This window comes from Rhodococcus sp. X156 (assembly GCF_004006015.1).
GTDB lineage: Bacteria > Actinomycetota > Actinomycetes > Mycobacteriales > Mycobacteriaceae > X156.
Map to the genome: position 1 here is coordinate 1,076,498 of NZ_CP034766.1, position 228,884 is coordinate 1,305,381.

214 protein-coding genes, 1 tRNA gene, 1 pseudogene and 1 riboswitch (2 of these 217 running past the window's edge) are annotated in these 228,884 nt (G+C 72.6%); of the genes and pseudogenes, 134 read left to right on the forward strand and 82 right to left on the reverse strand.

Annotated elements, in window-relative coordinates:
- The 4 genes in view from ELX43_RS05145 to aceB are tightly spaced (at most 6 nt apart) and all read right to left on the reverse strand, a layout consistent with a single transcriptional unit that may run on beyond the window.
- On the reverse strand, positions 1-963 hold the 5' portion of the coding sequence (locus ELX43_RS05145; protein WP_127782429.1) for a heterodisulfide reductase-related iron-sulfur binding cluster. It extends 441 nt beyond the left edge of the window; 963 of the gene's 1,404 nt are visible here — the first part of the coding sequence; its start codon is at positions 961-963; its stop codon lies off the left edge, out of view.
- On the reverse strand, positions 963-2,207 hold the full coding sequence (locus ELX43_RS05150; RefSeq protein WP_127782430.1) for an FAD-binding oxidoreductase: 1,245 nt from the start codon (positions 2,205-2,207) through the stop codon (positions 963-965). The genes ELX43_RS05145 and ELX43_RS05150 overlap by 1 nt, the downstream gene beginning before the upstream one ends.
- On the reverse strand, positions 2,197-3,702 hold the full coding sequence (locus tag ELX43_RS05155; RefSeq protein WP_127782431.1) for an FAD-linked oxidase C-terminal domain-containing protein: 1,506 nt from the start codon (positions 3,700-3,702) through the stop codon (positions 2,197-2,199). Before ELX43_RS05155 ends, ELX43_RS05150 begins: the two co-directional genes overlap by 11 nt.
- Before the next feature lie 6 nt (positions 3,703-3,708).
- A complete protein-coding gene (gene aceB, locus ELX43_RS05160; protein WP_127782432.1) occupies positions 3,709-5,322 on the reverse strand; it encodes a malate synthase A in 1,614 nt (537 codons plus the stop codon).
- A gap of 118 nt (positions 5,323-5,440) precedes the next feature.
- Here aceB and dapF point away from each other — a divergent pair, with 118 nt between their 5' ends.
- Both dapF and hflX read left to right on the forward strand, forming a co-directional pair.
- Positions 5,441-6,283, forward strand: coding sequence for a diaminopimelate epimerase (gene dapF, locus ELX43_RS05165; protein ID WP_127782433.1), 843 nt, complete (start codon positions 5,441-5,443; stop codon positions 6,281-6,283).
- Between the two features lie 232 nt (positions 6,284-6,515).
- Positions 6,516-7,895, forward strand: a complete 1,380-nt coding sequence (gene hflX, locus ELX43_RS05170; protein WP_241249863.1) for a GTPase HflX — start codon at positions 6,516-6,518, stop codon at positions 7,893-7,895.
- Here the strand turns inward: hflX and lexA are convergent.
- A complete protein-coding gene (gene lexA / locus ELX43_RS05175; RefSeq protein ID WP_127782435.1) occupies positions 7,892-8,635 on the reverse strand; it encodes a transcriptional repressor LexA in 744 nt (247 codons plus the stop codon). The two genes, hflX and lexA, sit on opposite strands and share 4 nt — an antisense overlap.
- A 250-nt stretch (positions 8,636-8,885) precedes the next feature.
- On the opposite strand from lexA, the gene ELX43_RS05180 reads away from it, so the two are divergent.
- The 3 genes from ELX43_RS05180 to ELX43_RS05190 all read left to right on the forward strand — a co-directional run bounded on the left by ELX43_RS05180 (position 8,886) and on the right by ELX43_RS05190 (position 13,266).
- Positions 8,886-9,497 carry a LysM peptidoglycan-binding domain-containing protein gene (locus tag ELX43_RS05180; protein WP_127782436.1) on the forward strand — a complete coding sequence of 204 codons (612 nt, stop codon included), beginning with the start codon at positions 8,886-8,888 and terminating at the stop codon, positions 9,495-9,497.
- A 311-nt stretch (positions 9,498-9,808) separates the two neighbouring features.
- Positions 9,809-10,279, forward strand: coding sequence for a transcriptional regulator NrdR (gene nrdR / locus ELX43_RS05185; protein WP_127782437.1), 471 nt, complete (start codon positions 9,809-9,811; stop codon positions 10,277-10,279).
- Positions 10,280-10,407: 128 nt separating this feature from the next.
- Positions 10,408-13,266, forward strand: coding sequence for a vitamin B12-dependent ribonucleotide reductase (locus tag ELX43_RS05190; RefSeq protein WP_127782438.1), 2,859 nt, complete (start codon positions 10,408-10,410; stop codon positions 13,264-13,266).
- 308 nt (positions 13,267-13,574) lie between these two features.
- On the opposite strand, the gene ELX43_RS05195 is transcribed toward ELX43_RS05190, so the two are convergent.
- Positions 13,575-14,612 (reverse strand): serine hydrolase domain-containing protein, encoded by a 1,038-nt coding sequence (locus tag ELX43_RS05195; protein WP_127782439.1) that lies wholly within the window; start codon positions 14,610-14,612, stop codon positions 13,575-13,577.
- Positions 14,613-14,677: 65 nt separating this feature from the next.
- Positions 14,678-14,848 carry a hypothetical protein gene (locus tag ELX43_RS05200; RefSeq protein WP_206518110.1) on the reverse strand — a complete coding sequence of 57 codons (171 nt, stop codon included), beginning with the start codon at positions 14,846-14,848 and terminating at the stop codon, positions 14,678-14,680.
- Positions 14,849-14,978: 130 nt separating this feature from the next.
- Between ELX43_RS05200 and ELX43_RS18270 the strand changes: the two genes are divergently transcribed.
- Positions 14,979-16,121: a DJ-1/PfpI family protein gene (locus ELX43_RS18270; protein WP_164860585.1), complete on the forward strand. Its 1,143-nt coding sequence runs from the start codon at positions 14,979-14,981 to the stop codon at positions 16,119-16,121.
- A gap of 176 nt (positions 16,122-16,297) precedes the next feature.
- Here the strand turns inward: ELX43_RS18270 and ELX43_RS18180 are convergent, their stop codons facing one another.
- Positions 16,298-17,239 (reverse strand): DUF389 domain-containing protein, encoded by a 942-nt coding sequence (locus tag ELX43_RS18180; RefSeq protein WP_127782440.1) that lies wholly within the window; start codon positions 17,237-17,239, stop codon positions 16,298-16,300.
- A gap of 107 nt (positions 17,240-17,346) precedes the next feature.
- On the opposite strand from ELX43_RS18180, the gene ELX43_RS05215 reads away from it, so the two are divergent.
- Entirely contained in the window at positions 17,347-19,062 is a 1,716-nt protein-coding gene (locus tag ELX43_RS05215) for a glycoside hydrolase family 13 protein (RefSeq protein ID WP_127782441.1), read from the forward strand.
- A gap of 7 nt (positions 19,063-19,069) precedes the next feature.
- Here ELX43_RS05215 and ELX43_RS05220 read toward each other — a convergent pair whose 3' ends face one another.
- The 3 genes from ELX43_RS05220 to ELX43_RS05230 form a co-directional block, all read right to left on the reverse strand.
- Positions 19,070-19,822 (reverse strand): DUF4389 domain-containing protein, encoded by a 753-nt coding sequence (locus ELX43_RS05220; RefSeq protein WP_127782442.1) that lies wholly within the window; start codon positions 19,820-19,822, stop codon positions 19,070-19,072.
- An 80-nt stretch (positions 19,823-19,902) separates the two neighbouring features.
- Positions 19,903-20,439 (reverse strand): GNAT family N-acetyltransferase, encoded by a 537-nt coding sequence (locus ELX43_RS05225; protein WP_241249795.1) that lies wholly within the window; start codon positions 20,437-20,439, stop codon positions 19,903-19,905.
- A gap of 4 nt (positions 20,440-20,443) precedes the next feature.
- The gene (locus ELX43_RS05230) at positions 20,444-20,722 is read right to left on the reverse strand and encodes a DUF2255 family protein (RefSeq protein ID WP_206518111.1); all 279 of its coding nucleotides are present in this window, start codon (positions 20,720-20,722) and stop codon (positions 20,444-20,446) included.
- 221 nt (positions 20,723-20,943) lie between these two features.
- Between ELX43_RS05230 and ELX43_RS05235 the strand changes: the two genes are divergently transcribed.
- Positions 20,944-21,468, forward strand: coding sequence for a 2'-5' RNA ligase family protein (locus ELX43_RS05235; protein WP_127782443.1), 525 nt, complete (start codon positions 20,944-20,946; stop codon positions 21,466-21,468).
- 14 nt (positions 21,469-21,482) lie between these two features.
- Here ELX43_RS05235 and ELX43_RS05240 read toward each other — a convergent pair whose 3' ends face one another.
- Positions 21,483-21,806: a hypothetical protein gene (locus ELX43_RS05240; protein ID WP_206518112.1), complete on the reverse strand. Its 324-nt coding sequence runs from the start codon at positions 21,804-21,806 to the stop codon at positions 21,483-21,485.
- 108 nt (positions 21,807-21,914) lie between these two features.
- Between ELX43_RS05240 and ELX43_RS05245 the strand changes: the two genes are divergently transcribed.
- From ELX43_RS05245 to ELX43_RS05255, 3 genes are all read left to right on the forward strand, one after another.
- Positions 21,915-22,127, forward strand: a complete 213-nt coding sequence (locus ELX43_RS05245) for a hypothetical protein (protein WP_127782445.1) — start codon at positions 21,915-21,917, stop codon at positions 22,125-22,127.
- 12 nt (positions 22,128-22,139) lie between these two features.
- The gene (locus ELX43_RS05250) at positions 22,140-23,072 is read left to right on the forward strand and encodes a hypothetical protein (RefSeq protein ID WP_127782446.1); all 933 of its coding nucleotides are present in this window, start codon (positions 22,140-22,142) and stop codon (positions 23,070-23,072) included.
- Positions 23,073-23,148: 76 nt separating this feature from the next.
- Positions 23,149-23,394 carry a DUF2630 family protein gene (locus ELX43_RS05255; protein WP_127782447.1) on the forward strand — a complete coding sequence of 82 codons (246 nt, stop codon included), beginning with the start codon at positions 23,149-23,151 and terminating at the stop codon, positions 23,392-23,394.
- A gap of 7 nt (positions 23,395-23,401) precedes the next feature.
- On the opposite strand, the gene ELX43_RS05260 is transcribed toward ELX43_RS05255, so the two are convergent.
- From ELX43_RS05260 to ELX43_RS05270, 3 genes are read right to left on the reverse strand one after another with little or no spacing between them, the layout of a single operon-like run.
- Entirely contained in the window at positions 23,402-24,202 is an 801-nt protein-coding gene (locus tag ELX43_RS05260) for a cytochrome c oxidase assembly protein (RefSeq protein WP_206518113.1), read from the reverse strand.
- Positions 24,202-24,741 carry a DUF2243 domain-containing protein gene (locus ELX43_RS05265; protein ID WP_127782448.1) on the reverse strand — a complete coding sequence of 180 codons (540 nt, stop codon included), beginning with the start codon at positions 24,739-24,741 and terminating at the stop codon, positions 24,202-24,204. Before ELX43_RS05265 ends, ELX43_RS05260 begins: the two co-directional genes overlap by 1 nt.
- Positions 24,738-24,953, reverse strand: a complete 216-nt coding sequence (locus ELX43_RS05270) for a hypothetical protein (RefSeq protein WP_127782449.1) — start codon at positions 24,951-24,953, stop codon at positions 24,738-24,740. Before ELX43_RS05270 ends, ELX43_RS05265 begins: the two co-directional genes overlap by 4 nt.
- Positions 24,954-25,016: 63 nt before the next feature.
- Here ELX43_RS05270 and ELX43_RS05275 point away from each other — a divergent pair, with 63 nt between their 5' ends.
- From ELX43_RS05275 to ELX43_RS05295, 5 genes are all read left to right on the forward strand, one after another.
- Positions 25,017-25,679, forward strand: a complete 663-nt coding sequence (locus ELX43_RS05275) for a hypothetical protein (RefSeq protein ID WP_127782450.1) — start codon at positions 25,017-25,019, stop codon at positions 25,677-25,679.
- Positions 25,680-25,737: 58 nt separating this feature from the next.
- On the forward strand, positions 25,738-26,406 hold the full coding sequence (locus tag ELX43_RS05280; RefSeq protein WP_127782451.1) for an SDR family NAD(P)-dependent oxidoreductase: 669 nt from the start codon (positions 25,738-25,740) through the stop codon (positions 26,404-26,406).
- 90 nt (positions 26,407-26,496) lie between these two features.
- Positions 26,497-27,138, forward strand: coding sequence for an NAD(P)H-binding protein (locus ELX43_RS05285; protein WP_127782452.1), 642 nt, complete (start codon positions 26,497-26,499; stop codon positions 27,136-27,138).
- Between the two features lie 91 nt (positions 27,139-27,229).
- On the forward strand, positions 27,230-29,233 hold the full coding sequence (locus tag ELX43_RS05290) for an acetoacetate--CoA ligase (protein WP_127782453.1): 2,004 nt from the start codon (positions 27,230-27,232) through the stop codon (positions 29,231-29,233).
- A 101-nt stretch (positions 29,234-29,334) separates the two neighbouring features.
- Positions 29,335-30,243, forward strand: a complete 909-nt coding sequence (locus tag ELX43_RS05295; protein WP_127782454.1) for a hypothetical protein — start codon at positions 29,335-29,337, stop codon at positions 30,241-30,243.
- A 116-nt stretch (positions 30,244-30,359) separates the two neighbouring features.
- On the opposite strand, the gene ELX43_RS05300 is transcribed toward ELX43_RS05295, so the two are convergent.
- From ELX43_RS05300 to ELX43_RS05315, 4 genes are all read right to left on the reverse strand, one after another.
- A complete protein-coding gene (locus ELX43_RS05300) occupies positions 30,360-31,991 on the reverse strand; it encodes a cytochrome bc complex cytochrome b subunit (protein WP_127782455.1) in 1,632 nt (543 codons plus the stop codon).
- Positions 31,988-33,118, reverse strand: coding sequence for a ubiquinol-cytochrome c reductase iron-sulfur subunit (locus ELX43_RS05305; protein WP_127782456.1), 1,131 nt, complete (start codon positions 33,116-33,118; stop codon positions 31,988-31,990). Before ELX43_RS05305 ends, ELX43_RS05300 begins: the two co-directional genes overlap by 4 nt.
- Positions 33,115-33,951 (reverse strand): cytochrome c, encoded by an 837-nt coding sequence (locus ELX43_RS05310; protein ID WP_127782457.1) that lies wholly within the window; start codon positions 33,949-33,951, stop codon positions 33,115-33,117. Before ELX43_RS05310 ends, ELX43_RS05305 begins: the two co-directional genes overlap by 4 nt.
- 84 nt (positions 33,952-34,035) lie before the next feature.
- Positions 34,036-34,653, reverse strand: coding sequence for a heme-copper oxidase subunit III (locus ELX43_RS05315; RefSeq protein ID WP_127782458.1), 618 nt, complete (start codon positions 34,651-34,653; stop codon positions 34,036-34,038).
- A gap of 119 nt (positions 34,654-34,772) precedes the next feature.
- Between ELX43_RS05315 and ELX43_RS05320 the strand changes: the two genes are divergently transcribed.
- The 3 genes from ELX43_RS05320 to trpD are packed head-to-tail and all read left to right on the forward strand — an operon-like array spanning position 34,773 to position 36,728.
- Complete coding sequence (locus ELX43_RS05320; RefSeq protein ID WP_241249796.1) at positions 34,773-35,228, forward strand: hypothetical protein; 456 nt, start codon at positions 34,773-34,775, stop codon at positions 35,226-35,228.
- A gap of 37 nt (positions 35,229-35,265) precedes the next feature.
- Positions 35,266-35,688: a response regulator transcription factor gene (locus ELX43_RS05325; RefSeq protein WP_127782459.1), complete on the forward strand. Its 423-nt coding sequence runs from the start codon at positions 35,266-35,268 to the stop codon at positions 35,686-35,688.
- A complete protein-coding gene (gene trpD, locus ELX43_RS05330; RefSeq protein ID WP_127782460.1) occupies positions 35,685-36,728 on the forward strand; it encodes an anthranilate phosphoribosyltransferase in 1,044 nt (347 codons plus the stop codon). The genes ELX43_RS05325 and trpD overlap by 4 nt, the downstream gene beginning before the upstream one ends.
- A gap of 14 nt (positions 36,729-36,742) precedes the next feature.
- Here trpD and ELX43_RS05335 read toward each other — a convergent pair whose 3' ends face one another.
- Both ELX43_RS05335 and ELX43_RS05340 read right to left on the reverse strand, forming a co-directional pair.
- Positions 36,743-37,021, reverse strand: coding sequence for an Lrp/AsnC ligand binding domain-containing protein (locus ELX43_RS05335; protein WP_127782461.1), 279 nt, complete (start codon positions 37,019-37,021; stop codon positions 36,743-36,745).
- A gap of 50 nt (positions 37,022-37,071) precedes the next feature.
- Complete coding sequence (locus tag ELX43_RS05340; protein WP_127782462.1) at positions 37,072-38,805, reverse strand: DEDD exonuclease domain-containing protein; 1,734 nt, start codon at positions 38,803-38,805, stop codon at positions 37,072-37,074.
- Between the two features lie 84 nt (positions 38,806-38,889).
- Here ELX43_RS05340 and ELX43_RS05345 point away from each other — a divergent pair, with 84 nt between their 5' ends.
- The 6 genes from ELX43_RS05345 (at position 38,890) to ELX43_RS05370 (ending at position 46,020) form a co-directional block, all read left to right on the forward strand.
- Positions 38,890-40,209, forward strand: a complete 1,320-nt coding sequence (locus tag ELX43_RS05345) for an NYN domain-containing protein (protein WP_206518114.1) — start codon at positions 38,890-38,892, stop codon at positions 40,207-40,209.
- Positions 40,210-40,297: 88 nt separating this feature from the next.
- Positions 40,298-40,549, forward strand: a complete 252-nt coding sequence (locus ELX43_RS05350) for a hypothetical protein (protein ID WP_127782463.1) — start codon at positions 40,298-40,300, stop codon at positions 40,547-40,549.
- A gap of 51 nt (positions 40,550-40,600) precedes the next feature.
- Complete coding sequence (locus tag ELX43_RS05355; protein ID WP_127782464.1) at positions 40,601-41,971, forward strand: saccharopine dehydrogenase NADP-binding domain-containing protein; 1,371 nt, start codon at positions 40,601-40,603, stop codon at positions 41,969-41,971.
- Positions 41,972-42,076: 105 nt separating this feature from the next.
- Positions 42,077-42,235, forward strand: a riboswitch (cyclic di-AMP (ydaO/yuaA leader).
- A 79-nt stretch (positions 42,236-42,314) separates the two neighbouring features.
- Positions 42,315-43,424, forward strand: coding sequence for an NlpC/P60 family protein (locus ELX43_RS18185; protein WP_127782465.1), 1,110 nt, complete (start codon positions 42,315-42,317; stop codon positions 43,422-43,424).
- 78 nt (positions 43,425-43,502) lie between these two features.
- A complete protein-coding gene (locus ELX43_RS05365) occupies positions 43,503-44,879 on the forward strand; it encodes a hypothetical protein (RefSeq protein WP_241249797.1) in 1,377 nt (458 codons plus the stop codon).
- A gap of 10 nt (positions 44,880-44,889) precedes the next feature.
- Positions 44,890-46,020 (forward strand): glycosyltransferase family 4 protein, encoded by a 1,131-nt coding sequence (locus tag ELX43_RS05370; protein ID WP_127782466.1) that lies wholly within the window; start codon positions 44,890-44,892, stop codon positions 46,018-46,020.
- A gap of 123 nt (positions 46,021-46,143) precedes the next feature.
- Here the strand turns inward: ELX43_RS05370 and ELX43_RS05375 are convergent, their stop codons facing one another.
- On the reverse strand, positions 46,144-47,973 hold the full coding sequence (locus ELX43_RS05375) for a long-chain fatty acid--CoA ligase (RefSeq protein WP_127782467.1): 1,830 nt from the start codon (positions 47,971-47,973) through the stop codon (positions 46,144-46,146).
- A gap of 141 nt (positions 47,974-48,114) precedes the next feature.
- Here ELX43_RS05375 and ELX43_RS05380 point away from each other — a divergent pair, with 141 nt between their 5' ends.
- From ELX43_RS05380 to ELX43_RS05400, 5 genes are all read left to right on the forward strand, one after another.
- Complete coding sequence (locus tag ELX43_RS05380; protein ID WP_127782468.1) at positions 48,115-48,537, forward strand: polyketide cyclase / dehydrase and lipid transport; 423 nt, start codon at positions 48,115-48,117, stop codon at positions 48,535-48,537.
- 10 nt (positions 48,538-48,547) lie between these two features.
- Positions 48,548-48,982: an SRPBCC family protein gene (locus ELX43_RS05385; RefSeq protein WP_127782469.1), complete on the forward strand. Its 435-nt coding sequence runs from the start codon at positions 48,548-48,550 to the stop codon at positions 48,980-48,982.
- A 77-nt stretch (positions 48,983-49,059) separates the two neighbouring features.
- The gene (locus ELX43_RS05390; protein WP_127782470.1) at positions 49,060-50,295 is read left to right on the forward strand and encodes an ArsA family ATPase; all 1,236 of its coding nucleotides are present in this window, start codon (positions 49,060-49,062) and stop codon (positions 50,293-50,295) included.
- Positions 50,296-50,303: 8 nt separating this feature from the next.
- Positions 50,304-50,675: a hypothetical protein gene (locus ELX43_RS05395; RefSeq protein ID WP_127782471.1), complete on the forward strand. Its 372-nt coding sequence runs from the start codon at positions 50,304-50,306 to the stop codon at positions 50,673-50,675.
- Positions 50,672-51,673 (forward strand): ROK family glucokinase, encoded by a 1,002-nt coding sequence (locus ELX43_RS05400; RefSeq protein WP_127784696.1) that lies wholly within the window; start codon positions 50,672-50,674, stop codon positions 51,671-51,673. Before ELX43_RS05395 ends, ELX43_RS05400 begins: the two co-directional genes overlap by 4 nt.
- Before the next feature lie 13 nt (positions 51,674-51,686).
- Here ELX43_RS05400 and ELX43_RS05405 read toward each other — a convergent pair whose 3' ends face one another.
- The gene (locus tag ELX43_RS05405; protein ID WP_127782472.1) at positions 51,687-52,280 is read right to left on the reverse strand and encodes a hypothetical protein; all 594 of its coding nucleotides are present in this window, start codon (positions 52,278-52,280) and stop codon (positions 51,687-51,689) included.
- A complete protein-coding gene (locus ELX43_RS18190; protein WP_277601718.1) occupies positions 52,277-52,408 on the reverse strand; it encodes a hypothetical protein in 132 nt (43 codons plus the stop codon). Before ELX43_RS18190 ends, ELX43_RS05405 begins: the two co-directional genes overlap by 4 nt.
- 115 nt (positions 52,409-52,523) lie before the next feature.
- Here ELX43_RS18190 and ELX43_RS05410 point away from each other — a divergent pair, with 115 nt between their 5' ends.
- The 4 genes from ELX43_RS05410 to ELX43_RS05425 all read left to right on the forward strand — a co-directional run bounded on the left by ELX43_RS05410 (position 52,524) and on the right by ELX43_RS05425 (position 56,617).
- Positions 52,524-53,261, forward strand: coding sequence for a lysophospholipid acyltransferase family protein (locus ELX43_RS05410; protein WP_127782473.1), 738 nt, complete (start codon positions 52,524-52,526; stop codon positions 53,259-53,261).
- Between the two features lie 9 nt (positions 53,262-53,270).
- Positions 53,271-53,777, forward strand: coding sequence for a polyadenylate-specific 3'-exoribonuclease AS (locus tag ELX43_RS05415; RefSeq protein ID WP_127782474.1), 507 nt, complete (start codon positions 53,271-53,273; stop codon positions 53,775-53,777).
- Positions 53,778-53,787: 10 nt separating this feature from the next.
- Positions 53,788-55,182 (forward strand): 3-deoxy-7-phosphoheptulonate synthase class II, encoded by a 1,395-nt coding sequence (locus ELX43_RS05420; RefSeq protein WP_127782475.1) that lies wholly within the window; start codon positions 53,788-53,790, stop codon positions 55,180-55,182.
- Between the two features lie 148 nt (positions 55,183-55,330).
- A complete protein-coding gene (locus tag ELX43_RS05425) occupies positions 55,331-56,617 on the forward strand; it encodes an MFS transporter (protein WP_127782476.1) in 1,287 nt (428 codons plus the stop codon).
- Positions 56,618-56,635: 18 nt separating this feature from the next.
- Here the strand turns inward: ELX43_RS05425 and pknB are convergent, their stop codons facing one another.
- On the reverse strand, positions 56,636-58,807 hold the full coding sequence (gene pknB, locus ELX43_RS05430; protein ID WP_127782477.1) for a Stk1 family PASTA domain-containing Ser/Thr kinase: 2,172 nt from the start codon (positions 58,805-58,807) through the stop codon (positions 56,636-56,638).
- Positions 58,808-58,995: 188 nt separating this feature from the next.
- Between pknB and ELX43_RS05435 the strand changes: the two genes are divergently transcribed.
- Positions 58,996-59,364: an Rv2175c family DNA-binding protein gene (locus ELX43_RS05435; protein ID WP_127782478.1), complete on the forward strand. Its 369-nt coding sequence runs from the start codon at positions 58,996-58,998 to the stop codon at positions 59,362-59,364.
- Here ELX43_RS05435 and ELX43_RS05440 read toward each other — a convergent pair.
- The 4 genes from ELX43_RS05440 to ELX43_RS05455 all read right to left on the reverse strand — a co-directional run bounded on the left by ELX43_RS05440 (position 59,333) and on the right by ELX43_RS05455 (position 64,537).
- A complete protein-coding gene (locus tag ELX43_RS05440; protein ID WP_127782479.1) occupies positions 59,333-60,295 on the reverse strand; it encodes a phytoene/squalene synthase family protein in 963 nt (320 codons plus the stop codon). The two genes, ELX43_RS05435 and ELX43_RS05440, sit on opposite strands and share 32 nt — an antisense overlap.
- On the reverse strand, positions 60,292-61,758 hold the full coding sequence (locus tag ELX43_RS05445) for an alpha-(1->6)-mannopyranosyltransferase A (protein WP_241249798.1): 1,467 nt from the start codon (positions 61,756-61,758) through the stop codon (positions 60,292-60,294). The genes ELX43_RS05440 and ELX43_RS05445 overlap by 4 nt, the downstream gene beginning before the upstream one ends.
- 191 nt (positions 61,759-61,949) lie before the next feature.
- The gene (gene crtI / locus ELX43_RS05450) at positions 61,950-63,464 is read right to left on the reverse strand and encodes a phytoene desaturase family protein (protein ID WP_127782481.1); all 1,515 of its coding nucleotides are present in this window, start codon (positions 63,462-63,464) and stop codon (positions 61,950-61,952) included.
- Complete coding sequence (locus ELX43_RS05455) at positions 63,464-64,537, reverse strand: polyprenyl synthetase family protein (protein ID WP_127782482.1); 1,074 nt, start codon at positions 64,535-64,537, stop codon at positions 63,464-63,466. The genes crtI and ELX43_RS05455 overlap by 1 nt, the downstream gene beginning before the upstream one ends.
- Before the next feature lie 153 nt (positions 64,538-64,690).
- Between ELX43_RS05455 and metF the strand changes: the two genes are divergently transcribed.
- Both metF and ELX43_RS05465 read left to right on the forward strand, forming a co-directional pair.
- Positions 64,691-65,599: a methylenetetrahydrofolate reductase [NAD(P)H] gene (gene metF, locus ELX43_RS05460; RefSeq protein ID WP_127784697.1), complete on the forward strand. Its 909-nt coding sequence runs from the start codon at positions 64,691-64,693 to the stop codon at positions 65,597-65,599.
- A gap of 51 nt (positions 65,600-65,650) precedes the next feature.
- On the forward strand, positions 65,651-66,319 hold the full coding sequence (locus ELX43_RS05465) for a CDP-alcohol phosphatidyltransferase family protein (RefSeq protein ID WP_127782483.1): 669 nt from the start codon (positions 65,651-65,653) through the stop codon (positions 66,317-66,319).
- On the opposite strand, the gene ELX43_RS05470 is transcribed toward ELX43_RS05465, so the two are convergent.
- Genes ELX43_RS05470 through ELX43_RS05490 form a run of 5 tightly spaced genes read right to left on the reverse strand, consistent with a single transcriptional unit; the run spans position 66,307 to position 71,181 of the window.
- Complete coding sequence (locus tag ELX43_RS05470) at positions 66,307-67,446, reverse strand: glycosyltransferase family 2 protein (protein WP_127782484.1); 1,140 nt, start codon at positions 67,444-67,446, stop codon at positions 66,307-66,309. The genes ELX43_RS05465 and ELX43_RS05470 overlap by 13 nt on opposite strands.
- Before the next feature lie 2 nt (positions 67,447-67,448).
- The gene (locus ELX43_RS05475) at positions 67,449-68,090 is read right to left on the reverse strand and encodes a DUF3153 domain-containing protein (protein WP_127782485.1); all 642 of its coding nucleotides are present in this window, start codon (positions 68,088-68,090) and stop codon (positions 67,449-67,451) included.
- Positions 68,091-68,100: 10 nt separating this feature from the next.
- The gene (locus tag ELX43_RS05480) at positions 68,101-68,997 is read right to left on the reverse strand and encodes a carotenoid biosynthesis protein (protein ID WP_241249799.1); all 897 of its coding nucleotides are present in this window, start codon (positions 68,995-68,997) and stop codon (positions 68,101-68,103) included.
- Entirely contained in the window at positions 68,994-70,595 is a 1,602-nt protein-coding gene (locus ELX43_RS05485; protein WP_127782486.1) for an NAD(P)/FAD-dependent oxidoreductase, read from the reverse strand. The genes ELX43_RS05480 and ELX43_RS05485 overlap by 4 nt, the downstream gene beginning before the upstream one ends.
- 19 nt (positions 70,596-70,614) lie before the next feature.
- On the reverse strand, positions 70,615-71,181 hold the full coding sequence (locus ELX43_RS05490) for a GNAT family N-acetyltransferase (protein WP_206518195.1): 567 nt from the start codon (positions 71,179-71,181) through the stop codon (positions 70,615-70,617).
- Between the two features lie 199 nt (positions 71,182-71,380).
- Here ELX43_RS05490 and ELX43_RS05495 point away from each other — a divergent pair, with 199 nt between their 5' ends.
- The 4 genes from ELX43_RS05495 (at position 71,381) to ELX43_RS05510 (ending at position 74,539) form a co-directional block, all read left to right on the forward strand.
- Positions 71,381-71,857, forward strand: coding sequence for an SAV_6107 family HEPN domain-containing protein (locus ELX43_RS05495; RefSeq protein ID WP_127782488.1), 477 nt, complete (start codon positions 71,381-71,383; stop codon positions 71,855-71,857).
- 80 nt (positions 71,858-71,937) lie between these two features.
- Positions 71,938-72,708 carry a class I SAM-dependent methyltransferase gene (locus tag ELX43_RS05500; RefSeq protein ID WP_206518115.1) on the forward strand — a complete coding sequence of 257 codons (771 nt, stop codon included), beginning with the start codon at positions 71,938-71,940 and terminating at the stop codon, positions 72,706-72,708.
- A gap of 14 nt (positions 72,709-72,722) precedes the next feature.
- Entirely contained in the window at positions 72,723-73,964 is a 1,242-nt protein-coding gene (gene dinB, locus ELX43_RS05505) for a DNA polymerase IV (RefSeq protein WP_127782489.1), read from the forward strand.
- Positions 73,965-74,125: 161 nt separating this feature from the next.
- Complete coding sequence (locus ELX43_RS05510; RefSeq protein ID WP_127782490.1) at positions 74,126-74,539, forward strand: DUF3040 domain-containing protein; 414 nt, start codon at positions 74,126-74,128, stop codon at positions 74,537-74,539.
- Between the two features lie 187 nt (positions 74,540-74,726).
- Here the strand turns inward: ELX43_RS05510 and ELX43_RS05515 are convergent, their stop codons facing one another.
- The 3 genes from ELX43_RS05515 to ELX43_RS05525 are packed head-to-tail and all read right to left on the reverse strand — an operon-like array spanning position 74,727 to position 79,303.
- Positions 74,727-76,976, reverse strand: coding sequence for a DUF3488 and transglutaminase-like domain-containing protein (locus tag ELX43_RS05515; RefSeq protein ID WP_127782491.1), 2,250 nt, complete (start codon positions 76,974-76,976; stop codon positions 74,727-74,729).
- Entirely contained in the window at positions 76,973-78,145 is a 1,173-nt protein-coding gene (locus tag ELX43_RS05520; RefSeq protein WP_127782492.1) for a DUF58 domain-containing protein, read from the reverse strand. Before ELX43_RS05520 ends, ELX43_RS05515 begins: the two co-directional genes overlap by 4 nt.
- Positions 78,146-79,303 (reverse strand): MoxR family ATPase, encoded by a 1,158-nt coding sequence (locus ELX43_RS05525; protein ID WP_127782493.1) that lies wholly within the window; start codon positions 79,301-79,303, stop codon positions 78,146-78,148.
- Between the two features lie 485 nt (positions 79,304-79,788).
- Between ELX43_RS05525 and mraZ the strand changes: the two genes are divergently transcribed.
- The 20 genes from mraZ (at position 79,789) to ileS (ending at position 104,369) form a co-directional block, all read left to right on the forward strand.
- Positions 79,789-80,220: a division/cell wall cluster transcriptional repressor MraZ gene (gene mraZ, locus ELX43_RS05530; RefSeq protein WP_127784700.1), complete on the forward strand. Its 432-nt coding sequence runs from the start codon at positions 79,789-79,791 to the stop codon at positions 80,218-80,220.
- A 202-nt stretch (positions 80,221-80,422) separates the two neighbouring features.
- On the forward strand, positions 80,423-81,415 hold the full coding sequence (gene rsmH, locus ELX43_RS05535) for a 16S rRNA (cytosine(1402)-N(4))-methyltransferase RsmH (protein ID WP_241249800.1): 993 nt from the start codon (positions 80,423-80,425) through the stop codon (positions 81,413-81,415).
- Positions 81,412-82,314: a hypothetical protein gene (locus ELX43_RS05540; RefSeq protein ID WP_127782495.1), complete on the forward strand. Its 903-nt coding sequence runs from the start codon at positions 81,412-81,414 to the stop codon at positions 82,312-82,314. The genes rsmH and ELX43_RS05540 overlap by 4 nt, the downstream gene beginning before the upstream one ends.
- A gap of 134 nt (positions 82,315-82,448) precedes the next feature.
- Complete coding sequence (locus tag ELX43_RS05545) at positions 82,449-84,206, forward strand: penicillin-binding protein 2 (protein WP_241249868.1); 1,758 nt, start codon at positions 82,449-82,451, stop codon at positions 84,204-84,206.
- 185 nt (positions 84,207-84,391) lie between these two features.
- The gene (locus tag ELX43_RS05550) at positions 84,392-85,876 is read left to right on the forward strand and encodes a UDP-N-acetylmuramoyl-L-alanyl-D-glutamate--2,6-diaminopimelate ligase (RefSeq protein ID WP_241249869.1); all 1,485 of its coding nucleotides are present in this window, start codon (positions 84,392-84,394) and stop codon (positions 85,874-85,876) included.
- Positions 85,873-87,417, forward strand: coding sequence for a UDP-N-acetylmuramoyl-tripeptide--D-alanyl-D-alanine ligase (gene murF, locus ELX43_RS05555; protein WP_127782496.1), 1,545 nt, complete (start codon positions 85,873-85,875; stop codon positions 87,415-87,417). Before ELX43_RS05550 ends, murF begins: the two co-directional genes overlap by 4 nt.
- Positions 87,414-88,493 carry a phospho-N-acetylmuramoyl-pentapeptide-transferase gene (mraY, locus tag ELX43_RS05560; RefSeq protein ID WP_127782497.1) on the forward strand — a complete coding sequence of 360 codons (1,080 nt, stop codon included), beginning with the start codon at positions 87,414-87,416 and terminating at the stop codon, positions 88,491-88,493. Before murF ends, mraY begins: the two co-directional genes overlap by 4 nt.
- Before the next feature lie 41 nt (positions 88,494-88,534).
- Positions 88,535-89,977: a UDP-N-acetylmuramoyl-L-alanine--D-glutamate ligase gene (gene murD / locus ELX43_RS05565; RefSeq protein ID WP_241249870.1), complete on the forward strand. Its 1,443-nt coding sequence runs from the start codon at positions 88,535-88,537 to the stop codon at positions 89,975-89,977.
- Between the two features lie 194 nt (positions 89,978-90,171).
- A complete protein-coding gene (gene ftsW, locus ELX43_RS05570; protein ID WP_241249871.1) occupies positions 90,172-91,581 on the forward strand; it encodes a putative lipid II flippase FtsW in 1,410 nt (469 codons plus the stop codon).
- Positions 91,578-92,684 carry an undecaprenyldiphospho-muramoylpentapeptide beta-N-acetylglucosaminyltransferase gene (murG, locus tag ELX43_RS05575; RefSeq protein WP_127782499.1) on the forward strand — a complete coding sequence of 369 codons (1,107 nt, stop codon included), beginning with the start codon at positions 91,578-91,580 and terminating at the stop codon, positions 92,682-92,684. The genes ftsW and murG overlap by 4 nt, the downstream gene beginning before the upstream one ends.
- Positions 92,681-94,144, forward strand: coding sequence for a UDP-N-acetylmuramate--L-alanine ligase (gene murC, locus ELX43_RS05580; RefSeq protein ID WP_127782500.1), 1,464 nt, complete (start codon positions 92,681-92,683; stop codon positions 94,142-94,144). Before murG ends, murC begins: the two co-directional genes overlap by 4 nt.
- On the forward strand, positions 94,141-95,055 hold the full coding sequence (locus tag ELX43_RS05585) for an FtsQ-type POTRA domain-containing protein (RefSeq protein ID WP_241249801.1): 915 nt from the start codon (positions 94,141-94,143) through the stop codon (positions 95,053-95,055). The genes murC and ELX43_RS05585 overlap by 4 nt, the downstream gene beginning before the upstream one ends.
- A 232-nt stretch (positions 95,056-95,287) precedes the next feature.
- Complete coding sequence (ftsZ, locus tag ELX43_RS05590) at positions 95,288-96,535, forward strand: cell division protein FtsZ (RefSeq protein ID WP_127782501.1); 1,248 nt, start codon at positions 95,288-95,290, stop codon at positions 96,533-96,535.
- A 14-nt stretch (positions 96,536-96,549) separates the two neighbouring features.
- Entirely contained in the window at positions 96,550-97,263 is a 714-nt protein-coding gene (gene pgeF / locus ELX43_RS05595; protein ID WP_127784705.1) for a peptidoglycan editing factor PgeF, read from the forward strand.
- Positions 97,260-98,018: a YggS family pyridoxal phosphate-dependent enzyme gene (locus ELX43_RS05600; protein WP_127782502.1), complete on the forward strand. Its 759-nt coding sequence runs from the start codon at positions 97,260-97,262 to the stop codon at positions 98,016-98,018. Before pgeF ends, ELX43_RS05600 begins: the two co-directional genes overlap by 4 nt.
- Positions 98,019-98,106: 88 nt before the next feature.
- Positions 98,107-98,709: a cell division protein SepF gene (locus tag ELX43_RS05605; protein WP_127782503.1), complete on the forward strand. Its 603-nt coding sequence runs from the start codon at positions 98,107-98,109 to the stop codon at positions 98,707-98,709.
- Positions 98,710-98,788: 79 nt separating this feature from the next.
- A complete protein-coding gene (locus tag ELX43_RS05610; RefSeq protein WP_127782504.1) occupies positions 98,789-99,079 on the forward strand; it encodes a YggT family protein in 291 nt (96 codons plus the stop codon).
- Positions 99,080-99,154: 75 nt separating this feature from the next.
- Entirely contained in the window at positions 99,155-100,180 is a 1,026-nt protein-coding gene (locus tag ELX43_RS05615; RefSeq protein WP_127782505.1) for a DivIVA domain-containing protein, read from the forward strand.
- A gap of 13 nt (positions 100,181-100,193) precedes the next feature.
- Positions 100,194-101,009 (forward strand): hypothetical protein, encoded by an 816-nt coding sequence (locus ELX43_RS05620; protein WP_127782506.1) that lies wholly within the window; start codon positions 100,194-100,196, stop codon positions 101,007-101,009.
- Positions 101,010-101,252: 243 nt separating this feature from the next.
- Positions 101,253-104,369, forward strand: a complete 3,117-nt coding sequence (gene ileS, locus ELX43_RS05625; protein ID WP_127782507.1) for an isoleucine--tRNA ligase — start codon at positions 101,253-101,255, stop codon at positions 104,367-104,369.
- Between the two features lie 109 nt (positions 104,370-104,478).
- Here ileS and ELX43_RS05630 read toward each other — a convergent pair whose 3' ends face one another.
- Positions 104,479-105,402, reverse strand: coding sequence for a hypothetical protein (locus ELX43_RS05630; RefSeq protein WP_127782508.1), 924 nt, complete (start codon positions 105,400-105,402; stop codon positions 104,479-104,481).
- Positions 105,403-105,481: 79 nt separating this feature from the next.
- Between ELX43_RS05630 and ELX43_RS05635 the strand changes: the two genes are divergently transcribed.
- The 4 genes from ELX43_RS05635 to ELX43_RS05650 are packed head-to-tail and all read left to right on the forward strand — an operon-like array spanning position 105,482 to position 109,383.
- On the forward strand, positions 105,482-107,020 hold the full coding sequence (locus ELX43_RS05635; RefSeq protein ID WP_127782509.1) for a potassium/proton antiporter: 1,539 nt from the start codon (positions 105,482-105,484) through the stop codon (positions 107,018-107,020).
- Positions 107,021-107,036: 16 nt separating this feature from the next.
- Positions 107,037-107,738: a signal peptidase II gene (gene lspA / locus ELX43_RS05640; protein WP_127782510.1), complete on the forward strand. Its 702-nt coding sequence runs from the start codon at positions 107,037-107,039 to the stop codon at positions 107,736-107,738.
- Entirely contained in the window at positions 107,731-108,660 is a 930-nt protein-coding gene (locus ELX43_RS05645; protein WP_127782511.1) for an RluA family pseudouridine synthase, read from the forward strand. The genes lspA and ELX43_RS05645 overlap by 8 nt, the downstream gene beginning before the upstream one ends.
- A 12-nt stretch (positions 108,661-108,672) precedes the next feature.
- Positions 108,673-109,383, forward strand: a complete 711-nt coding sequence (locus ELX43_RS05650; protein ID WP_127782512.1) for a hypothetical protein — start codon at positions 108,673-108,675, stop codon at positions 109,381-109,383.
- Positions 109,384-109,403: 20 nt separating this feature from the next.
- On the opposite strand, the gene ELX43_RS05655 is transcribed toward ELX43_RS05650, so the two are convergent.
- From ELX43_RS05655 to ELX43_RS05665, 3 genes are read right to left on the reverse strand one after another with little or no spacing between them, the layout of a single operon-like run.
- Complete coding sequence (locus tag ELX43_RS05655; protein ID WP_127782513.1) at positions 109,404-110,513, reverse strand: LLM class flavin-dependent oxidoreductase; 1,110 nt, start codon at positions 110,511-110,513, stop codon at positions 109,404-109,406.
- Between the two features lie 23 nt (positions 110,514-110,536).
- Positions 110,537-111,373 carry a hydroxyethylthiazole kinase gene (locus ELX43_RS05660; RefSeq protein ID WP_127782514.1) on the reverse strand — a complete coding sequence of 279 codons (837 nt, stop codon included), beginning with the start codon at positions 111,371-111,373 and terminating at the stop codon, positions 110,537-110,539.
- 30 nt (positions 111,374-111,403) lie between these two features.
- Positions 111,404-112,327, reverse strand: a complete 924-nt coding sequence (locus ELX43_RS05665) for a rhodanese-like domain-containing protein (RefSeq protein WP_127782515.1) — start codon at positions 112,325-112,327, stop codon at positions 111,404-111,406.
- 163 nt (positions 112,328-112,490) lie between these two features.
- Between ELX43_RS05665 and ELX43_RS05670 the strand changes: the two genes are divergently transcribed.
- Together ELX43_RS05670 and ELX43_RS05675 are read left to right on the forward strand one after the other, a co-directional pair.
- Positions 112,491-113,180, forward strand: a complete 690-nt coding sequence (locus ELX43_RS05670; protein ID WP_127782516.1) for a GntR family transcriptional regulator — start codon at positions 112,491-112,493, stop codon at positions 113,178-113,180.
- Between the two features lie 106 nt (positions 113,181-113,286).
- Positions 113,287-113,940, forward strand: coding sequence for a TIGR03086 family metal-binding protein (locus ELX43_RS05675; protein WP_127782517.1), 654 nt, complete (start codon positions 113,287-113,289; stop codon positions 113,938-113,940).
- A gap of 53 nt (positions 113,941-113,993) precedes the next feature.
- On the opposite strand, the gene ELX43_RS05680 is transcribed toward ELX43_RS05675, so the two are convergent.
- Complete coding sequence (locus ELX43_RS05680; RefSeq protein WP_127782518.1) at positions 113,994-114,866, reverse strand: AsnC family protein; 873 nt, start codon at positions 114,864-114,866, stop codon at positions 113,994-113,996.
- Positions 114,867-114,969: 103 nt separating this feature from the next.
- Here ELX43_RS05680 and dnaE point away from each other — a divergent pair, with 103 nt between their 5' ends.
- Entirely contained in the window at positions 114,970-118,500 is a 3,531-nt protein-coding gene (gene dnaE, locus ELX43_RS05685) for a DNA polymerase III subunit alpha (protein ID WP_127782519.1), read from the forward strand.
- A gap of 21 nt (positions 118,501-118,521) precedes the next feature.
- On the opposite strand, the gene ELX43_RS05690 is transcribed toward dnaE, so the two are convergent.
- From ELX43_RS05690 to ELX43_RS05735, 10 genes are all read right to left on the reverse strand, one after another.
- Positions 118,522-120,087, reverse strand: a complete 1,566-nt coding sequence (locus ELX43_RS05690) for a GMC family oxidoreductase N-terminal domain-containing protein (RefSeq protein WP_127782520.1) — start codon at positions 120,085-120,087, stop codon at positions 118,522-118,524.
- Positions 120,084-121,718 carry an amino acid permease gene (locus tag ELX43_RS05695; protein ID WP_241249872.1) on the reverse strand — a complete coding sequence of 545 codons (1,635 nt, stop codon included), beginning with the start codon at positions 121,716-121,718 and terminating at the stop codon, positions 120,084-120,086. Before ELX43_RS05695 ends, ELX43_RS05690 begins: the two co-directional genes overlap by 4 nt.
- 90 nt (positions 121,719-121,808) lie before the next feature.
- Positions 121,809-123,293 (reverse strand): aldehyde dehydrogenase family protein, encoded by a 1,485-nt coding sequence (locus ELX43_RS05700; RefSeq protein ID WP_127782522.1) that lies wholly within the window; start codon positions 123,291-123,293, stop codon positions 121,809-121,811.
- 109 nt (positions 123,294-123,402) lie between these two features.
- Entirely contained in the window at positions 123,403-123,975 is a 573-nt protein-coding gene (locus ELX43_RS05705) for a TetR/AcrR family transcriptional regulator (RefSeq protein WP_127782523.1), read from the reverse strand.
- Between the two features lie 78 nt (positions 123,976-124,053).
- A complete protein-coding gene (locus ELX43_RS05710; protein ID WP_127782524.1) occupies positions 124,054-124,761 on the reverse strand; it encodes an ABC transporter ATP-binding protein in 708 nt (235 codons plus the stop codon).
- Entirely contained in the window at positions 124,758-125,888 is a 1,131-nt protein-coding gene (locus ELX43_RS05715) for an ABC transporter permease (protein WP_206518117.1), read from the reverse strand. The genes ELX43_RS05710 and ELX43_RS05715 overlap by 4 nt, the downstream gene beginning before the upstream one ends.
- 119 nt (positions 125,889-126,007) lie before the next feature.
- A complete protein-coding gene (locus tag ELX43_RS05720; RefSeq protein ID WP_127782525.1) occupies positions 126,008-127,384 on the reverse strand; it encodes a glutamate decarboxylase in 1,377 nt (458 codons plus the stop codon).
- Positions 127,385-127,462: 78 nt separating this feature from the next.
- Entirely contained in the window at positions 127,463-129,223 is a 1,761-nt protein-coding gene (gene treZ, locus ELX43_RS05725) for a malto-oligosyltrehalose trehalohydrolase (RefSeq protein WP_127782526.1), read from the reverse strand.
- A gap of 87 nt (positions 129,224-129,310) precedes the next feature.
- Entirely contained in the window at positions 129,311-130,342 is a 1,032-nt protein-coding gene (locus tag ELX43_RS05730; RefSeq protein WP_127782527.1) for an acyl-CoA dehydrogenase family protein, read from the reverse strand.
- Positions 130,339-131,562: an acyl-CoA dehydrogenase family protein gene (locus tag ELX43_RS05735; RefSeq protein WP_127782528.1), complete on the reverse strand. Its 1,224-nt coding sequence runs from the start codon at positions 131,560-131,562 to the stop codon at positions 130,339-130,341. Before ELX43_RS05735 ends, ELX43_RS05730 begins: the two co-directional genes overlap by 4 nt.
- Positions 131,563-131,762: 200 nt before the next feature.
- Here ELX43_RS05735 and ELX43_RS05740 point away from each other — a divergent pair, with 200 nt between their 5' ends.
- Both ELX43_RS05740 and ELX43_RS05745 read left to right on the forward strand, forming a co-directional pair.
- On the forward strand, positions 131,763-133,031 hold the full coding sequence (locus ELX43_RS05740; RefSeq protein WP_206518118.1) for a cytochrome P450: 1,269 nt from the start codon (positions 131,763-131,765) through the stop codon (positions 133,029-133,031).
- Between the two features lie 469 nt (positions 133,032-133,500).
- Positions 133,501-134,040, forward strand: a complete 540-nt coding sequence (locus tag ELX43_RS05745) for a hypothetical protein (RefSeq protein ID WP_241249802.1) — start codon at positions 133,501-133,503, stop codon at positions 134,038-134,040.
- A gap of 286 nt (positions 134,041-134,326) precedes the next feature.
- Here ELX43_RS05745 and ELX43_RS05750 read toward each other — a convergent pair whose 3' ends face one another.
- Both ELX43_RS05750 and ELX43_RS05755 read right to left on the reverse strand, forming a co-directional pair.
- The gene (locus ELX43_RS05750) at positions 134,327-134,857 is read right to left on the reverse strand and encodes a hypothetical protein (protein ID WP_127782529.1); all 531 of its coding nucleotides are present in this window, start codon (positions 134,855-134,857) and stop codon (positions 134,327-134,329) included.
- Positions 134,847-135,488: a DUF5343 domain-containing protein gene (locus ELX43_RS05755; RefSeq protein WP_127782530.1), complete on the reverse strand. Its 642-nt coding sequence runs from the start codon at positions 135,486-135,488 to the stop codon at positions 134,847-134,849. Before ELX43_RS05755 ends, ELX43_RS05750 begins: the two co-directional genes overlap by 11 nt.
- Positions 135,489-135,857: 369 nt before the next feature.
- On the opposite strand from ELX43_RS05755, the gene ELX43_RS05760 reads away from it, so the two are divergent.
- Together ELX43_RS05760 and ELX43_RS05765 are read left to right on the forward strand one after the other, a co-directional pair.
- The gene (locus tag ELX43_RS05760; protein WP_127782531.1) at positions 135,858-136,880 is read left to right on the forward strand and encodes a hypothetical protein; all 1,023 of its coding nucleotides are present in this window, start codon (positions 135,858-135,860) and stop codon (positions 136,878-136,880) included.
- 431 nt (positions 136,881-137,311) lie between these two features.
- Positions 137,312-138,088, forward strand: a complete 777-nt coding sequence (locus ELX43_RS05765; RefSeq protein ID WP_127782532.1) for an HNH endonuclease — start codon at positions 137,312-137,314, stop codon at positions 138,086-138,088.
- Positions 138,089-138,117: 29 nt separating this feature from the next.
- Here ELX43_RS05765 and ELX43_RS05770 read toward each other — a convergent pair whose 3' ends face one another.
- Positions 138,118-138,381, reverse strand: coding sequence for a hypothetical protein (locus ELX43_RS05770; protein ID WP_127782533.1), 264 nt, complete (start codon positions 138,379-138,381; stop codon positions 138,118-138,120).
- 71 nt (positions 138,382-138,452) lie between these two features.
- On the opposite strand from ELX43_RS05770, the gene ELX43_RS17950 reads away from it, so the two are divergent.
- Complete coding sequence (locus ELX43_RS17950; protein WP_241249803.1) at positions 138,453-139,220, forward strand: hypothetical protein; 768 nt, start codon at positions 138,453-138,455, stop codon at positions 139,218-139,220.
- A 106-nt stretch (positions 139,221-139,326) separates the two neighbouring features.
- On the opposite strand, the gene treY is transcribed toward ELX43_RS17950, so the two are convergent.
- Together treY and glgX are read right to left on the reverse strand one after the other, a co-directional pair.
- Entirely contained in the window at positions 139,327-141,690 is a 2,364-nt protein-coding gene (gene treY, locus ELX43_RS05785) for a malto-oligosyltrehalose synthase (protein WP_127782536.1), read from the reverse strand.
- Positions 141,687-143,840: a glycogen debranching protein GlgX gene (gene glgX / locus ELX43_RS05790; protein ID WP_127782537.1), complete on the reverse strand. Its 2,154-nt coding sequence runs from the start codon at positions 143,838-143,840 to the stop codon at positions 141,687-141,689. Before glgX ends, treY begins: the two co-directional genes overlap by 4 nt.
- 201 nt (positions 143,841-144,041) lie before the next feature.
- Here glgX and ELX43_RS05795 point away from each other — a divergent pair, with 201 nt between their 5' ends.
- The 12 genes from ELX43_RS05795 to ELX43_RS05850 all read left to right on the forward strand — a co-directional run bounded on the left by ELX43_RS05795 (position 144,042) and on the right by ELX43_RS05850 (position 155,517).
- Positions 144,042-145,361 carry an adenosylmethionine--8-amino-7-oxononanoate transaminase gene (locus ELX43_RS05795; protein WP_206518119.1) on the forward strand — a complete coding sequence of 440 codons (1,320 nt, stop codon included), beginning with the start codon at positions 144,042-144,044 and terminating at the stop codon, positions 145,359-145,361.
- Between the two features lie 71 nt (positions 145,362-145,432).
- Positions 145,433-146,569, forward strand: a complete 1,137-nt coding sequence (locus ELX43_RS05800) for an 8-amino-7-oxononanoate synthase (protein WP_127784709.1) — start codon at positions 145,433-145,435, stop codon at positions 146,567-146,569.
- The gene (gene bioD / locus ELX43_RS05805) at positions 146,566-147,270 is read left to right on the forward strand and encodes a dethiobiotin synthase (RefSeq protein WP_127782538.1); all 705 of its coding nucleotides are present in this window, start codon (positions 146,566-146,568) and stop codon (positions 147,268-147,270) included. The genes ELX43_RS05800 and bioD overlap by 4 nt, the downstream gene beginning before the upstream one ends.
- Positions 147,271-147,443: 173 nt before the next feature.
- Positions 147,444-148,622 (forward strand): toxic anion resistance protein, encoded by a 1,179-nt coding sequence (locus tag ELX43_RS05810; protein ID WP_127782539.1) that lies wholly within the window; start codon positions 147,444-147,446, stop codon positions 148,620-148,622.
- A 9-nt stretch (positions 148,623-148,631) separates the two neighbouring features.
- Positions 148,632-149,129 (forward strand): hypothetical protein, encoded by a 498-nt coding sequence (locus ELX43_RS05815; RefSeq protein ID WP_127782540.1) that lies wholly within the window; start codon positions 148,632-148,634, stop codon positions 149,127-149,129.
- Positions 149,130-149,195: 66 nt separating this feature from the next.
- Complete coding sequence (locus tag ELX43_RS05820) at positions 149,196-149,750, forward strand: TerD family protein (protein ID WP_127782541.1); 555 nt, start codon at positions 149,196-149,198, stop codon at positions 149,748-149,750.
- Between the two features lie 13 nt (positions 149,751-149,763).
- The gene (locus ELX43_RS05825; RefSeq protein WP_127782542.1) at positions 149,764-150,483 is read left to right on the forward strand and encodes a hypothetical protein; all 720 of its coding nucleotides are present in this window, start codon (positions 149,764-149,766) and stop codon (positions 150,481-150,483) included.
- A 181-nt stretch (positions 150,484-150,664) separates the two neighbouring features.
- Positions 150,665-151,666, forward strand: a complete 1,002-nt coding sequence (gene fepB, locus ELX43_RS05830) for a Fe2+-enterobactin ABC transporter substrate-binding protein (protein ID WP_206518120.1) — start codon at positions 150,665-150,667, stop codon at positions 151,664-151,666.
- 2 nt (positions 151,667-151,668) lie between these two features.
- Positions 151,669-152,709 (forward strand): iron ABC transporter permease, encoded by a 1,041-nt coding sequence (locus ELX43_RS05835; RefSeq protein WP_127782543.1) that lies wholly within the window; start codon positions 151,669-151,671, stop codon positions 152,707-152,709.
- The gene (locus ELX43_RS05840; RefSeq protein ID WP_241249804.1) at positions 152,706-153,788 is read left to right on the forward strand and encodes an iron chelate uptake ABC transporter family permease subunit; all 1,083 of its coding nucleotides are present in this window, start codon (positions 152,706-152,708) and stop codon (positions 153,786-153,788) included. The genes ELX43_RS05835 and ELX43_RS05840 overlap by 4 nt, the downstream gene beginning before the upstream one ends.
- 14 nt (positions 153,789-153,802) lie before the next feature.
- Positions 153,803-154,660: an ABC transporter ATP-binding protein gene (locus ELX43_RS05845; RefSeq protein WP_127782544.1), complete on the forward strand. Its 858-nt coding sequence runs from the start codon at positions 153,803-153,805 to the stop codon at positions 154,658-154,660.
- Positions 154,657-155,517, forward strand: a complete 861-nt coding sequence (locus ELX43_RS05850; protein ID WP_127782545.1) for a siderophore-interacting protein — start codon at positions 154,657-154,659, stop codon at positions 155,515-155,517. Before ELX43_RS05845 ends, ELX43_RS05850 begins: the two co-directional genes overlap by 4 nt.
- A gap of 6 nt (positions 155,518-155,523) precedes the next feature.
- On the opposite strand, the gene ELX43_RS05855 is transcribed toward ELX43_RS05850, so the two are convergent.
- Positions 155,524-156,525, reverse strand: coding sequence for a DUF1524 domain-containing protein (locus tag ELX43_RS05855; protein ID WP_127782546.1), 1,002 nt, complete (start codon positions 156,523-156,525; stop codon positions 155,524-155,526).
- A gap of 249 nt (positions 156,526-156,774) precedes the next feature.
- Here ELX43_RS05855 and bioB point away from each other — a divergent pair, with 249 nt between their 5' ends.
- The 3 genes and pseudogenes from bioB to ELX43_RS05870 all read left to right on the forward strand — a co-directional run bounded on the left by bioB (position 156,775) and on the right by ELX43_RS05870 (position 158,589).
- The gene (gene bioB, locus ELX43_RS05860) at positions 156,775-157,773 is read left to right on the forward strand and encodes a biotin synthase BioB (protein WP_164860701.1); all 999 of its coding nucleotides are present in this window, start codon (positions 156,775-156,777) and stop codon (positions 157,771-157,773) included.
- 74 nt (positions 157,774-157,847) lie between these two features.
- Positions 157,848-157,979 (forward strand): annotated as a pseudogene (locus ELX43_RS17955) (hypothetical protein); the annotation flags it as partial.
- A 16-nt stretch (positions 157,980-157,995) separates the two neighbouring features.
- Complete coding sequence (locus ELX43_RS05870; protein ID WP_164860587.1) at positions 157,996-158,589, forward strand: DUF2567 domain-containing protein; 594 nt, start codon at positions 157,996-157,998, stop codon at positions 158,587-158,589.
- Here the strand turns inward: ELX43_RS05870 and ELX43_RS05875 are convergent.
- Both ELX43_RS05875 and ELX43_RS05880 read right to left on the reverse strand, forming a co-directional pair.
- Positions 158,564-159,244 carry an LON peptidase substrate-binding domain-containing protein gene (locus ELX43_RS05875; protein ID WP_206518200.1) on the reverse strand — a complete coding sequence of 227 codons (681 nt, stop codon included), beginning with the start codon at positions 159,242-159,244 and terminating at the stop codon, positions 158,564-158,566. The two genes, ELX43_RS05870 and ELX43_RS05875, sit on opposite strands and share 26 nt — an antisense overlap.
- Before the next feature lie 86 nt (positions 159,245-159,330).
- Positions 159,331-160,026 (reverse strand): NUDIX domain-containing protein, encoded by a 696-nt coding sequence (locus ELX43_RS05880; protein WP_127782551.1) that lies wholly within the window; start codon positions 160,024-160,026, stop codon positions 159,331-159,333.
- A gap of 67 nt (positions 160,027-160,093) precedes the next feature.
- Between ELX43_RS05880 and nadA the strand changes: the two genes are divergently transcribed.
- From nadA to ELX43_RS17585, 8 genes are all read left to right on the forward strand, one after another.
- On the forward strand, positions 160,094-161,128 hold the full coding sequence (gene nadA / locus ELX43_RS05885; RefSeq protein ID WP_127782552.1) for a quinolinate synthase NadA: 1,035 nt from the start codon (positions 160,094-160,096) through the stop codon (positions 161,126-161,128).
- Positions 161,128-162,837, forward strand: a complete 1,710-nt coding sequence (locus ELX43_RS05890) for an L-aspartate oxidase (protein WP_127782553.1) — start codon at positions 161,128-161,130, stop codon at positions 162,835-162,837. Before nadA ends, ELX43_RS05890 begins: the two co-directional genes overlap by 1 nt.
- Entirely contained in the window at positions 162,834-163,751 is a 918-nt protein-coding gene (nadC, locus tag ELX43_RS05895) for a carboxylating nicotinate-nucleotide diphosphorylase (protein WP_127782554.1), read from the forward strand. The genes ELX43_RS05890 and nadC overlap by 4 nt, the downstream gene beginning before the upstream one ends.
- Before the next feature lie 212 nt (positions 163,752-163,963).
- Positions 163,964-165,037: a YihY/virulence factor BrkB family protein gene (locus ELX43_RS05900; RefSeq protein WP_127782555.1), complete on the forward strand. Its 1,074-nt coding sequence runs from the start codon at positions 163,964-163,966 to the stop codon at positions 165,035-165,037.
- 138 nt (positions 165,038-165,175) lie between these two features.
- On the forward strand, positions 165,176-166,522 hold the full coding sequence (gene hisD, locus ELX43_RS05905; protein ID WP_127782556.1) for a histidinol dehydrogenase: 1,347 nt from the start codon (positions 165,176-165,178) through the stop codon (positions 166,520-166,522).
- Positions 166,519-167,664: a histidinol-phosphate transaminase gene (locus ELX43_RS05910; RefSeq protein ID WP_127782557.1), complete on the forward strand. Its 1,146-nt coding sequence runs from the start codon at positions 166,519-166,521 to the stop codon at positions 167,662-167,664. The genes hisD and ELX43_RS05910 overlap by 4 nt, the downstream gene beginning before the upstream one ends.
- Positions 167,661-168,281 carry an imidazoleglycerol-phosphate dehydratase HisB gene (gene hisB / locus ELX43_RS05915; protein ID WP_127782558.1) on the forward strand — a complete coding sequence of 207 codons (621 nt, stop codon included), beginning with the start codon at positions 167,661-167,663 and terminating at the stop codon, positions 168,279-168,281. Before ELX43_RS05910 ends, hisB begins: the two co-directional genes overlap by 4 nt.
- A 10-nt stretch (positions 168,282-168,291) precedes the next feature.
- Positions 168,292-168,447: a hypothetical protein gene (locus tag ELX43_RS17585; protein ID WP_164860588.1), complete on the forward strand. Its 156-nt coding sequence runs from the start codon at positions 168,292-168,294 to the stop codon at positions 168,445-168,447.
- A gap of 68 nt (positions 168,448-168,515) precedes the next feature.
- Here the strand turns inward: ELX43_RS17585 and ELX43_RS05920 are convergent, their stop codons facing one another.
- Entirely contained in the window at positions 168,516-169,586 is a 1,071-nt protein-coding gene (locus ELX43_RS05920) for a TerC family protein (protein WP_241249806.1), read from the reverse strand.
- A gap of 267 nt (positions 169,587-169,853) precedes the next feature.
- Here ELX43_RS05920 and hisH point away from each other — a divergent pair, with 267 nt between their 5' ends.
- The 5 genes from hisH to hisI are packed head-to-tail and all read left to right on the forward strand — an operon-like array spanning position 169,854 to position 173,249.
- Positions 169,854-170,501 carry an imidazole glycerol phosphate synthase subunit HisH gene (hisH, locus tag ELX43_RS05925; RefSeq protein WP_127782559.1) on the forward strand — a complete coding sequence of 216 codons (648 nt, stop codon included), beginning with the start codon at positions 169,854-169,856 and terminating at the stop codon, positions 170,499-170,501.
- Positions 170,502-170,561: 60 nt separating this feature from the next.
- A complete protein-coding gene (gene priA / locus ELX43_RS05930; RefSeq protein ID WP_127782560.1) occupies positions 170,562-171,296 on the forward strand; it encodes a bifunctional 1-(5-phosphoribosyl)-5-((5-phosphoribosylamino)methylideneamino)imidazole-4-carboxamide isomerase/phosphoribosylanthranilate isomerase PriA in 735 nt (244 codons plus the stop codon).
- Positions 171,287-172,120, forward strand: a complete 834-nt coding sequence (locus ELX43_RS05935) for an inositol monophosphatase (protein ID WP_127784713.1) — start codon at positions 171,287-171,289, stop codon at positions 172,118-172,120. The genes priA and ELX43_RS05935 overlap by 10 nt, the downstream gene beginning before the upstream one ends.
- Positions 172,117-172,890, forward strand: coding sequence for an imidazole glycerol phosphate synthase subunit HisF (gene hisF / locus ELX43_RS05940; protein WP_127782561.1), 774 nt, complete (start codon positions 172,117-172,119; stop codon positions 172,888-172,890). Before ELX43_RS05935 ends, hisF begins: the two co-directional genes overlap by 4 nt.
- Entirely contained in the window at positions 172,887-173,249 is a 363-nt protein-coding gene (gene hisI, locus ELX43_RS05945; protein WP_127782562.1) for a phosphoribosyl-AMP cyclohydrolase, read from the forward strand. The genes hisF and hisI overlap by 4 nt, the downstream gene beginning before the upstream one ends.
- Positions 173,250-173,268: 19 nt before the next feature.
- On the opposite strand, the gene ELX43_RS05950 is transcribed toward hisI, so the two are convergent.
- Positions 173,269-173,727, reverse strand: coding sequence for a peroxiredoxin (locus ELX43_RS05950; RefSeq protein WP_127782563.1), 459 nt, complete (start codon positions 173,725-173,727; stop codon positions 173,269-173,271).
- Between the two features lie 107 nt (positions 173,728-173,834).
- Between ELX43_RS05950 and ELX43_RS05955 the strand changes: the two genes are divergently transcribed.
- The 6 genes from ELX43_RS05955 to lgt all read left to right on the forward strand — a co-directional run bounded on the left by ELX43_RS05955 (position 173,835) and on the right by lgt (position 180,128).
- Entirely contained in the window at positions 173,835-175,370 is a 1,536-nt protein-coding gene (locus ELX43_RS05955) for an anthranilate synthase component I (protein ID WP_127782564.1), read from the forward strand.
- The gene (locus ELX43_RS05960) at positions 175,363-176,127 is read left to right on the forward strand and encodes a TIGR02234 family membrane protein (RefSeq protein ID WP_127782565.1); all 765 of its coding nucleotides are present in this window, start codon (positions 175,363-175,365) and stop codon (positions 176,125-176,127) included. The genes ELX43_RS05955 and ELX43_RS05960 overlap by 8 nt, the downstream gene beginning before the upstream one ends.
- Before the next feature lie 4 nt (positions 176,128-176,131).
- A complete protein-coding gene (trpC, locus tag ELX43_RS05965) occupies positions 176,132-176,941 on the forward strand; it encodes an indole-3-glycerol phosphate synthase TrpC (RefSeq protein WP_127782566.1) in 810 nt (269 codons plus the stop codon).
- 75 nt (positions 176,942-177,016) lie between these two features.
- Positions 177,017-178,291, forward strand: a complete 1,275-nt coding sequence (gene trpB / locus ELX43_RS05970) for a tryptophan synthase subunit beta (protein WP_127784714.1) — start codon at positions 177,017-177,019, stop codon at positions 178,289-178,291.
- 17 nt (positions 178,292-178,308) lie between these two features.
- On the forward strand, positions 178,309-179,091 hold the full coding sequence (gene trpA, locus ELX43_RS05975) for a tryptophan synthase subunit alpha (protein WP_127784715.1): 783 nt from the start codon (positions 178,309-178,311) through the stop codon (positions 179,089-179,091).
- Positions 179,088-180,128 (forward strand): prolipoprotein diacylglyceryl transferase, encoded by a 1,041-nt coding sequence (gene lgt / locus ELX43_RS05980; RefSeq protein WP_127782567.1) that lies wholly within the window; start codon positions 179,088-179,090, stop codon positions 180,126-180,128. The genes trpA and lgt overlap by 4 nt, the downstream gene beginning before the upstream one ends.
- Here lgt and ELX43_RS05985 read toward each other — a convergent pair.
- The 3 genes from ELX43_RS05985 to ELX43_RS05995 form a co-directional block, all read right to left on the reverse strand.
- A complete protein-coding gene (locus ELX43_RS05985; RefSeq protein ID WP_127782568.1) occupies positions 180,125-180,424 on the reverse strand; it encodes a hypothetical protein in 300 nt (99 codons plus the stop codon). The genes lgt and ELX43_RS05985 overlap by 4 nt on opposite strands.
- A gap of 293 nt (positions 180,425-180,717) precedes the next feature.
- Positions 180,718-181,545: an enoyl-CoA hydratase-related protein gene (locus ELX43_RS05990; protein WP_127782569.1), complete on the reverse strand. Its 828-nt coding sequence runs from the start codon at positions 181,543-181,545 to the stop codon at positions 180,718-180,720.
- Entirely contained in the window at positions 181,538-182,632 is a 1,095-nt protein-coding gene (locus tag ELX43_RS05995) for a TIGR03617 family F420-dependent LLM class oxidoreductase (protein ID WP_277601727.1), read from the reverse strand. The genes ELX43_RS05990 and ELX43_RS05995 overlap by 8 nt, the downstream gene beginning before the upstream one ends.
- Before the next feature lie 100 nt (positions 182,633-182,732).
- Between ELX43_RS05995 and ELX43_RS06000 the strand changes: the two genes are divergently transcribed.
- Entirely contained in the window at positions 182,733-183,938 is a 1,206-nt protein-coding gene (locus ELX43_RS06000; protein WP_127782571.1) for a Nonspecific lipid-transfer protein, read from the forward strand.
- On the opposite strand, the gene ELX43_RS06005 is transcribed toward ELX43_RS06000, so the two are convergent.
- Complete coding sequence (locus ELX43_RS06005) at positions 183,935-184,696, reverse strand: SDR family oxidoreductase (RefSeq protein ID WP_127782572.1); 762 nt, start codon at positions 184,694-184,696, stop codon at positions 183,935-183,937. The two genes, ELX43_RS06000 and ELX43_RS06005, sit on opposite strands and share 4 nt — an antisense overlap.
- Before the next feature lie 209 nt (positions 184,697-184,905).
- Here ELX43_RS06005 and ELX43_RS06010 point away from each other — a divergent pair, with 209 nt between their 5' ends.
- Positions 184,906-186,507 carry an acyl-CoA synthetase gene (locus ELX43_RS06010; protein WP_127782573.1) on the forward strand — a complete coding sequence of 534 codons (1,602 nt, stop codon included), beginning with the start codon at positions 184,906-184,908 and terminating at the stop codon, positions 186,505-186,507.
- Positions 186,508-186,549: 42 nt separating this feature from the next.
- Here the strand turns inward: ELX43_RS06010 and ELX43_RS06015 are convergent, their stop codons facing one another.
- Genes ELX43_RS06015 through ELX43_RS06025 form a run of 3 tightly spaced genes read right to left on the reverse strand, consistent with a single transcriptional unit; the run spans position 186,550 to position 189,403 of the window.
- Complete coding sequence (locus tag ELX43_RS06015) at positions 186,550-187,368, reverse strand: ABC transporter ATP-binding protein (RefSeq protein ID WP_127782574.1); 819 nt, start codon at positions 187,366-187,368, stop codon at positions 186,550-186,552.
- Positions 187,365-188,417, reverse strand: coding sequence for an iron ABC transporter permease (locus ELX43_RS06020; RefSeq protein WP_127782575.1), 1,053 nt, complete (start codon positions 188,415-188,417; stop codon positions 187,365-187,367). The genes ELX43_RS06015 and ELX43_RS06020 overlap by 4 nt, the downstream gene beginning before the upstream one ends.
- A gap of 32 nt (positions 188,418-188,449) precedes the next feature.
- Positions 188,450-189,403: an ABC transporter substrate-binding protein gene (locus ELX43_RS06025; protein WP_127782576.1), complete on the reverse strand. Its 954-nt coding sequence runs from the start codon at positions 189,401-189,403 to the stop codon at positions 188,450-188,452.
- Positions 189,404-189,744: 341 nt separating this feature from the next.
- Here ELX43_RS06025 and pyk point away from each other — a divergent pair, with 341 nt between their 5' ends.
- The 4 genes from pyk to ELX43_RS06045 all read left to right on the forward strand — a co-directional run bounded on the left by pyk (position 189,745) and on the right by ELX43_RS06045 (position 193,879).
- Positions 189,745-191,169 (forward strand): pyruvate kinase, encoded by a 1,425-nt coding sequence (pyk, locus tag ELX43_RS06030; RefSeq protein WP_127782577.1) that lies wholly within the window; start codon positions 189,745-189,747, stop codon positions 191,167-191,169.
- Positions 191,166-192,038, forward strand: coding sequence for an acyl-CoA thioesterase II (tesB, locus tag ELX43_RS06035; protein WP_127782578.1), 873 nt, complete (start codon positions 191,166-191,168; stop codon positions 192,036-192,038). The genes pyk and tesB overlap by 4 nt, the downstream gene beginning before the upstream one ends.
- 87 nt (positions 192,039-192,125) lie before the next feature.
- A complete protein-coding gene (locus ELX43_RS06040; RefSeq protein ID WP_127782579.1) occupies positions 192,126-193,082 on the forward strand; it encodes an ATP-binding cassette domain-containing protein in 957 nt (318 codons plus the stop codon).
- Between the two features lie 35 nt (positions 193,083-193,117).
- On the forward strand, positions 193,118-193,879 hold the full coding sequence (locus ELX43_RS06045; protein WP_127782580.1) for an ABC transporter permease: 762 nt from the start codon (positions 193,118-193,120) through the stop codon (positions 193,877-193,879).
- 1 nt (position 193,880) lies between these two features.
- Here ELX43_RS06045 and ELX43_RS06050 read toward each other — a convergent pair whose 3' ends face one another.
- From ELX43_RS06050 to ELX43_RS06060, 3 genes are all read right to left on the reverse strand, one after another.
- Positions 193,881-194,708, reverse strand: a complete 828-nt coding sequence (locus tag ELX43_RS06050) for a hypothetical protein (RefSeq protein WP_127782581.1) — start codon at positions 194,706-194,708, stop codon at positions 193,881-193,883.
- Between the two features lie 96 nt (positions 194,709-194,804).
- The gene (locus tag ELX43_RS17960; protein WP_241249808.1) at positions 194,805-195,176 is read right to left on the reverse strand and encodes a DUF4352 domain-containing protein; all 372 of its coding nucleotides are present in this window, start codon (positions 195,174-195,176) and stop codon (positions 194,805-194,807) included.
- Between the two features lie 332 nt (positions 195,177-195,508).
- A tRNA-Leu gene (locus ELX43_RS06060) sits at positions 195,509-195,584 on the reverse strand.
- Between the two features lie 112 nt (positions 195,585-195,696).
- Between ELX43_RS06060 and ELX43_RS06065 the strand changes: the two genes are divergently transcribed.
- The 7 genes from ELX43_RS06065 (at position 195,697) to polA (ending at position 204,710) form a co-directional block, all read left to right on the forward strand.
- On the forward strand, positions 195,697-196,308 hold the full coding sequence (locus tag ELX43_RS06065) for a response regulator (RefSeq protein WP_127784717.1): 612 nt from the start codon (positions 195,697-195,699) through the stop codon (positions 196,306-196,308).
- Between the two features lie 252 nt (positions 196,309-196,560).
- A complete protein-coding gene (locus ELX43_RS06070; protein WP_127784718.1) occupies positions 196,561-197,748 on the forward strand; it encodes a branched-chain amino acid ABC transporter substrate-binding protein in 1,188 nt (395 codons plus the stop codon).
- A gap of 175 nt (positions 197,749-197,923) precedes the next feature.
- The gene (locus tag ELX43_RS06075; RefSeq protein WP_127784719.1) at positions 197,924-198,928 is read left to right on the forward strand and encodes a branched-chain amino acid ABC transporter permease; all 1,005 of its coding nucleotides are present in this window, start codon (positions 197,924-197,926) and stop codon (positions 198,926-198,928) included.
- Positions 198,925-200,160 (forward strand): branched-chain amino acid ABC transporter permease, encoded by a 1,236-nt coding sequence (locus ELX43_RS06080; RefSeq protein ID WP_127782582.1) that lies wholly within the window; start codon positions 198,925-198,927, stop codon positions 200,158-200,160. Before ELX43_RS06075 ends, ELX43_RS06080 begins: the two co-directional genes overlap by 4 nt.
- A complete protein-coding gene (locus tag ELX43_RS06085; RefSeq protein ID WP_127782583.1) occupies positions 200,157-201,068 on the forward strand; it encodes an ABC transporter ATP-binding protein in 912 nt (303 codons plus the stop codon). The genes ELX43_RS06080 and ELX43_RS06085 overlap by 4 nt, the downstream gene beginning before the upstream one ends.
- Entirely contained in the window at positions 201,055-201,774 is a 720-nt protein-coding gene (locus tag ELX43_RS06090) for an ABC transporter ATP-binding protein (RefSeq protein WP_127782584.1), read from the forward strand. Before ELX43_RS06085 ends, ELX43_RS06090 begins: the two co-directional genes overlap by 14 nt.
- A gap of 218 nt (positions 201,775-201,992) precedes the next feature.
- Positions 201,993-204,710 carry a DNA polymerase I gene (gene polA / locus ELX43_RS06095; protein ID WP_206518201.1) on the forward strand — a complete coding sequence of 906 codons (2,718 nt, stop codon included), beginning with the start codon at positions 201,993-201,995 and terminating at the stop codon, positions 204,708-204,710.
- Between the two features lie 44 nt (positions 204,711-204,754).
- On the opposite strand, the gene ELX43_RS06100 is transcribed toward polA, so the two are convergent.
- The gene (locus ELX43_RS06100) at positions 204,755-205,612 is read right to left on the reverse strand and encodes a class I SAM-dependent methyltransferase (RefSeq protein WP_127782585.1); all 858 of its coding nucleotides are present in this window, start codon (positions 205,610-205,612) and stop codon (positions 204,755-204,757) included.
- Positions 205,613-205,887: 275 nt separating this feature from the next.
- Between ELX43_RS06100 and rpsA the strand changes: the two genes are divergently transcribed.
- Positions 205,888-207,366, forward strand: coding sequence for a 30S ribosomal protein S1 (gene rpsA, locus ELX43_RS06105; protein ID WP_127782586.1), 1,479 nt, complete (start codon positions 205,888-205,890; stop codon positions 207,364-207,366).
- Positions 207,367-207,469: 103 nt separating this feature from the next.
- Here the strand turns inward: rpsA and ELX43_RS06110 are convergent, their stop codons facing one another.
- Complete coding sequence (locus ELX43_RS06110; protein ID WP_127782587.1) at positions 207,470-207,709, reverse strand: hypothetical protein; 240 nt, start codon at positions 207,707-207,709, stop codon at positions 207,470-207,472.
- Between the two features lie 135 nt (positions 207,710-207,844).
- Here ELX43_RS06110 and coaE point away from each other — a divergent pair, with 135 nt between their 5' ends.
- Positions 207,845-209,020, forward strand: a complete 1,176-nt coding sequence (gene coaE / locus ELX43_RS06115; protein WP_127782588.1) for a dephospho-CoA kinase — start codon at positions 207,845-207,847, stop codon at positions 209,018-209,020.
- 15 nt (positions 209,021-209,035) lie between these two features.
- Here the strand turns inward: coaE and ELX43_RS06120 are convergent, their stop codons facing one another.
- Positions 209,036-209,533: a DUF402 domain-containing protein gene (locus tag ELX43_RS06120; protein ID WP_206518202.1), complete on the reverse strand. Its 498-nt coding sequence runs from the start codon at positions 209,531-209,533 to the stop codon at positions 209,036-209,038.
- A 102-nt stretch (positions 209,534-209,635) separates the two neighbouring features.
- Here ELX43_RS06120 and uvrB point away from each other — a divergent pair, with 102 nt between their 5' ends.
- On the forward strand, positions 209,636-211,816 hold the full coding sequence (uvrB, locus tag ELX43_RS06125; protein WP_127782590.1) for an excinuclease ABC subunit UvrB: 2,181 nt from the start codon (positions 209,636-209,638) through the stop codon (positions 211,814-211,816).
- A gap of 94 nt (positions 211,817-211,910) precedes the next feature.
- Positions 211,911-212,726, forward strand: a complete 816-nt coding sequence (locus ELX43_RS06130) for a cutinase family protein (RefSeq protein WP_164860589.1) — start codon at positions 211,911-211,913, stop codon at positions 212,724-212,726.
- A 5-nt stretch (positions 212,727-212,731) separates the two neighbouring features.
- Here the strand turns inward: ELX43_RS06130 and ELX43_RS06135 are convergent, their stop codons facing one another.
- From ELX43_RS06135 to ELX43_RS06150, 4 genes are all read right to left on the reverse strand, one after another.
- Positions 212,732-213,592 (reverse strand): ABC transporter permease, encoded by an 861-nt coding sequence (locus ELX43_RS06135; RefSeq protein ID WP_127782592.1) that lies wholly within the window; start codon positions 213,590-213,592, stop codon positions 212,732-212,734.
- Positions 213,589-216,426 (reverse strand): alpha/beta fold hydrolase, encoded by a 2,838-nt coding sequence (locus ELX43_RS06140; protein ID WP_127782593.1) that lies wholly within the window; start codon positions 216,424-216,426, stop codon positions 213,589-213,591. Before ELX43_RS06140 ends, ELX43_RS06135 begins: the two co-directional genes overlap by 4 nt.
- A gap of 132 nt (positions 216,427-216,558) precedes the next feature.
- Positions 216,559-216,855 (reverse strand): antibiotic biosynthesis monooxygenase, encoded by a 297-nt coding sequence (locus ELX43_RS06145; protein ID WP_127782594.1) that lies wholly within the window; start codon positions 216,853-216,855, stop codon positions 216,559-216,561.
- Between the two features lie 10 nt (positions 216,856-216,865).
- The gene (locus ELX43_RS06150) at positions 216,866-217,543 is read right to left on the reverse strand and encodes a DUF6084 family protein (RefSeq protein WP_127784721.1); all 678 of its coding nucleotides are present in this window, start codon (positions 217,541-217,543) and stop codon (positions 216,866-216,868) included.
- A 358-nt stretch (positions 217,544-217,901) separates the two neighbouring features.
- On the opposite strand from ELX43_RS06150, the gene ELX43_RS06155 reads away from it, so the two are divergent.
- The 7 genes from ELX43_RS06155 (at position 217,902) to ELX43_RS06185 (ending at position 223,746) form a co-directional block, all read left to right on the forward strand.
- Positions 217,902-219,155, forward strand: a complete 1,254-nt coding sequence (locus ELX43_RS06155) for a glycosyltransferase family 87 protein (protein WP_127782595.1) — start codon at positions 217,902-217,904, stop codon at positions 219,153-219,155.
- An 88-nt stretch (positions 219,156-219,243) separates the two neighbouring features.
- Entirely contained in the window at positions 219,244-219,696 is a 453-nt protein-coding gene (locus ELX43_RS06160) for a universal stress protein (RefSeq protein WP_127782596.1), read from the forward strand.
- Positions 219,693-220,838: an adenylate/guanylate cyclase domain-containing protein gene (locus tag ELX43_RS06165; RefSeq protein WP_241249809.1), complete on the forward strand. Its 1,146-nt coding sequence runs from the start codon at positions 219,693-219,695 to the stop codon at positions 220,836-220,838. Before ELX43_RS06160 ends, ELX43_RS06165 begins: the two co-directional genes overlap by 4 nt.
- A gap of 66 nt (positions 220,839-220,904) precedes the next feature.
- The gene (locus ELX43_RS06170) at positions 220,905-221,870 is read left to right on the forward strand and encodes a hypothetical protein (RefSeq protein WP_346773866.1); all 966 of its coding nucleotides are present in this window, start codon (positions 220,905-220,907) and stop codon (positions 221,868-221,870) included.
- A 57-nt stretch (positions 221,871-221,927) separates the two neighbouring features.
- Positions 221,928-222,131 (forward strand): DUF1737 domain-containing protein, encoded by a 204-nt coding sequence (locus tag ELX43_RS06175; RefSeq protein WP_127782597.1) that lies wholly within the window; start codon positions 221,928-221,930, stop codon positions 222,129-222,131.
- A complete protein-coding gene (locus tag ELX43_RS06180) occupies positions 222,128-222,556 on the forward strand; it encodes a rhodanese-like domain-containing protein (protein ID WP_127782598.1) in 429 nt (142 codons plus the stop codon). The genes ELX43_RS06175 and ELX43_RS06180 overlap by 4 nt, the downstream gene beginning before the upstream one ends.
- Positions 222,520-223,746 carry an O-succinylhomoserine sulfhydrylase gene (locus tag ELX43_RS06185; protein ID WP_127782599.1) on the forward strand — a complete coding sequence of 409 codons (1,227 nt, stop codon included), beginning with the start codon at positions 222,520-222,522 and terminating at the stop codon, positions 223,744-223,746. The genes ELX43_RS06180 and ELX43_RS06185 overlap by 37 nt, the downstream gene beginning before the upstream one ends.
- Before the next feature lie 40 nt (positions 223,747-223,786).
- On the opposite strand, the gene ELX43_RS06190 is transcribed toward ELX43_RS06185, so the two are convergent.
- Positions 223,787-224,407 carry a dihydrofolate reductase family protein gene (locus ELX43_RS06190; protein WP_127782600.1) on the reverse strand — a complete coding sequence of 207 codons (621 nt, stop codon included), beginning with the start codon at positions 224,405-224,407 and terminating at the stop codon, positions 223,787-223,789.
- A 282-nt stretch (positions 224,408-224,689) separates the two neighbouring features.
- On the opposite strand from ELX43_RS06190, the gene ELX43_RS06195 reads away from it, so the two are divergent.
- Positions 224,690-225,091 (forward strand): hypothetical protein, encoded by a 402-nt coding sequence (locus tag ELX43_RS06195; RefSeq protein WP_127782601.1) that lies wholly within the window; start codon positions 224,690-224,692, stop codon positions 225,089-225,091.
- Here the strand turns inward: ELX43_RS06195 and ELX43_RS06200 are convergent.
- Positions 225,039-226,679 carry an MFS transporter gene (locus ELX43_RS06200; protein ID WP_127782602.1) on the reverse strand — a complete coding sequence of 547 codons (1,641 nt, stop codon included), beginning with the start codon at positions 226,677-226,679 and terminating at the stop codon, positions 225,039-225,041. The genes ELX43_RS06195 and ELX43_RS06200 overlap by 53 nt on opposite strands.
- Before the next feature lie 158 nt (positions 226,680-226,837).
- On the opposite strand from ELX43_RS06200, the gene ELX43_RS06205 reads away from it, so the two are divergent.
- Together ELX43_RS06205 and ELX43_RS06210 are read left to right on the forward strand one after the other, a co-directional pair.
- Positions 226,838-227,437: a TetR/AcrR family transcriptional regulator gene (locus ELX43_RS06205; protein ID WP_164860590.1), complete on the forward strand. Its 600-nt coding sequence runs from the start codon at positions 226,838-226,840 to the stop codon at positions 227,435-227,437.
- Between the two features lie 105 nt (positions 227,438-227,542).
- Entirely contained in the window at positions 227,543-228,634 is a 1,092-nt protein-coding gene (locus ELX43_RS06210; protein ID WP_127782604.1) for a winged helix DNA-binding domain-containing protein, read from the forward strand.
- A 7-nt stretch (positions 228,635-228,641) separates the two neighbouring features.
- On the opposite strand, the gene ELX43_RS06215 is transcribed toward ELX43_RS06210, so the two are convergent.
- On the reverse strand, positions 228,642-228,884 hold the 3' portion of the coding sequence (locus tag ELX43_RS06215; protein ID WP_206518206.1) for an MBL fold metallo-hydrolase. 435 nt of this gene lie beyond the right edge of the window; 243 of the gene's 678 nt are visible here — the last part of the coding sequence; its start codon lies beyond the right edge, outside the window — the gene reads right to left on this strand; the stop codon is at positions 228,642-228,644.

A 228,884-nucleotide genomic window follows, 5' to 3' on the forward strand; every position in this document is an offset into this window, starting at 1 on the left:
CAGCTCGGAGACGTCGCGGACCTGGTCGCTGAGCAGCGCGGCCCGCTCGGCGTAGCGGGGGTCGTCGCGCAGCAGGTGGGCGTAGTCCTTCATCTGCGAGCCGCAGCCGGCGGCGTTGACCACCACGTGGGTCACCTCTGCGGCCAGGAACGTCTCGATGAGCGCGCGGGCGAACCGCAGGCCCTCCTCCTCCCGGCCCAGGTGCTCGCTCAGCGCTCCGCAGCACTTCTGCCGGGCGGGCGTGTGCACCTCGCACCCCTCCGCGGCCAGCACCCGGGCGGTGGCGGCGTTGACGTCGGGGAAGAACACGCTCTGTACGCAGCCGGTGAGCATGCCGACCACCGCCCGCCGCGGTCCCACCGCGGGGGTCACCTCCGGAATTCGCTCCATCGGGGCCAGGGGTGGGGCCAGCGACTCCATCACCCGCAGCGACGGCGAGACCCGGTCCAGCAGCCCGGAGCGGCGCAGCACCGGGGACAGCCCGCTGCGCTGGTAGGCGCGCAGCGGCCCGCGCAGCAGCCGCAGCCGGCGCGGGTAGGGGAAGGTGCGGAAGATCAGCCCGCGCAGCAGCCGGTCCCGCCACGGCCGGGTGTGCCGCCGCTCCACCTGCGGACGGACCGCCCCGATCAGCTTGTCGTACTGCACCCCGGAGGGGCACGCGCTGACGCAGGCCATGCAGCCCAGGCAGGCGTCGAAGTGCTGCACCCGCGCCGGGGTCATCGGCTCGCCCTCCAGCCCGGTCTTCATCAGGTGGATGCGGCCGCGCGGGGAGTCCATCTCCTCGCCCCAGAGGGTGTACGTGGGGCAGGAGGGCAGGCAGAAGCCACAGTGCACGCAGTCGCCGACGAGCGCCTCCGAGGGCGGGTGGTGGCCGTCGAAGGCGGAGGTGGGCTGGGCGTCCTGAGGCGGGCTGGTGGGCTGGTAGCCCACCACCGGCACACCGAGGGACACGTTCTCGGCCATCAGGTACCTCCTGGTCCCCGTCCGGGCGCGAGGGTGTGGCTGGGGTCGAGCTCGTTCTTCACCCGGTGCATCAGCCGCAGCAGCGCCGGCTCCAGCGGGCCCCACACGTCCAGCTGGTGCCCGGCTGGCGCGCGCAGCACCAGGGCGGAGCCCTCCACGGCGGTGCACGACGCGCGGGCGGCGTCCAGCAGCACCGGTGCGTCGGCCCCCGTGCAGCCCACCTTGAGCACCCCCACCCCGACCGACCCGCGCACCTGGTGGGCCAGTCCCGGCGCGGCCAGGGCGTCGAGCACGGCGGGCAGGGCCGTGGGCGGGTGGGCCAGCTTGAGCAGCACCTCACCGTCCGGCAGGGCGCCCCAGCCCGGGGGAGGGGTGTCGGCGACGACGGAGCGGACGCCGAGCAGCTGGGCGACGGTCTCGGCGCGGGCGGCCAGCCCTGCGGCCACCCCCTCCAGCTGCACCGCCACGGTGGTGGCGCCGTCGGGGTCGCGGTGCAGCTGCAGCGCGGTGGGGCTGACCTGCGAGCCGCGCACCGCGGCCAGCGCGGCCGCCGCGGCGATGCTGCCCGGCGCCGGGGTGCTCACCCAGCACACCGCCTCGGGCAGCGGGCGCAGCCGGAACCAGGCGTCGGTGAGCACGCCGAGGGTGCCGCGGGAGCCGGTGTAGAGCTTGCCCAGGTCGTAGCCGGCGACGTTCTTGACCACCTTGCCGCCGGAGCGGGCGACGGTGGCGTCCCCGGCCACGGTGGTGGTGCCCAGCATCAGGTCGCGGACGGTGCCGTGCTGGTAGCGCTCCGGGCCGGAGAGGTCGGCGGCCACCAGCCCGCCGATGGTGCTGGTGGGCAGCGGTGAGCTCACCGCCAGCCGCTGTCCGTGCGGGGCCAGGGCGGCCTGCAGGTCGGTCAGCCGCGCGCCGGCCTGCACGTGCACCACCAGGTCGCCCGCGGCGTGCTCGAGCACGGCGTCCATCCGACCCAGCTCCAGGTGCACGTCCACCGGTGGGCCGGACAGCCAGTCCACGGTGCTGGCCCCACCCACCGGCAGCACGGTGGCGTGGGCCTGCCCGGCGGCGCGCAGCACGGCGGCCACCTCGTCGGTGTCGGCCGGGCGAGCGGTCAGCCCGTGGCCGAGCGCTCCGCCGGGGCGCACGTGCTCCGCGCCCACCGCGGCGACCAGTGCCTCGGCCAGCCGCTCGGGGTCGGTGGCGGCCGAGGGGCCGGCGCTGGAGACGTCGCTAGAAGACATCGGCGATCCCTGCCTCCACCAACGGGTGCGCCCGCGTGCGGCGCCCGGGCACCTCCCCGCACAGCCGGGGGGTGGGAAAGACCTTGCCCGGGTTGCTCAGCGCCTGCGGGTCGAAGGCGCACCGCACCCGCTGCATGGTGTCCAGGTCGGCGGCGGTGAACATCTTGGGCATGTGCTTGGCCTTGTCGGCGCCCACTCCGTGCTCGCCGGTGATCGACCCGCCGTGGTGCAGGCAGAGGTCCAGGATGCCGCCGCTGACCTCCTCGGCACGCTCGGCCTCGCCGGGCTTGGCGGCGTCGAAGAGCACCAGCGGGTGCAGGTTGCCGTCGCCGGCGTGGAAGACGTTGGCCACCCGCACGCCCGCACTTTCGGCCAGCTCGCGCATGGCGGTGAGCACCTCCGCCAGCGCGGTTCGGGGGATGACGCCGTCCTGCACGATGTAGTCGGGGCTGATGCGGCCCACCGCGGCGAAGGCGGACTTGCGGCCCCGCCAGATGAGGGCGCGCTCGACGTCGTCGGCGGCCACCCGGATCTCGAACGACCCGTTGTCCTGGCAGTGCTGCTGCACCGCGGCGAAGGTGTGCTCGACCTCCGCGGCCGGACCGTCCAGCTCCACCACCAGCACCGCACCCGCACCGTCGGGGTAGCGGCAGTGCACCGCCGCCTCGGCGGCCTCGATGGCGAGGGCGTCCATCATCTCGATCGCCGCGGGCACCACCCCGGCGCTGATGATCGCCGACACCGCGGCCCCGGCGGCGTCGGTGGAGGGAAATCCCGCCAGCAGGGTGCGGACCGTCTCCGGCGTCCGCAGCAGCCGCACCACCAGCTTGGTGGCGATGCCGAGGGTGCCCTCGCTGCCGACGAACACCCCGCGCAGGTCGTAGCCGGGGCAGTCGCGGCTGCGCCCGCCCAGCATGAGCAGCTCGCCGTCCGGGGTGACCACCTCCACCCCGAGCACGTGGTTGGTGGTGAAGCCGTACTTCAGGCAGTGCGCCCCGCCGGAGTTCTCCGCCACGTTGCCGCCCACCGAGCACACCTGCTGGCTGGACGGATCAGGGGCGAAGTACCAGCCCAGCGGACCGGTGGCTCGGCTGACGTCGAGGTTGATCACCCCGGGCTCCACCACGGCCAGCTCGTTGTCCACGTCGATCTCCAGGATGCGGCGCATCTGCGAGGTGACGATGAGGACCCCGTCCGCCCGCGGCAGCGCCCCGCCGGAGAGCCCGGTGCCCGAGCCCCGGGCCACGAACGGCACGCCCAGCTCCACGCACACCCGCACGCAGTGCTGGACCTGGGCGGCGTCGGTCGGCAGCGCCACCACCGCGGGGGTGACGCGGTAGTGCGCCAGCCCGTCGCACTGGTAGGTGCTCAGCCGGGTGGGGTCGGTGAGCACGCCCTTCTCGCCCAGCCCCGCGCGCAGGCGCTGCGCCAGCACGTCCACGTCCACCGGTGGGTGCTCGGGCGGCACCGGTGCCTGCTCCACCTCGGTGGTCATGGCTGCTCACGGCATCCGGGCGTAGGCGGGCAGGGTGAGGAACTCCGAGAGGTCGCTGCTCAGCGCCATCTCGGTGAACAGCGCGCGGCCCTGCTCGTAGCCGCCCTGCTGGTAGGCGTCCTCGCCCACGGCCTGCTCGATCTTGGCCAGCTCCTCGTCCACCAGCTGCTGCACCAGCTCGGTGGTCACCTTGGCGCCGCTGGAGAGCACCACGTCGTTGTGCAGCCACTGCCACACCTGGGTGCGGGCGATCTCCGCGGTGGCGGCGTCCTCCATCAGGTTGAAGATCCCCACCGCGCCCTGCCCTCGCAGCCACGCCGAGAGGTACTGGATGCCCACGCTGATGTCGTTGCGCAGCCCCTCCTCGGTGGCCTCGCCCGGGGTGGAGCGCACGTCCAGCAGCTGCTCGGCGGTGACGTGCACGTCCTCCCGCGTGTTCTCCAGCTGGTGGGGCCGCTCGCCGAGGACCTCGGTGAACACCTCGGTGCACAGCCCCACCATGTCCGGGTGTGCCACCCAGGAGCCGTCGAAGCCCGCCCGAGCCTCCCGGGTCTTGTCCTCGGTGACCTTCCTGGTGGCGTTGGCGTTCACCTCCTCGTCGCGGCGGGAGGGGATGAACGCGGCCATGCCGCCGATGGCGTGCGCGCCGCGCTTGTGGCAGGTGCGCACCAGCAGCTCGGTGTAGGCCCGCATGAACGGCGCGGTCATGGTCACCGAGTTGCGGTCGGGCAGCACGAAGTCGGCGCCGCGGTGGGCGAAGCACTTGATGGTGCTGAACAGGTAGTCCCAACGTCCGGCGTTGCAGCCGGCGGAGTGCTCGCGCAGCTCGTGCAGGATCTCCTCCATCTCGAACGCCGCGGGCAGCGTCTCGATGAGCACGGTGGCTCGGATGGTGCCGCGCGGGATGCCGAGGGCCTGCTGGGCGTGCAGGAAGACGTCGTTCCACAGCCGAGCCTCGAGGTGGCTCTCCATCTTGGGCAGGTAGTAGTAGGGGCCCTGGCCCAGCTCGACCTGCTTGCGGCCACTGGTCACCAGGTACAGCGTGAAGTCGAACAGCGAGCCGGAGACCTCCTCCCCGTCCACCAGCACGTGCTTCTCCGGCAGGTGCCACCCGCGCGGACGCACCACGATGGTGGCCAGCTCCTCCGCCGGGCGCAGCGCGTAGCTCTTGCCGCCCTCGGCGGTGAAGTCGATGGTGCGGTCCAGCGCCGCCCGCAGGTTCAGCTGGCCCTGCACCATGTTCGGCCACAGCGGCGTGTTGGCGTCCTCGAAGTCGGCCAGCCACACCTTGGCGCCGGAGTTCAGCGCGTTGATGGTCATCTTGGCGTCGGTGGGGCCGGTGATCTCGGCCCGCCGGTCCACCAGCCCCGGCGCCGGCGGCGCCACCGACCAGCTGTCGTCGCTGCGGACGTCGGCGGTCTCGGCCAGGAAGTCCAGCGTGCCACCGGCGTCCAGGTCGGCCTGGCGGCGCTGGCGGGCCTCGAGCAGCTCGCGTCGTCGGGGGTTGAACCGGCGGTGCAGGTCGGCCAGCAGGCCCAGTGCCTCGTCGGTGAGCACGCAGTCGAAGCCCTCCTGGCGCTCGCCACGGACCTCGATGCCGGTGGGTGCTGCGGTGGCCATGGCGTTCCTCCGCACTCCGCAGGACGGAATCAAGCCGCTGATGCATCACGACGGTAGGACTGGCCTGTGACCTGCGCAACAGCAGCGATGGCCGGGGCGCGAACCTAGGATGAGCGCCGTGGACTTCGCCAAGGGGCACGGCACCCAGAACGACTTCGTGGTGCTGCCCGACGTGGACGGGATGCTCGACCTCACCGCCAAGCAGGTGACCGCGCTGTGCGACCGGCGCCGCGGCCTGGGCGCCGACGGCGTGCTGCGGGTGGTGCGCGCCGGCGCGCTGGAGGAACCCCTCGCCGAGGGGGTGTGCGCCGACGACTGGTTCATGGACTACCGCAACGCCGACGGCTCCATCGCGGAGATGTGCGGCAACGGCGTCCGGGTGTTCGCGCACTACCTGCGGGCCACCGGCCTGGAGCCGCGCGACGAGTTCGTGGTGGGCACCCGAGCCGGCGCCCGGCCGGTGGTGGTGCACGCCGGCGACGGCGCGTTCGGCGAGGTGACCGTGGACATGGGCCCGGCCCGGGTGCTCGGCGGCGGCACCGCCGCCCTGGCCGGGGAGCTCTTCGGCGGCGTGGCCGTGGACCTGGGCAACCCGCACCTGGCCTGCGTCACCGACCGCGACCTCAGCACCTTCGACCTGAGCACCCAGCCCGGCTTCGACGCCACGCTCTTCCCGCACGGGGTGAACATCGAGCTCGTCAGCCCGCTGGCCGGGGGCGAGGTGCACATGCGGGTGCACGAGCGCGGGGTGGGGGAGACCCGCTCCTGCGGCACCGGCACCGTCGCCGCTGCGGTCGCCGCCCTCAAGGTCGCGGGGGCGAGCACCGGGGACGTGGCGGTGAACGTGCTCGGCGGACAGGTGCGGGTGAGCATCTCCGAGCACACCAGCCACCTGCGCGGCCCGTCCGTGCTGCTGGCGCACGGCAGCATCGACCCGCACTGGTGGGCCGCCCCGGCATAGGTTCTGCCCTGGGCATATCTCAGTGGGCAATCATCGCGTTCCGTGGGACCATGGACGTTGTATGACGAACTCATCCACGTGGGACGACCACGACACAGATGCCCCCATCGACGCCGCTGCCGCGGACGGTGCCCCCTTCGACGAGGTTCCCCTCGGCGAGGCCGAGTCCCCGGACGGCGCCTCCGGAGACACCTTCTCCCCGGGCCCCGATCACGACCCCTCGGTCGGCGAGATGCAGCTGCAGGAGCGCACCTCGTTGCGCCGCGTCGCCGGGCTGTCCACCGAGCTCACCGACGTCACCGAGGTCGAGTACCGCCAGCTCCGCCTGGAGCGCGTCGTGCTCGTCGGTGTCTGGATGCAGGGCAGCACCGCCGAGGACGCCGAGCTGAGCCTGGCCGAGCTGGCCGCGCTGGCCGAGACCGCCGGCTCGGAGGTGCTCGAGGGCCTGGTCCAGCGGCGCGACAAGCCCGACCCGGCCACCTACATCGGCTCCGGCAAGGCTGCCGAGCTGCGCGACATCGTGGTGGCCACCGGCGCGGACACCGTGATCTGCGACGGCGAGCTGACCCCGGCGCAGCTGAACGCGCTGGAGAAGGTGGTCAAGGTCAAGGTGGTGGACCGCACCGCGCTGATCCTGGACATCTTCGCCCAGCACGCCACGTCCCGCGAGGGCAAGGCGCAGGTGGCGCTGGCCCAGATGCAGTACATGCTTCCCCGCCTGCGCGGCTGGGGTGAGTCGATGTCCCGGCAGGCCGGCGGTGCCGGCGGCAGTGCCGGCGGGGTGGGTCTGCGTGGACCTGGTGAGACCAAGATCGAGACCGACCGGCGACGCATCCGCGAGCGGATGGCCAAGCTGCGTCGGGAGATCAAGGGCATGAAGCAGGCGCGCGACACCAAGCGCGACAGCCGCCGCCGCAACGAGGTGCCCAGCGTGGCCATCGCCGGCTACACCAACGCCGGCAAGTCCAGCCTGCTCAACGCCCTCACCGGTGCCGGGGTGCTGGTGCAGAACGCGCTGTTCGCCACCCTCGACCCCACCACGCGCCGGTCCGAGCTGGCCGACGGTCGCGAGTACGTGCTCACCGACACGGTGGGGTTCGTGCGGCACCTGCCCACCCAGCTGATCGAGGCGTTCCGCTCCACCCTGGAGGAGGTCGCCGACGCCGACCTGCTGCTGCACGTGGTGGACGGGTCGGACCCGCAGCCCACCCAGCAGGTGGCCGCGGTGCGCCAGGTGCTGGTGGAGGTGGCCGACGAGCGCAAGACCGGGCTGCCGCCGGAGCTGATCGTGGTGAACAAGGTGGACGTGGCCGACCCGGTGGTGCTGGCGCAGCTGCGCAACCTGATGCCGGACGCGGTCTTCGTCTCCGCCCACACCGGGGAGGGCATGGACGAGCTGCGGCAGCGGCTGGTCGAGCTGATGCCGCACCCGGAGGTGGAGGTGGACGTGCTCGTGCCCTTCACCCGCGGTGAGCTGGTCGCGCGGGTGCACTCCGAGGGGGAGGTGCTCGAGGAGACCCACCAGCCCGAGGGCACGCACCTGCGGGCGCGGGTGCGTGCCGACCTCGGAGCGGCGCTGGTGGAGTTCGCCAGCCCGCAGGTGCCCGCCTAGAGCTTGCGCATCACCGAGACCACCTTGCCGAGCACGGTGGCCTCGTTGCCGGGGATGGGCTCGAAGGCGGCGTTGTGCGGCATCAGCCACACCTCGCCGTCTCGGCGCTTGAACGTCTTGACGGTGGCCTCGCCGTCGATCATGGCGGCCACGACGTCACCGTTCTCGGCGACGTTCTGCTGGCGCACCACCACCCAGTCGCCGTCGCAGATCGCCGCGTCGATCATCGACTCGCCGACCACGCGGAGCATGAACAGGGTGCCGTCGCCCACCAGCTCGCGGGGGAGGGGGAAGACCTCTTCCACCGCCTGCTCGGCCAGGATGGGGCCACCGGCGGCGATGCGGCCCAGCACCGGCACAAAGGTGGGGGTGGGCATCTGCTGCAGCACGCTGCCGCCCTCACCGGTGGTGGCCGCAGCCGCCTGGTTGGCCAGGTCCTCGGGCATCCGCACGTCCACCGCCCGCGGGCGGTTGGGGTCGCGTCGGAGAAACCCCTTGCGCTCCAACGCCTTGAGCTGGTGGGACACCGATGAGGTGGAGGTGAGGCCGACGGCCTCGCCGATCTCGCGGACGCTGGGCGGGTAGCCCCGCACCTCGACCGAGTCCCGGATCACCTCGAGCACCTTGCGCTGGCGCGGCGTGAGGCCGGCGGCGGCGGCCGACAGGTCGGCGGTCTCCTCGGCGGTGGCACCCGGAGCGGCACCCGCCGTGGTCGGGGCGCCGGGAGTGTGGCTGCTCATCGTGTGATGCCTCCTGTGGGGAACCGCGAGTGGTCCGGTGCTCTGCGACGAGGCCGCGCGGGTGTGCGTCCACCTGCGGAACTTCGCCAAAGTGCGGTGGTGTTCTGGTGATTCGAACTTAGTCCTGCAGCAGGTGACATTCAAACACCTGTTCGATCAACACGCCGACAGCTCTCGATTTTGTCGGTCGCCCCTGGTAGACATCGACCAGACGTTCGAATCGAACGCCTGTTCGACACGGGAGGTTGACATGCTCGATCTGGCTGATCGCCGCTCCACCCTGCACCGCGCGGGCGTTCGCAACGCACACCCACGTCTCGCTGGCTCACGTCTCACTGACTCCCTGCTGGTTGACCCGCGACGCCGCGCCGACCTGTTCGAGCTCGAGCGTGAGCTGCGCTCGCTGGGCTCCCTGCGGGCCGGGGACGCTGGGGCGGCGCGCACCGTGGAGGCGCCCCGGCGCACCCGCCGTCCCCGCGAGGTCGCCCGCCGCCGCCCGGCTGGGCGCCTGGTCGAGTACGGCACCGCCCCGCTCCGCCGGACGGCCTGCACGCCGCGGGTCACTCGGCCGTCCCCGGCTCAGGTGCGCCTGCGCCTGGTGGTCACCGGCGCCGTGCTCGCCGGCGCGCTCGCGCTCGGCGTGCTCGCCGTGGTGACCCTGGGGGGAGGCGGCGACGCCCCCATGCCCACGCAGACGGCCGTCACCCAGGTGCGCGCCGGGGAGAGCCTGTCCGCGGTGGCGGTGCGCTCGGCCCCGGGGGTGCCCGCGGCGGCCATGGTGCAGCGCATCGTCGATCTCAACGCCCTGGACACGGTCGCCGTGCGCCCCGGCCAGTCGTTGGTCGTGCCCGTCGGCGGATGACGCTGGACACGTGCTGGCGCCGTCGACCCCGCCGGACTGCTGGTGGCACACCGTCTCCGCGAGGCGGACACGCCGATCGGGCTGGGGAGACACAAAATCCGTTGCCGATGGCTTGCATCGGGGCCTAGTGGGGATTACGGTCATGACCACAACATCTAGTAGTTACATAGATGTGGTTAGTCCACAGGTTGGGGTCCCACTGTGTAGGGGGATCCACAGGTTGTCCACGGATCCGTCCACACCCACGCCCTAGCTTGGCGTGCTCCGACGGCCTGCGGGCAGCGGGGCTTGTCGTCCGAGAAGGGGATGTCGTGCACTGTCCGTTCTGTCGTCACTCCGACTCTCGCGTGGTCGACTCGCGCGAGGTCGAGGACGGCCAGGCCATCCGCCGCCGTCGCGCGTGCCCGGAGTGCGGGCGGCGCTTCACCACGGTGGAGAACGCGGTGCTGTCGGTGGTCAAGCGCAGCGGCGTCACCGAGCCCTTCAGCCGCGACAAGGTGATGGTGGGCGTGCGTCGCGCCTGCCAGGGCCGACCCGTCAACGACGACGCGCTCAGCCTGCTGGCCCAGCAGGTGGAGGACCAGGTGCGGGCCGGGGGATCGGCCGAGATCCCCAGCCACGAGGTCGGCCTGGCCATCCTCGGTCCGCTGCGTGAGCTCGACGAGGTCGCCTACCTGCGGTTCGCCTCCGTCTACCGCTCCTTCACCTCCGCCGACGACTTCGAGAAGGAGATCCGCGCGCTGCGTCAGCACGCGCCGCACGCGGACGGCGTCTCCGAGTAGTCCCGCACCGTCTGCGGCGCAGGCGGCCGGCGGCCACCCCACAGCACCCCACCGGCACTCGTGCCGGTTTCCCACCCCATTCAGCAACGCCAGACCAGAGCAGCAGCAGTGAGAGAGAGGCCCATCCCATGACGGAGACCGTCGGAGCCCACACATCCGGTTCGAGCAGCCGCTCGGCCAAGGGCGGCAAGCAGAACCGCAAGGCCGGCGTTCGGATGGAGCGGGTCTACACCACTGCGGGCGTGCACCCCTACGACGAGGTCACCTGGGCCCAGCGCGACGTGGTCATGACCAACTGGCGCGACGGCACGGTGAACTTCGAGCAGCGCGGGGTGGAGTTCCCCGAGAGCTGGTCGCTCAACGCCGTCAACATCGTCACCAGCAAGTACTTCCGCGGGGCGGCCGGCTCGGACACCCGCGAGCGCAGCCTGCGCCAGCTGCTCAACCGCGTGGTGGACACCTACACCAAGGCCGGCCTGGAGCACGGCTACTTCGCCTCCGACGAGGACGCGGAGATCTTCTCCCACGAGCTCACCTGGATGCTGCTCAACCAGGTCTTCAGCTTCAACTCCCCGGTGTGGTTCAACGTCGGCACCGCCTCGCCGCAGCAGGTCAGCGCCTGCTTCATCCTCGCGGTGGACGACACCATGGACTCGATCCTGAACTGGTACAAGGAAGAGGGGATGATCTTCAAGGGCGGCTCCGGCGCCGGCCTGAACCTCTCCCGCATCCGCTCCTCCAAGGAGCTGCTGTCCTCCGGCGGCACCGCCTCCGGCCCGGTCAGCTTCATGCGTGGTGCCGACGCCTCCGCCGGCACCATCAAGTCCGGTGGCGCCACCCGCCGCGCGGCCAAGATGGTCGTCCTCGACGTCGACCACCCCGACATCCAGGAGTTCGTCGAGACCAAGGCCAAGGAGGAGAACAAGATCCGCGTTCTCCGCGACGCCGGTTACGACATGGACCTCGGTGGCGCCGACATCACCAGCGTGCAGTACCAGAACGCCAACAACTCGGTGCGCGTCAGCGACGAGTTCATGCGCGCGGTGGAGAACAGCAGCGAGTTCGGTCTGCGCGCCCGCGACACCGGCGACGTCATCGAGACGGTGGACGCCAAGACGCTGTTCCGCTCCATCGCCACCGCCGCGTGGGAGTGCGCCGACCCGGGCATCCAGTACGACGACACCATCAACGACTGGCACACCTGCCCCGAGTCGGGCCGCATCAGCGCCTCCAACCCCTGCAGCGAGTACATGCACCTGGACAACTCCAGCTGCAACCTGGCGTCGCTGAACCTGATGAAGTTCCTGACCGACGACGGCGGCTTCGACGCGGCCACCTTCGCCAAGGCCGTCGAGATCATCATCACCGCGATGGACATCTCCATCTGCTTCGCCGACTTCCCCACCGAGCCCATCGGGGACACCACCCGCAAGTTCCGTCAGCTGGGCATCGGCTACGCCAACCTGGGCGCGCTGCTCATGGCCACCGGCCACGCCTACGACTCCGAGGGTGGCCGGGCGCTCGCCGCGTCCATCACCTCGCTGATGACCGGTGCCGCCTACAAGCGCTCCGCCGAAATGGCCGGCGTGGTCGGCCCGTACGAGGGCTACGCCCGCAACGCCGAGGCGCACCAGCGCGTCATGCGCAAGCACGCCGCGGCCAACGACCAGGTGCGCACCCTGCACCGCACCGACGCTGCCGTGCACAAGGCGGCCACCGCGGTGTGGCAGGAGGGCCTCAAGATCGGTGCCGCCAACGGCTGGCGCAACGCCCAGGCCAGCGTCCTGGCGCCCACCGGCACCATCGGCTTCATGATGGACTGCGACACCACCGGCATCGAGCCGGACTTCTCGCTGGTCAAGTTCAAGAAGCTGGTCGGCGGCGGCTCCATGCAGATCGTCAACCAGACGGTGCCGCGCGCGCTGACCTCGCTGGGCTACCAGCCCGAGCAGGTCGAGGCCATCGTCGAGCACATCGCGGCCAAGGGCCACGTCATCGACGCTCCCGGCCTGCGCCCGGAGCACTACGAGGTGTTCGACTGCGCCATGGGTGCCCGGGCCATCGCCCCGATGGGCCACGTCCGGATGATGGCAGCGGCCCAGCCGTTCCTGTCCGGTGCCATCTCCAAGACGGTGAACATGCCGGAGACGGCCACCGTCGAGGAGGTCGAGGGCATCTACTTCGACAGCTGGAAGCTGGGCATCAAGGCGCTGGCCATCTACCGCGACAACTGCAAGGTGGGCCAGCCGCTGTCCGCCGGCAGCTCGGGCTCGGCCAGCTCCAACAAGACCGTGGTCACCGAGATCGTGGAGGCCGCGCCCACCCGCAAGCGCCTGCCCAAGAAGCGCAACGGCCAGACGGTGTCCTTCGCCGTCGGTGGCGCCGAGGGCTACGTGACGGCGGGCAACTACCCCGACGGCCACGTGGGCGAGATCTTCGTCAAGATGAGCAAGCAGGGCTCCACCCTCTCCGGGGTGATGGACGCCTTCTCCATGGCCATCTCCATCGCGCTGCAGTACGGCGTGCCGCTGGAGACCTACGTGTCCAAGTTCGTGAACATGCGCTTCGAGCCGTCGGGCATGACCGACGACCCGGACGTGCGCATCGCGACCTCGGTGGTGGACTACCTGTTCCGTCGCCTGGCGCTGGACCACCTGCCGGCGGAGAAGCGCGCCGAGCTGGGCATCTACTCCGCGGAGGAGCGCTCGGCCAAGGTGGCGGCCACCGACTACGGCACCGGTGCCCCGGCCGAGGTGGACGTGGAGGGTCTGCGCTCCGGCGTGGGCACCGAGCCCACCGTCGACCCGGACGAGGTGGCCGTGGCCTCGCCCGCCCCGGGTGGTGTCGGCAGCTCGGCTGAGCTGCTGGAGCTGGTGATGGGCATGGCCACCGACGCGCCGCTGTGCTTCACCTGCGGCACCAAGATGCGCCCGGCCGGCTCCTGCTACGTCTGCGAGGGCTGCGGCTCCACCAGCGGCTGCAGCTGACGGCGAGGCTTGCCGGGATGTCCCGGCGGGCTCGCCGGGATGTCCCGGGGGGCTTGCCGGGATGTCACTTCGGCTTGCGGTGACATTTTCTTGCCAAGCTCGGCAACTCGTCTGAACTTGGCAAGTAGCTCCTCTCAGCCGCCCCGGCCGCCTCGCGCGGCCGGGGCGGCCCCATTGCCAGAGCCAGGGGCCGGTGCGCTGGAGTGCAACCCTGGTGGCGAACCGGACATCATCGGGCGTGCACTGAGCGACGTCAGGAGGGGACCGACCCTTGATGGCCACGCTGCCGGAGCCGCAGGAGCTGCCGGCTATGTGCTGAGTGCAGTGAGCAGCTCGAGGCCGACGCGGTCGACGCTGCGCAGGTCGTTCGCCAACACGACCACACCCACCCCGGCGGCCGGCACGAACCCAGCGACCGCTCGGAAGCCGCCGGTGCCGCCGTTGTGCCAGAGCATGATGTGGTCGCCGCTGATCGGCACTCGCAGCCAGCCGAGCCCGATGCCGAGTCTCTTGCCGGGCCGGCGCTCCGGGTGGGTGAGTGCGATCGCCGGTCCCAGCGGGGTGGCGTCCGGGCGGAGCTGGGCGTGCAGGAAGGTGAGCATGTCGGTGGCTGTGGAGCGCAGCGCACCCGCGCCGGGCAGGCCGGCGACCTCCCAGTGGCCGGTGGTACGCCGGCGCCGGCGGTGGCCGTCGGCCTCCCGCTGCGCCTGCTCCCGGTTGGGGAGGAGCACGGTGTCGACCATTCCGAGCGGCTCGCAGATCCGTGACTGCACCAACTCACCGAAGTCATGGCGCGCAGCGGCGGCGACCAGCGCGTGGCCCAGCACGCCCGCACCGAGGTTCGAGTAGGCGATTCGGCCGGTGCCGGGCGTGTGGCGCAACTCGGTCTCGCCCAGCGCGGTCAGCAGCGCGGCGCGGTCGATCTCCTTCCACGGGTCGCCGGCACGAGCCTTCCACGCAGCCCAGATCGCGGCCCGAAGCGGCATCGGGTTGTTGGGCAGCCCCGCGGTGTGCGTCGCCAGGTGCTCGACGGTGATCGCGACGCCGTCGCGGGTCGGGACGGCGACTTCTGGCAGCAGGTCGCCGACCGGAGTGTCGAGGGACAGCTCGCCGCGCGTCACGGCCTCGGCGAGCAGCAACGCGGTGAACACCTTGGTGACCGAGCCGATCTCGAACAGGCTGTCGGCGCGGGGCGCGGGGCCGTTAGGCGCGCGGATGCCCCCCTTAGGCACGACGGACCGCGCGCCGGCGGACGTCACCGCCCCCACCACCAGCCCGACGTGCTGCTTGCCGTGCCGGGCAGCGATGCGCTCGACGGCCTCGTCGAGAGCGCCAGGGTCGATCACGCGGGTTTCCTCCGTTCGCCCAGCTCAAGCGAGGAGCTGTCTCATGTGGATGACTAAAGTACGTCTTAGAGCCAGGTCACCACCTGGCCGTCCGGGCGCCCGGGGTGAACCGCACGTTGGGCGCACCCGACGGCGGACTGCTCATCCGGGTTCTGGATGCCGTCGAGGTAGACCGTGCCGCTGAACCAGTCAGTGGGGCCCACCGCGGTCTGGCCGCCGCTGGGCGTGAGCTTCATGGCGTCTCCTTCTCTCGTTCTTGCCGACGAGGCTCGATGTCGCCACGCTACGGACGGATGCGGTGCCCGAGGAGCGAGCCGCGATCACCCGCGCTGCGCAGGATCGCCACGCTCGGGCAGGCTGTGCGCCATGACAACCGCCCTGCTCGTGGTCTCCGCCGCCGACCACTGGACGCTGCGCGACGGCACCGGGCACCCCACGGGGTACTGGGCCGGTGAGCTGGTCGAGCCGTACCGCATCTTCACCGCGGCAGGCTGGACCGTCGACATCGCGACCCCAGGCGGCAGGCCGCCGGTGGCTGACCCCAAGAGCCTCGGGCTCGCGGGCGGGCTGCCCTCCACCGCCCGCAAGCACCGGCGCTACCTCGCCGCACTGGGCGCAACGCTCGAGCGCCCGCTGGACCTGGCTGACGTCGACCCCGAGGCCTACGACGTCATCTTCTACGTTGGCGGGCACGGGCCGATGGAGGACCTCGCCACCGACGCCACGTCCGGTGAGCTGCTGCGCCGCCGCCTCGCCTCCGGCAAGCCGCTGGCCCTGGTCTGCCACGGCCCCGCCGCCACCCTGGCCGCCACCCAACCCGACGGGGTGTGGCCCTTCGCCGGCTACCGGATGACGGGCCTGTCCAACCGCGAGGAGACGCTCAACGGCCTCGCCGCCAAGGCGCCGTGGCTGTTGCAGGACCGCCTCACCGAGGCTGGCGCGCACTACCTGCAGGGCGCCACGCCGCTGTGGCCGTTCCTCGTCATCGACCGCAACCTGTACACCGGGCAGAACCCGGCGTCGGCCCACGTGCTGGCCGAACGCCTGGTGGCCGACGTCGACGGCACCGCCGTGCTGGCCCTCCGCGTCAGCCGGGTGATCCCCGCCAGCCCACAGCAGCTGCACGCCGTGCTCAGCGACATCACCCGCATGGGGGAGCTGAGCCCGGAGACCACCGGCGCCCGCTGGCTCACGAAGGGCGAACGCTTCATCGCCGGCAATCGCATCGGCCCGCTGTACCGCTGGGCCACGCTGTGCCGGGTGATCGAGAACCAGCCCGGCAGCTCCTTCGCCTTCCACGTGGCGTGGCCGTCGCGCACCACCTGGCGCTACCAGCTGCGCGCGGTCGACGGTGGCACCGAAGTCACCGAGACGATGACCAAGGTGCCGCGCCAGGCTCTGCCAGTGCGGGTGATCCAGCGTCTGGCCGGCGTCACCGACCGCCGCGAGCACCTGCAGGCCGGGATGGCACGGACGCTGGAGCGCCTCGAAGCGGTCGCCACCCGCTGAGCTGTCACCCAGCCGGCGCCCAGGGCCACCACCTGCGCCGGCTCACCCGGCGCCGGGGTCACCGCCCCCGCAGCGGGTCAGCTGCACCGCACGCTCACCCGTGGCGGCGTCCACCGGCCCACGCTGACGCCCACCCCCAGCGGGACGCGGACCCACGCCGCCGACCCGCACGGTCCTCATCGACCGATGTGCAACCGAGTGGGGGTGATGCGCTGCCAGATGAGCCGTTGCAGCAGCAGGGTGCAGGTACCGGCCAGGACGATCGCCACCAGGTTCAGGCCCAGCTGAGCGGCGGCGGAGACCACGTCGCCCCAGGCGCCGCAGGCCAGGCACACGGCCACGGTGCCCAGCGCCGGGATGGTCGTCACCGAGATGAACACACCCACCAGCACCTCTGATTTGGCGGTGGTCAGGGAGAGCATGCCGGCCACCCCAGCCAGGATCCCCACCACGAACGACCACCCGTCCGGGCTGACGATGAAGTCGGTGAGCGGGCCGCTGGTGGCCTGCTCGCGGGTGAAGCCGCCCAGCTGGAACAGCACCCACCAGAAGATGGTGGCGATCATGGTGGCGATGGCGAAACCCACCACCAGCGCGCGCACGGCCAGGGGCACCATGCTGAGCCGGGGCCGGGCGAAGCCGAAGCACAGCGCAGCGATGGGCGCGAACTCCGGGCCCACCACCATCGCGCCCACGATCAGGATCGGCTGGTCAGTGATGCGGCCGACGCCGGCGAGGGCGGCGGCGATGGTCATGAAGGCGATGAACACCCACGACAACCGGGAGCTGTCCCGCAGCCGCTGCTCCACCGACTCCCACACCACCGCGTCATCAGGTGCGCCGGGGGCGGCAACCTCCGCCCTGGTCGCGTCGTCCGAGAGCACGGTGTCCAGCTGCTCGATGCTGATCGAGCCCCGGTGCTGCACCTTCAGCGTGCGCAGGCGCCCGATCACCGCGGTGGCGCTCTCCCTGGCGACGTCGGCCAGCACCAGCGTCCCCGCGGGCTTGCGGAAGCCGCCGGGAACCACCGCCACGTTGGTGACCGTGTCGTCCTGCTCCAGGTCGGCCAGCACCTCGTCGACCAGGTCGGCGGGAACACGCAGTCGCAGGTGCAGCACCGGCTCATCATGGCACCGCCCGAGCGGGGAGCGGGCCAGGCGCGTGCAGCCGTGCCGCTGCGCCCGTAACCTCGCGGCGAATTGCCCGCGTGCGCAGAGGGAGCCCCATGACTGAGCCGACACCCGCGCACTCGTGGTGGCGCGACGCCGTGATCTACCAGGTGTACCCGCGCTCCTGGGCCGACTCCGACGGTGACGGGCTGGGGGACCTGCCCGGCATCACCGCCCACCTGCCGCACCTGGTCGAGCTGGGCGTCGACGCGCTCTGGCTCTCCCCGTTCTACCCCTCGCCGCAGCACGACGCCGGCTACGACGTGGCCGACTACTACGGCGTCGACCCGCGCTTCGGCACCCTGGCCGACGCCGACGCGCTGCTCACCCAGGCGCACGCGCTGGGGCTGCGGGTGATCGTCGACGTGGTGCCCAACCACTCCTCCAGCGAGCACCCGTGGTTCCAGCAGGCGCTGGCGTCGCCGCCGGGCAGCCCGCAGCGGGCGCGCTACCTCTTCCGGAACGGCAGGGGACCGGACGGTGCGCAGCCGCCGAACAACTGGCAGAGCACCTTCGGCGGCTCGGCGTGGGAGCGGGTGACCGAGGCCGACGGCACCCCGGGGCAGTGGTACCTGCACCTGTTCGACGTCACCCAGCCCGACTTCGACTGGACCAACCCGGAGGTGGCCACCGAGCTCGAGCGGGTGCTGCGGTTCTGGCTGGACCGCGGCGTGGACGGCTTCCGGGTGGACGTCGCGCACGGGCTGGTGAAGGCGGCCGGGCTGCCGGACGCACCGTCGGGCCGGCACGAGCTGCTGGGGCCGACCGCGGACCAGCCGATGTGGGACCAGCCCGGGGTGCACGAGATCTACCGCAGCTGGCGCAAGCTCGCCGACTCCTACGGCGGGGCTGCCGGGGCCGGCGGGGACGTGCCGGGCGGGCAGCCGGCGGGAGAAGACTCAGCCCGCATCCTGGTCGCCGAGGCGTGGGTGAGCCCCAGCGCCGCCCTGGCCCGCTACGTGCGACCCGACGAGATGCACCAGTCGTTCAACTTCCCATACCTGATGACGCCGTGGCTGGCCGAGGGGCAGCGCAGTACCATCACCGACGCGCTGGCTGCGGTGGCGCCCTACGACGCCCCGCAGACCTGGGTGCTGTCCAACCACGACGTGGTGCGGCACGCCTCCCGGCTGGGCTACCCGCAGCACCCGGGGCTGGCGCGCATCGCGGGCATCGGCCCCGACGACCCGCAGCCCGACGCGCAGCTGGGCCTGCGACGGGCCCGGGCGGCCACCACGGTGATGCTGGCGCTGCCCGGCTCGGCCTACCTGTACCAGGGCGAGGAGCTGGGCCTACCCGAGGCGACCCGGCTGCCCGACGAGGTGCGCCAGGACCCCACCTGGTTCCGCTCCGGCGACACCAACCCCGGCCGGGACGGGTGCCGCGTGCCCATGCCGTGGGTGGCCGACGCCCCGGCGTGCGGCTTCAGCCCGACGGGGCGGTCGTGGCTGCCGCAGCCGCCGGAGTACGCCGCCCTGGCCGTGGACCAGCAGAGGGGGGTGGTGGGCTCGACGCTGGAGCTCTACCGGACGCTGCTGCGCACCCGCAAGGAGCTGGCGCTGGGCCGGGGGACGCTGACCTGGGTGCCGACCGACCACCAGCACCTGCTGGCCTTCGACGTGCGCACCGCCACCGGGCCGGTGCGGGTGCTGGCCAACGTCGGTGGCCCCCCGGTGCCGCTGCCTGCCGGCGCACAGGTGCTGGTGTGCAGCGCCGCGGAGCCGGTGACTGACGTGCTGCCGACCGACACCACCGTGTGGTTGCGTCCCTGACCGGCGATCACGCCGTGCTGGGGTCCGGCGGATCGCTGCGTTGGGGGTCAGGGTGTGACGCAGGTGGCTTGGCGAGCGCCACGGCGGGCTCGGTTCCGCCCTGGTCGAGCCGGAAGGGTGGGTAGTGGTCGGTCATCAGCGCCGCGTAGGCGGCCACGCGCAGCACCCAGCGGTCCATCCCGAGCACGAAGTCGTAGATCGTGCGCAGGTACCGGCCGGTGAACAGCAGGGCGATTGCTGCGATCAGCACCAGCAGGGTCACCAGGCTCATCCCCGCTCCCGCGTTGTCGCCCCAGTCGTCGTTGTCGCCACCACGTCCGAAGGACACCCCGCCGCCGGCGAACACGCCGACGACGAGGTAGTGCGGGATGGCGAGCGGCCACCACTTGACCAGCACCAGGCCCCGGGAAAGCTGCTCGGGGTAGGGGATGTGCAGGTGCGCGGGGTAGTCCCGCTTCTCCTCCAGGCTGAACGGCGGGTAGCGGTCGGTGCCCAGGGCGGCGTAGCCGTAGTAGTGCACCCGCCAGGACCAGCGCAGCACCCCGACGTTGAAGTCGAACAGCGATCGTGGGTAGCGGCCGGTGAACAGGATGGCGAAGAACGCGATCACGCTGACGACCACGAAGGCCACCCACAGGAAGAACAGCACGATGTAGTGCGGGATGAGCAGCAGCCACTTGATGATCCACAGGCCGCGGGAGAGCTTCGGATCCAGCTTCGCGTCCACGCGGACGGGGTAGGGCGCAGGCTGTTCAGTCATGCCGTGCTCCTCGCCGTACCACCCGGGCTGAGAGGTGAGGTGTCCGTGAGGTCAGACGCTGCTCTTGTGGTCCAAGGGTGTCAAGGTTGCCCGCCGCGTGCTCCGATCTCCCGCCGCATGCACGCGCGCGGCCAGTGGTCCAGGCCCTCGGCGGCCTCGGCGGTGCGGACGCGCCGCAGCCCCGGTGACTCCTGCGCGCTGCTGAGGTAGCGAAAGCCCAGGCGCTGGTAGTACGGGCCGTTCCAGGGCACGTCGGTGAAGGTGGTCAGCGTGAGGGCGGCGCACCCGTGCGCTCGCGCCCAGCCCTCCAGGTGCTGCAGCAACGCCGCCCCGAGGCCGCGGCGGGCGTGGTCCGGGTGCACCGAGACCTGGTCCACGTGCGCCTGCCCGTCCACCACCGAGGCGAGCAGGTACGCCACCGGTCGGTCGTCGCCGTCGCCTGCGCCATCGGCCCACACCCAGGCTCGGCCCTGCCGCTGGTAGGCCGCCAGCGCCGGCACCGGGAGCGGCTCGTCGTCGGCGACGCGGTGCATCCCCAGCTCGGCGAAGCGGCGGCCGGCCGCGCGCTCCACCTCGCGCAGCAACCCCAGCTCCTCGGCGCGGGCCCGGCGGATCACGCCGCTAGCGCGGGACCAGGCGCAGCGTGGTGGAGCGGGCCTCGTCGCTGGTGATCGAGTCGAGGATGTTCGCCGCGTAGTGGGCGTACTTGCGGCGGTAGTCGGCGTCGATGCTGTTGTTCAGCGTGGCGTCGACGTCGGCGTTGGCGTCCACGAAGGTGACGTCCTGGGCCATCCCGCCCGCCTGCACCCGGCCCTCGTGGCGGGCGCGGGTGCCGCGGTACCACGCCGAGCCCGGCCCGTACACCGACCGCACGTAGAGGTCGTCGCCGTCGCGGACCACCCACACCGTCCGGGGGAGCGCAGCGTGCCGTCGCGGCGCAGCGAGGAGATGGTCACCTCCTCCGGAGTGCCGATGCCGACAAGCTGGTCCTGGGTCCAGGTGGCCATAGCGTCCTCCGATGGTGTCCCGCGACGACGGCGTCTGCCCTCCAGCGTCCCTGTCCAGCGCGCTCGGCGCGACATCGCCGGGCCTGGTGGCAGCGCCGCCAGTAGCGTGACGCCGTGGCCGCCGCGCTGGAGCTCCGTCTCGACGCCCGGGCCAGCAGGCGCATCGTGGCGCTGTGGGAGGCGCTGGAGGCGGAGGGCGTGCACAACGTGCGCTCGTCGCTGCAGCAGCACCGGCCGCACGTGTCGCTGGCGGTGGCGGGCCGGCTCGACCCGGCGGCAGTGGCCGCCACCCTCGCCGGGGTGGCGGTGGCTCCGCCTCTGCGTCTCTCCTTCACCTTCGTCGGTCTGTTCCTCGGCCGGGTGCTGTGGCTGGGCCCGGCTCCGCACCGCGAGCTGCTCGAGCACCAGGCGCACGTGCACCACCGGCTGACCGCAGCCGGGATCGACGTCTGGGACGAGTACCGCCCGGACAGCTGGGTGCCCCACTGCACGGTGTCGATGCGGGTGTCCACCGCCCTGGTGGGTGCTGCGGTGCGGCGCTGTCTGGAGACGCTGCCCATCGAGGCGACGGTGGTGGGTGCGGCGGTCACCGACCACGTCCGGGGGATCGACCACCCGCTCCCGGCGGGTGCCCCCTGATCAGCGGGAAGTGCCTAGCGGCGGTCGACGAGCAGGTGGGACGCCGCGGCGCTGGCCGCGGCAACCCCGATCACCGCGGGCCAGGCACCGACCTTCTTGGCCAGCGGGTGCGAGGCCCCGAAGCCGCCGAGGTAGAGCGCGGTCAGCGCCGCGGTCTCCTTGGGGCCACCCTTGGCCAGCCAGGTGCGCCCGGAGTACACCCCGGCCAGGCCGAGCACCACGCCGCCGAGCGGACGGATGCCGGTCTCGCGGGCCACGAGGTAGCCCCCGAGCAGACCCAGAGCGGTGAACGGGGCGGTGGAGACGTCCTTGGCGTTGCGCAGCTTCATGTCACGCATCGTAGGTGGCGCGCTTGCCGCCGCTGAACCCACCGGCAGGGTGGTCGAGTGCATGATCTGCAGCAAGCAGGGTGGCGACGCAGATCCACCCCCGGACAAGGAGGAGCAGTGCCAGCCACCGCCGACAACAACCGTGCGTACTACTACCTCGTGCCCGGCGCGGTCGCCGTGGTGGTCGCGCTGGCAGCACTGGTGTTCTTCGACGCGGACACGCTGTTCAGCTCCTTGATCGGGGGCGGCGGGGTCGTCCTCCTGCACGGACTGGTGCTGCTGGTCCGAGCGTCGGCGGGACGCCGCGCAGCCCGTCGGCGAGGTGCGTAGCGTGGTGGCCCGATGACTGCCTATGACGAGCTGACCGTGACCGGTCGCTGCGGCCCCGCGACCCTTGCCCTGCTGCACCGCCTGGTGAGCGAGGTGACCGCTGCCCGCACCGGCGTGACCGCCGACAGCTCCCTCCCCAGCTCCAGCGCCGAGGTGGAGCGGGTGCTCGCCGGCCTGCTGGACCGGCGCAACGCCGGCTTCCTGCTCACCTGCTGGGCCCAGGCGCACGACGAGGCCTCGCTGGAGCGGGTGTTTCGCACCGCGATCACCAACCGGCTCGACGACCAGGCGCACGCCTGGACCCAGGCCGGGGTGCAGCTGCGCCGGGCCGAGTCGCTGCTGCCGCTGGACGCCCGCTTCACCCGCCGCGTGAGCCCCGGCGGCGACGTGCTGGTGGGGCTGGCCGGGGGTCCCGAGGACACCTGGCAGGGCGAGGTGGACGACCTGGAGCGCGCCGCCGTGGCGGTGCTCGGCGCCGATGACATCGCCTCGGCCGCGCACGCCACCCACCAGGCCAGCGCCACCACCGACCTGGTGCGCGCCGTGCTGCACGGCATCCTCACCGCGGCGGGCGGTCCAGTGCCGGCCGGGAAGCTGCTGACCGTGCTGCGCCGCCGGTTCCCGCTGCCCCCGGCCAAGGCGCCCAAGCCGGTGCTGGTGCCGTCGGTGGACACCGGGGCCACCCTGCCCGGGCCCGAGGCCGGGGTGCTGGCCCGCGACGCCGCCGACGAGATCTGGCAGTCGCTGTCTCCGCTGGACCGGGCGCTGGTGCCGCACCTCGGCCAGCCACCGGCCGAGCTGGCCACCGTCGCCGGCTCCAGCCCGGAGCAGGCGCAGGCCGCGGCCACCGACCTCGCCGACCGGCTGCGCGAGGCCTGCCGGGACGACGAGCTCGCCTTCGAGGTGCTCGCCCGCGTGCGCCAGCTCTGCACCGAGCGCCCCTGAGCAGCGGGCCGCGGGGGCCGTCGGGACGTACGTTGGAGACGAGCCGGTCGCGCTGTCGAGTGTGAAGGGGCGGGCGATGGACGACGCCGAGATCCTGCAGAAGATCCAGCAGCTGGTCAGCGACGAGCACGCCCTGCGCACTGCCGAGGAGCAGGGCGAGATCTCCCCGGAGGAGGAGAGCCGGCGCGTGCAGGCTCGGGAGCAGGCGCTGGACCAGTGCTGGGACCTGCTGCGCCAGCGCCGGGCCCGGCGCGACGCCGGCGAGGACCCGGACACCGCCGCACCCCGTCCCACCGAGGACGTGGAGGGCTACCTGCAGTGAGGCACGGCTAGGGTGCGCTGACCGCGGTCGTTGCCCGGGCGCGCCGCGGCACCCGCCAGGTGAGCAGCATGGCCAGCGCCAGCAGCAGCTCGGCGATGTCGCCACCGAAGTACATCAGCGAGGCCCCGGCCTGCAGGTCGTCGCTGGTGGTCGGGATGCGCACGTAGCGGTTGGCGTACATCAGCTGGGACAGGATGGCGTGCCCGGCGATGGCCACCCCCAGCACCACCAGCCGCGCCCTGACCGACAGCCGGTGCGGGCCCGGGTCGGGGCCGGCGATCACCCAGGCGAAGAGGTAGCCGGCGAGCAGGAAGTGCAGGTGCAGCAGGTGGTGGGCCAGGGGGTGGCTGCTGCTCCACGCGTACAGCGGGGTCAGGTACAGCAGGTACAGCGAGCCGAGGGTGAGCAGCAGCGCCACCACGGGGTTGGCGACCAGGCCCACCGGCCGGCTGCGCAGCACCGCCACCAGCCGCCGACCCGTGGTGGCGGAGACGTTGCGCAGCACCAGCGTGACGGGCGCGCCGAGCACCAGCCCGAGCGGGGCCAGCATGGCCAGCAGCAGGTGCTGGGCCATGTGCGCCTGGAACGTGCCAGCGGGCAGCGGCAGCGCGTCGGGCACCAGCGCCCAGCCCAGCAGCGCCAGCCCACCCAGGAACGCGGCGGTGCGCCAGTGCTGCCAGCCGCGGCCGTCGCGGTCGGTGCGCAGCGCCCCCACCAGGTACGCCGCGGCGAACAGGCCCAGCACGGCGAGCACCACCGGACTGGCGCCCGTGCCGGTGGCGTGGGTGTGCGCGTCGTGCGCGAGCATCAGCGGGGGGCGGTGGCGACCGGGGTGGTGGTGCGGCGGGAGGACGGTCGCGCGAGCAGCCAGCCGACGACCACCAGCACCGCTCCCAGGGCGAGGAACCCGAGGTCCCACCACGTCTGGTTGGGGCCGCTGCGCACGTGGTGGATGCCCAGGACGTGGTGGTCGATGATGCCCTCCACCAGGTTGAACAAGCCCCAGCCCACCAGGATCCAGCCCCACAGCGGTGTGGCTCGCCAGCTGTGCACCTGGCCGGAGCTGAGCCGGGAGAACAGCAGCGCCAGCCCGATCAGCACCGCCAGCCAGGTGAAGGTGTGGAAGAAGCCGTCCCAGAGGGTGTTGATCTCCAGTCCGTGCACGGTGTCCTGCGGGTAGAAGGCGACGCCCACCCGGTCGGTGTCGGTGCTGGTGAGCATGTGGTGCCACTGCAGGATCTGGTGCAGCAGGATGCCGTCCACGAAGCCACCGAGGCCCACGCCGAGCACGATGCCCGGCGCGCGCAGCGCGGCGGAGGGGGTGCGGGCATCAGGCGGCGTGCTCATCGTGCTCGCTGGCGCTCGGTGGCCACGCCGGGCTTGCTGCGGTCGGAGTGCGTGCCGGTGGCGTCGCTGGCCTCGGCGAGCCGCTGGTGCAGGCGGTCCTTGACCTCCTCCGGGGTGTAGCTGCGGCGCTGCCGCTGGTTGCGCGCGACCACCCCGCCCGTGGCCACCACACCCGCTAGTCCTGCTACTCCCAGCACTTTCCACCATCGCATGCGGCCCAGGCTACGTCGCTGCGCCAAGCCTTCTCGGCCATCCGGGGGACCTAGGCTGCGGGGATGACCGGTACCAGCGTCACCCTCGACCACGCGCTGGAGATGACCCGCACCGGCGACGTCTGGCTCTTCCGGGGCCGCTCCGGCGCCGACCGCGCCATCCGTGCCCTCACCAACGCCCCGGTCAACCACGTGGGCATGGCCGTGGTGATCGACGACCTGCCACCGCTGATGTGGCACGCCGAGCTGGGTCGCTCCCTGCCCGACGCCTGGACCGGCAACCACCAGCGCGGCGTGCAGCTGCACGACATGCGCCAGGCGGTGCTGACCTGGGCCGGCCGCTACGACCAGCGCCCGTGGCTGCGCCAGCTGCTGAGCCCGGTGACCGAGGAGCAGGAGGGCGCGGTGCTGCGCACCATCGCTCGGCTGGACGGCACGCCGTTTCCCAGCACCGCCACGATGGCGGGCCGGTGGCTCACCGGGCGGGCGCTGCGCCGCAACCGGGTCAAGCACCGCGCGGTGGAGACGGCCTACTGCGCGGAGGTGCTGGCCCTGACCTACCAGGCGATGGGGCTGCTGCCCGACGACCGCAAGGCCAGCTGGTACGACCCCGGCCGGTTCTGGAGCGGCGACGACCTGCCCCTGCTGGGTGGGGCCGAGCTGGGCGGGGAGATCGCCGTGGACGTCAGCCTGGAGGAGCTCGCCGCCTACCCGCCGGTGGCCTAGCCCGCTGCCGGACCCGGGCTACCGTGGCGGGGGAGGCCCTGCAGCAGAGGAGTCCCCAATGCCGGTCATCGCCATCGTCGGAGCAGGCCCCGGGCTGGGGCTCTCCCTCGCCAAGACCTTTGGCGCACAAGACTTTCAGGTGGCGCTGATCTCCCGGTCGCAGCAGCGCCTGGACGGGCTCGTGGCCCAGCTCGACGCCGCCGGCATCGAGGCGGCGGCCTTCCCCGCCGACGTGCGCGACCCCACCTCGCTGGTGGAGGCCTTCGACGGGGTGACCGACCGGTTCGACGCGGTGGACGTGCTCGAGTTCTCCCCGGCCCCGTACCGGCCTGCTCCGGAGCTGGCGGTGGCCGACCCGCTGGAGGTCACCGTGGCCAACCTGCGGCCGCAGATCGAGTACTACCTGTACGGCGCGGTCACCGCCGCCCAGCAGGTGCTGCCGCCGATGATCGACGACGAGGTGGGGACGCTGTTGTTCACCACCGGCGCCGGCTCGGTGACGCCGCACCCCAGGATGGGCAACGTCAACGCCGCGGCCGCAGCGCTGCGCAGCTGGGTGCTCGACCTCAACCAGGTGGCGGCCGAGCTGGGTGTCTACGCCGCGCACGTCGCCATCAACACCGGGATCGGCTCCGGGCCACCGGACGCGGAGGCCGACGTCATCGCCAAGGCCTACTGGGACCTCTACGTCCGGCGCGACCGGGCCGAGCTGGTCTACACCGCGTGAGGAGGACCGTGCCGTGACCCAGTACTGTGCCGTGACCCAGGACCGTGTCGTGACCCAGGACCGTGCCGTGACCCCTGCGGGGTGCCGGCGGTGAGGGTCACCGTCTTCGGGTCGACCAGCGACGTGGGCCGGCTCGCGGTGCGCGACCTGCTGGACAACGGCCACTCCGTGCGCGCCTACGTGCACGAGGCGGTGCTGCCGCCGGCGAGCTGGTCCGCCGACGTGGACGTGGTGGTCGGGGAGATCACCGACCGCGTGGCCGTCGGCTCCGCGGTGGCCGGGGCGGAGGCGGTGGTGAGCACGCTCTGGCCGACGCTCAACCGCCGGCGGGTGGGCCCGCCCCTGGTGGAGGGCACCCGGCTGGTGGTGGAGGCCATGCTGGGGCACGGGGTGCGCCGCTACGTCGGCAACGCCACGCCGTGCGTGCTCGACCCGCGGGAGAGCCCCACGACGCAGACCCGGGTGGTGTCCTGGCTGACCCGGACCCTCCTGCCGCGGGCGTACCGCGAGGTGGTGGGCATGTCCAACGCCGTCATGCGCACCTCCCTGGACTGGACCATCGTGCGCGTCATCCTGCCCACCGGCGGCCCGGGCGTCGGCGTGCGGCACGTGGGCTTCTTCGGCACCGACCGCATCGGCTGGCAGGTGAGCAAGGCCGACCTCGCCACGTTCACCGCCGACCAGGTGGACAGCCGCCGCTTCCTGCGCGCCGCCCCCGCCATCAGCAGCTGAGTCCCGGTGCCGGCGGGCCGCTCCTGCACCGCCGCCGAGGATTTGGTGGACTGGCAGGGCACACCGGTTCCGTCAGGAGAGCGAGCACGCGATGCAGCAGAGCACCGAGCCCATCTGGTCGCCCGGCCCGGAGGCCGAGCACAGCCAGCTCGCCGCGTTCGCCCGCAAGGCCGGTGACCTCGCCGGGCGCGACCTGTCCGACTACGCCGACCTGCTCGCCTGGTCCACCACCGAGCTGGAGCAGTTCTGGGAGCTGGTCTGGCAGCACTTCGACGTCCGCTCGGCCACCCCGTACACCCAGGTGCTCTCCGGCCGGGGGATGCCCGGCGCCGACTGGTTCACCGGCGCGACGCTGAGCTACGTCGAGCACGCGCTGCGCGGCCCGGCCGAGGCGCGGGCCGTGGTGGAGACCAACGAGGCCGGCGACTCGGTCACCACCACCCTCGGCCAGCTGCGCAGCGAGGTCGCCGCCGTGGCCGCGGCGCTGCGCGGGCTGGGGGTGCAGCAGGGCGACCGCGTCGTCGGCTACCTGCCCAACACCCGGGTCTCGCTGGTCGCCTTCCTGGCCACCGCCTCCCTCGGCGCCACCTGGTCGGCCTGCGGGCAGGACTACGGCCCCGCCGCCGCCACCGACCGCTTCGCCCAGCTGCGGCCCACCGTGCTCGTCGCCGCCGACGGCTACCGGTTCAGCGGCACCACCGTCGACCGCCGCGACGCCGCCGCCGAGCTGGCCGCCGGGCTGCCCACCCTGCGGGCGGTGGTGCACGTGGACCACGTCGGCGCCGGTGAGCCCGCCCCGCTGGCCGGGGGAGTGCGCACCCTGGCGTGGGCGCAGGCCCTGGCCACCACCGACGCCGAAGGCAACCCGCACCCGCTGGACGTCGTGGACGTCGCGTTCGACCACCCGCTGTGGGTGCTGTTCTCCTCCGGCACCACCGGCAAGCCCAAGGGCATCGTGCACAGCCACGGCGGGGTGCTGCTGGTGCACCTGGCGGCGCTGGGCCTGCAGCTCGACCTCGGGCCCGACGACACCTTCTTCTGGTACACCAACACCAACTGGATGATGTGGAACCTCACCGTCGCCGGCCTGCTGGTGGGCTCGGCGGTGGTGCTGCACGACGGCAGCCCCGTCTTCCCCAGCCCGGACACCCTCTGGCAGGTGGTGGAGCGGGAGGGCGTCACCGTGTTCGGGCTCAGCCCCGGCTACCTGCTGGCCTGCGAGAAGGCGGGCCTGGTGCCGGGCCGCCAGCACGACCTGTCGGCGCTGCGCACCATCGGCAGCACCGGCTCCACCCTGCACCTGTCGGCCTACGGCTACGTGCACGACGCGGTGTCCGAGCGGGTGCAGCTGGTGTCCACCAGCGGCGGCACCGACGTGGCCTGCGCCTTCGTCGGTGGCGCCCCCACGGTGCCGGTGCACGTGGGGGAGATCCCGGCCGCCGCGCTCGGGGTGGCGCTGGACGCCTACGGCCCGGAGGGGCAGTCGCTGCGCGGGGAGGTCGGTGAGCTGGTGGTGACCGAGCCGATGCCGTCCATGCCGGTGTTCTTCTGGGACGACGAGGACGGCTCGCGGTACCGGGCGGCGTACTTCGACACCTACCCGGGGGTGTGGCGCCACGGCGACTGGATCACCCTCACCGACCGCGGCAGCGTGGTGGTGCACGGTCGCTCGGACTCCACGCTCAACCGCAACGGGGTGCGGCTGGGCAGCGCGGACATCTACGAGGTGGTGGAGGCCTTCGAGGAGGTGGCCGAGGCACTGGTGATCGGGGCGGAGATGCCCGACGGCAGCTACTGGATGCCGATGTTCCTGGTGCTCGCCGAGGGCGCCACCCTGGACGACGACCTGCGCGCGCGCATCGTGGCCGCGCTGCGCCGGGACGCCTCGCCCCGGCACGTGCCCAGCGAGCTGATCCCGGTGGCCGCCATCCCGCACACCCGCACCGGCAAGAAGCTCGAGGTTCCGGTGAAGCGGGTGCTGCAGGGCGCCGACCCGGGGACGGCGTTGAGCCTTGGGGCAGTTGATGATCCGTCACTCATCGACCAGTTCGTGCGGCTGGGCGCCGAGCGCAGGGCCGCCACCGCCAACCCCTGATCCACCCGCCGCAGGGCGGTGACCTGCGGCTTCGTTCTGCACACCCCCGCAGACTGCCTATCCTTTGTGACTCACAACACATGTGTCACAAGGGGGCGGCTATGGGTGAAGGCGGAGCTTCCGGGGGACCGGGCGACGGCAAGGCGAACTTCGACCACATCTACGACGAGCCCGACCCGCGGGAGTACTTCCGGACCCTGGCGCGCTACGACTACGAGATCCCCCAGCAGGCCGAGCCGGTCTTCCGCCAGCTGCTCGCTGCCCGGGAGCAGGCCCCCGACGCCGACGACGTGCATCCGCCCTGGGTGCTCGACCTGTGCTGCTCCTACGGGATCAACGCCGCGCTGCTGTGCTGCGAGGTGACGCTGGCCGAGCTCTTCGCCCGCTACACCGGCGCCGAGCTCGCCGACGTGTCCACCGACGAGCTGGCCGAGGCCGACACCGCGTTCTACGCCGAGCGGCGTCGGGCGGCAGCCCCGCGGGTGGGTGGGCTGGACCTTGCCGGCAACGCGGTGGCCTACGCCCGGCGAGTGGGGCTGCTCGATGACGGCTGGTCGGAGAACCTGGAGGAGCAGCTGCCCTCGCCGGAGCTCAACGACCACCTGGGGCAGGTGAGCCTGGTGACGGCCACCGGGGGAGTCGGCTACATCACCGCCCGCACCTTCGACAGCGTCGTGCAGCCGCGACCGGACGGCCAGCTGCCGTGGGTGGCGGCCTTCGTGCTGCGCACCTACTCCTACGCCGGGGTGGCGGAGCTGCTGTCCCAGCGCGGGCTGGTCACCGAGGTGCTGGCCGGCTGTCCGTTCCCGCAGCGCCGGTTCGCCAGCGACGCTGAGCGAGAGGCCGCGCTGGGTGCCGTGGTCCGCAACGGGCACGACCCGGCGGGACAGGAGGACGGCGGGAGGTACTACGCCGACCTCTACCTGTCCCGGCCGCCGGAGGACGCCGCTCGCCGCTCGGTGGAGGAGCTGCTGGCCGACGTGGTGGCGAGCAGGGGCGGCGACACCTAGCCGAACGTGTCACCCGCCCGCGTCGGGGGAGCGGGGCGACAGACAGCCAGCGACCCCGGATCGTGAAGCTCGTGGTCCGGGGCCGCTGGGCTGTCTCGTGCGGGTGGGGCGGGTGGTCAGTCCCTCGGGTCGAGAGGCTTGCCCGACAGTGCGCGGTGGTGCTCCTCGAGCCCCTCGCGCTCCGCCGCCTCCAGCGCCGCGGCCTCGTCGGCCGGGTCGGCGTAGAGGAAGCTGCCGCGGCCGGCCTCGCCGGCCGCACCCAGGGAGTTCATCTTCTTGGGCACGGTCGCGCCCTGGTACTCCAGCGGGATGGCGTGGCCGTGGGCGTCGACGCCACCCAGGGGCTGGTGCACCTCGACGAACTCACCGTGCGGCAGACGCTTGATCATGCCGGTCTCCACGCCGTGCTCCAGGACCTTGCGGTCGTCGCGCTGCAGGCCGATGCAGTAGCGGTAGGTCAGCCAGTACACGATCGGCGGAACCAGCAGGATGGCGATGCGACCGATCCAGGTCATGGCGTTGAGCGAGATGTCGAAGTGGAACGCGATGATGTCGTTGCCGCCGGACAGGGTGAGCACCACGTAGAACGCGATGGCCATGGCACCCAGGGAGGTGCGAATCGGGGCGTCCCGCGGTCGCTGCAGCAGGTTGTGCGGCGCGTCGTCCTTGGTCAGCTTGCGCTCGATGACGGGGTAGGCGAACAGCGCGCCGATCACCGCACCGCACAGCAGGGCCACGAACACCGGCTGCGACACCGTGTAGTTGCCCAGGTACAGCTCCCAGGCGGGCAGGATGCGTGCCGCGCCGTCGGTGAAGCCCATGTACCAGTCGGGCTGCGAGCCGGCGGAGACCTGTGAGGGGTCGTAGGGCCCGAGGGTCCAGATCGGGTTGATCTGGAAGAGCCCGCTCATCAGGATCAGCACACCCATGGTGACGCCGAAGAAGCCACCGGCCTTCAGCGCGAACAGCGGCATGATCCGCACGCCCACGACGTTCTTCTCCGTGCGGCCGGCCGCGGGGAACTGGGTGTGCTTCTGGTACCAGACCAGTGCCAGGTGGGCGGCGATGAGGGCCAGCAGGATGCCCGGGATGAGCAGCACGTGGGCGATGTAGAAGCGGTCGATGATGATGGTGCCGGGGAACTCGCCGGCAAAGACCAGCCAGTGCATCCAGGTGCCGATCACCGGGAGAGACAGGATGATCGCCGAGGCGATCCGCAGGCCCGTGCCGGAGAGCAGGTCGTCGGGCAGGGAGTAGCCGGCGAAGCCCTCCACGATGCCCAGCAGCAGGAGGATCCCGCCGATCGTCCAGTTGGCCTCGCGCGGCTTGCGGTACCCGCCGGTGAAGAACACGCGGAGCAGGTGGACCACCATGGACGCCACGAACAGCAGCGCGGCCCAGTGGTGCATCTGGCGCATGAACAGCCCGCCACGCACCTCGAAGGAGATGTTCAGCGAGGTCTCGTACGCCCGGGACATCTCCACGCCACGCAGCGGCTCGTAGACACCGTCGTAGGTGACCTCGGCCATCGACGGGTCGAAGAACAGCGTCAGGTAGACGCCCGAGACCAGCAGGATGATGAAGCTGTACAGCGCCATCTCACCGAAGAGGAACGACCAGTGAGTGGGGAAGACCTTGTTGATCTGGCGCCGCATGCCGGCAGCCATGTGGTACCGGTCGTCCGACCAGGTGGCTGCGCCCTCACCGAGGGCGGCGAGCTTGCCCTTGGGGGCAGTGGTGGTTGTCATGACTTGCGCTCCCAGAAGGCCGGGCCGACCGCTTCGTTGAAGTTACCGTTCGCGACCAGGTAGCCCTCGCTGTTGACCGTGATGGGCAGCTGGGGCAGGGCGCGTGCCGCCGGGCCGAAGATCGGCTTCGCGTACTCCAGCACGTCGAACTGCGACTGGTGGCACGGGCACAGGATCAGGTTGTTCTGCTGCTCGTAGAGCGACGTCGGGCAACCGAGGTGGGTGCAGATCTTGGAGTAGGCGTAGTAGTCGCCGTAGTTGTAGGTCTCCTGGCCCTTGCGCTTGACCACCTTGGCGGCGTCCTCGGGACGCAGGCGGATGAGCATGACCGGGTTGTCGGAGCCGCGCAGTGCGTGCAGCAGCGCCTCCTCGTCACCCCGCTCGGACTCGCGGAAGGGGAACACCGTCTCCATGGAGCCGGCGTCGAGGTCGCCAGCGCGGACCAGCGAGACGTCCTCAGAGTGACCGGTGGAGCGGCGCAGGTAGATGGTCTCGCCGTCCTTGGGGGTCCAGCCCGAGGTCCACAGCGCGGCCTCGGAGCCACCCTTCCAGGGGTTCTTGACGAGCCCGCCCAGCGGCATGATCGCCATGATGCCCAGCGCGCCGGCGCCGAAGCCCAGGCTCCGCTTGATCAGGCTGCGACGGCCGATGCCGATGGTGTCCGTGGAGTCCTGCAGCAGGGCCACGGTGGTCTTCTTGTCCAGCTCGCTGGAGCCGCCCAGGTGCCGCTGCTGGATCGCGGTCTCGTCCGGGACGAACTTCTTGGCGTAAGCGATGACGCCGACACCGAGCGCGAGGATCGCGATGCCCATGGTGAGGCCGAGCATCGGGGTGTACAGGGTGTAGAGGGTGTTCTTGTCGCTGCCGGCCGGCGCGTACTCCCACGGCCAGAACAGGTACACGGCGACGAACGCCAGCGCCGCGATGCCGGACAGGGCGAACCAGCTGGCGACGGACCGCTCGGCCCGCTTCTCCGCCTTGGTGCCCTTGACGGGCCAGCGGTCACGCCGGTGGGCGAGGACGACGTCGTCCTCGGCCAGCCCCAGCGTGACCAGCTCGTCGCGGCTCATGCCGGCGAGCTCTTCGTCCGTGGGCTGCGGCTTGCCCTGGTTGTCTCCGCCACTCATGCCCGTGCTCCGATCCACATCGCGGCACCCACGAGCGCCCCGATTCCGATGACCCAGATGGCCAGTCCCTCAGAGACCGGCCCGATGCCGCCGAGGCCGTAGCCGCCCGGTGCGGGCGTCTCGGTCGACGACTTGACGTAGGCGATGATGTCGGCCTTCTCCTCGGCAGAGAGCTGCCGGTCGGAGAACTTCGGCATGTTCTGCGGGCCGGAGACCATCGCGGTGTAGATCTGCTGCTCGTTGGCCGGGTCCAGCGCGGGGGCGTACTGCCCGGAGGACAGCGCCCCGCCGCGGCCGGTGAAGTTGTGGCACGAGGCGCAGTTGAGACGGAAGAGCTCGCCGCCGCGGGCGACGTCCTCGCCGCGCAGCGACTCCTGCGCGATGCTGCCGTCGGCGTTGCGCACGACCTCCGGGCCGCCACCGTTCTCCTGGATGTAGGCGGAGAGCTGGTCGATCTGCGCGGTGTCGTACTTGGCAGGCTTGCGAGCGGCCTGCGCCTCGGAGCGGACTGCCGGCATGCGGCCGGTGGAGACCTGGAAGTACACGGCCGCCTCGCCCACGCCGATCAGGCTGGGGCCGCGGTCCTGCACACCCTGCAGGTTCGCGCCGTGGCAGGTGATGCACGCGTTGTCGTAGAGCTGCTTGCCCTCACGAGCCTGCGCCGTCTGGTCCTGGGCGACCGCCACCTGCGGGGTGGGGGTGACCACCGAGGCGATGACACCGGCACCGACGAGGGCCAGCATCAGCACCACCAGTCCGGTGGCGCGGCGACGCAGCTTGCTGCGGCTCTTGCGTTGTATTCGCGAGCTGGTCGCGGTCGGTGAGGAGCTCATCGGGATCCCTTGTGATCGGGGACGGCTGGGGTCGCGGTCATCGGGCAGGACACGAGCGGTGCGGTGCGGAGAGCGGCCACGGGCTCAGCGCACGATGTAGATCGTGGCGAACAGGCCGATCCACACGATGTCGACGAAGTGCCAGTAGTAGGACACGACGATGGCCGCGGTGGCCTGAGCTGGCGTGAACTTGCTCATCCGGGTGCGCATCATCAGGAACACGAAGGCGACCAGTCCGCCGATCACGTGCAGGCCGTGGAAGCCGGTGGTGAGGTAGAAGACCGAGCCGTAGGAGCTGCTGGAGATCGACGTGCCGTGGTGCACCAGGTTCTTGAACTCGTTGGCCTGGCCCAGCACGAAGATGAGGCCCAGCACCAGCGTCACCATGTACCAGCGGCGCAGGCCGAACACGTCACCGCGCTCGGCGGCGAACACGCCCATCTGGCAGGTGAAGGAGGAAGCCACCAGGATGACCGTGAACACCAGGGCGTACGGAAGCTCTAGCTCCGTAGGCTCCGGCGGCCAACCCATGGCCGGGTCTGCCTGCGCACGTGCTGTGAAGTACATGGCAAACAGGCCGGCAAAGAACATCAGTTCGCTGGACAGCCAGACCACCGTGCCGACGCTGACCATGTTGGGTCGGTTCAGCGAGTGCACGCGTTGGGTGATGGCGGTCCCGGAGGTCCCTACTGAGCTCGTCACGAGCAGCAGTATGCCGCCTCAGCGCGGCCGCGGCGTCATGGGGTCGGGTGGTGTCGCGACTCAGGCGTGTGGCCTGTCCCGCTCGCCCTGCACACGGGCGGCAGGGCAGGGTGGACGGCATGGGTGCCTCAGTGGGTGGACGGGTGCGTCGGTGGGCCGCGGCGGTGGGCCTTGGCCGGGGCGCCACGCAGCGCCAGGAGCTTGATCCGGACCGAGCCGACCTGCTGGTGGTGGCGCGCGGCTTCGACGAGGTGCAGGCCTGCTCCACGGCTCTGGCGGAGTCGCCGCAGTGGCGAGAAGAGGAGCCCGCCGTGCTGCGCCACCACCTGCGGGTGCCCGCCGCGGCGGTGGCCGAGGCGGTGTCGATCGCCGCGCAGGACGGCTACGCGCCCGCAGCTGAGGTGACCGGTGAGCCGGACGTGCTGGTGCTGCAGCGGGTGCAGCTGCTGGACGCCCTGCACTGCTCGCAGGAGCGCTCCCGGATGGTCGGGCTGGCCCAGCGCCTCGGCGGCGACGTGCTGGGCTGGGACGCGCTGCAAGCGCCCGCACAACCGTTGGGCGCCGTCGGCCGATAACATGCCTGGCACCCGTCCACCAGGAGGATTTGTGCCGATGAGCAGCCACGCGGACGCCCCCAGCCGCACCGTCCTGGTGTTCAGCCACCGCCCCCCGGTGCGCGAGGCGATCATCAGCGCGGTGGGCCGTCGTCCCGCCGCTGACCTGGGCCGGATCAGCTACGTCGAGGCGGGCACCATCGCCGAGGTCCTCCAGCACCTGGATGCGGGCACGGTGGACCTGGCGGTGCTCGACGGCGAGGCACAGCCCACCGGGGGCATCGGCCTGTGCCGCCAGCTCAAGCACGAGATCACCCACTGCCCGCCGGTGGTGGTGGCCGTGCGCCGTCAGGACGACCGCTGGCTGGCCACCTGGTCGCAGGCCGACGCCGTGCTGGTGCACCCGCTGGACCCGCTGACCGCAGCCGAGACCGTGGCCGAGGTGCTGCGCAGCTCCGGGCTGGCGGTCGTGCGCGGATGACCAACATCACCTGGCCGAGCCTGCTCGGTCGTGTCGTGGACGGCTGCGACCTGACGCCCGCCGACACCGCCTGGGCGATGGACGAGATCATGACCGGCGCCGCCACTCCCGCGCAGATCGCCGCCCTCGGGGTGGCCATGCGGGCCAAGGGAGAGACCGGGGCCGAGGTGTCCGGCATGGCCGACTCGATGCTGCGCCACGCCAAGCTGGTGGAGGTGGACCGCGACGCGGTGGACGTCGTGGGCACTGGTGGTGACCGCTCCAACACGGTGAACATCTCCACCATGGCCGCGCTGGTGGTGGCCGGCGCTGGCGTGGCGGTGGTCAAGCACGGCAACCGCGCCGCGTCGTCCAAGAGCGGCACCGCCGACGTCCTGGAGGCGCTCGGGGTGGCCATCGGGCTGGGGCCCACCGGCGTGAGCGCCACGGTCAAGGAGCTGGGCATCGGCTTCTGCTTCGCGCCGGTCTACCACCCGGCGCTGCGCCACGCCGCCGGCCCGCGCCGCGAGATCGGCATCCCCACCGCGTTCAACGTGCTGGGCCCCCTGACCAACCCGGGCCGGCCCCGGGCCGGGCTGATCGGCTGCGCTTACGAGCACATGACCGGGCCGCTGGCCGACGTCTTCGCCAAGCGGGGCTCCTCGGTGCTGGTGGCCCGCGGCGACGACGGGCTGGACGAGCTGACCACCACCACCACGTCCACGGTGTGGGTGGTGCACGAGGGCTCGGTGACCAAGGAGGCGTTCGACCCCCACGACCTCGGACTGGCGCGGGTGCCGGTGGAGGCGCTGCGCGGCGGCGACGCCGCCGAGAACGCCGCGGTAGCCCGCGCGGTGCTGAAGGGCGAGACCGGCCCCGTGCGGGACGCGGTGCTGCTCAACGCCGCCGGTGCGCTGGCGGCGCACGCCGGGGTGCCGGTGGGTGGGCTGACCGAGGCAGTGGCAGCCCAGCTTCCGCGGGCGGCGGAGTCGATCGACAGCGGTGCCGCGGCGACCCTGCTGCGCCGGTGGGCGGTGCTGTCCACCCAGCTGGCCGGCTGAGGGCGGGCCAGCGGCTAGCTCGCGCCGATCTCGAAGCCGGAGTCGGCGTCCAGGCTGGAGTAGGACCGGAAGGCGATGTGGGTGCCCGTGCGCTGCACGCCCGGCACCTTGCTGATGTGCTCGGTGACGATCTCGGCGATCTGCTCGTGCTCCCGCACCCGCAGCAGCGCGATGAGGTCCACGTCGCCGGCGCACGAGTAGACCTCGGTGACGCCGGGGATGTCGGCGATCTGCTGGGCCACCTCCGGGATGCGGTCAGCTGCGGTGTGCACGAGAACGATGGCTGTGAGCACAGATCCTCCTGGGTAGGGCCGTGCCCGGAGTTTAGGGGCCGGTGCCCCGCTCACCAGTGCTGGGCCTGCAGCGGCTCCCGCGCCGCGGTCCGGGCCCGCACCGCCCACTCCGTCCAGCGTCCGGCACCCCAGGCGGGCTCGGCGTAGGGAGTGCTGGCGCGCACCAGGCGCACCCCGGGCTGCTCCAGCCACCGGGCCACCAGCCCCACCTCCTCGGCGGGGGCGCCGCGCAGCGGTCCGGGTCCGGGCAGCACCGTCTCGGCCGAGGCCACCAGGACGTCCACCACCGGTACCGGGTGCACTCCGCGCGGGGCGGTGCCCGCCGAGGCCAGCCGTCCGCAGCGCACCACCACCAGCTCCCAGCCGCCGCTGCCGTCCGGCCGCGCGGCCACCAGCTCGTCCACCGCGGCCAGGGCGGCCAGCCGCTGGGCCCGCCGGGTGGCGGCGATGAGCGCGGCGGCCTCGTCGCGGCGCTGGGCCGCGGACTCGAACCGGCACTGCGTGGACAGCTCCTCCACCCCGGCCACCAGCGTGAGCAGCACCCGGGTGTCGCGACCGGCCACCGCCTCGGCGACCAGCCGCGGCCCGCGGGCGTAGTCGGTGGCCGACTGCAGCCCCGCGCAGGGCGCCGCGCAGCGGTTCATCTCGTGCAGCGCGCACGGGGTGGCGCTGGGGGAGCGCAGCGGGATGCGCTGCGAGCAGGGCCGCACCGCGCTGGCGTCGGCCAGCACCTGGGCGGCCTCCACCGCGGCCGAGCGGCGGGAGAACGGCCCCAGGGCCCCGTCCCGCGGGGTGCGCACCACCGACAGCCGCGGGAAGGCCTCGTCGGTGAGCGTCACCCACCACGCCTTGTGCGGGAACTTGGAGCGCCGGTTGTAGGGCGGGGCGTGGTGGGCCAGCAGCCGCAGCTCGCGCACCCCGGCCTCCAGCGCGTGCGCGCAGCTCACCGAGTCCACCCGGGTGGCCAGCGCCACCATCTCCTTGATCCGGGTGCGGGTCTCCGAGCCGGTGAAGTAGCTGCGCACCCGGCGCCGCAGGTCGGTGGCGGTGCCCACGTAGAGCACCTCCTCGCCCGGCCCGCGGAAGAGGTAGACGCCCGGCTCGCTGGGCAGGTGCTCGGCCAGGCTGCGCTTGCGCCGCTGGGTCGGGGTGACCGCGGGCAGGAAGGTGACCAGCTCCTCGTAGCTGTGCACCCCCAGGTTGCCCACCCGCTCGAACAACCGGTGCATCACCTCCACGGTGGCACGGGCGTCGTCGAGGGCGCGGTGGGTGGGCAGCGTCTCGGTGCCGAACAGCGCCGACAGCGCGGACAGCCGCACCGAGGGTGCCTCGTCGCGGGTGAGCACCCGGCGGGCCAGCTTCACCGTGCACAGCACCCGCGGGGCGGGCCAGGGCAGCCCCAGCCGCTCGCAGGCCGCCTTGAGGAAGCCCGTGTCGAAGGGGGCGTTGTGGGCCACCAGCACCGCGCCGGCGGCGAACTCCAGGAACGCGGGCAGCACGGCGGCGATGGTCGGGGCGTCGTGCACCATCGCCGAGGTGATGCCGGTGATCTGGCTGATCTGCGGGGGGATGCCGCGCTCGGGGTCGACCAGGGTGGCCAGCTCGCCGACCACCTCACCGCCGCGCACCTTCACCGCGCCGATCTCGGTGATCGCGTCCACGCCGGCCTTGCCGCCGGTGGTCTCCAGGTCCACCACCACGAAGGTGACCTCGCTCAGCGGGGTGCCCAGCTCGTCGAACGTCAGCTGCCGCTGGTTCGGCTGCACCAGCTGTGGAGAGCTCATGGGCGCGCACGCTAGGTCAGGCGACCGACACTTCCTGTGCCGTCGCCGCGACCTGCGGCGTTGCCCGGTGAATAGCATTGAGCGGTGACCGAAACCCTGCGCGACGCCGGGCCGGAGGAGCTGCCCGCCGCGGTGCTCGACCGGCTGGCCGACCTGGTCGACGCGGCGCTGCCCGCCATGCGCCCCGCCGACGTGCCCGCCGAGCTGCGACCGCTGCTGCGGTTCACCCCCGCCAAGCGCCGACGCCTGGGCTCGCGGCAGATGGTCGCGGCGGTGCGGACCCAGCCCCGCTTCCGGGCGGCGGTGGTGGAGCAGCTGCGGGGCAGCACGGTCCACCAGCTGGACACCGCCTCCGCCGACCGGGTGGCCGCCGCCGCCAGCAGCCTGCTGCTGGGTGAGCCGGTGGCGGCCGAGCTGGTGGCGGAGGCGGGCGAGATCGACGAGCTGCGGGCGCTGCGGGCGGAGGTGGCGGTGCTGCGCGGGCGGCTGCTGAAGGCGGAGCGCACCCACGAGCGCCTGGCGGCCGAGCTGGCCCAGGCACGGGAGGCGACTGCCGCCGCCCCCGCCCCCGCGCTGGAGGAGGAGGTGACCCGGCTGCGCGCGCGGCTGCGCCAGCAGGGCCAGCGCCTGCGGGAGGCACTGGACGCCGCCGCGGTCGCCTCGACCACCCAGCAGGGCCGCGCCCAGGACGTGGCGGCCGAGCTGGAGCAGGTGCGCGCGGACTGGGCCCGCGACCAGGCGCGGCTGGCGGCCGAGCAGGCCAGGGCCGAGCGGGCCGAGCGCGAGCGCGACCAGGCCCGGCTGGCGGCGGGGGAGGCCCGCAACGCCGACGACGTGCGGCTGCGGCTGCTGCTGGACACCCTCACCGGGGTGGGCAAGGGCCTGCGCTCCGAGCTGGGCATCTACCCGCAGACCACCGCCCGCGGCGTGCTGCCGGCCGACCAGGTGGCCGCCGCCCTCGCTCGGCCGCGCACCCCCGGCCGGGTGCTGCCCGACGAGCGCGCGCTGGACCGGGCGCTGCGGCTGCCGGAGGTGCACCTGCTGGTGGACGGCTACAACGTGAGCAAGACCGGGTACCCGCAGCTGACGCTGATCGCCCAGCGCGACCGGCTGGTGCGCTCGCTGGCGCTGCTGGCCGCCCAGACCCGGGCGGAGGTCACCGTGGTGTTCGACGGCGCGGCGGTGGTCTCCGGCGGCGGACACGTGTGGGCGCGCGGGGTGCGGGTGGTCTTCAGCGCCGACGGCGTGATCGCCGACGACGTCATCCGCGAGCTCACCGCCGCCGAGCCGGAGGGCCGGCCGGTGGTGGTGGCCAGCTCCGACCGGGAGGTGGCCGAGTCGGTGCGGGCGATGGGCGCGCACAGCGTCGCCTCGGACGTGCTCCTGGAGCGGCTGGCCCGCTGAGCACGGGTTCTTGTCGGTGCCCGCCCCTAGCGTCCGCGCCGAGGCCGGTCAGGAGCCACCCGACCGCTCGGCGAGATGGAGCAGGACCATGGTGATCGACTGCGACACGTGTGCGGTGCGCGACCTCGCGTGCGGAGACTGCGTGATCTCCGTGCTGCTGGGCCACCCCGGGCTCCCCGCGCCGGCCACGGCCACCACCGGGCTGCCCGCTCGCAGCGCGGTGGAGATCGGGGCCGAGGAGCAGCGGGCCATGGAGGTGCTGGCCGAGGCCGGCATGGTGCCCCGCCTGCGGCTGGTGCCCCAGGATCCGCCGCCGGCGCCGGACCGCCGCGCGGGCTGAGCCGCCTCGTGGGGCAGCGGCGGCTCGCCCTGTCCCCCTAGGGTGGTCGGCATGGCAGACACCGAGCACGAGCCCCTCGAGCCCACTGAGCCTTCCGAGTCCACGGAGCCCGTGGTGGAGGTGACGGAGCCCGCACCCACCGAGCCGACCGCACCCACCGAGCCCGCCGCGCCGGAAGCCCCGGTGCAGCCCGCCGGGGACCGGGAGCTCGATGTCGTCCTGTTCGGAGCCACCGGCTTCGTCGGCAAGCTCGTGGCCCGCTACCTGGCCGAGCACGCCCCGGCGGACCTGCGCGTGGGCCTGGCCGGTCGCTCCCTGCAGCGGCTGGAGTCGGCTCGCGCGGGGCTGGGCCCGGCCGCGCAGAGCTGGCCGCTGGTGGTGGCCGACGCGGCCGACGCCGACGCGGTGGGCCGGGTGGCCCAGGCCGCCCGGGTGGTCGCCACCACGGTGGGGCCCTACGCCAAGTACGGCCTGCCCCTGGTGCGCGCCTGCGCCGCCGCGGGCACCGACTACGTCGACCTCACCGGCGAGGTGCTCTTCGTCCGCGACAGCATGGCCGCCGCCCACGACGTGGCGGCGCGCACCGGTGCCCGCATCGTGCACTCCTGCGGCTTCGACTCCATCCCCTCCGACCTCGGGGTGCTCAGCCTGCACGAGCAGGTCCGCGCGGACGGCGCCGGCGAGCTCACCGACACCACGCTGGTGGTGAAGGCGGCCCGCGGCGGGTTCAGCGGCGGCACCATCGACTCGCTGCGCAACCAGGTGGACGTGGTGCGCACCGACCCGTCCCTGGCCGAGCACGTGGCCGACCCCTACGCGATGAGCCCCGACCGCGCCGCCGAGCCGCAGCTGGGCGAGGAGGCCGACCAGGCCTTCGTGCGCCGCGACCCCGAGGTGGGCGGCTGGACGGCCCCGTTCGTCATGGCGCAGTACAACACCCGGATCGTGCGGCGCAGCAACGCGCTGCAGGGCTGGGCCTACGGCCGCACGCTCCGCTACCGCGAGGTGATCGGCTGCGGCGACTCGGTGGTCTCACCCGGTGCTGCGCTGGCCATCGCCGGCGGCACCTGGGGTGCTGCGGCCGGGCTCATGTTCGGCCCCGCCCGCTGGGTGCTCGACCGGGTGCTGCCCAGCCCCGGCAGCGGCCCGTCCGAGCGAGCGCAGCGCAACGGCTACTTCCGGATGGAGGTGCACACCCGCACCACCACCGGTCGACGCTACGTGTGCACCGTCGCCGCGCAGGGTGATCCCGGTTACGCCGCGACCGCGATGATGATGGGGGAGAGCGCGCTGTGCCTGGCCCTGGACCGCGCGCAGCTGCCTGCAGCGGCGGGCGTGCTCACCCCGGCCAGCGCCATGGGGACCGCCCTGCTCGACAGGTTGCGCCGCGCCGGCATGACCTTCGACGTGGCGAGCCGTTGAGCGACGCCACCCACGTCTCGAAACGGTCACAGTAGACACGGGGGATGTCCATTCCGTAACCTGGCCGAGACCTTCCAGGGGTTAGCGGTCTCAAGAGGATTGCACTGGGGGTCACCGCCGAGTCGACCCGTCGGGGAGTCGAGCCGGGAACCCAGTTCTCCGGGGTGAATCAGCTCGCCGCCGTCACGGGCGACCGCGCTGTAGGGCTGTTTGTGTCCAGTCCGAACCCGTCAGCTAACTCGGTAGGCGGTTAACGGATACAAGGAGACTTCGCCCTGTGGCGTCCCTAGCTCGAGCTCGTACGGCCCGCACACGCACTGTTCGTGGCGTCCTCGCCGCCGGAATGGCCGCGGTGGCCATCGCCACGATGTCGGCCACCCCGGCCAGCGCCGACCCGGTGCTCCCCGACAACGCGACCCAGGCTGAGCAGGAGCTCGCCCGGCTGGGCCACGACGCCGAGGTGGTCAACGAGCAGCTCCTGGGCGCGCAGGTCGACCTGGACGCCAAGCAATCGCAGCGGGTCGACGCCGAGACCCGGCTGGGTTCCGCGCAGGAGAGCCTCCGGGTGGCGCAGTCGGAGCAGGAGCAGTTCCGCGGCACCGTGGACGCCCTCACCTCCGCCTCCTACCAGGGCGCACGCCTGAACAAGCTGTCCGCGCTGATGATCAGCGAGTCGCCGCAGGACCTGCTCGACCAGATGTCGGGCCTGGACGTGCTGGCCGCGGACACCAACGACCGGGTGCAGAAGTTCTCCGCCGCCTCCGCCCAGGCCGCCACCGCCGCCACCGACGCGCGCTCGGCCACTGCCGCCGCCAAGGCCGCCGCCGACGCCGCCGCCCTGGTGCAGGCGGACCTGCGCAAGAAGCAGGACGAGCTGAGCACCCGCGCCACCGCGGTCCGCGCCAAGCTGGCCTCGCTCACCGAGGCCGAGCGGGTGCGCTACGCCGGTGCCATCGTCCCGGCGGGCTTCGTCTCCCCGGTTCCCACCACCCCCGTCACGCCGCCCGCGGAGGCTGCCAGCCAGCCCGCGGCTCCCGCTGCGGCCGTTCGTGGCGGGGCCGTCGCCCCGGCCGCTCCCGCGGTCGCCAGCACCCGGTCCGCCGGTTCGGGTCGCGGCGCCACCGCCCTGCAGGCGGCGATGAGCAAGCTCGGCTCGCCCTACGTATACGGCGCCACCGGCCCCGGCTCCTTCGACTGCTCCGGGCTGACCCAGTGGGCCTTCCGCCAGGCCGGCACCGCCATCCCGCGCACCGCCGCAGCACAGGCCGGCGGCGGCACCCCGGTCTCCCGCGACCAGCTGCAGCCCGGCGACCTGGTGTTCTTCTACAGCCCGGTCTCGCACGTGGGCATCTACGCCGGCGGCGGCAACATGGTGCACGCCCCCACCGAGGGCCAGCCCGTCAAGGTCGCGCCGATGGGCAACATGCCCTACACCGGTGCTCGCCGCTACTGATCACTCCGCTGCACTGATCCGCGCGGGCCACCGGAACGGACACCCCGCCACGACGACGGGGTGTCCTAGGCTGGACCGATGAGCAGTCGTGCGCTGCCGCGCGTCCTGCTGGCGGCGCTCGTGCTCGTCCTGGTGATCACCGCGGCCGTGGTGGCGCTGCGGTCGGACACCCCAACGTCGCGGGACGCGGGAGTGTCCGGGCCCAGCACCACCGGTGCCCCACCGCTGACCGCCACCGCCTCGCAGAACGCAGTGCCGCCCGCGGCGAGCCAGGCCGCGCGCAAGAAGGCGGTGCAACAGCTGCTCGACCAGTGGGCCGTCGCCGTGCGCAGCAACGACTCCGCGCTGCTGGCCACCCTGTTCGACACGGGTGCCGACGTCGGCTTCCCTGCCGCCGAGGCCCGCAGGGCCGCCAACCTCGCCCAGGTGCCGCTGGCCGACTGGGGCTACGACATCACCGAGGAGGCGGTGCCCACCGTCGACCCCGCGGTGACCGCGCGGCTGGGCGCCGACGAGGTCTGGTCGCCACCGGTGGTGCTGCGCTACGCCATCGCCGGGGCGGACGCCGCCAGCACCACCCGCCCGGTGGGCGTGGTGCTGGCCCGCCGCGGACAGGTGTGGCGGCTGGTCAGCGACACCGCCGCCGACCGCTACGGCCGCAGCACCTGGCGCGGGCTGTGGGACTTCGGCCCGGTGATCGCCCGGGTGGTGCCCCAGGGAGTGGTGCTCGGCCACCCCAGCCGCGCCGCCGACCTCGACCTGCTGGCCAAGGAGCTCGGCCCGGCGGTCGCCGCGGTCACCGACTTCTGGGGGCCGGGCTGGCAGCAGCGCGCCGCGGTCTTCCTGCCAGACCACCAGGACGAGCTGCGCGCGCTGGTGGGCCCGGACTTCGCCGAGGGGGAGATTGCCGCAGTCTCCATCGCGGACAACATCGACCGCTCCGCGGGCACCGTCCGTGGCCAGCGAGTGGTGTTCAACCCGGCCACGCTGAGCCGGCTCACCCCGCTGTCGCGCCGGGTGGTGCTGCGCCACGAGCTCACCCACGTGGCCGCGCGGGCCGCCACCAGCGCCCAGGCCCCGGTGTGGCTGGCCGAAGGCTTCGCCGACTACGTCGGCTACCGGGCCAGCGGGGTCTCGCTGTCCGACGGCGCACCCGCCGTGGCCGCGGTGGTGCGCTCGGCGGGCCCACCGGACAGCCTGCCCGTGGACACCCAGTTCGCCACCACCACCAGCGGCGCCAAGGTGGAGCTGGCCTACCAGCTGTCGTGGTCGTTCGCGGTGTTCCTGGCCGCCACCCGGGGCGAGGACGCGCTGCGCGGGGTGTACCTCGCCGTCGCTGCACTACCCGCTCCCTCCACCGCGGAGATCGACGCCGCGGTGCAGCCGGTGCTCGGCGTCTCGCTCGGCGCCCTGCTGGTCGAGTGGGGCCGCTGGCTGCAGCAGGCGCTGGACTAGCCTGCTCAGGATGCGCCGGACACTCGTGGTGACCAACGACTTTCCCCCACGACCGGGCGGCATCCAGTCCTACCTGCACACCTTCGCCCAGCACCTGCCCGCCGACGAGCTGGTGGTCTACGCCCCGTCCTGGCGGGGCGACTCGCACGTGCGCTTCGACGCCGCGCAGCCCTTCGAGGTGGTGCGCCACCCCAGGACGCTGATGCTGCCCACCCCCGACGTGCTGGCTCGGGCTCGCCGGCTGCTGGTGGACCGGCAGTGCTCGGCGGTGTGGTTCGGCGCGGCGGCCCCGCTGGCGCTGCTCGGCCCGGCGCTGCGCTCGGCCGGCGCCGAGCGGGTGCTGGCCAGCACGCACGGCCACGAGGTGGGCTGGTCGATGCTGCCCGCTGCCCGCAGCGCCCTGCGCCGCATCGGCGACAGCGCCGACGTCGTCACCTACGTCAGCCGCTACACCCGCGGGCGCTTCGCCTCGGCGTTCGGTCCCCGCGCCGCGCTGGAGCACCTGCCCTCCGGCGTGGACACCACCGTGTTCCAGCCCGACCCGGCCGCGCGCGCCGAGCTGCGCGCCCGCTACGGGCTGGGGGAGCGCCCGGTGGTGGTGTGCGTGTCCCGGATGGTGCCGCGCAAGGGGCAGGACATGCTGATCCGCGCGCTGCCCCAGATCCAGCGGCAGGTGCCCGGTGCCGCCCTGGTGCTGGTGGGCGGCGGGCCCTACTCCGACACCCTGCACAAGCTGGCCGCCGCCACCGGGGTGGCCCAGGACGTGGTGTTCACCGGGGGAGTGCCCGCCGACGAGCTGGCCGCCCACCACACCTTCGGCGACGTCTTCGCCATGCCCTGCCGCACCCGCGGCGCGGGGCTGGACGTGGAGGGGCTGGGCATCGTGTACCTGGAGGCCTCCGCCTCGGGGCTGCCGGTGGTGGCCGGACGCTCCGGCGGCGCCCCGGAGACGGTGCTGGACGGACAGACCGGGCGGGTGGTGGACGGGCGCGACGTGGACGAGCTGGCCCGCGCCGTCGGCGGACTGCTGGCCGACCCCGACCTCGCCGCGCGGATGGGGGCGGCCGGGCGCACCTGGGCGGCGGAGCACTGGCGCTGGGACCGGCTGTCCCAGCGGCTGCGCACCCTCATCGACGGCTGAGCCCACCGCGCCAGGGCAACAGCGGCCCCGGGACAGGCACAGCACAGCGCCCCCGCGACGTCGGTCGCGGGGGCGCTGTGCTGGCGGCGGGGCGGCCTGGGCTGTCGGCCAGACCGCGGCGAGCTACGTGGTGTAGATGCTCTCGATGTCGGTGGCGAAGGACTTGGCCACCACGTTGCGCTTGAGCTTGAGCGTGGGGGTCAGCTCACCGGTGTCCTCGGTGAAGTCCACCGGCAGGATGCGGAACTTCTTGATGGCCTCGGCGTGGGAGACCGCCTTGTTGGCGTTGGTCACCGCGCCCTCGATGTCGGCCAGCAGCTGCACGTCCTCCACCAGGCTGGCGACGTCGGTGTCCGCGGGCTTGCCGTGGGCCTTGAGCCAGTCGGGGAACGCCTCGGGGTCGATGGTGATGAGCGCACCGATGAACGGCTTCTGGTCGCCGACCACCATGCACTGGCTGATCAGCGGGTGCTGGCGGAGCTTGTCCTCCAGCACGGCGGGTGCCACGTTCTTGCCGCCGGCGGTGACGATCAGCTCCTTCTTGCGGCCGGTGATCGTCAGGTAGCCGTCGGAGTCCAGCGAGCCGAGGTCGCCGGTGCGGAACCAGCCGTCGACGAAGGTGTCCTTGGTGGCCTGCTCGTTGTGCCAGTAGCCGGAGAACACCACGTCCCCGGTCGCCAGGATCTCCTCGTCCTCGGCCACCCGCACCGCGCAGCCGGGGATGGGGCGCCCGACGGTGCCCATCTTCTGGGCGCCCGGGCCGTTGGCGGTGAGGGCCGCGGTGGTCTCGGTGAGCCCGTAGCCCTCGTACACCGGCACGCCCACACCGCTGAAGAAGTGGCCCAGCCGGGCACCCAGCGGTGCGCCACCGACGATGGCGGCGTTGCAGCGCCCGCCGAGGGCGGCCTTGAGCTTGGCGTAGACCAGCTTGTCGAACACGGCGTGGCGGACCGTGAGGGCCAGGCTCGGGCCCCCGGTGTACTGGGCCTCGCTGTAGGCCACCGCGGTGGCGTCGGCGGCCTCGAAGATCTTGCCCTTGAGGCTGCCGCCGGAGTGCGCCTTCTGGCGGGCGGTGTTGTAGACCTTCTCGAACACGCGCGGCACCGAGAGGACGAAGTCGGGCTTGAACACGCCGAGGTCGTTGACCAGGTTCTTCACGTCGGCGGTGTGGCCGAGCACCACGCGCTTCTCGAAGCTGGCCACGGCGATGACCCGGGCGAAGACGTGAGCCAGTGGCAGGAACAGCAGGGTGCGCTGGCCGGGGTGCATCAGCTTGGCGAACACCGAGGTGGCCGAGTCGGACTCCGCGAGCAGGTTGCGGTGGGTGAGGATGCAGCCCTTGGGGCGGCCGGTGGTGCCGGAGGTGTAGATGAGGGTGGCCATGTCGTCGGCGACCACCTCCCGGCGGCGCGCGTGCAGCTCGTCGTCGGTGATGCCGGCGCCGGCCTGGGTGAGGGCCTCCACGGCGGCCGAGCCGGAGCCCTCCAGGACGTGGGCCTCGGTGCCCTCGATCTGCCAGGTGTGCGCGAGGTCGGGGCACTCGGCCTCGATGGTGTTGAGCATCGCGCGGTGCTTGGCGTTCTCGCAGACGATGCCCACGGCGGCGGAGTCGCTGAGGATCCACTGCACCTGGTCGGCGGAGGAGGTCTCGTAGATCGGCACCGTCACCGCGCCGGCGGTCCAGATGGCGAAGTCGATGAGTTCCCACTCGTAGCGGGTGGCCGAGAGCAGTCCCACCCGGTCGCCCTTCTGCACGCCCGAGGCCATCAGTCCCTTGGCCACCGCGGTCACCTGCACCGCGAACTCCGCTGCCGTGACGTCGGTCCACTCGCCACCGACCCGGCGCTGGAACATCACCGTGTCTGGATAGCTCTCAGCGTGGGAGAACACCATCGCGGCCACGCTGGCGCTGTCGTCGACGGAGTAGTTGGAAGGGACGCTGTACTCACGCACGAAGTGCCTCCGGTCAGGTGTGGAGCTGGGCTGCTCAGTCAGGCAAGTGCCTGTTACCTCTGGTCAACCTATCGTGTGGTCAACCTATCGTGTGCGTCTGGCGACTGGCTGGTTCTTGCGCCGGTGTGTGACGCTGTGTGCGTGAGTGCCCTCGACGTGGTGGACGAGACGTTCCTGGCCGTAGCCCCTGCTCAGGTGGCTGCGGCGCTGGCTCCGCGGCAGCGCTGGCGACGCTGGTGGCCCGAGCTGTCGCTGCACCTGCACGACGACCGCGGCCCGGCCGGGCTGCGCTGGCGGGTCAGCGGTGCCGTCGAGGGCAGCATGGAGGTGTGGCTGGAGCCGGTGCTGGACGGCACCGTGCTGCACTACTTCCTGCGGGCGGAGGTGCCCGACGCCGCGCCGGAGGAGATCTTCGCGGCCGCGCAGGCGCGCCGGCGGCGGGCCAAGGCACTGGCCTTCGAGCTCAAGGCCGAGCTGGAGGCGGGGCGAGCAGCAGGTGAGGCGCCCGCGGGCAGCGCCGGCCCGGCCCAGCCGAGCGGTCCCACGCTCGTGGTGAAGCGGTAGCCTCAGCGCCGTGGCCGACAAGACAACTCAGTCCATCGTCATCGACGCGCCACCGGCGCAGGTCATGGCCGTGATCGCCGACTTCGAGGCCTACCCCGAGTGGGCCCAGGCGGTGAAGGTCGTGGAGGTGCTCGAGCGTGGCGACGACGGCCGCGGCTCGCACGTCCGCTTCGAGCTGGACGCCGGCATGGTCAAGGACACCTACGAGCTGACCTACACCTGGGCGCCGGACGGCTGCGCGGTGAGCTGGAAGCTGGTCAAGGGCCAGATGCAGAAGGCGCAGGAGGGGTCCTACACCCTGCGCCCGCGCGGCGAGAGCACCGAGGTGACCTACTCGCTGGCGGTGGACCTCGCCATCCCGATGATCGGCATGTTCAAGCGCAAGGCGGAGAAGGTCATCACCGACACCGCTCTCAAGGAGCTCAAGAAGCGCGTAGAGGGCTGAACCGGCACCGGCCGGTAGGGTCGGGGCTTCTGCTGGGACCTGCGCCGGGTGCCACGTCGCCGGTTGGGGGGAGTCACGTGCGGATACTGCTGTTCACCGGCAAGGGCGGCGTGGGCAAGACGACCCTGGCCGCGGCGAGCGCGGTTCGCCTGGCTGAGTCCGGGCTGAAGGTCCTCGTCGTCTCCAGCGATCCCGCGCACTCCCTGGCCGATGCGCTGGACGTGCCCCTGGGCTCCCAGCCCACCGAGGTGGACGGCGCCCTGGCCGGCATGCAGCTGGACGCGCACGCGCTGCTCGACCAGCAGTGGGTGACGCTGCGCGCCGAGCTGGGTGCCCTGGTGGGCGCGGCGCTGCCCGCCGACACCGGCATGGCGGGCCTGGAGCCGGAGGAGCTGAGCGTGCTGCCCGGCGTGGAGGAGCTGCTCGCGCTGGCCGAGGTGCGCCGCCAGGCCGACAGCGGGAGGTGGGACGTGGTGGTGCTCGACTGCGGGCCCACCGCCGAGACGCTGCGGATGCTGGCCCTGCCCGAGGCGGTGAGCGGCTACCTGGAGCGGGTGTGGCCCCGCCACCGCCGGCTCACCTACGGCGCGTTCGGTGGTCGCGGTGGCGCGCGCGTGGCCCGGCTGGTGGACGCGGTGGAGCGCCTGGAGGAGTCCACCCGCGCGGTGCGCGCCCTGCTGGCCGACCCCGAGCGCACCACCGTCCGGCTGGTGCTCACGCCCGAGCGCGTGGTGCTGGCCGAGACCCGGCGCACCGTGACGTCGCTGGCGCTGCACGGCCTGCGGGTGGACCGCGTGCTGGCCAACCAGGTGCTGCCCGCACCGACGGCCGCTGCCGGCGCCGACGTCGCCGCCGATCCCGCCCTGCAGTGGCTGCGCACCCGCTGCGCCGAGCAGGCGGCGGTGCTCGCGGCGCTGGACGCCGAGCTGCCCGACGCCGGCGTGCAGGCGGTGCCCTGCCAGGCCCGCGAGCCGGTGGGCCTGCCGCAGCTGGCCGAGCTGGCGGCCGAGGTCTACCGCGACACCGACGTGCTCGCCTCCGCGGGTGCCACCGTGGCGGCGCCGCAGGTGCTCCGGGAGTCCGGCTCCGGGCTGGACTCGGTGTACCGCTGGGAGCTGCCGCTCCCACTGGTGCAGGCCTCCTCGGTGCAGCTCGGGCGCATCGACGACGACCTGCTGGTGACCGTGGCCGGGCAGCGCCGCCGGATGCCGCTGCCCCCGGTGCTGCGCCGCTGCGTGGCCGTGGCCGCCGACCTGACTCCCACCGGGCTGCTGGTCCGGTTCCGCCCCGACCCAGAGACGTGGATGCAGTGACCCCTCGAGTGAGCCCGCCCCACCTGGACGCCGAGGAGACCCTCGCCGAGCTGCGCGCCCTGCTGGAGGCGCTGCTGGACCGCCTCGACCCCTGGCTGCGCGCGCAGACCGCCGAAGCAGCAGAGTCGGATGCCCCCGACTGCGGGTGGTGCCCGCTGTGCGCGGCAGCCGCTGCGCTGCGGGGGGAGCGCCCCGACCTGCTGCGCCGGTTGTCCGAGCAGGGCCTGGCCTGGCTCAGCACTGTGCGGTTGCTGGTGGAGGAGCACGAGCACGCCGGCGAACCCGCCCCGGCGAGCGAGGCGCCCGACCCGGGGGTGACGGCCGACACCCGTCCGCGGGTGCAGCAGATCCCGGTGGTCGACAGCGGCCGGTGGCGCTGACCGTGGGTGGCGCTGGAGTGGGGGAGTCGGGCCTGCTCACCGTGGGGATCGACGTGGGCGGCACCAACATCCGGGCCGGTGTGGTGGACGTGCACGGACAGGTGCTGGACAGCGTCGACGCCCCCACCCCCGCCTCGTCCGCGGCGCTGGAGGCTGCGCTGGCCCGCTCCGTCACCGAGCTGCGCACCCGCCACGAGGTGCACGCCGTGGGCCTGGCCGTCGCCGGGTTCATCAGTCCCGACAACGCCACCGTGCTGTTCGCCCCGCACCTGCCCTGGCGCGACGCTCCCGTCGCCGCCCGGATGAGCGAGCGCCTCGGGCTGCCGGTGGTGCTCGAGCACGACGCCAACTCCGCTGCCTGGGCCGAGCACCGCTTTGGCGCCGCCCGGGGCGGCCGAGTGGTGCTGCTGATCTCCCTGGGCACCGGGATCGGGGCCGCCCTGCTGCTGGACGGCCGGCTGTTCCGGGGCGCGCACGGGGTGGCGCCGGAGCTGGGCCACCTGCGGGTGGTGCCCGACGGGCGTCCCTGCCCGTGCGGCAAGCGGGGCTGCTGGGAGCGCTACTGCAGCGGCACGGCCCTGGCCACCACCGCGCTGGAGCTGCTGGCGGCCGATCCCCAGCGGTCGTCGGTGCTGGCCAGGGAGGCCGCCGCCGAGCCGGACTCGCTGACGGGGCGTCGGGTGATGATGGCCGCCCGCGACGGGGACCCGGTGGCAGTGGCCGCGGTGGACGACCTGGCCCGCTGGCTGGGGGAGGGCCTGGCCGTGGTGGGCGACGTCTACGACCCTGACCTGGTGGTGGTCGGTGGCGGCGTCAGCGTGTCGGCACCGCTGTTCCTGGACGCGGCTCGCGAGCACTACGCCCGGCGGGTCACCGGCGCCGGACACCGCCCACCGGCCCGCATCCGCACCGCCCAGACCGGGCACGCCGCGGGCCTGGTGGGCGCCGCGGAGCTGGCGCGTGCCGTGGTCACCCCATCGGTGCCCGGAGCGCGCTGACCCAGGGAGTGCGCTAGATCCGCGACCCGTCGTCCCAGCCGGAGTCCACCGGCGGGCCGTCGCGCAGCAGCAGGAACATCCAGAACAGCGACGACGCCATGGCCAGCAGCCCCAGCGGGAAGCCCACCGAGTCGGTGAGGCCGATGACGCCGGGGATGAACAGCAGCACCACCCCGATGGCCAGCAGGACCAACGCTCCCAGCCCGGCCCCGTGCGGGCGCGGGATGGGCGGCGGCTCCGGCGGCTCGTAGTGCCCCTCGTCCTCGTCCTCGTCCAGGTCCAGCTCGTCGGGCCGGACCACCCGCGCCGGCCGGCTCACCGGGGGCTCGGTGGTGGCGACGCCGGGCTGCTCGGGCTCGGCCGGACTCGGCTCAGCCCCCGCCGGGCCGTGCCCCTGCGCGTCGTCCTCGTCCGGGTCGGTGGTGCGCTCGTCGGTGCTCGGGGCGGTCGACGAGCGGGCGGTGGCGGCGCCCGCCTCCCGCTCGGCCTGCTCCCAGCTGGGCTCGGCGTCCCAGCCCGCGACCAGCTCGGCGAACGCGGCGTCGATCTCGGCGGCGTCCTTGTCGCGCTCCTCGCGCTCTCCTCCTGCGGAGTCCGGTGTGCTCATCGCTGGCTCGCCTCCTGCGCGCGGTCGACGTCGACGATGGTGACGGTGGACCCTTGGCGCGACGGCACCACCGCGGAGCTGGGGCGACCAGCAGGGACGAGCGGCTCGGCGCCGGGGGGGAGGGGCACCTCACCATGGTGGCACGACCGGCGGTCGAGGGGCTGGCCGCAGCGGCTCGCCCCTCGGACGGGTGGTGCCTGGCTAGGGTTGGAGCACGCGGGCGGAGCTGAAAGAGGGTCGCCGATGCTGTACTGGCTCACCAAGCACGTCCTGCTGGGGCCCTTGCTGCGGGTGACCTGCAAGCCCCAGGTACGGGGTCTGGAGAACCTGCCGGCGGAGGGCCCGGTGATCCTGGCCAGCAACCACCTCGCGGTCGCCGACTCCTTCTTCCTGCCCCTGGTGGTACCCCGGCGGGTGAGCTTCCTGGCCAAGAGCGAGTACTTCACCGCCCCGGGGTTGGTGGGTCGGCTGAGACGGTGGTTCTTCCTGGGCGTCGGCCACGTGCCGGTGGATCGCTCCAGCCTGCGCGCGGCGCAGCCGGCGCTGGCCACCGCGCTGCAGCTGCTGCGCCGGGGCGCGGTGCTGGGGATCTACCCGGAGGGCACCCGCTCACCCGACGGGCGCCTCTACCGGGGCAAGGCCGGGCTGGCCCAGGTGGCGCTGGAGGCCGGGGTGCCGGTGATCCCGGTAGCCATGACCGGTACCGATCGGGTCAACCCGATCGGCTCGCGGATGTGGCGGCCGGCCCGGGTGGTGGTGACGCTGGGCCGGCCGATCGACCTCTCGCCGCACGCGGGCGGGCACGCCGACCCGGCCGTGCTGCGGGCCGCCACCGACGAGGTGATGCAGGCCCTGCAGCGGCTGTCCGGCCAGGAGTACGTGGACGTCTACGCCAGCACGGTCCGGTCAGCCCGCCCCGGGGACGCCCCGGGTACCGGGCTGGTGCCCGAGGTGGATCCCGGGTCCAGCGAGCGGCCCTAGGCTGTCGCGGTGCGCTACTTCTACGACTGCGAGTTCATCGAGGACGGCACCACCATCGACCTGGTGTCGATCGGGGTGGCGGCCGAGGACGGCCGCGAGTACTACGCGGTGTCCACCGAGTTCAACCCGGACAAGGCCGGCAAGTGGGTGCGGGCCAACGTCCTGCCCAAGCTGCCCAACCCCTCCTCGCCGCTGTGGCGCAGCCGGGCCCAGATCCGCGAGGAGCTGCTGGCCTTCCTCACCGCGGAGGACTCCCCGGAGTTGTGGGCCTGGATCGCCGCCTACGACCACGTGGCCCTGTGCCAGCTGTGGGGGGCCATGCCCGCGCTTCCGAGGGCGCTGCCGCGGTTCACCCGCGAGCTGCGCCAGCTCTGGGAGGACTCCGGCAGCCCCGAGCTGCCCAAGGCCCCGGACGACGCCCACGACGCGCTCGCGGACGCCCGGCACAACCTGCAGCGCTTCCGGGCGATCGAGGCGTACCTGACCGCTCGGCAGGCGCCGCAGGCGAACACCTAGGATTGACCGCGTGAACTGGACCGTCGACGTGCCGATCGACACGCTGCCCGAGCTTCCCCCGTTGTCGGAGGCCATGCGTGCCAAGCTCGATGACGCCTTGGCCCGCCCGGCCGCCCAGCAGCCCAGCTGGCCGGCCGACCAGGCCGCGGCCATGCGCAAGGTGCTCGAGAGCGTGCCGCCCATCACCGTCTCCCGCGAGGTGGACAACCTGCACGAGCGCCTCGCGCAGGTAGCCCGGGGCGAGGCGTTCCTGCTGCAGGGAGGTGACTGCGCGGAGACCTTTGCGGACAACACCGAGCCGCACATCCGCGGCAACATCCGCACCCTGCTGCAGATGGCGGTGGTGCTCACCTACGGCGCCTCCATGCCGGTGGTGAAGGTGGCCCGCATCGCCGGCCAGTACGCCAAGCCGCGCTCGTCCGACATCGACGCGCTGGGGCTGAAGTCCTACCGCGGTGACATGATCAACTCGCTGGTGGCCGACGAGGCCGTCCGCGGCCACGACCCGTCGCGGCTGGTGCGCGCCTACGCCAACTCCAGCGCCGCCATGAACATGGTGCGGGCGCTGACCGCGGCCGGGATGGCTGACCTGCACAAGGTGCACGACTGGAACCGCGAGTTCGTGCTGAACTCTCCCGCCGGCGCCCGCTACGAGGCGATGGCCGAGGAGATCGACCGCGGCCTGCGCTTCATGGACGCCTGCGGCGTGAGCGACCCGTCGCTGCACTCCGCCGAGATCTTCGCCAGCCACGAGGCGCTGGTGCTGGACTACGAGCGCGCCATGCTCCGCCTGGAGCGCGACGTGGAGCCGGACGCCAACGCGCGGCTGTTCGACCTGTCGGCGCACTTCCTCTGGATCGGCGACCGCACCCGGCAGCTGGACGGGGCGCACATCGCCTTCGCCGAGCTGGTGGCCAACCCGATCGGGCTGAAGATCGGTCCCTCCACCACGCCGGAGATGGCCGTGGAGTACGTGGAGCGGCTCGACCCGCACAACACCCCGGGCCGGCTCACGCTGATCTCCCGGATGGGCAACACCAAGGTTCGTGAGCTCCTGCCGCCGATCATCGAGAAGGTGCAGGCCACCGGCCACCAGGTGATCTGGCAGTGCGACCCGATGCACGGCAACACCCACGAGTCGGCGTCGGGCTACAAGACGCGGCACTTCGACCGGATCGTGGACGAGGTGCAGGGCTTCTTCGAGGTGCACCGCAGGGTGGGCACCCACCCCGGCGGCATCCACCTGGAGATCACCGGCGAGAACGTCACCGAGTGCATGGGTGGCGCCCAGGACATCTCCGACGCTGACCTGGCCGGTCGCTACGAGACCGCCTGCGACCCGCGGCTGAACACCCAGCAGGCGCTGGAGCTGGCCTTCCTGGTGGCGGAGATGCTGCGCGACTGACCCACCTGGTCACCAGCACCCACGAGGGCACCGGCGCACGCGCGCCGGTGCCCTCGTGCGTGGGGGAGCTGACCGGCGCGTCGCCAGAGGTGGCCGAGCACAGACGAGCACAGACGAGCACCACGAGCAGCAGAAGCGGAGAACAGTGATGACAGCGGTCGGGCAGGGGAGCGCCACCCAGGGCCCGGGCACACCCGGAGGTGGGCCGGCGGCCGCTCACCCCAAGCCGTTGTGGGCGGGGCGCGTCCTGGTGCTGCTGGGCATCGTGCTGGCGGCGTTCACCCTGCGCACCGCGGTCACCTCGATCACCCCGCTGCTGGACCCGATCGGCGACGACCTCGGCTTCGGGCCGTCGGTGGCGGGGGTGCTGGGCATGCTGCCCACGCTGGCCTTCGCGGTGTTCGGCCTGCTGACCCCGGCACTGGTGCACCGCATCGGCCTGGAGCAGGTGGCCCTGGTGGCCATGGCGATGGCCGCGATCGGCACCTTCACCCGCTCGTTGGCCGGCGACACCCTGGTGCTGCTGGCGCTGTCCGCTGTGGCCCTGGGCGGCATGGGGATCGGCAACGTGGTGATCCCGCCGCTGGTCAAGCGCTACTTCCCCGACCGGGTGGGCGGGCTGAGCACCGTCTACATCACTGTGCTGCAGCTGGGCACCGTGCTGCCCGCGCTGGTGGCCGTGCCGCTGGCCAACGCCAGCGACTGGCGGGTGTCCACCGGCTCCTGGACCCTGGTGGCGCTGGCCGCGGCGGTGCCGTGGACGGCGGTGCTGCTGCTGGAGCGCGGCAGGCGGGGGCGCGACGGCACCGGGGACGACGGGCTGCCGGTGGTGCGGGCCGAGGGCCGGGCCTGGCGCTCACCGGTGGGCCTGGGGATGGCCGCGATGTTCGGCATGACCTCGCTCAACACCTACGCCATGTTCACCTGGATCCCCAAGATCCTCACCGAGGCCGGCGGCAGCGCCGAGCTGGGCGGCAACATGGTGGGACTGTTCTCCGCGCTGGGCCTGGTGGGTGCGCTGACCATGCCGGTGCTGGCCACCCGGGTGGCCAACCCGTACTTCATCGTGGTGCTCTGCGCCGCCTTCTTCGCCGTGGGCTACGTGGGCCTGTACCTGGCGCCGATGGAGCTGCCGCTGCTCTGGGTGAGCCTGGTGGGTCTGGGCCCCAGCACCTTCCCGCTGGCGCTCACGCTCATCAACCTGCGCACCCGCACCCCGGCCGGCTCGGCCGCGCTCTCCGGGTTCAGCCAGGGCGTGGGCTACACGGTGGCCTGCCTGGGCCCGCTGCTGTTCGGCCTGCTGCACGAGGCCACCGGCGGGTGGGGGCTGCCGTTCAGCATGCTCGGCTGCGCCGTGGCGGTGCTGCTGGTGGGCGGCTACGTCGCCTGCAAGCCGCGCATGCTCGAGGACAGCTGGGACCGCAAGGCCGCCTAGCTCGGGCAGGGCGCCAGCTCAGGGCAGGGCGGTGATGGTGACCTCGGCGCCCGGGGCCACCCGGCTGCCGCCCTCGGCGGACTGCCCCACCACCAGTGACCCGTCAAAGGGCACCAGCTGCTGCACCTTCACCCGCAGCCCCAGCTCCGCCAGCGCGGCCCGGGCGCTGTCCACGGTGCGCCCGCGCACGCCGGGCACCGTGACGGCGTCGGAGATCTGCACCTGCACCTGGGGCGTGGCCGGGTCGACCAGCGTGCCCGCGGGCGGGACGGTGGAGGCGACCGAGCCTGCGTCGGCCGCAGGGTCGAACACGGTGGCGCCGATGACGGGGGCGAAGCCGGCGGCGCTCAGCCGGGCGGTGGCCTCGGCCGGGGAGGTGCCGGTGACGTCGGGGACGGAGAGGGCGTTGGACACCTGCAGGGTGACCGCCGACCCGCGTCGCGACTCGGCACCGGCGGCGGGCTCGGAGCCCACCACCGACCCGGCCGGCACCGCGGAGCTGTACACCGGGATGGTGCCGCCCACCGTGAGTCCGCTGTCGCCGAGCACGGCGGTGGCCTCCTCGGCGCTGCGACCGGCGACGTCGGGCACCCGCACCGGCGGCGGGCCGAGGCTGAGGGTCACCTGTACCGGCGCGTCCACGGTGAGCACCGTGCCGGGCTCGGGGCTCAGCCGCAGCAGGCCGCCCTCGGCCACGGTCTCGCTGTGTGCGCCGGGAGCCAGCACGGGCAGCAACCCGTGCTGGCGCAGCTGCTCGCTGACCGCGGCCGAGATGGTGCCGCTGACGATGGTGGGCACCACGGGCCGGCCCAGGGACACGGTGAGCACCACGGTGGAGCCCTTGGCGACCTTGGCGCCCGGGGCCGGTCGCGCGGCGAGCACCTGGCTGATGGGGGCGGTGTTGTCGTAGCCGTCGCGTGCCTCGGCCTTGAGGTCCACGTCCTCGAGCACCTGCTGGGCCTCGCCGTGGGACAGGCCGGTGAGGTTGGGGACCGTGGTGAACCGGCCCGAGCCCAGCCACCAGCCACCGACGCCGACCGCCACCGCCAGCAGCAGCACCACCAGCACCCACACCAGCGCCACCCGGCGGCCGCGCTGGCGCAGCAGGGAGTACTCGCTGTCGTTGACCGGCACCTCCATGGCCGCCGAGCCGGTGCGCGGGTAGCCGCGGGTGGACGTGGCCCCTGGCATCGCGCCGGACATCACCGTGGTCCGCCGGGCGGGCACGGTGGGCTCGTCGGGTGCCCCCTCAGTCCCCTTGGCAGGGTCAGCAGGCACCGGGGGACGCACGCCCACCGCGTGCGGGCTGACCGGCTGGGGCAGCGGCACCCGCACCGAGGGGACGTGCAGCCAGCGACGCAGCTCCAGCACCTCGGCGAGCATCTGGCCGGCGTCGACGAAGCGGGCGGCAGGGTCGCGCCGGGTGGCCCGCAGCACCAGGTCGTCCAGCTCCGGCGCCAGCCCACGCACCCGCAGGCTCGGGGCGGACGTGTCGTTGTTGACGTGCTGGTAGGCCACCGACAGCGCGCTGTCGCCGGTGTAGGGCGGGGTGCCGGTGAGCATCTCGTAGAGCAGGATCCCGGTGGAGTAGACGTCGCTGCGGGCGTCGGCGGTGCCGGGGGAGACCTGCTCGGGCGAGAGGTAGGCGGCGGTGCCCAGGATGACGCCGTTGTTGGCGGTGACCCCGGCGGCAGCCGCAGCGCGCACCAGCCCGAAGTCGGCCACCTTCACCGCCCCGTCCTCGGCGATGAGGATGTTCTCCGGCTTGACGTCGCGGTGCACCAGGCCGGCCCGGTGGGCGGTGGCCAGCGCAGCCAGCACCGGCTCCATCACCGCGAAGGCCACCGGGACCGACAGCGCGCCGTTCTGCTGCAGCAGGCCACGCAGCGTGCCGCCCTCCACCAGCTCCATCACAAGGAACACGTGGCCGTCGTCGCGGCCCTGGTCGTACACCGCCACCAGCCCCGCGTGGCTGAGCCGGGCCACCGAGCGGGCCTCCAGCTCGAAGCGGGCCAGGAAGGCGGGGTCGTCGGCGAAGTGCGGGGCCATCACCTTGATGGCCACCGGGCGGTCCAGCCGCAGGTCGACGCCGCGGTACACCGTGGACATCCCACCGTGGGCGATCGGGGAGTCGATGCGGTAGCGCCCGTCGAGCAGCACGCCAAGCAGTTCGGAGCCGCTGCTGCGCACTTCGTCAACACCTCAATCTGGTCTGTCAGGGGGCACGGGGTGGTGCGGGGCGGGGTCCCGGGTAGACCGGCGGGAGCGAGTCAATCGTAGCGACGGACCTGCCTGCGAGCGGTTCCACGCGCCCCGTCCCAGCACCGGCGACGGACGGGCCGACGAGCCGCCGGACACCGCCCGCTACCGTGGTGGTCGTGAGCGCGATTCCCTACCTGGACGACGTCCTCGATCCTGACGTCCCGGTCCTGCAGCTGTCCGACGTGGCCAAGAAGCTCAACCGACCCCGCACCAGCGTGGAGCAGCTGCTCCGCGACGGCGCGATGTTCGCGGTGTGGCGCAACGGCGTGGTGAGCGTGCCGGAGATCTTCCTGGAGGAGGAGGGCCGGGTGCTCAAGGGCCTGCCCGGCCTGATCAGCGTGCTCCGCGACGGTGGGTACCGCGACCAGGAGATCCTGGAGTGGCTGTTCACCGAGGACGAGACCCTGCCCGGCACCCCCATCGACGCCCTGCACGGCAACCGGGGCAAGGAGGTCACGCGCCGCGCCCAAGCGATGGCGCTCTGACCAGGCTGCGGGCCAGCAGCGGAGCCGCCACCCGCAGCCGACGGCGCCGCGGCACCACCACCCGGTGGCTGAGCACGTCGTAGTCGGCGCGCTCGATCTCGCCGAGGATGTCGGAGTACAGCGTGAACGCCGCCCGCACGCAGCGGCGGGCGTCCGGCTGCAGCATGTCCACCCCGGGCTCGGCGGCCCGGTAGGTGCTGCGCGTGAGTGCCACCAGGTGGGCCAGCGCACGGCGCACCCGCGGGTCGCTGCGCCCGCTGGCCCGCAGCTCGGCCAGCAGCTGGCGGTCCACGCCGAAGGCGGCCAGGGTGTCCGCCGGCAGGTACACCCGGCCGCGGTCGAGGTCCTCGCCCACGTCACGCAGGAAGTTCGTCAGCTGGAAGGCGATGCCCAGGTCGCTGGCGAAGGGCGCGGCCACCTCGCGGCGCACCACGGTGCCCAGCACCGGCAGCATCTGCAGCCCGATGACCGAGGCCGAGCCGTACATGTAGGTGGTCAGCTGGGCCAGGTCGGCGTACTCGTCCACCTGGGTGTCCGACCCCACCGCGTCCATCCGCATGGAGCTCAGGAAGTCCTCGAACAGCTGCGGCTCGATGGTGTAGCGCTGCGCGGTGTCGCAGACCGCGCGCACCACGGGGGTGACCGGCGCCGGGCCGCTGCCGGTCAGCCCGGACCGCAGCTCGGCGGCCACCGCGTCCAGCTCGGCGGCACGCTCGGGCCAGGGCCGTGGGTCGTCGGTGGCGTCGACGATCTCGTCCACCAGCCGGGCGAAGCCGTACAGGGCGTGCACCGCGGGGCGACGGGAGGCCGGCAGCAGGCGGGTGGCCAGGTAGTAGGTGCGGCCGTGCTGGGCGTTGAGCTCGCGGCACTGGCGGTAGCACTCGGCCAGGTCCGGCGACATCGGTGCCCGCTCCACCACGGCGACGCTCACGGCTGGGTGGGCAGCGGGGCGTGGACGGGGGAGTGTGCGCGCAGGCGGAGCGGGTCCGGGCGCAGCAGCGAGACGCCGGTGAGGACGCCCAGGCCCAGGGCGGCGGCCACGTCCAGCCAGTTGTACATGCCGGTGACGCCCGAGGGGCGGAACAGCAGCATGAGCCCCACCGACAGGCCCACCACCAGCGCCATCGGCCGCGGCCGCCACGGCAGCGCCGCGCCCAGCGCCAGCGGCCAGGCGTAGTACCAGGTGAGCGCGGCGGGCGACAGGATGACCACGGCCACCAGGGCCAGCACCAGGGACCGGGTGGCCGCCACGGCGGAGTGCCGGCTGCGCCACCACAGCCACACCACGATGCCCACCAGCGCCAGCGCGCACAGCATCCGGGTGTAGGGCAGCACCGCCACCAGCTGGAAGTTCAGCAGCCAGCCGAACACCAGCGTGATGATGTGCGCCATCGCGGTGGGCAGCGACAGCCAGTTGATGATCAACCCGGAGCCGCTGAGCGCGGTGATCCAGCCCAGGCCCAGGTTGGGGTGCACCGACGGACCGAGGAAGACCGCCACCACGATGGCCACACCGGCGCCGGCGGTCACCGCGAAGACCCGCAGCGGGTGCGCCGGCTGCTCGCCGCGCGCCAGGGCGTCCTCGCGCCGGTGCACCATCCACACCCACACCAGGAACGGCAGCGCCAGCCCGGCGGTGGCCTTGATCGCCATGCCCACGGCGACCGCGGCGAACCCCGCCACGTGCCTGCGGTTGAGCACCAGCACGGTGCCGGCGGCGAGCAGGCCCACCATGAGCATCTCGTTGTGCACGCCACCCACCAGGTTCACCAGCACCAGCGGGTTGAGCAGCGCGATCCACAGCGCCACGGCGTGGTTGCCACCCAGGTGCGCAGCCAGGCGGGGCAGCGCCCACACCAGCAGCCCGATGCCCGGCAGCATCACCAGCCGCAGCAGGATGGTGCCGGCGACCACGCTGTCACCGCAGATGCGGGTGATGAGGTCCGACAGCAGCAGGAACAGCGGGCCGTAGGGGGCGGTGGTGGTGGTCCAGACGCTGCTGACGTTGTCCAGCAGCACCCCGGGGTTGGCCACCGGCCCCACCTCGTAGGGCTTGAACCCGTCGCGCAGCAGCGCGCCCTGGGCGAGGTAGGAGTAGGCGTCGCGGCTGAACAGCGGTGGCGAGGCCAGCAGCGGGGCCATCCACAGCACCAGCACGCCACGCAGCGCGGTGGGGCTGAGCTCGTCGCGCAGCACCCGGCGCCCGATGCGCATCCAGGCGAAGAACATGGCCAGCACGCCGACGTAGATGGCGGCGGTGGACAGGTCGTGGCCGTGGCCGAAGCGCAGCCAGGACAGCTTGACCGACTCCAGCAGCGGGTCGCGCACGCGGACGCTGCCGGCCCCGAGCCCGCCCGCCAGGATCAGCAGGCTGGCGACGAGTCCGAGGTACACGTCCGGGGCCGCCGGCCCACGCAGAAAAACGCGGCCACGGTTCAGGAGATCCTGTCCGTTGCCGCTTCGAGATCGTTCGCGAAGACTGGTGGGCGCTGTCATCACCGAGCATCATCCCCCATGGCCCGTGGGCAACGACGCGCGAATCGAGTGATGTTGCCGTCTCGTGACCGTACTTCCCGTTGTACCACTCACCCGGTGACGCGCTGGGCCGCAAGCCGACCGGAGATGACGGTGGTGGGCACGCCGACGCCGGGGGTGGTGCCGCAGCCGGCCAGCACCGCGTTGTCCAGCCCGGGCACCAGGTTGCCGCGGCGGAACGGCCCGGTCTGGGCGACGGTGTGCGCCGCCGAAAAGGGGGTGCCGGCCGCCATGCCCTGCGCGGCCCACCCGGCCGGGGTGACCAGCTCGTGCACCGTGAGGTGCTCGGCGATGCCGGTGTAGCCGCGGGCCTCGAGCACGCCGAGCAGCTCGTCGCGGTAGGCCGGGCCCAGGGTGTCCCAGTCCAGCGGGGCGGTGCGCAGGTTGGGGCACGGGGCCAGGATGTAGCAGAGCTCCTGGCCGTCGGGGGCGAGCGTGGGGTCGGTGAGGCTGGGGCGGGTGACCAGCAGGGACGGGTCGCTCATCAGCCGGCCGCGGCCGGGTCGGCCGCCGGCGATGATCTCGGTGAACGTCTGCTTCCAGGCGGCGCCGAAGTCGATGGTGTGGTGCGCGGCCTCCGGCCAGCCAGCGGTGACCTCCCGGGACACCCCGCCGTGCAGGACCACGGCCGAGGGCGCCCAGCGGGTGGGCAGCCGGCGGCGGTGCGGGCGGCCCAGGAGCTCGTCCACCAGCGGCAGGTCGGGAGTGAGGACCACGGCGTCGCAGGCGATGCGCTCGCCGGCGGCGGTGCGCACCGCGCTGACCCGGTCGCCGTCGTGCTCCAGCTCGGCCACCTCGGTGCCCAGCTGCAGCTTGGCGCCGCCGGTGACCGCGGCGTCGGCCATGGCCTGGGCGACGGCGTGCATGCCGCCCTCGGGGAAGTACACCCCGGCCACGGTGTCCATGTAGGAGATGACGCCGTAGGCCGCCCGCGCCCGCTGCGGTGCCACGCCGGCGTAGAGGGCCTGGAAGGTGAAGATCCGGCGCAGCCGCTCGTCGGTGACGTGCGCGCCGACCTTGCCGGCGAGGCTGGCGAGCCCACCCAGCCTGGTGAAGCGGGACAGGTCGGCCAGCGCGGCGCGGGAGGACACCATGTCCAGCGGGGAGTCGAAGTTGCCGCCGATGAAGCGGTCGATCTCGGCGTCGTACATGGCGGTGAGCCAGGTGCGCAGCCGCCGGTAGCCCGCCGCGTCGGCCGCGCCCATCTTGGCGCGCACCTCGGCCTCCATGGCGTCGGGATCGGTGTGCACGTCCAGGGTGGTGCCGTCGGCGTAGCGGGCCCGGTAGGCGGGGTCGAGCCGGTGCAGCCGCACGGTGTCGTGCAGGGACGCGCCGACCGCGGACAGCGCGTCGTCGATCAGCTCGGGCATGGTGAGCACGGTGGGCCCGGTGTCGATGCGGTAGCCGTCGACGTCGAGGCGCCCCATCCGCCCACCCGGCAGGTCGTCGCGCTCGAGGAGGGTGACCGCGCGGCCGGCGCCGAGCAGGTGCAGGGCCGCGGACAGCCCGGCGAGCCCCGCCCCCACGACGACCACGTGGTCGGTGGGGCCGGCGACGGTGCGCATCAGTAGCTCCGGCTGGTGGCGGACTCGGCCATGGCCTGCAGCTCCTTGCGGGCCAGCGGCTCCACCAGGTCGGTGTCCATGGCGGCCAGGCCGCTGGCGGTGAGCTCGGTGATGCGCTGCTCCACCTCGTCCACCGCACCCAGGCGAACCAGCGCGCGGCGCAGCTCGGCGATGGTGTCGGCGTCGAGCGTGCGGCCCAGGGAGCGGCGCAGCAGCGCGGCGGTGGCGGGCTCGGTGGCGTCGGCGCGCTGCAGGGCCAGCGCCACCAGCAGGGTGCGCTTGCCCTCTCGCAGGTCGTCACCGGCGGGCTTGCCGGTCACCTCCGGGTCGCCGAACACCCCGAGCAGGTCGTCGCGCAGCTGGAAGGCCACCCCGATGTCGGCGCCGAAGCAGCTGTAGGCCGCCATCATCTCCGGGGAGCCACCGGCCAGGGCGCCGCCGAGGTGCAGCGGTCGCTCGATGGTGTACGCCGCGGTCTTGAAGCGGTCGATGCGCAGCGCGGCCTCGGGGGTCTCGTCGCGGCGGGCGTCGGCGGAGACGTCCAGGTACTGCCCGCCCAGCATCTCGGTGCGCATGGACTCCCAGAACGGCAGCGCCCGGGCCAGCGCGGGGGCGGGCAGGTCGGCCGCGCGGAGCATGTCGTCGGCCCAGGCCAGCGCCAGGTCGCCCAGCAGCACCGCCGCGGCCAGGCCGAAGCGCTCGGCGTCGCCGTGCCAGCCCATGTCGCGGTGGCGCTGGGTGAACTCGGTGTGCACGGTGGGGAAGCCGCGGCGAGTGTCGGAGTCGTCCATCAGGTCGTCGTGCACCAGCGCGCAGGCCTGGATCAGCTCCAGCGCGGAGCAGGCCCGCAGCACCCGGGTGGCCTCCGGGCCGTCGGGATCACCGCCGGCGCCGCGCCAGCCCCACCAGGCGAAGCTGGGACGCACCCGCTTGCCGCCCCGCAGGACGAACTCCTCGAGGGCGCGGGCGGCCTCGGTGAAGAGCGGATCGACCCGCGTGGTCTGGGCGCGGCGGCTCGCGAAGAAGGTGGTGAGCTCGTGCTCCACCGCGGTGGCGAGGGTCGAAACGGACATGGGCTGAGAGTGTCACGACGTGCTAATGATCGCACGTGACCGGGGGCTCTCTATGCTGGTTCGGTGGTTACCGCGCAGAGCCCGACACCCGTCCCCACCTCGGAGAACCAGCTGTCAGGGGTCCCCGAGGACTCCTCCGGCACCCCGTCGGTGGTGGAGCGCATCCGCTCCGGACGTGACGGACGTCCCACTTTCTCCTTCGAGTTCTCCCCGCCGCGCGACGAGGTGGGCGAGGCGCAGCTGTGGCGGACGGTGCGGATCCTGGAGCAGCTGCAGCCGGCGTTCGTGTCCATGACCTACGGCGCGGGCGGCTCCACCCGCGACCGCACCGTGCGGATCACCGGCCAGCTGGCCACGGAGACCACGCTGCTGCCGGTGGCCCACCTGACCGCGGTGTCGCACTCCGCCGAGCAGCTGCGCAGCGTCATCGGGGCCTACGCCGACGCCGGCATCCGCAACGTGCTGGCGCTGCGCGGCGACCCGCCCGGCGACCCGCTGGGGGAGTGGCAGCAGCACCCCGACGGCCTGGAGCACGCCTCCGACCTGGTGCGCCTGGTCCGCAGCCTCGGTGACTTCACCGTGGGCGTGGCCGCCTTCCCGGAGGGCCACCACCGCTCGCCCGACCTCGACCACGATGCTCGGCACTTCGTGAACAAGCTGCGTGCCGGCGCGGAGTACTCCATCACCCAGATGTTCTTCCGGGCGGAGGACTACCTGGGCCTGCGCGACCGGGTGGTCAGGCTCGACCCCGAGCAGGGCGAGAAGCCGATCGTGCCGGGCATCATGCCCATCACCTCGCTGCGCTCGGTGAAGCGGATGGCCGAGCTGTCCGGCAAGGAGGTGCCGCCGGAGGTGGTGCAGCGCCTGGAGCGCGCCGCCGGCACCGGCGAGGTGGAGGACAAGGACGCGGTGCGCCGTGAGGGCGTGGCCATCGCCGCGGAGCTCTCGCAGCGGCTGATCGACGAGGGTGTGCCCTGCCTGCACTTCTACACGCTGAACTTCTCCCGGGCGACGCTCGAGGTGCTCACCGAGCTGGGCATGGTGCAGCCCAAGCAGGGTTAGCCCGCCCGACGCCGGCCCGCCGTGACCGGCGCGCTCGGTTACCGTCGGGGCGTGGCGACCGAGCGTGGACCTCGCCCCCGCCGGACCCCGGTCGGCGGCGTGCAGGCCTACCTCGACGGGTGGTCGGCCCAGCACCAGGGAATCACCCCGGACGACGTGCCGCTGCTGTCCGGCTGGCTGCGGGTGATGTACGTCCTCGCCGTGCCGCTGGTGCGGCTGCGCGTCACGCCGGACGTGCTGACTGCGGTGGGGCTGCTGGTGTCGCTGGCGGTGCCGGTGCTCGCCGAGGCCGGGCTGCCCGTGGTGGCAGCCGTGGCGGTGCTGGTGTCGGTGGCGATGGACGGTCTCGACGGCGCGGTGGCCGTGCTGTCCGGCCGGGTCAGTCGCTACGGGCGGGCGCTGGACTCCGTCGCCGACCGCTTCTCCGAGCTGGCCTGGTGGGTGGCGCTGGTGCTCACCGCGGGGGTGCCGGTGTGGCAGGTGGTGGTGTTCGGGGCGCTGGCGCTGGGCATGGAGGCCAGCCGGGCCCGCGGCGGTCGCTACGGCGCGATCACGGTGTGGGAGCGCCCCTCCCGTGCGGTGCTGGCGGTGGTGGGGCTGGTGGCGGTGGAGTGGGACGCCACCGGGTTCACCGGCCCGGCCACCGGTTGGGTGGGCGTGGTGCTGGCGGTGCTGGGTGCGGCGCACCTGGTTCACGCCCGGCGGGCTCACGCCAGGTAGCGGTTCTTCCAGCTCAGCCGCCCGCGGCGGTGGTCGCGGTGCGAGGCGGCCGTCATCCCCGCCAGCGCCAGCACGCCCAGCGGCTGGGTCAGCGCGTCCGGCCAGGCTCGGCTGCCACCGACGCGGGCGGCGATCACCCGCGAGCCGACCGCAGCCAGGTACCCGGCCACCCCCCAGCGGCGGGTGGCGCCGCGGCCGAGCACCGCCGCCGCGGGTGGGAGCACGTAGGCCGCGCCGAGCACCGCGAACAGCGCCACCGCCGTGACCGGTGTGCCGAAGGCCGTCCACAGCGACTTGCCGTAGCCCGCGCGCAGCTCGGCCGCGCTGGTGTACATGCGGCAGCTGGCCAGCTCCGAGCCGTCGGCCGGCGTGGTGCGGTAGCCGTGCCGACGCAGCGCCCGGGCCAGCTCCAGGTCCTCCAGCACCGCGCCGGCGACCGCGGAGTGCCCACCGACCGCGGCGTAGGCGGCGGTGTCCACCACCAGCAGCTGCCCGCACACCGCAGCCATGGACGGGCGGTGCGAGCGCAGGGCCACCGGCAGCGGCAGCGTGCTCAGCCAGCTCCACTGCTGCAGCGGCTGCACCAGCCGCTCGGCTGCGGTCTCGGCCACCTGCACCGGCCACGGGCACACCAGCGCGGTGCCGGTGTCGTGCAGCAGGGCCACCCCGGCGGCCACCGCGTCCGGGGCCAGCCGCACGTCGGCGTCGACGAACACCAGCACCTCGGGGCGGTGGGCCGGCTCCGCCAGGGCCAGCTCGGCCAACCGGTGGCAGGCGGCGGACTTGCCGAGCCAGCCCGGTGGCGGACCGTCGGTGCGGCGGTGCACCGACACCCGCTCGTCACCACCGGCGGCGATGGTCGCCGCGGCGGAGGTGCCGTCGGTGGAGTCGTCGTCGAGCACCAGCACCCGCAGCCGCGGCACGTGCTGCTGGGCCCGCAGGTCGGCCAGCAGCTGAGGCAGCCGGGCGGCCTCGTTGCGGGCCGGCACGCACACCGTCACCGGGTGCTGCACCGGGGCGACGGGTCGGCGCGGGCGCGGCAGCACCAGGCTGTTCAGCGCCGCGGTGAGCAGCCCGGACCAGGCCAGCGCCGTCCCGCAGCTGAGCAGCAGGGGAGCGCGGCGCACGCTCAGCGCAGCTCGCGCTCGCGCTGCAGCCGAGCGGTGTAGTTGCGGTCCTTGAGGGCCATCCACACCACCAGCGCCGAGGCGCCGAGCACCAGCAGGATCATCACCACGAACCAGGTGAAGTAGCCGCGGGTGCCCGGATCCTGGTACGTGGCGGCAGCCTGGATGTTGGTGAGCTCGCCTGCGGGCAGGTTCCAGCTCACGCCGGTGCTGCCGTCGCGCTCGCCGTTGGTGCTGGTCACCTCGCCGGGGAAGTTCACCCGCAGCTGCACGTCGGCACCCTCCTTGCGCAGGGAGGTGAGGTTCACCGAGCCGTCCAGGTTCACCACCTCGCCCGAGCGGCGCACGTTCAGCCGGTACTGGTTGCCGCTGTAGCTGGTCATGGTGGTCAGCTGCTGCAGCTCCGAGAAGGAGAGGTTGCTGAAGTACACCTGGCTGCCCTGGTAGCCGTCCTGGTCGTAGCTGCGGACGCTGACCCGGTCGGCGATCGCCGAGGGTGCCTCCACCTTGGGCGCCTGGGCGCCGCCCTGGGTGGCGATGATGATCTCGCCGGTCACCTTGTCGTCGCCGGAGACACCCATCGTCATCCTGGCCCGCAGGCACCCGCTGAGCAGGGGAAGCATCACGAGTAGCAGCAGCGCCACGGCTGCCGACCTACGGATGCGGGGCTGCCGGGTCTTCGAGAGGTGCACGGGCCCATCGTGCCAGTCGGCCGCCGCGGCGAGCCGGGCGTGCGACTTCGGCGCGCCGGTGATCTTGGCCGCCGCCGTGAGTCGCGCCACCCCGGAGCAGGGCGCGCAGCAGCGGGACACCGAGCAGGCCCATCGCCACGAAGCCGTAGACCGCCGAGGCGGGCAGGTCCAGGAACACCGCGTGCGCCAGCGCCGAGCCCAGCCAGGTCCACAGGTACAGCGCCAGCGGCAGCTCGTCGGGCTGCAGGCGGTCCGGTCGGGTCTGCGGCAGCGCCTCCAGCGCCGCGACCATCACCGCGGCGGTGAGCACCCAGCCCAGGTAGTTGCTCACCGGGATGTCGTCAAGGAAGGGCAGCGTGGCCGAGCCCGGCATCCACGTCCACCGCCCGTCCGCGACCATCTGCGGGTCGAGGTAGAGGTCCCACGCCGCCAGGCCCACGGTGGCCAGCAGCAGCCGCCGGCCCCGAGCGCCCCCGGCCACCGTGCTGGCCGCGCACCAGGCCGGGTAGGCGCCGGCGGTCCAGGCCAGCCCGATGATCACCGGCACGGTGGAGACGGTGGGGCCCAGGCGGCCGGTGGCGTAGTCGTAGGCGCCGAAGGGGAAGCCGGTGGCGGTGCCCAGCATCTCCACCAGGAACCCGCCCACCGCGGTGACGGCCAGCAAACCGGCGGTCCATTGCAGCCCGCGGGTGGACGCGGCGTGCACGGTGCAGGCCGCCGCGAGCAGCAGCACCACCGCCACGCTCACGTCGTCGCGGGCGGAGCCCTGGGTCAGCGGGTAGGTGATCTGGGCGAGCACGGCCACCCCACCCAGCACCCACGCGGCGCGACGACCGAGCCGAGCCGAGCGAGCGCTCACCGCTGGCCCAGGCGCTGCTGGGTGGCGGTGACGGTGCGGCGCAGCAGCCCGCCCCTGGCGTCCTTGAGCACCAGGGCGGCGGTGTTGCGCCCGCTGGCCCCGGCCACGCCGCCGCCGGGGTGGGTGGAGGCCCCGGTCAGGTAGAGCCCGTCCAGGCCGGGCACCCGGTAGCCAGCCAGCTCCGGCGCAGGACGCCACAGCATCATCTGGTCCATCGACATCTCCACGTGCATGACGTTGCCGCCGATCAGCCGCAGCTCGCGCTCCAGGTCCAGCGGCGTCTGCACGTGCCGGTGCAGCTCGGTGGCCGCGAAGCCAGGGGCCAGCGCGTCCACCTCGGCGATGATGCGGTCCGCCTCGGCCTGGCCGACGTCGTCCCAGCTGCGCCCGCCGCTGAGCCGGTAGGGGTGCCACTGCGCCCACAGCGACAGCTGCTGCTCACCCTCGGGCACGGTGCTGCGGTCGAGGGTGGAGAAGCTCATGGCCAGCACCACCGGCCTGGGCGGCAGCTCACCGGCCAGCGCCGCGCCGTGCGCGGCGTGCAGCTGGCGGCGGTCGCTGACCAGCAGCTGCAGGCCCGCGTGCGGGGAGTCGTGCGGGGAGGCGCTGCTGTACTGCGGCAGCCCGGAGGTGGCCAGGCGCACCACCATGCCGATGCCCGGGCCCACCCGCACCCCACGGCGCCAGCGGGCCTGCTCGGCGGTGCGCTCGCCGCCGGCGGCCAGCAGGTCCAGCGTGGTGAGCACGTGGCAGCCGGCCACCACGGTGCGAGCCTGCAGCCGGCGCCCGCTGGCGGTGCGCACCTGCCAACCGTCGATGCCCCGGCGCAGCGAGGTGACCGCGTCGCCCAGGCAGATCTCGCCGCCGTCGGAGCGCAGCCGGGAGGCCAGTGCCTTCGTGAGCGCGCCGCTGCCGCCGATCGCCCGGCCCGGCGGGATGGAGTGCATGGCGGCGGCGAAGCCCACCATCGGCGCGGTGCCCACCTCGGACGTGGGCGGGCCGGACTGCGCACCGAACCAGGCCAGCGCGGCGCGCAGCCGCTCGTCGTCGAACCACTCCTCCAGCAGCGCGTCGCCGGAGGTGAGGAACTCCCGGGACAGCCGCGCGGGGTTGCCCTGGGAGTCCATGCCCCAGAACGAGCGCAGCAGGTGCCCGGGCGTGGGCGGCCCGGCGAAGGCGGCGAGCACCCGCACGCTGCGCGGGCCCCACTCGGCGACGAAGCGCCGGTAGGCGTCGGCCTCGGACGCCCCGCACGCGGCCTCGATGGAGGCGCAGGTGGTGTCCAGGTCGCGGTGGAAGACCAGGGCGGGGGCGTCGCTGCCGGCCGGGGCGGGGGCGAAGGCCCACGGGTCGCAGTCGGCGTAGCTCAGGCCGTGCGCGGCGAGGTCGAGCTCCTCGATGATGCCCAGGTGGCGGACCATGAGGTGGGCCGAGGAGCCGCGGTCGACCTGGTGGCCGGGGAAGCGCTCGACGGTGGAGACGGCGCCGCCGAGCACGGTGTCGGCCTCCAGCACCGTGACGTCCAGGCCACTGCGGGCGAGGTAGCAGGCACTGACCAGGGCGTTGTGGCCGGAGCCCACCACGATGACGTCATGCACGCCCCGACCGTAGCGGCCCTCACAGCGGCAGGTCGCGCCCAAGCACTGCGAAGGGGCGTGAGTCACCGGCAAAGCTGAACTGCCGCAGCACGTCGGTGAAGCCCAGCCGCCGGTAGAGGTGCCAGGCCCGGTTCTCCTCCTCCGCCACCTCCGGGGTGGACAGCAGCACCCGCTGCTCCGGGCGACCGGTGAGCAGCCGGCGCAGCATCGCCTCGCCCAGCCCCTGGCCCTGCGCGCTGGGCAGCACGTGCAGCTCGGTCAGCTCGAAGTACTCGCCCAGCAGCACGTCGACCTCGTGCGGGGGGATGCCGCGAGCCAGCAGCCCGCCGCGCACCTCCTCGCACCACCACTGCCGCCGGGCACCCCGGTAGCCGTAGGCGATGCCGAGCAGCTGGCCGGTGGGGACGGGGCCCGCCGCGCGGCCGGCCTCCCGGTTCTCCCGCTCGCCGGGGCCCGGATCGCCCACTGCGGCCACCGCGTGCCACCCCACGCGCAACGCGTGCTCGGCCCACATCGGGGCGCGCTGCCGCTCGGTTCCGCGTGGATAACCCATGGCTGCGACGTAGATCCCCAGCGCCTCGCCCATCCTGGCGTGCAGTGCGTCCCGAGACAGGTCAACCACGGTCACGCTCACCGCGCCATCACACCACGACCTGGTCTTGACGCCGGGGGCGGCGGGGGCGCTACAGTGGCGCTGTCGAACAAGTGTTCGAACAGCGATCTGGCTGCCGCTGCGGTCTGGGTGGCCTGGTGATGAGCGGGTGCGAGTGGTGGAGGTGTGCGCGATGGCTGAGGTCATGACGGCGGTGGAGAAGGTGCGGGCCGGGATGCGACGGCCAGCTGGGCAGCGGACGGCTGGACAGCGGGCGGCCGGGCAGGTTTCGGCCGTGCAGGGCGCCCGCGCGGCGGCCGCGCTGCTGGAGCAGGCGGAGGTCGGCCTGCAGCAGGCCCGGCGGGCCGCGGCGGTGGAGCTCCGCTTCTCCCAGGCCCAGCTGGCCGCGCTGCGGGCCGGGGCGGCGGTGCTGGCCACCCGCGCGCAGCCCATCTGCGCCGGTGCTGCCCCGGTGCGCTCCCGGCCGAACAGCGTCTGGCTGCTGCTGGGCCGGGTGGCGCCGGAGCTGGGGGAGTGGTCGGAGTTCTTCGCCGCGCAGGCCGTCACCCGCAGCATCACCACCCGCGACGCCGACGACCTGCTGCGCCAGGCGGAGCAGTTCCTCGGCCTGGCCCGCGCCGCCGCCTGCCGCAACCGGGGGCACCGGTGAGCCTGGGCCGCTCGGCCCCGGCCCGCCGCGCGGGTGCCACTAGAGTGCGGAGCCGTGAAAAGACCTGCGAGGATGTCCCGGTGACCGAGCGCCAGTCCAGGCACCGGGGCGCCACTGCCGAGGGCGACCGGAACGTCCTGGTGCACGGGGCGATCCGCCGTGAGGTGCTGCGCCGCGAGGCCGGGCAGCCGTGCCGCGTGCTCGACGTCGGCGGGGGCTCCGGCGGGTGGGCGGTGCCGCTGGCCGAGCTCGGCTGCGACGTCACCGTGGTCGACCCCAGCCCGGACGCGCTGGCCTCCCTGGCGCGCCGTGCCCGAGAGACCGGCGCGACCGCGCAGGTCACCGCGGTGCAGGGCGACATGGACTGCCTCGGCGAGCTGGTGGCCCCCGGCACCGCGGACGTGGTCCTGGCCCACGGGGTGCTCGAGGTGGTCGAGGACGTGCCCGCCGCCATGCACGCGCTGGTCACCGCGCTGGCCCCCGGCGGGGTGCTCTCGGTGCTGGTGGCCGGCCGGGCCGCGGCGGTGCTGCACCGCGCGCTGGCCGGGCGGCTGGCCGACGCCGCTCGGGTGCTCACCGACCCCGACGGCCGCTTCGGCGAGCACGACCCGCTGCTGCGCCGCTTCGACCTGCCCGGGCTGACCACGCTGCTCACCTCGTCGGGACTGGTGGTGGAGCTGGTGCAGGGTGACGCCGCGCTCAGCGACCTGGTGCCCTCCGCGTCGCTGGAGGCCGGCTCGCAGGCCGCCGTCCAGCTGCACGAGCTGGACGCCCTGGCCAGCGGCACGAGCCCGCTGCGGGAGATCGCCAGTCGGCTGCACGCCCTGGCCCGTCTGCCGCTGAACGTCTAGGGGGCCGCAGCGCCATGGGCCGCAGCGGCGACCTGGCCAGCCACCCCGACCGGGACGCGGCGGGCGCCGACGACGCCGGCTGCCCGGTGCTGCACGTGGACATGGACGCCTTCTACGCCTCCGTCGAGGTGCGCGAGGCCCCGCACCTGGCCGGGCTGCCGGTGGTGGTGGCCGGCGGCGACAACCGGGGCGTGGTGGTCTCGGCGACCTACCCGGCGCGGCGCTACGGGGTGCGTGCGGCCATGCCCACCAGCCAGGCTCGGCGGCTGTGCCCGCGGGCGGTGTTCGTGCCGCCCCGCTTCCCGCTCTACACCGAGGCGTCCCGGCTGGTGATGGACATCTTCCGGGGGATCACGCCGCTGGTGGAGCCGCTGAGCCTGGACGAGGCCTTCCTCGACGTCTCCGGGGCGCTGCGCCGGCTGGGCACCACGCCAGCCGGGGTCGCCGCGCAGATCCGCCGGCAGGTGCAGGAGACCACTGCGCTGACCTGCTCGGTGGGGGTGGCGCGCACCAAGTCCATGGCCAAGCTGGCCTCGGCCATGGCCAAGCCGGACGGGGTGATGGTCGTCCCCGTGGTGCGGGAGCGGGAGATCCTGCACGCGCTGCCGGTGGGGGCGCTGTACGGGGTGGGCGCGCGCACCGGGGAGGTGCTCACCGGCCACGGGCTGCGCACCGTCGGCGACCTGGCGGGTACCGACCTGCACGTGCTGCAGCAGTGGGTGGGCCGGGCCAGCGGCGCCCACCTGCACGCCCTGGCCAACGGCCAGGACGACCGCTCCGTGGTGCCCGACTCGGTGGAGAAGTCCGTCGGCGCGGAGGAGACCTTCAGCACCGACCTCTACGACACCGCCGCGCTGCGCCGCGAGCTGCTGCGCCTGGCCCAGCGGACCACGGCGGGGCTGCGCCGCAAGAACGTGCGGGCGCGCACCGTGTCCATCAAGGTCCGCTACGCCGACTTCACCACCCTCACCCGGTCCCGGACGCTGCGGGTGCCCACCGACGTGGCCCACGAGGTGTACCAGTGCGCCTGCGACCTGTTGGACGGGTTGGGGCCTCGTGCTCAGGCCGTGCGCCTCGTGGGGGTGCGGGCGGAGCAGCTCGTGGCGGCCTCCGCCGCGGTGGAACAGCTCGAGCTCGGTGCCCCCGAGCACGGCTGGCGCGACGCGGAGAAGGCGGCCGACCGGTTGCGCTCCCGCTTCGGCGACAGCGTGCTGCGCCCCGCCACCCTCCTCGAGGGTCGAGAGCGCGAGCACTGACCGAAGAGATCAACTTCAGCCGGCTGCACCCCTGCCCTGACTTTGGGTGGTCTCCCGCCCGCCAGACTCGTACGATGTCGAGTAGATGCCCGGCAGGTCGGGCATTCGTTGACTCCGACGGGGAGCCGACAGCCCAAGACCTCAGTGCCGGGGGAGGGACAGTGCCACTCTCGGAGCACGAGCAGCGACTGCTCGATCAGATCGAGTCCGCGCTGTACGCGGAAGATCCGAAATTTGCCTCCAACGTTCGAACGGGTCGAGGGCTGCGTGTTGGCCATCGACGCGGTGTTCAGTCAGTCGCGGTGTTCCTCCTCGGGCTGGTCCTGCTGGTCGGTGGAATTGCGCTGCCCCTCAAGCCCGGGGGCGTCCCCGTGGTGAGCGTGCTCGGCTTCCTGGTGATGTTCGCTGCGGGCGTCCTGCTGCTCCTCGGCAGGGGTCGAGCGGACGCACCCGGTGCGGGAGACGGTGCTTCCGGGCACGGCCGCCGCGAGACCCGCAGCACCAATCGCTCCGACGGTGGTGGGTTCTCCGCCAAGATGGAAGAGCGCTTCAAGCGTCGCTTCGACCAGGAGTAGTCGGCAGCACAGGCCGCCGCGAGCTGGCCAGGCACGACCACGACGAGGGCTGCCGGACGAGACATCGTCCGGCAGCCCTCGTCCTGTGTCCGGCCCTGTGCCCCAGCCGACCCCGGCTCCTGGCGGCCCGGTGCCCGCGGCCGGAGCTGACTGTCCAGGGTGGACTCCCCGGACCCGGGGCCGACCCCTACCCGGTGTGCTCGAGCTCCCGGGGTGCGCGGCCGGCCCAGCGGGGGCACAGCACCGACAGCGGCAGCGCACGCCGCAGCCAGGGCAGCGGGGCGCAGCGGTGCTCGGCGGCGGTCAACCTCTGCAGGGCTTCCCGGCACGAGCGCTCGGTCCCGGCCGTCGCGCTGGGGTCGCCGTACCAGGCGAGCTCCACCGCTTCCACCAGCCCGGCGACGGCGGCACGGCCCGGCTCGTCCAGGCCGAGCTCGTCGCTCAGGCGCTGTCCACTGGTGCGCGCGGTGTCGGAGCTGCTCAGCTGCAGCCCGTGGTCGGCGGCGACGTCGACCAGCTCGGCCCAGGCCGCGTCCGCGCTGCCCACCGCCATCCGCCGGGAGCGCCGGCTGCGGCGCAGCACCACCGGCACGCAGCAGATGGCGCCCAGCAGCGTCACCGCCAGCACCGTCCACCCCACGGCAGCGGCCAGGTTGGAGGAGGTGGCCGGGGGAGCCGCCGCCGGCTGCGGCTCGTCCTCCGGAGCGGGGGTGGGGGGCGGGGGCGTCTCGGTCGGAGCCGCTGGCGCCGGCTGGGGTGCGGGTGCCGGGGCGGCCGCGGGTGCGGCGCTCTCCGGCGCGGCGTCCCCGGCCGTGGCCTCGCGGACGTAGCTGGGCACGTTGTTGCGTCCCTGGGCCAGCGGCGTGGGATCGAACCGCACCCAGCCCACCCCGGTGAAGTACACCTCCACCCAGGCGTGGGCGTCGTCGGTGGTCACCGTCCGCTGGCTGGCGTCGCCGGTACCGGGGGTGTAGCCCAGCACCACCCGGGAGGCGATACCCAGCTCGCGCAGCATCACGCCCATGGCGGAGGCGTACTGCTCGCAGAACCCGCGCCTGCTGCGGGTGAGGAAGTCCACCAGTGCGTCCTCGCCGACCGTGCCGTCGCCGGCGCGCAGGTCGTAGGTGAAGCCGTTGGCCCGGTTGGTGAAGAAGTCGCTGAGCAGCACCGCTGCGTCGAAGGTCGTGGGGGCGGAGCCGGCCACCTGCCGGGCCAGCGCGGACACCCGGGGGTCCACCCCGTCGAGCTGGCGCCACCGCGCGTCCACCCCGGCCTGGCTCTGCTGCCCGGCCCCCACTGCGCGCAGCCGCTCGACGGAGGTGCCCGGGTCCACCGCCTGCACGACGTAGCTCGGCAGCTGCTGGCGCTGGCTGGCCTGCAGCACCCCGGCCTCGGCGTTGTACCGGTACCCGCGCAGCTGTTCGTCCAGGCCGCGCAGGGCCACCGGGATGCCGGGCGAGGGCAGCCAGCGGTCGTTGTAGCCCAACCCGCGGATGGTGACGTCCTGCGGGCTGCCCACCAGCCCCTGCTGGGCCAGCCGGTCGCCGGCGGGCGTGCCCGCGGGCAGCTCCTCGACCACCCAGCCCCGGTCGTTGACGAAGGTGTCCAGGGTGACCGCCCGCAGGTAGGTCGGCGCCGTCATCCCCTCCACGGTGAACAGCGGGATGCTCTCGCGGGTGAGGTCGCCGCGCAGCTCGGTGAAGGGGTTGAGCGCCACCCCGTCGGAGCCGCCGCTGGTGCCCTGCAGCCGGGCGGAGGTGCCCACCCCGGTGGCGGCCGTGCCCACCCACAGCGCGCAGGCCAGGGCGCCGGCCACCGACACCGCCACCAACGGTGAGCGCAGCCCGGTCATGCCCGCCGACGGACCGGCCAGCGCAGCGCGTCGACTGCCGTCGGAGAGCAGCAGCAGCAGCACCCCCAGCGCACCGAGCGCGAACGACCACCACGCCAGCAGCGTGCTGGACAGCGACGCGGGCACCGCCACCACGCACAGCAGCACCAGTCCAGCCACCGCCGGCGTCTGGATGCCCGCCACCAGCAGGTCCACCAGCACGGCCGCGCACCCCAGGCACAGCACCAGCAGCAGCAGCATCTCGTCGGTGACGGCCACCGGCGACTGCTCGTTGGCGATCTGCGCACCCGCGCCGGACAGCAGCTCGCGCAGCCGGGTCAGGGCCGCGGGGCCGGGCAGCGCGGTGCCGGCGAAGGAGGCACACAGCAGCACCCCCAGGGCGAGCAGCTGCCCCACAGGCACTAGGAAGTGCGGGACGCGCACCAGCCGCAGCACCACACCCACGGCCGCGACGGTGGCGAAGGTGCCCGCCACGGGCAGCACCCAGCGGCTGGAGGTGAACAGGGTGGCCAGCGCTGCGCTGGCCAGCAGCAGGGCGAGCGCACCCACCAGGGCCTGCGCCGGCCGGGCGTCGCGGAACGTCACCGCCCCACCGACCCGGCGGCGGAGAACGCCGGCAGCAGGTCCGCCAGCGGGGTGCTGCCGCCCACGGCCGTCACCAGCCAACCCGCACCGGTCAGCAGGGGGACGCCGTCGCCGGGCAGCAGGTGGGCCACCGTGCCGGCCGCCCCCACCCGTGCGCGGTGCTCGAGCAGCACGGTGGCGTCGGCGGCGCCGGGCTCGCCGAGCACCGCCACCAGCTCGTCGCTCCCGGCCACCGCCAGCGCCGGGCCCAGCTCGGTGGTGGCGGACAGGCCAAGCACGGCCAGCTGGTCCAGGCCGGACCCGCCCGGTGCCAGCACCGCGGCGTCGGCGGTGACCACCCGCACCGGGGTGCTGGTGCGACGCAGGTGCTCGGCGAGGCTGGCCGCCAGGCTCACGGCGCGCTCGAAGGCCGGCTCACCCGCAGGCCCGCCGAAGGCGGAGTCCCGGTTGTCCAGCAGCACCGTCACCCGGGCGCGCTGGCCCTGCTCGGCGGTGCGCACCATCAGCTCGTCGCGGCGCGCGGAGCTGCGCCAGTGGATGCTGCGGATCTCGTCGCCGGGGACGTACCCGCGCAGCTGCGTGTCGCGGACGGCGTGGCCGCTGCTGGCCCGGGCGGCGGTCTCGGCGCCCGCCGCCCCACCCAGCACCACGGGCCGCAGCGGCTCCACCCGGGGCCGCACCAGCACCGGGGTGGCCGCGCCCACCGGGCGCTGCACCTGCACCAGGCCCAGCGCGTCGGTCAGCGACACCCGCAGCGGTCCCACCCGGTGCTCGCCGCGGCGGGTGGGCAGCAGGGCGTGCTGCAGCACCGCGCTCTCCCGGGCGCGCAGCCGGGGCAGCGCCAGCACGGCGTCGCGGCCGAGCTCGGCGGGCACCGGGTCGAGCACCAGCAGCCCACCGGCGGGCTGCCGGGCCACCGCGCGCACCTCGGTGGTCACCGGGCAGGGCTGCCCCACCGACGCCGGCTCCGGGCCCACCGACCGGCTGACCTCCAGCCGCAGCGGCAGCAGGGTGTGCAGCAGGGCGGTGAGCACGGGCAGCACCAGCAGCAGCACACCGGCGCGAAGCAGGTCGCGCTCGTCCAGGACCAGTGCGCACACCATGCAGGCCACTCCCGCGGCGACCAGGCAGCGCCCGCGGGTGGTCAGGCCCGACAGCGGCGAGCTCACTCAGCGCGCCGCGCGCGGAGCCGGACCGCCTCGCGGCACGGGAGTGCGGCCGACGATCTCCTGCACCACCGCAGCCGCGTCGCGTCGGGCGGCCACCGCCTCGCCGGAGAGCAGCAGGCGGTGGGCCAGCACCGGCTCGGCCACGGCGATCACGTCGTCGGGCAGCACGTGGGCGCGACCGGCCATCGCCGCGTGGGCCCGGGCGGCGCGGACCACGTGCAGGGTGGCGCGCGGCGAGGCACCCAGGCGCACCAGCGGAGAGGTGCGGGTGGCGCTCACCAGGGTCACCACGTACCGGCGCAGCTCGGCAGAGACGTGCACGTCGCGGACGGCGTCGATCATCCGGCTCACCTCGGCGGCCGAGCAGGCGGGCACCAGCTGGCCCACCGCGTCGTGGCCGGAGTGGGTGTCGATCATCATCAGCTCGGCCTCGGCCGAGGGGTAGCCCAGCGACACGCGGGTGGTGAAGCGGTCGCGCTGGGCCTCGGGCAGGGGGTAGGTGCCCTCCATCTCCACCGGGTTCTGGGTGGCGAGCACCATGAACGGCTCGGCGAGCTGGTAGGTGTGGCCGTCCACGGTGACCTGCTGCTCCTCCATGCACTCCAGCAGGGCAGACTGGGTCTTGGGCGAGGCCCGGTTGATCTCGTCGGCCACCAGCAGGTTGGCGAACACCGGTCCGGGCTGGAACTCGAACTCCCCGTTCTGGCGGTCGTAGATGGACACCCCGGTGACGTCGCTGGGCATCAGGTCCGGAGTGAACTGGATGCGCGATACCGAGGAGTCGACGGCACGGGCGAGCGCCTTGGCCAGCGCGGTCTTGCCCACGCCCGGAACGTCCTCCAGCAGCAGGTGGCCGCCGGCCAGCAGGGTGAGCACGGCCGTGCGCACCACTGCCGTCTTGCCCACCAGCACCTGCTCGACGGTGGCCACCACCCGCTCGGCCGTCTCGGCCACCTCGCTCACCGTCCACTGTGTGGCCGTCGACTGGGTGGCCGGCTGCTGCGCCGTGGCCGTCGACTGGGTGGTGGCGTGGCGCCCGTTGGTCTGGTGCGCGGAGCCGTCGGGCGCCCCGTCCCGGCCGTGCGCCGACGACCCCGGTCGCGCGAGCTCCTGCTCCCAGGCGCCGTCGAAGCCGCCCGTGGTCCGCGGTCTGCTCACGTGTGTCCTTCCCGGCGGTGCGGGCGGCCGCCGGCTGCGCCGCACGGCGGGCAGTGACGGTGACGTCCCAGGTCTCTCCACGAGTGTGCCAAACCTGCGGGTGGCGTGTTCGGACGAGCGCGGGGCCCGCCCGGGTGCCGGGCGTCCGGTGCTCCCGCTCCCCACCACCCACCACGCCCCACCATGACCGTCAGCGAGCCGGGGCGGACCCCGCCAGGGCGCTCTGCGACCAGGTGAACGGGGCCGGAAGGGGTCGCTGCGCGGCCGAGGGCAGGGCGGTCGCCCCACTCGCCCCCCACCGCGAACCGCCTTCTGCTACCTGCGAAAACGCCGTGAAGCGCCCGGTTTTTCCCGGTTGTGTCGGCTTGATAGTGGGCCCTGGTGGGGTAAGGTGGTGCGAAGTGGGGTGATGTGCAGCACCACCCTCGCGGACGAGCCGGGCGGCGGGGGAGTGGGGAGGTGCGGACATGGTCGAGATGAAGCCGATGTTCCTGGGCACCTACACCCCCAAGCTGGACGACAAGGGCCGGCTCACGCTGCCGGCCAAGTTCCGCGACGCCCTGGCCGGCGGAGTCATGGTCACCAAGGGTCAGGACCACAGCCTCGCCGTCTACCCGCGCGAGGAGTTCATCGTGCGGGCCCGCAAGGCGGCCGAGGCCTCCCGCACCAACGAGACGGCCCGGGCCTTCGTCCGGGCCCTCGCCGCCGGCACCGACGAGCAGCACCCGGACGGGCAGGGTCGCATCAGCCTCTCGGCCGACCACCGCCGCTACGCCGGCCTGGCCAAGGAGTGCGTAGTAGTCGGCTCGGTGGACTTCCTGGAGATCTGGGACGCCCAGGCCTGGCAGACCTACCTGGACGCCAACGAGGAGAGCTTCTCCCAAGGACGGGAGGAGGCGCTGGGCGACATCCTCTGAGCAGCGGCACCCACGGGTGTCCCGAGGCCTCCGTCCGAGGTTGGCCCTGACGCACTTCCCCGGCGTCAGGTCACCTTCGTTCGGACGGGGACCTCCCGACATCCGTCGCCACCGCGATCAGCCAGCCAGCTCAGCACCCGCCCCGCACTACCCCGGCCCACCCCAGCGCCCCAACACCCAGCGAGCAGACGAGGAGGACACCGTGGCACCCGAGCCAGACGGCCAGCAGCAGCCCGAGCAGCACCGGCACGTCCCCGTGCTCCGCGACCGCGTCACCGAGCTGCTCGAGCCGGCCCTGGCGCCCGGCAGCGTGCTCATCGACGCCACCCTCGGTCTCGGTGGGCACGCCGAGCACCTGCTCGCACGCAACCCGGGCATCCGCCTCATCGGCCTGGACCGCGACCCCGACGCCCTGGCGATGGCGGGGGAGCGGCTCGCGCCATACCGCAACCGGATCACCCTGGTGCACACCGTCTACGACGGCATCTACGACGCGCTCGAGCAGGCCGGGCTGGGCCGCGGCGGCCTGGTGCAGGGCGTGCTGTTCGACCTGGGCGTGTCCTCCATGCAGCTCGACGCCACCGAGCGCGGCTTCGCGTACAGCAAGGACGCCCCGCTGGACATGCGGATGGACCCGACCACGGGCATCACCGCCGCCGAGGTGCTCAACACCTACTCCCACGGCCAGCTGGCCCGGGTGCTGTCCACCTACGGCGAGGAGCGCTTCGCCGGACGGATCGCCTCGGAGGTGCTGCGCCAGCGCGAGCGCGAGCCCTTCACCACCAGCGCCCGCCTGGTGGAGGCCATCTACGCCGCCGTCCCCGCCGCCACCCGCCGCACCGGGGGGCACCCCGCCAAGCGCACCTTCCAGGCGCTGCGCATCGAGGTCAACGGAGAGCTGGACGCGCTGCGCGCCGCACTGCCCGCGGCCATCGACGCGCTCGGCGTGGGCGGGCGCATGGTGGTGATGTCCTACCAGTCGCTGGAGGACCGGGTGACCAAGCACGAGCTGGCCCCGCGACTGCGCTCCAACACCCCCGAGGGACTGCCCGTGGAGCTGCCCGGGCAGGGCCCCGAGCTGGAGTCCCTCACCCGGGGCGCCGAGCGCGCGAGCGAGACCGAGATCGAGGAAAACCCGCGGGCTGCACCGGTACGACTCCGTGCCGTGCAGCGCATCTCCAGGAGGCCGGCATGACCGCACCCACCCGTACCCGTCCGGCCCCCACCCGTCGCGCCCCGCGCAACGCCCCGCCCACCCGGCGTGGTGGACGCTCGGTGGCCGCGCAGCGCGCCTACGAGCGCAAGGTCGACCGCACGCAGCGGTGGAACCACCTGGTGCCGGAGCAGCTGGCCAGCGTGGCCGTGGCCCGCAAGGTGCCCTTCGTGGTGCTGGTCATCGCCCTGCTCGGCCTCGGCCTCGTGAGCACGCTGTGGCTGTCCACCAACTCCGCGGCCAGCTCCTACCAGATCACCGACGCGCAGAAGGAGAACCGGCTGCTCTCCGAGCGGGTGGAAGCCCTGCAGCGCGACGTGGCCACCATGGACTCCGCCGCCGCGCTGGCCACCCGGGCCAAGCAGCTGGGCATGGTGCCCAGCACCAACGTCGCCCGCCTGTCGGTGGGTCCGGACGGCGCCGTCACCGTGGTCGGCAGCCCGGCCCCGGCCGCGCCGCCCGCCGGCCCGCCCCCCGCCCCGCAGGTGGCCGGCGTGCCGCCGGTGGGTGCCGCGCCGTCGCCGGTGGCCACCCAGCAGATCGCCCCGGCCACCCGCGCCGGTGCCGAGACCCCCACCGCGGGCGCCACCACCCCGACCACCCCGAGCGCCACCACCCCGCGCGCCACCCGGCCGACCAGCAGCGCTCCTGCCGGCACCAGCGCCCCCGCCGCCGACAGCCGCCCGGCAGCCCCTGCGACCCAGGCCCCCGCTCCGGCCGCCCCGACCCGGGTCGCCACCATCCCACCGACCCCGGTGCCCCCGGTGGCCGAGGCCGCCACCACGCCGGGCGCGCCTCCCGCGGCTCCCGCTGTCCCGCAGGCACACTCTGAGCAGATCCAGCCGGGGGCGGCCCCGGCCACTGCCGGTGGAGGAGCCTGATGCCCGACGATCGACGCGCACCGCGATCGGCCTCGGCAGCTCGGAGCTCCACCCGCAGGATGAGCCTGCGGCGACGTGACACCGGCCCGCGCACCGTCCGTCCCGCCGACTACCGCCGCCACCAGGTCAGCGCCATGCTGATGGTGGCGGCGCTGGTCATTGCCGGCTTCCAGCTGATCCGCGTGCAGGGCGTGGACGCCGCCGGGCTGTCCGCCCGGGCCGATGCCCAGCGCACCTCCACCCAGACACTGGTGGCCAACCGCGGCGCCATCACCGACGTCACCGGCAAGAAGATGGCGTTCACCCTGCAGGCCAAGGCCCTCACCTTCCAGCCGCAGGCGGTCAAGGCGGACCTGGTCAAGGCCCGTGAGGCCAACCCCGCCGCACCCACGCCGGCCGACCGCATCCAGCAGATCGCCGTCGGCGTGCACGACGTCCTGGGCCCGGCCGCCCCGGTGGCCAAGCTGGTGCAGGCGATGAGCGCGGACACCACCTTCACCTACCTGGCCCGGGGCGTGGACCCGGCCCTGGCCACGCAGATCACCGAGAGCTTCCCGGAGGTCGGCGCCGAGCGCCAGGACATCCGGCAGTACCCCACCGGTCGCACCGGAGCCAACATGATCGGCGGCACCGGCTGGGACGGCCACGGCCTGCTCGGCCTGGAGGGCTCGATGGACGCCACCCTGGCGGGCACCGACGGCACCCGCACCGTGGAGGTCGGCTCCGACGGCGCCGTCATCCCGGGCAGCACCCGCGACGAGCAGCCGGCCCAGGACGGCGACACCATCCAGCTGACCTTCGACGCCGACGCCCAGTACCAGGTGCAGGAGATGACCCAGCGCGCCAAGGACCTCTCCGGGGCCAAGCACGCCTCGGTGGTGGTCATGGACACCAAGGGCAAGATCGTGGCGATGGCCAACGACGGCACCTTCGACCCGGGCACCGAGACCGGGACCGCGCCCGCCGCCGCGCTGGGCAACCCGTCGGTCACCACCCCGTTCGAGCCCGGCTCGGTGGCCAAGATCGTCACCGCCGCCGCCGCCATCGAGTACGGCGTCACCACGCCGGAGGAAGTGCTGGACATCCCCGCCGGCATCACCATGGGTGGCGCCACCGTGCGCGACGCGTGGGGACACGGCGACGTCAAGTACACGACCACCGGGGTGTTCGGGAAGTCCTCCAACATCGGCACCCTGGTGCTCGCCCAGCGGGTGGGCGCCGACCGCTTCTCCGACATGGTCAGCCGCTTCGGGCTGGGTCAGCTCACCAACGTCGGCCTGCCCGGCGAGACGGCCGGCTCGGTGCCGCCGCAGTCGCAGTGGTCGGGCAGCACCTTCGCCAACCTGCCCATCGGGCAGGGCCTGTCCATGTCCCTGCTGCAGATGACCGGCATGTACCAGGCCATCGCCAACGGCGGCGTGCGCATCCCGCCCCGCGTGGTGGCCGCCACCGTCGACGCCAGCGGCAACCGCACCGAGACGCCCGAGCCCGAGGGCGTGCGGGTGGTCAGCGAGCAGACGGCCAGCACCGTCAAGGACATGTTCCGCGCGGTGGTGCAGGACGAGCCGAACCAGGAGCGTGGCACCGGAGTGGCAGCGGGCATCGACGGCTACCAGGTGTCCGGCAAGACCGGCACCGCCCAGCAGGTCGACCCGAAGTGCGGCTGCTACTCCAACTCGCAGTACAACATCACCTTCGCGGGCATGGTTCCGGCCGACAACCCCAAGTACGTCATCGGCATCATGCTCGACGCCCCCGAGCGGTCCACCGACGGCAAGCCGGGTGCCTCCGCCGCCCCGCTCTTCCACGACATCGCCTCCTGGCTGCTGCTGCGCAACCGGGTTCCGCTCTCCAGCGGCCCCACGCCGGTCATGCCCTTCGTGAAGGAGTGAGAGCCCCACGCGAGCCGGTAACCTCATCGCACGTGCCGCCGCCCCCTGAGCTTCCCGCCCCCGAGTCCGAGAGTTCCCCGGTGCCCGACCGGATCCACCCGCAGACCCCCGGTCAGACGCCGGTTGCCGCTCCACCAGCCGAGGACGAGCGCCCCACCGCGAGCGTGCCCACGACGCTGACCGAGCTGGCCGTCCTGGTCGGCGCCGAGCTGCGCAGCACCAGCACCAGCGCCGAGATCACGGTCACCGGAGCCACCCTGCGCGCCGACACAGTGCGCCCCGGCGACCTCTTCGCCGCGCTGCCGGGTGCGCGCGCCCACGGTGCCGACTTCGCCGCCACCGCCCTGGCCGCCGGTGCGGTGGCCGTGCTGACCGACGCCGCCGGCGCCACCCGGCCCGCCCTGGTCGACGTGCCGGTGCTGGTGCACCCCGACCCCCGCTCGGTCGTGGGCATCCTCTCCGCGCACCTCTACGGCAACCCGTCGGCGCACGTGCCCGTGCTCGGCATCACCGGGACCTCCGGCAAGACCACCACCGCCTACCTGGTGGAGGCCGGCCTGCGCGCCGCTGGGCTGGTGCCCGGCCTCATCGGCACCGTGGAGACGCGGGTGGCCGGTCGGCGCATCCCCAGCAGCTTCACCACGCCGGAGGCGCCGGACCTGCAGGCCCTGCTGGGACGGATGGACGAGGGGGCGGTCGACGCCGTGGTCATGGAGGTCTCCAGCCACGCGCTCACCCTGGGCCGGGTGGAGGGCACCCGCTTCGCGGTGGGCGGCTTCACCAACCTCTCCCGCGAGCACCTGGACTTCCACCCCACCTTCGAGGACTACTTCGCGGCCAAGGCCCGACTGTTCGCCCCCGGCTCCGCGGTGCGCTGCGAGCGGGCCGTGGTGTGCGTGGACGACGAGTGGGGCCGGCGCATCGCCGAGCTCTACGGCCCGGACGCGGTGACCGTCAGCGCCACCGGCTCCGCCGCCAGTTGGTGGGCCGAGGACGTCTCCGCCGCCGACGACGGCGGCCAGCACTTCACCGCCTGCGGACCCGCGGGCGTGCGGCTGCCCGCGCACCTGCGCCTGCCCGGCCGCTACAACGTGGCCAACGCCCTGCTCGCCATCGCCATGCTCACCTGCGCCGGCGTCTCCGCCGAGCACGCGGCCGCCGGCGTGGCCGCGGTGGACGTGCCGGGGCGGATGGAGCGGGTCGACGTCGGCCAGCCCTTCCTGGCGGTCGTGGACTACGCGCACAAGCCCGCCGCGCTGCAGGCCGTGATCGAGGCCCTGCGCGAGCAGGTGTCCGGCCGGGTGGCCGTGGTGGTCGGCGCCGGGGGAGACCGCGACCCGGGCAAGCGCACCATGATGGGCGAGGCGGCCGCCCGCGGCGCCGACCTCCTCGTGGTCACCGACGACAACCCCCGCAGCGAGGACCCGGCCACCATCCGGGCCGCGGTGCTGGCCGGCACCGAGCAGGTGCCCGCCGACGTGCGAGCCGAGGTCGTCGAGGCCCTCGACCGCGCCTCGGCCATCGACCGGGCGGTCCGCTGGGCCCAGCCCGGGGACGTGGTGCTGGTGGCCGGCAAGGGCCACGAGACCGGACAGGAGATCAACGGCGTGAAGCACCCGTTCGACGACCGAGACGTGCTGGCAGCTGCCATCACGCGGACCCGCTCATGATCGCGCTGAGCCTGCAGCAGGTGGCCGACGTGGTGGGCGGGACGCTGCACGACTGTCCCGACCCGACCGTGCAGGTGACCGCCGGGGTGGAGTTCGACAGCCGCAAGATCGTGCCGGGCGGGCTGTTCCTGGCCCTGCCCGGCGAGCGGGTGGACGGCCACGACCACGCCGCCGCCGCCGTCGCCCAGGGTGCGGTGGGCGTGCTGGCTGCCCGACCGGTGGGCGTGCCCGCCGTGGTGGTGCCGGCCGCCGGTGCGCACGACCGCCGGGCGATGGCCCTGGCCGCCGACACCGACGGCTCCGGCGCCGCGGTGCTCGCCGCCCTGGCGCGGCTGGCCCGCGCCTCGGTGGACGCGCTGCCCGGCCTGCGGGTGGTGGGCGTGACCGGGTCCTCCGGCAAGACCTCCACCAAGGACCTGCTCGCCGCCGTCCTCGCCCCGCTCGGCACCGTGGTGGCGCCCCCGGGATCGTTCAACAACGAGCTGGGCCATCCCTGGACGGTGCTGCGCGCCGACGCGGACACCCGCTTCCTGGTGCTGGAGCTCTCCGCCCGCGGCGTCGGCCACGTGGCGGCGCTGTGCGAGGTGGCCCCACCGCAGATCGGCGTGGTGCTGAACGTGGGCACCGCGCACCTGGGCGAGTTCGGCTCGCGCGCGGCCATCGCCCAGGCCAAGGGCGAGCTGGTGGAGGCGCTGCCCGCCGCCGCCGACGGCGGGGTTGCCGTGCTCAACGCCGACGACCCCCTGGTGGCCGCCATGGCCTCGCGCACCACTGCCCGGGTGGTGCTGGTGGGCACCTCGCCCAGCGCCGACATCCGGGCCACCGACATCGAGCTGGACGAGCAGGCCCGGCCGCGGTTCACCCTGCACACCCCGCAGGGGCACACCCAGGTGGAGCTGGCCGTGCACGGCGAGCACAACGTGGGCAACGCGCTGGCGGCCGTCGCGGTGGCGCTGGAGGCCGGGGCCAGCCTGGGCCAGGTGCGCACCGCGCTGGCCGGTGCGCGCGCGGCCTCGGTGCGCCGGATGGACCTGCGCACCCGCGCCGACGGCGTCACCGTCATCAACGACTCCTACAACGCCAACCCCGACTCGGTGCGCGCCGCGCTGAAGGCGCTGGTCAGCATGTCCCGGGGTGCCCGGGCCGCGGTTCCGCGCCGCAGCTGGGCGGTGCTCGGCGAGATGGCCGAGCTGGGGGCGGATACCGTTGCCGCGCACGACGGCATCGGTCGCCTCGCGGTCCGGCTGGACGTGCACCGGCTGGTGGTGGTGGGCGAGTCCGCCCGGGCCATGCACACCGGCGCCGTGCAGGAGGGGTCGTGGGGAGAGGAGTCGGTGATCGTGCCCGACGTGGCCGCGGCGATCGACCTGCTGCGCCGCGAGGTCGAACCCGGTGACGTGGTGCTGGTGAAGGCCTCGCAGTCCCAGGGCCTGTGGCGGGTGGCCGAGGCGCTGCTGGCCGACGACGGGCCCAGGTCCGGCCCCGACCAGGACAGCAACAGCAACAGCAACAGCGAACAGGCAGAGGAGGGACAGCAGTGAGACAGATCCTCATCGCCGCGGGCATCGCGTTCGCGGTCTCCATCCTGCTGACCCCCTACCTGATCAAGGTCTTCTCCGGGCAGGGCTTCGGCCAGGAGATCCGCCAGGAGGGCCCGGCCAGCCACCAGGCCAAGCGCGGCACCCCCACCATGGGCGGGGTCGCCATCATCGCGGCGCTGTGGGCCGGCTACTGGGGTTCCCACGCCATCGGGGCCGGCCTGGAGGCGGAGGGGCCGACAGCGTCGGGGCTGCTGGTGCTGGGACTGACCTCGGTCCTCGGGCTGGTGGGCTTCCTCGACGACTTCATCAAGATCCGCAAGCAGCGCAACCTCGGCCTGAACAAGACGGCCAAGCTCGTCGGCCAGCTGGTCGCCGCGGTGCTGTTCGGGGTGCTGGCGCTGCGCTTCGCCAACGAGGAGGGCCTCACCCCGGCCACGCCCAACCTGTCCTTCGTGCGGGACATCGCCACGGTGTCCTTCGGCACGGTCGGCTTCGTGCTGTTCTGCTACCTGCTGGTGAGCGCCTGGTCCAACGCGGTGAACCTCACCGACGGCTTGGACGGGCTCGCCGCCGGCTCCATGGCGATGGTGCTGGCCACCTACGTCATCATCTGCTTCTGGCAGTACCGCAACGACTGCGGCACCACCGCGCTGGCCGGCTGCTACGAGGTGCGCGACCCGCTGGACGTGTCCCTGCTCGCCGCTGCGGCGATGGGTGGCTGCGTCGGCTTCCTGTGGTGGAACGCCGCACCGGCCAAGATCTTCATGGGCGACACCGGCTCGCTGGCCCTGGGTGGGCTGCTCGCCGGCATCAGCATGGTCACCCGCACCGAGCTGCTGCTGGTGGTGCTGGGCGCGCTGTTCGTGATGGAGGCAGCCTCCGTGGTGGTGCAGGTGGCGGTGTTCCGCACCAGCCGCCGACGGGTGTTCCGGATGGCCCCGTTCCACCACCACTTCGAGCTCGCCGGATGGGCGGAGACCACGGTGATCATCCGCTTCTGGATCCTCGCCGCGATCTCCTGCGCCCTGGGCCTGGCGCTGTTCTACAGCGAGTGGCTCTCGGCGATCGGGCCGTGACCGGTCCCGGCGGCACGAGCGCTGCGGCCCCGCGCCCGGCGCTGGACGTGCGCGAGCTGACCGGTCGGCAGGTGCTGGTGGCCGGCGGCCGGGTGAGCGGCCTGGCCATGGTGCGCGCCCTGGTTCGCCTCGGCGCCCGGGTGGTGGCCACCGACTCCAACCCCGCCATGCTCGACCAGCTCACCGCCCTGGGTGCGGAGGCGCACCTGGACCTGCAGGAGCCGCCCGCGGGCACCGAGCTGGTGTGCACCGTGCCCGGGTTCCGCCCCGATGCGCCGCTGCTGCGGGCCGCGGCGGCCGCGGGGCTGCCGGTGTGGGGCGACGTCGAGCTGGCCTGGTGGTGCGACCAGGCCGAGGTGTTCGGCCCCCGCAAGCAGTGGCTGGTGGTCACCGGCACCAACGGCAAGACCACCACCACCACCATGCTGGACGCGATCCTCACCGCCGACGGCCTGGCCAGCACCGCCTGCGGCAACATCGGGCGCGCGGTGCTGGACGTGCTGCTGGCGGAGCCGGCGCTGACCCACCTCGCGGTGGAGCTGTCCTCCTTCCAGCTGCACTGGGCGCCGTCGGTGCGCCCCGCAGCCGGTGCCGTGCTGAACATCGCCGAGGACCACCTGGACTGGCACGGTGGGATGGCCGCCTACACCGCGGCCAAGGCGCAGGTCCTCACCGGCGACGTGGCGGTGGTGGGGGTGGACGACCCGGCCGCGGCCGCGCTGGGCGAGCAGCCCCGGGCTGGGCGCACCGTGGGCTTCACCCTGGGCGAGCCCACGGCAGACCAGCTCGGCGTCGTCGGCGACGCGCTGGTGGACCGGGCCTTCGGCGACGGCCCCGAGGCGCACACCGTGCTGGCGCACACCGCTGACGTCACCCCGGCCGGCCCGCCCGGGCTGCTGGACGCCCTCGCGGCGGCCGCGCTGGCCCGCTCCGCCGGGGTGGCGCCGGAGTCGGTGGCGGCGGGGCTGCGGGCCGTGCAGCAGGGTGCGCACCGCGCGGTGCTGGTGGCCACCCACGACGGCGTGGACTACGTCGACGACTCCAAGGCCACCAACCCGCACGCCGCGCTCGCCTCCGTCACCGCCCACCCCCGGGTGGTCTGGGTGGCCGGCGGGCTGCTCAAGGGAGCCAGCGTGGACGCGCTGGTGCAGGCGGTCGCCGACCGGCTGGTGGGTGCGGTGCTGCTGGGTCGCGACCGTGCGGTGATCGCCGACGCACTGCGGCGACACGCGCCGCAGATCCCGGTGGTGGAGGTGGGCAAGGGCCACGATGGACCCATGAGCGAGGTGCTGTCGGCTGACGCTGCGATGTCCGCGGTGGTCGGCGAGGCGGCGCGGCTGGCCCAGCCCGGCGACGTGGTGCTGCTCGCGCCGGCCGCGGCCTCCATGGACATGTTCACCGACTACGGCCACCGCGGAGATGCCTTCGCCGCGGCAGCCCAGGCGCTGGCCACCGGTGCGACCGCGCCGGGGACGGAGCGGTGACCATCAGCAAGGACGCCGCCGGGCGCCGGAGCACCGGCTCGCGCACCGGCAGCCGCGGGACGCGGGGCGCCGCCGAGGACCGACGCCCCCGGCGCGGGGCCTCGTCGGCGTCGGCGGGGGTCTCCGCCACGGCCCGCCAGGTCGGCGAGCGGCTCACCGGCTGGCTCTCCCGGCCGCTCACCTCGTTCCACCTGGTGGTCAGCCTGCTGCTGCTGCTCAGCGGGCTCGGGCTCACCATGGTGCTCTCGGCCTCCAGCGTGGAGTCCTACGCCCAGGACGGCTCCGCCTACAGCGTCTTCACCCGGCAGGTCATCTTCGTGCTGCTGGGTCTGTGCCTGTTCTACGTGGGCATGCGCGTCAAGGTGGCCACCCTGCGCAGGTGGTCGCTGCCGGCGTTCCTGGGCTGCGTGGCGATGCTGGTGCTGGTGCTGGTGCCCGGCATCGGCAGCATGTCCAACGGCGCCCGGTCGTGGTTCGTCCTCGGGCCGGTGTCGCTGCAGCCCTCCGAGGTGGCCAAGATCGCGATCGCCGTGTGGGGCGCGCACCTGCTGTCGATCAAGCGTGGCCAGCTGCACTCGCTGCGGCACATGCTCATGCCGCTGCTGCCGGCGGCGGCCATCGTGCTGGTGCTGATCTTCCTGCAGCCCGACCTGGGCACCAGCATCTCGCTGGCCATCGTGGTGCTGGGACTGCTGTGGTTCGCCGGGGCGCCGGTCAAGCTGTTCCTGACCCTGCTGGCCCTGGCCGGTGTGGTCTTCGTGGTGGTGGCGCTGACCGCGAGCTACCGCCTGGAGCGCATCACCTCCTTCCTCGACCCCGGGGCCGACCCGCAGGGGGCGGGCTACCAGGCCATGCAGGCCCGGTACTCCCTGGCCGGGGGCGGGCTGTGGGGCGTGGGGCTGGGGCAGAGCCGCGGCAAGTGGAGCTACCTGCCCGAGGCGCACAACGACTTCATCTTCGCCATCCTCGGCGAGGAGCTGGGCTTCGTCGGCGCCGCCGCGGTGCTGCTGCTCTTCGGCGCCCTCGCCTACACCGGGCTGCGCATCGCCCGCCGCTCCATCGACCCGTTCCTGCGCCTGCTCACCGCCACCGTCACGCTGTGGCTGGTGGGTCAGGCCGTCATCAACATCGGCTACGTCATCGGGCTGCTGCCCGTCACCGGGCTCACCCTGCCGCTGGTGTCCTCTGGAGGTACTTCCACCGCCGTGACCATGTTCGTGTTCGGACTGCTGGCCAACGCCGCGCGCCACGAGCCACCCGCCGTGGCCGCCCTGCGCACCCAGGGGGAGGGCCCGCTCGGCCGGCTGCTGCGGCTGCCGGCGCCTGAGCCCTACCGCGCCCGCCCCAGCTCCCGGGTGGTGCGCACCGGCGAGCAGGCGCGCCGCGCGCGCACCGCGCACCCGGCACCTGGTGGTGCCCGCCCGACCGCCGAGCGTGCTGGGCCGGAGGGCGTTGCCGCCGACCGCAGGACCGAGCCGCTGCGCTCCGCCCCCCGCGGGCAGTCCCGCCAGCCCGCCCGTGGTCCGCGCAGCCGCACCCCCGAGCCGCCGCGGCGTCCCGGCACCAGCCGCGGCACCGACACCGGACGCGGAGGTCGCAGGTGAGCACTGCTGCTGACCAGCGCCCGCTCTCGGTGGTGGTGGCCGGAGGTGGCACGGCCGGACACGTCGAGCCCGCGCTGGCCGTGGCCGACGCCCTCCGCCTGGTGCGGCCGGACGTGCGGGTCACTGCCCTGGGCACCGCTCGCGGGCTGGAGACCACGCTGGTACCAGAGCGGGGCTACCCGCTGCAGCTGATCCCGCCGGTCCCGCTGCCGCGCAAGCTCTCCGCCGACCTGCTCCGGCTGCCGGCCCGTGTGGTCGCCTCGGTGCGCGCCACCCGGGCGGTGCTGCGCGCGGTGGACGCCGACGTGGTGGTCGGCTTCGGCGGCTACGTCGCGCTGCCGGCCTACCTCGCCGCCCGCGGGCGCCGCGGGGTGCCGGTGGTGGTGCACGAGGCCAACGCCCGCGCCGGCGTCGCCAACAAGGTGGGTGCCCGCGTGGCGCGCCGCGTGCTGGCGGCTGTGCCCGGCAGCGGGCTCCGTGGCGCCGAGGTGGTGGGCATCCCGCTGCGGCAGTCCATCACCGACCTCGACCGCGCCGCGCTGCGCGCCGAGGCCCGCAAGCACTTCGACCTCGACCCCGACGGGCCGGTGCTGCTGGTCACCGGTGGCTCGCAGGGCGCCCGCAGCATCAACGACGCCGTGTCCGGTGCGGCGCAGGCCCTGGGCCGGGCCGGCATCGGCGTGCTGCACGCGCACGGCCCGCGCAACACCGTCGAGGTGCACTCGCCGGAGGGCGCGCCGCGCTACGTGGCCGTGCCGTACCTGTCCCGGATGGACCTGGCCTACGCCGCCGCCGACGCCACCATCTGCCGCTCCGGCGCGATGACCGTCGCCGAGGTCTCCGCGGTCGGCCTGCCGGGCATCTTCGTGCCCCTGCCGCACGGCAACGGCGAGCAGGAGCTCAACGCTCGTCCGGTGGTCGACGCCGGCGGTGGACTGCTGGTGCGCGACGCCGACCTCACTCCCGAGCTGGTGGCGACCACCGTCGTGCCGCTGCTCACCGACCCCGAGCGGCTGGCGGCCATGGGGGCCGCCGCCGCCGCGTCCGGGCACCGCAGCGCGGCCGCCCGCATCGCCGAGATCGTCCTGGAGGTAGCCCGATGACCCCGCTCGACGAGCCGAACGAGCTCAGCGAAGGGTTGCCGGCCGAGCTGGCGCGGGTGCACATGGTGGGCATCGGCGGTGCCGGCATGAGCGGGGTGGCGCGGATCCTGCTCGCCCGCGGTGGGCAGGTCTCCGGCTCCGACGCCAAGGAGTCCCGCGGCGTCCTGGCGCTGCGCGCCCGCGGCGCCCAGGTGCGGCTGGGCCACGACCCCTCCGCGCTGGACCTGCTGCCGGGTGGGCCCACCACGGTGGTCACCACCACGGCCGCCATCCCCAAGGACAACCCAGAGCTGGTCGAGGCTCGTCGGCGCGGCATCCCGGTGACGGTGCGGCCCAAGGTGCTGGCCTCGCTGATGACCGAGACCCGCAACGTGCTGGTGGCCGGCACGCACGGCAAGACCTCCACCACCTCGATGCTGGTGGTGGCCCTGCAGCGCTGCGCCTTCGACCCGTCGTTCGCCATCGGCGGCGAGCTCAACGAGTCGGGCACCAACGCCCACCACGGCAGCGGCGACGTCTTCGTGGCCGAGGCCGACGAGAGCGACGGCTCGCTGCTGGAGTACAGCCCGCACGTCGTGGTGGTCACCAACGTCGACTACGACCACCTGGACTACTTCGGCACCGTCGAGGCCTACGTGGCGGTGTTCGACGCCTTCCTCGAGCGCATCGACCCCGATGGCGTGCTCATCGCCTGCGCCGACGACCCGGGCTCGGCCGCGCTGGCCGACCGGGCCGAGGCCGCCGGCCTCCGGGTGCAGCGCTACGGCCGCGCCGAGGGCGCCGACGCCCGCCTGCTCAGCTGGTCGGCGGCCGACGGTGGCGGCGCGGGGGAGGTGGCGCTGGCGGGGGAGAGCGCTGCGCGTCCCATGCGGCTCAACGTCCCCGGCGAGCACATGGCCCTCAACGCCCTGGGTGCGCTGCTGGCCGCCCTGGCGGTGGGCGCTGACCCGGCCCGGGCGCTGGAGGGACTCACCTCCTTCGGCGGGGTGCACCGGCGGTTCCAGCTCACCGGCAGCGAGGCCGGGGTGCGCGTCTACGACGACTACGCCCACCACCCCACCGAGGTGCAGGCGGTGCTGCGCGCTGCCCGCGCCGTGGTCGAGCAGCAGCCGGACGGACCCGGCCGGGTGGTCGTGCTGTTCCAGCCGCACCTGTACTCGCGCACGCTCACCTTCGCCACGGAGTTCGGCGCCGCCCTGTCGCTGGCCGACGAGGTGGTGGTGCTCGACGTCTACGCCGCCCGCGAGGAACCGGTGGCCGGAGTGAGCGGGGCGATCGTCGCCGAGGCGGTGACCTGCCCGGTGAACTACCAGCCGCACCTGGCCGCGGCCCCCGAGCAGGTGGCCGCGCTGACCCGGCCCGGCGACCTGGTGCTCACTATGGGCGCCGGCGACGTGACCATGCTCGGTCCGGAGATCCTGCGGAGCCTGCGCCTGCGTGCGGGTGGGTCGTTGCCGTGAGCCCGGCTGGTCGCTCTCCACGGCCCACCGCTCGGGGTGGCAGCCGCAGGACGGCCACGCACCGTGGTGCCCGCTCGGCCGCCGCCCGCGCGGCCACCCGCTCCCGGCGCACCACGGACACCACGGCCGCCGAGCCGGGCGGCCGTGCCGGCCGCAGCGCCCGGCGCAGTGCCCGGCGCGGTGGTGCCCGCAGCAGTGCTGCCAGCCGCAGCGGGGCCGGACGGGCGCGGCTGCCCAGGCTGGGCCTGCAGGTCGGCAGCCGGCAGAAGATGGCGCTGACCGTTGCGGTCGTGCTGGTGGTGGTGCTGGGCGCCGTGGCGTGGTTCAGCCCGCTGCTGTCGGTGCGCAGCGTGCAGGTGGAGGGGGCGCAGGTGCTCACCGCCGAGGAGGTGACCGCGGCGCTGGACGTGGCCGACGGCACGCCGCTGCTGCAGGTGGACCTCACCGAGGCGGCCGGCCGGGTGGCGATGCTGCCCCGCGCCGCCCGGGTGACCGTCGACCGGCACTTCCCCTCCGACCTGCGCGTGCTGGTGGAGGAGCGGGTGCCGGTGGTCTACGTGGACAAGGCCGACGGCCCGCACCTGCTGGACGCCACCGGAGTGGACTTCGCCGCCGCGGTGCCCCCGCCCGGCGTGCCGCGCCTGGTGACGGAGCGCCCCGGGCGCAGCGACCCGGTGACCACCGCAGCGCTGACCGTGATCACCTCGCTCCCGGCGCCGGTGCGCGCCCAGGTCACCCTGGTGAACCCGGGCTCGGCCGCTGACGTGCGGTTCACCCTCGGCGCGGACCGCGTGGTGGTCTGGGGGACACCGGACAACCTGGGCCGCAAGGCACAGGTGCTGGCAGCGGTGCTCACCCAGCCTGGCAAGGTGTACGACGTCTCCAGCCCCGACCTGCCGACCATCAGCTGACCAGGGGCGCGGAGTGGGTCACACAAAAATGATGGGCGCGTGCGGCGCGCCTGCTGGACCCAGGTGGAGCGGCTGCATAGCGTCTCCTCGTCGAACAACTTGACATAACTCTAAGCCTGCAGTTTAGGGTGAGGGTTTTGACCCCGCCCCGGCGTCCGCGCCAGCAGCACCCAGACACACCAGCTCCACCCCTGCACCCGACGGACACACGAAAGCCTGTGAGGACCCACCCATGACGCCTCCGCACAACTACCTCGCCGTAATCAAGGTCGTCGGCATCGGCGGCGGCGGTGTCAACGCGGTCAACCGGATGATCGACGTCGGCCTCAAGGGCGTGGAGTTCATCGCCATCAACACCGACGCCCAGGCGCTGCTGATGAGCGACGCCGACGTCAAGCTCGACGTCGGCCGCGAGCTCACCCGCGGCCTCGGTGCCGGCGCCGACCCCGAGGTCGGCCGCCGCGCCGCCGAGGACCACAAGGACGAGATCGAGGAGGTCCTCAAGGGGGCCGACATGGTCTTCGTGACCGCCGGCGAGGGTGGTGGCACCGGTACCGGTGGCGCCCCCGTGGTCGCCAGCATCGCCCGCAAGCTGGGTGCGCTGACCATCGGTGTGGTCACCCGCCCGTTCTCCTTCGAGGGCAAGCGCCGTGGCGGCCAGGCCGAGGACGGCATCGCCGGCCTGCGCGAGTCCTGCGACACCCTCATCGTCATCCCCAACGACCGGCTGCTGCAGCTCGGCGACGCCGCCGTCAGCCTGATGGACGCGTTCCGCTCCGCCGACGAGGTGCTGCTCAACGGTGTGCAGGGCATCACCGACCTGATCACCACCCCGGGCCTGATCAACGTCGACTTCGCCGACGTCAAGAGCGTCATGTCCGGCGCGGGCAGCGCCCTGATGGGCATCGGCTCCGCCCGCGGGGACGGGCGCGCCGTGCAGGCCGCCCAGACCGCCATCAACTCGCCGCTGCTCGAGGCCTCCATGGAGGGTGCGCACGGCGTGCTGCTGTCCATCGCCGGTGGCTCCGACCTCGGCCTGTTCGAGATCAACGAGGCCGCCACCCTGGTGCAGGAGGCCGCCCACGTCGACGCCAACATCATCTTCGGGACGGTCATCGACGACTCCCTCGGTGACGAGGTCCGGGTGACCGTGATCGCCGCCGGCTTCGACGGGTCCGGCCCGGTGCGCAAGTCGCTGGAGCCCACCGCCGTCGCACCGCGCAACTCCACCGGCAACACCGGCCAGTCCGCGCAGGGCCTGCCGCCCACCCGGGCCAGCGCCTTCGACGCCGGTCGCCAGGAGTACCCGCGCGCGGGTGCCACGGGCGAGGCCGGTCGCGGACCGGTGCAGAACGGTCCCGGCGGCCTTCCGCCGCGCCCGGGCCAGCGTCCGGCCAGCGGCTTCGGCGGCGGTCGCACCGTCCCCGTCGAGGACGACGGCGATGACGAGGTGGACGTTCCTCCCTTCATGCGGCGGTGAGTCCGTCGGCGCCGCTGCGGGTGCGCCGGGTGGTCACCACGCGAGCCGGTGGCAGCTCGGTCGGCCCGTACGCCTCCTTCAACTTCGGTGACCACGTCGGTGACGATCCCGCCGCGGTGGCCGCCAACCGGCTCCGGCTGGCCGAGGGCATCGGTCTGCCCGCTGACCGGCTGGTCTGGATGGAGCAGGTGCACGGTCGGTCGGTGGCCGTCGTGGACGGTCCGCAGCCGCACCCCGTGCCGGCCACCGACGGCCTGGTGACCGCCGAGCGCAACCTGGCGCTGGTGGTGCTCGCGGCCGACTGCACCCCGGTGCTGCTGTCCGACGACACCGCCGGCGTGGTGGCCGCGGTGCATGCCGGCCGGGTCGGTGCCCGCATCGACATCGTCGCCGCCACCCTGGCGGCTATGCGCTCGGCGGGTGCGGTGACCGAGCGGATCGCCGCGCTGCTGGGCCCTGCCGCCTGCGGGCAGTGCTACGAGGTCCCCGCCCACATGCGTGACGACGTGGAGGCGCACCTGCCGGGCAGCGCCAGCCGAACTCGCGCAGGCACGCCGGGTCTGGACATTCGCGCCGGGCTGCGGCGGTCCCTGCTGGAGCACGGCGTGGCCGGGGTGGCGGTGGACCAGCGGTGCACCATGGAGTCGGCGGAGCTGTTCAGCCACCGCCGCGGCGCCCCCACCGGGCGGCTGGCCGGCGTCATCTGGAGCGAGGACGTGGCGCGGTGACCGGTCCGGGAGCGGAGAGTGACCGCGGAGCCGGCCGCGCCGCCGAGATCGCCAGCGCCCTGGCTGCGGTGCGCGGTCGCGTCCGCGACGCCTGCCGTGCTGCGGGACGGGACGAGGCCGCGGTCGAGCTGCTGGCCGTCACCAAGACCTTCCCCGCCACCGACGCCGCCCACCTGGTGGACCTGGGCTGCCGGAGCCTGGGCGAGGCCCGCGAGCAGGAAGCCACCCCCAAGGTGGCTGAGCTGGCCCAGCTGCGGCCGGACGCGCCGGTGCGCTGGCACGTCATCGGCCGGCTGCAGCGCAACAAGACCCGCTCGGTGGCCCGCTGGGCGCACCGGGTGGAGACGGTGGACAGTCCCCGGCTGCTGGCCGCGCTGGACCGCGCCACGGGCAACGCCGCGAGTGCGGGGGAGCGCAGCACGCCGCTGGAGGTGCTGGTGCAGGTGAGCCTGGACGGCGACCCCACCCGCGGTGGCTGCCCCCGCGAGGACCTGCCCGAGCTGGTCGAGCGCGCCGCCACGGCCGAGCACCTGCGGCTGCGGGGCCTGATGGCCGTCGCTCCCCAGGAGGCCGACCCCGACACCGCGTTCGCCACCACGGCCGAGCTCGCCGAGGCCGTCCGGCAGCAGCACCCGTCCGCCGACCAGCTCTCCACCGGCATGTCCCACGACCTGGAGGCGGCTGTGCGTCACGGCTCCACCTGCGTGCGTGTCGGTACGGCCCTGCTGGGCGCGCGGCCGATAATCTCAACCTGATCACGATGCACCTGCACACGACGCACCTGATTCTCGTGCCCGCCCACTACCCCGGGCACACGATCCACCCTCACGGAAGGTCCCTCTCATGAGCTCCCTGCACAAGTTCAAGGCTTACTTCGGCATGGTGCCAAGCGAGGACTACGACGAGGAGGGTTACGCCGACGGCTACGCCGAGCACGACCCCGCGTTCTCCGGCAGCTCGCGCCGGGGCGCCGAGGAGCCGGCCGGCTACGACTCGGCCGCCTACGAGCCCGCGGTGGAGGCACCCCGCTCCCGCCCGCGCCTGGAGCCGCTGAGCGCGCGCCGCCCCAGCGCCGCGGCCACCGGTGCCACCCGCGGTGCACTGGCCATGGACGACCGTGCCGCGAGCGCACAGCGCAGCGAGTCCCTGGCCGAGGGGAGCAACCCGCTGGCCAAGATCACCACCCTCAACCCCAGCAGCTACAACGAGGCGCGCACCATCGGTGAGCGCTACCGCGAGGGCATCCCGGTGATCATGAACCTCACCGAGATGAGCGACTCCGACGCCAAGCGCCTGGTGGACTTCGCGGCCGGGCTGGCCTTCGCCATGCGCGGCTCCATCGACAAGGTCACCAACAAGGTGTTCCTGCTGTCGCCCTCCAACGTCGACGTCTCCGCCGAGGTGAAACGTCACATCGTGGAGAACGGCTTCTACAACCACTCCTGATGACGACCAACGCTGCTGACGTCACCGGCCCCGCTCGTGCGGGTGGCTCGGTGACCCCGACATCAGGCACAGTGGGGACGTGGCTGTGCTGACCGTCCTCTACTACCTCCTCTTCACGTTCTGGCTGCTGCTCATCGCCAGGATCGTGGTGGAGGTGATTCGCTCGCTCGCGCGGGACTGGCACCCGCGCGGGGTGGTCGCCGTCGTGCTAGAGGCGGTCTTCACCGTCACCGATCCGCCAGTGCGCTTGCTGCGCAAGGTCATCCCGACGATTCCGCTGGGTGCCGTGCGGCTGGACATATCGATTATGGTTCTGCTGTTCGGCGTGGGCATACTGATGCAGGTAGTGGGCGCGCAGGTTGGCCCGTGAGCCCACGCGCGGCACAGTTCTGGACCTTGCTCCACCCGTGATGGACCGCTGAGGAATGCCTGAGGTGATCGTTCGATGCCGCTGACTCCCGCTGACGTACACAATGTCGCGTTCAGCAAGCCGCCGATTGGCAAGCGTGGCTACAACGAGGACGAGGTCGACGCCTTCCTCGACATGGTCGAGCAGGAGCTCGCCCGGCTGCTGGAGGAGAACAACGACCTCAAGCAGCGGCTGCAGGACGCCGAGCAGGTTCGCAGCCTCGGCGGCTCAGCGAAGAGCGACGGTGCCCAGGCCGGCAACAGCTCCGGCGCGGCTGGTGTGCCCAACGGTGCCGGCGCAGGCAACGGAGTGACCCAGGCCGCCACCGCCACCGCTCCCGTGGTGCCCGCGACGGTCACCCCGGCCCAGGCGCCGGCCAAGGTGGACACCGTCAAGACGCAGGCCCCCCAGAACGAGGCGCCCAAGAACGACGCGCCCAAGAGCGACTCGCCCAAGAGCGACGCCCCCACGAACGCCGTGGCCACGTCCGCTGCGCCCGCCGGCAGCGACCCGTCCGACCACCACCTGCGTGCGGCGAAGATCCTCGGCCTGGCCCAGGAGATGGCCGACCGGCTCACCGCCGAGGCCAAGGCGGAGTCCGACGAGCTGCTCACCGGTGCCCGCGGCAAGTCCGAGCAGATGCTCACCGAGGCCAAGACCCGCTCCGCGCAGCTGCTGGCCGACGCCAAGAGCAAGTCCGAGCAGATGGTGACCGAGGCGCGCACCAAGTCGGAGTCCATGCTCACCGACGCCCGCACCCGCTCCGAGACGATGCAGCGCCAGGCCAAGGAGAAGGCCGACGCGCTGCGCACCGACGCCGAGCGCAAGCACGACGAGATGCTCGGGTCGATCACGGCCAAGCGCGCCAGCCTGGAGAGCAGCATCGAGGAGCTCACCACGTTCGAGCGCGAGTACCGCACCCGGCTGCGCGCCTACATCGAGGGCCAGCTGTCCGAGCTCACGCAGGGCGAGAACACCGAGTCCGGTGGTCGTCGTCGTGGATGGGAGTCCTCGACCGTGCAGGCCGGCGCGAACAGCGCGCGTGCCGTCCAGGACAGCTGAGCTCTGAGCTGACGTGCTGATCCTGGCGCTGGGGAGCGTCCTCGTCGGTTGCATCTTCCTGGTGATCTCCTTCCTGACGGAGAACACCGGGTGGGCCTGGGGCTGCATCGTCGCCTGCGGCGTGGCCGCCATCGTGCTGCTGGTGGACACCGTCCGGCGCAACCGGGCGAGCGTCGAGACCGCGGCGACCGCAGTGGCGGCTGACCAGCCGACCGTCACCCGCACCAGCACCGCCCAGACCAGCACGCCCGCCCAGGCCAGCACGGCGACCGCCCCGGTGGCCGAGCCGTCCGCCGACGACGCTCCCACCACCGCGGTGGCGGCGGTGCCTGCGGAGCACGCGAGCGAGGAGCCGGCGGAGACCAAGGCCGGCTGGCGTGCCCGGCGCACCGCGGCCAAGCAAGAGCGGGCGGCACGCGACGAGGAGGCCCGCGTGGCGGCGGCCGCCCGGGCCAAGCAGGCCCGGGACCGCGCCGCCGTGGAGGCTGAGCAGCGGGAGAAGGACGCCGCCGCAGAGGCCCTGCTGGGCGCGACCGCGGTGCAGCCGGCCGTGACCGCCGCCGACCTGCAGGCCCACGACGACCTGCGCACCGACCGTGAGCCCGACGAGGAGGACGTGGACGCCGCGGACATCCTGGTGGTCGGCAGCCTGCGCGAGGAGGTGCTGGTGATCGACGAGCACCCGCGCTTCCACCTGGGGTCCTGCTCATGGCTGCGGGACCAGCCCACGCTGGGCCTGCCGGTCGCCGAGGCGATGGAGCTGGGCTTCACCGGCTGCGCCCGCTGCGCTCCCTCCCGGGTGCTCGCCGCCCAGGCCCGCGAGCGCTAGAATCGGCCTGGCCCTCACCAGGGCCGCACGCACGTCAGGCGTTGATCCGGCCATCACCGGGGAGCCTCCGGAAGAACAGCCCGCAGCGTGGGCCCAGTAGAACCGGACGGGTAGGCCCGTCACAGCCTGCAACGAGTGGTGTCACCGGGCTTTTCCGGGGCACAAGCGGGGTGGTACCGCGGCAGGAGCGCACAGTGCGCTGGTGTCGTCCCCGTGCCGCGACGGCACGAGGAGCACACACCGGTGACCTACCCCAAGGTGGACCTGGCCGCAGGCGACCGCGAGCCCGGCACGGGCCCCAGCTTTCCGCAGCTCGAGCAGCGGGTGCTGGCCGAGTGGGACGTCGACGACACCTTCCGCGCCTCCATCGCCCAGCGCGACGGTGCCGAGGACTACGTCTTCTACGACGGCCCGCCCTTCGCCAACGGACTGCCGCACTACGGCCACCTGCTCACCGGCTACGTCAAGGACGTGGTCCCGCGCTACCAGACCATGCGGGGCCGGCGAGTGGACCGCCGCTTCGGCTGGGACTGCCACGGCATGCCCGCCGAGATCCACGTGGAGAAGCAGCTCGGCATCACCCACAAGTCCGAGATCGAGAAGCTGGGCATCGACGTCTTCAACGATGCCTGCCGCACCTCCGTCCTGCAGTACACCGAGGACTGGCGGGCCTACGTCACCCGGCAGGCCCGCTGGGTGGACTTCGACAACGACTACAAGACCCTCGACACCGACTACATGGAGTCGGTGATGTGGGCGTTCAAGTCGCTGTGGGACAAGGGCCTGGTCTACGAGGGGTTCCGGGTGCTGGCCTACTGCTGGCGCTGCGAGACCCCGCTCAGCGCCACCGAGACCAAGATGGACGACGTCTACCGGCAGCGCCAGGACCCCGCCGTCACCGTGGCCATGCCGCTGCACGCCCCGGGCTCGCCGCTGGAGGGGGCCAGCGCCCTGGTGTGGACCACCACGCCGTGGACGCTGCCGTCCAACCTGGCGATGGCGGTCAACCCGGAGATCACCTACGTGCAGGTGGCCGTGGACGGGCAGCGCTACGTGCTGGCCAAGGAGCGCCTGGGCGCCTACGCCCGCGAGCTGGGCGAGGACCCCGAGGTGCTCTCCGAGCACCTCGGCACCGAGCTGCTCGGCCTGGCCTACGAGCCGCCGTTCGACTTCTTCACCGGCGAGGACAACGCCCACCGCATCCTGTCCGCGGACTACGTCACCACCACCGACGGCACCGGCATCGTGCACATCGCCCCGGCCTTCGGTGAGGAGGACAAGGTGGTCACCGACGCCGCCGGGATCACGCCGGTGGTCCCGGTGGACTCCCGCGGCCGCTTCACCGCCGAGGTGCCCCCGTACGAGGGCCTGCAGGTGTTCGAGGCCAACACCCCGATCATCCGCGACCTCAAGGCGGCTGGCCGGCTGCTGCGCCAGGAGACCTACGACCACCCGTACCCGCACTGCTGGCGCTGCGACAGCCCGCTGATCTACAAGGCGGTGTCGTCCTGGTTCGTGGCCGTCACCGAGATCCGCGACCGCATGGTGGAGCTCAACCAGCAGATCAGCTGGACGCCCGAGCACATCCGCGACGGCCAGTTCGGCAAGTGGCTGGAGGGCGCCCGCGACTGGGCCATCAGCCGCAACCGCTACTGGGGCAGCCCCATCCCGGTGTGGGTCTCCGACGATCCCACCTACCCGCGCACCGACGTCTACGGCTCCCTGGACGAGCTGGAGCGCGACTTCGGCGTGCGCCCGGCCGACCTGCACCGCCCGCACATCGACCAGCTCACCCGGCCCAACCCCGACGACCCCACGGGCCGCTCGACGATGCGCCGGGTGCCGGAGGTGCTGGACTGCTGGTTCGAGTCCGGCTCCATGCCCTTCGCCCAGGTGCACTACCCGTTCGACAACCGCGAGTGGTTCGAGAGCCACTACCCGGGCGACTTCATCGTGGAGTACAGCGGCCAGACCCGCGGCTGGTTCTACACGCTGCACGTGCTGGCCACCGCGCTCTTCGACCGACCGGCCTTCCGTGCCGTGCTCGCCCACGGCATCGTGCTGGGCGACGACGGCGCCAAGATGAGCAAGTCCAAGAGCAACTACCCCGACGTCCGGGAGGTGTTCGACCGGGACGGCTCCGACGCCATGCGGTGGTTCCTGATGGCCTCCCCGGTGCTGCGCGGCGGCAACCTGGTGGTCACCGAGCAGGGCATCCGCGAGGGAGTGCGCCAGGCGCTGCTGCCGCTGTGGAACGCCTGGAGCTTCCTGCAGCTGTACGCGGAGAAGCCGGGCACCTGGCGGACCACCTCCCCGCACGTGCTGGACCGCTACGTGCTGGCCAAGCTGGCGGCCTGCCGCACCGAGATGACCGCGGCGCTGGACGCCAACGACATCGCCGGTGCCTGCGAGGAGCTGCGCGGCTTCTGCGACGCGCTCACCAACTGGTACGTGCGCCGCTCCCGACCGCGGTTCTGGGCCGGTGACACCGACGCGGTGGACACCCTGCACACGGTGCTCGAGGTGGTCTGCCGCCTCGCCGCGCCGCTGCTGCCGTTGATGACCGAGGTGATCTGGCGCGGCCTCACCGGCGAGCGCTCGGTGCACCTCACCGACTGGCCCACCGAGACCGAGCTGCCCGCCGACCCCGACCTGGTGGCGGCCATGGACGAGGTCCGCGCGGTGTGCTCCACGGTGCTCAGCCTGCGCAAGGCCAACAAGCTGCGGGTGCGCCTGCCGCTGCCCTCGGTGACCGTGGCGGCCAAGGACTCCGCCCGGCTGGCGCCGTACACCGACCTGGTGGCCGAGGAGGTCAACGTCAAGGACGTGCAGCTGAGCAGCGACGTGGAGCAGCACGGCCGCTTCGAGCTGGTGGTCAACGCCCGCGCGGCCGGCCCGCGCATCGGCAAGCAGGTGCAGCAGGTCATCAAGGCGGTGAAGGCCGGTGACTGGACCCAGCGCGCCGACGGCACCGTGCTCGCCGGCGGCGTGGAGCTGCTGCCGGGGGAGTACACCGACCGGCTGGTGGCCGTGGAGCCCAGCTCGACCGCGGCGCTGCCCGGCGGGGAGGGGCTGGTGGTGCTGGACACCAACGTCACCGAGGAGCTGGAGGCCGAGGGCTGGGCCAAGGACCGGGTGCGCGAGCTGCAGGAGGCCCGCCGGACCGCCGACTTCGCCGTCTCCGACCGCATTCGGCTGCAGCTGGCGGTGCCGGCCGGCCGGCGCGAGTGGGCGCAGCGCCACCGCGACCTGATCGCGGCCGAGGTGCTGGCCGTGGAGCTGGAGCTGGTGGACGAGCTGGCTGAGGGCGTGGACCTCGGTGACGGGGTGCGGGCCCGGCTGGAGCTGGCGGCCCGGTAGCGGGCGGGCCTGGTCGGTGCGGCGCCAGCTGCGCCGACCGGGCCACCCCCCGGCGCGGTCGTGCCCCAGACCACCTCGCCTGCGGCGGCGGTCGTCGCCGAGCTGCAGGTCAGCTCTGCCAGCTCACGCTGCTGTCCACCCGCTGGCCGAGCTTGAGGTTGTCGGTGGCCCGGGTGAACACCTGGTCACCGGCGAGCCGCACCGTGCCGGCCGTGGGCAGCGGCTTGGCCAGGTCCATCGTCAGCGAGCCGGTGCCGCCCACCTGGTAGGAGGTGATGTCCAGGGTGCCCTGCCCGTCGGGCAGCTGCCACGCCGGCGACGTCGGCACCTGGGCGAGCTCCACCCCGAGGGTGAGCACCGAGCCGTTCACCTGCTGCAGGGTGAACGTGGTGTCCTGGCGCAGCAGCAGACCCAGGCTGTTGACCTGCAGGCTCACCGTCCACACCGCGCCCGGCCCCACCGGCGTGGTGGGCAGCACCGGCATGAACTGGGTGAGCTGGCGCAGGGCCTGCTCCAGGGCCGAGCGCCCCGCGTCGTCCAGCTCCGCCGGTGGGTCGAGCACCAGCTGCTTCGGCGCGTTGTCGGTGCCCACCTCCAGCTTGGAGGTGCTGCCCGCGGCCTTGGCCAGGGTGGCGGCCAGGGTCGCGTCGGGGGAGGTGGGGGTGCCGTTGCGCAGCAGCAGCGTGTGGGTGTCGTCGGCCGGGCCCTGCTGGCTGACCTCCAGGGGGAGGGTGACGTCCGGGACGGTCTGGTCCAGCGGCTCGCTGTCACCCACGGTCTGCACCACCGACGAGGTGGCGGTCATGGACACCTGCTGGCGGGTCTGGTCGGTGGTGCGGGTGGTGAGGGTGGTGCGCGGCTCGGCGCCCGGGTTGCGCACCGTCACCGACACCCCGGGCACCGGGACGGCTACCTCGCTGGTGGCCGGCGCCGCGCTGCTGCTGGGCGCGGGCGGGCTGGACGAGGAGGAGCAGGCCGTCAGCAGGCTCAGGCAGGCGAGGGCGGCGACGAGGGCCGTGCGGGGAGTGCTCACCCGACCCACGGTAGTGACCGTCGCTGCCGGGTCGGGCAGTGCACCGCGGTACGCCGTGTCGGCACCTCAATTTGGACGAATGACCGCTGCGGCAGGGATAATAACGACAAATTGTGTGATCCCCGAACCGGAGGGCGGTATCCGCGTGCACCTGGAGTACCTCCTCGGCGCAGGTGCACTGGTGCTGCTGGTGGGAATCCTCGGGGTGCAGGCGTCCTCCCGGGTGGGCATGCCCGCGCTGCTGCTGTTCCTGGGCATCGGTCTGCTGATCGGCACCGACGGGCTCGGCGTGGAGTTCTCCAACGCGGTGCTCACCGAGGAGCTCGGCATCGCGGCCCTGGTGCTGATCCTCACCGAGGGCGGGCTGAGCACGCGGTGGAAGTCGGTGCGCCCCAACCTCGGCCTCGGGGTGTCGCTGTCCACCGTGGCCGTGGCGGTGAGCATCGGCGTGGTGGGTGTGGCGGTGCACTACCTGCTGGGCCTGGACTGGCGGATCGCCCTGCTGTGGGGTGCGGTGCTGTCCTCCACCGACGCGGCCGCAGTGTTCAGCGTGCTGCGCAACCTGGCCGTGCGCCGACGGCTGGTGGGTGCCCTGGAGCTGGAGTCCGGGCTCAACGACGCGCCCGTGGTGATCGCGGTGTCGCTGCTGGCCAGCACCCAGACCATTCCCTGGTACTTCCCGCTGACGGTGGTCTTCGAGCTGGCGGGCGGTGCGGCGGTGGGGGCCGCGCTGGGCTTCGCCGCTGCCTGGGTGCTGCGCCGCATCGCGCTGCCCTCCACCGGCCTCTACCCGCTCGCCGCCATCGCCTTCTGCGTGCTCAGCTTCGCGGCCGGGCAGACCGCCCACACGTCGGGGCTGCTGGCTGCCTACGTCTGCGCGCTGGTGCTGGGCAACACCAACCTGCCCCACCGTGGTGCCACCCGCTCCTTCGCCGAGGGCACCGGCTGGCTGGCCCAGATCGGCGTGTTCGTGCTGCTCGGCCTCTACGTCGACCCCAGCCGGCTGCCCAGCGCCGTCGGCGACGCGCTGCTCATCGGCCTGGTGCTGCTGGTGCTGGCTCGGCCGCTGTCGGTGCTGGCCGCGGCCTGGCCGCTGCGGGTGCCGTGGCGAGAACAGGGCTTCCTGGCCTTCGCCGGGCTGCGCGGGGCGGTGCCGATCGTGCTGGCCACCATCCCGCTGGTCAACGGGGTGCCCGGGGCCGAGCGGCTGGTGGACGTGGTGTTCGTGCTGGTGGTGGTGTTCACCCTGGTGCAGGGTTGGTCGCTGCCCTGGGTCGCCAAGTGGCTCAAGGTGACCGTCACCGGCGAGCTGCAGGAGATCTCCATCGACGCCGCGCCCCTGGAGGCCATGGGTGCGGACCTGATGCAGGTGCAGATCCCGCCCGGGTCCAAGCTGCACGGGGTGTACCTGGGCGAGCTGCGGCTGCCCAAGGGCTCCTCGGTGAGCCTCATCGTGCGCGACGGGGAGGCGTTCACCCCCGAGCCGGGCACCCGGCTGCGCCGCGGTGACCAGGTGCTGGTGGTGGCCACGTCGGACGTGCGGGAGGCCACCGAGCAGCGCATCCGCGCCGTCGACGCAGGTGGACGCCTGGCCCGCTGGCGGGGTGTGACCGGGTAGTGCGCGGGCATCGGGGATGATGGGCGCTGTGAGCGCGAAGGAAAGTCCCCCGGCCGTGGACGAGAAGTCTGCCGAGCCGCCGGTGGCGGCGGGCCGCAAGCGCATCGGCCTGCTGGTGACGGTGGCGGCGCTGATCGTGCTCGGCGACCTGGCCTCCAAGATCGCGGTGGTGGCGAACGTGGAGCCGGGCCGGCCGGTGCGGCTGCTCGGCGGGTCGGTGTACCTGGTGCTGGTCCGCAACCCCGGTGCGGCGTTCTCCCTGGCCACGGGCATGACCTGGCTGCTCACCATCGTGGCTGCGATCGTGGTGGTGGTCATCATCCGGATGGCGCGCCGGCTGCGCTCGACAGGCTGGGCCTGGGGTCTGGGGCTGATCCTCGGTGGCGCGCTGGGCAACCTGATCGACCGCCTGTTCCGGGCGCCGGGGGTGCTGCAGGGCCACGTCGTGGACTTCGTGTCGGTGTTCTCCGACCGAGGGGAGTACTGGCCGGTGTTCAACCTGGCCGACTCCTGCATCGTCGTCGGTGGTGCCCTGCTGGTGCTGATGGCGGTGCTGGGTCGCGAGCCGGACGGGACCCGCCTCAGCGACAGCAAGGCCGATGACACCAAGGCCAGTGACACCAAGGCCAGCGACACCAAGCCCAGCGACACCAGCTCTGGCGACACGACGACCGATATCGATCCCGACACCGACGAGAATGGCTCCACCCGTGGCTGAGACCCGCTCCATGCCCGTGCCCGACGGCCTGGACGGGTTGCGTGTGGACGCCGGCCTGGCCCGGCTGCTCGGCTTCTCCCGCACCACCGTGGCCACCCTGACCGCCGCCGGCGCCGTGACCCTGGACGGCAGCCCCGCGGGCAAGTCCGACCGGCTGGTCTCCGGCTCCTGGCTGGAGGTGACCCTGCCCGAGCCCGAGCGGGCCCCGATCCCGCACGCCGAGCCGGTGGACGGGCTCACCGTGCTGCACTCCGACGACGACATCATCGTGGTGGACAAGCCGGTGGGCGTGGCCGCGCACCCCAGCCCCGGCTGGACCGGCCCCACCGTGATCAGCGGGCTGGTAGCCGCCGGCTACCGCATCGCCACCTCCGGTGCGGCCGAGCGGCAGGGCATCGTGCACCGCCTGGACGTGGGCACCTCCGGCGTCATGGTGGTGGCCGCCTCCGAGCACGCCTACACGGTGCTCAAGCGGGCGTTCAAGGAGCGCACCGTGGACAAGCGCTACCACGCGGTGGTGCAGGGCCACCCCGACCCGAGCAGCGGCACCATCGACGCGCCCATCGGCCGCCACCCCAAGCACGACTGGCGCTTCGCGGTGATCGCCGACGGCAAGGAGAGCGTCACCCACTACGACACCGTCGAGGCGTTCCCGTCCGCGAGCCTGCTGGACGTGCACCTGGAGACCGGGCGCACCCACCAGATCCGGGTGCACTTCGCCTCGCTGCGCCACCCCTGCTGCGGCGACATCACCTACGGCGCTGACCCCACCCTCTCCGCTCGCCTGGGCCTCACCCGGCAGTGGCTGCACGCGCACTCGCTGGGCTTCGCCCACCCGGTGGACGGCCACTGGGTGCAGGTGACCAGCGAGTACCCCGACGACCTGCAGCACGCCCTGGACCTGCTGCGCGCCAGCGCCTGAGGCCGGTTGGTCATGACCTCGCAGCAGTCGGGCCGGCGGCAGCAGTGGGACGAGCTGCGCCCCCTGGCCGGCTGGGCCGCAGCCGTGGTGGTGCTGCTGGTGGTGGTGCTGGTGCTCGGCGCCAGCAGCGACGTCCGCCGCGCCGGCACCTCCGGAGTGGGGCTGGGCCCGGCCAGCGGGGAGCCGGTCGGCGAGTACCTCCTCCGCGCGGAGAGCTCCCTGGCCGGTGCTGGGGAGGCTGACCAGGCGCGCTGGGGACTGGTGTCGCTGCGGGCCGAGCTGACCACCGCCGAGGCCGCCGCCCTGCCCGGCGACGCCCGGCTGGCGCAAGCCATCTTCCGGGTGCCGGTGGAGCGCGTGCAGACCCCGCAGGTCACCGTGAGCGTGGTGGACCAGCGCGACCGTGCGCAGGAGCTGCGGGCGCTGCAGAACGTGGCGGCCAGCGAGCTGGACACCCTGGCCCGCGACGAGACCGGACGCGAGCAGGCGGTGGACCAGCTCTCCGCGGCGCGGCTGCGCTCGGGCTGCGCGTGCGTGCTGTCGCTGCTGCTGCGCGGCACCGCCGACCAGCTGCGCGCAGTGGCCCAGCAGCCGGCGGTGCGGGCGGTGGAGATGACCGATGCCGACGTGACCGTGCAGCGCGTGTCGGTGCGGGCGCTGCTGCCCGAGCAGACCGAGGTGGCCGAGCCGGGCCCCGACGACGGGGACGTCCCCGCACCCTGAACGCCGGGGCGAGAGCCGGCTCAGTCGATGGCGGCAAAGCGCGGCAGCAGGTGCTCGGCCACGTTGCGGGCCTCGTCGATCAGCGGCCAGCCGGCCAGGATCAGCGACGTCAGCCCGGTGCGCCGGCGCAGCGTGGTCACCGAGTCGGTGATCTCGTCCGGGGTGCCCACGTAGTACACCGCCGAGGAGCCGGTGCCGAAGATGTCCAGCGGTGACCACGCGGTGATGCCGGCGTGCAGGCCGTCGCCCAGGTACAGGTCGTCGGGCTCGGGCAGCTTGCCCGCCACGATGGTGTCCACCCAGCCCTGCCGCTGCGGGTCCGGTGCGGTGAAGGTGCGCAGGTCCTGCGCGCCGTGGGTGCGTCGGCGCACCGCCTTGTCCAGCACGTCGGTCACCTGGTCGATGCCGGCCTTCTCGAACAGGTGGCGGAACCGGGCCAGCGCCTCGTCGCGGCTGGGCCGCACGATCACCCCGGACAGCGCGCCGAAGTCGCGGAACTGCCGCCCCTCCTCGGCCGCGGCGGCGCGGGCCGCGGTGAACTTGGACTCGATGAACGACGTCTCCCGCAGCATCGTCAGGTAGGAGTCCAGCACCCGGCCGGAGTTCTGCAGCCCCGCGGGGGAGTCCCCGGCACCCCACAGCTCGATGCCCTCGGGCTGGGTGGGGTGCAGGCTCAGCGGGGTGTTGGGGAAGTTGGAGTGCGACCCCTCGGCGTAGTACCGGCGGAAGTCGGCCCAGTACTGCTCGCCCAGGCGGTAGCGATCGTCGTGGGCGACGTCCATCGCGTACTTGGTGAGGATGTTCTCCCGGCCGTTCACCGAGTTGATCATCAGCCGGCCACCGCTGAAGGTGTCGAAGGCCAGCGCCTTCTCGGCCAGCAGCCGCGCGGGGATCATGTTGGCGTAGACCGCCACCAGGAAGCGCATCCGGGTGGTGTGGGCGGCGGCGAAGCTGGCGGAGACGAACGGGTCGTTGGGCCAGGTGGCCACCAGGGCGCCGTGGAAGCCGCCGTCGTCGATGGTGCGCGCCAGGGTGAGGTAGCGCTGCAGCTCCACCGGGTAGAGCCCGCCGGGGCTCCACGGCAGGTCGCCGTCGGCGGGGGTGAGGTACCAGAGGGTCTTGATGCTCATGTGCCGTCTTCCGGGGTGGAGGGTCAGAGGGAGAGGGCCTCGACGCGGGCGTGGGTGCGCAGGTCGTCCGGACCCACGCTGTCCAGCGCGTCGAGGTAGGCCACGGCGAACGAGCCGGGCCCGGAGGCGGTGGCCGCGGCCCGCTCGGCGGCCACCGCGACGTGGGCGTGCGCGGTCACCAGCCCGACCAGCGGGGTGGGCGCGGCGGCGAGGTAGGCGGCGGCCAGCCCGCCGAGGGAGCAGCCGGTGGCGGTGACCTTGGTGAGCAGGGCGCTGCCGCCCAGCACCCGCACGCCGGCCAGCTCGCCGGCGGCGGTGCGGCCCACCACGTAGTCCACCGGGCCCGAGGCCGACACCGCGGCGGCGTGCTCCAGCAGGGCCACCGCGGCGGGCACGGCGGAACCGGAGTCGGAGCCGCTGTCCACGCCGCGGGTGGAGCTGCCCAGCCCGGCGAGGGCGGTGATCTCCGAGCCGTTGCCGCGGATGGCGGTGGGGCCCTGGCGCAGCAGCCCGGCCGCCAGCTCGGTGCGCCACGGCAGTCCGCCCACGCCCACCGGGTCCAGCACCCAGGGAGTGCCCGCCACACGGGCGGCCTCGGCGGCCAGGGTGAACGCGGCGGCGGTGCCGTCGTCCGGGGTGCCCAGGTTGACCAGCACCGCGCTGGCCACCTGCGCGAACCCGGCTGCCTCGTGCACGTTGTCGATGTGGGCGTTGCTCGCGCCGGCGGCCAGCAGCACGTTGGTGACGATGTTGGCCGAGACGACGTTGGTCAGGGACTGCACCAGGGGAGTGGTGGCGCGCAGGTTCTCCAGCGCGGCGGCCAGGTCGTCAGCGGTGACGGCGACAGGGGTGGCGGACATCGAGTTCCTCACGGGTCGGGGTGGGGCGGGTCAGACGGGCGGGTCGGTCTCCAGCGGCAAGGACGGGTCGGCGCTCCACTCGTCCAGCGAGCCGTCGTAGACCCGCACGGAGCTGATCCCGGCGACGGTGAGCGCCAGCGCGGTCAGGCAGGCCGACACCCCGCCGCCGCAGTACACGACCACCGGCTCGGCGCCGGTCAGCGCGGTGGCTCCGGCTGCCGCCGGCGCGGTCTCGGCCAAGGTGCGCAGCTGTGGGGCCGCGAGCAGCCTCCCCTCGGCGTCCAGCACCGTCCGGGCGGACAGGTTCACGCTGCGGGGGATGTGGCCGCGCCGGGCGTAGCGAGTGGGGATGGTGGCCGCGAAGTGCTCAGCCGACAGCGCGCACACCAGGCTGCCCGGCGTCCGCCCCTCGGCCAGGGCCTGCACGTCGTCGCGGTCGGCCCACAGGCCGAGGTCGGTCAGCTGCGCGGGGTGCCCGGGGACGGGCTGGGCGGCTGTGGTGGTGGCGCCGTGCTCCACCGGCAGGCCCTGCGCGGTCCACGCGGTGAGCCCGCCGTCGAGCACGCGGGCGCTGATCCCGGCGTTGCGCAGCACCCACCAGGCGCGGGCGGCCCAGGTGGTGGCGCCGCGGTCGTAGAGCACCAGGGTGGCGTCGGGGTCGATGCCCAGCTCGGCCAGGTCGGCGGCCAGCTGAGCAGCGGCGGGCCGGGTGTGGTGGCGGAGGCCCGCGGGGTCGCAGAGGTGGTGCAGCAGGTCGACGTGGCGGGAGCCGGGCAGGTGGGCGCGCTCCCAGCCCGCGGCACCGGAGACGGCCCGGTAGTCGCCGTCGAAGCGGGGCGCGGGCAGCTCCACCGTGACGTCCAGCACTACCAGCCCGGGCCGGCCGAGCTGGTCGGCCAGCTCAGCGGCGCTGACCAGCGGGGACTGGTCGGCCGGTGGCGACGGGGGAGTCATGCGGGTCCTCCTCGAGGGGGTTCAGGCCTGCCGTGGCGGCAGTGTCGACGAGTGTATACGCTCGGATGCGCAGTCTTTTCGGTGCGCTCCCGGGGGTGAGTCGGACAGCGCGGCATAATGATCGGTCCCCGACGCGGGATCCATCCACGAGCGGTGAGGAGCCATGGACGCAGACGGCAACCCGATGGCCGCCCTGGAGGCACTGGTGCCCGAGTCGGTGGAAGGTCGCTCCGACCAGACGTCGCGGCAGTACCTGCGGCTGCGCACCGACATCCTCGCCGGCCGCTTCGACCGCGGCTCGGTGCTGCTGGAGACCTCGCTGAGCGCCCAGTACGGGGTGTCGCGCACCCCGGTGCGGGAGGCGCTGAACCTGCTGGTGCACGACGGGCTGCTGGAGCGCGCCGACCGCGGGTACCACGTGCGCTCGGGCACGCCGGAGGACGTGGTGGAGATCTACGCGGCGCGGATCGCGCTGGAGGCCGAGGCGGCGTCGTCGGCGGCCACCCGGCGCACCGAGCTGGACCTGGCCCGCCTGGAGCAGGTGCACCGGCTGTGCTGCACCACCGACGACCCGGCGGTGGCCCGCACCGCGCACTTCCGCTTCCACGAGGTGCTGTGGCAGGCCGCGCACAACGCCACCATCACCGCGATCCTGGTGCGCCTCACCACCCAGCTGCACATCTATGACAGCGGCCCGCCCGCCAGCCACGGCGAGCCGGCGGCGCTCAACGCCGAGCACGCCGCGATCCTCACCGCCCTGCGCGAGCGGGACGAGGAGGCTGCGCGACGGGAGATGCGCAGCCACCTGGAGCGCAGCCGCGACCAGCGCATCCGGGCCTTCGCCGGCGGCTAGCCCGACGCCCATTCCGGCAGGTGTCCGGGCTAGTCCCGGTGGCCGCCGCGCCGCCAGTGCGCCAGGCTGGTCGCCTCAGTGCCGGGACGAGCCACAGGTGGGGGCCATGACGACCAGCAACAACCAGAACAGCACCGAGAAGTTCCCGCCGGGGCAGCAGCGCACCACCGACCACGCCGACAGCACCGCCAAGATCGACGAGCTGGCGCGGCTGTCGGAGCGAGTCAGCAGCCTGCTGGACGGACTGCCCGACGAGCAGTGGGACGACGCCACCCCGTGCACCGACTGGCGCGTGCGCGACCTGGTCACCCACCTGGTGCAGGGCAATCGGGTGTTCACCGCCGCGCTGCGGGGCAGTCCCGGGCACATCCCGGACACCCCGGGCTACCCCGACGACGAGCGTGACGCGGCGCGCCTGCGCGCGGCGTTCCGGGAGTCCACCAACGAGGTGGTGACCGCGCTGCGGCTGCCCGGGGTGATGGACCAGACGGTGTCGGTGCCCTTCGGGGCCATCCGGGGCGCGGTGGTGGTGCACCTGCGGGTGGTGGAGATGCTGGTGCACGGCTGGGACCTCGCCCAGGCCAGCGGGCAGCCGGTGGAGGTGTCCCCGGAGCTGGCCGAGCAGGAGCTGCGGTTCACCGAGCGCCAGCTGTCTGCCATCCCGGCCGACCGTCGTCCCTTCGGCCCGCCGCAGCCGGTGGCCGCCGACGCCTCGGCGTTCGACCGGCTGCTGGGCATGCTGGGCCGCGCCCCGGTCTAGGGGCCGGGCACCTCCCGCACCAGGCACCGGCGCGCACCGTTCACCCGCGCTCGCTAGCGGATGCGCCAGTCCAGTGGTGGCCTGTCCTCGGCCGCGCGCCAGCGCACCCCGACGATGCTGGCCTGCGCGTCCAGCTCGAACACGGTGTGCCCGCCCACGGTGTCGCCGGCGGCGATGCCGGCCCGGAACGGGGGCCGCGAGCTCAGCGTCATGCCCGACTTCTCCACCTCGGTGCCGTCGCCCAGCACCACGGTGAGACCGGTGTCGGCGATGGCGGCGAATCCCTCCGGCCCTGCGGTCACCTCGGTGTGCACGACGGTGGCCCGCTTGCCCGGCGTCAGGTGGTGGCCGGCGGCGGCGATGAGGGCGTCGGCGGTGTCCACCACCTCCACCAGCGTGATCGACACCGATTCCCCGCTCGGTCCGACGGCAGCGAGCTCGTCGCCGACGGTGGCCGTGGTCGCACCGGCCGGCTCCCGGTTGGCCGGGGGTGACTCCGGTGCACGGTAGGCACCGACTGCGGCAGGAGGCTGCCCCCAGGGGGTGGGACCCTGCCAGCCCGGCTGCGACTGGGGCCCAGCAGCGTGGGGTCCCGGCGGCATCCCGGGCGGCTGCTGCATCGGTGGGGGCTGGGGCATCGGTGGGGGCTGCTGCATGGGCGGCGGCTGGGGCATGGCGCCCTGCTGCGGCAGCGGCGGCTGCGGGGGAACACCACCCTGCTGCGCGCCCAGCCAGGCGTACAGCCCGGCGCGATCACCCTCCACCCCGACGACCAGCGGGATGCCGTACCAGCCCATGCGCAGCAGGCGCACCGCTGCTTCCTCCGGGTGCACCCCCGCGCGGGCCGCCAGGTCGAGCACCGTCGTCCGACCGAGCTCGGCCAGCGCCGAGACCAGCCGCAGGTCCGTGGGGTCGGGGGGTGTCACACCTCGCACGGTACCGGCAGAGCGCGGCGGGCACCGGGACGTGACGGGGGGAGGGCCTAGACTCTGGCTGATCCTGAAGCTCTGCCGAAAGGTGCACTCGTCCGTGGCTGACTCCTTCGTCCACCTGCACAACCACACCGAGTTCTCCATGCTCGACGGTGCGGCCAAGGTGGCGCCGATGTTCGACGAGGCGGCCCGCCTGGGCATGTCGGCAGTCGCGATGACCGATCACGGCAACATGTACGGCGCCAGCGAGTTCTACAACCAGGCCCAGAAGGCCGGCATCAAGCCGATCATCGGCATCGAGGCCTACCTGGCACCGGAGTCGCGGTTCAGCACCAAGCGGGTGCTGTGGGGCGATCGCAGCCAGAAGAGCGACGACGTCTCCGGCAGCGGCGCCTACACGCACATGACCATGCTGGCGGAGAACGCCACCGGTCTGCGCAACCTGTTCACCCTCTCCAGCCTGGCCTCGCTGGAGGGCCAGCTGGGCAAGTGGCCCCGCATGGACGTCGAGATCATCGCCCAGCACGCCGAGGGCATCATCGCCACCACCGGCTGCCCCTCCGGCGAGGTGCAGACCCGGCTGCGCCTGGGCCACGAGCGGGAGGCCCTGGAGGCCGCGGCCAAGTGGCGTGACATCTACGGGGCGGACAACTTCTTCCTGGAGCTGATGGACCACGGGCTGTCCATCGAGACCCGGGTGCGCGAGGGCCTGCTGGACATCGGCCGCAAGCTCGACCTCAAGCCGCTGGCCACCAACGACTGCCACTACGTCACCAAGAGCGACGCCAAGAACCACGAGGCGCTGCTGTGCATCCAGACCGGCAAGACGCTGTCCGACCCCACCCGGTTCAAGTTCGACGGTGACGGCTACTACCTCAAGTCGGCCGAGGAGATGCGCGAGCTGTGGGACTCCGAGGTCCCCGGGGCGTGCGACAACACCCTGCTCATCGCCGAGCGGGTGCAGCCCTACGACGACGTCTGGGCCCACCACGACCGGATGCCCATCTTCCCGGTTCCCGAGGGCGACACCCAGGCCAGCTTCCTGCGCAAGGAGGTCGCCCGCGGGCTGGACAACCGCTTCCCCGACGGCATCCCGGACGGCTACCGCGAGCGGGCCGACTTCGAGCTGGACGTCATCGAGCAGAAGGGCTTCCCGGCCTACTTCCTGGTGGTCGGCGACCTGGTCAAGCACGCCAAGGAGGTCGGCATCCGGGTGGGCCCGGGCCGTGGTTCGGCCGCCGGCTCCCTGGTGGCCTACGCGCTGGGCATCACCAACATCGACCCGCTGCCGCACGGCCTGCTGTTCGAGCGGTTCCTCAACCCCGAGCGCCCCTCCGCGCCCGACATCGACATCGACTTCGACGACCGCCGCCGCGGCGACATGGTGCGCTACGCCACCGAGAAGTGGGGTGCTGACCGTGTCGCCCAGGTGATCACCTTCGGCACCATCAAGACCAAGGCGGCCATCAAGGACTCCGCCCGCGTCACCTTCGGCCAGCCCGGCTTCGCCATCGCCGACCGCATCTCCAAGGCGCTGCCCCCGCCGGTGATGGCCAAGGACATCTCGGTGGCCGGCATCACCGACCCGTCGCACGAGCGCTACGGCGAGGCCGCCGAGGTGCGCGCGCTGCTGGACTCCGACCCCGACGTCCGCAAGATCTACGAGACCGCCCTGGGCCTGGAGGGTCTGGTCCGCAACGCCGGCGTGCACGCCTGCGCGGTGATCATGTCCTCCGAGCCGCTGATGCAGGCCATCCCGCTGTGGAAGCGGGCGCAGGACGGCGCCATCATCACCGGCTGGGACTACCCGTCGTGCGAGGCCATCGGCCTGCTCAAGATGGACTTCCTCGGGCTGCGCAACCTCACCGTCATCGGTGACGCGATCGAGAACATCAAGGCCAACCGCGACATCGACATCGACCTGGACACGCTGCCGCTGGAGGACCCGGCCACCTACGAGCTGCTGGGCAAGGGCGAGACGCTGGGCGTGTTCCAGCTCGACGGCGGGGCCATGCGCGACCTGCTGCGCCGGATGCAGCCCACCGGCTTCCAGGACATCGTGGCCGTGCTGGCGCTGTACCGGCCCGGCCCGATGGGCATGAACGCCCACAACGACTACGCCGACCGCAAGAACGGTCGCCAGGACATCACCCCGATCCACCCGGAGCTGGAGGAGCCGCTCCAGGAGATCCTCTCCGAGACCTACGGCCTGATCGTGTACCAGGAGCAGATCATGCGCATCGCGCAGAAGGTCGCCGGGTACTCGATGGGTCGAGCCGACGTGCTCCGCAAGGCGATGGGAAAGAAGAAGAAGGAGGTTCTCGAGCAGGAGTACGCCGGCTTCCAGGCGGGCATGCGCGCGAACGGCTTCTCCGACGCCGCGGTCAAGGCGTTGTGGGACACCATCCTTCCCTTCGCCGGGTACGCGTTCAACAAGTCCCACGCCGCCGGCTACGGCCTGGTGTCGTTCTGGACGGCCTACCTCAAGGCCAACTTCCCGGCCGAGTACATGGCGGGGCTGCTCACCAGCGTCGGCGACGACAAGGACAAGGCCGCCATCTACCTGGCCGACTGCCGGCGGATGGGCATCACCGTGCTGCCGCCCGACGTCAACTCCTCCTCCACCAACTTCACCTCCGTCGGGGAGGACATCCGCTTCGGCCTCGGCGGGGTGCGCAACGTCGGCACCGGGGTGGTGGCCTCCATCGTCAAGGCCCGCAAGGAGAAGGGGGCCTACACCGACTTCTCCGACTACCTCTCCAAGGTCGACACGGTGGCCTGCAACAAGAAGGCCGTGGAGTCGCTGATCAAGGCCGGCGGCTTCGACTCCCTGGGCCACCCCCGCAAGGGGCTGCTGCTGGTGCACGCCGACGCCATCGACGCGGTGATGAGCACCAAGAAGGCCGAGGCCATCGGCCAGTTCGACCTGTTCGGGGGCGAGGACGCCTCGGTGTCGTCGGTGTTCGACGTGAAGGTGCCCGACGAGGAGTGGGACACCAAGCACCGGCTGGCCCTGGAGCGGGAGATGCTCGGGCTGTACGTGTCCGGGCACCCGCTCAACGGGCTGGAGCACCTGCTGGCCGCGCAGGCCGACACCAACATCCCCGCCATCCTGGAGGGTGCGGTCAAGGACGGCACCCAGATCACCCTGGGCGGCATCCTGGCCAGCGTCACCCGCCGGGTGAACAAGAACGGCGAGCCCTGGGCCTCGGCGCAGCTGGAGGACCTGGCCGGTGGCATCGAGGTGCTGTTCTTCCCCAAGAGCTACTCGGTGCTGGGCATGGACGTGGTCGAGGACGCCGTGGTGCTGGTCAAGGGCCGGGTGGCGGTGCGCGACGACCGGGTCTCGGTGATCGCCAACGACATCGCGGTGCCCGACCTGGCGGCGGCGGGGGTGGCCCAGCCGGTGCAGGTGAGCCTGCCCGCGCGGCTGTGCACCGCCGACCGGGTGGCCTCGCTCAAGCAGGTGCTCACCGCCCACCCGGGCACCTCCGACGTGCACCTGCGCCTGGTCGCCGGCTCCAGCTCCACCGTGCTGCGCCTGGACGACGCGCTGCGGGTCACGCCCACCTCGGCCCTGATGGGCGACCTCAAGGCGCTGCTCGGCCCGGGCTGCCTCAGCAAGTAGGCCCGGGCCGCCCGCGCGCGGCTAGGGGTTGTCCTGGCGCACCAGGTCGGCACACTTCTCGCCGATCATCATGGTGGTGATGCACGGGTTCACCGTCACCAGGAACGGCATCACCGAGCCGTCGCACACCCGCAGGCCCTGCACGCCCTTCACCCGCAGCCGCGCGTCCAGCGGGGTGGCCGGGTCCTCGGCCGCGCCCATCCGCACCGTCGCCGAGGGGTGGTAGACGGTGTTGTGGGTCTGCCGGATGAAGTCGGCCAGCTCGTCGTCGCTCACCACGTCGGGTCCTGGCGCCAGCTCGGTGCCCGCCCAGCCCGCCAGCGCCGGCTGCGCGGCGATCTCCCGCGCCAGCCGGATGCCGGCCGTCATCACCCGCATGTCGTGCGGGTCGGTGAAGTAGCGGGGGTCCACCACCGGCTTGTCCCGGTAGTCCCGCGAGGCCAGCCGGACCGTGCCCAGGCTGCGGCTGCGCGTGACGTTGGGGGTGAGGCAGAAGCCGTTCTCGGTGGTGGGGTAGCCGCGGCGCACGGTGTTCATGTCAAAGGGCACCGACCCGAAGTGGAACATCAGGTCCGGGCGGTCCAGTCCCTCGGTGGTGCAGGTGAAGATGCCGATCTCCCAGTACTGCGTCGACTGCAGCGGCACCGGCTGCAGGGCGTCCCAGGCGACGATGCCCTCCGGGTGGTCCTGCAGCGTGGAGCCGACGCCGGGGGAGTCCACCAGCACGGGCACCCCCACCTCCTGCAGGTGCTCGGCCGGGCCGATGCCGGAGAGCATGAGCAGCTTGGGGCTGTCGATGGCGCCGGCGGAGACGATCACCTCGCGGCGGGCGGAGACGGTGGTGCTGTGCAGCAGGTCGTTCTCCCGCACCCGCACGCCGGTGCACCGGGTGCCGTCCAGCACCAGGTGCTCGGCGCGCACCTCGGTGCGGATCTCCAGGTTGGGCCGGCGGCCCAGCAGCGGGTGCAGGTAGGACACCGACGACGACGAGCGGATGCCGTCCGGCCGGCAGTTGATCTGGAACCAGTTGGCCCCGTGCGTCACGGTGGTGCCGGTGTTGAAGTCGGTGACCGGGATGCCCTGCTCCTCGCAGGCCTGCAGCACCGCCTTGCCCGCCGGGTGCACCGGGGGCACGTTGCGGATCACCACCGGTCCGTCGTGGCCGTGCAGCGGACCGACGCCGTCGAGGTTGGTCTCCAGCCGGGTGAACAGCGGGAAGGTCGAATCCGCGCCCCAGCCCGTGGCGCCGAGGGACTCCCACTCGTCCAGGTCCTCCCGGGGTGCCCAGAAGGCGATCGCGGAGTTGTGCGAGGAGCACCCGCCCAGCACCTTGGCGCGGGCGTGGCGCAGGAAGGAGTTGCCGGTGGGCTGCTCGGCCACCGGGTAGTCCCAGTCGTAGCCGGACTCCAGCAGGCCCATCCACCGGTCCAGCTCCAAGATCTCCGGACGGTCCACGTCGCTGGGCCCGGCCTCGAGCAGGCACACCGTGACCGCGGGGTCCTCGGAGAGCCGGGCGGCCACCACCGCCCCTGCGGTGCCCCCGCCGACCACCACGTAGTCGTAGGTCGGCTGCTGCGCAGCGGTCATCGGCCCTCCTTGGGTGGGCGAGCGGCCGGCCCGTCGTCGGGCAGCCGGGGAAAGGGCCCCTCGGTCATGTCCGGGCCCTCGGGTCCGGGCAGGGGCGGGTCGGGCACGTCGGTGACCCCGGGCACCAGGGCCAGGTGCTCGCGCAGGGTGCCGGTCTTGTGTCGTTGCACGAACCAGTAGTAGGCGAAGCCGATGGCGGCCGCGCCACCCACCACCAGCACCGCGCCCCACTGCAGGTACCAGTGGTACGGCGGCTCGGTGTTGTAGACCTCCGGCCGCGGCCACGCCAGGTTGATGGCCATCGCCGCCCCCCACACCACGGCGACGACGTTGACGGGCAGGCCCCACCGGCCCAGGCCGAAGCGGCCTGACTCGGCGGCACCCTCCAGCGGCCACTTCCCGCGCAGCCGGGCGAGCAGCAGCGGGACGGTGACCAGCAGGTAGGCGCAGTAGATGAAGATGATGGCCAGGCTGGTGACCAGGGTGAAGATCTGCGGCTGCCCGATGTTGAGCACCAGGATCGCGATGGCCAGCACGCCGATCACCACCGCGGGCAGGATCGGGGTGCCGAAGCGTGGGCTGACCCGAGCCAGCTGGGAGCTGGCGGGCAGGTTGTTGTCCCGCGCCATGGCGAAGATCATCCGGATGCCCGCGGTGTGCACGGCCAGCACGCACACCGTCACCGCGACCACCACCGCCCACAGCAGCGCCGTGCCCAGCGTGGAGCCCAGGGTCTGCAGCACGGCGTACTGCAGACCGCCCTCCTCGCCCAGGCGCGGGTCGGTGAGGTCGGGCACCGCCATCATGGCGAACAGCAGGATCAGCCCGCCGATGATGAACGAGGCGATGAGTGCGCGCAGGATCGCCTTGGGGGCGTTGCGGCGCGGGTCCACCGTCTCCTCGCCCAGCGACGCTGCGGTGTCGAAGCCGTACATCACGTAGGCCGAGGCGAGCGAGGCGACCAGGAACGCCCCCAGGTAGCCGGCGGGGTAGGTGGCGCCGGTGCCCTGCGTCTCCAGCACCACGTCGGGACCGCGGGTGATGTGCGCCGCCAGCAGGATGATGAGGATGGCGGCCGCCACCAGCTCGATGGCCACGCCGGCGCTGTTGATCCGCGCCATCAGGCGCACCCCGAAGGCGTTGACCAGCGTGGTGAACGTGATGAGCACCGCCGCCAGCAGCACGGCGTTGGAGGCGAAGCTGGTGCCCGTGCCGTCGCCCACCACCTGGAACACGCTGGAGATCTGCGGCAGCGTCAGCTGGTAGGCCAGGGCCGTGGCGGAGATCGAGACGATGGTGGCCACCACCATCATCCAGCCCGACAACCAGGCGACGTGGCGGTTGGAGAGCCGTTTGGTCCAGTTGTAGATGGAGCCGGCCACCGGGTAGTGCGCGGCCAGCTCGGCGAAGGACAGCGCCACCATGAGCTGGCCGACGAAGACCATGGGCCAGCTCCACCAGTAGGCCGGCCCGCCCACCCCGAAGCCGAAGTAGAACAGCTGGAAGGTGCCGGTGAGGATGGAGATGTAGCTGATTCCCGCGGCGAAGGTGTGGAAGTTGCCCAGCGTCCTGGTCAGGGACTGTGTGTAGCCGAAGTCGCCGACCCCTTCTCGGTCACCGCCGCCCGGCACAGCGCGACGACTGCCTCCGGCCCCCCGGCTCGGGTCAGTGCTCACCAACTTGTGTCCCCTCGTGTCGGTCCTCGGCCCGCGCGCGGGCCGCTACTCAGGACGGTGCGGAAACCACCCCGCTGGCGCGGGACTGATGTTCTGCCAGACGTGCTTGAGCTCCTGGTACTCGCCCAGCCCGGTGGGCCCCAGCTCGCGGCCGACCCCGGACTCGCCGTAGCCGCCCCACTCCGCCTGCGGCAGGTACGGGTGGAAGTCGTTGATCCAGACCGTGCCGTGGCGCAGCCGGTTGGCCACCCGCTGCCCACGCCCGGCGTCCGGGGTGAACACCCCGCCGGCCAGGCCGTAGCGAGTGTCGTTGGCGATGGCCACCGCCGCGTCCTCGTCGCCGTCGGGGAAGGTCTCCACGGTGAGCACCGGGCCGAAGCTCTCCTCGCTGACCACCCGCATCCCGCTGCGGCAGCCGTCCAGCACCGTGGGCGGGAAGAACCAGCCGTTGGCGAGGTCGCCCTCGGTGTGGCGGGCCCCGCCGCAGCGCAGCACCGCGCCCTCGGCCACGCCGGCGTCGACGTAGGCCTGCACCTTGGCCAGGTGGGTCTCGGAGATCAGCGGCCCGGTGTCGGCGTCGGCGTCGAACGGCCCGCCCATACGGATCCGCTGGGCGCGGCGCACCACCTCGTCCACCACGGCGTCGTGCGCGGACTCCTCGATGATCAGCCGGGACCCGGCCGAGCAGACCTGGCCGGAGTGCAGGAACACCGCCATCAGCACGTGGTCCACGGTCAGCTCGAAGTCGGAGTCGGCGAACACGATCAGCGGGTTCTTCCCGCCCAGCTCCAGCGCGATGTTCTTCACCGTGCCCGCAGCGGCCGCCATGATCACCCGGCCGGTGGCCAGGCCGCCGGTGAAGGAGACCATGTCCACCTCGGGGTGCTCTGACAGCGGCGCCCCGGCCTGGGCGCCGGCGCCCAGCACCAGGTTGGCCACCCCGTCGGGCACGCCGGCCTCGGTGAGGGTGCGCATCAGCAGGATGGCGGTGGAGGGGGTCAGCTCGCTGGGCTTGAGCACGAACGTGTTGCCCGCGGCCAGCGCCGGGGCCACCTTCCACGAGGTCTGCAGCAGCGGGTAGTTCCACGGCGTGATCAGCCCGCACACCCCCACCGGCTCACGCACCACCCGGCTGAGCGCGCCCGGGGTGCCGGTGTCCACGACCCGCCCGGCGTCCACGTCGGCCAGGGCACCGAAGTAGCGGAAGCAGGCCGCGATGTCGTCCATGTCGTACTGCGACTCCACGAAGCGCTTGCCGGTGTCCAGCGACTCCGCCCGGGCGTACTCGTCGCGGTCGCGCTGCAGCAGCTGCGAGGTGCGCAGCAGCACGTCACCGCGCTTGCCGGCGGGCATGGTGGGCCAGGGACCGTGGTCGAAGGCTTCCCGGGCGGCGAGGATGGCGGCCTCGGTGTCGGCCGGGCCGGCCTCGTCCACCTCCACGACCACCTGGCCGTCGGCTGGGCACCGGATCTCTCGGCGACCCCCCTCGCGGGCACTGACCCACTGGCCCCCGATGAACAGCTCGGGCACGGCTCCTCCGATACGCCTGGCGATCGTGATCTGCCTACGTCTCGATACTTGCACAAGACTGGCGCCCGCGGTGCCCGGTGGAGGGGCCGCTGCTGGCCGAAACCGCTGCTCAGCGAGTCGGCTGCACCAGCACGGCCTGCAGCGCCAGCTGCACGCTGGCCAGTGCGCTTCCGGACTCGATCATCTCAGTTGCCTTGTACACCACGGCGTTGACGAGCTGGGCGGTCCGCTCGGGCTCCGGTGCCCCGTGCTTGCGCAGCGCCTGCACCAACGGCTGCACCAGGCCCTCGTGCATGCTGGTCAGCCGCTCGTCCTGGAAGGTCTGCGGGCTCAGCCGGGCCAGCGCGCTGAGGATGGCGTGCTCACCCTCGGCCACCAGCTCCAGGTTGGCGTCGACGTAGGCGGCCACCACGCCCGGCACGGTGTCCACCCCGGCGACCGCGGCGCTGACGCGCTCCAGCCACGGCGGGCACAGGTCCTCCACCACCGCGTAGAGCAGGTCCTCGCTGGAGGCGAAGTAGTGGTAGACGCTGGAGCGGGACAGCCCGGTGGCCGCCGCGACCTGGCCCAGCCCGGGGCGCTGGGTGGGGTTCTCCGCCAGCAGGGCGCGGGCCGCGTCCAGCAGCGCGCGCCGCTGTGCCGCCCGGTGGTCGGCCACGGTGGAGGCGGAGATCTTCGGCACGGCCCTCCTCGGCTGGACAGCGGGCCCGCACCGTCGGCAGCGACGGTGCGGACCTGTGCAGGGTAGTCCCGCGGCCGCTCAGCGTGCGACGCGCTCCTGCTCGGTCACCGCGCCGTCGGTCATCTCCACCACCCGGTCACAGTGCTGGAGCACCTCGTGGTCGTGGGTCACCATCACCGTGGCCACGCCCGCCTCGTGCGTGGTGCGGGCGAGCAGCTCCACCACCTCGTGGCTGCGGGCGCGGTCCAGCGCGGCGGTCGGCTCGTCCACCAGCAGCACCGACGGGTTGCTCATCAGCGCTCGGGCGATGCCCACCCGCTGGCGCTCGCCGCCGGAGAGCTGGCCGGGCCGACGGTCCGCGCGGTGGGACATGCTCACTGCCGCCAGCAGCGCGGCGGGGTCGCCGGTGTCCTGCTTGCCGGTGATCTTGGCGACGAGCCGCAGCTGGTCCAGCGCGGTGAGCGCGGGAATGAGGTTGCCGGACTGGAAGACGAAGCCGACGTGCTCGCAGCGGAAGGTGGCCAGCTCCCGCTGGGACAGCGTGCCGACGTCGACGCCGTTGACCACCACGGTGCCGGAGGTGGGCTGGGTGAGCCCGCCGGCCACCGCGAGCAGGGTGGACTTGCCGGCGCCGGAGGGTCCGACCACGGCCACGATCTCGCCGGGGCGCACCCGCAGGTCGACGTGGTCCATGGCCACCACCGTGGTGTCGCCGTCGCCGAAGGACAGGGTGGCGCCGGCGAGGGTCAGGCCGGAGCGGGTCGAGGTGGGGGTGGGGCTGCTCATCGGTTCTCTCCCAGCGCGGTCAGCGGGTCGACGGAGGCGATGCGGACGACGGCGGCCGCGGCGCCGACCAGCCCGAGCACGATCAGCAGGACGGCGCCGCCGATGATCGGCGCGGCCTCCAGGGCGAAGGGCATGCCCGAGCCCACCAGCAGCGAGCCCAGGCCCACGCCCACGGCCACACCGACGGCCACCGACCCGAGCAGGATGAGCAGCGCCTGGGTGAGGCCGTCGCGCACGAGGAAGCCGGTGGAGGCGCCCATCGCGCGCATCACCGCCAGCTCCCGGGTGCGCTGCACCGTCCAGATGGTGAAGAACGCGCCGACCACCAGCGCCGAGATGGCGTAGAGGAACCACGTGATCATGTCCATCGTCATCATCTCGGCCGTGTAGCCGGGGGAGGCGTCGAAGGACTCCGTGAGGGTCTTGCTGGCGGTCTGCGCGGCGGCGTCGCCGGCGGCCAGGTCGGGGGTGAGACCGTCCACGCCCTGGACGGCGACCACGCTGGCCTCGCCGTACACGTCGGGGTTGGGCTGCTCGCCCACCTTGGTGCCGGCGTTGATCTCCTGCCAGGTGCGCAGCGGCACGTACGCGACGTCGACGTGGCCGAAGGTGCGCTGGTCGGCGGTGAAGCCCACCACGGTGAGCTCGGTGCCCAGCCGGTCGATGACCACGGTGTCGCCCAGGTTCACCCCCGCGTCGCGGGCGGTCTCGCTCACGATGATGTCGCGCTCACCCTGCAGCGCCGCACCCTCGGCGGCGGTCGGCTCCAGGAAGGAGCCCGTGGCGATGCCGAACAGGGTCAGGTCCACCGGGGTGCCGGTGGAGGTCCTGGCGTTGACGATGGTGTTGCCGAACAGCTCGGCACGGGCCACGCCGGGCTGCTCGCGCCAGGCGGCGGCCTGCTCCTCGGTGACCACCGAGCGGCTGAACGCCGAGTCGGTCTTGGTGCCCTCGGCGAAGGCGAAGGACTGCACGGGGGTGCGCTGCAGGCCGGACACGCCGTCGTTGACCAGGCCCGAGGACAGGCCGGACAGCATCACCATGAGGATGGAGATGAGGGCGATGACCGCACCCATCAGCAGGAAGCGGGTGCGCGCGAACCACAGCTCGCGCAGGGCGAGGAACATCGTTGGTCCTCCGGGTCGGGGGCAGGACGTCGCAGGCGGCACGTGCCGACACGATGTCGACATCATATCAACGTAGTGTCGACAAAGACGGGGCGAGTGGGGTGGCCTGCGGCCTCGCGCTAGTGGTGGAACCCCGGGTGCTGCGCCGCCGACGGCATGGGCGCGGTGAGCCGGTCGAGGTAGCGCGTCTCCCGCTCGATGTCCTCCAGCAGGAGGTCGGCCACGTCCATGCTCAGCCCGTTGCGCACCACGATCCGCTCCACGGTGAGGTCGGTCAGGTCGTCGGGCATCGGGTATGCCGGCACCAGCCAGCCACGGGTGCGCAGCCGGTCGGCGAGGTGGTAGAGGTTCCACTTGTCGGTGTGGCCCGACCGCAGCCGCCACGCGAAGACGGGGATGTCGGAGCCGTCGTTCCACAGCTCGAAGGCATCCAGCCGCCCCACCCCGTCGGCGAGGTGCCGGGCCACGTCCTGCGAGGCCTGCTGCACCTGGGTGTAGCCGCTGCGCCCCAGCCGCAGGAAGTTGTAGAGCTGCAGCACCACCTGCGCGCCGGGCCGGGAGAAGTTCAGCGCGAAGGTCGGCATCTGCCCGCCCAGGTAGCTGACCCGGAAGACGAGGTCCTCGGGCAGCTTGTCGGTCGAGCGCCACACCACCCAGCCCAGCCCGGGGTACACCAGGCCGTACTTGTGCCCGGAGGTGTTGATGGAGTGCACCCGCTCCAGCCGGAAGTCCCACACCAGCTCCGGCTGCAGGAACGGCGCGATCATCGCCCCAGAAGCGCCGTCCACGTGCACCGGCACGTCCAGGCCCGTGCGGGCCTGCAGGGCGTCCAGGGCGGCGCAGATCTCGGCCACCGGCTCGTACATGCCGGTGTAGGTGACCCCCATGATCGCCACCACGCCGATGGTGTTCTCGTCCACGTGCTGGTCCAGGTAGTGCCCGTCGAGGGTCTTGTGCTCCTCGGTGATGGGCACGAGCCGGGGCTCCACCTCGAAGTAGTTGCAGAACTTCTCCCAGCACACCTGCACCGCGGAGCTCATCACCAGGTTGGGGCGCTCGGTGGACCTCCCGGCGGCGCGGCGCGCCTGCTGCCAGCGCCGCTTGAGCGCCAGCCCGCCCAGCATGCAGGCCTCCGAGGAGCCCAGGGTGGAGGTGCCGATGGTGTCGTGCGGGTCAGGCGCGTGCCAGAGGTCGGCCAAGATGCGCCAGCAGCTCTCCTCGATGGCCGCCGTCTGGGGGTACTCGTCCTTGTCGATCATGTTCTTGTCGACGGTCTCGGCGTAGAGCCGGCGCGCGTGGTCGTCCATCCAGGTGGTGACGAAGGTGGCCAGGTTCCGCCGGGCGTTGCCGTCGAGCATCGTCTCGTCGTGGGCGACCTGGTAGGCCGTCTCCGGCATCATCCCGTCGTCGGCCAGCTGGAACCGCGGCGCATGCGTGCGCTCCCCGGGCCGGGCGAACAGCGGGTTGACCGGGATGTAGGGACGCCGCTCGGCCATGGGGAACCTCCGCGCTGGGCAGCACCGGTCCCCACTCACGGTACCGGCGCGGTGGGGCGAACCCCCAGGTCAGCCCGCTCAGGTCGCCAGGATCGCGAACGACTCCGGCGCCAGCTCGGTCTGCGCCCCCCGCGCGGTGACCGCGGTGGAGGCCAGCAGGGTGCGCCCGGCCACCGGCACGGTCACCGGGTTGGTGCTGAGGTTGCACGCCACCCGCAGCGACCCGCGGTGCAGCACGATCCAGCGCTCGTCCTCGTCGAAGTCGACCCGCAGGTCCGCCAGCCACGGGTCGCTCAGCTCGGGGCGCTCCCGCCGCAGCGCCAGCAGGTCGCGGTAGACCTGCAGCAGCTCGGCGTGGCGGCCCACGGTCACCTCCGACCAGTCCAGCGTGGACCGGTGGAAGGTCTCCGGGTCCTGCGGGTCGGGGATCTCCTCGGCGTCCCAGCCGTGCTCGGCGAACTCGCGCTTGCGCCCAGCCGCGGTGGCCTCGCCCAGCTCGGGCTCGGGGTGGGAGGTGAAGAACTGGAACGGGGTGGACGCGCCCCACTCCTCGCCCATGAACAGCATCGGCGTGTAGGGCGAGCACAGCACCAGCGCCGCGCTGACCGCCAGCATCCCGTGCGACAGGTACGCCGAGGGCCGGTCGCCGATGGCCCGGTTGCCCACCTGGTCGTGGTCGGAGGTGTAGGCCAGGAAGCGGTAGCCCGGCGTGGTGCGGACGTCGACCTCCCGGCCGTGCACCCGGCCGCGGAAGCTGGAGAACGTGGCGGCGTGGAAGTAGGCGTGCTGCAGCGTGCTGGCCAGGCAGTCCATGCTGCCGAAGTCGGCGTAGTAGCCCTGTCGCTCGCCGCTGACCGCCGCGTGGATGGCGTGGTGGATGTCGTCGTCCCACTGCGCGGTGAGGCCGTAGCCGCCGGCGGCGCGGGGAGTGACCAGCCGCGGGTCGTTGAGGTCGCTCTCGGCGATGAGGGTGAGCGGGCGGCGCAGGTGCGTCGACAGCGCCTCGGTCTCCACCGCCAGCTCCTCCAGCAGGTGGATGGCCGACTCGTCCACCAGCGCGTGCACGGCGTCCAGGCGCAGCCCGTCCACGTGGAACTCGCGCATCCAGCGCAGCGCGTTGTCGATGATGTAGCGGCGCACCTGGCCCGAGGACGCCCCGGACAGGTTGATGCTGCGGCCCCAGCTGTTGCCACCGGCCTCGGACAGGTAGGGACCGAAGCGCTCCAGGTAGTTGCCGGACGGACCGAGGTGGTTGTAGACCACGTCGACGGCCACGCCCAGGCCCCGGCGGTGACAGGCGTCCACGAAGCGCTGCAGGCCGTCCGGGCCGCCGTAGGGCTCGTGCACGGTGTACCAGAGCACGCCGTCGTAGCCCCAGTTGTGCGTGCCGTTGACGCCGTTGAGCGGCATCAGCTCCACCATGGTGACGCCCAGGTCCACCAGGTGGTCCAGCTTGGCGATGGCGGCGTCGAAGGTGCCCTCGGGAGTGAAGGTGCCCACGTGCAGCTCGTACAGGCAGGCCCCGGCCAGCTGCTGGCCGCCCCAGAGGCCGTCGGTCCAGGCCGCAGGGTCGAGCCGGTGCACCTGGGACAGCGCGTGCACGCCCTCGGGCTGGCGCGGCGAGCGCGGGTCCGGGATGGGGGTGGGGTCGTCGTCGAGCAGGAACCCGTAGCGGCTGCCGGGGCCGGCGCCGGCCACGTCGGCGTGCCACCAGCCGTCGTCGTCGCGCTGCATGGGGTGCTCGGTGCCGTCGACCACGACGCGGACGGACTGCGGGGTGGGTGCCCACACGTCGAAGGGCCAGGCGTCAAAGGTCTGGGCGGCAGCGGTTTCGGTCACGTGCTCATTCTGCGGGGTGGACTGGACGCCCGCGACCCGGGCCGGTGTGATCTCTCCCGGCCCGGGTCGCGGATCTGCCTGTCCGGCTCAGCTGGCGGTGGTCGGCTCCAGCTCCACCGGCGCCGGGTCCGGGGCGTTGGTGGGGGCCGAGGCCAGCGCGAGGCGCGCCACCTCGTCGAAGGCGCTGGCGGCGTCGCCCAGCAGCAGCCGGTCCACCTTGGCACGGCGCCAGTACAGGTGGGCGTCGTGCTCCCAGGTGAAGCCGATGCCCCCGTGCACCTGGATCAGCGTCTCGGCGGCCTGCTCCAGCACCCCGGCCGCGGAGGCCTTGGCCGAGGCGGCGGCCAGCGGCAGCTCGGCGGCTGACTCGTCAGCCGTCCACGCCGCCCACCACACCAGCGAGCGCAGCTGCTCCACCCCCACGAAGGAGTCCACCAGCATGTGCTTGATGGCCTGGTAGGAGCCGATCTGGCGGCCGAAGGCCTCGCGCTCCTTGGCGTAGGCCACACCCATCTCCACCGCGCGGGCGGCCGCACCCAGGCCCTCGGCGGCCAGGATGATCCGAGCCACCCGCTCGGCCCGGTCCCAGCGCTCGCCGATGCCGGAGGCGATCACCTCGGAGTCGGTGAGCTCCACGGTGCCCAGGCCGCGGGTGGGGTCGATGGGGTCGCCCACGGTGACGGTGCCCGAGGAGAGCACCAGGTCGTCGCCGTCGCGGCTGAGGAAGCGGGTGGCGGTGGCGGCGTCGAGCGCCGGCGCGCCGGGGGCGTCCACCACGGCGTAGGAGACCGAGCCGTCGGCCAGGCCGGCGAGGCGCTTGTCGTCGCCCTCCAGCAGCACGGACGCCCGGGCGGCGGTCACCAGCGACGGCCCGGCGAGCACGCGCCCGGCCTGCTCGGCCACCACGGCGAGGTCGAGCACGCTCTGCCCGGCGCCGCCGGCGGCCTCCGGCACGGTGATGCCGTAGAAGCCGATGTCGGCGATGGCCTGGCGGCCGGGCGCGGTCGGGGCGTCGCCGTCCAGGCTCTTGCGCGCGTCGGCGGGGGAGGCGGTGCCGGTGAAGAAGTCACGGGCCGCCTCGGCGAACACCCGCTGGTCGTCGTCGAGGTCGAAGTTCACTGCTGTCCTCCTGCGGGAGCTGACTTCACGGGGGCGTTCTTGTCCGAGCGCGGCTCGGTGGGCAGACCCAGGACGCGCTCGCCGAGCACGTTGCGCAGCACCTGGTCGGTGCCGCCGGCGATGGCCATGCCGGGCAGCACCGCCTCCAGGTGCTGCCAGGTGTCGGAGCCGTCGGCGGTACGGGCGAAGACACCCTCCTGCCCGAGCAGGCGCACTGCGTAGCTGGCCATCGCGCGGGAGGCCACGGTGCCGGCGAGCTTGCCGGCGCTGGCCTCCGGGCCGGGGGACTCGCCGCGGCTGATCGCGGAGAGCTGGCGGTAGCCGGTGTAGCGGATGCCCAGCGACGCCACGTAGGCCCGGCCGAGCTCCTGGCGGGCCAGCGCCTGCTGGTCGCTGGAGAGGCTGCTGAGCCGGTTGGCGGAGTGCTCGATGACCGCGTCGATGCCCACTCCGATGTCGGTGCCGCCACCGCCGAGGGAGAGCCGCTCGCTCATCAGGGTGGTGAGCGCGACGCGCCAGCCGTTGTCGACGTCGCCGAGGCGCTCGCTGTCCGGGATGACCACGTCGTCGAAGAAGACCTCGTTGAAGTCGGCGCCGCCGCTCATCTGGCGCAGCGGGCGGACGGTGACGCCCGGGGCGTGCATGTCCACCACGAACATCGTCAGGCCCTTGTGCTTGGCCACGTCGGGGTTGGTGCGGGTGAGCAGGATGCCGTAGTCGGCGATCTGGGCGCCGGTGGTCCAGACCTTCTGGCCGGTGACGTGCCAGTCGCCGTTGTCGTCCTGCACGGCCTTGGTGCGCAGGGCAGCCAGGTCGCTGCCGGAGGCGGGCTCGCTGAACAGCTGGCACCAGATGTCGTCGCTGCGCAGCAGGCGCTGCAGGTAGCGCTGCTTCTGGTCGTCGCTGCCATGGGCGATGACGGTGGGTCCGCACATGCCGATGCCGATGAGGTTGATCAGCGAGGGGACCCCGGCGCGGGCCATCTCCTGGTCCACGATGGCCTGCTGCATGGGGGTGCCGCCCTGGCCGCCGTACTCCACCGGCCAGGTGACGCCGACGAAGCCGCCGTCGAACATGCACGCCTGGGAGGCCTTGGCCGCGGGGACGTCGTCACGGCCGTTGCGGGCGCCGCGGTGCCCCAGCTCGTCGCGGTGGGCGGTGATGAAGCTGCGCACGCTCTCGCGCCACGCCGCCTCGTCCGGGGTGTCGTCGAAGTCCATGGGCGATCTCCTCAGGCGTCGGGGCCGGTTGACGTGAACGTACTACCTGTTGCCTGGAACACGTTGCACTCGTCCCGGACGCTGGTGTAGTCCACCGGCGCGGTGCCGTTGACGCTGGTGTCGCACCCTCGTAGCGTGCGCAGCCAACCGCATGATCCGTCCGGATCGGCAACAGGTTCGCCAGACGAAGGGACGTCCCGGTGACCGTGACGTGGACGACGCCGACCGACATCGACCTCTCCGACCAGGAGTTCTGGGGTCGGCCCCCGGCGGAGCGGGAGGCGGCCTTCGCGCTGCTGCGCAGGCAGGCGCCGTTCTCCTTCCACGCCGAGCCGGTGGTCCCGTTCATCCCCGAGGGGCCGGGCTATTACGCCGTCACCCGGCACGCCGACGTGGACGCGATCAGCTCGCAGCCGGCGGTGTTCTGCTCCGGCCAGGGGGCGATCTCCATCGCGGACATGCCCGCCGAGCTGACGGAGTTCTACGGCTCGGTGATCAGCATGGACGACCCCCGCCACGCCAAGATCCGACGCATCGTGGCACGAGCGTTCACGCCCAAGATGCTGGAGTCGGTGATGGACAGCGTGGAGGTGCTGGCCACCGAGCTGGTGGCCAGGGCGCGCCGGCTGGCCGAGGACGGGGACGGCACCTTCGACCTGGTGGCGGAGGTGGCAGCGCCGCTGCCGCTGCGGGTCATCTGCGACATGATGGGTGTGCCGGAGACGGAGCACGAGCTGGTGCTGCGGTGCACCAACATCATTCTCTCTGGCGGCGACCCGGAGTTCATCGCCGACGAGAACGAGGCGGTGCGGATCTCGCTGGAGGCCGGTGGCGAGCTGGCGGGGCTGATGACCCGGCTGGCGGCCGAGCGGGCGGAGACGCCCACCCAGGACCTGACGTCGGCGTTGGTGCACGCCGAGGTGGACGGCGAGCGCCTGACCCACCAGGAGATCGCGTCGTTCTTCATCCTGCTGTGCGTGGCGGGCAACGAGACCACCCGCACGGCCATCAGCCAGGGTGTGCTGGCGCTGAGCGAGTTCCCCGACCAGCGTGACCGGTGGATGGCTGACCCGGGGCTGACCAAGACCGCGGTGGAGGAGATCGTCCGGTGGGCCACCCCGGTGATCTGGATGCGCCGCACCGCCACCCGGGACGTGGAGCTGAGCGGGCGGCAGTTCCGCGCTGGCGACAAGTTCCTGCTGTTCTACAGCTCGGCCAACCGCGACGAGGACGTCTTCGCCGACCCGTACACGCTGGACCTCGGTCGCAGCCCCAACCCGCACCTGGGCTTCGGCGGCCGGGGCCCGCACTTCTGCCTGGGGGCCAACCTGGCCCGGCGCGAGATCGCGGTGACCTTCCGGACGCTGTTCGCGCAGGTGCCGCACCTGCAGGTGGTGGGGGAGCCACCGCGGCTGCGCTCGTCGTTCATCAACGGCATCAAGAACCTGCCGGTGTCGCTGCGCGCCTAGCGCTCTACCTGCGGGTCTGTGTCCGCGATCCGGCCCAGGGGCACTTCGCTGCTTCACTGCTCAGTGAGAATCATCGTTCACTTGAGTTTCCGGGGGCCGGTGGCAGGGCTGAGCCCGAGCGCCACAGGGGATCCGACACACGTCGGCCCGCTGCAGGACAACCTGCTCTCGGCAGTCTCTACTCGCTGCTGCACCCCGACGCGGTGCCGCAGGGGATGAACGACTGGTCGTGCAAGCCCACCCCGGAGCACCCCAACCCGGTGGTGCTGGTCAACGGCACCTTCGAGAACCGCTACGCCAACTGGGCGATGTACTCCCCGCAGCTCAAGGCCGACGGGTATTGCGTGTTCGGCCTGAACTACGGGAGCGCCGAGGGCAGCCCCATCCAGCAGCTGGGCAACATGCGCGCGTCGGGTCTGCAGCTGGGGCAGTTCGTCGACCATGTGCTCGCGGTGACGGGCGCGGGCACGTGGTCGACCTGGTGGGGCACTCACAGGGTGGTCTGCTGCCGCTGTACTACATCAACCGGGCCGGCGGCGCGGACAAGGTGGGGACGACGGTGGGTGTCGCTCCGCCCAGCAACGGGGTACGGGTCTACGGGCTGCTGCCGTTCTTCGCGGAGAACGTCTTCCTCAACGCCCTGGTGGGGGCTCTTCGGTGCCGCGGCGATGGACTACACGGCGGGCTCGCCGTTCATGCAGGAGGTGGCGGTCGGAGGGATGACGCGGCCGCAGGTGCAGTACGTGACCATCAACTCTCGCTACGACGGGCTGGTCACCATGGCGGAGGCCGCGCTGCCCGCGGGCCCAATGTGGATACCCAGTCGGTGTGCCCGCAGAGCTTTGCCGACCACGCCACGGTGGTCTACGACGACATCACCCTGCGCCTGGTGCGCAACGCGCTGGACCCGTCGACCGCGCAGTCACCGGCGTGCCATCTGGTGCTGCCGCTGCTCAACACGCGGCTGAACTGGCTGCTGGACCCGATCGTCCCGCAGCCGGCGAGCTGACCGGAACACCTCACGGCGGGTTGGGGTCGCACAGGTCGGACGGATGGTGAAGTGAATTCACCCTAGGTGCTTGTTCAGGGTCGAGGTGGAGGGGTGGGATCCACTCGACGCGGCCGTGGGTGCCGATGCGGACGGTGATGCCTTCGTGGGTATAAGGCGGTGGTCGAACGGACAGACCAGTGCCAAGTCCCGACAGAACGATTGAGGCACCGTCTGCCTGATTGCCACAGGCATGGCCCCCGCTGGTAGTCGACCCGCCCCACCGCCGGTCTGCTGCGACCGCCGCCTAGTGCAGCAGTGTGGCGATTCGCTTCATCATCTCGTCGAGGTAACCCAGGGTGTCGTTGATGCTCGGCTCGTAATCGCCGGGATGTGCGCACTCGTTGCGCTTGGCAAGAAGTCCTTGCAACGCTTTTGTCATCGCATTGGTAATCAAACCCTGCTTCTTCAGAACTTCGAAAAGCGTGTAGTCCTTCTGCTCTCGGAAGTCGGACGCCTGTGTGATCTTCCACTGCGGGTATTGGGCCTGGATTGCCGTTAATCGATTCGGGTCGGCCGCAATCCACTCGTGCACAAAATCCATCAACGCAGCGAACGACGTCACGTGCGCTGATCGATAGAGTCCGTGCTCAGCGCACTGAAGGGCCTCGCGAAACAAACTGTCCTGCTTTATGTTGAGCTGGGTCAACTTCCCGTAAGACTCGGTCAACGTCATCACGCGATGCGTCGAGCCCTCGCGCTTCGCCAGGAGCTTGCTCAGCTCGACCTGCGCGTTGGCCGCCCAGTCGGCGACCTCGCGCGGAGTTCTAGCTGCCATCCGTCAGGCCGCCGAGGTGATTCGCCATTGCGGCGAAAAATGCGTCGTAGACGGCCGGATCGCTTGTGGCATCAACTGACAAGGCGATGTTCACATTTATCACAACACTGCCAGAGTTGCCGTTGCGCGGATGACGGCGCTGCAGAGCCTCGTCATCCGCACCCTTGGCATCGCTGCCGGGCAACTCGTCGTGTTCAGCGTTGGCAGTTCCGAAGTCGCCGAATTTGCAGAGCACCTTGAACGTCTTGACGACCAGTCCGGCCTTCTCGTCATTCAAGTCTGAATTACTCTTGACGACCGTAACAAGGTCGGAGTCCGTCTGGCTATCTGCCTGCGGGTACACATCAAACAACGGCTTGTACGCCTTCGCGATTGCCTTCCCAACCAAGCGTCGCCCAGGCTGCCCACCGCGAAGACCTTTCTTGTAAGCGTCGTTCGGTTGACCAGAAGAATCTAGCAACCCTGCGTACTTCAACACGGTGGGAAAGCTTCGCGCGTGCGACGAGCCGAAGCCGATCGACTTAGGAAAGTCAGTCGTCATCTTCTCGGGTGTGCCGACGGACTGAAGCTTTTTGATGAACTCTTCCAGTTTGCCTGGGCTGTAGTTGAAGACGAACTCGATTGACGGCATGCGTGGATCATAAGGGTCTCAGCCGGAGTTTGGCTGTGCTGCCTGCGGGTATCTGTCGTCGCCGTGGGACAAGCGGCGTTCAAGTAAGCGGGTGGCGCGGGTCACTGCCCGCGTGTCCGACGAGAGTCAGCCGGTCCCGTACGTCACCCGGCATACGCAGGTCCGGGTCTACGACACTTCACGCGCCGCGCTCTGCAAGGTTTCGTGCTCGACCGGCGGCGGCCCCGCTACGGCTGGTTCGCCAGCGCCTAGTCCGGCTTCGAGAGCACCGCGCAACCCGCCCACCCCGGGCAGTGGCGGGCGAGCGAGGTTTGAGGCTAGGTTCCTCCAAAGCCGTTGCTACGAAGGTCTTTCCGCTAGGAGTCGAACGTGGTCACAGTCCTCATCCACCCCTCTCGCGGGAACGCGGACGGACGGGTGAACCTCAAGCGGTCCCTGGAAAAGACAGTGCGCTTCATAGACCCGGCCATCGCCAGCCTCCTCACTGAGACAGAGCGGACCGAGTTGCTGCTACGCCACCCCAGCGGAGAGGCCCACTTCTGGGGCACCTACGACCAAAACAAGGCGCTCATTTCCCGCGTGTTCGAAGGCGACGCGGTTATTTTCACTGGCCAAGGATCGGGCTGGGGAGTCGGCGTGGTGGGGTACCGCTTCGAGAATCCAGTCTTCGCTCGAAAGGTCTGGCGGGAGACCGAGGGTAAAGGCACATACCAGCACATCTACAGCCTCGCCCGGTTCCACAAGACTGCGATCCCCTACGCCGACATCAACGCACCACTGGGGCTGAAGCCGACCAATCACTTCCAGGGCATGGCCGTCTATGACCGCGATGGCCGGGGCGACCTACTAGTCGAGGCCCTCCACCTCGATGTCGGCGCCGACTACATGATGGCGGACGCAGCTCTAGCGGAGAGCCTCGAGGGTGAGGTTCCGCCTGACAGTCCGCTGCGACCGATCGAGCCCGCTTTCGACGGCACGATCCCAGTGACGGCTCGTGCGGCCGGCGTCATGAGGCGGGGCGAGAGCATGCTCGTGGCTGCCTTCGCTGCAACACTGCCCTCGCGAGTAACGTATGGCCGCCAGCTGGTCACTGCAGGCATGACCGACCTGTGCATCGAATGGCCCGACCATCAAGAACTCGTCGAGGCTAAGAGCCTCGCTGACCACGGTCACGTCAGAGCGGCGCTCGCGCAGCTCCTGGACTACGCACCCGCGCTCGCTAGTCCGCCAGCCGTTCTAACCGCTCTCTTCCCGACCCGACCTGACGACCGAAGCGTCCGTTTGCTGCACCGCTACGGTGTTGACTGCCTGTATCGGGCAGCCTCAGAGGACTACGCCCGCGAGGCGGCACCGGAGCATGCGAGTGCTGGCATCCGATTGCTCTGGCATTGATTGGCGGATTCTACGGTGATCAGTAATCGGTAGTCCGAGGACTTCGCTGATAGCGAGTTCCTCATCCGGCGGGCGCGCTCCCCGATCAAGAGTGGCCACCATGGCGAAAGCGATTATCCTGCTCGAGCGCCCAGCGAGGATGTCGAACACATCAGCAAACCGTTCTGCAGGTCAGCGCCGGCCGTGACGTGCGAGGGGGCTCGCGGGATGTCCTGGACGCTTTACCCCCCCGAGCAGCGCGCACGACAAGACGATATCCTGTCTCGGTGGCTCCTCTTCGCTTCGTGAGCTTTGGTCTTCGTCTCGCTCCCACTCGTCTCTGCAACGATCGGCCTCATCGGCGCGGCGCTGTGGCGCAAGCACCGATGCCGGCAACGAGTTCATCGCCCAAGATCACCGCCGTGACGTGAGGCTCTAGGCGACGATTGCGCATGGCAGACAACGGACCGAACCACATCGAGGCTCGCCCTCGCCGGAATCCGACGTGGGCCCAGGACGAGCTCATCCTCGCGATGGACCTCTACGTGCGGGAGGGCCCGGTTGGCAGCGAGCACCCCGAGGTCGTCGCGCTGAGCAGCATCTTGAACGACTTGCCTCTCCACACAGACCGCCCGGATCGAGACCGGTTCCGGAACGTCAACGGCGTTGCGATGAAGCTGGCGAACTTCGCGGCTATCGACCCTGCGCACGCGGGACGGGGCCTCGACGCCGGAGGCGCAGGCGACCAGCTCGTGTGGCAGACCTACACCGACGACCGGGTGAAGCTGCACGCCATCGCCGAGCTCCTGCGTAAGGGCGTCACCCCCGGGACCGAAGTGGACCTGCCAGTCGGTGCGGTCGAGGGCGAGGCGGGCATCGCGGAGGGACGCCTCCTCTACCGGCGTCACCTCGCCCGCGAGCGTGACCCGAAGATCATCAAGCGCAAAAAGAAGCAGGTGCTGGACGCGACCGGGCGTCTTGCGTGCGAGATCTGCGAGTTTGACTACGTGACGACGTACGGCACCCTCGGCGAGGGCTACGCCGAGGCTCACCACATCGTCCCACTGTCGGAGGCGGGCGAGTCGAAGACGAAGCTCGCAGATCTGATCATCGTGTGCGCGAACTGCCATCGGATGCTCCACTCGCGGCACGGCTGGGTTCGCCCCGATGCCCTTCGAACGATCCTTGCCGAGGCCGCCATCGAGGCCGGGGGTTCGTCCGCGAGTTAACCCGGTGCTGGATGAGCACGCGAAGGCGCTCACGGGACCCAGAGGCTTGCAAAGTCGCTAAGTATCGGGACCACCCAGCCGCCGTCCTGGTCACGCCACCCGACGCTGTCGGGCTGAACGCCCCAGTGTGGGAGAACCATGTTGATCCGCTCGAGGTCGGTGGCGTCGTGCGGACTGCCGCCGAACTCGCGGAACTCTGCCATCTGTTCAGCAAGTTCCTCGGTGGGGTCGAGTCGAAGTCGCCGGATGTGGGCCTCGTCGCTGTAGGTGAGCATCGTGAGTCGAACGGTCATGGATGGGGGTGACAATCGCCTGCATCGACTCGGTCGAAGGAGTTGGCTCCGAGGGGTCGAGAACTCACTCGGTGGAGATGCGGACCGGCGGCGACGCTGGCAGCGCTTCGATGCCGAAGCGATCGCTGGGCGGTGGATTGTCGGCATCGGCGGCAGGTGCTGAATGGTGTTCCGGTTCGGCTGGTGTCGAACAACGGCTGCAGCGGTCCCCCACGAAGCAGGATGTACCGCATCTCCATGTGATCGATATCGAACAGCAGCTCGACCTCGAGGACGGTTGTGTCGTCCTGCATGCCGACGGTCTGAACGATCTCGCTCATGCCAATGAACACGATCCGGGGCTTGAGCGGGGGCGTGCGTCATTTCGCGCGCTCGGCGAACATGGCGCCCTTTGGAGTACGCGACTGTGCGCGTCATTGGCACAGGTGCCGCAGTGGCCTAGGCCTGCTGTAGGGCAACGACATCGCGTCGGCGGCGATGCGCAGCAGATTCCGGACGGGCACGGTGCCACCCGAGGCGGTGCCTGCTGTTCCGGCGCCTCGCCCGAGGCCTGCCAGTCCATGGTGACCACCCCCGTCGCAGGTAACCCGCGGTTGATCGATAGCTCACCGCTGGCGAGGGCAGAGCAGCAGAGGGTGGCGAGGGCGTGGTTGCGCTCGGCGGCGCTACGCGGATCCGCCACTCCGTCCTCGGTGACCGACCGCGCCGCGGTGGAGAACCCGGTGTCCTCAACGCGCTCCTGCACCGTCGCCACGGAAGCGGCGAACGAGTCCAGGGCAGCAGCCATCCCCTCGGGAACCACCGCCGTTGCACCACTCGAGCTTATGTGCAAGTTCTAGGCCCCGGCCCGACAGTTTCCGCCCCTGCCGAGCAACGATCCCGAAGAGACAGAAACCGCCGCCTCCCAGCACGGGAGACGGCGGTTCGCGCAAGCAACCAGGCGAGCTAGCTGCGCACCAACAGCGCCACCGGCAGACGGCCGAACACCTCGGCCAGCGACAGCTTGTCCCGGTACGACTGCCCGGTGAGCCGATCGGTCCACTCACCCGTCGGGAGCGCCACCGTGGTGGATCCCCAGTCGCCCAAGGTCACCGACAACCGGGTCGCCAGCGCGAGGACGTCAGCCGCGTCGCCCTGCGGCCCGCGGGAGAAGCCCACCAGGTGCTCGGCCTGCTCACCCTCGGCGAGCACGGGTGCGTAGGTGCCGCCGACGAAGGACTCCGGCCGCTCCCGCCGCAGGCTGAGCGTCTTGCTCACCACCAACAGCTTGGCCGCCCCGGAGGGATCGACCGGTGGCACCGTGTCCAAGGTGGACAGCAGCTTGGTGCGTCGGTCGTAGTCCACCTCGCGGCGGTTGTCCGGGTCGACCAGGGAGTCCTCCCACAGCTCGGTGCCCTGGTAGACGTCGGGCACGCCCGGCCCGGCCAGCTGCAGCAGCTTCTGGCCCAGCGAGTTCGACCACCCGCGGGGAGCCAGGTCGGCCACCAGCTGGCCCATCGAGGCGGCGACGGGACCGTCCAGCACCTGGTCGATCCAGGTGTGCATGGCCTGCTCGAACTCTTCGTCGACCTCGTTCCACTCCGTGCGGGTACCCGCCTCGCGGGCGGCCTTCTCCGCGTAGGCGTGCAACCGCTCCCGCAGCTGCGGGACGTCCGCGGCGGTGCGACCGTCCGCGGGCCACACCCCGAAGATGTTCTGCCACAGGAACGAGCCCATTCCACCGTCGGGGGAGGGGGCGACCTCCTCCCAGCGCTCCAGGGCCTGCGCCCACAGCTGCGGCACCTCCGAGAGCACCGCGATGCGAGACCGGACGTCCTCGCCGCGCTTGGTGTCGTGGGTGCTCAGCGTGGTCATCGCCGCGGGCCACAGGGTGGCGCGCTCGGCGAAGGCCAGGTGCATCTCCGCCGGGCTCACGCCGAAGCGGCCAGGGTCACCGCCCACCTCCTGCAGGCTCACCAGCCGGTTGGTGCGGTAGAACAGGCAGTCCTCCACGCCCTTGGCGGTGACGGCCCCGCACACCTGCTGGAAGCGGGTGGCCGCCTCGCCGCCCGCGACCAGGGCAGCGCTCACCCGGGACAGCGCAGCCGAGAGCTCCGGCCGGGCGACGCTCACCTGCGCCACCACGGCGGGCAGCATCCCGGCCAGGGACGGGTAGTCGGCCCGGTACACCGGCACCGCCGCCACCAGCTCCACCACGGCGTCCACCAGCTGGTCGTGCGCCGCGTCGCCGGCCTCGATGGCCCGCACGCAGCGCTCCAGCTCCGGGCGCAGGCCCGCACGGGCCACGCCCAGCTTCAGCTCGTGCTCGGTCGCGTGCAGCTGCTCGGCGTCGCCGGCGGCACCGGTGCGCTGCACCGCGATGGCGCTCAGCGGCTCCGCGCCGGACGGGTCGACGAACACCCCGCCCACCTCGCGCAGCGCGTCATACCCGGTGGTGCCGTCTGCCGGCAGGCTGGTGTCCAGCGCCTCGTCCGGCGCCAGGATCTTCTCGATCACCAGCCAGCGGTCGTCGCCGATGGCCCCGCGCAGCCGGGCCAGGTAGCCGGCCGGGTCGGCCAGGCCGTCCGGGTGGTCCACCCGGATCCCGTCCACCACGCCGTCCTGGGCCCACCGGCGGATCTCCGCGTGGGTGGCGTCGAAGACGGTCTCGTCCTCCATGCGCAGCGCGGCGAGGCCGTTGACGTGGAAGAACCGGCGGTAGCCCACCAGCCCGGAGCGCCACGGCACCAGCTGGTAGGCCTGCCGGTCGTGCACCTCCTGGGCGGTGCCCCCGAGCGTGCCCGGGGCGACGGGGAAGCGGTGCTCGTAGAAGCCCAGCTCGGCGTCGTCGCCGGCACCGACGACCTCCAGCGCCTCGACGTCGGTGGCCGAGCCCAGCACGGGCAGCGCGATGCGCCCGTTGCAGCCGTTGTCCGGTGCCCAGTCGATGTCGAAGTAGCTGGCGTAGGCGGAGTCGCGACCATGGCGGAGCACGTCCCACCACCACGCGTTCTCCGACGGTGTCTCCACCCCCACGTGGTTGGGCACGATGTCGACCACCAGGCCCAACCCCCGCTCCCGCGCCGCCGCCGACAGCCGGGCCAGCCCCTCGGGGCCGCCCAGTGCGGCGGAGACCGTGGTCGGGTCGATGACGTCGTAGCCGTGCTGGGAACCCTCGGCCGCGCTCAGGATGGGCGAGAGGTACACCGCGCCCACCCCGAGCCGCCGCAGGTAGTCCAGCTGGGCGATGGCCTCGTCGAAGCCGAACGCGGGGACCCCGTCACCGGCAGCGTGCAGCTGCAGCCGGTAGGTGGAGGTGGGGGCGCTCATGCGGTCTTGCGCAGGACGAGCAGCGACCGGGCCGTCACGCTGATCGCGAGCCCGGCCTTCACCACGGTGTCCTCCTCGCGGGCGCCGGTGGCGGTGGCGGTGTCCAGCTCCACCGTCCACTCCTCGGCGTACTCGCCGTCGGGCAGCACGAAGTCGAGGTCCTCGTGGTGGGCGTTGAAGCACAGCAGGAACGAGTCGTCCGTGATGCGCTCACCACGCTGGTCCGGGTAGGGGATGCCGTCGCCGTTGAGGAACACGGTCAGGCTCTTGCCGAACCCGGCGTCCCAGTCCTCCGGGGTCATCTCCCGGCCCTGCGGGGTGAGCCAGGCGATGTCGCGGACCTCCTCGCCGGAGCGCAGCGGCCGACCCTCGAAGAAGCGGCGCCGGCGGAACACCGGGTGCTCGCTGCGCAGGGCGATCGCCCGGGCGGTGAACTCCACCAGGTCAGCGCCCGGGGTGCCCTCCTCGGCGAGTGCCCAGTTCATCCAGGCCAGCTCGGAGTCCTGGCAGTAGACGTTGTTGTTGCCCTGCTGCGTGCGGCCCATCTCGTCGCCGTGCGCGATCATCGGGGTGCCCTGGCTCACCAGCAGGGTGGCCAGCACGTTGCGCTGCTGGCGCGCCCGCAGCGCGTTCACCTCGGGGTCGTCGGTGGGGCCCTCCGCGCCGCAGTTCCACGAGCGGTTGTGGCTCTCGCCGTCCTGGGAGTTCTCGCCGTTGGCCTCGTTGTGCTTCTCGTTGTAGGACACCAGGTCCATCAGCGTGAAGCCGTCGTGGGCGATGACGAAGTTGATGCTGGCACCCGGGCGGCGGCTGGACTCCTTGTACAGGTCCGACGAGCCGGTGAGCCGAGAGGCGAACTCGCCGAGGGTGGAGTCCTCGCCCCGCCAGTAGTCGCGCACGGTGTCGCGGTACTTCCCGTTCCACTCCGTCCACAGGGACGGGAAGTTGCCCACCTGGTAGCCACCCTCGCCGACGTCCCACGGCTCGGCGATCAGCTTGACCTGGCTGACCACCGGGTCCTGCTGGACGAGGTCGAAGAAGGCGCTGAGCTTGTCCACGTCGTGCAGCTCGCGGGCCAGGGTGGAGGCGAGGTCGAAGCGGAAGCCGTCGACGTGCATCTCGGTGACCCAGTAGCGCAGCGAGTCCATGATCAGCTGCAGCGTGTGCGGGTGGCGCACGTTGAGGCTGTTGCCGGTGCCGGTGTAGTCCATGTAGAACTGCTCGTCGCCATCGACCAAGCGGTAGTACGCGGCGTTGTCGATGCCGCGGAAGCTGATGGTCGGGCCCTGGTGGTTGCCCTCGGCGGTGTGGTTGTAGACCACGTCGAGGATCACCTCGATGCCCGCCTCGTGCATGTCGCGGACCATCGCCTTGAACTCGTTGACGGCCGAGCCGGCCGGCAGGCCCTGCTGGCCGTACTCGGCGTGCGGGGCCAGGAAGCCGAAGCTGTTGTAGCCCCAGTAGTTGCGCAGACCCTTGTCCAGCAGCGTCTGGTCCTGCATGAACTGGTGCACGGGCATCAGCTCGATGGCCGTGACACCCAGCTTCTTCAGGTGCTCGATGATGGCCGGGTGCGCCAGGCCGGCGTAGGTGCCGCGCTGGTCCTCGGGCACGTCCGGGTGCGTCATCGTCATGCCCTTGACGTGCGCCTCGTAGATCACCGTCTGGTGGTAGGGCGTCTTGGGTGCGCGGTCGTAGCCCCAGTCGAAGAAGGGGTTGATGACGACCGAGGTCATGGTGTGGCCCAGGGAGTCGTCGGTGTTGCGCTCCTCCGGGTTGTCGAAGCTGTAGGAGAACAGCGACGGGTCACCGTCGAAGTCGCCGTCGAAGGACTTCGCGTAGGGGTCCACCAGCAGCTTGCTGGGGTCGCAGCGGTGCCCGTTCGCCGGGTCGTAGGGCCCGTGCACCCGGTAGCCGTAGCGCTGGCCCGGCTGCACTGACGGCAGGTAGCCGTGCCACACGTAGCCGTCCACCTCGATCAGCGGGATGCGCGTCTCGGCGCCGTCGTCGTCGATCAGGCACAGCTCGACGCCGTCGGCGATCTCGGAGAACAACGCGAAGTTGGTGCCGGTGCCGTCGTAGGTCGCGCCCAGGGGATACGCGCTTCCCGGCCACACAGAGGGGGCGGTGGTCTTGGTGTCATCGGCCATTGGTCAAACACTAGTGGCGCTGCCGCGCTGACACAGGTCGACAGCAGTGACGGTAGTTACAGCGTTTCACCACGCACAGTGACGCAAAGTGTGCCTCTGCGCTCCCGAGTGCCGGGCGCACCACCGGAATCGCCCCGCCGGTCGGGACGAGCGTGCGTGGCCGGACGGGACGAGCACCGTGACGCGATCTACCGTCGTGCCATGACCCCCGAGGAGATCCTGGCGATCGACGCCGCCCACGTCTGGCACCCCTACGGCGCCGTCTCGCTCGGCCCGGCCGGGCCGGAGTCCGTCGACGCGGCGGAGGGGCCACTGGCGCCACTGGTGGTGACCTCGGCGCAGGGGGTGCGGCTGACGCTCGGCGACGGGCGCGAGGTCATCGACGGGATGTCGTCCTGGTGGGCGGCGGTGCACGGCTACCGCCACCCCGTGCTGGACGCCGCGGTCACCGACCAGCTGGGCCGGATGAGCCACGTCATGTTCGGCGGGCTCACCCACGAGCCGGCCGCCCAGCTCGCCCAGCGGCTGGTGGACCTCACCCCGGACGGGCTGGAGCACGTGTTCTTCGCCGACTCCGGCTCGGTGTCGGTGGAGGTGGCCGCGAAGATGTGCCTGCAGTACTGGCGCGGCAAGGGCAAGCCGGCCAAGCACCGGCTGATGACCTGGCGCGGCGGCTACCACGGCGACACCTTCACCCCGATGAGCGTGTGCGACCCCGATGGGGGCATGCACTCGCTGTGGACCGACGTGCTCACCCCGCAGGTCTTCGCCGACGTCCCGCCCAGCGAGCTGGGGGCGGCCGGGCTGGACGAGGCCTACGTGGCGCACCTGGCCACGATGATCGCCGAGCACGCGGACGAGCTGGCCGCGGTGATCGTGGAGCCGGTGGTGCAGGGCGCGGGCGGCATGCGCTTCCACGACCCGCGCTACCTGCAGGTGCTGCGCGAGCTGTGCCACCGCCACGACGTGCTGCTGGTGCTCGACGAGATCGCCACCGGCTTCGGCCGCACCGGTGAGCTCTTCGCCGCCGACCACGCCGGCATCGCCCCGGACGTGATGTGCGTGGGCAAGGCGCTGACCGGGGGATACCTCACCCTGGCCGCCACGCTGTGCACCCCCGAGGTGGCCAGGACCATCTCGGCGGGGGAGGCCGGCGGGCTGATGCACGGGCCCACCTTCATGGCCAACCCGCTGGCGTGTGCGGTGGCGACGGCCTCCATCGACCTGCTGCTGTCCCGGGACTGGCGCGGCGAGGTGGCGGCCATCGGCGACGGGTTGCGCGCCGGCCTCGCCCCGGCCGCCGAGCTCCCGGGGGTGCGCGACGTGCGGGTGCTCGGCGCCATCGGGGTGGTGCAGCTCGACCACCTGGTGGACATGGCTGCCGCCACCGCCGCCGCGGTGGACGCCGGGGTGTGGTTGCGCCCGTTCCGCGACCTCGTCTACACGATGCCGCCGTTCATCAGCAGCCCCGAGGACGTGGCGCGGATCTCTGCCGGCGTGGTGGCCGCCGCGGGGGCCTGAGCGCCGCCGTAGTCTGGCTGCCCGTGGAGCTGCCCGAGTCACCGTCCCACCAGCCTGAACCCTCGTCTGACCTGCCCGAGTCGCTGCACTGGCTGGCCGGGCACGAGCAGGCCCGGCGCGCCGCCGGGGTGCGCCGTGAGCTGCGTCCCCGCGAGGCCGACAACGCGCTGCTGGACCTGGCTTCCAACGACTACCTGGGCCTGTCCCGCGACCCCCGGGTGGTCGCCGGCGCCGAGGCGGCGCTGCGCACCTGGGGTGCCGGCTCCACCGGCTCGCGGCTGGTCACCGGCTCCACCCGCGCCCACCACGACCTCGAGGACGACCTCGCCGCCTTCACCGGCACCGAGGCGGGGCTGGTCTTCTCCTCCGGCTACACCGCGAACCTGGCTGCGGTCACCGCGCTGAGCGGGCCCGGCACGCTGGTGGTCTCCGACGCCGGCAGCCACGCCTCGCTGGTGGATGCCTGCCGGCTCTCCCGCGCCCGGGTGCAGGTGACCGCCCACAACGACGTCGAGCAGGTTCGCGCCGCGCTGGCCACCCGCACCGAGGAGCGGGCGATCGTGGTGTGCGACTCGGTCTCCAGCGTCGACGGCGACCTGGCGCCGCTGCGCGAGCTGCACGCGGTGTGCCGCGAGCACCGGGCGGTGCTGGTGGTGGACGAGGCGCACGGGATCGGCGTGCGCGGCGCAGGTGGCCGCGGGCTGGCCGCGGAGCAGGGCGTGGCCGGCGAGCCCGACGTGGTGCTCACCATGACGCTGTCGAAGTCGCTGGGCAGCCAGGGCGGCGCCGTGCTGGGCGCCGCGCCGGTGGTGGCGCACCTGATCGACAACGCCCGCACGTTCATCTTCGACACCGGCCTCAACCCCGCCGCGGTGGGCGCGGCCGCCGCGGCCCTGGCCGTGCTGCGCGCCGAGCCCGAGCGGGCCGCGCGGGTGATGGTGCGCGCCGGGCAGCTGGCCGCCGCCGCCGGTGTGCCGGTGCCCACCTCCGCCGTGGTGTCGGTGGTCCTGGGCGAGCCCGCGGTGGCCTACGCCGCGGCCCAGCGCTGCCGCGAGCTGGGCCTGCACGTGGGCTGCTTCCGCCCGCCGTCGGTGCCCGCCGGCACCAGCCGGCTGCGCCTGACCGCCCGGGCCACCCTGAGCGAGGACGACGTGGACCTGGTGCGCAGCGTCCTCGACCAGGTGCTCACCTCGGTGGTGCCGGCATGAGCGTGGTGGTGGTCAGCGGCACCGGTACCGACGTCGGCAAGACCATCGCCACCGCGGCGGTGGCGGCGGCTGCGGTCGCGCAGGGCCGGACGGTGGCGGTGGTCAAGCCCGCTCAGACCGGCCTCGCCCCCGGCGAGCCCGGCGACGTGGACGTGGTGCACGCGCTGGTGCCCGCGGTGCACACCGCCGAGCTCTACCGCTACCCGGAGCCGCTGGCGCCGGACACCGCTGCACGCCGCGCCGGGATGGCCGCCCCGGACCTGGCCGTGGTGGCCGCGGCGGTGCAGAAGCTGGCGCAGACCCACGACCTGGTGCTGGTGGAGGGCGCCGGCGGGCTGCTGGTGCGCCTGGACGGCGCGGGCAACACGCTGGCCGACCTGGCGGCGCTGCTCGGCCCGGACGTGCCGGTGCTGGTGGTGGCTGCCGCGGGGCTGGGCACCCTCAACGCCGCGGCGCTCACTGCGGAAGCGCTGGCCGCGCGGGATCTTCGGTGCCTGGGGGTGCTGGTGGGCAGCTGGCCTCGCGAGCCCGACCTCGCCGAGCGGTGCAACGTCGACGACCTGCCGGTGGCGGCCGGTGCGCCGCTGCTGGGCCTGCTTCCGGAGGGGAGCGGGGGACTGCACCCGGCGGCGTTCGCGGAGCTCGCCCGTGCGGCGCTGGTTCCCGAGCTCGGGGGCACCTGGCGCCGGGACCGAGGCTGACCGGGGGCTCGTCCAGATCGGTGTCCTGATTGCGGCATTTTTGCCTTGCGCGCCACCACTGTCGGGTGCGGAGCATCTAGGGTCAGGGGCAGACTTGGCGCGCGCGCAGAGGCGGGCGTCCCCGGAGCCAGTCGCTGTCGGAGCAGGCACGCGAGCAGAAAAGAGACAGGAACATGACAGGACCCGCAGCCTCGAAGAGTCTCAGCCTGACCCCGCCCGCCGCCGTCCCGGTGGTCGAGGTCGAGCAGGCCGAGGGGATGCTGCCCATCCCCGAGGCTCGCGTGGGCGAGCTGCAGAAGATGGCCGACGCCTACGTCAAGGACCTCGACTCGCTCGCTCCCAACAGCCCGGAGCTCGCCGCCAAGGTGGACGAGATCAGCCGGGTGGGCGCGGAGGAGCTGCGCGCCTCGGCCAACGTCTCCAACCGGATGCTCGAGCGCCCGTCCTCGGCGCTGGCGGGCACCGAGGGCAAGAGCAGCTCCGCGCCGCAGGCCAAGGTGGGCAAGACCCTCGCCGACCTGCGCCGCGCGGTGGAGGAGCTCACCCCCAACCAGGCCGACCTCACGCCCACCAAGAAGATCCTCGGCTTCATCCCCGCGGGCAAGCGCATCGACAAGTACTTCGACAAGTACCGCAGCGCCCAGTCCCAGCTCGACGCCATCACCAAGTCGCTCTCGGCCGGGCAGGACGAGCTGCGCAAGGACAACGCGGCCATCGAGCAGGAGCGGGCCAACCTCTGGAAGCTGATGGGCGACCTCACCGAGTACGCCCACCTGCTGAACATGCTCTCCGACGCCGTCGGCCGCCGCGCCGACGAGCTGGAGTCCACCGACCCGTCCAAGGCCACCGCGTTCAAGTCCGAGGTGCAGTTCGCCGTGGTGCAGCGCCACCAGGACGTGCTCACCCAGCTGGCCGTGGCCGCCCAGGGCTACCTGGCCATGGACATGGTGAAGAAGAACAACGTGGAGCTGATCAAGGGCGTGGAGCGGGCGCGCACTACCACCCTGTCCGCGCTGCGCACCGCGGTGATCGTGGCCGAGGCACTCACCAACCAGCGCCTGGTGCTGTCCCAGATCACCGCGCTGAACACGGTGACCAGCAACGTGATCGCCAACAACGCGGCGATGCTGAAGCAGAACTCCACCGACATCCAGAACCAGGCGGCGTCGTCGAGCATCGACGTGGCCAAGCTGCAGCAGGCCTTCGACGACGTCTTCGCCACCATGGACGCGGTGGACACCTTCCGCGCGGAGGCCGTGGGCAGCATGCAGCAGACGGTGACCGCGCTGGAGGGTCAGCTGGTCAAGGCCCGGCCGTACCTGGAGCGGGCCAGCTCGCCCACCCCGCGGTAGCGCCGGCACATGTGGCGCTCGCTGTTCGGCCGAGGCTCCGACGAGCACGCCCCGTCGGAGCCCGAGCCGACACCTGTGTCCAAGCCCTTCCCGGACCGGATGCGGGCCGAGCTGCGCAAGGTGAGCTGGACTGCGCGGGGGGCCGGGGCGGTGCTGCCGGTGGCGGCGCTGCCCGAGCTGGGGCGCATCGAGGACGTGCTCATCCCGCTCGTCGAGCACCTGCGGCACAACCCGCCCACGATGGACGAGGAGATCGCCGTCGAGTCGATGGTCACCGACTACCTGCCCACCACCATCAACGCCTACCTCTCGCTGAACCCGCAGTACGCCAAGCAGGTTCGACCCGACGGGCGCACCCCGGGTGACGACCTGCTGGAGCAGATGAGGATGCTGGAGCAGGCCATTCGTGACCTCGCCCAGGCGGTGTACGCCCACGACGCCCAGCAGCTCGAGGTGCAGGGCCGCTTCCTGAGCAGCAAGTTCACCCGCTCCGACCTGGAGCTGTAGGGCAGGGGCACGGCGCTTCCGGATACCGACCACAGTTCGACAGCTGCACGACGAGAAGGGGTGAGGATGGCGCCGGTCAAGCTGATCCGGGGGAGCAACACCTCCATCAGTGACCTGATCCCGACGCTGGGCACCGTGGTGGTGGGCTTCGGCTGGGACGTGGTCCAGAGCCGCGGCCCGGCGGTGGAGCTGGTGCCCTCAGCCATCCTGTGCGGCGAGTCCGGCACTGCGCTGTCGGACGAGCACCTGGTGTTCTTCAACCAGCTGGTGTCCCCGGACGGGGCGGTGACCTACGTCGAGGGCGACGTCGAGCAGATCGAGGTGGACCTGGCCAACGTGCCTGCCGACGTCGCCAAGATCGTGTTCGTCGTCTACGCCGACCCCGACCTGCGCCAGCCCGGCAACTTCGGTGCCGTGCGCAGCGCCTACATCCGGGTCAGCGACCGCAGCGGGGCGGAGCTGGTGCGCTACGACATCGAGGAGGGCTCGGGCATCGAGATCACCGCGATGGTCTTCGCCGAGCTGTACCGCCACCGTGGTGGCTGGAAGATCCGCGCCATCGGGCAGGGCTACTCCACCGGGCTCAAGGGCGTGGCGGACGACTTCGACGTGCGGATCTGAGGCGGGCGCTGCCGTGGCCGTCGACCGCACCCGTCCCCGCCCCGACCTCGCCTTCCTGCGCCGCCGACCGCACCCCGGCCAGGCCGCCCAGCCGGCCGCCCAGGCTCCGGCCCGCCCCGACGTCGGCTCCCTCTCGCTGAGCCACGGTCCGCCGGCCCCCGCCGCGCAGCTGGGCCGACCCGCTGCCGCCGAGCCGCCGGTGCGGCTGGCCGAGCGCGTCCGGGGTCGCACGGTGCTCACCCCGGATGCGGCGATGGTGGTGCTGGACCGCCGGCAGAGCGCCATCGGCTCGCTGGCGGTGGACCTGGTGCCGCAGGGCCGGTTGTGCGCGGTGTGGGAGCTGGTGGACGGCACCTCGGGCGTGGTCTCGGAGGCCAGTGGCGTGCGGGTGAGTCTCGAGCACGGTCGCCGCCCGCTGGTGGAGCTGCGCCGCGGCACGGTGCTGGTGGGGCTGCGCCACGTGCACCAGCTGCGCCGGCTGCTGCTGGTGGTGGACGGCCTCGACCCTGCCGCCGCGACCACCACCACGGTGCTCTCCCTCTACGACGAGTCCACCGTGGAGTCGGTGCACGAGACGCACGTGCCCACCGTGGCCACGCTGGCGATGTACCAGGTGGGTGGTGAGCTGGTGGTGCGTCGGGAGGGCTTCGGCTTTCCTGACGTGGCGGCCGCGGCCAAGGCCTACGGCTTCGCCGCGACGTGGGTGCCACCCCTGGCGCCCCGGGCCGGCTGACGGGGCGTCGCTACCCGGGGATATCGGGTGGTGACTGTCCGAACGGGACGGCCGGGACCGCCGTCGCGTGATCGCGGGAATCACAGGGGCACGACACTTCTGGGGCTTGCTACTTAAGTTAGCCTAGGCTAAGTTCGGCGCGCCGGCAGATGCCGTGTCCTACCGCGACAGGAGAGCCTCCGTGACCTTCCGATCCAAGCCACTCTCGTTGGTGGCCCTGCTGGCGGCCGCGATCGTCCTGCTGGTCGGCTGCAGCAGCAGCGACAGCCCCAGCTCGGGGACGGCCAACGAGGCGTCGTCCTCCTCCGACGGGACCTGGCCCCGCACGGTCACGCACGAGGCGGGGGAGACCACCATCCCGGCCAAGCCCAAGAACATCGTCTCCACGTCGGTGAGCGTCACCGGCACCCTGCTGGCCATCGGCGCCCCGGTCACCGCGAGCGCGGCCACCAAGCCCGGCCCCACCACCGACGGCAAGGGCTTCTTCACCCAGTGGGCCAGCGTGGCCGACGAGCGCGGCGTCACGGTGCTGTACCCGAACCTGGCGCTGGACATCGAGTCGGTCATCGCGGCCAAGCCGGACCTGATCGTGGTCTCCACCAGCGGCGCGGACAGCGTGCTGCCGCAGTACAAGGAGCTCAGCGCGATCGCCCCCACCGTGGTCGTGAACTACGGCGACAAGACCTGGCAGGACCTGGCCACCCAGCTGGGCGCGGCCACCGGCCAGGAGGAGAGCGCCAAGAAGGTGACCGACGAGTTCAACGCCTACGTCGCCGACGCTGCCACGAAGATCAAGGCTCCGACCGGCACCACCAGCATCGTGGCCTTCAACGGCGCCAAGGACAGCGCGGTGGCCAAGACCACCGGCACCCACGCCAAGCTCTACACCGCGCTCGGCTTCACCGTGGTGCAGGCGCCCGACGGGCTGGACACCAGCGAGCAGAAGCGGGACGACGTCGCCTGGGTGACCCTGGAGAACCTGTCCAAGGCCGTCGCCGGGGACACCGTCATGCTGATGTCGGGCACCGACGAGACCGTGAAGCAGTTCAAGTCCACCCCGGTGCTGGCCAACCTCGCCGCGGTCAAGAGCGGCGCCGTCCACCCGATGGGCAACTCCTTCCGTCTCGACTACTACAGCGCCAAGCAGCTGGTCGACCTGGTGAAGACCCAGTTCGCCAGCTAGCAGTGAGCACTCTGAAGTCGACCGTCGAGGCCGGTGCGTCCCGCAGCACGCTGCGTCGCACCGGCCTCGCGGTCGGGGTTTTGGTGCTGCTGGTGCTGTCGCTGCTCAGCCTGGCCGTGGGCTCGCGGGGCATTCCCCTGGGCACCACGCTGCAGGCGCTGTTCAGCCACGACCCCACCAACGACCTGCACCTGCTGGTGGTGGACCTGCGGGTGCCGCGCACGCTGCTGGCCCTCGTGGTTGGCGCCGCGCTCGGCCTGGCCGGCACGATCATGCAGGCGCTGACCCGCAACCCGCTGGCCGAGCCCGGGATCCTGGGCATCAACGCCGGTGCCGCGGCCGCGGTGGCCATCGGCATCTCCGCGCTGGGCATCACCACGATCATGGGCTACGTGTGGCTGGGCTTCCTCGGTGCGGGGCTCGCCGGGGTTGCGGTGTACGTGCTGGGGCGCGCCCACGACGTGGGCACCAACCCGGTGCGCCTGGTGCTCGCCGGGGCCGGGATCGGCTTCGTGCTGCTGGCCCTGACCAACATGGTGCTCATCAACAGCGACGAGACGACCTACGACGCCTACCGCAACTGGAACACCGGCTCCCTGCAGGGCCGCGGCTGGGAGGTGCTCCCGGTGGTGGCGGTGGTTTGCGCGGTGGGCTTCGTCATCGCCTTCGCCCTGTCCCGCTCGCTGGACTCGGTCGCCCTGGGCTCGGACCTCAGCACGGCGCTGGGCATCTCCCAGCGCCGCACCTGGATCCTCGCCGCCGTGGCCGTGCTGCTGCTCTCCGGCGCCGCCACCGCGGCCGCCGGCCCCATCGCCTTCGTCGGTCTGGCCGCGCCGCACGTCGCGCGCCTGCTGGTCGGCCCGGTGCACACCTGGCTGCTGCCCTACGCGATGCTGCTGGGGGCCCTCCTCATGCTGCTCGCCGACGTGGCCGGCCGGGTGGTCATCTATCCCGGCGAGATCGGTGCGGGTGTGATGACCGCGATCATCGGCGGTCCGTTCTTCGTCGTGCTGGTGCGGCGCAGGAAGATGGCGACGCTGTGACGCCGACCATCACCGGCCCGCTGCCGGGCGCCCCCGTCACCCCGGTGCGGCTGACGGGCCGGCTGCTGCGGGTGGGTCCGCTCTCGGTGCGCTGGCACCCGCGGGTGGTCATCGTCGGCCTGGTGCTGGCGGTGCTCGCTGCCGCGATGGGGGTGGTGGTGCTCGGCACCGGCGCCATGCAGCTGAGCTGGACGGAGGTCGTCGCCGCCCTGCTGGGCCGGGCCGACAGCTCGGCCACCCGGATGATCGTGGTGGACATCCGGCTGCCCCGGCTGGTCACCGGGATCTTCGTGGGCTGCTGCCTGGGCGTGGCCGGCTCGGTGTTCCAGTCCATCTCCGGCAACGCGCTGGGCTCGCCCGACATCATCGGCTTCACCACCGGCTCGGCCACCGGCGCCGTCGCCCAGATCATCCTGTTCAACGCCGGTCCCACCGCCACCGCGGCGGCTGCCGTGGGGGGCGGGCTGCTCACCGCGGCGGCGGTGTACCTGCTGTCGCTCAAGGGTGGCGTCACCGGGGGGTACCGGCTGGTGCTCATCGGCATCGGCGTGGGCGCAGTGCTGGCCGCGGTGAACAACCTGCTGCTGGCCAAGGGGCAGATCGACCAGGCCGTCTCCGCCCAGCTGTGGCTGAGCGGGTCGCTGAACGTGCGCAGCTGGACGCACGCCATGCCGGTGCTGGTGGGGTTCGTGCTGCTGCTGCCGGTGGTGCTGGCGCTGGGGCGCAACCTCAACGTGATGGAGATGGGCGACGACCTCGCCCGCCAGCTCGGCATCCGGGTGGAGCGCACCCGGCTGGTGCTCATGGTCGCCGCGGTGGGCATGACCGCCCTGGCCACCGCCGCCGCCGGTCCGCTCGCGTTCGTGGCGCTGGCCGCGCCCCAGCTGGTGCGGCGGCTGACGCGGGCCGACGGGGCGCCGCTGGCCCTCGCCGCCCTGATGGGTGCGGTGCTGGTGGTCGTCGCCGACCTGCTCACCCTGTACCTGCCGCTGAACGCGTCCATGCCGGTCGGGCTGATGACCGGCTTCCTGGGGGGCAGCTACCTGCTGTACCTGCTCACCCGCTCCAGGCAGGTATGACCGAGAGGAGGGCCATGTCCGGCCCCGCAAAGACCCTGTCCGGCCCCGCAAAGACCCTGTCCGGCCCCACCGAGCGGGCGCTCGCCCCGACGATCCTGGGCGGTGAGCGGCTCACCCTCGGCTACGAGGGCAGGCAGATCTCGCAGGGCCTGGACGTGGACGTCCCGACCGGCTCGTTCACCGCGATCATCGGCCCCAACGCCTGCGGCAAGTCCACCCTGCTGCGGGCACTGTCCCGGTTGCTCAAGCCCACCGAGGGCAGCGTGGTGCTGGACGGCAGGCTCATCACCGAGTACTCCTCCCGGGAGGTGGCCCGCCGGCTCGGCCTGCTGCCGCAGTCGTCGGTGGCCCCGCACGGCATCGCGGTGGCCGACCTGGTCAGCCGTGGGCGCTTCCCGCACCAGAGCCTGCTGCGGCAGTGGTCGCCGGAGGACGAGGCGGCGGTCACCGAGGCGATGCGGGTGACCGACCTGCTCGACCTGGCCGACCGCCCGGTGGACGAGCTCTCCGGCGGCCAGCGGCAACGGGTGTGGCTGGCGCTGGTGCTGGCCCAGCAGACGCCGATCCTGCTGCTGGACGAGCCCACCACCTACCTCGACCTCTCCCACCAGCTGGAGGTGCTCAACCTCTGCCGCTCGCTGCACGCCAGCGGTGGTTACACGCTGGTGGCGGTGCTGCACGACCTGAACATGGCGTTCCGCTACGCCGACCACCTGATCGCCATGAAGGACGGCCGGGTGGTCGCCACCGGCGCACCCACCGAGGTGGTCACCCCCGAGCTGGTGCGGGAGGTGTTCGGGCTGGGCGCGCTGGTCATTCCCGACCCCGTCACCGGCAAGCCCATGGTCATCCCCCTGGAGGAACCCGCATGAGCACGCTCCCCGTCGAGGTCGTCGTCACCGCCGTCAGCACCGTCACCCCCAGGATGCGCCGGGTGACCTTCGCCGGCGAGGGGGTGCGCACCTATCTCAGCGGCGACTGCGAGCCCAACGTCAAGCTGTTCTTCCCCGACGGTGACGCCCCGCTGGACCTGCCGGTGTGGGCGAACGGCTACCAGTTCCAGGGCAGCCAGCGCGCCCGGGTGCGCACCTACACCGTGCGCCGCGCCGACCGTGCTGCCGGGGAGATGGACGTGGACTTCGTCCGGCACGGCCACGGTGACGGTGATGGTGCGGCGGGCCTGGCCGCGGCGTGGGCCGAACGGGCCCAGCCCGGGGACGTCCTGGGTGTGCTGGGAGGCGGTGGGCTGACCATCGGCCGGGCGTCGTGGATCCTGCTGGTCGGCGACGAGGCGGCGCTGCCGGCGATGGCCGCGATCATCGCCAGGCGGCCCGTCGACCAGCGCGGGGTGGTGCTGGTGGAGGTGGCCGACGAGGCCGAGCGCCAGGACCTGCACGCACCGGCCGGGCTGGACGTGCGGTGGCTCTACCGCAACGGCGCGGCCCCCGGCTCCACCACGCTGCTCATCGACGCGCTGCGCGAGGTGGAGCTGCCGGTGGGTGCCGAGGACGTGCGGGTGTGGGTGTCGGGGGAGTCCCAGCTGGCGCTGGCCGCCCGCAAGCACCTGAAGGACAAGGGCTTCGACCGCAGGCGCCAGCTGGTCATCGGGTACTGGCACAAGGGCTGGGACGAGGTGACCTACGCCAGGACCACCGACCACGACCGCGTGGACGACGAGCTGACGGTGGACCAGCCGGCCGAGGTGCACGAGCACTCCCACGCGCACTAGCCGGGGCTACTCGCAGCCGACGCCGTCCCCGTCCCGGTCGATCTTGCTGGAGTACCCCGGCTCACCGCGGTGCACCGGGGCCGCGCCGGCAGCCCGGGCGGCGGCGCAGCTGGCGAACGGCGCGGTGGCCGGGTTGCCGGGAGCCTGCTCGGTGGGGGCCTGCGGGGCAGGGGCCGGCGCGGCCGGCGGCTGGGGTGCCTCCTGCCGGGGTGCCTCCTGCTGGGCCACGGCCGCCGGGGCCCCACCGGTCGGCAGCGGCTCGGCCGGGCACTCCTGCAGCACCCCGGCGATGGCGTCCCGCTCGGCCTGGGTGACCCACAGGGCGTAGGTGGTCTTCACCGCCACCTGGCGGGCGACGTAGGCGCAGCGGTAGGCCCGGTTGGGCGGCAGCCAGGAGGCGGCGTCGGAGTCGGACTTCTGGTTGTTCAGCGGCCCGTCCACCGCCAGCAGGTTCAGCGGGTCGTTGGCCAGCGCGGTGCGCCGGGTGCGGTCGAGCTGCTGGGCGCCCTTCTGCCAGGCGTCCGAGAGCGCCACCACGTGGTCGATCTGGATGGCCGCGGACGTGGTCTCCCCTCGGGTGAAGGAGATCGGCTTGCCCGAGTACGGGTCCTGCAGCACGCCGGTGAGCACCACGCACTCGCGGGTGCCCGGTCGCGCCGAGGTGGCCGTGAGGTCGCGGGCCAGGACGTCGTTGCGGGTGTCGCAGCCGTTGCGGTCCACGTCGGCCCACGCCGCGCCGAACTCGTCCCGGCTGTAGCCGGTCTTGGGCGCGCGTCCCTTCACCGGCAGCGTCGCCAGCGCGGCGAGGGCCGTGCCGCTCGCCGCCGGGGCACCTGGTGCTGCGGCCGCACCGTCGGCCGCGGGGTCGGGGGTGCCCGGAGGTGTCGTCGAGCCAGGTGCAGTCGAGCCGGGTGCTGTCGGGCTGGCTCCAGCGGGGCCGGTCTGCGCGGTGGGTGCGTCGGTGTCGGCCGAGCAGCCGCTCAGCGCCGCAGCGCCGACCAGCGCCACCGCCACGAGGGTTGATCGACGTCGAGTGCTGCGGCGCAAGAAGGGCGGGGTCACAGCCAGACATGATGCCTGGCGCCGCCGACACGGCCGCGGCGGGAACCGGCTGGCGCGCTTGCCCCCTCCGGATGCACGGGTCCCGCCTGGCCTGAGGCACACTAGGCGGCGTCAGACGTGCCAAGCGGTCGAGCCCGGTGGGGTGGCCGCGAGAGGAGTTCCAGGGTGACCGCAGTAGCTGAGCACACCGACATCCTGTCCGCCGACATTCTCGCCATTGCGCGCGAGCAGGTGCTCGAGCGTGGCGAGGCGCTGAACCAGGAGCAGGTGCTCGCCGTCCTGCAGCTGCCCGACGACAAGCTCGACGAGCTGCTCTCGCTGGCCCACGACGTGCGCATGCGCTGGTGCGGGCCCGAGGTCGAGGTCGAGGGCATCATCAGCCTCAAGACCGGCGGCTGCCCCGAGGACTGCCACTTCTGCTCCCAGTCCGGGCTGTTCACCTCCCCCGTGCGCTCGGCCTGGCTGGACATCCCCAACCTGGTGGAGGCGGCCAAGCAGACCGCCAAGACCGGTGCCACCGAGTTCTGCATCGTCGCCGCCGTGCGCGGTCCCGACGAGCGGCTGATGGCGCAGGTCTCCGCGGGTATCGAGGCCATCCGCTCCGAGGTGGACATCCAGATCGCCTGCTCGCTGGGCATGCTCACCCAGGAGCAGGTCGACCAGCTGGCCGCGATGGGCGTGCACCGCTACAACCACAACCTGGAGACCTCCCGGTCACACTTCCCCAAGGTGGTCACCACGCACACCTGGGAGGAGCGCTCGGAGACCCTGCGGATGGTGCGCGAGGCCGGCATGGAGGTCTGCTGCGGCGGCATCCTCGGCATGGGGGAGACCCTGGAGCAGCGCGCCGAGTTCGCCACCGACCTGGCGGCGCTGGAGCCCGACGAGGTTCCGCTGAACTTCCTCAACCCGCGCCCCGGCACCCCCTTCGGCGACCTCGAGGTGCTGCCCGCGCAGGACGCGCTGCGCGCCATCGCCGCCTTCCGGCTGGCCCTGCCCCGCACGGTGCTGCGCTTCGCCGGCGGCCGCGAGATCACCCTCGGCGACCTGGGTGCGCGCCAGGGCATTCTCGGCGGCATCAACGCCGTCATCGTGGGCAACTACCTCACCACCCTGGGGCGTCCGGCGGAGACCGACCTCGACCTGCTCGGCGAGCTGCAGATGCCGATCAAGGCCCTCAACGACACGCTGTGAGCGCGGTGCTGACGCCGAAGTTCTGCGGTGCCTGCGGGGAGCAGGACGGCCCGCACCCGCGGTGCGAGGACCTGCTGCAGCTCGAGCCGCCCCGCTTCTGCGGGATCTGTGCTCGGCGCATGGTCGTCCAGGTGCGCCCGGACGGCTGGTGGGCACGGTGCAGCCGGCACGGCATCACCGACTCCGTGGAGCTCGGGCAGCGGTGAGCGTGCGGGCGCGGCGGTGAACCTCCGGCGGGACGTCCGTGCCGGCGGGACGGTGCTGGCGGCCCTGGTGGTGCTCGGGGCGATCCTGGGCTGGCTCTGGGCGGTGCTGGCACCGAGCACGCTCGCCCTGGTGCTGCGCGACGGCTCGGTGGCCGAGCTGCCGACCGAGAGCTACCACCTGTTCGACGACGTCGCGCTGTTCGCCCTGATGGGGCTGGGCGCCGGACTGGTCACCGGGGCGGCGGCCTGGGTGTGGCGCACCCGGCGGGGAACGACGGTGCTGCTGCTGGTGGTGCTCGGCTCCGCGCTGAGCGCGCTGGTCGCCCGGTCAGTGGGCCTGCTGGCGGTGCCGGAGGGTCCGGCAGCCGCGGCGGTGGGTTCGATCCTGGCCCTGCCACCCACGCTGGGCACCTGGATGGTGCTGGTGGCTCAGCCGCTGGGCGCCGCCTTCGCCTACACCACCGCGGTGGCCTTCAGCGGCGACGACAACTTGGGTGCAGGCCCTGCCCGGCAGGCCGAGCCGCAGGGGCACTCCACCGTGGGGGCGAGCGGGGCCGGTTCCCTGCACGAGGGACCGCCTGGGTTCAGTTCAGGCTCAGCGGAGCGCTAGCGAGCTCCGGCGTCGCCGGCACCGCGCTCAAGCGCTGCAGGAACTCCGCCTCCCGGGCCACCAGGCGCCGGATCATCTGCAGCCGCAGCGCCGCGCAGCGCTGCTCCAGCAGGCTCTGCCGGTCCTCCAGCGGGAGCAGGCAGTCCGAGGCAAGCACGTGCGACAGGATCGCCGGGTCCACGTCCTTCCTGGGTGAGCGCCAGTCGTCGCGCTGCCAGGCCAGCGAGCAGTACCGCTGGTGGGCACCGCGGGCCTGGGTGGCGAGTGCCCGCACCGAGGACGCGCTGGTCAGCTCCTGGCGCGGCTCGCGCTCGGTGGGCAGGTCGGGCAGCCACTCCACCGTCGCCGTCAGGTACGGCGCTGCGGTGGGGTCGATGGCCAGCAGCCGGAAGCGACGCATGCCTCGGGTGATGACGTCGAAGCCGCCGTCCTGCAGCCGCTGGGCGTCCTGCAGCTCGGCGGTGCACCCCACCTCGTAGACGGCCTCGGCCACCCCGTCGGCGATGTTCCAGCCTGGTCGGACGGCCACCACCCCGAAGGTGCGGTCCGGCACGGCGCCGGTCACGAGGTCGGTGACGAGCTGGCGGTACCGCGGCTCAAAGATGTGCAGGGGCAGCAAGGCCCCCGGGAGCAGCACGGTCCCCAGCGGGAACAACGGCAGCGTTTCGGGCACGCCGCTACGTTACGTCGGCTCCGTCGGTTGCGCACGGTCACCATGCGGGCGGGCAACGATCCGGCGCGCTAGGGGTGGCCGGGTGGTCGCAGCGCGGCGAAAGCATCGGTGACACGTAGTCGGCTGTCGGTGAACCGGAAGTGAGCAGCAGGCCTGCCGCCCGCCCGGCCGGAGGCTGAGGTGGCGCCCGTGGGGGTGATGACACCGCGGCGCGCGAGCACTCGTTTGAGATTGGTCACATCCACCGGGTAGCCCAGCGCTGCGCCGTAGAGGTCTCGCAGCGTGGACAGCGTGAACTCCGCAGGGGCCAGCGCGAAGGCGATGTTGGTGTAAGAGAGCTTGCCGGCCAGCCGGGCGCACGCGCGCTGCACCACGGTGCCGTGGTCGAAGCTCATCTCCGGCAGCGCGTGCACGGGGTGCCAGTGGGTGTCCGGCGGCAGCTGCGGATCGGCCGGCAGCGGGACCAGCCCCAGGAAGGTGGACGCCACGGTGCGCCGGCCGGGCACCCGGTGCGGGTCGCTGAAGACGGCGAGCTGCTCCAGGTGCGCCACGTCCCGGACGTCTACCTTCTCGGCCAGCTGGCGCCGCGCGGAGGCCTCCACGTCCTCGTCCGGCCGCAACCGCCCGCCGGGCAGCGCCCAGCGGCCGGCCTCCGGGTCCTGGGCGCGCTGCCACAGCAGGACGGCGAGCTCAAGTCCGTTGGCGCCGAGGCGAACTTGCAGCACTGTGACGAGCACCTCGTTGCTGCTGCTATCATCAACCATGTTTTCGATCGTAAGTCGAAAACTGGGTGGGCGTCCAGCCGGCCCCGGGCGGACGAGGAGATCGGCGATGACGACCACAGCTGCAGCCACCCCCTACCAGCGCACCGACGCCGGCTACGTGGGCGTGGAGCCCGACGGCGCCTGGACCCAGCAGGTGCGCGCGCTGCTGGCCGAGCGCAACGCGGTGCTGCTGGCGCACAACTACCAGCTCCCGGCCATCCAGGACGTGGCCGACCACGTCGGCGACTCGCTGGCGCTCTCGCGCATCGCCGCGGAGTCCGAGGCCGACACCATCGTGTTCTGCGGCGTGCACTTCATGGCCGAGACGGCGAAGATCCTGGCCCCGCACAAGACGGTGCTCATCCCCGACGAGCGCGCGGGCTGCTCGCTGGCGGACTCCATCGACGCCACCCAGCTGGCGGAGTGGAAGGCCGAGCACCCCGGTGCGGTGGTGGTGTCGTACGTGAACACCACCGCCGAGGTGAAGGCGCTCACCGACATCTGCTGCACCTCCTCCAACGCGGTCGAGGTGGTGGAGTCGATCCCGGCCGACCAGGAGGTGCTCTTCCTGCCCGACCAGTTCCTCGGCGCGCACGTGCGGCGGGTGACCGGGCGCGACAACGTCCTGGTGTGGGCGGGGGAGTGCCACGTGCACGCCGGCATCAACGGCGACGAGCTGGCGGCGCAGGCCGCGGCCCACCCCGACGCCGAGCTCTACATCCACCCGGAGTGCGGGTGCGCCACCTCGGCGCTCTACCTGGCCGGGGAGGGTGCGGTGCCCGCCGACCGGGTGAAGATCCTCTCCACCGGTGGGATGCTCGACTCCGCCCGCGCCCTGGCCCCCGGGGGAACTCGCGAGGTGCTGGTGGCCACCGAGGTGGGGATGCTGCACCAGCTGCGCCAGGCCGCGCCGGGCGTGGACTTCCGCGCGGTGAACGAGAAGGCGTCCTGCCGGTACATGAAGATGATCACCCCGGCCGCGCTGCTGCGGTGCCTGGTGGAGGGTGCCGACGAGGTGCACGTCGATGCGGAGACCGCCCGGCGGGCCAGCGGCGCGGTGCGCCGGATGATCGCCATCGGCCAGCCCGGCGGCGGCGAGTAGTGAGCCCCGCCGGCACGAGCGGCTGGGAGGCGCACGCCGACGTCGTCGTGGTCGGCAGCGGTGTCGCCGGGCTCACCGCCGCGCTCACCGCCCACGAGCGGGGGCTGCGGGTGCTGGTGGTGAGCAAGGCTGGCCTGCACGACTCGGCCACCGCCTGGGCACAGGGCGGGATCGCGGTGGTCGACGGTGCCGCGACGGCGGGTGCCGGGACCACGGCTGGCGGGGAGACATCGGACGGGGACACGGCGGACGGGGACACGGCCGGCGGGGACACGGTGGAGGCCCACGTGGCCGACACCCTGGCTGCCGGTGCGGGGTTGTGCGACGAGGCCGCGGTGCGCTCGGTGGTCGGTGCCGGCGCCGGTGCGGTGCGCCGCCTGGTGCAGCGGGGCGCGGTGTTCGACCGGGCGCCCGACGGCAGCGTGGCGCGCACCCGCGAGGGCGGGCACCGCTTCCGCCGGGTGGTGCACGCCGGTGGTGACGCCACCGGCGCCGAGGTGCAGCGCGCGCTCGGCGCCGCGACGCAGCAGAGCCTGCCCGGGCCGGCGGTGCTCGAGCACCACCACGCCACCCGGGTGCTGCTCGGCCGCGACGGGTCCGTGCACGGCCTCGCGGTCACCGACGCCGGCGGGGCCCTCGGGGTGCTGCACGCGCCGGCGGTGGTGCTGGCCACCGGCGGGCTCGGCCACCTCTACGCGGTCACCACCAACCCGACCGTGGCTACCGGTGACGGCATCGCCCTGGCCCTGGCCGCCGGGGCGGTGGTCAGCGACCTGGAGCTGGTGCAGTTCCACCCCACGGTGCTGTTCACCGCCGCCGCCACCGGGCAGCGACCGCTGGTCACCGAGGCGGTGCGCGGCGAGGGCGCACGCCTGGTGGGCCCCGACGGCGCTTCGGTGACCTCCGGGGTGCACCCGCTGGGCGACCTCGCCCCCCGCGACGTGGTGGCCGGGGCGATCACCGCCGTGCTGGCCCGCACCGGGGCCGAGCACGTGTGGCTGGACGCCCGCGCGGTGCCCGACCTGCGCACACGCTTCCCCACCGTGCACGCGGCCTGCGCGGCGGTGGGCATCGACCCCGCCCGCGCGCCGATCCCGGTGGCTCCGGCCGCCCACTACTCCTGCGGCGGAGTGCGGACCGACGTGCACGGCCGCACCGGGGTCGAGGGCCTCTACGCCGCCGGCGAGGTGGCCCGCACCGGGCTGCACGGTGCCAACCGGCTGGCGTCCAACAGCCTGCTCGAGGGCCTGGTGATGGCCGAGCGGGTGGCGGCGGCCGCGGCCGAGCGGGTGGTCGCCGCAGGCCGGGTGGAGGCTGCCCCGGTGCTGCCGCCGACACCTGCGCCGGTGCTCGACCGCACCCGGCTGCAGCACCTGATGAGCGCGCACGCCGGCATCGGCCGCGACGCCACCGGGCTGGGCACCGTCGCCGACGCGCTCACGGCGGCACCGCTGGCCTACCCGCTCGACCAGCGGGCCCGCGAGGACGCCACCCTCACCACCGTCGCCGAGGCCCTGGTCGCTGCCGCCACCTGGCGCACCGAGAGCCGGGGCTGCCACGTGCGGACCGACTCTCCGGCCAGCACCGACTCTCCGAGCAGCACCGGCTCGGCGGCTCTGCCCAGCCTGGTCGTGCTCGACCGGGAGACCGGCCGCCCCACGGTGGTGCCCCAGGACCACCCCACCCACCGCACAGGAGCCCTGGCATGACCGTCCTGCCCACCCCCGCCCTGCACGACCTGGCGCCGGCCACCACCACCCTGCTGACCAGGCAGGGCCTGGACGTCGAGGACGTGCGCCGCGTGGTCGCCACCGCGCTGGGGGAGGACCTGCGCTACGGCCCGGACGTCACCACCACGGCCACGGTGGGCGCCGACGCGGTGGCCACCGGCGCAGTGGTGAGCCGGCAGTCCGGGGTGCTGGCCGGCACCGGGGTGGCGCTGGCGGTGCTGGACACCGTCCTCGGCGCGGACGGCTACCGGGTGCTGCAGCGCAGCGACGACGGCGCTCGCCTGCAGCCCGGCTCGGCCGTGCTCACCGTCGAGGCCACCACCGCCGGCCTGCTCACCGCGGAGCGGACGATGCTGAACCTGGTGTGCCACCTGTCCGGCGTGGCCACCGCCACCGACGCCTGGGTGGCGGCCACGGCGGGCACCGGCTGCCGCGTCCGAGACACCCGCAAGACGCTGCCCGGGCTGCGGCTGCTGCAGAAGTACGCCGTCCGCGCCGGCGGTGGGGTGAACCACCGGCTCGGGCTGGGCGATGCCGCCCTGGTCAAGGACAACCACGTGGTGGCAGCCGGCTCGGTGGTGGCCGCGCTGCGGGCGGTGCGGACGGCCGCGCCCCAGCTGCCGTGCGAGGTGGAGGTGGACTCGCTGCACCAGCTGGACGAGGTGCTGGCCGAGGGCGCCGAGCTGGTGCTGCTGGACAACTTCGACGTGGCCGACACCGCGGAGGCGGTCCGGCGCCGCGACGCTGTCGCCCCGGCCACGCTGCTGGAGTCCTCGGGCGGGCTGTCCCTGGCCGTGGCCGCCGACTACGCCGCCACCGGGGTGGACTACGTCGCCGTCGGTGCGCTCACCCACTCCGTCACCGTGCTCGACCTGGGCCTGGACCTGAGCTGAGCGCCAGACCCGTGCCGCAGACCCGGGCCACGCGCGGGTTCACGGGGCGGGGCTGATCGCCACGCGCTACCTTTGGCCACCTCAGCGGAGCACCTCTCCGACTGCTGCGGTCGACGCGGCTGGCGCCGAGTCCCGCTCGGCCGCCCGCGGCGCGCCTGCTTTCCGACCAGACCGGGCCCAGCACATGGCCCTGACCTTGCGATGGAGAAGACATGAGTCCCAGCCACAGCGAGGACGCCCAGCGTCCCGCCCGCTCCGGTGCCGCGGTGGAGAACCGTGGGCCCACCGGTGGCGCCCGGCCCGACCTGGACGCCAACAACCCGCAGGGCCCTGGTGACTTGTCCGGCAAGTCCAAGATGGCGGTGGTGAAGCGGGCGGGCAAGCAGTTCCAGAAGGACAACCTCACCGACCTCGCCGCAGGGCTCACCTACTACGCGGTGCTGGCGATCGTGCCGGGCATGATCGTGCTCGTTTCCATCCTCGGTCTGCTGGGTCCGACGACCACCCAGGACCTGATGAACCAGGTGCAGCAGATCGCTCCCGGCTCCAGCGCCGACTTCGTGCGCACCCTCATCGACCAGGCGCAGGCCAACAAGAGCAGCGCCAGCCTGAGCGCGATCATCGGCCTGGTGGTCGCCCTGTGGTCCGCCTCGGGCTACGTGGCGGCCTTCATGCGCGCCTCCAACGTGATCTACGGCATCGGCGAGGGCCGGCCGATCTGGAAGACCACCCCCATCCGGGTGGGCGTGACCATCGTGGCGGTGCTGATCCTGGTGCTCAGCGCGGTGATCGTGGTGGTGAGCGGACCGGTGGCCAAGCAGATCGGTGACGTCGTCGGCGTCGGCGACACCGCCGTGCTGGTGTGGAACATCGCCAAGTGGCCCGTGCTGCTGGTGCTGATCTCGGTGCTGCTGGCCATCCTGTTCTGGGCCTCGCCCAACGCCAAGCAGGGCGGGATCAAGTGGGTCAGCCCCGGTGGCCTGCTCGCGGTGGTGGTCTGGGTGATCATCTCCGGCCTGTTTGCCGTCTACGTCACCAACTTCTCCTCCTACGACAAGACCTACGGCGCGCTCGCGGGCGTGATCATCTTCTTGGTCTGGCTGTGGCTGAGCAACGTGGCCATCCTGCTCGGCGCCGAGGTCAACGCCGAGCTCGAGCACGGCCGGGCCATCGCCGACGGCCTGCCCGAGGACGTGCAGCCCTTCGCCGAGCCGCGCGACACCCGCAAGCTCGACGACGAGGACAAGGCAGCGGTGGCGCAGGCCAAGCAGATCCGCGAGTCCTGACGAACCAGTCCCACCACGGGGCGGCCACCTGGCCGGGCCAGAGCCGGAGGACACCGAGTCGGGGGACTCAGTCGTCCGGCGGCCCGGCCAGGCGGCCTATCCTGGTGAACTGTCGTCGAACTCCGCTGGAGGCTCACCATGCTCGCCCGCACCGACCTGCGCGGTCGTACCCCGTCCACTGCTGAGCTGCGCGCCGCCCTGCCGCGCGGCGAGGTCGACGTGGACGCGGTGCTGCACACGGTGCGCCCCATCGTCGACGCCGTCCGCGAGCGCGGGGTGGAGGCGGTGCTCGAGCTGAGCGAGAAGTTCGACAAGGTGCGCCCCCGCTCGGTGCGGGTGCCCGCCGAGGAGCTCGACCGCGCCCTGGAGCACCTCGACCCCACCGTGCGCGCCGCGCTGGAGGAGTCCATCGCCCGCGCCCGCCGGGTGCACGCCGACCAGCGTCGCCGCGACACCGTCACGCAGGTGGTCGAGGGCGGCACGGTCACCGAGCGCTGGGTGCCGGTGGACCGGGTCGGTCTGTACGTCCCCGGCGGCAACGCGGTGCTCGCCTCCAGCGTGGTGATGAACGTGGTGCCCGCGCAGGCCGCGGAGGTCAGCTCGGTGGTGGTGTGCTCGCCGCCGCAGGCCGACAACGGGGGTCTGCCCGACGGCACCATCCTGGCCGCCTGCGCGCTGCTGGGCGTGCAGGAGGTGTGGGCCGCCGGTGGCGCCCAGGCCATCGCGCTGCTCGCCCTCGGCGGCACCGACACCACCGCGGTGGACGGTGAGCCGGCCGAGCTGGAGCCGGTGGACCTCATCACCGGTCCGGGCAACATCTACGTCACCGCGGCCAAGCGGCTGCTGCGCGGGCTGGTGGGCATCGACTCCGAGGCCGGGCCCACCGAGATCGCGATCCTGGCCGACGAGACCGCCGACGCCGTGCACGTCGCGGCCGACCTGATCAGCCAGGCCGAGCACGACGTGCTGGCCGCCAGCGTGCTGGTCACCACCAGCGAGGACCTGGCCGACGCCGTGGACGCCGCGGTCACCGAGCAGGTGGCCGCCACCAAGCACGCCGAGCGGGTGCGCACGGCCCTGTCCGGGAAGCAGTCCGGCATCGTGCTGGTCTCCTCGGTGGCCGAGGGCCTGCGGGTGGTCAACGCCTACGCCGCCGAGCACCTGGAGATCCAGACCGCCGACGCCGCCGACGTCGCCGCCGGGGTGCGCAACGCCGGTGCGGTGTTCGTCGGCCCGTGGTCGCCGGTGAGCCTGGGCGACTACTGCGCCGGCAGCAACCACGTGCTGCCCACCGCCGGCTGCGCCCGGCACTCCTCCGGCCTGAGCGTGCAGACCTTCCTGCGCGGCATCCACGTGGTGGAGTACACCGAGCAGGCCCTCGCCGACGTGGCCGGGCACGTGGTGGCCCTGGCCGGTGCCGAGGACCTGCCCGCGCACGGCACGGCCGTGCAGGTGCGCTTCGGCTCGCCCGAGCGCTCCCGGTGAGCGCCCCCGACGAGCGCCAGGTGCCCGGATCGGCGATCACCATCGACGACCTGCCCCTGCGGGCGGAGCTGCGCGGAGCCAGTGCCTACGGCGCGCCGCAGCTGGACGTGCCGGTGCGGCTGAACACCAACGAGAACCCGCACCCGCCCAGCGCTGCGCTGGTCGCCGACCTCACCGCCGCGGTGGGCGAGGCAGCCACCGAGCTGCACCGCTACCCCGACCGTGACGCGGTGGCCCTGCGCACCGACCTGGCCGCCTACCTCACGCGGCAGACCGGCGTCGCCGTCGACGTCCGCAACGTGTGGGCGGCCAACGGCTCCAACGAGGTGCTGCAGCAGCTGCTGCAGGCCTTCGGTGGCCCCGGGCGCACCGCGATGGGCTTCGTGCCGTCGTACTCGATGCACCCGCTGCTGGCCGCGGGCACCCAGACCACGTGGCTGTCGGTGCCCCGTGGCGCCGACTTCGGCCTGGACCTGGACGCGGCGGTGGACGCCGTGCGCACCCACCAGCCCGACGTCGTGTTCGTCACCAGCCCCAACAACCCCACCGGGCAGAGCACCACCCTGGCCCAGCTGCGCACGCTGCTGGCGGTGGCGCCGGGCATCGTGGTGGTGGACGAGGCCTACGCGGAGTTCTCCCCCGCGCCCAGCGCCGTGGAGCTGGTCGCGGAGTTCCCCACCAAGGTGGTGGTGAGCCGCACCATGAGCAAGGCCTTCGCCTTCGCCGGTGGTCGGCTGGGCTACCTGGTGGCCGCCCCCGCCCTGGTGGACGCCATGCTGCTGGTGCGCCTGCCGTACCACCTGTCGGTGCTCACCCAGACGGCGGCTCGGGCCGCGTTGCGCCACGCCGACGACACCCTGGCCTCGGTGGCCGAGCTGTCCGCCGAGCGTGACCGGGTCTGCCGGACGCTGCGCGAGCAGGGCTTCCAGGTGGTGCCCAGCGACGCCAACTTCGTGCTCTTCGGCCACTTCACCGACGCCGGCGCCACGTGGCAGCACTACCTCGACCGCGGTGTGCTGATCCGCGACGTCGGCATCCCCGGGTACCTTCGTACGACGGTCGGCCTGCGCGCGGAGAACGACGCGTTCCTGCAGGTCTCGGCTGATCTCGTCCGCACAGACATCGAAGGAGCCCCCGCATGACCGGCCGCACCGCACGAGTGGAGCGCACCACCCGCGAGTCGAGCATCGTGGTCGAGCTGAACCTGGACGGCACCGGTCAGGTGAGCGTCAGCACGGGCGTGCCCTTCTACGACCACATGCTCAACGCGCTGGGCACCCACGCCAGCTTCGACCTCACCGTGGCCGCCTCCGGCGACACCGACATCGAGGCGCACCACACGGTGGAGGACACCGCCATCGTGCTGGGCCAGGCCCTGGGCCAGGCGCTCGGCGACAAGGCCGGCATCCGCCGCTTCGGTGACGCCTGGATCCCGATGGACGAGACGCTCGTGCACGCCGTGGTGGACGTGTCGGGCCGGCCCTACTGCGTGCACACCGGTGAGCCGGAGCAGATGCTCACCACCACCATCGCCGGGCGGGCCGACGGGGGAGCGCCGTACAACACGGTGATCAACCGGCACGTCTTCGAGTCGCTGGCCTTCCACGCCCGCATCAACCTGCACGTGCGCACCCTCTACGGCCGCGACCCGCACCACATCACCGAGGCCGAGTTCAAGGCCGTGGCCCGCGCGCTGCGCGCCGCCGTGGAGCCCGACCCCCGGGTGCTCGGCGTCCCCTCCACCAAGGGCTCGCTGTGAGGACCGGCCGGTGAGCGACCAGACGCTGGCCTTCATCCTGGTGGTCGTGGCCGGGTTCTTCCTGGGCGGTGCCTGGACCACCCGCCACAGTGCTCGGCCGGTGGCCGTGGTCGCCGGCGTGCTGGGCGCGCTCGCCCTGGCCGGCGCCGTGCTCCGCATGGTCTGACCCCCCACGCACGACGAGCCCCGCACCGGAATCCGGTGCGGGGCTCGTCGTGTGCGGAACGGAGCGGGTCAGCGGGTGTCGCGCTCCAGGTCCGGGTTGGGGCGCTTGATCATCTCGCCGCCGCCCGGTCCTGCCGGTGCCTCCGAGGCCCGCCCAGCCTGCGCTGGGTCGTCCAGCGCCGGCGCCTTCTCCTCGTCGTCCTCCGCGGCCTGGGGCCGGAGGATGCTCAGGGCGATGGACCCGGCGAGCACCACCACGATCACGGCCAGGCTGACCAGCGAGGGGATCTCCGGAATGGAGGTGGAGATGGTCTTGTGGCCGGCCTGCATCATCAGCTTGACGCCGATGAACGCCAGGATGATGGCCAGGCCCTTGTCCAGGAAGTGGAACTTGTCCAGCAGCCCGCGGAGCAGGAAGTACAGCGCCCGCAGGCCCAGGATGGCGAAGGCGTTGGAGGTGTAGACGATGAACGCCTCGTCGCTTACCGCCAGCACGGCCGGCACGCTGTCCACCGCGAAGAGCAGGTCAGCCGCCTCGATGGTGACCACCACGGCCAGCAGGGGAGTGCCCACCCACTTGGCGCCCTGCTTGATGAAGAACTTGGTGCCGTGGTAGTCCTCCGTGGTCGGGATGACCTTGTTCATCAGCTTCAGCGCCAGGCTCTTGCTGGGGTCGTAGCTGTCGTCGTCGCCCTTGACCAGCTTGAACGCGCTGTAGAGCAGGATCGCGGCGAAGACGAACAGGATGGCGGTGAACTGGTTGACCACGGCCACGCCGAGGCCCAGGAAGATCGCCCGGAACACCAGGGCGCCGATGACACCCATGAACAGCACGCGGTGCTGGTACTCCTGGGGCACCTTGAAGTAGCCGAAGATCAGCGCGAACACGAAGAGGTTGTCCACGGACAAGCTCTTCTCCAGCAGCCAGGCGGTGGAGTACTCCACCCCGGCGCCGCTGCCGAGCACGGCGAACACCACGCCGCCGAAGATCACGGCCAGGCCCACCCAGCCGGCGCTCCACAGCGCGGCCTCCTTGAACCCGATGACGTGGTCGTCGCGGTGCGCAAGAAGGTCCACCGCCAGGGCCACGACCACGATGGCCCCGAAGGCCACCCACAACCACATCGGTACGTCGAGCACAGGGTCTCCTCACAGAAGTTGAATGTTCCCTCAAGCGTGCGGGACGGCCGGCCGCAGCACAGCGTCGGTGACCGGCTGCTCCCGTCGCCCTTTCTTGCCAGGTTCCGGCAGTCCAGGTTCTGCGGCCGCCACGCCGGCCTGGGGGATGGTGGTGCCGGAGTGCGTGGTCAGGGCGTGTCCCGGCAGGAGGGTGCGGCTCCTGAGGTGTGGGCGGACGCACCCCCGCCCGCGCGGGCAGTGTCGGGGTGGGCCACTACGCTGGAGTGCATGACAGCTGCATCCGTCGTGGTCCTGGACTACGGCTCCGGCAACCTGCGCTCCGCCGAGCGTGCGCTCGAGCGGGTGGGTGCCCAGGTCACCGTCACCGCCGACCCCCGCGAGGCCCTGGCTGCCGACGGGTTGATGGTGCCCGGCGTGGGCGCCTACGCCGCGTGCATGGCCGGCCTGCGCGAGGTCAAGGGTGACCGCATCATCGGCGAGCGCCTGGCCGGTGGACGTCCGGTGCTCGGGGTGTGCGTGGGCATGCAGGTGCTCTTCGAGCGCGGGGTGGAGTTCGACCACGGCTCTCCCGAGGCCTCGACCGGCTGCGGCGAGTGGCCGGGCACGGTGGAGATGCTGCCGGCCAAGGTGCTGCCACACATGGGCTGGAACACCGTGGAGGCACCCGAGGACAGCACCCTGTTCGCCGGGCTCGACGCCGACACCCGCTTCTACTTCGTGCACTCCTACGCCGCGCGCCAGTGGGAGCTCGACGAAGACGGACCGCTGCCCCCCGCCAAGCTGACCTGGGCCGAGCACGGCGGCCGGTTCCTCGCCGCGGTGGAGAACGGACCGCTGTCGGCCACCCAGTTCCACCCGGAGAAGTCCGGTGACGCCGGTGCCACGCTGCTGGAGAACTGGGTCAAGAGCCTCTGACGCCCGGTCGCCGAGACCGGCCGGTCGGGCGCCGGACGCCGACTACTAGAGTTGGCCCACGTGAGCCTGGTCCTGCTGCCCGCTGTTGACGTCGCCGACGGTCAGGCCGTCCGCCTGGTGCAAGGAGAGGCAGGGAGCGAGACCGACTACGGCTCGCCCCGAGACGCCGCCCTCGCCTGGCAGTCGGCCGGAGCCGAGTGGGTGCACCTGGTCGACCTCGACGCCGCCTTCGGCCGCGGCAACAACCGTGAGCTGCTCGCCGCGGTGGTCGGCGAGCTGGACGTGCAGGTGGAGCTCTCCGGCGGGATCCGGGACGACGCCTCGCTGGAGGCCGCGCTGGCCACCGGCTGCCGCCGGGTGAACCTGGGCACCGCCGCGCTGGAGGACCCCGAGTGGTGCGCCAGCGCCATCGAGCGCTTCGGCGACCAGATTGCCGTCGGCCTGGACGTGCGCATCACCGGTGACCAGTACCGCCTCGCCGCCCGCGGCTGGGTGAGCGACGGCGGCGACCTGTGGGAGGTGCTGGAGCGCCTGGAGCGGCACGGCTGCGCCCGCTACGTGGTCACCGATGTCACCAAGGACGGCACCCTGACCGGCCCCAACCTGCAGCTGCTCTCCGAGGTCTGCGCCGTCACCGACGCTCCCGTGGTGGCCTCCGGCGGGGTGTCCACCGTGGACGACCTGCGGGCCATCGCCGCGCTGGTGGACGAGGGTGTGGAGGGCGCGATCGTCGGCAAGGCGCTCTACGCCGGCCGCTTCACCCTGCCCGAGGCGCTGGCAGCGGTATCGCAGTGAGCACCCCCGACGCCGCAGGACTGCTGGCCGAGGCCGCGGCCCTGCTCGACGAGGTCAGCGAGCGCTTCGTCACCGGCCTGGGTGCCCCCAGCGAGGTGGAGAAGGGCCCCGCGGACTTCGCCACCGCCGTCGACCTGGAGCTGGAGCGTCGGCTCACCGCCGAGCTGACCCGGCGCACCGGGATCGCGGTGCACGGCGAGGAGTTCGGCGGCCCCGACGTGGCCACCGGGACCGTGTGGGTGCTCGACCCGGTGGACGGCACCGCCAACTACTCCGCCGGCCTGCCGCTGAGCGGCATGCTGCTCGCCCTGGTGCACGACGGCGTGCCGGTGGCCGGGCTGACCTGGCTGCCGCTGCTCAACCAGCGCTACACCGCGGTGCAGGACGGCCCGCTGTTCTGCAACGGCGTGGAGGTACCTCGGCTGCAGAGCCGCACCCTGCAGTCCTCGACCACCAGCGTCGGCGCGCTCAACCGCGCCTCCGGCGGGCACTACCCCGGCGAGTACCGCTACCAGGTGTTCGGTGAGGTCAGCCGCGCCTGCCTGCGCGTGCGGATGCTGGGCTCCACCGGCCTCGAGCTGGCCTGGACCGCCGCCGGCCTGCTCGGCGGCTCGGTCACCTTCGGCCACCACGCCTGGGACAACGCGGCCGGCGTCTGCCAGGTCCGCGCGGCGGGGGGAGTGGTCACCGACCTGGCGGGCAACCCCTGGACCATCACCTCGCCCTCCGTGCTGGCGGCCTCGCCCGGCGTGCACCAGGAGATGCTCGAGCTGATCGGCGCCCTCGGCGACCCCGCCGACCACCTGTCGGCGGCGCACGCATGAGCCTCGCCGTGCGGGTCATCCCGTGCCTGGACGTCGACGGCGGCCGGGTGGTCAAGGGGGTGCGCTTCGCCAACCTCAAGGACGCCGGCGACCCGGTGGAGCTGGCCGCGGCCTACGACGCCCAGGGTGCCGACGAGCTCACCTTCCTCGACGTCACCGCCTCCTCCGGCGAGCGCGCCACCATGATCGACGTGGTCCGGCGCACCGCCGAGCAGGTGTTCATCCCGCTCACCGTGGGCGGGGGCGTGCGGTCGGTGGCCGACGTGGACCAGCTGCTGCGCGCCGGCGCCGACAAGGTCAGCGTGAACACCGCGGCCATCGCCCGCCCGGAGCTGCTGAGCGAGCTGAGCCAGCGCTACGGCTCGCAGTGCATCGTGCTGTCGGTGGACGCCCGCACCGTCCCCGAGGGCGCCGAGCCCACCCCGTCGGGCTGGGAGGTCACCACCCACGGTGGCAAGCGCGGCACCGGCATCGACGCCATCGAGTGGGCCCGGCGCGGTGCCGAGCTGGGGGTGGGGGAGATCCTGCTCAACTCCATGGACGCCGACGGCACCAAGCAGGGCTTCGACCTGGCCATGATCGCTGCCGCCCGGGCCGCGGTCACCGTGCCGGTGATCGCCAGCGGGGGAGCCGGGGCCATCGAGCACTTCGCGCCTGCGGTGCACGCCGGGGCCGACGCGGTGCTCGCCGCCAGCGTCTTCCACTTCGGTGAGCTGACCATCGGTGCGGTCAAGGACGCCATGCGCGCCGAGGACATCGAGGTCCGATGAGCGAGGCACAGGCTCCGGTGCTGGACCCGGCGATCGCCGCCCGGCTCAAGCGCAACGCCGACGGGCTGGTGTGCGCGGTGGCGCAGCAGCAGGGCACCGGCGAGGTGCTCATGGTGGCGTGGATGAACGACGAGGCGCTGGCCCGCACGCTGGCCACCCGCAAGGCCACCTACTGGTCGCGCTCACGCCAGCAGCTGTGGGTCAAGGGCGAGACCTCTGGCCACACCCAGCAGGTGCACGAGGTGCGCCTGGACTGCGACGGCGACACCCTGCTGCTGGTGGTGGACCAGGTGGGTGCGGCCTGCCACACCGGCGAGCGCACCTGCTTCGACGCCGACGTGCTGCTCGGCCCCAGCTAGCTGCTGCCGGGGCCAGGCTCTAGGGCCGTGCCCGCAGCACGTCCAGCGCGCGGTCGGCGTGCGAGCTCATCTTGGTCTCGCTGCTCAGCGCAGCCAGGACCACCGCGTCGGTGTCGATCACGAAGGTCACCCGCTTGACCGGGGCCAGCTTGCCCAGCAGCCGGCGCCGCACCCCGAACAGGTCGGCCACCTGCCCGTCCTCGTCGGCCAGCAGCGGGTAGTCGAAGGTGTGGGCGGTGGCGAACTTCTGCTGCCGGGACACGCTGTCGGTGCTGATGCCCACCCGCTGGGCACCGAGCTCGGTGAACTCACCGCCCAGGTCCCGGAAGTGGCACGCCTCCGCGGTGCAGCCCGACGAGGACGCGATGGGGTAGAAGAACAGCACCACCGGGCCCTGCTCCAGCAGCTGGTACAGCGACCGGGGCGTGCCCTGCTGGTCGGGCAGCGTGAAGTCCGGCGCCTTCTCTCCCTGCTTCATTCTCCAGACGGTATCCCCCCGGCTCGTCGGCTGGGCCATGGTGGGGTGGCACGGCCAGGGACGGGGCGCACGCGGGGACGTCGGGCCTGGCTGGGAGACTGTCAGCCATGTCTGGTGCGCACCTCGGGGAGACGAGTCCCACTCGCGCGGAGTTCCGTGCCCTCGCGGCGGAGCACCGCGTGGTGCCGGTGACGCGGAAGCTGCTGGCCGACTCCGAGACCCCCGTCTCGGCCTACCGCAAGCTGGCCGGTGACCGCCCCGGCACGTTCCTGCTGGAGTCGGCGGAGAACGGCCGCTCCTGGTCGCGCTGGTCGTTCATCGGCGTGGGCAGCGCCGCCGCGCTGACCGTGGTGGACGGTCAGGCGCACTGGCAGGGCATCGTGCCCGCCGGCGCCCCCACCGGCGGCGACCCGCTGGACGTGCTGCGCGAGACCCTGCAGCTGCTGCGCTCCGAGCGCCTGCCCGACCTGCCCCCGCTCACCGGCGGCATGGTCGGCTACCTCGGCTACGACACGGTGCGCCGCCTGGAGCGCCTGCCCGAGCTGGCCACCGACGACCTGCAGCTGCCGGAGATGGTGATGCTGCTGGCCACCGACCTGGCCGCGGTGGACCACCACGAGGGCACCATCACCCTCATCGCCAACGCGGTGAACTTCGACGGCAGCGACGAGCGGGTGGACGAGGCCTACACCGCGGCGGTGCAGCGGCTGGACGCGATGACCACGAAGCTGGCCTCGGCCGCGCCGTCCACGGTCACCGCCTTCGACCGGCCCAGCCCGCAGTTCCACCGGCGGACCACCAGCGAGCAGCACCAGGCCGGAGTGCGCAAGCTCATCGGCGAGATCGAGGCCGGCGAGGCGTTCCAGGTGGTGCTCTCGCAGCGCTTCGAGATGCCCACCCAGGCCGAGGCGCTGGACATCTACCGGGTGCTGCGCGCATCCAACCCGAGCCCGTACATGTACCTGTTCCGGGTGCCCGACGCCCACGGCGGCACCGCCTTCGACATCATCGGCTCCAGCCCGGAGGCGCTGGTCACCGTGGTGGACGACGTGGCCACCACGCACCCCATCGCCGGCACCCGCTGGCGCGGGGCGAGCACCGAGGAAGACCTGCTGCTGGAGAAGGACCTCTGCGCCGACGCCAAGGAGAACGCCGAGCACCTGATGCTCGTCGACCTGGGGCGCAACGACCTGGGCCGGGTGTGCGAGCCGGGCACGGTCACCGTCACCCAGTACCGGCACGTGGAGCGCTACAGCCACGTGATGCACCTGGTCTCCACCGTCACCGGCCGCCTGGCCGCCGACCGCACCGCGCTGGACGCGGTGACGGCGTGCTTCCCCGCCGGCACCTTGTCCGGTGCCCCCAAGCCGCGGGCGCTGGAGCTCATCGAGCAGATGGAGCCCACCCGGCGCGGGGTCTACGGCGGCATCGTGGGCTACCTGGACTTCGCCGGTGACGCCGACACCGCCATCGCCATCCGCTCCGCGGTGCTCAAGGACGGCACCGCCTACGTGCAGGCCGGCGGTGGCGTGGTCGCCGACTCCGACCCCGCCGCCGAGGACACCGAGACGGTGAACAAGGCGCTGGCCGTGCTGTCGGCGGTGGCGGCGGCCGAGACGATGCGTGGAGTGGCCGATGACTGATCCGAACCAGGCGCCGGGGACCGACCAGGCACCGGAGCCGGCCGCCCCGAAGGCAGGCCGGTCGGGCCTGCGCGTGCCCGCGGTGCTGCTGGTGCTCGGCGCCGTCGCGCTGTGGGCCGCCTCCCGCGTGCAGTGGGTGCAGGCACGCACCGAGGACGACCTGCGGGGCGTGCGCGAGGCCGACCTCCTCGGCAGCACCTGGGCGGCGCAGCTCACCCCGCTGGCCCTGGTGCTGCTGGCCGGGGTCGCCGCGGTCTTCGCGCTGCGCGGCCTGGCCGTGCGGGTGCTGGCGCTGGTGCTGCTGGTCGTCGCGGTGGCCGCGGCCGAGCCGGCCGTGGTGGCGCTGGTCGGCGGGCCCTCCGCCGAGCACGCCGCCGAGCTGATCACCCCGCCGGTGCTGGCCCAGCAGGTGAGCACCTCCGCGTCGGTCGTCGGACCGCTGCTGGCGCTGCTCGGTGCGCTGCTCACCGTGGCCGCCGCCGTGCTGCTGGCCCGCGCCCCGCGCCGTGCCGGTGGTCTGTCCACCCGCTACGAGACCCCTGCGGTGCAGCGCGAGCGGGCCACGCAGGCGGCTGTCACCGACGACGACGTCACCGAGCGACAGCTGTGGGACGCCCTCAGCGCGGGACAGGACCCGACCGCTGATCACGGAACCGGCACAGCTGCGCAACAGCCTGCCGCCCCGATGAGAGACGTAGGTCACCACCCGGATAGGCTCAGCGAGGTTGAGCAGGGCGAGCAGGGAAGGGGGGCTTGACGCGATGAGCGTTCTCGACTCGATCGTGGAGGGTGTCCGGGCAGATGTGGCGGCCCGGGAGAAGATCACCGACTTCGAGGCCGTCAAGGCCGCGGCGCAGCAGGCCAAGCCCGCGCAGGACGTGGTGGCCGCGCTCAAGGAGCCGGGCATCGCCGTCATCGCCGAGGTGAAGCGGTCCAGCCCGTCCAAGGGCGCGCTGGCCGACATCCCGGAGCCGGCGGTGCTGGCGTCGCAGTACGAGGCTGGTGGCGCCCGCGTGATCAGCGTGCTCACCGAGGAGCGCCGCTTCGGCGGGTCGCTGGCCGACCTCGACGCCGTGCGCGCCGCGGTGAGCATCCCGGTGCTGCGCAAGGACTTCATCGTCGGCCCGTACCAGATCCACGAGGCCCGTGCCCACGGTGCTGACCTGGTGCTGCTGATCGTGGCGATGCTGGAGCAGAACACCCTGACGGCGCTGCTGGACCGGGTGGAGTCCCTCGGCATGACCGCGCTGGTGGAGGTGCACACCGAGGCCGAGGCCGACCGTGCCCTGCAGGCCGGCGCCAAGGTCATCGGCGTCAACGCCCGCGACCTCAAGACCCTCGAGGTGCACCGCGACGTGTTCGCGCGCATCGCCCCGGGCCTGCCCAGCGACGTGGTGAAGGTGGCGGAGTCGGGCGTGCGCGGCACGGCCGACCTGCTCGCCTACGCCGGTGCCGGCGCGGACGCGGTGCTGGTGGGGGAGGGACTGGTGACCAGCGGCGACCCGCGCAGCGCCGTGTCCGACCTCGTCACCGCCGGATCGCACCCTTCCTGCCCCAAGCCCTCGCGCTGAGACCCTCTGGGGGAGAATGGGCGCGTGACCTCCACGCATGTGCCCTCCGGGGATCTGCCCACCGCGAGCTCGGGGCTGATCCACAGCAGCGACCACGATCCCGACGCCACCGGTCACTTCGGTGACTACGGCGGCCGGTTCGTGCCCGAGGCGCTGATCGGCGCCCTCGAGGAGCTCACCGCCGCCTACGAGAAGGCGCGCACCGACCCGGAGTTCCTCACCGAGCTGGACGAGCTGCAGCGCGACTACACCGGCCGGCCGTCCCCGGTGTTCGAGGCCAAGCGGCTGGCCCCGCACGCCGGTGGGGCACGCATCCTGCTCAAGCGCGAGGACCTCAACCACACCGGCTCGCACAAGATCAACAACGTGCTCGGGCAGGCGCTGCTCACCAAGCGGATGGGCAAGCGCCGGGTGATCGCCGAGACCGGTGCCGGCCAGCACGGCGTGGCCACGGCCACCGCCTGCGCGCTGCTGGGCCTGGAGTGCGTGGTCTACATGGGCGAGGTGGACACCGAGCGGCAGGCGCTGAACGTGGCTCGCATGCGCCTGCTCGGCGCGGAGGTCGTCCCGGTCACCACCGGCTCCCGCACCCTCAAGGACGCCATCAACGAGGCGCTGCGCGACTGGGTCAGCAACGTCGACGACACCCACTACTGCCTGGGCACCGTTGCCGGCCCGCACCCGTTCCCGACCATGGTTCGCGACTTCCACCGGGTGATCGGCCTGGAGGCCCGCGCCCAGGTGCTGCAGCGCACCGGGCAGCTGCCCGACGCCGTGGTCGCCTGCGTCGGCGGCGGGTCCAACGCCATCGGCATCTTCCACGCCTTCCTGGACGACTCCGACGTCCGGCTGGTCGGCTACGAGGCCGCCGGGGACGGCGTCGCCTCGGGCAAGCACGCCGCCACCCTCACCGGCGGGAGCCCGGGCTCGCTGCACGGGGCGCTGTCCTACCTGCTGCAGGACGACGACGGCCAGACCATGGAGACGCACTCCATCTCGGCGGGGCTGGACTACCCCGGCGTGGGCCCGGAGCACTCGCTGCTCAAGGACATCGGTCGCGCCGAGTACGAGCCGATCACCGACACCGAGGCCATGGACGCCTTCCGGCTGCTGTGCCGCACCGAGGGCATCATCCCGGCCATCGAGTCCTCGCACGCCGTGGCCGGTGCGCTCAAGCTGGGCCGCGAGCTCGGCGAGGGCGCCGTCATCTTAGTGAGCCTGTCCGGCCGTGGGGACAAGGACGTGGACACCGCCGCCCGGTGGTTCCACGTCATCGACGAGGCCGCGCTGGACAACCCAGCACCCAACCCCGAGGACGGCGCGGGATCAGGAACAGGGGAGCAGCTGTGAGCTCACGTCTCGGTCCGATGTTCGAGCAGTGCCGCGCCGAGGGGCGTGCTGCGCTGGTCGGCTACCTGCCCGGTGGTTTCCCCGACGTGCCCGGCTCGGTCCGCACCCTGCGCACCATGGTCGACAACGGCTGCGACCTGGTGGAGGTCGGCGTGCCCTACTCCGACCCGGTGATGGACGGGCCCACCATCCAGGCCGCGGCCGACACCGCGCTGCGAGCGGGCACCCGGCTGCGCGACGTCATCGGTGTGGTGGAGCAGGTCGCCGCCGCCGGCGGCCGCGCGGTGGTGATGAGCTACTGGAACCCGGTGCTGCGCTACGGCGTGGACGCCTTCGCCCGCGACCTGGCCGCGGCCGGCGGCCTGGGGATGATCACCCCGGACCTCATCCCGGACGAGGCCGACGCGTGGCTGGCCGCGGCGGACGCCCACGACCTGGACCGCATCTTCCTGCTCGCGCCCTCCTCCACCGAGGCCCGCGTGGCCAGCACCGCCACGGTGAGCCGCGGCTTCGTCTACGCCGCCTCCACCATGGGGGTCACCGGGGCCCGCGACGCGGTCGCCAGCTCCGCGCCCAGCCTGGTCAAGCGGATCCGCAGCCACTCTGACATCCCCATCGGCGTGGGCCTGGGCGTGCGCTCGGGTGCGCAGGCGGCCGAGGTCGCCGGCTACGCCGACGCGGTGATCGTGGGCTCGGCCATCGTCACGGCCAGCACCGAGAGCCAGGAGGCGGTGGCCACCCTGGTCACCGAGCTGGCTGCGGGCGTGCGGGCGGCCAAGCCGGCCGGCGTCGGGCAGTGACCTCCGCCGGGGTGGTGCTGGCCTCGTTCCCCAGTCCCCCGCAGGGGGTGTGGGAGCTCGGGCCCTTCCCGCTGCGCGCCTACGCGCTGTGCATCATCGCCGGCATCATCGTGGCCATCGTCTGGGGCAACAAGCGGTGGGTGGCCCGTGGTGGCGAGCCGGAGACCGTCACCGAGGTGGCGGTGTTCGCGGTTCCCTTCGGCCTGGTGGGCGGCCGGCTCTACCACGTGATCACCGACCACGAGAAGTACTTCGGCGCGGGCCGCGACCCCGTGGACGCGCTGAAGATCTGGGACGGCGGCCTGGGCATCTGGGGCGCGGTGCTGCTCGGCGGGGTGGGCGCCTGGATCGCCTGCCGCCGCAAGGGCATCCCGCTGCCCGCGTTCGCCGACGCCGTCGCACCCGGCATCGTGCTGGCCCAGGCCATCGGCCGGCTGGGCAACTACTTCAACCAGGAGCTCTACGGCCGCGCCACCACGCTGCCCTGGGGCATGGACATCTACCAGCGCCTCAACGACGCCGGGCTGCCCGACGAGCTGAACGGCAGCGTTCCGGCAGGGGCGGTGCCGGTGGCCACCGTGCACCCCACGTTCCTGTACGAGCTGCTGTGGAACCTGGCGGTCGCCGCGCTGGTGGTGTGGGCCGACCGCCGCTTCCGGCTCGGCCACGGCCGGGCGTTCGCGCTGTACGTGGCCGGGTACTGCGCGGGCCGGTTCTGGATCGAGCTGATGCGGGTGGACTTCGCCAACACGCTGTTCGGCGTGCGGATCAACGTGTTCACCGCAGTGATCGTGTTCCTCGGTGCGGTGACGTACTTCGTCCTCGCCAAGAAGGGGCGGGAGGATCCGTCCGAGCTGACGGGCCGGTCCGCCCAGCCCAGCCCGGACGAGACGGAGTCAGAAGCCGGCGAGTCAGAAGCAGGGGAGTCGGGCGCAGAGGAGTCGGGCGCAGAGGAGTCGGGCACAGCAGGGTCGGGCACGGCAGAGTCCGGCACAGCCGACTCTGACGGCCGCCCCGGCAAGCTGGGCAACCACTAGTCCAGCACCCGCCGGGACCACAGCGCGAGGGCACGGAGCCAGGCGAAGGTCAGCGCGGTGCCAGCGAACAGGCCCGCGCGGAGCAGGTCGCCTGCGCCGTCCCAGGCCAGCGTGCCGGCGCTGTTGACGACGAACCCGTTGAACATCAGCCACCCGATGCCGGCACACAGCAACGCGCCGCGGACGGTGCTGCACCACCCGAGCGCGGCGATCGCCAGACACATGCAGGCCACGGCCTGCGACGGAGCCAGCAGCTCCCGGCCGGCAGTGAGTGCCGCGGCCACTGTCAGCGTCACCGCGAACCCGAGCGGAGCGGCGAGGGCGACCGGCAGTCGCGGTTCCCGCCAGCCCGGTTCGCTCGGGCCCTGGTCACGACAGTCTTGGTCACGACAGTCCTCGTCGTCACTGCCCGGGTCCTGCCCGGCTGGTGGCCGCCGGGCGATGCTGGTTGACGTCGACATGATCGGTGCTCCCTCCGGGCAGCGTTGCCCCGGAGATCAGTGAAGCTCCGCCGACGACGGCCGGGACGATCCCTGACGCGTTCCTGACGCCCGCAAGGCCAGTCCTGACGGCGTCCTTGCGGCGGGGGTCAGGGCCGCGGCAGGTCGGTCCACTCCTGGCTCACCCGCGACGACCATTGCGGACGGCGGCGCTGCAGGTGGGCGAGCACCCCCTCGCGGGCGTCGGCTCCGCCCATCACCCGGTGGTGCGCCTCGGTCTCCAGCGCGGCCACCTGCGCGGCGGTGTAGCCGTGCTCGACGGTGTCCCACAGCAGGCGCTTGCTCAGCGCCGCGGACATCGGCGCGACGTTCTCGGCGATGTCGGTGGCCAGGGCGAGCGCGGCGGGCAGCACCTGCTCGGCCGGCAGGCAGCGGGTGGCGATGCCCAGCCGCACGGCCTCCGCGCCGTCGAAGGTGCGCCCGGTCAGCAGGATCTCCGCGGCGGCGGCGGCACCGGCGATGCGGGGCAGCGTCCAGTGCGACATCGCGTCGCCCAGCACACCGAGGCGGGCCTGCACCACCCCGTACTTGGCGTCGGCGGCCACCACCCGGACGTCGGCCTGCAGCGCCAGCGTCAGCCCGATGCCCACGGCGTGGCCGTTGACCGCGGCGATCACCGGGGTGCGCAGCGCGAACGCCGGCGGGTTCACCGGGGAGGCGCTGAAGTCGTCGCCGGGGCGGCCGAAGGTGTCGCCGGCCGAGCCGAGGTCGGCGCCCGCGCAGAAGGCGGGTGCGGTCCCGGTGAGCACGATCGCCCGCACGTCGTCGTCGGCGTCGCAGTCGCGGTAGGCCGCCCCCAGCGCGCGGCCCATGGTCGCGGTGAAGGCGTTGCGCTGGGCGGGTCGGTTCAGCGTCAGCACCGCCACCCCGTCGGACACCTCCACCAGCAGCTCCGGCGCCGCCGCCGGGTCAGCCACGGTGCAGGGCGGTGACCAGGTCGGCCACGTCGGCGGGGTCCTCGGGGTAGCCGGGGAAGTAGCAGCACACCTGCTCCGCGTGGTCGCCGTAGCGGCGCAGGATCTCCTCCGCGCACTGCTCCGGCGTGCCCACCACGGCCAGCGTGGTCACCATCTCGTCGTCCACGCAGCCCATCATCGCGGCCACGTCGCCCCGCTTGGACAACGCGTTCAGCTCGGGCTGCGCGGCCTCCCAGCCGTGCACCTGCAGCACCGGCAGGTAGGCGGGGGTGGAGCCGTAGAAGGCGAGCAGGCCGCGCACCCCCCGCACCGCGGCGGCCTGCTGCTCCCGCGTGCGGCCCACGGCCACGATCACCTGCGGGATCACGTCGAAGGAGTCAGCGGTGCGCCCGGCCCGGTCCAGGCCCTCCTGCACCGCGGGCAGGGTGCGCTGGAGGAAGTGCTGCTCGCTGTTGAACGGCATCACCAGCAGCCCGTCGGCCACCTCGGCGGCGGTGCGGGTCATCACCGGGCCCAGCGCCCCCAGCAGGATCGGCGGTGGGCCGTAGGGGTGCGGAGCCGGGGTGAAGCTGGGTGCCATCAGCGTGTGGGTGGTGAACTCCCCGCGGAAGCTCAGCGGCGCCGTGCCCTCCCACGCGGCGAAGATGGCCTTGATGGCCCGCACCGTCTCGCCCATCCGCGCCGCCGGGCGCGACCAGGTGGACCCGTAGCGCTTCTCGATGTGCGGGCGGATCTGCGAGCCCAGGCCCAGGGCGAAGCGCCCCCGGCTCAACGTCTGCAGGTCGTGCGCGGAGTGGGCCAGGTGCAGCGGGCTGCGGGGCAGGGCGATGGCCACGTTGGTCATCAGCGCCACGTCCACCGTCGCTGCGGCCTCCACCAGCGGGAAGAACACGTCGTGCTGCCCCTCGAAGGTGAACAGCCCGTCCGCCCCGGTCTGGGTCAGCTCCACGGCACGTGCCCCGGCCCGGCCCGGGCCGGCGTCGAGCTGGATGCTCACTCTCATGGCGGGTCCTCCCCAGCGGCAACAGAGCCCGGACGGGCCGAACCTAGCCGGTCGGTGGGTGCTGCAGTGGCGTGTCCCGGTGATCGGGAGGGGTCCGGGCGGAGGTGGTGAGGGTGGTTAGCGTCACACGGCAGTGCCCCGGTCTGCCCCGTCCAGCTCCACCACCTCCGTGAGGAAACAAGCCATGAGCGCACGCGCCTTCGTCGTCGGTGTCGGGATGACGCCCTTCTGCAAGGTCGAGAGCCGCGACTGGGAGTACCCGGACATGGTGGGCGAGGCCGTGAACGCGGCGCTGGCCGACGCTGGGCTGACCTACGACGCCGTGCAGCGGGCGTCGGTGGGCTACACCGCCGGCCCCTCGGCGCAGGGGCAGCGGGCGCTGTACGACATCGGGCTCACCGGTGTCCCGGTGTTCAACGTCAACAACAACTGCGCCACCGGCTCCAGCGCGCTGATGATGGCCCGCGAGTGGGTGCAGGGCGGTCAGGCCGAGTGCGCGCTGGCCGTCGGCTTCGAGAAGATGACCCGCGGCGGCATGACCGGGGAGATGCCGAAGGTCAGCACCATCGACCGGCACCTGGCCATCATGAAGAACGCCCACGGCATCGAGGCCTCGCCGATCACCGCGCAGATCTTCGGTGACGCCGCCCGTGAGCACATGGAGCTCTACGGCACCACCGCCGAGCAGATCGCTGCGGTCGCGGTGAAGAACCACCGGCACTCGGTGAACAACCCGTACGCGCAGTTCCAGGACTCCTACACCCTGGAGCGGGTGCTGGAGGACCGGATGATCCACCACCCGCTCACCCGGTCGCAATGCTCCCCGACGTCCGACGGTGCCGCCGCGGCCGTGGTGGTCAGCGAGGCCTTCGTGCGGGAGCACGGCCTGGAGGGCCAAGCGGTGGAGATCGTCGCCCAGGCGATGACCACCGACACCACCGAGTGCTTCGAGAGCAACCGGTGCATCGACGCCGTGGGCAGCCCGATGACTCGTGCCGCCGCCGAGCAGGTCTTCGCCGAGTCCGGGCTGACCGTGGACGACGTGGACGTCATCGAGCTGCACGACTGCTTCTCCATCAACGAGATCCTCACCTACGAGGGCCTCGGCCTGTGCCCGGTGGGCGAGGGCGGCAAGCTGGTGGAGTCCGGCGCCACCACCTACGGCGGCAGGTGGGTGGTCAACCCCTCCGGCGGGCTCATCTCCAAGGGCCACCCGCTCGGTGCCACCGGCCTGGCCCAGTGCGCCGAGCTGAGCTGGCAGCTGCGCGGGCTGGCCGACAAGCGTCAGGTGCAGGGGGCCACCGTGGGCCTGCAGCACAACCTCGGCCTGGGCGGGGCCTGCGTGGTCACCCTCTACCGGGCGGGCACCCTCACCGCCGCGGACGCCTAGCCGGCGGTCTTGCCGTTGTCCAGCAGGTAGACCCCGCCGGTGATCGCGGCGGCGTCGTCGGAGGCCAGGAAGGCGATCAGCGGGGCGACCTGGCTGGTCTCCATCAGCCCCCGCGGCGCCGCCGAGCGCATCACCAGGTCCAGGTCGGCGCCGTCGGGGAAGGTGAAGCCGGTGACCTGCGGGGTGAGCATCCCGCCCGGGCACACCACGTTGACCCGCAGCGTCGCCGCGGTGAACTCCACCGCCATGGCCCGGGTCAGCCCGATCAGTCCGTGCTTGGCCGAGCAGTACCCGGCCGAGTAGGCCTGCCCCTGCACGCCGGCCACCGACGACACGTTGACGATGTTGCCGGCCCGCTCCAGCAGGTGCGGCAGCGCGGCCTGGGACAGGAAGAACGGGGCGCTCAGGTTCACCGCCAGGTCGCGCTCCCACTGGTCGTCGCTGACCTGGCCGGTGTGCCGCAAGGTGTGGGCACCGGCGGTGTTCACCAGGACGTCCAGCCCGCCCAGCGCGGCCACGCACGCCGACACCGCCTCCCGGCACGCCGCCGGGTCGGCGAGGTCCACGGCCAGCGAGTGGCTGCTCGGGTCGGCGGTGACGGCAGCCATCGCCTGGTGCAGCTTGTCCTTGTCACGGGCGACGCCGAACACCCGGGCGCCGCGGGCGGTGAGCAGCCGGGCCACCTCCTGGCCCAGCCCGGAGGACGCACCGGTGACCAGGGCGACCTTGTCCTGCAGGGGCAGCTCCGTGCTCGTCATCGGCGGATGCTCCCACGGCCGAGGCCCACCCGGGGGACAGTCGCGCGGGGGGACTCCAGGCCCAGGGCAGCCCCAGAGAGCACATGCGTCCCGCGGACACCAGAGCAGTCCCGGTTGCCGGGACGCCGCTTGTGTCACACTGCTCGAACGTGAAGTGATCTGGGTTACACCCTTGACCTTGCCGGCCGCCACCCCTGAAGGACCGAGAGATGTCGCTGAACCTTGCCGACCTGTACGAGGCCGTCGCCGATGCCCTGCCCGACCACGAGGCGCTGATCTGCGAGGGCGACCGGCTCACCTACTCCGACCTGGACGCCCGCGCCAACCGGCTGGCCCACCACCTGCTGTCGCTGGGCCTGCAGCCGGGCGAGCACGTCGGCCTGCACATGCGCAACCGCATCGAGTTCGTCGAGGCCCTGCTCGCCTGCCTCAAGGCGCGGGTCGTGCCCATCACGGTGAACTTCCGGTACACCGACACCGAGCTGAGCTACCTCTACGACAACGCCGCCCTGGTTGCGCTGGTGGTGGAGGCGGAGTTCGTGCCCAGCGCGGCCGCGGTGCTGCCGGCCGCGCCCGGCATCAAGCACGTGCTCACCCTGGACACCCTGCCGGCGGGCACGGCCCTGTCCGGGGTGGAGCACGCCGACTACCACCAGGCGGTGGCCGCCCAGCCGGAGTCCCGCGGGTTCGGCGAGCGCAGCCCCGACGACCACTTCGTGATCTACACCGGTGGCACCACCGGCATGCCCAAGGGCGTGGTGTGGCGGCAGGAGGACTTCTACTACGCGGCGCTGGGCGGTGGAAACCACGGTGGCGAGCCGCTGAACACGGTGGCCGAGGTGGTGGAGTCGGCCACCGCCAAGGCCGGCACCCTGAAGTTCCTGGTGACGGCCCCGCTGATGCACGGCGCCGCGGTGTACTCGATGTTCAGCACCTTCTACATGGGCGCCACGCAGGTGCTGATGAAGCAGTTCGACGAGCTCGAGGTGCTGCGGCTGGTGGAGGCGGAGAAGTGCAGCTCGGTGATGCTGGTGGGCGACGCCATGGCCCGGCCGCTGGCCGACGCCATCGCCGAGCACCAGGGCGAGTTCGACCTCAGCTCGCTGTTCCTCATCGGCTCCGGCGGGGCGCTGTGGTCGCGCAGCGTCCGTGACCAGCTCACCGAGCTGCTGCCCAACATCTTCCTGCTGGACAACTTCGGGGCCTCGGAGTCCGGCGCCGACGGCCAGGTGCAGCTCGGCGCGGACGGACACGTGCGGCTGCCCGCGTCCAGCCACAGCGTGGTGGTGGACGAGCGGCTGCAGCCCATCGCCCCCGGCTCCGAGGACATCGGCTACCTGGCGCGGCTGGGCCACGTGCCGCTGGAGTACTTCCGCGACCCGGCCAAGAGCGCCGCCACGTTCCCGGTGGTGGACGGCGTGCGGATGTCGGTGCTGGGCGACATGGCGCAGGTGGAGGCGGACGGCACCATCGTGCTGCTGGGCCGCGGGTCGCTGTGCATCAACACCGGTGGCGAGAAGGTCTTCCCGGAGGAGGTGGAGCAGGCGTTGAAGAGCCACCCTGCGGTGATGGACGCCCTGGTGGTGGGCACTCCGCACCCGCGCTTCGGCGAGCAGGTGTCGGCGGTGGTCCAGGTGCGCGAGGGCGAGCAGGAGCCGTCGCTGGAGGAGCTCATGGCGCACTGCCGCACCCAGGTGGCGGGCTACAAGGTGCCGCGCGCGCTGGTGGTGGCGCCGACGATCGTGCGCTCGCCCAGCGGCAAGGCCGACTACCGGTGGGCGAAGAAGACCGCGGCGGAGTCGCTCGCCTGACGTCTGGTGCGACGACGCCAGCGCCTGCCGTCCGCGACCGGGTCAGTCCGGGCGGGTGCTCGGACGCAGCGGCACCACGGCCAGCGAGCCGTCGCCGGGGTCGAGCACGGTGAGCTCGGCCTGGTAGCGCTCCCGCAGCACGTCCGTGCGCAGCACCTGCGCGGGCGTGCCCGCGGCCACCGGCGCGCCCTCGTGCACGAGCAGCAGGGCGTCGGCGTACTGCCCGGCCAGGGTGAGGTCGTGCAGGGTGGTCACCAGCGTGGTGCCGGTGGAGTGGCGCAGCTCGTCCAGCAGCTCCAGCAGCTGCTGGGCGTGGCCGATGTCCAGGCCGGTGGTGGGCTCGTCCAGCAGGAGCACCTGAGCCTGCTGGGCCAGCGCCCGGCCGAGCACCGCCCGCCGCCGCTCGCCGCCGGAGAGCCGGTCCAGCCGTCGCCCGGCGAGCGCGGTGAGGTCGAGCTGGGCCAGCACCTGTGCTGCCAGCGCGGTGTCGGCGGGGCGGTCGGCGCCCCGCATCGAGCGGTGCGGGACGCGGCCGAGCAACACGTAGTCGGTGACGGTCAGGTCCGCCGGCAGCACGGGCTCCTGCGGGGCGTAGGCGAGCACCTTGGCCCGCTGGCGGGGGTTCATCCGGCGCAGCTCGCGCCCACCCAGGCACACCTCCCCGGTGCAGGGCAGCAGCCCGGCCAGCGCGGCGAGGAGGGTGGACTTGCCCGCACCGTTGGGGCCCACCACCGCCAGCCAGGAGCCCGGCGGCACGTCCAGGTCCACCCCGCGCAGCACGGAGGTGGCGCCGCGCTGCACCCCGAGGTTGGTGGCCCGGATGCTGCTGGTGGTGGGCCCGGTGGGGCGCGGGCCGCTCATGCGGGGACCTTGGTGCGGCGCAGCAGCAGGGCGAAGAACGGTCCGCCCACGAAAGCGGTGACCACGCCCACCGGCAGCTCGGCAGGGGAGACCACCGTGCGGGCCAGCAGGTCGGCCAGCACCAGGAACGCTCCGCCGGCCAGCAGCGACACCGGCAGGATCACCCGGAAGGAGCCACCCAGCACCAGCCGCACCAGGTGCGGCACCACCAGTCCCACGAAGCCGATGAGCCCGGACACCGACACCGCGGCTGCCGTGCCCAGCGACGCGGCCACCACGATGAGCAGCCGCGCCCGGCCGGGGCGGATCCCCAGGGTGCTGGCCTCGGTGTCGCCCAGGCTGAGCACGTCCAGCAGGCGCCCGCAGCCGGCGAGCGCCCCGCAGCTCACCCCGACGTAGATGGCGGTCTGCACCACCGCGCCCCAGCCCGGCGTGCCCAGCGAGCCGAGGATGAACGAGTAGATGGCGCGGATGCGGTCGGGGTGGGCGGTCTGCAGCGCCAGCTGCACCGCGGAGAGGAACGCAGCGACGGCCACGCCGGCGAGCACCAGCACCCCGGGGCCGGACCCGGCCGACTGGCTCACCAGCCACGCCAGCCCGACCCCCACCAGCGCACCCACGAACGCCCCGGCGGGCACCGGGTCGATCGGCAGCGTGTCCGGCGTGACCAGCACGATCATCAGGGTGGCGCCCAGCCCGGCTCCGGCGGCGGCGCCCAGCAGGTAGGGATCGGCCAGCGGGTTGCGGAACACGCCCTGGAACGCGGCACCGCAGCAGGCGAGCGCGGCGCCCACCAGCACGCCCAGCAGCACCCGCGGCACCCGCAGCTGCCAGAGGATGGCGGCCTCGGTGGAGCTCAGCGGCGAGGTGCCACCGGTGACCTGCGCCCAGACCTCGCCGAACACCCGGCCGGGTCCCAGGTCCACGGCGCCGATGAGCACCGCGGCCACCACGACGACCACCAGCCCCGCCACGGCGATCACCAGGTGGCGGGGCGTCAGGCGGGTGGGGGCGGCGACGGACACCGGCGAGCCGGGTGGGTGCGTCATTGCTTCGAGCGTCACTGCTCCGGGCGTCGCGCTCAGCCGGCCGACCGGGAGCGCACCGCGTCGGCGGCGGCAGCCAGCAGGTCCACGGTGCGCGGGCCCCAGCGGGAGGCGAGGTCGTCGTCCAGCGCGACGATGCTGCCGGTGGCCACCGCGGTGGACCCGCCGAGGCCCGGGCGTGCGGCGTAGGTCTGGGCGTTGGCGTTGCAGCACTTGGTGTCGGCCAGGAACACCAGGTCGGGGTCGGCCTTGGCCAGGGCCTCGGCGGAGAGCTGCGGGTAGGCGTTGCCCGGCGAGCCCGCCGAGTCGGCGATGTTGGTCAGGCCCAGCCGGGCCAGCAGCGTGCCCACGAAGCTGGCCGAGGTGACGGTGTAGAGGGTGGGCTCGAGCTCGTAGTAGTAGCTCAGCGGTGTGGTCTGCTGGGGCACGCTGGCCACGATGTCGGTGACCTTCTGCTGCATGCCGGAGACCACCGCCTGGGCCCCGGCGGTGTGGTCGGTCGCGGTGCCCAGGGTGTTCAGCTGCGCGTAGGTGTCCTCCAGCTGGTCCGCCGCACCCAGCAGCAGGGTGGGCACCTGGGCGGTGCGCAGGCCGTCGACCAGGCCGTTGGCGTCGTCGGAGGCCACCACCAGGTCCGGCTCGTGGGCCAGCACCGCCTCCAGGTTGGGCGTGAACGCCGACAGGTCGGTGATCGGGGCGTCCGGGGGGTAGGTGGAGTAGGAGTCCACCGCGATCACCTGCGAGCCGGCGCCGATGGCGAAGAGCATCTCGGTGCCGGTGGGCGACAGCGAGACGATCCGGCTCGGCCTGGCGGGCACCGTGGCGTCGCCGTTGTCGGCCTGCACGGTCAGCGGGTAGGCGGTGCCGGCGGTCGGGGTCACCGGGTCGGTGCGCTCGGCGCCGCACGCGGTGAGCACCAGGGCGAGGGCGGCGAGCAGGGCCGCGAGCGCGGGCGCTCGACGGGCCCGCGGCGTGCTGAGGGGGGTCATCGGGGCGTTCTCCTGAGAGCTCTGCCCAGCGGATGTTGTACCTCCGGCCGCGAGCGACCGGGCGACACTCCACCACTGCTGCGGGGGTGGTTGCGCACCAGTGCCTCCTCGGCGACCTGGCTCACCATCCCCAGCGGGGGTGGAATCACAGTTGCGGCACAGCGCCGGGATCTCACCGGACTTCGCTACGGAGGCACTGACCGGACGAGACGGCTCGACCAGCACAGGGACGCTAGCACCGGCCGGCACCGCGAACGAATCCGCGGCGACCCCGTGCCTGCGGTGTGGCCTAGGTCCCTCCACGGGGGTGAGCCTCGCGCGGACGGGACTAGGCTGGGCTCGTGAGTCGTCGAGCGAAGATCGTGTGCACCCTGGGCCCTGCGACAGACAGCCAGGAGCTGGTCCATGAGCTTGTCGAGTGCGGCATGGACGTGGCCCGGCTCAACTTCAGCCACGGCTCCCACGGCGACCACGAGCGGACCTACGGCTACGTGCGGGCGGCGTCGGACCGCAGCGGCCGCGCCGTGGGAATCCTGGCGGACCTGCAGGGACCGAAGATCCGGTTGGGCCGGTTCGTCAACGGCAAGGAGCTGTGGGCCAACGGCGAAGAGGTCCGCATCACCGTCGAGGACGTCCCCGGCACCCACGACCGGGTCTCCACCACCTACTCCGAGCTGGCCAAGGACGCCCGCGCCGGTGACCGGCTGCTCGTCGACGACGGCAACGTCGGGCTCGTGGTCACCGCGGTCGAGGGCAACGACGTGGTCTGTCGGGTGACCGAGGGTGGCACCGTCAGCAACAACAAGGGCCTCTCGCTGCCCGGGGTGAACGTGTCGGTGCCGGCGCTGTCGGAGAAGGACATCGCCGACCTGGAGTTCGCCATCGACCTGGGCGTGGACGTGATCGCGCTGTCCTTCGTGCGCTCGCCCGCCGACATCGACCTGGTGCACCAGGTGATGGACCGCAAGGGCCGCGGCCGGCTGCCGGTGATCGCCAAGCTGGAGAAGCCCGAGGCCATCGACAACCTGGAGGCCATCGTGCTGGCCTTCGACGGCGTGATGGTGGCCCGCGGCGACCTGGGGGTGGAGCTCCCGCTGGAGCAGGTGCCGCTGGTGCAGAAGCGCGCCATCCAGGTGGCCAGGGAGAACGCCAAGCCGGTGATCGTGGCCACCCAGATGCTCGAGTCGATGATCAGCAACTCCCGGCCCACCCGCGCCGAGGCCTCCGACGTCGCCAACGCCGTGCTGGACGGCGCCGACGCGGTGATGCTCTCCGGCGAGACGTCGGTGGGTGCCCACGTGATGGCCACCGTGCGCACCATGAGCCGCATCGTGGAGGCGGTGGAGGCGGAGTCCACCGCGGTCCCGCCGCTGAACCACGTGCCCCGCACCAAGCGCGGCGTGCTCTCCTACGCCTCCCGCGACATCGGCGAGCGGCTCAACGCCACCGCCCTGGTGGCCTTCACCCAGTCCGGCGACACCGTGCGCCGGCTGGCCCGGCTGCACACGCCGCTGCCGCTGCTGGCGTTCACGCCGCAGCAGGAGGTGCGCAGCCAGCTGGCCATGACGTGGGGCACCGAGACGTTCATCGTCCCCAAGGTCAGCACCACCGACGAGATGGTCGACCTGGTCGACAAGGCGATGCTGGAGATGGACCGCTACCAGCGCGGTGACGTGGTGGTCGTGGTGGCCGGGTCCCCGCCCAACACGGTGGGCTCCACCAACCTGATCCTGGTGCACCGCCTCGGCGAGGAGGACCACGGATGACCGGGGTGGTCGCCCAACCTGAGCTCGACGAGCTGGTGCAGCTGCTCGACCTGGAGCGCATCGAGGAGAACATCTACCGCGGGGTGAGCCCCACGACGGCGCCCACCCGCGTCTTCGGTGGCCAGGTGGCCGGCCAGGCACTGGTCGCGGCCGGGCGCACCGTCTCCAGCGAGCGCCAGGTGCACTCCCTGCACGCCTACTTCATTCGCGGCGGCGACCCCCGCGTGCCCATCGTCTACGAGGTGGACCGGGTGCGCGACGGACGCTCCTTCGCCACCCGCCGGGTCACCGCGATCCAGCACGGCAACCCCATCTTCGCGCTCTCGGCGTCGTTCCAGGAGGCCCAGGAGGGCGTGGAGCACACCACGCCCATGCCCGACGTCCCCGCACCGGAGGAGCTGCCCTCCCTGCCGGAGCGCCTCACCGGGTACGAGGACCTGTTCGGCCCCCGTGCCACGCTGCGCCGGCCCATCGACATCCGCTACGTCAACGACCCGCCGTGGGTGCGCCGCGCCACCGGCGCTCGCTCCACCCGCAGCCAGGTGTGGATGCGCGCCGACGGGGTGCTGCCGGCCCAGCCGCTGCTGCACGTCTGCGTGCTGGCCTACGCCTCGGACATGACGCTGCTGGACTCGATGATGTCCGGCCACGGCCTGGCCTACGGCATCGACAAGGTGCTGCTGGCCAGCCTGGACCACGCCATGTGGTTCCACCGTCCGGTCCAGGCCGACGAGTGGGTGCTCTACGACACCGAGTCGCCCACCGCCTCCGGCGGCCGCGGCCTGGCCACGGGTCGGTTCTACTCCCGCGGCGGCGAGCTGTTGGCCACCGTGGTCCAGGAGGGCCTGCTCCGCGTCTCGAACCGGTAGGGCGCACCACCCCTCCGCCACAGCGCTGTTGTTGTCGGCGCCCGGGTGCATAGTGTGGCCCCACCACCGGCAAGGGGGAAGGTCGCGATGATTCACGCACGCGGGTTGGCCCGGTCGTTCAAGACCAAGACCGGGCCGGTGCAGGCGGTGGCTCCGCTGGACCTCGACGTCAGCGCCGGCGAGATCGTCGGGCTGCTCGGCCCCAACGGCGCGGGCAAGACCACCACGCTGCGGATGCTCACCACCTTGCTCGACCCCACCGAGGGCACGGCCACCGTGGCCGGTGCCGACCTGCGCGAGCAGCCCCGTGAGGTGCGCCGGCGCATCGGCTACGTCGCCCAGGTGGGCTCCGCGCCGGCGCCGGGCTCGCGGGTGGCCGAGGAGCTCGTCACCCAGGGGCGGCTGTACGGGCTGAGCCGGGCGCAGGCGCAGCAGCGGGTGACCGAGCTGCTGCCCCAGCTGGACCTGGGAGAGCTGGGTGGCCGGGCGCTGTCCGAGCTCTCCGGTGGGCAGCGTCGCCGCTTCGACGTGGCCAGCGGCTTGGTGCACACCCCGGGGCTGATCTTCCTGGACGAGCCCACCACCGGGCTGGACCCACAGAGCCGGGCCAACCTGTGGGAGCACATCCGCACGCTGCGCGACGAGCGCGGGGTGACCGTGGTGATCACCACGCACTACCTGGACGAGGCCGACGCGCTCGCCGACCGCATCCTGGTGATGGACCAGGGGCGCATCGTCGCCGACGACACCCCGGACGCGCTCAAGGCGGCCGTGTCCGGCGACGTCATCACCGTCAGCGTGGACGGTGACCTGGCGCTGGCCGAGGTGGTGGCCCGGGAGGCCATCGAGGTCCGGGAGGCGCGCGTGGAGGGGGAGACGCTGCAGCTGACCGTGGAGCGCGGCGACGTGGCGGTGGCCCCGCTGCTGCGCGCGCTGGACGCCGCCGACCTGCCCCTGCGCACGGTCACCGTGGCCCGCCCCACCCTGGACACCGTCTTCCTCACGCTGACCGGACGGTCGCTGCGCGAGGACGCGCCGGCCTGACGTGCTCCTGCTCCTGCTGACCTGAGAGGACCCCCATGCGCTCCACCCTCGACGCGACGTCCGTGGTGTTCACCCGGGACATGCGGCTGCTGCTGCGCAACCCGGTGTGGGTGTTCTTCGGGCTGGCCCAGCCCGTCCTGTTCCTGGTGCTGTTCGGCCCGCTGCTCACCAACGTGCGCGCGGGCGGGCTCGGCGGCGAGGCGTCGTGGTCGCTGTTCGTGCCCGGCCTGCTGCTGCAGCTCACCATCTTCGGGGCGGGCTTCGCCGGGTTCGGCATCATCCAGGAGATGCGTGAGGGCGTGCTGGAGCGCCAGCGGGTGACCCCGGCGCCGCGGCTGTCGCTGCTGCTCGGGCGGACGCTGGGCAACACGGTGACCATCGGGGTGCAGGGGGTGATCCTGGTGTTGGTGGCCGTGCCGTTCGGGTTGCGACCGACCTGGGGTGGGGTGGCGATCACCCTGGTGCTGATCTGCGTGCTGGCTCTGGGGGTGTCAGCGGCGTCGTACTCGATGGGCATCATCCTCAAGGATGAGGACTCCTTCGCCCCGTTCGTGCAGGGCGTCTCGCTGCCCCTGCTGCTGCTGTCCGGGGTGTTCCTGCCGATGTCGCTGGCGCCGGGCTGGCTGGAGAACCTGAGCAGGATCAACCCGCTGGTGTACCTGGTGGACGCGGCGCGCTCGCTGTTCCGCGGCGAGCTCTCCGGCGGCACGGTGACGACCGGAGTCATCGTCACCGTGGTGCTCACCGCGCTGCTGGCCTGGTGGGGGACGCGCACCTTCCAGCGGATGTCCGCCTGAGCTAGCCGGTGACGCGGAAGCTGGCCAGCGGGGCCGGTTTCGGACCGTAGAAGTAGATGAGCACCGGACCGCCGGGTGGCAGGTCGAAGGCGACGTCGCCGATCAGCTGTCGGCCCGCGTCGACCGTGCCGTCCATCTGTTGGTTCACCACACCGATCGAGGGGGTGCGCGTGGTGCCGTCGGCGACCTCGGCGCGGAAGTCGTAGTCGCTGACGTAGGTGGAGCCGGCGCTGACCGACACGGTGAACGTGGCCACCAGGTAGGAGCCACTGGCGGGGTCGTCACCGAAGTCGTTCTCCGGCTCGCTGATGCGCCGGGTGCCGTTGAGAGTGACGGTGCCGGCGATGTCCTCGGCGCCAGGTGCGGCCACCGTGAAGGAGACGGTGGTCCCCACGCCGGGCGGACCAGTCGGGGCGGGGGCGAGCGTCGTGGTGCTGGGCGCTTGGGTGCTCGGCGCCGCGGACGGCACGGCGGTCCGGGTGGTGCTGGTGCGCACGGCGGTCGCGGAGGGGGCAGCAGCACTGGCCGACGGCGTGGGCTCCTCGACGCCGGTCGAGGCCTCGGCGGGCTCCGTGGTGGTGGTCGGTGAGCGCGTGCTGGGGAGCGCGGTGGCGGTCGGGCGGTCGTCCGACTGTGGTCGCGGGTCGGAGTCATCGCCCATCAGCCCGACCACGAGGACCACGACGACGATCGTGGCGACGGCTGCCACCGCGATCAGCCCCGCCAGCAGCCAGCGGTGCACCACGACCGAGTCCTGCGGGGGACCACTCTCGCCCGGGGGAGCCGGCTGGTCGGGATCTTCGGGGTGGGTGAGGTGGTCGTCAGACATCACAGTCCTTCGGCTCCGCGAAAAGCGGAGCGGCGCAACGGGGTAGGCGGAGCAGCCGGGTGGTGTCCCGGCGGCGCGGCCTACTTTCGCACGGATCTAGCTGAGCCGGACGGTCACTCCTCCGGAGAACACCGAGTCGTGCAGCTCCAGCGTTGTGGGCACCGCGTCCTTCGGGATGTCGAAGACGAGTGTGCCTTGCACGCTGTTGCCCGGGTTTATCTCAGCCAGGAAGTTGTCCGAGTCGAGGTAGATGCCTGCCATAGTGTCCGTGGACAGCTCTCGTCCCTGCTGGTCAGTCATCTTCTGGGCGCTCCCGGCGAACATTTGTTGGCGGTCCCCAATGTTTCGCACAGTGAGCTTCACAACGACGAACTGGCCCTGAGCTGTGGCCTTCAAGTAACCGCTGCCGACCGAAGCCTTTCCGGGCTGGACGGTAGTCACCACGAACTCGAACTTTCCGTCGCGCACGGGACTGCCGATCGTGGCCAGCGGAGGTGCACTCGCCGATGGCTGAGGGCTGGGAGGTGCATTCACCGATGGCTGAGGGCTGGGCGGTGGATCCACCGATGGCTGAGGGCTGGGCGGCGCGCTGGCCGATTGCTTAGAGCCTGCTGACTTGCCCGCGGAATATCCGTCCGAAAACTCTTCACTCGAGGCAACAGCGATAGCGCCCATGAAGACGATGAACGCGGCGAGTGCGATGAGAATTTTGTGGCGAGCAATCCAGCTCGGCCTCGCTTCGGGCAAGCAGGCGAATGCGTCTGGACGCTCGCCTGCGGCATCACGCCGACCGGGTGCTGTGGTGCCCTCGGTGAGATTCGAACTCACACTGGACGGGTTTTGAATCCGTTGCCTCTGCCGTTGGGCTACGAGGGCTCGCCGGGCCCCACTCTAGAAGACGCGGACAGCCGCGGTCGTGCCGGTAGGCTCAGCCTCCCAGCAGGACGGCAGGAGGCAGCCCGTGAGCGACCCACTCAGCAGGCGTTCGATGGTCGACGGTGCTCCCAGCTCCGACGGTAACCGCAAGCCCCGGCGCGTGCTCGTGGCCGAGGACGAGGCGCTGATCCGGCTCGACCTGGTGGAGATGCTCCGCGAGGTCGGCTACGAGATCGCCGGCGAGGCGGCCGACGGCCAGGAGGCGGTCGACCTCACCCGCTCCCTCAAGCCCGACGTCGTCATCATGGACGTCAAGATGCCCCGCCGCGACGGCATCGACGCCGCTGGCGAGATCGCCGCGGAACGTCTTGCGCCCGTGGTCATCCTCACCGCCTTCAGCCAGCGGGAGCTGGTCGAGCGTGCGCGCGACGCCGGCGCGATGGCCTACCTGGTCAAGCCGTTCTCGGTGGCCGACATCGTGCCCGCGGTGGAGCTGGCCGCCTCCCGCTTCGCCGAGCTGTCCGCGCTGGAGGCCGAGGTCGCCGACCTCAACGGTCGCCTCGCCGCGCGCAAGGTCATCGAGCGGGCCAAGGGCGTGCTCATGCAGACGCTCTCGCTCACCGAGCCGCAGGCGTTCCGCTGGATCCAGCGCAACGCCATGGACCAGCGCACCACCATGCAGGCGGTCGCCCAGGCGCTGCTGGACCAAGCCACCTCCGACTGACCGGGGCCATTCCCCGCCCGGACGGGGAAATCCGACTAAACGGACACCGTCTTCGTCGGAAACGGGTCGGCCATTGTTACGGCGAGTTATTTTTGTGTCGCCACTTCGTCACACGCGCTGCCGCTTCACCGTTGTGGCGTTACCTCTGCGTTAGGTTCACCCCCGTGTCGGCGCGCGCCGACGCCTCCCGGCGTTACTGGGGGACTCGACCACCCGGAGGTTTACGTGCGTCGTCGCAAGCTCACAACGGTTTTGGTGCTGGTGGGAGCCGCCACCTTGACCCTCAGCGCCTGTGGCTCGAAGTCGAGCGACAGCTCCGGCGGATCGGGCTCGTCCGCACCGCTCGCCATTGCGCCGCTGGTGCAGATCGACCAGTCCGGCAAGGAGGTTGCGGCTTCCAGCACCACCGCCGCAGCCGACCCGGCCGGGGACGGAAAGGCCACCTGCACCAACGTCAAGCTGGCCTTTGCCGGCGCCAAGACCGGCCCCAACGCCGCCCTGGGCATCAACATCCGCAACGGCGCCAAGGTGGCGCTGGATGCGCACAACAAGGCCAACCCGGGCTGCCAGGTGGAAATGGTGGACTTCGACACCGAGGGTGACCCGCAGAAGGCCACCCAGGTGGCGCCGCAGATCGTCAGCGACCCCTCCGTCATCGGCCTGCTCGGCCCGGCGTTCTCCGGCGAGACCAAGGCCACCGGCGGCATCTTCGCCCAGGCCGGGCTGCCCTCGCTGAGCGCCTCGGCCACCAACGTCGCGCTCACCACCAACGGCTGGAAGACCTTCTACCGCGGTCTGGCCAACGACGGCGTCCAGGGTCCCTCCGTGGCCAAGTACCTCACCGACTCGCAGGGCTTCAAGAAGATCTGCGTGGTCCAGGACGACTCCGACTACGGCGTGGGCCTGGCCAAGGCCGTCGAGGACGCACTGGGCAGCGCCGCCGACAAGAGCTGCTCCGCCAGCGTCAAGACCGGTGACAAGGACTTCTCCGCCACCTCCACCTCCATCAAGAGCGCCAACGCCGACGCGATCTTCTACGCCGGCTACTTCGCCGAGGCGGCGCCGCTGGTCACCCAGCTGCGCAGCGCCGGCGTGACCGCCAAGTTCGTCTCCGCCGACGGCACCAACGACCCGGAGTTCGTCAAGCAGGCCGGGTCCTCCGCCCAGGACGCGCTGCTCTCCTGCCCGTGCGGCCCGGCGCCGGACAGCTACAAGGCCGCCTACAAGGCCGCGAACAACGCCGAGCCGGGTGTCTACTCCACCGAGGGCTACGACCTGACCACGATCATGCTCAAGGGCATCGACGCCGGGAAGACCACCCGCGCGGACCTGGCGGCCTTCGTCAAGAGCTACGACGGCGCCGGCCTGGCCCGCAACTACAAGTGGAACGACAAGGGCGAGCTCGACAACGCCCTGATCTGGATGTACCAGGTCAAGTGATCCACCCCTGACCCGAGCTGAGGGCAGTGCCTGACCGGTCGTCCGGCACTGCCCTCAGCGCGGTCACGGGCTGCACCCCTTCCTGCCCACCCTGCTACGAGCTGCTGGGAGCACACATGAAACGGCGTGGTCTGTGAGCACGACGACCGGCGCGACGGCCGACGGCGCCACGACGCTGGCGGTGAGCCCCATCGGGTTCGACGTCGAGTCCCTGGTGGACAACTTCTGGCAGCTGACCGTGGACGGACTGTCCTACGGCGCCATCTACGCCCTGATCGCGGTGGGCTACACCCTGGTGTACGGGGTGCTCAAGCTGATCAACTTCGCCCACTCCGAGATCTTCATGCTCGGCATGTTCGGGCAGTACCTGGCACTGATGGCCCTCGGCTTCGCCCCCAGCGGCAACACCTACACCGAGGGCATCGTCTTCACCGTCGGCTACCTGGCCATCGCGCTGGTGGCCGGCATGCTGGTCTCTGGCGGGGCCGCGGTGGCCCTGGAACGAGTCGCCTACCGGCCGCTGCGCAAGCGCCGTGCCTCCTCGCTGACCTTCCTCATCACCGCCATCGGCGCCTCCTTCGTGCTGCAGGAGTTCGTGCACTTCATCCTGCCGCGCATCGACTCCGACCTCGGTGGCTCCACCGCGCAGCAGCCGATCAAGCTGGTCGACCCCAAGGAGCAGTTCACCGTCTTCGGCGCCTCGGTCACCAACGTGACGCTGGTGATCATCGTGGCCGCGCTGGTGCTGGCCGCGATGGCCGACATCGTCATCAACCGCACCCGCTTCGGCCGAGGCATCCGCGCGGTGGCACAGGACCCGGACACCGCGACGCTGATGGGGGTCTCCCGCGAGCGGGTGATCATGCTGACGTTCCTGCTCGGCGGTCTGCTCGCCGGCGCTGCCGCGCTCTTCTACACCCTCAAGATCCCCTCCGGGATCATCTTCAACGGTGGCTTCATCCTCGGCATCAAGGCCTTCGCCGCCGCCGTGCTCGGCGGCATCGGCAACCTGCGCGGCGCCCTGCTCGGCGGGCTGCTGCTCGGGGTGATGGAGCTCTACGGCCAGGCGCTGTTCGGCTCCGAGTGGCGCGACGTGGTGGCCTTCGCGCTGCTGGTGGGCGTGCTGCTGATCCGCCCGACCGGAATCCTCGGCGAGTCACTCGGAAGGTCACGCGCATGAGCACCTCGGCCAAGGACCTCACCCCGCCGCCGGTCGGCGCCAAGTCCGCCGGCGAACCACCCCCGCGCGGGGTGGGCGACGCGCTGCGCGTGTGGTGGAACGGCCTGGCTCGGCCGGCACAGTGGGGCTTCGCGGTGCCGGCCATCCTCGTCATCGCGCTGCTGCCAGTGCTCAAGCCGCCGCTGATCACCACCCCCGGCACCGACTTCGGCGGGGTGATGGCCCAGTTCTCTGTCTACGCGCTGCTGGCCATCGGGCTCAACGTGGTGGTCGGCCAGACCGGGTTGCTCGACCTCGGCTACGTCGGGTTCTACGCCATGGGCGCCTACACCGTGGCCATCTTGACCAGCCCCAACTCGCCGTGGAACCAGACCGGTCCGGACGGCTGGCTCAGCGACAAGTGGGCCTGGTTGGCAGTGCTGCCGCTGGCGGTGATCATCACCGCGATGTCGGGGGTCATCCTGGGCACGCCAACCCTGCGGCTGCGCGGTGACTACCTGGCCATCGTCACCCTCGGCTTCGGTGAGATCGTGCGGCTGCTCAGCGACAACCTCAAGGAGATCACCGGCGGCGGGCAGGGCCTGTCCGCGGTGGCCTACCCGCGGGTGGGGGAGACCGAGGCCAACCCCAACGGCATCTTCTCCGCCGGCAACAACAGCGGCGCGGTCAACTCCGGCGTCTGGTGGTTCTGGCTCGGCATCGCGCTGATCATCCTGGTCCTCGTGCTGGTGGGGAACCTGGAGCGCAGCCGGGTGGGCCGGGCCTGGGTGGCGATCCGCGAGGACGAGGACGCCGCGGAGATCATGGGCGTGCCCACCTTCCGCTTCAAGCTGTGGGCCTTCGTGATCGGTGCCGCCATCGGTGGCCTCTCCGGTGCGCTGCTCGCCGGGCAGGTGCAGTTCGTGGTGCCGACCGGGTTCAACGTCATCAACTCCATGCTGTTCCTCTGCGCGGTGGTCCTCGGCGGGCAGGGCAACAAGCTCGGGGTCATCGTCGGGGCGTTCATCGTCGTCTACCTGCCCAACCGGGTGATGTCGATCGACATCGGCGGCCAGTCGCTGGGCGACTACAAGTACCTGTTCTTCGGCGTGGCGCTGATCGTGCTGATGATCTTCCGGCCGCAGGGGCTCTTCCCGGTGCGCCAGAAGCTGCTCGCGATGGGCCGCCAGGTGTTCCTGGCGGTGCACCGACGCCCGACACCGTCCGAGGCACCAGTGGAGGCACGCCCATGAGCGAGGAGACCGTCGACGTCCCGCAGGACAGCGAGCTGGTGGTGGATCCCGCGGCGGTGAACCCGGCGCTGACCGACGACGCCGCGGTGGCCGCTGCGGTGGCCCCGCAGCGGGAGGTGCTCACCGCCGAGGGCGGGGCACTGCTGCAGGCGCGCAACCTGACCATGCGCTTCGGCGGGCTGACCGCCCTGGACGACGTCACCTTCGACATCAAGCGTGGCGAGATCCTGGGCATGATCGGTCCCAACGGCGCGGGCAAGACGACCTGCTTCAACGCGATCACCGGGGTCTACCGGCCCACCTCCGGAGAGGTGCTCTTCGACGGTGCCCCGTTGGGCAAGCTCAAGCGCCACCAGATCACCCAGCGCGGCATCGCCCGAACCTTCCAGAACATCCGCCTGTTCGGGGAGATGACGGCGCTGGAGAACGTGGTGGTGGGCACCGACGCCCGGCACCGGACCTCCGTGCCCGGCGCGCTGTTCCGCAGCCGCCGTCACGCCGCCGAGGAGCGCGACGCGGTGGAGCGCGGGATGGCGCTGCTGGAGTTCGTCGGCATCGCCCCGCGCGCGGTGGAGAAGGCCCGCAACCTCTCCTACGGCGACCAGCGCCGCCTGGAGATCGCCCGGGCGCTGGCCACCGAGCCCAAGCTGCTGTGCCTGGACGAGCCGGCCGCGGGGTTCAACCCCAGCGAGAAGTCGGCGCTGATGGACCTCATCCGCAAGACCCGCGACGACGGGTTCACCGTGCTGCTCATCGAGCACGACATGCGCCTGGTGATGGAGGTGACCGACCGCATCGTGGTGCTGGAGTTCGGTCGCAAGATCGCCGAGGGCCTGCCCAAGGATGTTCGGGAAGACCCGGCCGTCATCGCCGCCTACCTAGGAGTGCCCGACGATGCCCTTGCTTGAGATCTCCGACATGACGGTCAGCTACGGCCGCATCGAGGCGCTGCACGGCATCTCCCTGTCCGTGGAGGAGGGCGAGCTGGTCACCCTGCTGGGGGCCAACGGCGCCGGCAAGTCCACCACCATGCGGGCCATCTCCGGGCTGCTGCCGCTCACCCGCGGCACGGTGGTCTTCGACGGCCAGGACATCACCCGGGTGAAGGCGCACGAGCGGGTGCTGCGCGGCATCGTGCAGGCGCCGGAGGGCCGCGGGGTGTTCCCGGGCATGACGGTGCAGGAGAACCTGGACATGGGCTGCTACGCGCGCAAGTTCGCCACCAAGGCGGAGTACAACCAGCGCCTGGACTGGGTGTTCGAGCTGTTCCCGCGGCTGCTGGAGCGGCGCACCCAGGTGGGCGGCACCATGTCCGGCGGCGAGCAGCAGATGGTGGCCATCGGCCGGGCGCTGATGGCGCGCCCGCGGGTGCTGCTGCTGGACGAGCCGTCGATGGGGCTGGCGCCGATGATCATCCAGCAGATCTTCCGGATCATCAGCGAGATCAACTCCCAGGGCACCACGGTGCTGCTGGTGGAGCAGAACGCCCAGCAGGCGCTGACCCGCTCCGACCGCGCCTACATCCTGGAGACCGGCGAGGTCACCCGCACGGGGCCGGGCCGGGAGCTGCTGGCCGACGACAGCGTCAAGGCCGCCTACCTGGGCGTCGCCTAGCCCTTGGGGCGTCTGCAAGTACCACCAACCAGGCGCCCCAAGGTCAGCAACCGCTACCAAGCCCCGCTCTGCCGCCCCGCCCCCGGCGACGCCCCGGCTGTCGGTGCTGGTCTCTAGACTTCGGCCTCGTGAGCCCCACCGCTGAGAACACCGCGCACACCCCCGCCGTCGAGCCCCCGGCCGCCGACGTTCCGGCCGCCGACGAGCCGGCCGCTGCCGTGCCGCCCGCCGACGCCGGGACCACCCAGCCGACGCTGCTGCTGCTGGACGGGCACTCGCTGGCCTACCGCGCGTTCTTCGCCCTGCCCGCGGAGAACTTCCGCACCACCAGCGGCCAGACCACCAACGCGGTCTACGGCTTCACCTCCATGCTGATCAACCTGCTGCGCGACGAGAAGCCCACCCACGTCGCCGCCGCGTTCGACGTCTCCCGCCAGACCTTCCGCGCCGAGACGTTCCCCGAGTACAAGGCCAACCGCAGCGCCACCCCGGACGAGTTCCGCGGCCAGGTGGACATCACCAAGGACGTGCTGGGCGCCATGGGCATCCCGGTGATGGCGCTGGCCGGCTACGAGGCCGACGACATCATCGCCACCCTCACCACCCAGGCCACGGCGCAGGGCTTCCGGGTGCTCGTCTGCACCGGCGACCGCGACGCGCTGCAGCTGGTGGACGACAACGTCACCGTGCTCTACCCGCGCAAGGGCGTCTCCGAGCTCACCCGCTTCACGCCGGAGGAGGTGCAGACCAAGTACAACCTCAGCCCGGTGCAGTACCCGGACTTCGCCGCCCTGCGCGGCGACCCCTCCGACAACCTGCCCGGCATCCCCGGGGTGGGGGAGAAGACCGCCGCCAAGTGGATCCGCGAGTACGGCTCCCTGGAGGAGCTGGTGCAGCGGGTGGACGAGGTCAAGGGCAAGGTCGGTGCCTCGCTGCGGGAGAACCTGTCCTCGGTGCTGCGCAACCGCCAGCTCACCGAGCTGATCCGCGACGTCAGCCTGCCCTACACCCCCGAGCAGCTGGTGCTGGCGCCGTGGGACCGGGAGAAGATCCACGGCCTGTTCGACGACCTGGAGTTCCGGGTGCTGCGGGACCGGCTGTTCGAGACGCTGGCGTCCTCGGAGCCCGAGGCGGAAGAGGGCTTCGACGCCCGCGGCACCACCCTGGAGCCGGGCACCGTGCGTGAGTGGCTGGACACCCACGCCCGCGACGGCTCCCGGGTCGGGCTGTCGGTCAGCGGCACCGGCACCCCCTTCGGCGGCGACACCCTGGGGGTGGCGCTGGCTGCAGCCGACGGCGAGGGCGCGTTCGTCCGCACCTCCGCCATGGACCCCGACGACGAGGCGGCGCTGGGCCAGTGGCTGGCCGACGCCACCATCCCCAAGGCCGCCCACGAGCTCAAGCGGGCCCTGCACGCGCTGCGCGGCCGCGGCTGGACGCTGGTCGGGTCCACCAGCGACACCGCACTCGCGGCGTACCTGGTGCGCCCGGGCCAGCGCAGCTTCAACCTCGCCGACCTGGCGCTGCGCTACCTGCACCGCGAGCTGCGCGCGGAGACCTCCGACGACGGGCAGCTGTCGCTGCTGGACGCCCCCGACGCCGCGGAGGCCGCCGAGGCCACCGGCGAGATCGTCCGGGCCCGTGCCGTGCTCGACCTGGCCGCGGCGCTGGACCAGGAGCTGGCGGAGATCGAGAGCACCTCGCTGCTCACCGAGATGGAGCTGCCGCTGCTGGAGGTGCTGGCCGAGCTGGAGGCCACCGGCATCGCGGTGGACGCCGACAGCCTCAGCGACCTGCAGTCGTCCTTCGCCGCGCAGGTCAAGGAGGCCGCCGACGCTGCCTACGCGGTGATCGGCAAGGAGATCAACCTGGGCTCGCCCAAGCAGCTGCAGGTGGTGCTCTTCGACGAGCTGGACATGCCCAAGACCAAGCGCACCAAGACCGGCTACACCACCGACGCCGATGCGCTGCAGACGCTGTTCACCAGCACCGGGCACCCGTTCCTGGAGCACCTGCTGGCCCACCGCGACGCCACCCGGCTGAAGGTCACCGTGGACGGGTTGCTCAAGTGCATCGCCGAGGACGGGCGCATCCACACCACGTTCAACCAGACGATCGCCGCCACCGGCCGACTGTCCTCCACCGACCCCAACCTGCAGAACATCCCGGTGCGCAACGACGCCGGCCGCCGCATCCGGCAGACCTTCGTGGTGGGCCGCGACTCCGACGGCACCCCCTTCGAGACGCTGATGACCGCGGACTACAGCCAGATCGAGATGCGGATCATGGCGCACCTGTCCGGCGACGAGGGCCTGCTCGAGGCCTTCCGCACCGGGGAGGACCTGCACACCTTCGTGGGCTCGCGGGCCTTCGGGGTGCCGCTGGAGGAGGTCACCCCGGAGCTGCGCCGCCGGGTGAAGGCAATGTCCTACGGGTTGGCGTACGGCCTCAGCGCGTTCGGGCTGGCCAGCCAGCTGCGGATCTCCACGGAGGAGGCCCGTGAGCAGATGGAGGCCTACTTCCGCCGCTTCGGCGGGGTGCGCGACTACCTGCACGAGGTGGTGGAGCAGGCCCGCAAGGTCGGCTACACCTCCACCATCTTCGGGCGCCGGCGCTACCTGCCCGACCTCACCAGCTCCAACCGCCAGCGCCGCGAGGTGGCCGAGCGCGCCGCGCTCAACGCTCCTATCCAGGGCAGCGCCGCGGACATCATCAAGATGGCCATGCTCGGCGTGCACACCGCGCTGCACGAGCAGGGGCTGCGCTCCCGGATGCTGCTGCAGGTGCACGACGAGCTGGTGCTGGAGGTCGCCCAGGGCGAGCGCGAGCAGGTGGAGCAGCTGGTGCGCACCTACATGGGCAACGCCTACCCGCTGGACGTGCCGCTGGAGGTCTCGGTGGGCACCGGCTCGTCCTGGGACGCCGCCGCCCACTAGCCCACTAGCCCGCCGCGCACTGGCGGACCGGGCAGGACGGGCAGCTAGGCGGGCTTGCGGCAGCAGAAGATGGCGGTGCCCGGGAACAGCTCGCCGCGCAGCGGGCTCCACTGGCCCCACTCGCGGTCCAGCCACTCCGGCCAGTCCGGCTCCACCAGGTCCACCAGCTCCAGCCCGGCCGCGACGATCTCGCGGACCCGGTCGCCGAGGGTGCGGTGGTGCTCGGCGTAGGTGGGCCGGCCGTCGGTGTCCACCTCGACGTACGGGGAGCGGTCGAAGTAGGAGATGGTCGCGGTGAGCCCGCGCGGGCCCGGGTCGTCGGGGAAGACCCAGCGCATCGGGTGGTTGACCGAGAACACCCACCGCCCGCCGGGCCGCAGCACCCGCGCCACCTCGGCCATCACCAGCCCGGAGTCGGCCACGAAGGGCACCGCGCCGAAGGCCGAGCAGGCCAGGTCGAAGCTGGCGTCGGCGAAGGGCAGGGCGTCGGCGCTGGCCTGCACCAGCGGCACCTGCGGCCCACCCTGCGCCATCCGGGCCCGTCCGCGGGCCAGCATCCCCGAGGACAGGTCCAGGCCCACCGGGCGGGCACCCTGGCTGGCGAGCCAGCGGCTGCACGGCGCCGACCCGCACCCCACCTCGAGCACGTCGCGGTCGGCCAGCTCACCCAGCAGGTGCACGTCTCCCTCGTGCAGTCCCTCTGGGCACCAGACGAACTCACCGGTCTCGGAGTCCGACCCCAGGAAGTCGCCGTGGGTGCGGTGGTAGTCCTCGGCGTCGGCGTCCCACCACGCCAGGTTGGCGCGCACGCTGTCCTCGGCGCTGAGCCCCACCCGGCTCGGCCCGACGGTGCCCAGGGCGGCGATAGCCTCGCTGTGTCGGGAGGCATCCGCCCCGCTCACGGGGGTCTCGTGGGATCCGGTGCCTGCCTGGGGCGCTCCGGGCGACTGGTTGCTCACTCGTCCTACCTCACGGGTTTGCTGGGGTACTCGACACCCCGTAGGCTTACGCCCGCACGTGGCATGCGTCTCGACGCTTGCAGCTGACCGTGCGATCTTCCCGCACGACGGCTCACTGCAGAACTGAAGAAGACCAGCACGACCACTGTGCGCTGAACACACACAGTATGGCCGAACACCGTCAACCGACTTCCTATCCCTCCGGAGCACTCCACCCCATGCCGACAACCACCCTCCCCTCGTCACGCAGCCCCCAGGTAGCCATCAACGACATTGGCTCCGCCGAGGACTTCATGGCTGCGATCGACGCCACGATCAAGTACTTCAACGACGGTGATCTCGTTGAGGGCACGATCGTGAAGGTCGACCGCGACGAGGTTCTGCTCGACATCGGTTACAAGACCGAAGGCGTCATCCCCTCCCGCGAGCTCTCCATCAAGCACGACGTGGACCCCAACGAGGTTGTCGCCGTCGGCGACATCGTCGAGGCCCTCGTGCTCACGAAGGAGGACAAGGAAGGTCGGCTGATCCTGTCCAAGAAGCGCGCGCAGTACGAGCGCGCCTGGGGCACGATCGAGGCGCTCAAGGAGGCCGACGAGCCGGTCAGCGGCACGGTCATCGAGGTCGTCAAGGGTGGCCTCATCCTGGACATCGGCCTGCGCGGCTTCCTGCCCGCCTCGCTGGTGGAGATGCGTCGCGTCCGCGACCTCCAGCCCTACGTGGGCAAGGAGATCGAGGCCAAGATCATCGAGCTGGACAAGAACCGCAACAACGTGGTCCTGTCCCGCCGTGCGTGGCTCGAGCAGACCCAGTCCGAGGTCCGCAGCGAGTTCCTCAACCAGCTGCAGAAGGGCCAGGTCCGCAAGGGCGTCGTGTCCTCCATCGTCAACTTCGGTGCCTTCGTGGACCTGGGTGGCGTCGACGGCCTGGTGCACGTCTCCGAGCTGTCCTGGAAGCACATCGACCACCCGAGCGAGGTCGTCGAGGTCGGCACCGAGGTCACCGTCGAGGTGCTCGACGTCGACCTGGACCGCGAGCGCGTCTCCCTGAGCCTCAAGGCCACGCAGGAAGACCCGTGGCGCCAGTTCGCCCGCACCCACGCCATCGGCCAGATCGTGCCCGGCAAGGTCACCAAGCTGGTGCCCTTCGGCGCGTTCGTCCGGGTGGACGAGGGCATCGAGGGCCTGGTGCACATCTCCGAGCTGGCCGAGCGCCACGTGGAGATCCCGGACCAGGTTGTCGGCGTCGGCGACGACGTCATGGTCAAGGTCATCGACATCGACCTGGAGCGTCGTCGCATCTCGCTGAGCCTCAAGCAGGCCAACGAGGACTTCTCCGCGGAGTTCGACCCCTCCAAGTACGGGATGGCCGACCAGTACGACGAGGCCGGCAACTACATCTTCCCGGAGGGCTTCGACGCCGAGACCAACGAGTGGCTCGAGGGCTTCGAGAAGCAGCGTGAGGACTGGGAGCGTCGCTACGCCGAGGCGGAGAAGCGCCACGAGGCTCACAAGGCTCAGATGGAGAAGTCGGCCAAGGACGAGGCTGAGGCCGCGTCGGAGACCAACTACTCCTCCGACTCCGCTGACGACACCGAAGAGGTCGACGCCGGTGAGGGTGCCCCCGCCGCCGCCGGTGGTTCGCTCGCCAGCGACGCCCAGCTTGCCGCCCTGCGCGAGAAGCTGTCCGGCGCCTAGTCAGTAGCCGACGAAGCAGGCCCCGTTCCCGGACATCCGGGGCGGGGCCTGACTCGTTGCTGGGGACGTGCGGGTGGGGGTGCCTCCTCGGGGCGAGGTCGGGCTAGTGCGCCAGCTGCCCGGTGGTGGCCAGGCTCGGAGCCCAGCGCACCTCCGGGGTGGCGGGGGAGCGCCGGCGCAGCCCGGCCAGGCTGTGGCGAGCCGGGGTGAGCAGCACGCTCAACCAGCTGCGGCGACGCGTGCTGAGCACGACGGCCACGGCGGGGTGCTCGGTGCAGTGCACGAGTCCGGGGCGGCCGGCGCGGTGGCGCCCGACGGTGCCCCTGCGGTGAGAGCTCGACATCGGGGCCTCCTGGGAACGAGTGCTACACCTGCGGTCACTAACCGTGAACTCTCAACCTACGCATGAGGGTCTGTCGGGACGCGGAGGCGCGCCGGTGTGCCGCGGCGAGTCTCGCCGTTGTGCCACACTCGATCCATGCTTCGGGTTGGCCTCACGGGCGGTATCGGCGCCGGCAAGTCCACGGTCTCGCGCCGCTGGGCCGAGCGGGGGGCGGTGGTGGTCGACGCCGACCTCATCGCCCGGGAGGTGGTGGCCCCCGGCACTCCGGGCCTGGCCCAGCTGGTGGAGCGCTTCGGGGACGGCATCCTGGACGCCGACGGGGCCCTCGACCGCCCCGCCCTGGCCGCCGTGGCCTTCGCCGACCCCGCCGAGCGGGCGGCGCTGAACGCGGTGCTGCACCCGCTGATCGGCGCCCGCACCGCCGAGCTGGTGGCCGCCGCCCCTGCCGACGCCGTGGTGGTGCAGGACATCCCGCTGCTGGTCGAGGGCAGGATGGCGCCGCTGTTCCACCTGGTGGTGGTGGTGCACACCGACGCCGACGAGCGGGTGCAGCGGCTGGTGGGACAGCGGGGGATGACCGCGGAGGACGCCCGAGCCCGCATCGGCGCGCAGGCCAGCGACGAGCAGCGGCGCGCGGCGGCGGACGTGTGGCTGGACAACGGGGGCGCGCCCGACTCGCTGCTGGCGGAGGTGGACCAGCTGTGGGAGCGGCGGCTGGTGCCCTACGAGGCGAACGTGCGGCTGCACCGGCCCGTCGAGCCGACCGACCTGACGGTGGTGGACGCCGACCCGGAGTGGGCCGCGCAGGGTGCGCGGCTGGTGGCCCGGCTGCGGGTGGCGGCCGGGCTGCACGCGCAGCGGATCGACCACGTGGGGCCCACCGCGGTGCCCGGCCTGGCGGCGCCGGACGTGCTGGACGTGCAGGTGACCGTGGCGCAGCCCGACGACGTGGCCGCGCTGGTGCAGCCGCTGGTCGACGCCGGCTTCGCCCCGCTGGAGGAGCAGCCGGTCGTCGGCGGCGACCGCGCCTGGGCGGAGGCCCACCATGCGGGCGCCGACCCGGACCGGCCGGTGCACGTGGCCGTGCGGGTGGCGGGTGCGCCGGCGCAGCGGCACACGCTGCTGCTGGTGGACTGGCTGCGCACCGAGCCTGCGGTGGCCGAGGAGCTGGTGGCGGCGCAGCGCGCTGCCGCGGCGCGCGCGGGCACCGCGGCGGAGCACCGCCGGCTCGTGCAGGACTGGATCGAGCAGACCGCGGGCCGGGCGCGGGAGTGGGCCGAGCGCACCGCCTGGGAGCCCACCACCGACTAGCTCAGCCGGGCACCGTCACCGCCAGGTGAGGGGCATGCCCCGCTCGCCCAGCCACGCGGTGACGTCGTGGCCGTGGCTGGCGATGCCGTCCACCGCGCCGACCGCCCGCTGCACGGCCAGCTCGCTGGACTCGAGGTCCAACAGGCCGTGCGCGTGGGCCGCCAGCAGCTCGTCGGTGTCCAGCAGCGTGGTGGAGCGCCCGGTGCGCACCACCAGGTCGAGGTAGTGGTCCACCCCGTGCCAGACCTCGCCGTCGCGGTGGTACTCACCGATGTCCACGTAGAAGTCCTGGTCGCGCTCGTGACCGGGGTTGAAGTGGAACACCGTCACCCGCAGCCCCGCGCTGGGCAGCAGCCACGACTCGAGGTAGTGGAACTGCACGTGGTCGGCAGGGCGGGCCATGTACAGGCCCCACGGCTGCACCCGGTAGGTGTCCACGGCCCGCAGGATCCCCTTGGGATCGGTGTTGGTTCGCGCTGGGACGTCGAAGGTCTCCCGCTTGGGACGGTGCAGCGCCATACCGGCCAAACCTAGTCGACGCCGCGCGCCCCGCCGGTGCCCGACCCGGGCGTTCGCCCAGCGAGAGCTGTCGGGGGCGACGCCTACCCTGGACCCGTGGCACAGCAGACGAAGCAGACCTCGGAGCCCGAGCACGGGCTCCGCGCGCACTCGGAGTTCCGGCCGGTCAGCGCGATCCCGCGCGTCAAGGGGCAGTTCCAGGTGGTCAGCGACTACCAGCCCGCCGGTGACCAGCCCGCCGCCATCGCCGAGCTCACCAAGCGGATCAAGGCCGGCGAGCCGGACGTGGTGCTGCTCGGCGCCACCGGCACGGGCAAGTCGGCCACCACGGCGTGGCTGGTCGAGCAGGTGCAGCGGCCCACCCTGGTGCTGGCGCCCAACAAGACCCTCGCCGCCCAGCTGGCCAACGAGCTGCGCGGCTACTTCCCGCACAACGCGGTGGAGTACTTCGTCTCCTACTACGACTACTACCAGCCCGAGGCGTACGTCCCGCAGACCGACACCTACATCGAGAAGGACTCCTCGGTCAACGACGACGTCGAGCGGCTGCGGCACTCGGCGACCATGAGCCTGCTCACCCGGCGGGACGTGATCGTGGTGGCCTCGGTCAGCTGCATCTACGGCCTGGGCACGCCGCAGGAGTACCTGGACCGCTCCATCGGGCTCGAGGTGGGCGCGACGATGGACCGGGAGACGCTGCTGCGGGCGCTGGTGGACGTGCAGTACGCCCGCAACGACCTGGCCTTCGCCCGCGGCACCTTCCGGGTGCGGGGAGACACCGTCGAGGTCATCCCCGCCTACGAGGAGCTGGCGGTGCGCATCGAGTTCTTCGGCGACGAGATCGAGGCGCTGTACTACCTGCACCCGCTCACCGGGGACGTGGTGCGCGAGGTGGACGAGACGCGGGTCTTCCCCGCCACCCACTACGTGGCCGGGCCGCAGCGGATGGAGCGCGCCACCCGCGACATCGAGGCCGAGCTGGAGGAGCAGCTGGCCAAGCTGGAGGGGCAGGGCAAGCTGCTGGAGGCGCAGCGGCTGCGCATGCGCACCGCCTACGACCTGGAGATGATGCGCCAGGTGGGCTTCTGCTCCGGCATCGAGAACTACTCGCGCCACGTGGACGGGCGCCCGCCCGGCTCCGCCGGTGCCACCCTGCTGGACTACTTCCCGGACGACTTCCTCCTGGTCATCGACGAGTCGCACGTCACCGTGCCGCAGATCGGCGGCATGTACGAGGGCGACATGAGCCGCAAGCGAACCCTGGTGGAGCACGGCTTCCGGCTGCCCAGCGCGATGGACAACCGGCCGTTGCGCTGGGAGGAGTTCGTCGACCGCATCGGCCAGACGGTGTACCTCTCGGCCACGCCGGGCAAGTACGAGATCGCCAAGGCCGGCGGTGAGTTCGTGGAGCAGGTCATCCGGCCCACCGGGCTGGTCGACCCCAAGGTGGTGGTCAAGCCCACCAAGGGCCAGATCGACGACCTGGTGCACGAGATCCGGGTGCGCAGCGAGCGCGACGAGCGGGTGCTGGTGACCACGCTGACCAAGAAGATGTCGGAGGACCTCACCGACTACCTGCTCGAGCTGGGCATCCGGGTCCGCTACCTGCACTCCGAGGTCGACACCCTGCGCCGGGTGGAGCTGCTGCGCCAGCTGCGCCTGGGCGACTACGACGTGCTGGTGGGCATCAACCTCCTCCGTGAGGGCCTGGACCTGCCGGAGGTGTCGCTGGTGGCCATCCTCGACGCCGACAAGGAAGGCTTCCTGCGCAGTGCCACCTCGTTGATCCAGACCATCGGCCGCGCGGCGCGCAACGTCTCCGGCGAGGTGCACATGTACGCCGACAAGATCACCGACTCGATGAAGCAGGCCATCGACGAGACCGACCGGCGCCGCGAGAAGCAGATCGCCTACAACACCGAGCGGGGCCTGGACCCGCAGCCGCTGCGGAAGAAGATCAACGACATCCTCGACGTGGTCTACGCCGAGGCCGAGGACAGCGAGGGGCTGGTCTCGGTGGGCGGCTCCGGGCGCAACGCCAGCCGCGGCAAGCGGGCCACCGGCGAGGCCGGTCGGGCCGCCAGCGCCGGGGTGCTGGAGGGCCGCGCACCGGGGTCGATGCCGCGTGCCGAGCTGGCCGACCTCATCCAGCAGCTCACCGCCCAGATGATGGAGGCCGCCCGCGACCTGCAGTTCGAGCTGGCCGGCCGGCTGCGCGACGAGATCGCCGACCTGAAGAAGGAGCTGCGCGGCATGGACGCGGCAGGCATCAGCTAGCCCCCACCGGTCCCGTAGTGTCCTGGCCGGGATGGCGAGACCCGCTGTGCGGGGCGCCGTCCGCCCACGGACACGGCCGAGAAGGGGACAGACGATGGCGGGAACGCGCTCGAGGATCACCGGTGGCACCGGAGCTGGACTGCTCTCCGCGCTGGCGGTGGTGGGTCTGCTCAGCGCGGCCTGCTCCTCCGACTCCGACGAGGCCAAGCCCGCCGGCTGCGCAGACGTGCAGGCGGTGTTCGTGCCCGGCACCAACGAGACCTCGCCGACCGCCGACCCCAACGTCCCGCAGGGGCTGCTCAAGGCCGTGGCCGACCCGCTGCGGGGTGCGGTCGGCCCCGACGCGATGGGCATCAGCTTCGTGCCCTACATCGCCCAGTTCGGCAACCCCACCCCGTACCCGGAGAGCCAGGCGGCCGGGGTCAAGGCCACCCGTGACCTCATCCAGTCCGTGGCCACCAAGTGCCCGAGCACCAAGTTCGCGCTCACCGGCTACTCCCAGGGGGCTGCGGTCACCGGTGACGTGGCCACCCAGATCGGCAACGGCGAGGGACCGGTGGAGGCGGACAAGCTCGTGGCCGTCGCGCTGCTCTCAGACCCCAACCGCAGCCCCAGCACCGAGAAGCTCGTCGGCCCCCCGGTCGAGGGTGCCGGCCTGGCCGGCCCGCGGGCCAAGGACTTCGGCGAGGTCGCCGACCGCGTGGTCACCTTCTGCGCACCCGGCGACCTGATCTGCGCCACCCCCGAGGCGGCCCGGACCTTGTCCAACATCCCCGCCGCCCTGGCCCAGGTGGGCTCCTACATGGCCTCGCAGGTGCACTCCTCCTACGCCAGCTACCAGGTGGAGGACGGCAAGACCGCCACCGCGTGGACCGCCGGCTGGCTGCAGGAGAAGATCAGCAAGAGCTGAGCTCGTCAGCTGGTGATGTCCTTGCGGCTGAACCGGTACCAGGCGGCTGCGCCGAACACCGTGGCGTAGATCAACGACGACAAGGTGCCCCAGGCCATCCGCGACCAGTCGACGTCGGTGGACAGCAGCGCCGTCCACGCATAGGCGTGGTGGGTGGGCAGGTAGTCGCGCAGGCCCTCCAGCGCGGGGATGCCGTCCAGGATCTCCGACACGATCGTCACCATCACCGCCCCACCCACTGCGCCCAGCGGGGCGTCGGTGGCCACCGACAACAGGCTGGCGAGCCCGGCCACCCAGAGCAGGCTGATGGCGATGTAGACGATCGCCCCGAGCAGGCGCACCAGGCCGGGGCCGTAGGACAGCGTGTCGCCGAGCGGGCTGACGATGTCGCCGGTGCCGTAGAGCGCAGTGCCCACTGCCAGGGCCACCGCGGGCAGCAGCACCAGCGCGAACAGCGAGAGCAGCCCCGCCACCACGGACTTCTGCCGCAGCAGCCGCCCGCGCGGCACCGGGATGGCCAGCAGGTAGCGCAGGCTGGACCACGACGCCTCGCTGGAGACCGAGTCGCCGAAGAACAGCGCCACCACCACCACCAGCAGGAACCCGATGGACGCGAACAGGGTGAACACGGTGAACCCGAGCCCACCAGTGGTGGCCCGGTCCACGAAGCTGCCGCCCTCGGTGGACGAGCTGTCGCCCAGGGTGAAGGCCAGCACCAGCAGGAACGGCAGCAGCGCCAGGAAGCCCATGGTGATCTGGGTGCGCCGGCGGGTGACCTGCCGACGCAGCTCCACCCCGACCCGCAGGGTGCGCTCGATCCGGTAGCCCGGGGCCCGGCCGTCGGTGGCCGTCATCTGCTCGCTCATCGGTCCACCCGTTCTGCCGCCGGGGCGCTCGCCTCGGCGGGTTGCTTGCCGTCACCAGGGGTGGTGCTGCCGCCGGGGGTCTCCACCAGGGCCAGGAAGACGTCCTCCAGCCGGTTGCGGGGCGCCACCGAGCTCACGCCCACCCCGGCCTGCACCAGCGAGCGCACCGCCTCGGCGGCGGGGACCTGCTCCAGGTCTGCCTGCACCAGCCCGGCGGAGGTGCCGGCGTCCACCTCGGTCACGGTCACGGCGCCCACCCCGGGCAGCTGGTGCAGCACGGCCGCGGTGCGGTCGGCGTCGTCCACCCGCAGCACCACGCGGCCGTCGGCGGCCACGATCTCCTGCACCGTGCCGGCAGCGACCACCTTGCCCTTGTGCACCACCACGACGTGGCTGCAGGTCTGCTCCACCTCCGAGAGGAGGTGGCTGGAGACCAGCACGGTGCGCCCGGTGCGGGCGTAGTCGCGCAGCACGGCGCGCATGGCCATGATCTGCGGTGGGTCGAGGCCGTTGGTCGGCTCGTCGAGCACCAGCAGGTCGGGCAGGCCGAGCATGGCCTGGGCGATGGCCAGGCGCTGGCGCATGCCCTGGCTGTAGGACTTGACGGTGCGCTCCACGGCGGAGCCCAGCCCCGCGATGGCCAGCGCCTCCTCCAGGTGAGCGTCCGCCGCGGGCCGGCCGGTGGCTGCCCAGTACATCCGCAGGTTCTCCGCCCCGGACAGGTGGGGCAGGAAGCCCGAGCCCTCCACGAAGGAGCCGATCCGCGACAGCACCGGGGAGCCGGCGCTCACCCGGTGGCCGAACACCCGGATCTCCCCGCTGCTGGGCGCGATCAGGCCCATCAGCATGCGCAGGATGGTGGTCTTGCCGGCGCCGTTGGGGCCGAGCAGCCCGAGCACCTGGCCGTGCTGCACCGCGAAGTCCACCCCGTCCACCGCCCGGTAGCCGTCGGCGTAGGACTTGGCCAGCCCGGAGACCACCAGCGGCACGTCCGAGCCGTCGTGGTCGCTCACCGCCCGGCGCCGGCGGCGCAGCCGACCCACCACGGCGACGACCACCAGGCCGGCCAGGATGGCGGCGATGCCCGCGGCGGCCCCGACGGGGACGGTGCCCGAGCTCTCGCTGGTGCCGGAGACCGAGGGCAGCGTGAGCGCGCCCCCCGGTGCCAGCGCCACCGCGTACTGGGCGGGGGTGAGGGGCGTGGCGTAGGCCTGGTCGGTGGTGCTGACCACCAGCTCCAGGTGGTGCCCGGTGGGCACCGAGGTGACGATGCCGGGCAGGGTCACCGTGACCGGGGTGGCCGGCCCACCCGGGCTCAGCGCCGGCACCCGGAAGGCCGCCACGCCACCGCCGGGCAGCGTGCGGCGGCCGTCCGCGCCGACGTCGTAGAGCTTGGCGTAGAGGACCGCGTCGCGGGTCTGGCCGAGGCCGGTCACCTCGAGTGTCACCCGGCTGGAGCCGGTGATGGTGACCGTGGAGGACACCGGCTCGGTGCGGAACACCGCGGCCTGCCCGGGCACGTCCAGCGCGGTGGACCCGTTGAGCGCGGCCGCGGACGCCTCCCCGGAGGCCAGGCCGGCGAAGGCGGAGGACAGGCCGGGCACCGTGCTCAGCGACGACGGCGACGCCCCGGCGGGCCGGCTGATCGGCTGGGTGGGGCCGGTCAGGTCCAGGCGACGGGTGGGGGTGGGGTCGTCGGCCTGCAGGCCCGGGTAGGCGGGCACCCGGATGGTGCGGGTGCGCTGGTTGCCGCTGCTGCTCAGCGGACCGGCGAGCTGGTAGCTGAAGGAGGTGCCGGGGTCGTCACCGCGCCCGGCCAGGTGGAAGGCCAGGAAGTCGGTGACCTCGGCCTCGGTGGTGGCGTTGCTGGTGGCCCCGTCGTGCCCGCCGGCGAACCAGGTGGTGGTCACCGGGGTGCCGGTGGCGGCGATCTGGCGGGCGTTGGCGTCGGACTGGTCCAGGCCGAAGAGGGTGTCCTGCTGGCCCTGCACCAGCAGCGTGGGCGCGCGCACCGCCGCGTTGGTGGCCACCGGCGAGCTGCGTCGCAGCAGCTCCACCAGCTCGGGCGAGGGTCGGCCGGTCTCGGCGGCGGTGTTGTAGGCGGCACAGATCTCCGGGACGAAGGTGCCGCACGGCCCGGCGAGCGGGTTGGTGGCGCCGGCGGCGAAGAAGATCCCCGCCCAGCTGCGCTTGAGCACGCCGTCGGTGCCGGTGGCGCCGGCCGCGGGAGTGTCCGGCAGCGCGCCGGAGGTGGTGGCGAGCTCCGGGAACAGGGACTGGCCCAGGTCGTTCCAGGTGATCGACGCGGCCACCGCGTCCACCCGAGGGTCCCGGCCGGCCAGTGACAGCGACAGCGCACCGCCGTAGGAGCCGCCGGCCACGCCCACCCGGGGATCGCCGGGGGAGTCCAGCTGCACCTGCGGCTGCTGGGCCAGGTAGTCCAGCAGGGCCTGGGCGTCCACCACCTCGTAGTCGGGAGAGTTCACCGCGATCTGCCCGGTGGTGCGGCCGAAGCCGCGGGCGCTGTAGGTGAGCACGACGAAGCCGTCCCGAGCGAGCTGGCGGGCCTGCGCGGCCACGGAGTCCTTGGTGCCGCCGAAGCCGTGGGCCAGCAGCACCGCCGGCGCGGGCGTGGCGTCGGGGGTGAACAGCGTGGCGTCCACGGTGACCGGCTGGTCGCGGGCCGGCCCGTCGGTGACGTCGATGCTCACCGCGCGCTCGGCGACCCCGGACGCACCGCTGGCCCGGCTCACGGTGACCGCGAGGAGGACGCCAGCGAGGAGCACCACCACGCCGAGCAGGACCAGCGGGCGCGTCAGACGGCTACGGGACATGCGCCCACGGTATGTGAGGTGCCCGACATCCCGGCTATCCGCGCCAGTCGATCACGAGCTAGGCGGACCCGGTGACACCCGTCGGCTCCGAGGAGCTAGGCGGACCCGGTGACACTCGTCGGCTCCGAGGAGCTAGGCGGACCCGACCACCTCGACGTGCTCCACGTGCGGTGGCTCGGCGAAGTGCGGCCCCACCAGTGCACGCCACTCGGCGAAGGCGGGGGAGCCGCGGAAGCCCTCGGTGTGGTCGGCCAGGGTCTCCCACTCCACCAGCAGCACGAACCGCAGGGGTGACTCGATGCTGCGGGTGAGCTGTGCGCTGCGAAAGCCGTGGGCGCCCGCGACGTGCGGCACCGCCGCGGCGAAGACCTCCGCGAACCCTTCCGCGGCGTCGGCGTTGATGGTGAGCTGTGCGACCTCGATGACCATGAACCGGACCCTAGCCGCTCCCGCTGGCCGCTCCGCCCACCCGCAGCCGGGCCTGGGTGCGCGGCGCCTCACCAGCGGGCAGCAGCGAGCGCAGCGTCTCGTCCCAGCTGATCAGCCCGTGGTCGGCCTTGTGCCGGGCCAGCCGGGCGATCACGTCGTGGCCCACCCGCAGCCACCCGGTGCCGGGGTAGTGCTCGGCCATCAGGTCCTGCCACACGGCCACCGGCATCTCGTGCCTGGCCTCGCAGTCCCACGACACCGGTTGCACGCCGAATCCGTGGCTGCCGCGGGTCAGCACGGTGCCGGAGAACATCATCCGCAGGCCCACCGCGCCCTCACCCAGCGCGTGCAGGTACTGCGACGCGGTGACGTTGAAGTCGTAGGTGCACGGCAGCGGCAGGTCGGTCTCGGTCACCCCGGTGAAGCCTCGCACCATCGTGGTGGCCTGCAGCCACCGCAGCGGGCGCTCGGTCTCCCGCCAGGGCTCGCGCGGCCCGTACCGGCTCAGCAGCCCCTGCTCCTCACCGGCGGCGCGGCGCAGGGGCTCGATGCACACCTGCGCCCGCACGACCATGGCGTGCACCAGCGCTCCGCTGGACTCCTCGATCTGCAGTCGGGCCACCAGCTGGGGCACCGCCGCCGCGGGCTCGGCCTGCACGTCCAGCACGGCGAAGGACAGCTGCGTCATGGGGGCTGCGCTGCTCACGGACGGGCTCGCCTCACCGGGTTGCGCTCGTGCACAGCGTGTTCGGACTTGGTGGCAGCATCGACGGGCACAGGCACCATTCCCCCCTAGCTAGCGTGCGTGACCACGAGATCGAGCACCGACCCCCTGCACTGGTCTCTCCCTCCGGTGTACGCCGGTGTGGTGCACGTCGCAATCACCCTGCTGGCCAGCGCTGGGCCACAACAGGACCCGGTGTCCGACGGGCACGGCCAGCAGGCTCCGGGCGGGCACGCCACCGCCGCTGGGTGCCCGGTTTGCGCCGCTCAGCGGCTACGCTGACGCGGTTTCTGCCACCCACCCGCCTGGAGGTTCGACCTAGATGGCTGTCATCGAACAGGAGCGTGCGACGCCGCGGACGACGTCCACGGCCATGGCTGTCGTGCAGGGGCTCGTCGCTGCTGCGGCCGTGCTGTTCGCGGTGGTCATCTCCGACCATGACTTCATCGACCTCGACGTGTACCGGGCGGCGGCCAAGTCGCTGCTGGACGGTCAGGGGCTGTACGGCTCGCTGCCGGGCTCGCCCTACGACCTGAAGTACATCTACCCGCCGTTCGCGGCGGTGGTCCTGGTACCGGTCACCTTCCTGCCCCTCGACGTGCTGCACGTGGCGTGGACGCTGGGCACGGTCGCCCTGGTGTACTTCGTGCTGCGAGCGGTCATGCGTCGCCTCGGCACCAGCGCGCCCGAGCTCACCGCGCTGGCCCTGCTCGCCCCGGCGCTGCTGCTGGAGCCGATCCGCGGCACCATCGGCTTCGGCCAGGTGAACATGGTGATCGTGGCCCTGGTGGTGGCCGACTGCACCGGCGTCATCCCCAAGCGCTTCCGCGGGGTGGGCATCGGGCTGGCCGCGGCCATCAAGATCACCCCGCTGGCCTTCGGCCTGCTCCTGCTGGTGCGCCGCGACTTCGCGTCTATCGTCCGCGCGGGGGTCGCCTTCGTGGTGGCCGCGGGCATCGGTGCGGTGTTCGCGTGGGAGGACACCAAGAGCTTCTGGACCGACGTCGCCTACGACACCGACCGCGGCGGAAAGCCCTGGTACGGCCCCAACCAGGCGATCACGGGTCCGCTGGCCCGCCTCGGCCTGCCCGACGCGGTGCAGACCGGGCTCTGGGCGCTGGCGGTGCTGCTGGTGGTGGCCGCCGCGGCCTACGCCGCCTGGCAGTTCACCCGCACCGGTGAGCACGTCCTGGCGATGTGCGTGGTGGCGCTGGCGGCCCTGCTCGCCGCCCCGTTCGCCGCCTCCCACCACTGGGCCTACGTCATCCTGCTGCTGCCGCTGCTGGTGGCTCCGCAGTACCGGTCGTGGCGCTACCTGCTCGCCCTGGCCACGGTGGTGTTCCTGCTCGGGGCGCAGTGGGACCTGCCCGGTGGCGGCGACCGCGAGCTGCACAACTGGGACCTGATCCAGCAGTTCGTCGGCAACGGTGAGTGCTTCGTCGGCATCGCGCTGCTGGTCGGAGCCGTGGTGGTGGCGCGCGAGCGGCAGCGCAGCTGGCCGACCCGCCGCACCGAGCTCGACGTCCCGGAGCGCTCCGGTGTCCAGGAGGGCTCGGAGCCGGTCCTGCCGCGATGACCTCAACCCCGAAAACAGGGCAAAACCGTTACGGTCTCTGACAGAGACCGGGCAGAGGCGCCCGGCCCGCCCCACGTCGGAGGTTCAGTTGACCGCCTATCGCACCGTGCTCGTCGGTACTGATGGTTCGGACTCGTCACTCCTCGCGGTGGAGCGCGCTGCCAGCCTCGCCGGTGACGCTGGTGCACGCCTGGTGATCGCGTGCGCCTACTTCCCGGCCAGCCCGCGCGAGGTGAAGCGGGCCTCGGAGGCGCTGCGCGAGGAGTCCTACCAGGTGATGGGCTCGGCGCCGGCCCAGGACACCCTGCAGACCGCCCACGACCGGGCCAAGCTCGCCGGCGCGGGCGAGATCGAGACCCGCGCGGTCAGCGGCGCGCCGGTGGACACCCTGCTCGCCCTCATCGACGAGGTGAAGGCCGACCTGCTCGTGGTGGGCAACCGCGGCCTCAACAGCCTCACCGGTCGGCTGCTCGGCTCCGTCCCGTCCGACACCGCCCGCAAGGCCCACTGCGACGTCCTGATCGTGCACACGGTGCAGTGACGGCAGACTCCGAGGACACCGCGCCAGTCGTCGAGGAGGGTGCAGCCGCGACGGCTGGAGCCGACACGGTGGGCGAGGGCACAGCCCCGAGCCCCGAGAGCGACCGGGCCGACGACGACAAGGCGCTGCGCGAGGGCATCCAGGAGGAGCTCGAGCGCACCCTGCTGGGCGGGCGCCGTCGCTACGACCGCTACCAGGCGGCCGAGGAGGCCGGTGTCCCGCTGGAGCAGGCCACCCGCCTGTGGGTGGCCATGGGCTTCGCGCAGGGCGACGACCCCGACGCGGTGATGTACACCCGCGGCGACGTCCAGGCGCTGCGCACCATCAGCCGGCTGGTCGAGGAGGGCGTGATCTCGGCCGAGATGGAGATCTCGGTGACCCGCGCCCTGGGCCAGTCGTTGTCCCGGCTCGCCGAGTGGCAGGTGGGGCTGATGACCAGCTACATCGGCACCCGGCTGGCCGAGGCGGTGGACAAGACCCCCGAGGGTTCCGAGCTGGACGTGGACGTGGTGCGCGCCGAGGTGGGCTCGGTGGCCAAGGGGCTGCTCCCGACCATCGAGGCGCTGCAGTCCTACGTGTGGCGCCGCCACCTCGCTGCGAACGCCGGCCGTGCGCTGGTCGGTCCCACCGAGCAGATCTCCCGGCAGTGCCTGGTCGTCGGCTTCGCCGACATCGTGGGCTACACCCGGCTCACCCGCCAGCTCGACATCGAGGAGCTCGACCGGCTGATCGAGCGCTTCGAGTCCTGCGCCATGGACGTGATCGCCGAGGGACACGGCTGGGTGGTCAAGACCGTGGGCGACGAGGTGATGTTCGCCGTGCAGGAGCCCGCGCACGCCGCCCGCATCGCCCTGGAGCTGCAGGAGCGGGTGATCGCCGACGACGTGCTGCCCGGGATCCGGGTGGGGATGGCCTACGGCCCCGTCCTCGTCCGCTTCGGCGACGCCTTCGGCTCGGTGGTCAACATCGCCGCCAGGCTGACCTCGGTGGCCAAGCCCGACTCGGTGCTGCTCGACTCCGAGCTGGCCGAGGCGCTGGAGGAGCACGCCGAGCAGTTCCGGCTGCGGTCGATGCGTCCGGTGCGGGTGCGCGGGCTCAGCCGGCTGCACCCGTACCTGCTGCGACGGCAGACCGCCAAGTAGCCCCGCGGCGCGCTGTCGCAGCCGTGCCGCTGGGCCGGGGCTCCGGGCGTGGCTAGGGTCACGCAGATGACGACCCCCGAGATGGACAGCTCCACGGTGCACACCACCACGCCGGACAGCTCCACGTTGGACACCGCTGCGATGGACACCGCCACGGCCACTCGCTGTGCCCGCGCCACCGACATGATCCACTCGATGACCTACTTCGTGCCGGAGACTGACCAGCGGCTCACCGAGGCGGGCCTGCGGCCGGGCCGGATGTGCTACTTCGCGGGTCGCGCCGCGGCCATGGGGGCGGTGGGCCCGGGTCCGGTGGCGGCCACCTTCTACAACTTCAACCCCGACGTGATCGCGCGCCACCTCCCGCGGGCCTGGACCCTGGCCGAGCCACCGGCCGTGCTGGCCGCCCGCCGAACGGCGGCCGAGCAGGCGCTGCGCCGGCTGCTGGGCCCGGAGCTCGCCGACTCGCCCGAGATCGCCGAGGCGGCCGAGCTCGCCCGCACCGCGGCGCTGGCCTGCACCAGCGCGGGCCGGGCACTGCACGCCGGGCACGCCGACCTGGAGTGGCCGGAGACCCCGCTGCTGGTGCTCTGGCACGCCATCACGCTGCTGCGCGAGCACCGCGGCGACGGCCACGTGGCGGCACTGCTGGGTGCGGGGCTGTCGGGCATCGAGGCGCTGATCACCCACACCGCCACCGGCACCGGGTTCACCGTGGGGGCCGCGCAGGCCACCCGCGGCTGGTCGGAGCAGCAGTGGGCGGACGCCGAGCAGGCGCTGCGGCAGCGGGGCCTGTTGGCCGGGGACGGCTCGCTCACCGAGGCCGGCGTGCAGCTGCGCGCCGACGTCGAGGCTGCCACCGACCGGATGGCCGTGGCCCCCTGGGCGGCGCTGGGCGTGCCGGGCACCCTTCGGCTCACCGAGATCGGAACCCGGCTGTCCCGCGTGATCCTCGACGCGGGTGCGGTCCCGGAGGGCGTTTTCGCCCCGGGTGCCGGACGAGGCCGCAGCGCCGCGGAGCCGGGGTCGTAACATCGCCTCCGCGCCGGTGAGCACGTCGGCGCGCACGGAGACGATGGGACGAAGCACGTGAGTGATCCCCAGCCAGGTGAGGGAAGGCTCCGGTACCGGTTGCTGACCGGCCCCGACGACCAGACGTTCTGCAAGCGGGTGAGCACGGCACTGGCCGAGGGCTACCGCCTGCACGGCTCGCCCTCCGCCACCTGCCGGCCCGACGGGCAGGTCATCGTGGCCCAGGCCGTGGTGCTGGACGACAGCGAGGCCGCGCGGTGAGCGCCCCCCAGGGCCGCCCGGCCGAGGGCTACACCGGTGACCTGACCGTGCAGGAGGCGTGGGAGGCGGTGGCCGGCGGCGCCGCTGTGCTCGTCGACGTCCGCACCGACGCGGAGTGGCGCTACGTCGGCGTGCCCGACCTCTCCGACCTGCAGGCCGAGCTCGGCCTGGTGGAGTGGGTCAGCGCCCAGGGCGAGGTCAACCCGGAGTTCACCGACGAGGTGGACCGGCTCGCGCAGGGACGTCCGGTGATGTTCCTGTGTCGGTCCGGGCAGCGGTCGGTGTCGGCTGCTCGGGCGGTGACGGCGGCCGGCCGCGGCCCGGCCTACAACGTGCTCGACGGATTTGAGGGTGGGCTGGACTCCTCCGGCCACCGTGGCAGTACCGGATGGCGAGCCGAGGGGCTCCCGTGGAGGCAGTCGTGAGCAGCACCGACGGGACGCCGAGCTGGCGTCCCGACACCCTGGCTGTGCGTTCTGGCGTGACGCGCTCGGAGTTCCAGGAGACGTCGGAGGGGCTGTTCCTCACCTCGGGCTTCGTCTACGACACTGCCGAGGACGCTGAGGCGGCGTTCGCCGGCGAGGTCGACCGCTTCGTCTACTCCCGCTACGGCAACCCCACGGTCGCCATGTTCGAGGAGCGCCTGGCGCGGCTGGAGGGTGCGGAGGCCTGCTTCGCCACCGCCAGCGGCATGTCCGCAGTGTTCACCGCGCTCGCGGCCCTGCTCAAGGCCGGCGACCGGGTGGTCGCGGCCAAGAGCCTGTTCGGCTCGTGCTTCGTCATCCTCGACGAGATCCTGCCCCGCTGGGGCATCGTCACCGAGTTCATCGACGGCGGCGACCTGGACGAGTGGAAGCGGGCGCTGGCCACCCCGGCCGCCGCAGTGTTCTTCGAGAGCCCGTCCAACCCGATGCAGGAGATCGTGGACGTCGCCGCCGTGGTGGAGCTCGCCCACGGCGCGGGTGCGACGGTCGTGGTGGACAACGTCTTCGCCACCCCTGTGCTGCAGCGGCCCACCGAGGTGGGTGCCGACGTGGTGGTCTACTCCGCCACCAAGCACATGGACGGCCAGGGGCGCGTGCTCGGCGGCGCCATCCTGGGCCGCAAGGAGTTCATCGACGGCCCGGTGAAGACGCTGATGCGCCACACCGGGCCCTCCATGTCGCCGTTCAACGCCTGGGTGCTCACCAAGGGCCTGGAGACCATGGGCCTGCGGGTGCGCCACGCGGTGGGCACCACCCAGCAGCTGGCCGAGTGGCTCGAGCAGCAGCCCGGCATCAGCTGGGTGCGCTACCCGTTCCTGGCCTCGCACCCCCAGGTGGAGCTGGCGAAGCGGCAGATGTCCGGGGGCGGCACCGTCATCACCTTCGAGCTCGACGGCGGCAAGGAGCGGGCCTTCGAGCTGCTCAACCGCCTGCGGATCATCGACATCTCCAACAACCTGGGCGACGCCAAGTCGATGATGACCCACCCGGCCACCACCACCCACCGCCGCCTGGGCGCCGAGGGCCGCGCGGCCGTGGGCATCACCGACGGCGTGGTGCGGCTGTCGGTGGGCCTGGAGGACGTCGCGGACCTGCGGGCCGACCTGGACCAGGCGCTGCGCCAGGACTGACGGCGCGCAGCCGGCTGTCCGGGCTGAGGGTCCTTCCTGCTCACTCCTCGAGCAGGAAGGAGCCGGTCTGCACCCCGCCCACGTGCCGGTAGGCGGCGGTGAGGGCGCCGGTGCTGGTGCTGGCCGAGGAGACCAGCGAGAAGGTGGTGGGCACCGCGCCCTCGCCGAACAACCGCTTGCCCGTGCCCACCACCACGGGGAAGACGATCAGCCGCAGCTCGTCCACCAGCTCGTGGCGCAGCAGGGTCTGCACCAGCCCGGCGCTGCCGTGCACCTGCAGCTCACCGTCCACGGTCTCCTTCAGTGCCTGCACCGCCGTGGGCACGTCACCGGTGATCAGCTGCGAGGCCTCCCAGTCCACCGCGCCGAGCGTGGTAGAGGCCACGTGCTTGGGCAGGGTGTTCAACGACCACGCCACCCGGTCGCCCTCCACCGGAACCTTCGGCCAGTGCGCGGCGAAGATCTCGTAGGTGCCGCGACCGAGCAGGAACGCCCCGGCGTGGGAGAACCACTCGTCCACCTGGGCGCCCATGTCCTCATCGGCGAAGGGCACCAGCCACCCACCGTGCTCGAAGCTGCCGGAGACGTCCTCGGGCGGACCCCCCGGGGCCTGCATCACGCCGTCCATCGTCAGAAATGTGGTGACCACCAAGTCGCCCATGCTGTTTCGCCCTTCTCTGCCGTGCGCGCACCGTGCGCCGTCCTGGGAGAAGGGACGCCGCAGCCGCAGGAAACTGATCGACTGCCGGCATCGGCGCTGGTAGATCCGTCGCCCGGCGAGGGGCCGCCGTCACGTGGTGGTACTTGCAGACGCCCCGAGCCGGCGACTGCTCCGTCGCTCCCGGAATGGCTGCGGAGCCGTTCGTGGTCTGTAATGGCGGCTGGTACCTGCCGTTTCTTGTCGTTCGTCCGCAATGGGCGAGTCAGCCAGGAGGGCCGTTCCATGAAGCGGTTGCTGCTCGGGGCACTCGCCGCCACCACGGTCGTCAGCGCGTGCGCGCGCCCCGCTCCGTCCGGCGTCCGGGAGCAGCCGTCCGCCACGCTGGAGGAGGCGCCCACGGCCAGCGTTCCGCTGGCCACCCCGCCCACCTCGTCACCGCACACGCCGACGGTCACGCTGCGCGAGCGGGCTGCGCCGGTGCCGCCGCGCACCAGCCCGGCGCCGAGCACCGCCCGCACGCCGGTGCCCAGCGCCACCGCGTCGCCGCCGGTCACCACCACCCCCACGGCCAGCGCCCGCCCGTGCACCGACCTGTTCAGCTACGCCGGGGACCCTCGCTCCGCCGAGGAGATCAACTCGGTGGGGTGGCTGGCTGGCGCGTGCCCTGCGCCGCAGCGTCGGTAGCCGTCTGCTCCGTGGGCCCTTCCTCGGCGTCCTTGGCGTGCCCGTCGGGGTGGCGGTCGTGCTTGGGCAGCGCCACCAGCACACCGACCGCGGCCAGGGCTGTGGCGATGGCGGAGGCGAGCGAACCCGCGTGCAACCCGTCCATGAAGGTCGTGCGGACGGTGGCGACCGCTGGGCCCTGGAGCTCGCCGGGCAGCTGCCCGACCACCTCGAAGGCGGCTATCACCGAGTGCCGCGCGGCGGACACCGCGTCGGCCGGCAGCCCGAGCCCGCCGAGCTCGGTGGCGAGCTTGCCGCCGTAGACCGAGCTGAGCACCGAGCCGATGACCGCGACCCCCAGGGCCCCGCCCACCTCGCGAGTGGTGTCGTTGATCGCCGAGCCGGCGCCGACCCGCACCGCGGGCAGGGCGCCCATGATCGCGTCGGTGGCCGGGCCGGTGGTCAGTCCAAGCCCTGCTGCCATCAGCACCATCGCGACGACGATCGGCCCCCAGTAGGGCGCGTCCACCGTGGTCACCGTGACCAGCAGGAACCCGGAGCTCATCAGCAGCAGACCGGCGGCGACCACCACGGTGGTGCCCCACCGCTTCATCAGCACGATCGCCACCGGCGACAGCAGGCCCACCACCACCGCGAAGGGCAGCGTCGCCACCCCGGCCCGCAGGGTGTCGTAGCCGCGTACCGCCTGGAAGTACTGGGTGATCATGAAGATGAAGCCGAACAGGCCGAAGTAGGCCATCGCCACAGCCGCGCTGGCCGCCGACACCCGGCGGTTGGCGAACACCCGGACGTCCAGCAGCGGCTGCGACCGGCGCAGCTCCCACCAGGTGAAGACCACAGAGAGCAGTGCCGCCCCCACGAAGCCGCCGAGGGTGGCCGGCGAGAGCCACCCGTGGTCCGGTGCCTCGATCACCGTCCACACCAGCAGCCCGACGGAGGCCACTGACAGCACCGCGCCGACGGCGTCGAACCGGCCCGGGTGGGGGTCGCGCGAGCTGGGCAGCAGCAGCTTGCCGGCCACCAGCGCCAGCACCACCAGCGGAATGTTCACCAGGAAGATCGAGCTCCAGGAGAAGTGCTTCAGGAGCACCCCGCCGCTGACCGGCCCCACGGCCACCGCGAGCCCGGACACCGCCGTCCAGATGCCGATCGCGGTGGCCTTCTCCCGGCGGTCGGTGAAGATCGTGGACAGGATGGCCAGCGTGGCCGGGTAGATCAGGGCTGCCGACACCCCCATCGCCGCCCGTGCGGCGATCAGCTCGCCGGTGGTGGAGGCGTAGGCCGCCCACACCGAGGTGGCGGCGAACAGCACCAGGCCCACCTGCAGCACTGGCTTGCGCCCGAAGCGGTCTCCGAGCCCGCCACCGGTGAGCATCAGCCCGGCGAACAGCAGGGTGTAGGCGTCCACCAGCCACTGCAGGTCGCTGGTGGAGGCCCGCAGCTCGCGGCTCAGCGTGGGGAGCGCGACGTTCACGATGGTGTTGTCCACCAACACGATGAGCACGCTTAGGCACAGCACGGCCAGCGCCCACCAGCGGCGTGGGTGCGGGGCAGCGGCGTGGGACGGGTCGAGTCGTGGTGCAGCCATCAGGTTCTCCTGTAGAACGATGTACTACTGATGTGGAACAGTGTTATCTACGATGGTGGTGCTGGCAAGGGGTAACTTGCGGTCAGTGCTGGCAGTCAGGACAGCGCGCTCGGCCAGCAGGGCGTGGCACGGCGATCAGCAAGGCCAAGGAGGTACCGGTGGCGGGATCCACGCGTCGGGTGCGCACCCCCAGCGGTGACGTGCGGGCTGCGCTGGTGGACGCCGCCGAGGCGGTGCTGGTGCGAGAGGGTCCCTCCGGCGTGACCGTGCGCGCGGTGGCGACCGAGGCCGGGGTGGCGCCGATGGGTGTCTACAACCGCTTCGGCGACAAGGAGGGCCTGGAGCGCGAGCTGTTGGTGCGCGGCTTCCACGGGCTGCGTGACGCGGTGGCCCCCCGCGGCGAGGCCGACCCGCTGCAGCGGTTGCGGTGCTGCGGCGTGCGCTACCGCGAGTTCGCACTGTCGCACCCGCAGCACTACCGCGTCATGTTCGACGCCACCACCGGCGCGGGGTTCGCCTCCGAGCAGGTGCAGGAGGCGGCCATGGCGGCGTTCGGCGAGCTGGTGGGGCACGTGCAGCACGCCATGGCGCAGCGGGCGATCGCCACCGGTGACGCCGAGGACCTTGCCAGCCAGATCTGGGCGGCGGTGCACGGGGCGGTGTCGCTGGAGCTGGCCGGGTGCACCGTGGCGGTCGACCCGGAGGCGACCTACGGACGGCTGCTCGACCTGGTGATCACGGGCCTCACCGCGAGCTGACGCTCCCGCCTGCTTGGTAGCGGTTGCGGACGCGGCGCGGGGCGGGGCGGTTGGTGGTACTTGCAGACGCACCATCCTGTCGGCGTGGCGTGCGACCGTGGACCCATGGCCACGGTGCATAACGTGACGCTGCCGGAGGTGGCGCTGCTGCGGCTGGCGGCGCAGCGGCTGGTGGGGCCACGTGCTGCCACCGCGGCCGAGGCGGTGCGGTGGATGGGCGCGGTGCAGGCCCAGGACCACCCCGGCTCGCTCACCTCGGTGGCGCTGCGCACCGCCGCCGGCACCCGCGCCGACGTGGTGGCCGCGCTGGACGCCGGCGAGGTGGTGCGGACCTGGCCCATGCGCGGCACGCTGCACCTGCTGCCCGCCGAGGACGTGGCCTGGATGCTGCCGCTGCTCACCCCGCGGGTGGTGGCCGCCAGCGCGGGCCGGCGCCGCAGCCTCGGGCTCACCGAGGACGACCTCGACCGTGCCGGGCAGCTGGCCGAGCAGGCGCTGGCCGGGGGAGCTGGCCTCGCCCGGAGCGAGCTGTTCGCGGTGTGGGACGACGCCGGTCTGGCCACCCGCGAGCAGCGCGGTGCGCACCTGCTCGGCTACCTAGCCATGACCGGCACCCTGGTCTTCGGGCCCACCCGGAACGGGCAGCACCTGCTGGTGCTCGCCCGCGACTGGGTGCGCCGGCCCCGCCGGCTCGAGCGCGAGGAGGCCCTGGGTGAGCTGGCGCTGCGCTACTTCCGCAGCCACGGCCCCGCCACCCCGGCCGACCTGGGCCGGTGGGCCCACCTGCGGGTGGGCGACCGCCGCACCGGGGTGGAGCTGGCCCGGCCGCACCTGCTCAGCGTCGAGGTGGCGGGCGCCGACGGCGACGGCACCGAGCACCTGATGGACCCGCAGACTCCCGAGCGGCTCGCTGCCGCGCGCGAGGAGGCCGAGGGGGTGCTGCTGCTGCCCGGCTTCGACGAGCTGGTGCTGGGCTACGGCGATCGCCGAGCGCAGCTGGACACCGAGCACGCCGGCCGGGTGGTGCCCGGCGGCAACGGGATGTTCCTGTCCACCGTGGTGAGCGCCGGGCGCATCGTGGGCACCTGGCGGCGTGCGGGGCGCGGCGCGCAGCAGACCATCAGCGCCACCCCGTTCACCGCCTTCACCCCCGAGGTGGAGTCAGCGCTGCCCCGGCTGTACGAGCAGCTGCCCTAGCCGGCGGTCACCAGCCGCGAGCGCGCCACTCGCCCAGCTGCGGACGCTCGATGCCCAGGTTGGTGTCGCGCCCGTGGCCGGGGTAGACGACGGTGTCGTCGGGCAGCGTCCCGAAGACGCGCTCCTCCAGGTCGTCCATCAGCTGGCCGAAGTCCTCCGGGTTCTGCGTCTTTCCCGGCCCGCCCGGGAACAGGCTGTCGCCGGTGAAGAGGTGCTTCTGCTCGCCGGCGCGCAGCAGCAGGGCCACCGA

Coding starts and splice junctions, on each gene's coding strand:
- ELX43_RS05150 (WP_127782430.1), bottom strand. CDS start 2,207: ATGTCTTCTAGCGACGTCTCCAGCGCCGGCCCCTCGGCCGCCACCGAC.
- ELX43_RS05155 (WP_127782431.1), bottom strand. CDS start 3,702: ATGACCACCGAGGTGGAGCAGGCACCGGTGCCGCCCGAGCACCCACCG.
- aceB (WP_127782432.1), bottom strand. CDS start 5,322: ATGGCCACCGCAGCACCCACCGGCATCGAGGTCCGTGGCGAGCGCCAG.
- hflX (WP_241249863.1), top strand. CDS start 6,516: ATGCAGCTGCAGGAGCGCACCTCGTTGCGCCGCGTCGCCGGGCTGTCC.
- lexA (WP_127782435.1), bottom strand. CDS start 8,635: ATGAGCAGCCACACTCCCGGCGCCCCGACCACGGCGGGTGCCGCTCCG.
- ELX43_RS05180 (WP_127782436.1), top strand. CDS start 8,886: ATGCTCGATCTGGCTGATCGCCGCTCCACCCTGCACCGCGCGGGCGTT.
- ELX43_RS05190 (WP_127782438.1), top strand. CDS start 10,408: ATGACGGAGACCGTCGGAGCCCACACATCCGGTTCGAGCAGCCGCTCG.
- ELX43_RS05200 (WP_206518110.1), bottom strand. CDS start 14,848: ATGAAGCTCACGCCCAGCGGCGGCCAGACCGCGGTGGGCCCCACTGAC.
- ELX43_RS18270 (WP_164860585.1), top strand. CDS start 14,979: ATGACAACCGCCCTGCTCGTGGTCTCCGCCGCCGACCACTGGACGCTG.
- ELX43_RS05215 (WP_127782441.1), top strand. CDS start 17,347: ATGACTGAGCCGACACCCGCGCACTCGTGGTGGCGCGACGCCGTGATC.
- ELX43_RS05220 (WP_127782442.1), bottom strand. CDS start 19,822: ATGACTGAACAGCCTGCGCCCTACCCCGTCCGCGTGGACGCGAAGCTG.
- ELX43_RS05240 (WP_206518112.1), bottom strand. CDS start 21,806: ATGCGTGACATGAAGCTGCGCAACGCCAAGGACGTCTCCACCGCCCCG.
- ELX43_RS05250 (WP_127782446.1), top strand. CDS start 22,140: ATGACTGCCTATGACGAGCTGACCGTGACCGGTCGCTGCGGCCCCGCG.
- ELX43_RS05255 (WP_127782447.1), top strand. CDS start 23,149: ATGGACGACGCCGAGATCCTGCAGAAGATCCAGCAGCTGGTCAGCGAC.
- ELX43_RS05260 (WP_206518113.1), bottom strand. CDS start 24,202: ATGCTCGCGCACGACGCGCACACCCACGCCACCGGCACGGGCGCCAGT.
- ELX43_RS05265 (WP_127782448.1), bottom strand. CDS start 24,741: ATGAGCACGCCGCCTGATGCCCGCACCCCCTCCGCCGCGCTGCGCGCG.
- ELX43_RS05270 (WP_127782449.1), bottom strand. CDS start 24,953: ATGCGATGGTGGAAAGTGCTGGGAGTAGCAGGACTAGCGGGTGTGGTG.
- ELX43_RS05275 (WP_127782450.1), top strand. CDS start 25,017: ATGACCGGTACCAGCGTCACCCTCGACCACGCGCTGGAGATGACCCGC.
- ELX43_RS05280 (WP_127782451.1), top strand. CDS start 25,738: ATGCCGGTCATCGCCATCGTCGGAGCAGGCCCCGGGCTGGGGCTCTCC.
- ELX43_RS05290 (WP_127782453.1), top strand. CDS start 27,230: ATGCAGCAGAGCACCGAGCCCATCTGGTCGCCCGGCCCGGAGGCCGAG.
- ELX43_RS05295 (WP_127782454.1), top strand. CDS start 29,335: ATGGGTGAAGGCGGAGCTTCCGGGGGACCGGGCGACGGCAAGGCGAAC.
- ELX43_RS05300 (WP_127782455.1), bottom strand. CDS start 31,991: ATGACAACCACCACTGCCCCCAAGGGCAAGCTCGCCGCCCTCGGTGAG.
- ELX43_RS05305 (WP_127782456.1), bottom strand. CDS start 33,118: ATGAGTGGCGGAGACAACCAGGGCAAGCCGCAGCCCACGGACGAAGAG.
- ELX43_RS05310 (WP_127782457.1), bottom strand. CDS start 33,951: ATGAGCTCCTCACCGACCGCGACCAGCTCGCGAATACAACGCAAGAGC.
- ELX43_RS05320 (WP_241249796.1), top strand. CDS start 34,773: ATGGGTGCCTCAGTGGGTGGACGGGTGCGTCGGTGGGCCGCGGCGGTG.
- ELX43_RS05325 (WP_127782459.1), top strand. CDS start 35,266: ATGAGCAGCCACGCGGACGCCCCCAGCCGCACCGTCCTGGTGTTCAGC.
- trpD (WP_127782460.1), top strand. CDS start 35,685: ATGACCAACATCACCTGGCCGAGCCTGCTCGGTCGTGTCGTGGACGGC.
- ELX43_RS05340 (WP_127782462.1), bottom strand. CDS start 38,805: ATGAGCTCTCCACAGCTGGTGCAGCCGAACCAGCGGCAGCTGACGTTC.
- ELX43_RS05350 (WP_127782463.1), top strand. CDS start 40,298: ATGGTGATCGACTGCGACACGTGTGCGGTGCGCGACCTCGCGTGCGGA.
- ELX43_RS05355 (WP_127782464.1), top strand. CDS start 40,601: ATGGCAGACACCGAGCACGAGCCCCTCGAGCCCACTGAGCCTTCCGAG.
- ELX43_RS18185 (WP_127782465.1), top strand. CDS start 42,315: ATGGCCGCGGTGGCCATCGCCACGATGTCGGCCACCCCGGCCAGCGCC.
- ELX43_RS05365 (WP_241249797.1), top strand. CDS start 43,503: ATGAGCAGTCGTGCGCTGCCGCGCGTCCTGCTGGCGGCGCTCGTGCTC.
- ELX43_RS05370 (WP_127782466.1), top strand. CDS start 44,890: ATGCGCCGGACACTCGTGGTGACCAACGACTTTCCCCCACGACCGGGC.
- ELX43_RS05405 (WP_127782472.1), bottom strand. CDS start 52,280: ATGAGCACACCGGACTCCGCAGGAGGAGAGCGCGAGGAGCGCGACAAG.
- ELX43_RS05410 (WP_127782473.1), top strand. CDS start 52,524: ATGCTGTACTGGCTCACCAAGCACGTCCTGCTGGGGCCCTTGCTGCGG.
- ELX43_RS05425 (WP_127782476.1), top strand. CDS start 55,331: ATGACAGCGGTCGGGCAGGGGAGCGCCACCCAGGGCCCGGGCACACCC.
- crtI (WP_127782481.1), bottom strand. CDS start 63,464: ATGCGCACCGTCGCCGGCCCCACCGACCACGTGGTCGTCGTGGGGGCG.
- ELX43_RS05455 (WP_127782482.1), bottom strand. CDS start 64,537: ATGTCCGTTTCGACCCTCGCCACCGCGGTGGAGCACGAGCTCACCACC.
- ELX43_RS05490 (WP_206518195.1), bottom strand. CDS start 71,181: ATGGGCGAGGCGCTGGGGATCTACGTCGCAGCCATGGGTTATCCACGC.
- ELX43_RS05495 (WP_127782488.1), top strand. CDS start 71,381: ATGGCTGAGGTCATGACGGCGGTGGAGAAGGTGCGGGCCGGGATGCGA.
- dinB (WP_127782489.1), top strand. CDS start 72,723: ATGGGCCGCAGCGGCGACCTGGCCAGCCACCCCGACCGGGACGCGGCG.
- mraZ (WP_127784700.1), top strand. CDS start 79,789: ATGTTCCTGGGCACCTACACCCCCAAGCTGGACGACAAGGGCCGGCTC.
- ELX43_RS05540 (WP_127782495.1), top strand. CDS start 81,412: ATGACCGCACCCACCCGTACCCGTCCGGCCCCCACCCGTCGCGCCCCG.
- ELX43_RS05545 (WP_241249868.1), top strand. CDS start 82,449: ATGCTGATGGTGGCGGCGCTGGTCATTGCCGGCTTCCAGCTGATCCGC.
- murF (WP_127782496.1), top strand. CDS start 85,873: ATGATCGCGCTGAGCCTGCAGCAGGTGGCCGACGTGGTGGGCGGGACG.
- murC (WP_127782500.1), top strand. CDS start 92,681: ATGACCCCGCTCGACGAGCCGAACGAGCTCAGCGAAGGGTTGCCGGCC.
- ftsZ (WP_127782501.1), top strand. CDS start 95,288: ATGACGCCTCCGCACAACTACCTCGCCGTAATCAAGGTCGTCGGCATC.
- ELX43_RS05605 (WP_127782503.1), top strand. CDS start 98,107: ATGAGCTCCCTGCACAAGTTCAAGGCTTACTTCGGCATGGTGCCAAGC.
- ELX43_RS05615 (WP_127782505.1), top strand. CDS start 99,155: ATGCCGCTGACTCCCGCTGACGTACACAATGTCGCGTTCAGCAAGCCG.
- ELX43_RS05635 (WP_127782509.1), top strand. CDS start 105,482: ATGACCGCTGCGGCAGGGATAATAACGACAAATTGTGTGATCCCCGAA.
- lspA (WP_127782510.1), top strand. CDS start 107,037: ATGATGGGCGCTGTGAGCGCGAAGGAAAGTCCCCCGGCCGTGGACGAG.
- ELX43_RS05650 (WP_127782512.1), top strand. CDS start 108,673: ATGACCTCGCAGCAGTCGGGCCGGCGGCAGCAGTGGGACGAGCTGCGC.
- ELX43_RS05655 (WP_127782513.1), bottom strand. CDS start 110,513: ATGAGCATCAAGACCCTCTGGTACCTCACCCCCGCCGACGGCGACCTG.
- ELX43_RS05660 (WP_127782514.1), bottom strand. CDS start 111,373: ATGTCCGCCACCCCTGTCGCCGTCACCGCTGACGACCTGGCCGCCGCG.
- ELX43_RS05665 (WP_127782515.1), bottom strand. CDS start 112,327: ATGACTCCCCCGTCGCCACCGGCCGACCAGTCCCCGCTGGTCAGCGCC.
- ELX43_RS05670 (WP_127782516.1), top strand. CDS start 112,491: ATGGACGCAGACGGCAACCCGATGGCCGCCCTGGAGGCACTGGTGCCC.
- ELX43_RS05675 (WP_127782517.1), top strand. CDS start 113,287: ATGACGACCAGCAACAACCAGAACAGCACCGAGAAGTTCCCGCCGGGG.
- ELX43_RS05690 (WP_127782520.1), bottom strand. CDS start 120,087: ATGACCGCTGCGCAGCAGCCGACCTACGACTACGTGGTGGTCGGCGGG.
- ELX43_RS05710 (WP_127782524.1), bottom strand. CDS start 124,761: ATGAGCAGCCCCACCCCCACCTCGACCCGCTCCGGCCTGACCCTCGCC.
- ELX43_RS05715 (WP_206518117.1), bottom strand. CDS start 125,888: ATGTTCCTCGCCCTGCGCGAGCTGTGGTTCGCGCGCACCCGCTTCCTG.
- ELX43_RS05720 (WP_127782525.1), bottom strand. CDS start 127,384: ATGGCCGAGCGGCGTCCCTACATCCCGGTCAACCCGCTGTTCGCCCGG.
- ELX43_RS05735 (WP_127782528.1), bottom strand. CDS start 131,562: ATGGACTTCGACGACACCCCGGACGAGGCGGCGTGGCGCGAGAGCGTG.
- ELX43_RS05750 (WP_127782529.1), bottom strand. CDS start 134,857: ATGGCAGCTAGAACTCCGCGCGAGGTCGCCGACTGGGCGGCCAACGCG.
- ELX43_RS05755 (WP_127782530.1), bottom strand. CDS start 135,488: ATGCCGTCAATCGAGTTCGTCTTCAACTACAGCCCAGGCAAACTGGAA.
- ELX43_RS05765 (WP_127782532.1), top strand. CDS start 137,312: ATGGCAGACAACGGACCGAACCACATCGAGGCTCGCCCTCGCCGGAAT.
- ELX43_RS05770 (WP_127782533.1), bottom strand. CDS start 138,381: ATGACCGTTCGACTCACGATGCTCACCTACAGCGACGAGGCCCACATC.
- treY (WP_127782536.1), bottom strand. CDS start 141,690: ATGAGCGCCCCCACCTCCACCTACCGGCTGCAGCTGCACGCTGCCGGT.
- glgX (WP_127782537.1), bottom strand. CDS start 143,840: ATGGCCGATGACACCAAGACCACCGCCCCCTCTGTGTGGCCGGGAAGC.
- ELX43_RS05795 (WP_206518119.1), top strand. CDS start 144,042: ATGACCCCCGAGGAGATCCTGGCGATCGACGCCGCCCACGTCTGGCAC.
- bioD (WP_127782538.1), top strand. CDS start 146,566: ATGAGCGTGGTGGTGGTCAGCGGCACCGGTACCGACGTCGGCAAGACC.
- ELX43_RS05810 (WP_127782539.1), top strand. CDS start 147,444: ATGACAGGACCCGCAGCCTCGAAGAGTCTCAGCCTGACCCCGCCCGCC.
- ELX43_RS05815 (WP_127782540.1), top strand. CDS start 148,632: ATGTGGCGCTCGCTGTTCGGCCGAGGCTCCGACGAGCACGCCCCGTCG.
- ELX43_RS05820 (WP_127782541.1), top strand. CDS start 149,196: ATGGCGCCGGTCAAGCTGATCCGGGGGAGCAACACCTCCATCAGTGAC.
- ELX43_RS05845 (WP_127782544.1), top strand. CDS start 153,803: ATGTCCGGCCCCGCAAAGACCCTGTCCGGCCCCGCAAAGACCCTGTCC.
- ELX43_RS05850 (WP_127782545.1), top strand. CDS start 154,657: ATGAGCACGCTCCCCGTCGAGGTCGTCGTCACCGCCGTCAGCACCGTC.
- ELX43_RS05880 (WP_127782551.1), bottom strand. CDS start 160,026: ATGGTTGATGATAGCAGCAGCAACGAGGTGCTCGTCACAGTGCTGCAA.
- nadA (WP_127782552.1), top strand. CDS start 160,094: ATGACGACCACAGCTGCAGCCACCCCCTACCAGCGCACCGACGCCGGC.
- nadC (WP_127782554.1), top strand. CDS start 162,834: ATGACCGTCCTGCCCACCCCCGCCCTGCACGACCTGGCGCCGGCCACC.
- ELX43_RS05900 (WP_127782555.1), top strand. CDS start 163,964: ATGAGTCCCAGCCACAGCGAGGACGCCCAGCGTCCCGCCCGCTCCGGT.
- hisD (WP_127782556.1), top strand. CDS start 165,176: ATGCTCGCCCGCACCGACCTGCGCGGTCGTACCCCGTCCACTGCTGAG.
- hisB (WP_127782558.1), top strand. CDS start 167,661: ATGACCGGCCGCACCGCACGAGTGGAGCGCACCACCCGCGAGTCGAGC.
- hisH (WP_127782559.1), top strand. CDS start 169,854: ATGACAGCTGCATCCGTCGTGGTCCTGGACTACGGCTCCGGCAACCTG.
- hisF (WP_127782561.1), top strand. CDS start 172,117: ATGAGCCTCGCCGTGCGGGTCATCCCGTGCCTGGACGTCGACGGCGGC.
- hisI (WP_127782562.1), top strand. CDS start 172,887: ATGAGCGAGGCACAGGCTCCGGTGCTGGACCCGGCGATCGCCGCCCGG.
- ELX43_RS05950 (WP_127782563.1), bottom strand. CDS start 173,727: ATGAAGCAGGGAGAGAAGGCGCCGGACTTCACGCTGCCCGACCAGCAG.
- ELX43_RS05955 (WP_127782564.1), top strand. CDS start 173,835: ATGTCTGGTGCGCACCTCGGGGAGACGAGTCCCACTCGCGCGGAGTTC.
- ELX43_RS05960 (WP_127782565.1), top strand. CDS start 175,363: ATGACTGATCCGAACCAGGCGCCGGGGACCGACCAGGCACCGGAGCCG.
- trpC (WP_127782566.1), top strand. CDS start 176,132: ATGAGCGTTCTCGACTCGATCGTGGAGGGTGTCCGGGCAGATGTGGCG.
- trpA (WP_127784715.1), top strand. CDS start 178,309: ATGTTCGAGCAGTGCCGCGCCGAGGGGCGTGCTGCGCTGGTCGGCTAC.
- ELX43_RS06000 (WP_127782571.1), top strand. CDS start 182,733: ATGAGCGCACGCGCCTTCGTCGTCGGTGTCGGGATGACGCCCTTCTGC.
- ELX43_RS06005 (WP_127782572.1), bottom strand. CDS start 184,696: ATGACGAGCACGGAGCTGCCCCTGCAGGACAAGGTCGCCCTGGTCACC.
- ELX43_RS06010 (WP_127782573.1), top strand. CDS start 184,906: ATGTCGCTGAACCTTGCCGACCTGTACGAGGCCGTCGCCGATGCCCTG.
- ELX43_RS06015 (WP_127782574.1), bottom strand. CDS start 187,368: ATGAGCGGCCCGCGCCCCACCGGGCCCACCACCAGCAGCATCCGGGCC.
- ELX43_RS06020 (WP_127782575.1), bottom strand. CDS start 188,417: ATGACGCACCCACCCGGCTCGCCGGTGTCCGTCGCCGCCCCCACCCGC.
- ELX43_RS06025 (WP_127782576.1), bottom strand. CDS start 189,403: ATGACCCCCCTCAGCACGCCGCGGGCCCGTCGAGCGCCCGCGCTCGCG.
- tesB (WP_127782578.1), top strand. CDS start 191,166: ATGACCGGGGTGGTCGCCCAACCTGAGCTCGACGAGCTGGTGCAGCTG.
- ELX43_RS06040 (WP_127782579.1), top strand. CDS start 192,126: ATGATTCACGCACGCGGGTTGGCCCGGTCGTTCAAGACCAAGACCGGG.
- ELX43_RS06045 (WP_127782580.1), top strand. CDS start 193,118: ATGCGCTCCACCCTCGACGCGACGTCCGTGGTGTTCACCCGGGACATG.
- ELX43_RS06050 (WP_127782581.1), bottom strand. CDS start 194,708: ATGTCTGACGACCACCTCACCCACCCCGAAGATCCCGACCAGCCGGCT.
- ELX43_RS06065 (WP_127784717.1), top strand. CDS start 195,697: ATGGTCGACGGTGCTCCCAGCTCCGACGGTAACCGCAAGCCCCGGCGC.
- ELX43_RS06080 (WP_127782582.1), top strand. CDS start 198,925: ATGAGCACCTCGGCCAAGGACCTCACCCCGCCGCCGGTCGGCGCCAAG.
- ELX43_RS06085 (WP_127782583.1), top strand. CDS start 200,157: ATGAGCGAGGAGACCGTCGACGTCCCGCAGGACAGCGAGCTGGTGGTG.
- ELX43_RS06090 (WP_127782584.1), top strand. CDS start 201,055: ATGCCCTTGCTTGAGATCTCCGACATGACGGTCAGCTACGGCCGCATC.
- rpsA (WP_127782586.1), top strand. CDS start 205,888: ATGCCGACAACCACCCTCCCCTCGTCACGCAGCCCCCAGGTAGCCATC.
- ELX43_RS06110 (WP_127782587.1), bottom strand. CDS start 207,709: ATGTCGAGCTCTCACCGCAGGGGCACCGTCGGGCGCCACCGCGCCGGC.
- coaE (WP_127782588.1), top strand. CDS start 207,845: ATGCTTCGGGTTGGCCTCACGGGCGGTATCGGCGCCGGCAAGTCCACG.
- ELX43_RS06130 (WP_164860589.1), top strand. CDS start 211,911: ATGGCGGGAACGCGCTCGAGGATCACCGGTGGCACCGGAGCTGGACTG.
- ELX43_RS06135 (WP_127782592.1), bottom strand. CDS start 213,592: ATGAGCGAGCAGATGACGGCCACCGACGGCCGGGCCCCGGGCTACCGG.
- ELX43_RS06140 (WP_127782593.1), bottom strand. CDS start 216,426: ATGTCCCGTAGCCGTCTGACGCGCCCGCTGGTCCTGCTCGGCGTGGTG.
- ELX43_RS06145 (WP_127782594.1), bottom strand. CDS start 216,855: ATGGTCATCGAGGTCGCACAGCTCACCATCAACGCCGACGCCGCGGAA.
- ELX43_RS06150 (WP_127784721.1), bottom strand. CDS start 217,543: ATGACGCAGCTGTCCTTCGCCGTGCTGGACGTGCAGGCCGAGCCCGCG.
- ELX43_RS06155 (WP_127782595.1), top strand. CDS start 217,902: ATGGCTGTCATCGAACAGGAGCGTGCGACGCCGCGGACGACGTCCACG.
- ELX43_RS06170 (WP_346773866.1), top strand. CDS start 220,905: ATGACGACCCCCGAGATGGACAGCTCCACGGTGCACACCACCACGCCG.
- ELX43_RS06185 (WP_127782599.1), top strand. CDS start 222,520: ATGGCGAGCCGAGGGGCTCCCGTGGAGGCAGTCGTGAGCAGCACCGAC.
- ELX43_RS06190 (WP_127782600.1), bottom strand. CDS start 224,407: ATGGGCGACTTGGTGGTCACCACATTTCTGACGATGGACGGCGTGATG.
- ELX43_RS06195 (WP_127782601.1), top strand. CDS start 224,690: ATGAAGCGGTTGCTGCTCGGGGCACTCGCCGCCACCACGGTCGTCAGC.
- ELX43_RS06200 (WP_127782602.1), bottom strand. CDS start 226,679: ATGGCTGCACCACGACTCGACCCGTCCCACGCCGCTGCCCCGCACCCA.
- ELX43_RS06210 (WP_127782604.1), top strand. CDS start 227,543: ATGGCCACGGTGCATAACGTGACGCTGCCGGAGGTGGCGCTGCTGCGG.